The following is a 206,386-nucleotide window of genomic DNA, read 5'->3' on the forward strand; positions in this document are numbered from 1 at the left end:
TGAGATACATGGCAAGCGGATCGTCGATCTTTTCGCCGATCCGGAACGCGGTGGTCGGCGCTGCCGGGCTGATCAGGATGTCCGCCTTCTCGAAGGCCGCGGCGAAGTCGCGCTGGATGAGCGTGCGCACCTTCTGCGCGCTGCCGTAGTAGGCGTCGTAATAGCCCGCGCTGAGCGCGTAGGTGCCGAGGATGATGCGTCGCTTGACCTCCGGACCGAAACCGGCCTCACGGGTCGCGGCCATCACATCCTCGACCGTCCCTCCCTCCACAGGGTTCACTCGGAGTCCGAATCGCACAGAATCGAACTTCGCGAGGTTGCTGGAGGCCTCCGCCGGCAGGATCAGGTAGTAAGCGGCGACGGCGTACTCGAAGTTCGGTGCGCTGACCTCGACGATCTCTGCTCCGTTGGAGGCGAGCAGATCGAGGGTCTCGTGGAAGCGCTGGCTGACCCCGGCCTGGAAGCCGGGCGCGTCGAGCTCCTTCACCACGCCGACACGCACACCGTTCAGGTTGCGCTTCAGCTGTCCGGCCTTCGCCGCCGCGGCAAAACTCGGCCATTCGTCCCGCAGGGAGGTGGAATCTCGTGGATCGTGACCACCGATCACGTCGTGCAACAACGCGGCGTCGAGAACCGTACGGGAGACGGGACCCACCTGGTCGAGAGAGCTCGCGAGTGCGATCGCGCCATACCTGCTCACCCCGCCATAGGTGGGCTTGACCCCGACGGATCCGGTGACCGCTGCGGGTTGGCGGATCGAGCCACCCGTGTCCGAGCCGAGTGCGAGCGGTGCTTCGAACGCCGCTACCGCTGCCGCGCTTCCTCCGCCCGATCCGCCGGGGATGCGATCCAGATCCCAGGGGTTGTGGGTCACGCCGTACGCCGAGAACTCGGTCGACGATCCCATGGCGAATTCGTCCATGTTCGTCTTGCCGAGCGGCACGAGGAAGGCTTCGCGAAGCTTGCGCACCACCGTGGCGTCATAGGGAGGGATCCAGCCCTCGAGTATCTTGCTTCCCGCGGTGGAGGGCATGTCCAGGGTGCAGAGCACGTCCTTGATGGCGATCGGGATACCGGCGAGCGGCGGAAGCTGGTCACCGCTGCGGCGCAGCACATCGACACCCTCCGCGGTGTCGATGGCGTCCTTCGAGACATGGAGGAAGGCGTGCACATCGCCATCGACCGCGGCGATGCGGTCGAGGTGCGCCCTGGTCACCTCGACGCTCGAGACCTCGCGCGCCTGGAGGAGTTCGCTGAGCGAGGCCGCGCTGAGGCGGGTGAGATCGGCGGTGCCGTCGACATGGGACATTACTGCTCCTCCCCCAGGATTGCAGAGACCTTGAATCGGCTTCCGTCGTGCTCGGGGGCGCCGCTGAGCGCTTCCTCCTGCGAGAGCGTGTCGCCGATCACGTCGGGGCGGAACACGTTGGTGAGGGGAATCGGATGACTCGTGGCCGGAACATCCGCCGTTGCCACCTCGGAAACCTTCGCGATGGAGTCGATGATCACGCCCAGTTCACCGGTGAGCTTCTCGATCTCGGCGGGTGTGAGCGCGATGCGGGCGAGGTTTGCGAGGTGAGCGACCTGATCGGTGGTGATACGGCCGTCGGGCTCAGCAGGATTTTCAGACATGGAACTCCGTGCGTTGGATCGCTTGGGGGGGACACCCGATTCTATTCGCACGCGCGTGAGCGCCGATCCGATCCGGCTGTCGGGCGTCGCTCAGCGACCGTCGGCGAGCGTGCGGGTCGCATCCTCCGGCGAGCCGGAGGAGACCAGCGCGCCCTGATCGAGTCCGATCAGCGCAAGGTTGCGCATCGCCGTGGTGCCGGTGTCGAAGTACCCGAGGTGGCCAACCGCGGCGGCGAGCGGCTTGTGCGTTATCGGATCGGTCTCGGCCGCGACATCCATCTTTCTCGCGCCGAAGCTGGGCGCGCCGGGGTCGCTGCCGTAGAAGGCGGTGTTCACGATCGGGTCCCAGGCCGCTTCGCCGACGAAGACGTTGCCCTTGGTCACCGCAAGGGCCGAAGCCGACTGAGCGGCAGACCCGGGGGAACCGATGATGGCGAGCGCATCGACGGACATGCCGCCCTTCGCGAGTTCCATCATCGCCGCGGTGGATCCGTAGGAGTGTGTCACCAGGCTGACAAACGGTGGGGTGTCCGCTCGTGCCGCGCGGAGTCCCTGGATGGCGTGGCCGAGAAAACTAGCGCCGCTCTGCGCTCGATCGAGCGAGGCGATGTCGAGCACCCCCGGTGTCTGGTAGCCGATCCAGGCCACCGTGGCTGCGGTCTTGCCGGTGAGCGCAGGATCGGTGGTCGACAGCGTTTTCAACCAACCGGACTGCTGCGACTGCAGGTCTTGCGCGATCACGGTCCAGTCGTACATCTGCCCCTGCACGGTGAAGAACATGCCGGGCACGAGATAGCTCACGTAGTCCGCGGTGCCGAGGTCGCCCACCACCACGGCCGCTCGCACCTCACCTGCAGTGTCGAGCGTGAGAAGCTGTCGTTTCGGTTCGCCGCTCGTGCGCTGCACGGTCTTCTTCACCTGCTCCAGGATGTCGAGGTGGTGGCGTTTCTCGACGAGCTTCGCACGCCCCGCACCAGACGCGATCGATGCCTCGAGCTCGGCGACGGAGCGGGTGAGGGTGAGGCGGTTTGCCCGGTCACGCACCGCGAAAGGTACCCCGTCCAGATTGCCGACCACCTCGGGCGCCTCCGTCGAGAGGGTCTTCTTTCCCGAACTCGGCAGCGATCCCCACCAGGCCGCAACCGAACTGGCTCGCGGCGGACTCACCAGCAGTCTCTGCACCGCCGAGGGGTTGCGGGAAACGAAGGCCGCGACATCGGACCCGGACAGCACCGTCAGTCGGTCGAGGGTCTCGCTGCCGCTGCTGCGGGGAAGAAGCGAGGGGTCGACAGGCGTGGAGTGGGCGCTCGCTTGAGTCACATCCGAAGGCCGGGGGCCGCCGTAGGAAAGCACGCCCGCTCCAGAGCCGACCGGGGCGAAGAGCCCTCCGAACAGCGATTGATCCTGCGTCGAGGGATCGACCGACACCACGATCGCCGAGATCTGGCGGCTGATTTCGTGTACGCCGAAGGCCTCTGCCACCCCACCGAGCGCGCCGGAAGGCGAGAGGACTGCTGCGACGTCGAACAGCAAAAGGTTTGTATCCAATCGTTGGATCCGGCATTCGGGGGAACACCGTGAGCAACGGGAATCTGTTTCTACCCCCAATAGTAGGGTCGAATATGCCTCTGACCTAGGTTTTTGCTGGCCGGCACCAGATCGTCACGCGGTGTTTACACGCGAGACTAGCTCGGGAATCAGCTGTTAAGCGCCTCCGGGCCCAATTCGAGGAGTAGGGCGAACTGCGCTGCATCGATGATGCGAAGGCCGAATTCCTCAGCTTTTGTCAATTTCGAACCTGCTCCTGGGCCCGCTGCAACGAAGTCCGTCTTCTTCGAGACGCTCGACGCGGCCTTGCCGCCGGCCGCGATGATCGCTTCGAGTGCCCCCTCTCGCGTGAACCCCTCCAGGCTCCCGGTCGCGACGACGGTGATGCCGGAGAGTGGCCCTCCAGCGGCAACCGCCGCGCCCGGGCCGGCATGACCGGGAATGCTCAACCGCACGCCGGCATCCGCCCACCGGTCGATGATCTCGACATGCCAATCGATGGAGAACCAGTCGATCAGGGCGTCGGCGATGATGCCCCCCACTCCGTCCACCGCGGCGAGCTCCTCCCGGCTCGCCGCCCGGATCGCGGCGATGGAACCGAAATAGGCGGCCAGTGCACGGGCGGCGACCGGCCCGACATGGCGGATGCTCAGCGCCACGAGGATGCGCCACAGGTCCTTGGTCTTCGCGAGTTCCAGCTCGGACAGCAACTTCTCGGCGGCCGACGATGGCACGGAGTCCTCGTCGCCGGCGAAATCGGTCGCACGGGGATCGAATGCGGGGTCGGCCCCTTTCCCCGATTTCTTGCGCCTCTTGCGATAGGGCGTCTCGGTGCGCTCCGATCCGTCGGGATCGAGTTTGACGAGCCCGGTCTCGTGGTCCCGCACACGAACGGTGATCGGAAAGATGTCGCGGAGCGTGAGGGAGAACAGCCCGGCCTCGGTGACCAGCGGCGGATCGACGGGCACATCGGGCTGGGTCAAAGCGGAGGCGCCGACCTCGCCGAGGCCTTCGATATCGAGCGCACCCCGGCTGCCGACGTGCTCGACACGACCGCGAACCTGGGCGGGGCAACTGCGGGCGTTGGGGCACCGGAGGTCGACATCTCCCTCCTTCGCTGGAGCGAGCAGGGTTCCGCACTCCGGGCAGTTCGTCGGCATCACGAATTCCCGCTCGGTACCGTCGCGAAGTTCGACGACCGGGCCGAGCACTTCGGGAATCACATCGCCGGCCTTGCGCAGCACCACAGTGTCACCGATGAGCACCCCCTTGGCCTTGACGACATCCTGGTTGTGCAAGGTGGCCTGGCGCACCTCGCTGCCCGCCACCCGCACCTTCTCCATGACGGCGAAGGGGGTGACCCGGCCGGTGCGCCCGACACTCACCACAATGTCCAGGAGCTTGGTGTTGACCTGCTCCGGCGGATATTTGTACGCGATCGCCCATCGGGGCGCCCGGCTCGTCGCACCGAGCTCGTCGTGAAGCTCGAGTTCATCGACTTTGATCACGATGCCGTCGATCTCGTGCTCGACGCTGCCGCGGTGCTCGCCGAAATACTCGATGAACTCCGCAGCATCCGACGCGGACTTCACCACCCGGAAGTGCGTGCTGGTCGGCAGGCCCCACTCCGCGAGGAGTCCGTAGGTGGCCGACTGGGAGTCAACGGGCGGATTCGCCCACGCACCGATGCCGTGCACGAGCATGCTCAGGCGACCGAGCCGCTTCTGCATCCGCTCGAGTTGCACGGCAGTCTTGTTCTCTGCGACCTGGCGAAGACTGCCGGATGCCGCGTTTCGCGCGTTCGCGAATACCCGCTCCCCCGCGGCGACCTGATCGGCGTTGAGCTGCTCGAAGATCTCGGACTCGAAGAAGACCTCGCCGCGCACCTCGACGACCGGCGGATGCCCGGTGCCGGCGAGCTTCGTCGGTATCACCTTCACGAACGCGATGTTCTCGGTCACGTCTTCACCGACCACACCGTCGCCGCGCGTCGCTGCGGTCACGAGCACACCGTTTTCGTAGCGAAGGTTGATGGCGAGTCCATCGATCTTGAGCTCGCACAGATAGTCGATGTGCCGGCCGGCGTTGCGCTCGACCTTTGCGGCCCACTCGGCGAACTCCTCGAGCGAGAACACGTTGTCGAGGCTCAGCATCCGCTCGGCGTGCCGCACCGGGGCGAAGAGCGTCGAATCGGCGCGACCACCGACGGTCTGGGTCGGAGAGTCCTGGCTCTGCAGCTCGGGGAACAGGCGCTCCAGCTTTTCGAGCCGATGCAGCATCCGGTCGTATTCCTCGTCAGCCACGAGAACTTCGTCGCGCTCGTAGTACGCGTCGCGCAGCTCCAGCACGCGCGCCGTCAGCTCTCCGGCCTCCTCCCCGGCCTGTTCGAGGGTGAGGTCTTCCGCGGTGTCATTCTCCAGGTTCGCCACCGCTTCAGCTTAGGTTCGACCGCCGACCTCCCGCACTCCCGGTGCCGCCGCCTGCCCGAGCACGGGGCATCCGTCCCCCGAGTGGTGCGCATCATTCAGGAAGGTATGAGACGGATGATGCGGGAGACCCCTGGTGGGAACCCTCCAGTCACTCCTGACCCGTCAGCCCCACACCTTCCTGAATGATGAAAGGCAAAAAAGGGAGATCAGCGTGCGGGCAGCGGAACCGCGGAGACCGTGCGGTCGATGGTGCACTGCCCCAGGACGCGGGTGCCGAGGTAGAGCACGGCGGTCTGGCCGGGCGCGACACCGTTGAGGGGAACATCCGGGCGGATGATGATCTCGCCATCCAGAAGCACGGCGACCGCGGGCACCGGGTCGGCGTGGGCACGGATCTGCACGTGGCAGGCGAACTCCGTGGACGGGTCGGCGGGTGGGAGCCCCGCCCAGCTGAACTTGGATCCGGCCACCTCGGCGAGATCGAGAGCCTCCTTCGGACCCACGACAACGGTGTTGCTCGATGGCCTCACCTCGAGCACGAACCGGGGACGACCGTCCGGTGACGGGACTCCGAGGTGCAGGCCCTTGCGCTGGCCGACGGTGAAGGCCGCCGCCCCCTCGTGACTGCCAACGACGGATCCATCCCGCTCCAGGATGACTCCTGCTTCGGCCCCCACCCGATCCGCGAGCCAGCCGCGGGTGTCGCCGTCGGGGATGAAACAGATGTCATGGCTGTCGGGCTTCGTCGCGACGCTGAAGCCGCGCTCGGCGGCCTCCGCGCGGACTTCCGCTTTCGAGGGGGTCGCGCCGAGCGGGAACATACTGTGCGCGAGCTGCTCCGCCGTGAGCACCCCGAGCACGTAGGACTGGTCCTTCGCCCACGCCGCGGCCCGGTGCAGTTCGCGATTGCCGTCGTCGTCGGTGAGGATCGTGGCGTAGTGCCCGGTGGCGACCGCATCGAAACCCAGGTCGAGGGCCTTCTCGAGCAGGGCCGCGAACTTGATGCGCTCGTTGCAGCGCATGCAGGGGTTGGGGGTGCGCCCGGCCGAGTATTCGGCCACAAAGTCGTCCACGACATCGAGAGCGAAACGCTCCGAGAAGTCCCACACGTAGTAGGGGATACCGATGATGTTGGCCGCCCGCTGGGCATCCATCGAGTCCTCGATGGTGCAGCATCCGCGGGCTCCCGTGCGCAGCGTGCCGGGCATGCGGCTGAGAGCCAGATGCACGCCGACCACCTCGTGGCCGGCCTCGACGGCGCGCGCGGCCGCAACGGCGGAATCCACTCCGCCACTCATCGCCGCCAATACCTTCATGACTTCCAGTGTAGGCGCGGGTTTCGCGGCACCCTCTCGCGCGTTCCTCCTGCGCGGGCGTCGGGCACCCCGAAGAAGGCGAGATCGGCAAGTGGGCACGCTGCAAGTGGCCCGTGTGCCGAGATTCGGGCGACCGGTGTCAGCCGGGCAGGTCCGGGCTGGCCAGTTGCAGTTGGATCACCGACTGCCCGGAGACTCTGGGGTCCCCACTCAGCTGCAGCAGCCACGAGATGTTCGGCTTGCGATTGCTCGACAGCGTCACGATGTGCACTCCCGTCGCATCATCGGATGACTGTCGCTCGGTCCATCCCGAGGCTTCGATCTTCTGTACCATCGCCTTCGAGATGGCGACCGGATCGTTGGAGGCGTCGAGCGAGATGATCCGCAGCACTCCGTAGTACGACCCGGAGGATGCTGTCGCCGGCACGAGCTGGTCGGTGTTGTCCACGTGCACGACGATCGACGCGGGTAACAGTGCCACGATGGCATCCGCGAGCCGCACGGTCTCCGACTTCGCTGCCTCGCCGGTGAAGTCGTCGGGGAACACCGATGTGAGAGCCGGATCCGCCGGAACACTCTCGGTCGGGCTCGGAGTGGGTGCCGGAGACGCGGTGCAGCCGGTAATCGCGAGCATCAGTACGAGGAATGCGGCAGCGATCGCCGAGGATGTGCGCCTAGGCATCGACACTGTCGACCCGCGCCGCGACATCCCGGTCATTGAGGCCCGCTCGCGTCGCGCGCGCCACGGCCCCGGGCAATGCCAGCAGGAACGCGTCGACGTCGGCCTCTGTCGTGGTGTGCCCGACGGTGATGCGCAGTGCGCCGCGGGCTTCCGCCTCGGTGAGCCCCATGCCGAGCAGCACGTGGGATGCCTCGGGGATTCCGGCGCGGCAGGCCGATCCGGTGCTCACCGACACGCCGGCGGCATCCAGGAGGAAGAGAAGGGAATCGCCCTCACAGCCGGGAAAGGTGAAGTGGGCGTTGTTGTCGAGGCGCGCACCGGGATCGGGGTCGCCGCGCAGCACGGCCGACGGCACGGCCGCCCGGACTCCGGCGACGAGGCGGTCCCGGAGCGACGCGAACGAGGCCACCGGATGCTGCGCCGCCACCCCGAACGAGATCGCGGCAGGCACGTCCTGGGTGCCTGACCGCACATCGCGCTGCTGCCCTCCCCCGTGGATGAGCGGAACGACAACGGCGGAACGGTCGAGAACGAGGGCTCCCATGCCCAACGGGCCGCCGATCTTGTGCGCCGAGACCGACAGTGCCGCGAGACCGGTGGCGGCGAAGTCGATCGGCACGTGACGGTAGGCGGAGATCGCGTCGGAATGCACCGGCACATCGTGGCGGGCGGCGAGCGCGGTGATCTCGGCGATCGGTTGCACGGTGCCCACCTCGTTGTTGGCCCAGAGCAGGGTCACCAGGGCTACGTCGTCATGTTGCTCGAGCAGCTCAGAGAGGGCGTCCACCCGCACGCGGCCCAGTTCGTCGATCGGCACCCAGTCGATGATCGCGCCCTCGTAACGCTCCAGCCATTCGACGGTGTCGATGGTGGCATGGTGCTCGCCGCGCGGCACGAGGATCCTGGGACGGGTGCCGCTCGCGTTCCGCGCCCAGTACAGCCCCTTCACGGCGAGGTTCACCGACTCCGTTCCGCCGGAGGTGAAGACGACCTCGATCGGGTCACAACCCAGGGATTCCGCGACGCGCTCCCGGGCCTCCTCCAGCATCCGCTTGGCATTCTGGCCCTGGGAGTGGATGGACGACGGGTTGCCGACGATGCCGAGAGCCTCGGTGTACGCGGCGATCGCCTCGGGAAGCATCGGGGTGGTGGCGGCATGGTCGAGATACACGGGCACGGATGACACCTCCAGTTGCGCACACGCCGTAACCTGCACGACTCACGGAGTCTCTACTCTAGAACGCATGCCTGTGACCGATCCGACCGTCGACTCGCCGATTTCGACGGTTGCGCCCCTCTCAGATCCGCTTCGCGACCTCGGTGTCCGGGCGACCTCCACCGGCGGCGTGCTGCGGGTCTGGTCGGCCAGTGCCACCGCCATCGAGCTCTGCATCTTCGGAAACAAGGACCCGAACTGGGTCGCCGAGAGCATCCAGTTGCAGAAGGATGACGGCGACGTCTGGTGGGGCACCTCGCCCAACCTGGTGGCCGGCACTCGATATTCCCTGCGGGCGACCGGACCGACCGGACCGACCCACCGCTTCGATCCCGCCGTGCACCTCATCGACCCCTACGCCCGCGGCCTTGCCCGCACGGCATCCGGGGACTGGCGCTCGTACGTGCAAGACGACGATTTCGACTGGAACGGCACGACCAAACCCCAGGTGCCGCTCGACCACACCGTGCTGTACGAAGCGCACGCCCGGGGCATCTCGAAGCTCAACCCGGCCGTGCCGGAGGAGCTTCGTGGCACCTATGCGGGGCTTGCCCACGACACGGCCATCAGCTATCTCAAGGACCTCGGCGTCACGACGATCCAACTGCTGCCCGTGCACCAGTTCGTGAGCGAACAGCGGCTCATCAAACAGGGCCTCAGCAACTACTGGGGCTACAACACCCTCAACTTCTTCACTCCCCACGCGCAGTACGCCTCGCGCGAGGCACAGTTCGGTGGCACCGGCGCGGTGTTGCGGGAGTTCAAAGGCATGGTGAAACTGCTTCACGAAGCCGGCCTCGAGGTCGTGCTCGACGTGGTCTACAACCACACCGCCGAGGAAGGCAAGGAGGGGCCGACCACGTCCCTTCGTGGCCTCGACAATGCCTCCTATTATCGGCAGGACTCCAGGGGCAACTACATCGACGTGACCGGATGCGGCAACACCGTGAACTTCGCCCAACCCGCCGCCCAGCGGCTCGTGCTCGATTCGCTGCGGTACTGGGCCAACGAAGTACAGATCGACGGCTTCCGGTTCGACCTCGCCGCAACCCTCGGTCGTGACGAACGGGTGGAGTTCGATCCGCATCATCCGCTCATCGAGGCCATCGTCACCGACCCGGAGCTGCGGGGCGTGAAGATGATCGCGGAACCCTGGGACGTGGGGATGGGCGGCTGGCAGGTCGGCAATTTCCCCGAACCGTGGTCGGAGTGGAACGACGACTACCGTGACCGCACCCGCAACTTCTGGCTGACCGACATCGGAGCGGCACGGGCCGAGGGGGTTGCCCCGATCGGGATCGGCCAGCTCGCGTCGAAGCTCTCCGGCTCGAAGGGGGTCTTCTCCCAGGAGCGCGGCCCGCTCGCCTCCGTCAACTTCGTCACCGCGCACGACGGTTTCACCCTCGCGGACCTCACCGCCTACAACCAGAAGCACAATCTGGGCAATGGCGAGAACAACCGCGACGGCACGGACAACAACCATTCGTTCAACTACGGGGTGGAGGGCCCGACCCACGACGCGACGATCCTCTCGGCGCGCGAGAAGGCGATCCGCAACCTGCTCGGCACCCTGCTGCTCTCGGCTGGCCTGCCGATGATCACGGCCGGTGACGAATTCGGTCGCAGCCAGCGGGGGAACAACAACGCCTACTGTCATGACAGTGAGCTGACGTGGCTGCCCTGGGAGCGTGAGGACTGGCAGGATGAGCTGCTGCTGGTCTCCCAGAAGCTGCTGGGGCTGCGCCGGGCGAACCCGGCGCTGCGCCCGATCCGCTTCGGAATCTTCGGAGAGACCGTGCCATCGGCCACCCAGATGGACTGGTTCAACAAAGAGGGACTCTCGATGTCGATCGAGGACTGGGATTCACCCAAGGAACGCACCCTGCAGTACCTGGCGGCATCCACTCCCGAGTTCGAGGAGTTCAACCGCATCCTGCTCATCGTGCACGGACTGGAAGCTCCGGAGACGGTCTGCCTGCCCCTGCACGAGGGCGTGGAATCCTATGAGCTGCTCTGGAACAGTGCGGATGACGACGCCGAGGCCGAGACCCACGCCCCCGGCTCGGAGTTGACACTGGCCCCCGCCTCGATGCAGTTGTTCCTCGCACACTCGTCGTGACCGCGACCCCCGCGACCTCGGCGCTTTCGGCTCTCGGGATCGCCTTCATCGAGCACGAATACGCGCACGATTCCGCCAACACCTCCTTCGGACTCGAGGCTGCGGCCGTGCTCGGAATCGAGCCGGAACGGGTCTTCAAGACGCTGCTTGCGGATGTCGATGGCAGCCTTGCCGTTGCGATCGTGCCGGTCTCCGGCAGACTCGATCTCAAGGCTCTCGCCAGCGCGCTCGGGGGCAAGAAGGCGGCAATGGCGGACCCCGCTCTGGCCGAGAGGCGCACCGGCTACGTGGTCGGCGGCATCAGTCCGATCGGTCAGAAGACCGCGGTGCGCACAGTGCTCGACGAGACCGCAGAGCTGTTCGACACCATTTTCGTCTCCGGTGGTCGCCGCGGATTCGACCTCGAGCTCGCACCGGAGGACCTGGTGCGGGCGACGGCAGCTCGACTCGCGCCCATCGCCCGCGACTGAGTCACGGCGCGCTGGGCGGCGAGGATGCCGTGCGGCGGGCTCTCCGGCGCTTCTGCCGACGCGCTGAGGCGATCGCCGTCGCCACCGTATAGGCCGCATAGGCGAAGAGCAGCCCGGCGACGACCGGTACGATCCAGGTCCTGTTCTCCCCGTTGACAGCATTATTGACATAGCCGAAGTAGGGAAGCGAATACCAGACCCGCCCCCTCACCTGGTCGGCGAGGATCTCCCCCGGATCGGGCTGGCTGTTGTTGTCGCCCTTGAACTGGAAGGTGCGGGTGCCGTTCGAATCGTTGTGGATGGCGATAATGCGATGGGTGATGACGCCGGGCTTGCCCGAGACGATCTGGTAGGTCGCGACATCCCCGATTCTCAGCTCGTCGGTCTTCACCGGCACGTCGACGATCAGAGTTCCCGGGGGAAAGCCCGGAATCATCGAGCTGGTGAGGACCGTGAGCGGGATGCCCCCGGCCAGCTTCGGGATGACGACGACCAGGGCCGCGAGCGCCAGCACGAGGATGAGGACGGCACCGCTCAGCGCGAGGCCGAGGTAATGGCCGAGGCCCTTCTCCCTGTCGGCACGACGCGGGCCCGAGCGGGGTCGCCGCGGCGGATCGCCCGCGGCGGATTCACCGTCTGGGTTCGAGTGGTCAGTCATCCTCTGATTGTCGCCGACGACGGGCCACAATCAGGAACATTCCCACTCCGAGCAGCAGACCGCCAGCCGCGATCAGAGGCACGGGCAGGGAGCCACCCGTGAAGGCGACAGTGCGAAAGCTGCCGGTGTTGGCGAGCAGGGTGCCGTCGTCGCGGCACGCCGATCCGGAGAAGGCGCCCGCCGCGGCATCCCGCATTGCGACCATCAGGTCGAGGGATGCCCGGTCCGATTGAGCAACGCTGGCGGTGAGATCGGCCATGGTGAAGGTCAGCGTGAGCTTCACGGTGTCTCCCGCGGCGATGGACGCTGCGCTGCTCACCACGTCACAGGGCGAGAGGGTCGACAGAGCCTGGGATACCGGTGTCGAGCCGGGCACCGAATCGAGCGAGCTGAGACTCACTCCCTCGGCGAACACCGTCGAGGTGGACACGAGGTTTCGGATACTCACCCGCAGCGCGGAGGCCGAGCCGGAGGGATTGCGGATGTAGAGCGAGCGACTCACGGACTGCCCCGGAACGAGCATCCCGGCCCCGTCGAAGAGCCCGCCGTCGAGGGTCGGAGCGAAGGTGACGCCGTCACGACTCACCAACACGCCGTCCGCAGCAGCGGATGCTGGGGCAACCGTTCCCCCGAGCACGAGGGCGGATGCGACGGCGACCATCGCCGCGACGGCTGCGATTCGCGAGCGCATCACGGCACCTGCGTCAGCGTGAAGGTCTGGGTCGCGGTGCCATCGCAGGTGTACTGCTGCACCTGGGTCCCGGCGGTGTTGCTCTTGAGGGCCAGGCACTTTCCGCTGTTGACGCTGGTGACGTGCACCTTTCCGTTGCCCTCGGAGGTGATGGTCCAGAGTTGGTTGTTGTTGCCGGACCAGTTCCAGGTGATTGCCGACGAGCCATCGGTCGTGCTCGCTCCGCTGATATCCCAGACGAGATTCGGAGTCGCGGTGGAGAAGATCTTGTAGTCCGCGCCGGAGACGTTCACAAACTGCCAGGTCTGGCTTCGACCGGTCTGACAGGCCAGCGTCACGAGATTGTTGCCGTTAGCCCCGGGTGAGACTCCCCCGTCGACGCAGAGGTTTGCCGAGGTGAACTTGACCTGGTAGTTGACCGAGGTGTCGAAGGCCGTCGTGGTCACACTCCGGGAGGAGGATGCCGCCGAGACGTTACCCGCCGCATCCCGGGCCTTCACCGTGTACGAATACCTCGTGCCGCCGGTGAGTCCCGTGTCGGTGAAAGAGACGGTCGGTGCCGCGACAGAGCCCAGGAGCGTGCCACCCCGGTAGACGTCGTAGCTCGCGACGGCCACGTTGTCGGTCGAGGCCGCCCAGGTGAGGGTCGTCTTTGCCGCGGAAGTCGCGGACGCTGCGGGTCGTCCCGGCGTGGTCGGCGCGACGGTATCGGCTACCGTCTGGGTCGCCGTAGCGGAAGAACTGCCGTTCCACGAACCCTGGGAGTAGGAGAGAGTCACGGTCGGAATCGACGCGGGTCCTACGGTCGTAGCATAGGTCGCGGGGATCGTGGTTCGCACACAGAAGATGTCGACGGCGCCGACGGCAACGGAATCTGTCGTCGAGAGCCCGGTGGAGAGCACTGCGCTGCCCGACTGGGTTCCCACGGCGGAGGTCGCGGTGCACTGTGAGGCGGTCGTGACGAGCCAGCCGCTGAGCGTGGTCGCGTTCGAGAGTCCGTTCGCGGCAGCCTTCACCTCGACGGTGTAGTCCGCCGGCACGGTACCGGAGTTGGTGACGGGCATGGCGGCGGTATGGGAGAGCACCGAGGGCGAATAGATCGCGCTGAGGTTGGCGACATCCGTCGGCGCGATGGTGACGGACAGGGTGCCGGCCGAAACGGTGCCGCCGAGCGACGATGACGCAGAGGTCCACACGGCTGCCGCGATGCCGGTGCTGGCGAGAACGAGGAATGCCGTGAGCCCCGCAATGATCGCACCCCGGGGAACCCGGATGCGCGCCGCGCGACGTGAAGAGCCTGGCGTACTCAATTCTGGATCCCGTCGATGGTGGCAGTGAAGTTCAGTGCGCTCTGCCCCTGAGTGGAGTTGGCCGGCGAACCCGAGAACTTCACGGAGACACAGAGAACCGACGACTGGCCGACGGGGAGTGCTGTTCCGATGGTAGCAACCGAGGGGGCAGCGAAGGTGCTGTAGACCCACGCGGATGTCACGGTCCCCGCGCTGCAGTTCGCCGCGGTCGATGCGGTGGCGAATCCGAAGCTGAGTGCCTGCGTGAAGGGGGTGGAGGTCGGCACGGCGAGGCCGCTGGTGCGGAGGGTGAGAGGGATCGTTCCCGTGTTAGTCAGTACGGCCGAACCGTAGAGCACCGCGCCCGGGTACATCGCCGTCGTGGGCATCGCAAGGGCTGTCGAAACCGTGAGGTCAGCAGATCCGGCGGAGATCGCCCCGTTGGATGCCGTGGCCTGCGACTTGTTCCACTGGGCGTAGGTGCCACCGGTGGCGACACCGGCGAGGCCGATGGCGAGGATGAGGGCGAAGGTCGTCGTGACCATCGAGCGCACCGAGAACAGGGTGCGGATGCTGCGGCGGGCGACATGTCGTCCCCCACGGGAAGGGGCGGTGCCGGTGAGAGTAGTCATCAGTGGCACCGCCCTTTCCGAATGTTGTGAATGTGAGGAGTGAATACGGCCGAGGCCACTCGCACAGGTGCCCACCTTCGGGTGGTGGGCACCTGCGCGGGTCTGACTAGTTCTGGGTGAGAGTGACCGTCAGGTTGTTGAGGTTCACCGAGCCGAGCTTGGCGTCGTTCTCGGCGCCGGCGGTGGTGGACTTCGGGAAGGTGATGGTCGCCGTGACGGTGACCGGGGAGGACGCGATGCCGGCGGTTCCGGGGGTGACCGTGTAGGTCGGGCCGGCTCCGGTGATGGCCGAGCCGGTAGCACCGAGAACGGTGTTCGCGGTGAGGTAGCCGGCGAGAGCGGTGTCGGCTGCTGCAGTGGTGGCTCCCGTGATCGAAGCCGTTCCGAGTCCGAGGGTCGCGACCAGGTTGTTGCCCGATGCGGTGACGTTCACGGTCTTGGTGAACTTGAGCACGTCACCGGGGACGGCCTTGAAGGTTGCGAGGGTGATCGTGGTTCCGTTCGCGGTCCAGGTGCCGGCGGTGCCGGAGTCGGCGACGAGCAGGTTGCCCGCGACGATGTTTCCGCCGGTGACCGTCGCGCTCGAGTTCCAGAGGGCGAAGGTGCCTGCACCGCCGAGGAGGAGGGCGACACCAGCTGCGCCGGCGATTGCACCTTTGAAGAGCTTGTTCATTTTCGTTCCTTTCGCGACACCGTTGATGTCGGGTGGGGCGCGCCGAAGCTCGCCGGTTGTTCTGTGCCGCAGCGCGGCAGGAGCGTCGTGATCGGCACGATGCCCCGAGTCTGTGTGGCCGGATCGATGAGACCGACCGGCTGTCCTGCCCTCCGGTTTCACCTTGCGGTTTCCGTCGGGCACCTTCCCCATAAAGAAGACTACGTAGGACAGACCAAGTTGTCTATCCTCCATGCACCCCCAGAGTAGGGCACAGCGATATACCGGAATCGCCACTCAAATAATCGTTGGATGCTCAGAAAACGATGAAATAGGCACCCGATCTTTGCGGATTCAACGGAATCCGCAATTTTGGCATTCCGCCACTCTTGGCAGTGGGGTACACGTCTGGGTCCGCCGGGTACAACGGACATCCGGAGGGGTAGGTGCGTATGCATGGATTTTTCGGCGCGCCAGTCCCGCAGCGGACCTCCGACGGATGTTCCGTGAGTCGCGATCACGCGCACGGGGTGTCGGCCTCCGAGTCCGCCCTCAGCCGCGCGCGGCGCCCGCGGAAAGCGGCTCCGGGGCGACCCAAGGGCGGATCACCGAACAGCGACAGGGCCCCCGGCGATTCGCCGGGGGCGCTGTGGCACGGTTATTGCCGTCCGAGCGTCACGACGCGACGGCGATCAACCCGAGTTCCGCCGGGCTCGCCAGCAGCGGATGGCGCGGCACCACACGTACGTTGTAACCGAAGCTGCCTGCCCGCGAGAGCGTGACAGTGCCGGCGAACTGTGCCGGATCACCGACGGTGGGCGAGGGCGTGAGTTCCACACTGTGCGGGTTCTCCAGGCGGTCGTTCTCCCTGGCGCGCCCGTAGACGACCTCCACCGACACGTCCGCGGGCGTCAGTCCGGCCAGGTTGACGTGGGCGCGCACGTGCAGCTCGTCGCCGACCTGCGGCACGGCATCCACTCCGCCGGATTCCACGTGCGCGACCGATACGTGGGGCCAGGCCGCCGTGACCTTCGACTTCCATGCGGCGAGGGCGCGTGCCGGAGCGTAGTTGTCGGCCGAGATCGTGCGATGCGCGACGGCGGATGGCACGTAGAGCCGCTGCACGTACTCGCGCACCATGCGGTCGGCCGAAAGTTCGAACGACAGTGTCGACAGCGTGTGGCGGATCGACTCCACCCACCGCGTCGGCACACCATCGGCACCACGGTCATAGAACCGCGGGGCGATCTGGTGCTCGATCAGGTCGTACATGGAGTCGGCCTCGAGCTTGTCGCGCTCGGCGGAATCTCCGGCAGAGTCGGCGCTGGGGATGGCCCAGCCGTTCTCCTCGTCGTAGAACTCGGCCCACCAGCCATCCAGGATGGACAGGTTGAGCGAGCCGTTGAGCGCCGCCTTCATGCCGGAGGTGCCGCAGGCTTCGAGCGGGCGAAGGGGGTTGTTCAGCCAGACATCCGTGCCCGGGTAAAGCAACTGGGCCATCGCTATGTCGTAGTTGGGAAGGAAGACCATGCGCTTGCGGATCTCCGGCTCCTGGGAGAACTCCACCAGCTTCTGGATGAGGCGCTTACCCTCGTCATCGGCGGGATGCGACTTGCCCGCGATCACGATCTGAACCGGGTGTTCCTTGGAGAGCAGGATGGAACGCAGGCGTTCCGGGTCGTGGAGCATCAGCGTGAGGCGCTTGTAGGTGGGAACGCGACGAGCGAACCCGATCGTCAGCACATCGGGATCCAAAAGCTGCGAGAACCAGGACGGATCACCGATGCCGGGGTTCTGCTCTCCCCAGGCGTCGGAGACGCGGGAGCGGGCATCGGTCACCAGTTGCTGGCGCATGCCGTTGCGGACATTCCACAGGTCTGCGTCGCTCACCGCTTCGGAGGCCCAGTCTGCAGTCGTCGTGTCGGAGGTGCCGAGACGGTCGGCGGCGAGCGCCACGAGTGAGGGGTCGGTCCAGCTGGGCGCGTGCACGCCGTTCGTCACCGAGGTGATCGGCACGTCGTCGGCGTCGAAGCCGGGCCACAGCGCCCCGAACATTCCGCGACTCACCTCACCGTGCAGCTGCGAGACGCCGTTGGCACGCTGCCCGAGACGAAGTCCCATCACCGCCATGTTGAAGGTGTTGGCCGCACCGCCCTCGTAGTTCTCGGAGCCGAGGGCGAGCACATCGTCTACCTCGACACCGGGAAGCAGATCGGTGGAGAAGTACTGCTGCACCAGCGAGGAGTCGAACCGGTCGATGCCGGCCGGCACCGGCGTGTGGGTCGTGAACACGGTGCCCGCGCGCACGACCTGCAGGGCCTCGTCGAAGGACAGGCCCTCACCGATGAGGTCACTGATGCGCTCCAGGCCGAGGAATCCGGCGTGGCCCTCATTGGTGTGGAACAGCTCGGGGGCATCCGCATCCGTCAACTCGGTGAGGAGCTTGATGGCGCGCACGCCACCGATGCCGAGCAGCAGCTCCTGCAGCAGGCGATGCTCGCCGCCGCCGCCGTAGAGGCGGTCGGTGACCGAGCGCAACGCATCCTCGTTCTCCGGGATGTCGGTGTCGAGCAGCAGCAGGCGGATACGCCCGACGGCGACCTGCCAGATGCGCGCGTAGAGCGCGCGCCCTCCGGGGAGCGCGAGGGCGACCTGGGCCGCGGTGCCATCCGGGTGACGCAAGACCGAGAGCGGCAGCCCGTCGGGGTCGAGCACGGGATAGGACTCCTGCTGCCAGCCGTCCGGGGAGATGGACTGGGCGAAGTAGCCGGAGCGGTAGAACAGTCCGACACCGATGATCGGCACTCCGAGGTCGGAGGCGCTCTTGAGGTGGTCGCCGGCGAGGATGCCGAGACCGCCGGAGTACTGCGGAAGAGCAGCGGCGATGCCGAACTCGGGCGAGAAGTAACCGATCGCCTTGGGGGCGGCATCCGTCACCGTCTGCTGGTACCAGCGCGGCTCGGTGAGGTAGGTGTGCAGGTCCTGAGCAAGGTTCGCGGCCCGGTCGACGAAAGCCTGGTCGGCGGCGAGCTCCTGCAGGCGGGCCGGCTCGATCTCGCCGAGGAGGCCGATGGGGTCGTGCGCGCTCGACTCCCACAGTTCGGGCGAGATGTCTTCGAACAGGCGCCGGGTCGGGAGGTGCCAGGACCAGCGGAGATTGGTAGCGAGCTCCTCCAGCGGTGCAAGAACCTCGGGGAGAACGGTGCGGACGGTAAAACGACGGATAGCCTTCACCGTTACACCCTAGGGGCAGAAAGTTAAGGATTGGAGACGGGGCTGCAACCGTTTCCACAAAAACGCGGGGAGCGGCACAGGAGTCAAGGGGGGAGAGATTCTTTTGCAGAGCCGGTACGGTCGAACAGTGACCAATGTCTACGAACCAAAGATGGGCCGCATTCCGATTCGGGAGCTCGCTCCTCAGCAGCCCGACAATAACTGGCCAGCGAAAGCCTTCGTGGGCGAGGTGGTGCCGTTCCAGGCCACCGTCTTCAAGGAGGGACACGACATCCTGGGTGTCGACCTCCTCCTCTCCACGCCCGAGGGCGTCCAGTCGAAGCACCGGATGCACGAGGTCGGTGTCGGCTTCGACCGCTGGGAGGTCGAAGTCCTCCTCGATGTGCAGGGCACCTGGGTCTACAGCGTTCAGGCCTGGAACGACGACTGGGCGACCTGGCTCCATAACGCCGACATCAAGATTCCGGCGGGCATCGACGTCACACTCATGCTCCTGATGGGCACCGGCCTTCTCGCACGCGCGGTGAAAGCGGATCCCACCAACAAGATCCTGAAGGATGCGGCAAAGGTGATGGGGACCAAGAGCCTGTCGCCCGCCGCACGATTCGAGGTGGCGCTCGATCCCCGGGTCACGGCCGAGATCGAGAAGAAGCCACTCGCGAGCCTCACCACGCTGAGCCTTCCGCTCGAGGTGCGGGTCGAACGCACCCGCGCCGGTGCCGGCAGCTGGTACGAGTTCTTCCCGCGCTCGGAGGGGGCGAGACAGGGCAAGGACGGCAGCTGGACGAGCGGCACGTTCCGCACCGCCGCGCGCCGTCTTCCCAACGTCGCCGGAATGGGCTTCGACGTGATCTACCTTCCTCCGATCCACCCGATCGGCGTGAGCTTCCGCAAGGGACCGAACAACACGCTGAACCCGGGCCCGCAGGATCCCGGATCCCCCTGGGCCATCGGGTCGAACGACGGCGGGCATGACGCCATCCATCCCGACCTCGGCACCGTGGAGGACTTCGAAGCCTTCGTCGATACGGCGAAGAAGAACGGCCTGGAAGTGGCCCTCGACCTCGCCTTGCAGTGCTCGCCCGACCATCCCTGGGTCGTCGAACACCCCGAGTGGTTCACCACCCTGCCGGACGGGTCGATCGCCTATGCGGAGAATCCGCCGAAGAAGTACCAGGACATCTACCCGATCAACTTCGACAACGATCCCATCGGCATCCGCACCGAGGTCTTGCGCATCGTCAAGTACTGGATCGGGCTCGGAGTGAACATCTTCCGGGTGGACAACCCGCACACCAAGCCACTGCAGTTCTGGGAATGGATGCTGCACCAGGTGAACTCGGAATTCCCCGACGTGGTCTTCCTCGCCGAGGCGTTCACCCGGCCCGCCATGATGTATTCGCTCGGACAGGCCGGATTCCAGCAGTCCTATTCCTACTTCACCTGGCGCAACACCAAGGTGGAGCTCGAGGAGTTCTTCACCGAGATCTCACATGAGCACTCGGCGTACTTCCGCCCGAACCTCTTCGTCAACACCCCGGACATCCTCACCGAGTTCCTGCAGTTCGGGGGGCCGCCGGCCTACAAGATCCGCGCGGCGCTCGCGGCGACGGCATCGCCGAGCTGGGGCGTCTACGCCGGGTACGAGTTGTTCGAGAACGTGGCCCGACCCGGCTCCGAAGAGAACATCGATAACGAGAAATACCAGTACAAGGCGCGGGACTTCGGAGCCGCGGAGGCTGCGGGCAAGTCCCTCGCGCCGTACATCACCCAGTTGAACAAGATCCGGGCGGAGCATCCGGCCCTGCGCCAACTGCGCAATCTGGACATCCACTGGAGCGACGACGAGTCGATTCTCGTCTACAGCAAGTACCTCGACGGATCGTTCACCCGCTCCGGCCGGGGGGATGCCATCATCGTCGTCGCCAACCTGGATCCGCATTCGGCCCGGGAGACCACCGTCTACCTCGATCCCACCCGGTTCGGTGTCGATCCGGACGAGCCGTTCGAGGTGACCGACCTCATCACCCGGCAGAAATTCACCTGGGGCCAGCAGAACTTCGTGCGGCTCGACGCCTTTGTCGAACCCGTGCACATCCTGCGTGTCGAACTCCCGAGAGGCAAGTAAATGGCGAAGGACCCGTCCACTCCCCCCAAGAAGACGCCCGCGGCTAAAGTACCGGCGGACAAAGCGGTGAAGGCCCCCGCGGAGAATAAACCGGCCGCGAAGAAACCCGCCGCCAAGAAGGTGTCGACGAAGGCGGCCGCCAGCGCCGTCGTTCCGACCCTCCCGACGCTGCACCCCGATCACATCGCGGCGCTGGTGGAGGGCCGTCACCCCCACCCGCACGAGACCCTCGGCCAGCATGCGCTCGGAGACGGCTTCGTCATCCGCGTCATCCGTCCGCTGGCGGATTCGGTGACCGCGATCCGTGCCGACGGAAGCCGCGTAGCACTCAGCCACCTCTCCGACGGCCTCTGGCAGGGATACGCGCCCGGCGTCGGTCAGGCCTACCAGGTCGAGACGACCTACTCGAACGGACCGGACTGGGTGACGGATGACCCGTACCGGTTCGTCTCCTCGGTGGGAGAGATCGACCTCTACCTCTGGGGCCAGGGCCGCCACGAGCAGCTCTGGCAGGTGTTCGGCGCACACTTCCGGCCGCACGAGGATGTGGCCGGCACGAGCTTCTCGGTCTGGGCACCGCACGCCAGGGCCGCTCGCGTGCTCGGCGACTTCAACGGCTGGTACGGCCTCGGCCACGCCATGCGTCGCCTCGACGACAACGGCGTCTGGGAGCTCTTCGTGCCCGGGCTCGCTCCCGGCACCTCCTACAAGTTCGAGCTCCTCACCGCGGACGGTCGCTGGGTGCAGCGCGCCGACCCGATGGCCCGCTACACCGAGGTGCCCCCGGCGACCGCGTCGAAGGTGGGCCAGACACTCTACGAATGGGGCGACTCCGAGTGGATGCGTCGGCGGGCCGAGCGCGATCCGCACAATTCCCCGATGAGCGTCTACGAACTTCATGTCGGATCGTGGCGCCCCGGCCTGGACTATCGCACGCTGGCGGACGAGCTGATCCCCTACCTGCAGGAGACAGCGTTCACCCACGTCGAGTTCATGCCGCTGGCAGAGCACCCCTTCGGCGGCTCGTGGGGCTACCAGGTGACCGGCTATTTCGCGCCGACCAGCCGGTTCGGGCATCCGGACGACCTCCGCTACCTGATCGACCGCCTCCACCAGGCCGACATCGGCGTGATCATGGACTGGGTTCCGGCCCATTTCCCCAAGGACGAATGGGCCCTGGCCAACTTCGACGGCCAGCCGCTGTACGAGCACTCCGACCCACGGCGCGGCGAGCAGCGCGACTGGGGCACCCTGGTGTTCAACTTCGGCGACTCACAGGTGCGCAACTTCCTCGTCGCCAACGCCACCTATTGGCTCGAGGACTTTCACATCGACGGCCTCCGGGTCGATGCCGTCGCGTCGATGCTCTACCTCGACTATTCCCGCGAAGCGGATGACTGGTTGCCGAACGTCAACGGTGGGCGGGAGAATCTCGAGGCGATCAGCTTCCTTCAGGAGGTGAACGCCACGGCCTACAAGCGCAACCCCGGCATCGTGATGATCGCCGAGGAATCGACAGCGTGGCCGGGAGTCACGAAGCCGACGGGCGGTTCCGGCCTCGGCTTCGGCCTGAAGTGGAACATGGGCTGGATGCACGACAGCCTCTCGTACATGGAGGAAGACCCCATGTACCGTTCCTACCACCACAACGAGATCACGTTCAGCATGGTCTACGCCTTCACCGAGAGCTTCCTGCTGCCGATCAGCCACGACGAGGTCGTGCACGGCAAGGGGTCACTGCTGCACAAGATGCCCGGCGACCAGTGGCAGAAGCTCGCGAACCTGCGCGCCTATCTCGCGTTCATGTGGTCGCATCCGGGCAAGCAGTTGTTGTTCATGGGGTCCGAATTCGGGCAGCCCTCGGAGTGGAGCGAAGAGCGCGGGCTCGACTGGTGGATCCTCGACCAGCCGATCCACCGCGGACTGCTCACCCTGGTCAGCCAGATGAACCGGGTCTACCGCGACCAGCCGTCGCTGTGGTCTCGCGACAACGACCCGGGCGGGTTCGAATGGATCGACGCGGGTGACGCCGAGCACAACGCCGTGTCGTTCCTGCGCTGGGACAACCACGGCAACCCCATCGCGGTGCTCATGAACTTCGGCGGCAATACCGTCGGGCCCTATCGCGTCGGGCTCCCGTTCGCGGGCATCTGGGACGAGATCCTCAACACGGATGCCTCGGAGTACGGCGGCTCGGGGGTCGGCAACTTCGGCGCGGTCGAGGCCACCGACACGCCCTGGGCCGGTCGTCCGGCCTCCGCGGAGGTCACCCTGCCGCCGCTGGCCGGCCTGTGGCTCAAGCTGCGACGCTAGCTGGCGCTGCAGTGAGTGACACCCGCGCCCGAACTTATGGGCGCGGGTGTCTTTTCGCGCGGCGGTGCTCTGGGCGACGTCACGCGGCGACATCGCTCCTCACGGGGCGCTGAACGCGGCCGAAGGCGGCCACCGAGTGGCTAAGTCGCTCGGCGGCTCGGTAGCTCGGTAGCTCGGTAGCTCGGTAGCTCGGTAGCTCCAGGGTTGCCGAGCTAGTAGAGCAGCCCCGTCAGGCGACGGCGAGCGGAGACCACGCGGGGGTCATCCCCGCCGGCGATCTCGAAGAAGTCGAGGAGGCGGGTGCGGACCCGATCCTTGCCCGGCTGGTCGAGGGTGGGGAATAGTTCGAGAAGGCGTCCGAACGCGTCTTCGAGGTGCCCACCGGAGGTATCGAGGTCGGCGACGGCGAGCTGGGCGTCGAGGTCGGTCGGAGCCGCAGCAGCGGCATCCCGGATCTCGGACGCTGATGCGGTGCCGAGGCGGGAGAGCAGCGACACCTGTGCGAGCCCGGCCACAGCGAGCTGATCACGCGGGTCCTGGGCGATGGCCGTCTTGTACTCGCGGATGGCCGTGTCGAAGTCCCCAGCGGCGATCGCGTCGTACGCCTCCTGGTGGTGCGGCGGCAGCGGTTCCTCGACCGGCTCGGCGGGCTCCGCGCCCGGCTCCGGCGGCTCGACAGTGCCGGTGACGTTCTGTTGGGCGGCGAGAGTCAGCAACTGGTCGAGCACCTGCGTCACATCCGCCTCCGGCAGCTCGCCCTCATAGAGTGCGATGGGGCGTCCGCCGACCACCGCAGCGACGGTGGGTGCGGCCGCAGCGTGGAAGGCCTGCGTCAGCTGGGGATTGGCCGCGGCATCCACCGTTGCGAGCACGAGGCGACCCGCGTACGAGGTGACGGCGCGGATGAGAGTGGCCGATGGCTCACCGACGTACAGCTCGACGACCACCGGAACGGTCTGCGAGAGATCGAGGATGGCAGTGAAGGATGCATCGGAGGATTCGACCACGAGGGACGGCACCGAGGCCGCCGGCCCGGGAGCGGACCCCGCTGGGGCCGCCGGCGGACGCACCAGGGACGAGAGGTCGACGGCGCCGCGCAGGTTGGCGCGGCTTGCGGGGGGAATCGAGGTCACGGGAGCTCCTTGGCCGAGGTGAGACCGGTCGCGAAACCGAGCAGGGAGATCTTCTCCTTGCTCGTCGAACTGGGGACGTAGAACAAGAGTTGATCGCTGTAGACCGCGACCGTGCCCTTGGTGGACCCGGTGACGCCGGAGAGCGACTTCACCTGCCCCTCTGGGTTGACCGCGGCACCCGCTTCGACCGGAGTCACCGTCACGGTCTCGTTGAGATTGACCGCCACGATGGCGCCCGAGTCGTTGCTGCCGAGCGAAATGCTGTCGTAGGTACCGACGCTATTGGCGAATTCCATCTTTGCGGTGGCCGGCAATGCCGCCTGAAGCGACTTGCGGTATTCGAGACCGATCAGCCCGATGAGCTTGTCATTGGAGGTGTCGAAGTACTTCGCGGACTCGCTCGTCGGACCCTTCTCGAGAATGTCGCCATAGGCGAGTGCGATCTTGGACGGTGCAAGCTCGAGCAGCTTGACATCGGGATCGAGGCGGGGTGCACCGACCTCCTTCGCGGCCAGCTTGGGCAGTACCACTCCGGCCTCGAGGGCAGTCGCGTACTCGACCTTGTAGTCGGATCGCGGTGTCTTCTGCTCGAGCATCAGTCCCACCGGTGGCACCTTCTTGTCGGTGGGGTTCTGCACGACCGTGAAGACGACCCGCGGCCATTTGCCGGCATCCTGCAGCTGCGGCAGGATCACGGTTGCACTGCTGGCCGGGATGGCGGCGAGCGCGGCCTGCGTGTCATCCACCTTGCGGATGGCGTAGTTCGCGGCGCGAAGGTCGAGCGCCGCACCGTCGAAGCGGGTCTTGGCCAGGTCGACGTCCTTATCGGCATCCGCCTTGGCGGCGACAGCCGAGATGCGAGCGAGGATCACCCTCAACTGGGGAACCGTCACGGCGGGAGGCGAGACATCGGCGGCAGCGGCCGTGGCGGATGGAGTCGGAGTGGCAGATGCCGCGCCCGGCCCGAAGTCGGGCCACGAATCGGGCGTGCATCCGCTGAGGGTGAGGCCACCGATCAGCAGAACCGGCACGATCGCGACCATCCGCCTGCGGTTGGACCGGCGGGAACCGGTAGGCGCGAGGGCCTTCGGCTTGCGCGGCCGGTAGCTGCGCTGGCGAGGGACCTTGGGCATCTTGGGAGTCTTCCTCCGGGGTCCGCGAGAACGGCGCAGGTGCGCGAGACCCCAGAGGTAGAGAGCGAGACCGACGATCAGCAGCACGATCCCGCCAACGATCAGGGGTCCGGACCACGGGGTGCGGTTGTCGAGAGGCCACCGGATGGAGAGGGTGCTGGGAGCCGCGCTCGTGCCATCGGACACGATGATCACCGAGATGTTGTCGGGAACGTTCACCGTGAAGTCGAGGCTGTCGGTCTCGCTGAACTGGTCGAGCCAGAGGTCGGAGCCCTGTGGGTTGGGCACCTGGGAGGTCTTGCCTTCGACGAGGCGAGAGGTGAGCGTCGACTTGGCACTGTTGAAACCGACCCGGTTGTAACTCGCATCACCGACCCAGGCCAACACGTCGTCGGTGCGACCATAGGCCGCGAAGATCTTCTTCGCGCCGCTGACATGGATCTCCTGGCGGCCCGGAAGGGACTTGAGCGTCGAGGAGTTGACGATGGTGACCGGGGCCTTCGTGGTGAAGGTCTCCGAGGCGGTGATGCTGTCGGCCTCGGCGAGCACGGTGCGCTGGGCGATACCGTAGGCGATGAGCCCGAATGCAATCACAAAACTGATGATCGCGGCGATGAAACGCACGTTGGTTACTCCTCTCGTGTTGCCGTGGGCGACCGGCGGTCGGCATCTCCCGCGACACCGCCGCCTCCAGCGCGCAAGCGGCGGAGGGCGACATCGGGTGACGCCAAGAGGCCCGTAGGACTGACTGAAAAGTCCGTGTGGCAACAGGCAAAGACGTTCAAGAATAGCCTAGCGACCCTGAGAACCGCCTCACCATAGCCACCAGACCCCCGTAAACAGGGCGTTCTGGCCCCCGAAACGGGCCGGGGCGCGGCCGCACTCTCACGCTAAACTCGGATGGTTCCGGCCATGACTCTGTTCGCGCCCGGGCAAAATCACTCACGAGGAGACAGCGTGGCCACTGACGACGAGACCTTCACCACGGCGATGCGCGGGTACAACCGCGACGAGGTGGACAGTGCGATCCAGGATCTCCGGCGCGAGCTGATCAAGGCCAACAGCGACAAGGCCGAGGCGGCCAAGGAGCTCAAACGCCTTCACGCGACGGTCGATGACCTCCAGGCCGAGATCGAAGAGACCGGCAGTCCCACCTACAGCGGGCTCGGCACCAAACTCGAGAACACGCTCCGCGTCGCCGAGGAACAGTCGACGAGGCTCATCAGCCAGGCCGACATCGATGCCGAGAAATTGCGGAGCGGTGTGCAGGCCGAGGTCACCAAGCTGCGCACCGACGCGATGGAGAGCGCCGACAAGAGCCTGGCCGACGCGCACGCGACGGTCGGCCGCATCCTCGATTCGGCGAATTCCGAAGCCTCCGAGCTGCTGGAGCGCACTCGCGCCGAAGCCGAGACGATAACGCAGGACGCCCTGCGGGACGCCGCCGCCATCCGGGGTGCCGTCGCCACCGAGGCCGCAGAGGCCCGCGCCACCGCCAAGCGTGAATCCGCCGCCGTTCGTGCCGAGGCAGAGCGGGAGGCCGCAGAACTCAAGGCCGTCGCCACGCGGGAGATGAGCGAGGCACGGGATGCCGCCGCCGCGCTCGCCCGGGAGACGGAGCTCGGTCGCACCGAGTTCACCAGCGAAGCCGAGAAGCAGTGGGGCGACCTGGCGCGCGACACCGAACAGCAGCGCACCGATCTCGAACGGGACACCCAGGCGGCACGCATCGAACTGGAGCGTTCGACGGAGACACAGCGCGCCGAGCTGGCCCGCGAGATCGACGAGGCGCGAACCGCCTTCGAGCTCGACAGCACCGAGAAGCGCAATGTGCTCGAGAGCGAGATGGCGGATGCCCACAATGCCCTCGCCCGGCGTACCGCCGAGACACGCGCCGCCCTGGAGCAGGAGACCACCGCCGCACGCATCGCCCTCGAACAGGAGACCGAGGCGGCGCGCACGGCACTCGAACAGCAGACGGAGGCGGATCGGGTCGCGCTCGAGCAGGAGACCGCCGCCGCACGCGCCGCCCTCGAGCAGGAGACCACAGCCGCTCGCGATGCTCTCGCCCTCGACACCGCTACGACGCGGGATGCGCTCGAGCAGGAGACCACCGCCGCACGCGCGGCCATCGAACAGGAGAGCGCCGCAGCCCAGGCGAAGGTGCAGCAGGATCGCTCCGCTGCCGCGGCCACCATCACGCAGGACGCGAAGGCGGCCAAGGCCAAGCTCGCCCTCGAGGTCAAGCGCGCTCGCGCCGAACTCGAACAGGAGACCACCGAGGCGCGCGCGAAACTCGAGGCGGAACTCGCCGCAGCGCGGGCCGAGCTGGAGCACGACGTCGAAGAGCAACGCACCAATGTCGCCCGCGAAGTGGAGCAGTTGCGCGCGGATGTCACCCGCGAGGTCGAGCAGACCCGTGCCTCGCTCATCCACGACACCGCCGAGGCGCGCAACCGTCTCGCCCTCGACTCCGAGCAGGCGCGAACCGATCTCGACGTGGAGCTGAAGGCCCGGCGGGACGAGGCCGAGAAGGAGTTCCTGGCGAAGCACCAGGAGGCGGTCGCCCAGACCCAGAAGTACCTCGACGAGGCGAATGCCCAGCTGGCCGATGCGATCCGGATCACCGGGGAGAAGCGCGCGGAAGCAGACGCGATCGATGTGGACGCCAAGGCCGAAGCCCGCGAGCTCCGCGATCGCTCGGGCAACGAGGCGGCGGAGATCATCTCCAACGCCGAGGCGCGCGCCAGGGCCATGGTCAAGGATGCGGACAAGCGCACCGCAGATCTCGTCGCGGATGCCGAGGAGCGTCTGTCCCAGATCCGCATCGAGCGCGAGGCCGTGGCGGGTTACTTCGAGAGCCTCCGGACGGTACTGTCTCAGGCAGAGAAGGTTGCAACCGATAAGTAGCCTCTGAACGGGCAACCCTTCTTCTACTCACGGGAGTCGCAGTGAAGATCCAAAACGCCTTCCGTCTCGGCCTGCTCGGCGGGCTGGGAGTGCTCGTCGCCGTCGGCATCGGTGGCGCGGTGGCGTCCCTGTCGACGATTCTCACCTACATCGGAGCGGCGCTGTTCCTCGCCCTCGGCATCGACCCGGCCGTCTCCTGGCTCGAACGCCACAGGTTCCCCCGGTCGCTGGCGATTCTCACGGTGCTCATCGGTATTCTCGCCGTCTTCGTCGGGCTCATCTTCGCCGTTGTGCCGGTGATCGTCGACCAGGTGAACAACCTCATCTCGAGCCTTCCAGACTTCATCGCCACGGTTACGAGGGCGACCTGGATCAGGGACACCCAGAAGAGCCTTCCCGACTGGATCAACCTGAACGACTTGATCACTCAGTCCGGCAACTGGTTGCGCAACAACGTGTCGACGATCGGCGGCGGCTTGCTTTCGGTCGGCGTCGGGATCGCGAGTGGGGCGACCGGCTTCGTCATCATCCTGATCCTCACCCTGTACTTCGTCGCCTCACTGTCCAACATGAAGCGCGGGCTGTACCGCCTCGTTCCCGCCTCCAAACGAGCCCGCTTCTCCGACCTCGCGGAGCAGATCAGCGCATCGGTCGGCCGGTACGTGGTGGGACAGGGCACCATCGCCCTCGCCAACGGGGTCGCCAGCTTCCTCTTCCTGTCGATCGGGCAGCTCTTCGGAGCGAAGTATCCGGCCCTGTTCGCCTTCATCGCGTTCCTGTTCGCCCTCGTGCCGCTCGTCGGAACGCTCTCGGGCAGCATCCTGATCACCCTGAGCACCCTGCTTCTCGCCGGGCCCGGTCCGGCCCTCTGGGTGGGCATCTACTACGTGATCTACATGCAGATCGAGGCATACGTCATCAACCCGCGGGTGATGAACCGTGCGGTGAAGGTGCCCGGGGCGATAGTGGTCATCGCCGCCCTTGCGGGCGGGGCGCTGCTCGGCATTCTCGGTGCGCTCATCGCCATCCCCGTGGCCGCCTCGGTGCTGCTCATCATCGACCAGGTGGTCGTGCCCCGGCAGAACGAGCTCTGAGCGACTCCAGTCGGGTCTCAGACCGTCGGGTGCCACACCTCGGGGAGGGGAAGCGCGGCCGGGTTGAGCCGCTGGACCACCTCGGTGAGCACACGGCGGGTCTGAGATTCGCCCACCCACAGGTGTTTGCCTCCCTCGACCGCCACGAGGTCGATCTCGGGCACTATCGCGAATCGAGCGGCAGCCTCGGCCGGACGCAGGTAGTCGTCGAGTTCGGGGATGAGCGCGACCAGGCGCTTGCCGCTCCCGGCCCAGGCGGCGATTTCAGCATCCGTCGCCCGGTGCAGCGGCGGGGAGAGCAGGATCGCTCCCTCGATGGGATGCTCCAGCCCGTACTTCAGCACCACCTCGGTGCCGAACGACCATCCGAGCAGCCACGGGTGGGGCAGTCCGCGCGCCGCGACGAGCTCCATGGCGGCCGCGAGGTCGTGCCGTTCGTCGATGCCTTCGCCGAAGGATCCACCCGAAGTGCCTCGGGGCGAGGAGACGCCGCGAAAATTGAACCGCAGAACGGCGAGGTCCGCGAGGGCGGGCAATCGGCCGGCCATCTTGCGGATGATGTGCGAGTCCATGAACCCGCCGGCGGTGGGCAGCGGATGCAGGGCCACGATCGTCGCGACCGGGTCGCGGTCGAGGGGCAGCGAGAGTTCGCCGACCAGAGTGAGGCCGTCGGCGGTGTGCAGTTCCACCTCTTCGCGCCGGGCGGGCAACTCCACCCCGCCGCGGATCTCGACGCCCGTCACTTGATCTTCCAGCAGTGCAGGTGCCAGTGTCGGCGGGCCGCCAAGTCTTCCGCCTGGCCCATCAGCCCATCTGCCCGCCAGGCCACGAGATGGGCAGTGCCGGGGGCGATGTCGAGTCCGCAGCCCGGGCAGGTGTAGTTCTTGCTCGCCGATGCAGCGGAAATCGATTGCACATTCCACAGGCCGTCGCGGCGCGATTCGGTGCGCAGGCTGCCGAAGAGCGCCCGCGAGATGTCGTACTCCTCGTCATCCCCTCCCCCGGCGCGCGGTCCACGGGGGCGGTTCGAACGGGGCATACTTCAACCCTAACCAGTGCCGACGGCTGCGGTCGCCCCTACGACCCGCTGGGATTATCGATCTGCTCGAGCCTGGTCTCTTCGAGATCCAGCATCGCCTGCGCGCGGGAGAGGATGCGCGAGGCATAGGTTCCGGCGCTGCGCGCGTCGAGGAGTGCCTCCCGCTCGGCCTGAAGCACTTCGCGTCGCAGCGTCCGATACTGCTGATGCGGAGAATTCACGAGCGCGTCGGCGCCTGCTCCGTGCTCGGCGCGTTCCCAGGCCGATTCTGCGCTGAGCAGGGTGTCGTGACGAACCCGCTCGATGACCTCCGGATCCACGACGTCGTCGCCCGGCAGCTCGAGTCGCGGGCTCTCCAGCACCGAAACTCCGGCATCACTCATCGCGTCGAGGAGTGTTGCCAGCTCCCGACGGTCTGCGGCCCGGTCCGTGCCGCGGATGCCGCTGGCGCGGATGAGCCACGGAAGGGTGCCGCCCTGAAGCAGCAGGGTCGTGATCGCCACGGTGAAAGCCACGAGGATGAGCTGCTCCCGGTAGGGGAAGCTGCCGTCAGCGGGCAGCGACTGTGCCGCCGCGAGCGTGACGACCCCTCGCATCCCGGACCAGGACAGAATGACTCCGCTCTTCCACCCGAAGCCCTCTTCGCGCAACTGCGTGAGGTCTGTCGCGCGACGGTTGTAGACCCGGGTGGCGCGCTGCCTGCTGCGCTCGAGCCGGGCATCCTGGCTGGCTCGGCCCCTCACCCGTTCGATGGCCTGGGCGAAGCGGCGGTTTCTGCGCTCTTTGTGCTCGTTGTGACGCTGCAGCCACAACAGCAATGGACCAACGAAGAGGAATCGGATGCCGATGATCACCGCGGTCATCAGCAGTCCGACGTAGATCGAGTCGATCGCGGGGAACAGCTTCGGATCCACCGATTCCACGATCCGGCGGATCTGCAGCCCCATGAGGAGGAAGACCCCGTTCTCCACGACGAACTGTGCCGTGCGCCAATTGAGCCGCTCGCTGATGCGCGCCTGCGGGGTGAAGTGGCGCGCGCTGCTGTGTCCGGCATACAGACCGGCGACCACGACGGCAAGCACTCCCGATGCGCCAAGCTCCTCGGCCGGGATGAACGCGATGAACGGGACCGCGAAGGAGATCGCGGTGTCGAGCACCGGGTCCCGCAGCTTCGACCGCAGGAACACCGTGACGAAACCGATCACGAGGCCCACGACGATGGCCACGACCACCGCGTAGCCGAAGTCGGCGATCACTCCCCCGATATTGACGGTCGCGACCCCGGCGACGATCGCCGAGGCGGCCGCGACGGCCGACCGCAGCAGTACGAGCGCTGTCGCGTCGTTGACCAGGCTTTCGCCCTCGAGGATCGTGATCAACCGAGGAGGAAGCCCGAGCCGCTTTCCGAGCGACGTGGCGGCGACGGCATCCGTCGGGCTGATGACTGCGCCGAGCGCGACGGCGGCGGCGAAGTTGAGGTCGGGGAAGATCAGGTAGAGCAGCGAACCGGTGATGAACGCGGATGCCACCACGAGCAGCACCGACAGCGCGGAGATCGTGTTCAGGTTGCGTCGGAAATCGACGAGGGGCACGTTGATCGCCGCGGAATACAGGAGCGGCGGCAGGAGGCCGACGAGGATGACCTCTGGGGGAAGCGCGAAGTCGGCGGGGAACCCCGGAAGGTAGCTTCCACCGATGCCGAGCACCACCAGGATGAGGGGCGCGGCCACCCCGAGCTTCTTGGAGAAGGCCGCGACGGCGACGATCGTGACTATGCCGATTACGCCCAGCACCGCGTACTGGGCGAATTGCGGGGAGTCCATCAGGCCATTTTACCGGCGCAGACGGGTGCCTTCAGAGCGGGTCAGTACCAGCCCGTCGACTGGCTGTGTCCCCACGCGCCACAGGGCGTGCCGTAGCGAGCCGCGATGTATCCGAGCCCCCAGGAGATCTGGGTGGCGGGGTTGGTGGCCCAGTCGGCGCCCGCGGAGGCCATCTTTGAGCCCGGGAGCGCCTGGGGGATGCCGTAGGCACCGCTCGGGTTGGCCGCGTACACGTTCCAGTGCGACTCACGGTTGAACAGCGAGACCAGGCAGGCGAACTGGTCTTCACCCCAGCCGCGAGCGAGAACCATATCGTGGCCGATGGCTTGGGCCGATCCCGGATCCGGCGTCCCGACGGCCGGTGCTCCGGCGGTCCGCACGACGATGACCGGCTCTTTCTTCTTCTCGGTGACCTTGTAGCTGTCGCGAACAACGGTGGTTCGCGTGACGTCCGCGATCTCCAAGGTCTGAACCGGACCCTTGGTCGACTGGGTCGCAGCGAAGGAATTCTGCACCTGGTCGGGGGCGATCGTGAGCGCCAGAATCAGGCCGGCTGCAGCGAGGAAGGAGAAGATCGGCAGGAGGCGGCGCGTGCGCAATTGGTGTCCCTGAGCAGCGACCCCGGCTCGACGTGATGCGGCCTGGGGCGAGGAATCCTGCGATCGCCTACCCATAGAAAGAAGAGTTTAGCCGACCTGACGGCAAAAAGCCCATCCGCGGTCAGCGGACCGCCAGCATCACGTTGACGACGGCATCCAGAAGCAGGTCCACCTGCGCTTCGCGGTAGCCGCCCTTCTTGGGGCGGAAGGCCACGGTTCGAACCTCGTCGATGCTCATCGGACGACCATCCTGGAAGTAGTTCGTGAGGCGGGTGGCGAAGGCATCGACATCGGCCCGGTGGTAGCCGTTGGCGAGGAATCCCACGCGGTCGAAGCGGTGGCCGACGGGTCGGGCGAGACGATCGAGGATCTCCCGCGCGATGCTGCGGGCCTCGGTGTACCAGGCTTCGTCCCCGCGCTCCTGGATGGCTCGCTCCCGCTCTCGGCTGGCGAAGGCATCCTCGAGGCGCTCGAGCGCCGCATCCACGTGGGAAGGCGAGTAGCCGCCCTTCTCGAGCGAGAAGGCCATGCGGCGGATGTTCGTGGCGTTGACCACCGTCGGCTCGGTCGAGTCGGCGGAGTATGCGCGACGCGCCTCCTCGAGGAAGTCCTCGACCTGGTCGACGCTGTAGCCGCGGCGGGACTTGCGGATGCGGGGGAACGTTGTACTCACGCGACCATTGTGCCTTACGTGTCAGGCGAAAGCGGTCAGCTGAAGATCACGAAGAGGACGTAGGCCGCGGCCGCGCTCGGCAGGATCGAGTCGAGCCGATCGAGGAAGCCCCCGTGCCCGGGCAGCCAGGTGCTGATGTCCTTGATGCCGAGGTCGCGCTTGATGAGCGACTCGGTGAGGTCACCGATGGTGCCGGTGAACACCATGACCGCCCCGAAGATCAGGCCGAACCACCACTGCTCCTGAAGCATGAACAGTGAGACGATCACGCCGGCGACGAGAGCGGTGAGCACCGATCCCGCGAAACCCTCCCAGGTCTTCTTCGGGCTGATGCGCGGCGCCATGGGATGTTTCCCGAACAGGAGGCCGGAGGCGTAGGCCCCGATGTCCACGGAGATCACGACGAGCAGGAAGGCGAGGGCCCACCACTCTCCGCCCTTCTGCGCGGCGAGAAGCACGGCGAAGCTGCCGAGGAATGGCACATAGACCTGGATGAAGGTGCCGGCCGCGACATCCTTCCACAGCTCCTGCGCGTTGGCTTTGTGGTTCTTGCCGAGACTCTCGGCCAGCCGCCAGACGGCCACGAAGACGATGCCGCCGAGTACGACGAGCCAGCGGCCCTGGTCGCCGAGGTAGAACGCGGCCGGCACCGAGGCGAGCCCCGCGATGACGCTGGGCCAGCGGGGCACGTCACGTCCGGCGAACCGTAGAGCGCTCGCGAGCTCGAAGGTCGTGAACGCGATGAGCGCGCCCGTGAAGATCATGAAGAGCGCCTTGATGAAGATCAGGCTGCCGATGAGCAACACGCCGAGGCCGACCCCGATGAGGATGGCCAGGGGCAGGTTGCGACCGGTGCGCGCCTCGATCTTCACCGTGGTGGCATCGATCTGCGCACGGGTCGCCGCGACCTGTGCCTTGAACTCTTCTTCGAGCACGTGAGCGCGCGCCTCGATCTCGTCGCGCTTGGCTCGACCGCGACTCTTCTTCGCGGTATCTCCCTCGCCTGGCTCAGTCATTCAAACCTCGAGCAGCTCGGCTTCCTTCTTCTTCAGGGCATCCTCGATGGCGTCGATGTGCGTCTTCGTCACCGACTCGAGCTCCTTCTCACCCCTGGCAACTTCGTCGTCGCCGACCTCGGACTTGAGAGCATCGAGATCGTCTTTCGCCTTGCGACGGATGTTGCGGATCGAGACCTTGGAATCCTCGCCCTTGGCCCGCACGATCTTCACGAACTCGCGGCGACGTTCCTCGGTGAGCTCCGGCAGCGTCGCGCGGATGATCGTGCCGTCGTTGCCGACGTTCGCTCCGAGGTTCGGCGCGGTGGCGATCGCGCGTTCGATCTCTTTGAGGGCGCCCTTGTCGTAGGGCGTGATCACGAGGGTGCGGGCTTCGGGGTTGTTCATCCCCGCGAGCTGGCCGAGAGGAGTCGGGGTGCCGTAGTAGTCCACGAGGATCTTCTGGAACAGAGCCGGGTTGGCGCGGCCGGTGCGCACGTTGCTGAAGTCGTCTTTCGCGGCTTCGACGGACTTGTGCATCTTGTCTTTGGCTTCTGCCAGCACATCGGAAATCACGAGAGGTCTCCTTCGAGGGGGATCGGACTTGTTTGAGTTTAGTTGGAGACGCGTTTGCGCGAGACCAGCTAGTTGGACACGAGGGTTCCGAGGCGGTCGCCGCGGATGGCGGCGGTCACGTTTCCGTGCGGTTCCATACCGAAGACGACCATGGGCATCTTGTTGTCCATGCAGAGGCTGAACGCCGTCGAGTCGACGACCTTGAGGCCCTTGACGAGGGCCTCCTGGTAGGTCACGTGCGCCAGCTTCTTCGCGTCGCTGTTGGTGCGAGGGTCTGAGTCGTAGACGCCGTCCACGCCGTTCTTGGCCAGGAGCACCACATCCGCGCTGATCTCGAGAGCCCGCTGGGCTGCAACGGTGTCGGTGGAGAAGTACGGCAGTCCGGCGCCGGCCCCGAAGATGACGACCCGGCCCTTCTCCAGGTGACGCTCGGCGCGACGAGGGATATACGGCTCGGCGACCTGGGTCATAGAGATGGCGGACTGCACGCGGGTCGCCGCCCCGGCCTGCTCGAGGAAGTCCTGCAGGGCGAGCGCGTTCATCACGGTGCCGAGCATGCCCATGTAGTCGGCCCGGCCACGGTCCATGCCGCGCTGGCTGAGTTCGGCACCCCGGAAGAAGTTGCCGCCCCCGACGACGATGGCGACCTCGACATCCGTCGCCGCCGCCGCGATCTCCTTCGCAAGCGAACTCACCACATCGGGATTGACACCGAGGGAGCCTCCGCCGAAGGATTCTCCGGAGAGCTTCAGCAGAACCCGTCTCTTGCGCGCGTCTGTCATGCCTGCTCCTTCAGTTGTGGCCCTGTTCAGGCTACCGGATGGCCGGGCGGGCGCTGGCGCGCGGAGGTTCGGGTGCGCGGAGGTCTGGGTGCGCGGGGGTCTGGGTGCGCGGGGGCGGGGGGTGCGGGGTACTGGGTGCCGGGCGCGGGTGGTGTGCCGGGTGCGCTTGGTGCCGGGTGCGCTTAGGGCGCGGCGGGCGACTTCGTCCGCGCCGGGCACGCCCCGCTCGGGCGATTCTCCGGTGCGGTGCTCCTCCTTGGTCTTCCGCGACGGCGCTCCATCGGGATCGAGTCGGGAGTACATGCGGGTTTACCCACCCCGAAGTCGCAGATACTCCCGACTCGATTCGGCGGACGCGACGATGAGCGGACGTCATCCAACCTGCCGTGTGGGCAAGCGCGCGACCGTGGCGCACACGAAGGAGCCCGGACCGCACAAGCGATCCGGGCTCCTTGGAGGTGTTGCAGGAGGGCTAGGCGCCGACCTTGAAGCGGGCGAACCCGGACACGGTGAGGCCCGCATCCTTCAGCACGGTGGCGACGGACAGCTTGTTGTCGCGCGCGTAGTCCTGCTCGGGGAGCACGACCTGCTTGAAGAAGCCGTTCACGCGACCCTCGATGATCTTCGGAAGGGCGGCCTCTGGCTTGCCCTCGCCGCGGCTGATCTCCTCGACGATGCGACGCTCGGACTCGACCTGCTCGGCCGGAACCTCGTCGCGGCTCAGGTACAGCGGGTCGGCGAACGAGATGTGCTGCGCGATGCTGCGGGCGGTCTCTGCATCGTCACCCGAGTATCCGACCACTACGCCGACCTGCGGAGGCAGGTCCTTGTTGGTCTTGTGCAGGTACACGGCGAACTTCTCACCCGAGATGACAGCGACGCGACGAAGAACGATCTTCTCGCCGAGGATGGCGGCTTCGTTGCTGATCAGGTCGGCGACGGTCTCCGAGCCGACGGAGGCCGCGAGGCCCTCTTCGGGAGTGGATGCCCCGGCCGCGACGATCGCGTCGAGCACGGTCTCGCCCAGGGTCACGAACTTCGCACCCTTCGCGACGAAGTCGGTCTCGCACGACAGCTCGATGAGCGTCGTGGTCGCGCCGTTCTCCTTCGCAGCGACGAGTCCCTCGCTGGTGGAGCGGTCGGCGCGCTTGGCGTTGCCCTTGGCACCCTTCAGGCGCAGCAGCTCGGTGGCCTTGTCGAGGTCACCGCCGGCTTCGACGAGGGCGTTCTTGGTTTCGACCATGCCGGTGCCGAGGCGCTCGCGCAGGGTCTTGAGGTCTTCAAGGCTGAAATCTGCCATGTCGGCTTCCCTTACTTCTTGGCGGCAGCAGGCTTTGCTGCAGCAGGCTTCGATGCGGCCGGCTTCTTGTCGGCCTTCTTGTCATCCACGGTCTTGTCGTCGGCGGGGTGAGCCTTCTCGGCGTCGGTCGCTTCGGCCTCGATCTTGGCTTCGGCTTCCTCGTCGGAGACGACGTGGTGCTCGGGGACGATGGTCGCGTCAGCGGCGGCCTCGTGCTCGGCGACGACGGCATCCGCGTCGTTCTCTTCGACCGGAACCTCGGAGGCGATGACCTCGGCGACGGCCGCGGTGTTCGACTCGGTCGAGGTGACGAGGCCGTCGACGGCCTCGATCTTCTCGGCCTCGGTGGACGGGGTCTCGGATGCTCCGAGGAGCTCCGCTTCCCACTCGGCGAGCGGCTCGACGGCGGAGACGTTGCCCGTGCCCTCTTCCGCCTTCTGGTGGCGCTGGATGAGGCCCTCGGCCGCGGCATCCGCGATGATGCGGGTGAGCAGTCCGACGGAACGGATCGCGTCGTCATTGCCCGGGATGGGGTACTGCACCTCATCGGGGTCGCAGTTGGTGTCGAGGATCGCGATGACCGGGATACCGAGCTTGTGCGCCTCGTCGATCGCGAGGTGCTCCTTCTTGGTGTCGACGATCCAGATCGCGGACGGGGTCTTCGTGAGGTTGCGGATACCGCCGAGCGAGCGCTGCAGCTTCACGAGCTCGCGACGCTGGATGAGCAGCTCCTTCTTGGTGTAGCCGCGCGTGGTGTCGTCGAAGTCGATCTCTTCGAGTTCCTTCATGCGGGCGAGACGCTTGGAGACCGTCTGGAAGTTGGTGAGGAGTCCGCCGAGCCAGCGCTGGTTCACGAAGGGCTGGCCGACGCGCTGCGCCTGCTCCGCGATCGATCCCTGAGCCTGCTTCTTGGTTCCAACGAAGAGGATGGTGCCGCCGTGGGCGACCGTCTCCTTGACGTAGTCATAGGTCTTGTCGATGTACTGGAGCGACTGCTGCAGGTCGATGATGTGGCTGCCCGAACGCTCGGTCAGGATGAATCGCTTCATCTTCGGGTTCCAGCGGCGGGTCTGGTGTCCGAAGTGCACGCCGCTGTCGAGCAGCTGGCGGATGGTTACAACGGCCATGAGCCGTCTCCTTATCTGCGTCACACGCCCTTTCGGGCACGGCATGACGCTATTTCAGTTCGTTATGACCGCCGGTCGGCGGCCAATCCTGGTGCCCGGCACACGTCCGCCCGACCCGCTTGTGCGGGTGGAGACTGGTGGAGGAGTGCCGCATCCGGAGATGCAGTGGGCACGCGTAGTCACCCCGCCAGAGCGGGATGCTTCGAAAAGTGTATCACCGGGCGGAGTTCATCCGCTCCCGTCCTCCCCCACGCACTAGCTCACCGTTCGACTCCCAGATTGAGGGATGCCGCGGGCCGCGAGGACTCTCCTCGGGGATGCTGTTCGGGTGTTGTCCCCGTTCGCGGCCGCCCGGCCGACCCGGCTTAGTCGCCTGGTGATCCTGAGTGTTCTGCTGTCGGCATCGGTCTCCCCCGTGCCGGCAGTGGCGCATGCCGCGGCGGGGGCGACCTCCAACTGGGCGTGGCCGGTTGCTGTGCCTCATCCGATCGTGAGGCCCTTCATCGCACCTGCAACTCCCTATGCCGCAGGGCACCGGGGAGTCGACATCGCCGCGACGGAGGGGTCCGCGGTGACCGCGCCGGCGGAGGGCGTCGTGTACTTCGCTGGCGTGGTCGTCGATCGACCCGTCCTCTCGATCCGGCATGCGGATGGGGTGGTCTCCAGCTACGAACCCGTGGAATCCGCGCTGCCGGCGGGCACAGCGATTCTTCGCGGGCAGATCGTCGGGCACCTGCTCTCCGGTCATTGCAGTTCAGCGTGCCTTCACTTCGGTGTCCGCCGCTACGGGGAGTATGTCTCGCCGCTCAACTACCTCGGGGGCATTCCGCGATCGGTGTTACTGCCGACGCGAGCACGAGACCGGCCGCCGTGACGCCCCCACACGATGACTATCGTTGGAACAATGATCAGCCGACGCGATGCCGCCCAGCGCCTCGATATCCCGCTCGAGATGGCACAACGCCATGACATCCCCGGCTGGATCTCGGAAGAGGATCTCGCGGCGCTCGAGACGGATCCGCCGGCGTGGCTGCTGCAGTCCCGGGCCAATCGCACGGGGCGCCGACCGGTCTGGGTACAGCTGACCTGCGACATCTGTGGTCGCACCGAATCGGCACGCCCCAAGAAATGGTGGCCGCAGTTCACCTACCTCAGCTGCTCAGACCATGACATCTGGGACCTGCCCGAGCCGGCGGCAGGACTCGCCCGTCAGGAATTCGACGAGATCGGCGGCGTCTTCGTGGGGGTCGTCGACAGCTGACTCGGTGTCCCCCGGCGTCGGGCTCGCGCCGGAACTTGTCGGTCCTCGTCAGGACGCGCCGGCATCGCGAGACTGCCGGCGGCTGGCGTCCTCCGACATCAGGCGCGCGGATGCGCCGATCGATAGCTCTCCTTGAGCCGCTCCGCCGAGACGTGAGTATAGATCTGGGTCGTGCCGAGGCTGGCGTGGCCGAGCATCTCCTGCACCGCGCGGAGGTCGGCGCCCCCGTCGAGCAGGTGGGTAGCAGCCGTGTGCCGGAGGGCGTGCGGACCGGACGGTCCGCTGCCCGGGATGGTGGACAGCAGCGTCGAGACGAGGGAGTAGACGGCCCGGGTGCCGAGGCGCGCTCCGCGACCGGAGAGGAGGAGAGCATCCGTCGTGCCCACCGCCAGAACTGGGCGGGCGACGGTGAGATACCGCTCGATCGCCCGCTTGGCCGGAATACCGAACGGCACGACACGTTCCTTGGATCCTTTGCCTGTGACCCGCACCGTCAGTCGTTCGAAGTCGACACGGGAGATATCGAGACCGGTGACCTCGCTCACCCGCAGTGCGGATGCATAGAGGAGTTCGATCACCGCGAGGTCGCGTAGGGCCTCCGGATCGTCGGTCGCAGCGCGCTCTTCGAGGGTCCGAAGGATCCCTTCCATCTGCGCACCGGTGAGTACGCGGGGAAGGTGATGGTCGGAGCGAGGGGACTTGAGCCGGGATGCCGTGTCGCCGGTCACGCGGTCGGTCTTCGCAAGCCACGAGGTGAGGCCACGCACCGCCGCCGACCGCCGAGCGAGAGTTGACCGCGCCAGGCCGGCCTGGGAACCCTGCCAGAGCCAGTCCCGCAGCAGCTCGAGGGAGACCTGATCGGCCTCTTCGATCCCACGGGAGTGAGCGAAGGCTCTGAGCTGGCCGAGATCCGAGCGGTAGGACCGCACGGTGTGCGCGCTGAAGCCCCGCTCGGCGGCGAGGTACACCGTGAAGTCGTCGACAGCGCGTTGCAGTTGCACGTCTCCATCGTGCTGCACGGCGATGCTTTCCGGCGGATGACCCGCTCGCGCGGGCTGCACGGCGATGCTTTCCGGCGGATGACCCGCTCGCGGGCGGCATTAGTGCGCCCTTGCGTTAAACCCGCCGCCGAAAGTACGTCCGCGGGTACCGCTCACGGCCGCGGGATCGCTGAAGGAGTGCGGCAGGCTCAGAACCGCCCCTCCTCGACATCCGCGATCGACACGGTGGAGGACTTGTTCGAGAAGATGTCGAGCCGCCGGTCCGGGCTGAGGGCAGCCATCCTCTCCACGAAGCCGGAACTGAAGCCACTCACCTGAGCGTGTTCGCCGATGGGAACCACCGAGTGCACGATCTGCTCGTCGTAGACCTGAAGCAGGTTGAACGACTGTCCTCCATCGATGCCCGACAGGGCGTGCGCCGGCGCGCTCAGGTCCATCGTGTAACAGGTCGCCGCGGCGACCGAGACGGGAATTCCGGCGAAGGTGCTGTGAGTGGCGTAGTGGAGGTGGCCGGCAAGGATGCCGCGCACATCCGTGCCCCGGATCACCTCGGCCAGCGCCGGTTGGCCCCGCAGTTCGAGCAGCGCCATGAGGTCGATCGGCGTCGGGATCGGCGGGTGGTGCAGGGCGAGAAGGGTGCCGTGGGGAGCGGCGGTCGAAAGCTCGCTGGCGAGCCATTCACGCTGTTCGACGGTGATGTCCCCGTGGTGGTATCCCGGCACCGTGCTGTCGAACGCGATGATCCGCAGCCCGTCGATGTCGTGGACGCGGTTCTGCGGTCGTGGGCTTGCATCCTCTGTCGGGCGCTCGTCGTAGAGGTCTTTGGCGAACCGCTGCCGCTCGTCGTGATTGCCCATCACCCAGACGACCGTTGAGCCCATCCGGGCCGCCGCCGGCTCGACGATCTGTCGGAGGGCTCGGTAGGCATCCTCTTCGGCGAGGTCGGTGAGATCACCGGTGAAGACGATGGCCGCGGGAGTGGTCCCGGAGCGCTCCAACTGCTCCAACGCCCGCCGCAGGTTGCGATGGGTGTCGATCTGCCCGTAGAGCGCTCGCTCACCGCCCCGTTCATCGGCGCCGAGGAAATGGGTGTCGCTGAGGTGGGCGATCACGTGCGTGGGTGCGGGGTACTGTCCGAACTGGATCACCACTCCACCCTAGGGTGGCGGCCCGCAGGTCGGACGCGGGTCGTCGGTCTCGATCTTCCGGCGTGGGGCCGAACCGGGGTGCGAGGATCGAGGGATGAGCGCCATCTCGTCGATTGCACGACATGATGGGCCCATGACCGAACCGACCGGTGACACAGACCGATTCAACCCTGTGCTCTTCACTGCGCCCGTGATCCTCATCGCCGTGGGTGTTTCGATCCTCCTCCTGGTACCGGGGAGGGCGCTCCTCGGACTTCTCGCCATCGCGCTGGCGATCGTGAGCGCAGTCACGTCAGTCCGTCGCTATCGGAGAGACCAGTCTCGGACGGACAAGCAGGCCCCGCCGCCGGCCGGCCGTCCTCCCGGGCGCTGAAGCTCCGATTCGGCCACCGATCCGCGCCCTGAAGCACCGATTGCGCCGCCGTCACGGATGGCGGGCGATCCACCCCCGTTCCCGCTCCGCGGCCTCGCCGTCCATCTGCATTGATCCGAGTTCAGCCTGGACCTCGGCGACCGACAGGCCCGACCGGGCAGCGAGGTCGTCCACCGATCGTGGCGCGCGAAGGCTGAGTGCGTCGCTGAGGCGAACACGCAGGGAGCTCGAGCCGTGACGACTCTCCGCCGAGGCGGGGAGCTCCTGCACTTCCGCTCCGGGCACCAGCTCGGCCATCTCGGCGGCGGATGTCACGAGGGTCGCCAGATAGTCCCGGATGAGCCGATGGCAGCCCGCGGATGCCGCCGAGGTGACCGGGCCAGGCACCGATCCGATGGGCCGACCGAGTGACGCGGCGTGCCCGGCGGTGTTGAGCGAGCCTGAGCGCCAGCCCGCCTCGAGCACGATGGTCGCCTGGCTCGCCGCAGCGATCAACCTGTTGCGTTGAAGGAAGCGCCATTTTGTCGGCGGAGAACCGCACGGCAACTCGGAGATGACGGCGCCGGCCTCGACGATGCGGGCGAGTAGCGCGTCGTGACCGCTGGGATAGAACCGGTCCACACCGCCGGCGAGGATCGCCACGGTCTGGCCAGAGCTCGCGAGGGCGGCACGATGTGCCATCCCGTCGATGCCATACGCGGCACCGGAGATGATCGCAAAGCCGCGATCCACGAGTCCCGCGGATGCCTCCATCGTGATGTGTTCGCCGTAGCCGGTCGCGGCACGCGCTCCGACAAGAGCGATCGAGTGGTCCGCTGCGGCCAGCGCCGATCCGTTTCCTCGCAGCCAGAGGGCGATCGGCGCATGGGAGCCGAGGTCGTCGACCCCGGTCGGCCACGAGGGGTCACCCGGCACGAGGAGCTGTACCGCGAAACGGACGGCCTGCCGGAGCGCCACGAGAGCCACCCCCGACTTGAGCCGGGGACTCCAGCGGGCGAGGGCGGATTCGATGTCTGCGGCCGCGAGGTCCGATCCAGCGGCGGAGGCGGCATCCGCGATGCGGGCCACCGGCCATGCCTCGACCAGCGCCGCCAGCGCTCCGTCCGGCCCGAGAGCGGCCACGAGTTCACCGGCCGCGCGATCGCCGGGTTCGGCAATGCCCGTCCAACTGGCGCGAGCGAACAGCTCCCGCACCGTGCCGCGATCGGGATCTGGGCAGAGGATACGCACGAGGCCCGTGATCTCGGCACCGTCCAGTCCGAACATGCTCATGGTCGTTCCTCTCTCGATGGCCTTGCTCCCGACGGGCTGCATCACAGTGCCCTCCGCAGATAGAGCGCACGACCGATGTGGTCGGCGGTGGGGATGGTCGCTTCGGCGAGGTCGGCGACCGACCATCCGAGCCGAAGCACCCGGTCGTACCCGCGCATGGTGAGGCCCCCTCGTTCCAGAGCCCGGTCGATCGACGCGGTCGTCGCCGGGCCGAGGCGCCGTTCCCTGCTGCGCAACCACGCGCCAGGCACCTGCGAATTGAGGCGCCACGGTGTGCCCGCGAGACGTTCGGCGGTGGCCGCACGGGCATCCGTCACCCGCCGCCGCGCTGCCGCCGTGGAGACGCTCGGGGTTTCGTCACCGAGCCGGAGACGCACCGCCGTGACCCGGCTGACCCGCAGCTGGATATCGATGCGATCCATCAGAGGTCCCGACAGTCGTGCAAGGTACCTTCGGCGCACATGGGGAGTGCACACACAGTCGGAGTCGGTGGCGCCGTACTGTCCGCACGGACACGGATTCGCCGCCATGACGAGTTGGAATCGGGCGGGAAAATGCGCGACCGCATTGGCCCGGTGGATGCTGACCACCCCGGCCTCGAGAGGTTGGCGCAGCGCGTCGAGTGCCGCCGGTTGGAACTCCGGAGCCTCGTCGAGGAACAGCACTCCGTGCGACGCGCGTGCCGCCGCCCCGGGACGGATCACACCACTGCCGCCCCCGACCAGCGACGTTGCCGTTGCGGTGTGGTGAGGGGATTCGAGGGGTGGCCGCACCGCAAGGCTCGCGCCCACGGGAAGGCCCGCCAGCGAGCGGATGGAGCTCACCTCGAGCGCGTCCTCCGCCCCGAGATCGGGCAGGAGCCCGGGAAGCCGGGCGGCGAGCATGGTCTTTCCGGCGCCGGGAGGCCCGAGAAGGAAGAGGTGGTGCCCTCCCGCGGCCGCAACGGTGAGAGCCTCGATCGCATCCTCGTTGCCGACAATGTCGGAGAGGTCGAGACCGTCGTCCACCGGATCGTCGATACGGGGCGCTTCGATAGCCTCGACCTCGACCGGCTCGAGTGCGCCGCCGTGCCAGATCGCGGCGTCCCGCAGGGAAGCGACGGGTACGACCCGGATCCCGGGCACGAGCCCCGCCTCCCCCGCGTTGCCCGAGGGCACCATGACGATTGCCGCTCCCGCACGGGAGGCGGCGAGCACCGCCGGGAGGATGCCCGCGATCGGTCGCAGGCGACCGTCGAGGCCAAGCTCGCCGAGGTGCACGACCCGGGCGACCGAGTCGAGCGAGATCATCTCCGCCGCTGCGAGCACCGCCATTGCGATCGCGAGGTCGAACCCCGACCCGTGTTTGGGAAGAGCGGCCGGCGAGAGATTGACAGTGAGTTTGCGGTTCGGCAGCGCGCATCCGGAATTCGTCGCGGCCGCGCGAACCCGATCTCTCGCTTCATTGAGGGCAGCATCAGGAAGGCCGATGAGCACGAAGGAGGGGAGATTGCTCGAGATGTCGGCCTCGACATCCACCAGCGTGCCGGTGAGACCGAGTAGCGCCACAGCGGTCGTATGCGCGATCGCCATCAGAACACCCGCGCCAGATGGTCGATCTGGGGAGGCCCCATGACCGGGGCGATCACGGAGATAGCGTCGATTCGGATGTTCCGGTGGTCGCCGGGATGCACTGCACACCAGGCGGCGCAGAGACGCCGCAGCCTCGCGAGCTTCTGGGCGGTGATGGCCTCGAACGGATGCCCGAACGCCACGCTCGATCGTGTCTTGACCTCGACGAACACGGTCTCCGCACCATCCACTGCGACAAGGTCGATCTCACCCTGACTGCAACGCCAGTTGCGATCGACGACGAGATAACCGGCATCGGTGAGGAAGGCAGCGGCGAGGTCTTCCCCCCGCTTGCCCAACACGTCTTTCGCAGCCATGGCCACCTCCTGGGGAGAGGATGCCTCGGGCGGACGAACCGGCGCCCCACCGCTCGGCTATTGGTGGACTGGCGAGACCGGCAGACGGGTGTTTAGGAGGGGACTCGATACACGGGGGCTCTATGGCGGGTCTCGATACGGGCGATGGAGCACCTACCCGATACGCGGGGGCTCGATGGTGGGTCTCGATACGGGCGCCGGAGCGCCCTCCTCGACCGGCGCGCCCTACTCGACCGAGGTCGCCAGGGCCCGCCAGAGGAACTCGTAGATGAGGGCCTGCAGCCGAGCCGTGTGCGCGTTGTCGACAGCGCCGCCGTGGCCGCCGTCGGAGTTCTCGTAGTACAGCACGTCGTCGATGCCCATCGCCTGCATCCGAGCCGCCATCTTGCGCGCCTGCACCGGGCCCACCCGATCGTCACTCGTCGCGGCGTAGAACAGGACCGGCGGGTAGGCGGCATCGGCGCGAAGCAGCTGGTACGGCGAGAAGGTGCGGATGTACTCCCACTCCTCGGCGACATCCGGATCCCCGTATTCGGCGATCCACGACGCACCGGCGGAGAGGTGCGTGTAGCGCTTCATGTCGAGCAGCGGCACCCCGCAAACGACAGCGCCGAAGAGCTCCGGATACGTTGTCAGCATGTTGCCGACGAGCAGGCCACCGTTACTGCGGCCCTCGCAGCCGAGGCGCTCCGCGGTGGTGACCCCGCGGGCGACGAGGTCCCGCGCGATGGCGGCGAAGTCCTCGTAAGCGCGCGGTCGGTTCGCTTTGAGCGCCGCGGTGTGCCAACCGGGACCGAACTCTCCCCCGCCACGGATGTTCGCGAGCACGAAGACACCGCCTCGCTCGAGCCACGCCCGGCCGACGATTCCGCTGTATTCGGGCAGCCGCGAGGCCTGGAAACCCCCGTAGCCGGAGAGGAGGGTCGGGTGGGATCCGTCGAGCACCAGGTCCCGGGGCGCGACCTGGAAATACGGCACCCGCGTGCCGTCATCCGACACTGCCCAGTGCTGCTGCACGTCGATCCCGGCCGCGTCGAAGAACGCGGGAGAGGAGCGGATCACCTCCGGCTCGACCGACCCGAGCACGCCCCGCAGCACAGTGGAGGGCGAGGTGAACCCCGTCGCGTGCACCCAGAACTCGTCGGATTCGTCCGGATCCGTGTCGATCACGCGCACCGTGCTGAGGGCAGGCAGCCCGACGATCGGCGAGCGCGCCCATCCGCGAGCGGGATCGAGCACGACGAGGGTGGATGCGACGTCCACGAGCAGGGTCAGGATGAGGCGGGTGTCGGTGAAGTCCCAGTCCTCGAGGGCCGTGTGCGCGTCGGGCACGAACAGCACGTCGAAGTCGCGTGCACCGGCCAGGAACGCGTCGAGCCTGATGGCGAGGAGCGCCCCGGTGGGGTGCACCATGCCCCCGACCGTCCAGTCGGAGCGCGGATGCACGAGCAGCCATTCGCGGCGCAGGGAGAGATCCGCGTCATCCGGCACCTCCAGCTGCACGAGCTCGCCGTCGACCAGGAGGAAGGTGCGACTGCGATAGAAATCGAAGTACTCGACGATGAGATCCCGCTCGAACCCCAGGGTGTGATGGTGGATGCCCGACACGCTGAGATCCGCGGCCGAGACCTCGTGCACGAGCGTCGCGTCCGAGAGCGGCTGCCCGCGACGCAGGCGCCGGACGGTGCGCGGGTAACTCGAGTCGGTCATGCTTCCCGGGCCGAAATCGGTTCCGACGTAGAGGGTGTCGCGATCGATCCAGGAATACTCGCTCTTCGCCGTCGGAACGATGAAACCGTCCGGAACGAAGCTGCCGCTCGGCAGGTCGAATTCACGCACGGTCACTGCGTCGCCGCCGTCCGGGGAGAGCGCGATGAGCGCCCGCGTGTAGTCGTGCGGCAGCAGCTTCGCCCCCGCGAACACCCATTCGGTGCCCTCGAGCCGCCCGAGCTCGTCGACGTCGAGCAGCAGCTCCCACTCGGTGTGAGCCGAGCGATAGCTCTCGAGGGTCGTGCGCCGCCAGAGGCCACGCGGATGCTCGCGGTCGCGCCAGAAGTTGTAATAGTGGCCGCCGCGCCGACTGACGATCGGGATGCGGTCGTCGGAATCGATCACTTCGAGCAGGCTGGCCGACAGCTCGTCGAACCCGGGAGACGCGAACCGGGAGAGCGTGGCTTCCGACTGTTCGGCGGCCCAGTTCAGGGGCGCCTCGCCGTGGATGTCTTCAAGCCAGAGGTTCTCGTCGGTCATCGGACCAGCCTAGGTGGGACGCGGTGAACGCTCGCCCGGCGGTGGCTACTCGTCGAGCGCGAGTTCCTTGGGAAGTTCGAGCTCCTTGGCCGAGAGCTCCTCCACGTTGACATCCTTGAAGGTGAGTACCCGCACAGACTTCACGAAACGGTCGGAGCGGTAGACATCCCACACCCAGACGTCGTTCATGGTCAGCTCGAAGTAGAAGTCGTGCTCGGTGTCCTGGCGAACGAGTTCGACCTCGTTGGCGAGGTAGAAGCGACGCTCCGTCTCGACCACATAACGGAACTGGGACACGACATCCCGGTACTCGCGGTACAGCGCCAGCTCGACCTCGCGGTCGTAGTCTTCGAACTCGTCTTCGTCCATGCTGGGTCGATTCTAGTTCAGTCGGCCGGGGCCGATTCGCCCGCATGCAACCAGCTGCGGCGATGGAAGTCTGTTGCTCCGAGTGCGGCGATCGCCGCAAAATGGTCGGCGCTGCCATAGCCCTTGTTCGACGCCCAGCCATAGCCCGGGGTGGTCCCATGGGCGTCGATCATCAGCCGGTCACGGTGCACCTTGGCCACGACGGATGCGGCCGCCACCGACGCACAGTCCCGGTCCGCCTTCACGCGAGTGGTGAGCCGCAAGGGACTCTGCAACGCCGGCGTCAGCCAGTCGTGACTTCCGTCGAGCAGAATCACGGAGTCTCGCACCCGCGCCCCCGCCTCGTGCAGCGACACGAGAGCCCGTTTGCCCGCGAGTCCGAGCGCCGCGATGATGCCGACCTCGTCGACCTCGCGCGCCGACGCGAGTCCGACTGCGCTGAACAGGGCCCAGGATGCAGCGAGCGGCGCGAGCACCTCCCGCCGCTTCTCGCTCAGCAGCTTCGAGTCACGCAAGCCCTCCGGCATCGCGCCGACCGAGACATCCACAACACAGAGCCCCACGGCGACCGGTCCGGCGATCGCACCGCGACCGACCTCGTCGCAGCCGATCACGAAGCGGGCGCCGCCCCCGTGCAGCTGCGACTCGAAATCCAGGGTGGGAGAGGCGACGACCACCTATTTGGAGGTTCCGGGGTTGGCCGCGGAGACCCCACCGAAGACATTCGGGTAGTCGTCGAGCCAGGTCCAGTGACTCGACGGCCAGCTGATCAGGAAGGCGCGACCGACGACATCGTCCATCGGCACGAAGCCCTTGCTCGGAGTCGTGGCGTGCGCGCGCGAATCCTCGGAGTTGTAGCGGTTGTCGCCCATCACCCAGAGCGAATTCTTCGGCACCGTGACCGAGAAGTCGTTGGCGGCGACCTTGGTCACGCCATCCGGGAGCTTCAGGTAGGTCTCGACGAGCGGGATGCCGTTCACCGTCATCTGGCCGAAGGCGTTGCAGCAGGCGACCTTGTCGCCGGGCAAGCCGATGACCCGCTTCACCAGGTGATCATTGCTGTCCGGAGCGCTGAGTCCCACGATCGACAGCACCCAGTCGACCGCGGCGACCAGACCGTTCTGCTGAATGACGGGGCTCGGGGGCAGCCACCCGCCCGGATCCTTGAACACCACGACATCGCCGTGTTGAAGCGGCACCATCCGCGGCACCAGTTCGTTCACGATGATGCGGTCGTCCACCTGCAGGGTGTTCTCCATCGAGCCAGACGGAATGTAGAACGACCTGATCAGGAAGGCTTTGATACCGACCGAGATCACGATCGCAGCAATCACGATCAGCACGATGTCGCGGATGAAGAGTTTCACCCCGCGCGACTTGCGGCGCCGAGTTTCGGCCACATCCTCTGTGGATGTGGCTGGATCGATGTCTGTCATTAAACCCCTGAGCTCCCCATCATTTTAGGTGCTGGGGAGCCCATCCAAAACGTCAGTGGAACGGCGCGTCCACCCGCCCGATACCGAGCGGAAGGCTGGCATCGAAGGTCACTTGCCGGCTCCGTCCACGCCACCGAAGACCATCGGATAGTCATCGAGCCACGTCCAGCGACTCGTGGGCCAGCTGATCACGAAGGCACGGCCCACCACCTTGTCGGTCGGTACGAAGCCCTTTCCGGCATCGCCCTTGACGTAGTGGTACGCCGAATCCGAGGAGTTGTAGCGATTGTCGCCCATCACCCACAGGGAGTCCTTCGGCACCGTGACGGAGAAGTCCGACGGGGTCACCCTGTTGGAGGTGTTTTCGAGTTTGAGATACGGCTCGTCGAGGGGGATGCCGTTCACCGACATCTGCCCGAACGCATTGCAGCAGACGACCTTGTCGCCGGGCAGTCCGATCACCCGCTTGACCAGGTGATCGTTGCTGTCCGAAGCGCTCAGCCCGACCGCGGAGAGCACCCAGTCGACACCCGCCGCGAGAGAGTTCCGCTGCACGACGGGCTGGGCTCCGAGCCATCCGCCGGGATCGGTGAAGACCACGACATCGCCGTGCTGCAGAGGAACCATCCGCGGCACCAGTTCGTTCACGAGTATCCGGTCGTCGATCTGGAGGGTGTTCTGCATCGACGCGGAGGGGATGTAGAACGAGCGCACCAGGAAGACTTTGATGCCGACCGAGATCACGACGGCCGCAACCACGATCAGCAGGAGATCACGCAGGAAGACCTTCACCCCGCGCGAACGACGCCGGCTCTCCGCCTCGTCTTCGGCGGGTGTGGCTGGATCTCTGTCCCTCATTAAACCCCCGAGCTCCCCATCATGTTAGGTGATGGGGAGCTCGGAAAAACTTCGGGTGGAAGGGCGTGCCTAGTGGGCGTCGCGCTTTTCCTTGATCTTCGCCTTCTTGCCGCGGAGGTTGCGCAGGTAGTAGAGCTTGGCGCGACGCACGTCACCGCGCGTGACGACCTCGATGTGGTCGATCACCGGGGAGTGCACCGGGAAGGTACGCTCGACGCCCACCTGGAAGCTGACCTTGCGAACACAGAAGGTCTCGCGCACGCCTTCACCGGAGCGGCCGATGACGACGCCCTGGAAGACCTGGATACGGGAGCGGGTGCCTTCCACGATGTTCACGTGGACCTTCACGTTGTCACCGGCGCGGAAGGCCGGGATGTCCGATCGCAGGGAGGCCGCGTCGACGGCGTCGAGGATATGCATGGTGGTTCGCTCTCTGCAACCGCCACAGGTCGATCGCGTGCTTAGGGTGTTACTCAGAAGGAAAGGGTGCCGATATCGATGACGACTCCCCTGTGGCAGAGTCGTGCGGTAGGCACAAGTCGCTATTCTGCCACATCGCCCGGAACTAAGCCACTCGGACGAGTGGGCGCGGGGGTGTCCGCTTCGCGCCGGCGTCTCAGCTCCTCATAGTCGAGTCCCGTGAGGCGGGTGACGGCCTCCTGTCGGGTCTCGACCAGGTACTCGATGAGCACGACCCAGAGCGTCGTGAACGCGATGATGATGATCACGCCGCCAGCGATGTCCGCGATCGTGAAGGAGGCATCCCGGAAGCCCTGCCCGAAGACGTGCGTCGCGATCGAGGTGCCCGGCTCGTAACTGTGCACGGAGTCCACCACGAAGAAGCCGTAGCAGAGCACGGCGAAGTACCAGCCCGACAGCAGCACGGCATCCGTCTTGGAAACAGCGCCCGATCGACGGGCGCTCTTCCGCGCCCAGGTGATCGTGGTGACCACCGCGAGGAAGATGAAGAGCAGCGGGGCGAGGAACAGGCCGATAGCGTAGTGCCAGCCGAGGATGACGCCGAAGAACACCCGTCCGATCAGCAGCCACAGTGGCAGCACGATGGTTGCGGCGAACTGGGTATTGAACAAAACCCGGCGATACCACATGGACGAAAGTTTACGCTCGACAGAAGAGACCGACCGCCCACGAGGCGACACAGTCAAGGGGAGATGGATGATCGAGCTCAGGACACCCGCGGAAATCGACGAGATGCGAGCCGCGGGCCGCTTCGTCGCCGCCACACTCACCGAACTCGTCGCGGCCTCGAGAGTGGGGGTCAACCTGCTCGCGCTCGACTCGCTCGCCGCGCAGCTCATCCGCCGGGCCGGCGCGACGAGCTGCTACGTGGACTACCACCCGTCGTTCGGGGCGATGCCCTTCGGCAAGGTGCTCTGCACCTCGGTGAACGATGCGGCCCTGCACGGGCTGCCCTATGACTACGCGCTGAAAGACGGCGACGTGCTCAGCCTCGACTTCGCGGCATCCGTCGACGGGTGGGTGGCCGACTCGGCCGTCACCATCATCATCGGCACCCCGAGACCCATGGATGTCGCCCTGATCGAGACGACGGAACGCGCGCTCGCGGCGGGCATCGCCGCCGCGCAGGTTGGGGCGCGCATCGGCGACATCTCCGCTGCGATCGGCGAAGTGAGCCGCGCAGCGGGCTACTCGGTGAATGTGGACTTCGGCGGCCACGGCGTCGGTCGCACGATGCACGGGGACCCGCACATCGCGAACGACGGTCGCCCGGGTCGCGGGCTGCCTCTGCGGGCGGGACTGGTCTTCGCCATCGAGCCGTGGCTGATGGAGGGCACCGACCGCATCTTCACTGATCCGGATGGCTGGACCCTGCGCAGCATGGACGGCTCGCGCGCCGCCCACAGCGAGCACACGATCGCCGTCACGGATGCCGGGCCGGTGGTACTGACGGCGCGCTGACGGGCATCCCGGCGTCAGATCGACACGGAGAGACTGGCCGGTCGCTACCGCGTGGTCGCTACCGCGCGCTGCGCCACTCGTCGGCGAGCAGGGCGTAGGCGAAACCGTCGAGCCATTCGCCGGAGCGATGGAGGGATCCGCGCACGTCGTGCGACTCGCGCCGCAGGCCGACGCGCTCCATGAGGCGCCAGGACGGCTCGTTGTCGGCGAAGCACTCGGCGACCACCCGACGCAGGTGGAGCTCCTCGAAGCAGATCCGGATCACTTCCGCGACGGCCTCGGTGGCGTAGCCCTTGCCGGTGAACGCGGGATCAAGGCTCCAGCCGAGCTCGGCTTGCACCGCGCGAGCCTGTTTCCGCACCTCGGCCTGCGCCCAGGCATCCCCGATCGCCAGCATCAGGTCGCCGATCACTGTGCCGTCGAGCTCGATCACCAGAGTCTTGGCCAGCCGCCCGGGCTCGACGAAGTCCGCGAGATAGTGCTCACTGTCGGGCTGGGCACTGGTGATCCAGCGGGATACCGACTCCTGCCTGCGGTACAGCCAGGTCGCGGGGCCGTCTGTCTCCATGGCGGGTCGGATCTGCAGGCGCTCCGTGCGAACGGGCCAGGCGACAGCGTCGATGCCCTCGCTCATGAGCCCGGACTGCCCTCCCCGGGCATGGGCGGATCCGATGGGAGCAGATCGGGTCGAACCGTGCGCGTGCGCTCGAGCTGCTGCTCGTGCCGCCACTTCGCGATCGCCCCATGATTGCCGCTGAGGAGCACAGGCGGCACCTCGAGTCCGCGCCAGACGCCCGGTTTGGTGTAGCTGGGGTATTCGAGCAGCCCATCGGAGTGCGACTCCTCGACGAGACTCTCCGGGTTGCCGACCACACCGGGGATCAGCCGGCCGATCGCCTCGATCATCGCCATCGTCGCGACCTCTCCCCCGTTGAGCACGTAGTCGCCGAGGCTCACGAGACGCACCCGGGCTCGGGTTGCGGCGTAGTCGACGACGCGCTGGTCGATGCCTTCGTAGCGTCCACAACCGAAGACCAGCCGGGGCTCTGTCGCGAGCTCGTGGGCGAGCTTCTGGGTGAACAGCTCCCCCGCCGGTGAGGGGAAGATCACGACCGGGGCATCCGCCCCCTGTGCCTCGCCGGCATAGAGGATGCTGTCGAGCGCTTCGCCCCAGGGTTCCGGCTTCATCACCATTCCGGCCCCGCCGCCGTAGGGGGTGTCGTCCACGGTGCGGTGCCGGTCGAAGGTGAAGTCTCGGAGATCGTGGATGCCGAGCTCGATCAGGCCGGTCTGGCGGGCCTTGCCGAGCAGGGACACATCGAGCACGGAGAAGAACTCCGGGAAGATGGTGACGATGTCGATACGCATCGCGAGGCCCCTCAGTTAGTCCGTCGACTCCGTGTCGGGTGCGCTTTCGGGAGCCCCGTCGTCGTCGGGAAGCTCCTCGAACAGCCCATCCGGCGGTGTCACGGTGAGGGTGCCCGCGGCGATGTCGACGGTCGGCACGATGGCCTTCACGAAAGGAACGAGAACCTCGCCGGTCTCGGTCGTCACGTGAATGAGGTCCTGCGAGGGCAGGTGATCCACCTGGCTGACGGTGCCGACACGGATGCCGTCCCGCATGACCGCGAGCCCGACGAGCTGGTGGTCGTACCAGGCATCCTCCTCGTCAGAGGCTGCGGCGAGGTCGTGGTCGATCCAGAGGATCGCCTTGATCAGGGCCTCAGCGGCTGACCGGTCGGAGACATCCTTGAAGAACGCCACCGGCTGCAGGTTGTACCACTTGAGTTCGATGAGCTCGAGCGTCTTGCCGTGCCACGGGGATGAGGTCGGCACCTGAAGGGTGAACACGGCGCCCGGAACGAAACGACGTTCCGGGGCATCCGTGTACAACTCGACCTTGATCGCTCCCTTGAGGCCGTGGGCCTTGGTGAGTCGACCGACCCGCAACTGGTCGGACCCTGATGGGGCCGGTGCGGGCTGTGTGCTGGGTTCCGGGTTGTTAGAAATCGGTGTCCACCACGTCGACGCGCACCTTACGACCGTCGGCGATGGCCGAAACGAGGGTGCGGAGCGCCTTCGCGGTGCGACCAGCGCGACCGATCACGCGGCCGAGGTCCTCGGGGTGCACTCGCACCTCGAGAACCTCGCCACGCGGTGAGTTCTTTGCTACGACCTGAACCTCGTCGGGGTTGTCGACGATTCCCTTGACGAGATGTTCGAGGGCGGCTGCGAGCATTGCCTACGCCTTGTCGGCGCTGGCAGCCTCGGCGTCAGCCTCGGTCGCGTCGTCGGCCTTGGCTTCGGCGGCGTCGGAGACGGCCTCGACCTTCGCGGCGTCGGCGTCGTTCAGGCCCTCGACCGCCGGGGCAATGCTTGAATCAGCAGAGCCGGCGTCCGGCTTCTCGACGGGAGCTTCGGCGGATGCCTCGGCAGGAGCCTCGACCTTGGGCGCGGGCGCCTCGGCCTTCGGCTTCAGGACGGGCTTCTTCTTCTCGTCGGCGACGAAGTCGACCTTCGATTCCTTGGTCTTCACGGTGCTGACGGCGTTCTTGTCGCCCTTGAAGATTCCCCAGTCGCCCGTGAGCTTGAGGATGGCGGCGACCTGCTCGGTCGGCTGCGCGCCGACTCCGAGCCAGTACTGCGCGCGCTCCGAGTCGACGTCGATGAACGAGGGCTCCTCGGTGGGGTGGTACTTGCCGATCTCCTCGATGACACGACCATCACGCTTGGTGTGTGAGTCGGCAACAACGATTCGGTAGTAAGGAGCGCGGATCTTGCCCATGCGCTTCAAACGGATTTTTACAGCCACAATTCTCCAGAGATGATTTATGAGGGCGAACTGCTTGCCGTGAGCGTGGGGTGCACACTCGGCAGAAAAGCTCTGATGGGAGACGCTGCCGCCTGATTAGAGGGTCGAACGGCACAAGTCTCGACTGATCATTCTTGCAGGTTTTTGGGGATTCGGGAACCAATCGTGGTGCGCGGCGCTCGCGAACGCCTGCGCGAGACCGCCACGCCCACCAGGCAGACGACGCCACCGACGATCGCGAGGGGGGCCGGAACCTCCCGGAAGAACAGCAGCGCCTCGACCACCACGAGCGTCGGAACGATATAGGTGGTGACCGCGAGCGGCCCGGCCGACATCTTCGACAGGGCGTAGGCCCAGGTACTGAAGGCGATCGCCGTCGGCACGACGCCGAGGTAGACGGCCCCGAGGATGCTCGTCACCGGTGCCCGCGAGAGGTCGTGGAGGAGAGCGCCGGTGAAGGGCAGACACGCGACGGCTCCCACCGCGCACCCGAGGAAGGTGACCTGGCGGTTCGGCAGCCTGCGCAAGACCGGCTTCTGGCAGATCACCCCGATCGCGTAGGTGACCGCCGCGACGATGGCCCAGATCACGCCCGCGCCGTCGCCGATGCGGGTGATCCCACTGGAGATGCCGATGAGAACGACCCCGAGGAAGGCGATGCCCGCTCCGATCGCCAGCCAGCGCGGGATGCCGTCGCCGAGGAACACCCCGGCTCCCAACGCGATGAGCACCGGTCCGATGCCCACGATCATCGCCGTCGTTCCGGCGTCCAGAGACTGTTCGGAGATGTTGAGGGCGACGTTGTAGGCGGCGAACCAGGACAGCCCGAAGACAACGATCAGCAACCACTCCCGCGCCGTCGGCCGCACCCAGCGGTGGCCGATCAGCAGCAGCGACAAGACCACCGTTCCCACCACCAGTCGCGCGAAGGCGAGCGACCCGCCGGCGAAGTGCGGCGCGACCCCGCGGATCACGATGAACGCGCTCGACCAGGCGAGCAGGGTCACGATGATGGCGATCAGCACCGAGGTACTGAGCCGCGGTGCTGAGAGCTGCGGGGCTCCCGGCTTCACGCCGGGGGTGGGGATGCGGGTCATCTGCTCAGGCTATACACGGCTACCGTCGCCCCGGCACCACCGTGAGTTCGATGTCCGGAATCCGCGCAATCGTGGCCGAAAGCACCCCCGGCAGAAGTCGATCGGCGGCTGAAACCGCCCGGCGGTGGCTCTATTCCCCGAAGCCCGGTGCGATCCGCGGCCACGGGCGGAGCCGTTCGAGCTGGGTGGCGAGGGAGAGAATGAGCGCCTCTCCGGCTCCATCGGGCTGCGGCTCCGCGATGATCTGCACCGCGAGAGGCACCTTCGCCGTGGCGTGCCAGCCCGCGGGGATGCTCGCCGCCGGCCACCCGAGGAGGTTCCAGGTGGACGGGTACGGCGCGTACCGGATGTTCGAGACCATGTTGGCCCACCAGCCGCGCTCGTGCCAGTTGCCGGCGACCGGCCCGGGTTGCGCGAGTGTGGGGGTGAGCAGAAGGTCGTAGTCGGCGAAGAAAGCGTGAACCCGGGCGCGCAGTCGATCGACGGGTGCGTTCTTCAGCAACCCGGCCCGGCGTGCGATCCTGCCGAGCCTGGCGTGCACCCTCACGCGCCGCTCCAGCCGAACGCCGTCCAGCGTCTCGGCATCCGTCGCCGTCCCCGCAAACCACCGGGCGAGCAGCGGCAGCGGATTCGGGTCGTAGGGAAACGTGACCTCGGTGACGAGATGACCGGCCGCGCGGAGTGCTACCGCCGTTTCCGCCAGTCCTCGGCGCCACTCCGGGTCGAGGGACACCAGCGGTGAGGGCTCCCCCGCCGCGATCGCGATGCGCAGCGGCCTCGATGGTTCGACCGGCGAGGCCAGCCCCGGGCGGCCGGCCATGACCGAGAGCAGCAGCGCGGCATCGGCCACCGTCGTCGCGAGGGGACCGTTCTCGCTCATGCCGAGCCAGGCATCCACACCGATGTCCTGGGGCACGAGCCCACTGCCCGGCTTGATACCGAAGAGACCGCAATTGGCGGCCGGGATGCGCACCGACCCCATGCCGTCGTTGCCATGCGCGAAGGGAACCTGTCCGGATGCCACGGCGGCGGCCGATCCCCCGGACGAGCCTCCCGGGGTGCGCTCCGGGTTCCACGGGTTGCTCGTCACACCCTAGACCGAATCCGTTGTGCCGAAGACACAGAGTTCGGGAACCCTCGTGATGCCGACGATGACCGCTCCGGCCCCACGCAGGCGGGCGACGAGCTCGTGGTCGGCGGACTGCGGACTCGCGCTAGTCGCGGCGGAACCGTCACGCATCGGCTCCCCCGCCACCGGGATGTTGTCCTTGATGGCGATGGGCACGCCGGCAAGAGCAAGAGTCGAAAGGTCGGCCCGGGCATCCACCGCCGCGGCCTCGGCGAGCGCCCTCTCGGCACGCACCACCTGGAAGGCCCCGAGCCGCATTCCCGCCTCGATCCGGGCGAGCGCGGCACGGGTCGCATCGACGGCGGTGAGAGTGCCGGAACGCGCGGCGGCGGCCGACTCCACGGCGGTGAGGAGGGTCATGGCCCTAGCCTAGGACCCTCCTCATCCCGTCGCCGTCAGGCGTTCTTCGAGTCGCGCCAGGAGAGCCAGTCGCGCACCGGGGCCAGGTCGTAGTCCGGTCCGCTGAGACCGATCGTGAACAGCGTCGTGCCGAGGGCGTGCAGCGCATCCGCCTCGTCGGGGGTGCGCCCGCGCAGCTCGGTCGAGATCTCAATCTGGGAGATGTCGCGACCCACAGCCCCACCGTGCTCGGCGAGGATCCCGAGCTTGCGCTGCAGAGTCTCCGGGTCGCTGAAGGAATGCCAGATGTCAGCGTGCTTCGCCACGATGCGCAGGGTCTTCTTCTCGCCCCCGCCACCGATGAGCACGGGGATGTGACGGGTGGGAGGCGGGTTGAGCTTGCCCCAGCGCTCCTCGATGATCGGGAGGTTGGCTGCGAGGGCGTCGAGACGCTGGCCGACGGTGCCGAATTCGTAGCCGTACTCGTCGTAGTCGCGCTCGAACCATCCGGAACCCGTGCCGAAGATGAAGCGGCCGGTGCCGGTGCCCTTCGCACTGATGTGATCGATGGTGCGCGCCATGTCGGCCTGCAGGTTGGCGTTGCGGTAGCTGTTGCAGTTGACGAGGGCGCCAAGCTCCACGCGAGAGGTCTGCTCGGCGAGCGCGGCGAGCATGGTCCAGGACTCGAAGTGCAAGCCGTCCGGTTCGCCGGAGAGGGGATAGAAGTGATCCCAGTTGAAGAGGACGTCGGCGCCGAGCTCCTCGAGTTCGGCCGCGGTCTCGCGGATCTTCTCGTAGCTCGCATGCTGGGGCGCGATCTGCACGCCGAGTCGGACGGGACGGTTTGGGGCATCAGTCATGCCTCAAGCCTATGACGGTCCGTGCGGCATCTTCATAGGAATACGGCGTTCACTTGGTGTTCGTGAACCGCATTCGAGCCTGCGCCTGCGCCCTTCTGGTCGCCGGGGCGATGCTCCTGCTTTCCGGATGCTCGAATGCTGCGCTCGCCACCGACACCAATGCGAGCTCTGCGGAGACGCGACCGGTGGTCGTGGCCATCGGCGATTCGATCACGAAGGGTCACGGTCTGTCCGCTGCGCAGGCCTGGCCGGCGATGCTCGCGGCAACCAACGGCTGGGACCTGACGAACCTCGCCTGCGATGGAGCGGGCTTCGTGGCAGCCGGCGACGACAATGACTGCGGTGCGGACTTCTCCGGTCTGGTGAGCGAGGCGGTGGCCCTGCATCCGGCCCTCATCCTCATCTCCGGAAGCAGCAACGACCTCGGCACCGACAACGAGCAACTGAACACCGAGACGGAGTCGGTGGTCTCGAGCCTGCGGGCGAAGCTGCCGGCGGCAACCATCGTCGGCATCAGCACGGTCTGGAACGACACCGTCGCCCCCAACCAGATGGATGACATCAACGAACAGGTGCGCACGGCGATCCTGGCGGTGAAGGGCACCTACCTCGACATCGGCCAACCCCTGGCGGGCCACCGGTCCTGGCTGCAGTCGGATGACATCCACCCGACCGTGCGCGGACAGCAGCAACTCGCGAAGGTGATCGCGGGGGCGATCCGCAGCGCGAAGCTGTCGATCTAGTCGCCCGCTGCCGCCGACGTCGCGCCCGTCCCGGGCCGTCCCGGACATTCCGGGCCGGCGTGCCGGCCCGAGTTGTCCGTCGACGCCCGGATTTCCACGCTGGAGTTCGACGCCCGGATTTCCACGCTGGAGTTCCACGCTGGAGTCCGACGCTGGAGTCCGGCGCCGGAAGTCAGCCGCGACCGAGCAGCTTCTGCAGGCTCGCGAGTTCTTCCTCTGAGGGCCCTGGCTTTCCGCCACTCCCGCCGAGCCCGAAGCCGGATCCGGCAGCTCCGGTTGACGGCTTCGCCCCCGACGCGAGAGCGGCGTTCTCTGCGGCCCGCTTGGCGGGGTTTCCCGACTTGGAGCCCTTCTTCGCCTGCACCTTCTTGGCCGCACCGAACTTCGCACCGGGGATCGGACCCATGCCCGGCACCTGCGGCATCCCGCCCTTAGCGACGGTCTTCATCATCTTGGCGGCCTGCTCGAACCGGTTGACGAGCGCGTTGACCTCGGTGACGGTTGTGCCGGATCCGCGGGCGATGCGCACGCGGCGCGACCCGTTGAGCACCTTGGGCTGGCGTCGCTCGCCGATGGTCATCGACTGGATGATCGCCTCGGTGCGGGTGATCTCCGACTCGTCGAAGTTGTCGAGCTGCTGGCGCATGCCCTTCGCACCCGGAAGCATCCCGAGCATGTTCTTGATCGAGCCCATGTTCTTGAGCTGCTGCATCTGGCTGAGGAAGTCCTCCAGCGTGAAGCTGTCGGTCATGAACTTCTCGGCGACCTTGCGAGACTCCTCCTCGTCGAAGGTCTTCTGCGCGGTCTCGATCAGGGTGAGGATGTCACCGAGGTCCAGGATGCGGCTCGCCATCCGATCCGGATAGAAGGGCTCGAAGTCGTCGAGCGACTCGCCCGTCGAGGCGAAGATGATCGGACGCCCGGTGACGGATGCCACGGAGAGCGCAGCCCCACCGCGCGCGTCGCCGTCCAGCTTGGTGAGCACGACGGCGGTGAAGTCGACTCCCTCCTGGAAGGCTTTCGCGGTCGCGACGGCATCCTGGCCGATCATCGCGTCGATGACGAAGAAGACCTCGTCGGGGTCGATGGCACGGCGGATGTCGGAGGCCTGCTTCATCAGGTCAGCATCGACACCGAGACGGCCGGCCGTGTCGACGATAACGATGTCGTACTGCTTGTCACGGGCGAACTTCACGCCGTCCTTTGCGACCTTGACCGGGTTGGCCGCGCCGCCGAAGAACGACCTCGGCGCGGCATCCTCGGCACCGACGTTGCCGGGTTCCGGTGCGTAGACCGCGACCCCGGCCTGTTCCGCGACGACCTTGAGCTGGGTGACGGCGTTCGGTCGCTGCAGGTCCGCGGCGACGAGCAGCGGGGTGTGGTTCTGGCCGGCGAGCCACTTGGCGAGCTTGCCGGCGAGGGTCGTCTTGCCGGCGCCCTGAAGGCCGGCGAGCATGATCACGGTCGGCGCGGTCTTGGCGAACTGGATGCGGCGCGCCTCACCACCGAGGATCGTGATGAGTTCGTCGTTGACGATCTGCACCACCTGCTGGGCGGGGTTGAGTGCTTTCGAGACCTCGTCGCCGAGGGCGCGCTCGCGCACCCGTCCGGTGAAGTCCTTGACGACATCGAGGGCGACGTCGGCATCGAGCAGGGCGCGACGGATCTCGCGCACCGTGCCGTCGACATCCGCGGCACTCAGTTTGCCCTTGCCGCGCAGGTTCTTGAAGGTATCCGCGAGGCGGTCAGTGAGATTTCCGAAGGTGGCCATGATGCCACCAGTTTAACCCGGGATCGTGAGGCATCGCGTCGGGTGGATGCGACTCGGATGCTGCCGGTCCGCTTCGGGTTCGGTGCCGATCCGCTGCCCGGTCCGCTGGCCGGTCCGCTGCCTATTCGACTGCCGATCCACTGTCCCCCAGAGCCGGTTCGGTGCCGGTCGATTGGGTCTCGACTGCCGGTTCGGTGCCGGTCGATTGCGCTCGACTGCCGGTTCGGTGCCGGTCGATTGCATCTCGACTGCCGCTTCGGGGCCCGTCGACTGCCGCTATAGTGCGAAGAGTCGAGTCGGGACTAAATGCGGGTCAGCCGCTTCCTAACCCGCAACTTCTCCCGAGTCGAATTCGAAGCGACTGCAGCTCGCCGGCCCCGCCTGCCCGCCCTGCCCGAGTGCCGACCCAATTGCTGACTCCTACTCGCCCACCGCCCGGTCGACGGCCGACCCGAGCGCAGCCGACCCCAGCCCAGCCCAGCCGAGCCCAGCCGACCGGATGCTCGGCCCTAGGCTCACAGCATGCGATTCGGAATCACGATCCTGCCCCAACAGCCCTGGGCTCAGGCGAAGAATCAGTGGGCTCGCGCGGAGGAGCTCGGCTTCGACCACGCCTGGACCTATGACCACCTCTCCTGGCGCAGCCTGGCCGACGAGCCCTGGGGCGCTACTATCCCCACTCTCACCGCGGCGGCAACGGTGACCTCACGCATCCGCCTCGGCACCTTCGTGTCGTCGCCGAACTTCCGGCATCCCGTCACCTTCGCGAAGGACGTCGCAACGGTCGACGACATCTCCGACGGTCGCTTCGTGCTCGGCATCGGCTCGGGTGGCACCGGCTTCGACACCTTCGTGCTCGGCCAGCCTCCGCTCTCGCCCCGCGAGCGCCACGATCGTTTCGCCGAATTCGTCGAACAGCTCGACGGGCTGCTGCGCTTCGAGCACGACGGTGCGATCTCGTTCGCCGGCGAGTGGTTCACGACACACGAAGCGCGCATGGTGGGGGTGCCCGCACAACTGCCGCGGGTGCCTTTCGTGATCGCGGCCAACGGTCCGAAGGGTCTCGACCTCGTCGCGCGCTTCGGCCAGGGCTGGGTGAGCACGGGCAGGGATGGCGTCACCGGCGAGGAGTGGTGGCAGTCCGTCGCGACGCTGGCCGGGCGGCTGGATGACGCTGCCGAGCGCGCGGGACGAGACGGGGCATCCATCGACCGCTACCTCTCCATCGACTCCGGGGGCACCTTCGCGCTCTCCAGCGCCGGCGCCTTCGAAGACCTGACCGGGCGGGCAGCTTCGCTCGGCTTCACGGATGTCATCGCACACTGGCCGCGGCGTGACGGCATCTACGCCGGATCCGAGGACGTGCTCGAAGCGGTCGCGGCTCGGTTGCCCGCACTGCGTTGAGCCCTGCACGGTCAGCCACACCGTCTCCCGCACCGGCGCGCCCGCGCCTGACCGTCACGGTTACCCCGCCGGGCAGACGGGGGCGCGAGTCCCCCGGTCCCCGAGCCACCTAGGCTGCTGGCATGCCCGACTCCGCACTCCGCACCGTTCCGCTCGGCTCCACCGGCATCGAGGTCAGCGAGTTCTTCTTCGGCGGCGCCGCGATCGGGGGCATCGGATCCGCGCCCTCCCGCATCGGACTCGGCATGAAGACGGATGAGGCGCTCGAGCGGCTCGACGAGGCCTACGAGGTCGGAATCCGGGTGCTCGATACGGCCAATTCCTTCGCGGGCGGCGAGAGCGAACGCGTGATCGGTCGTTGGCGGGAGGAACGCGAACGGGCCGATGTGCTCGTCTCGACGAAGGTCGGCAACGTGGTGGAGCGCGGCCAGGAGACCATCTCGCTCGCCGCCGACCACATCGAGCGGCAGCTCGCCCTGAGCCGATCGCGCCTGGGCTCCGTCGACCTGTACCTCGCCCACGGTTTCGACGAGCGCACGCCCCTCGAGGAGACGATCACCGCGTTCGCCGCAGCGATCGACACCGAGCAGATCCGAGCCTGGGGATGCTCCACCGGTTCGGTGCGCGAGGTCGAAGCCTGGCTGCTCGCCGCCGATCGCGCGGGGTTGCCCCGCCCGGCCTGGGTGCAGTCAGAGCTCAGCCTCGTCTCCCGGGGCGTGGAGCGGGACCTGCTGCCACTTCTCGCCGAGGAGGATCTCGGATTCGTGGCGCACTCGCCGCTTGCCGGCGGCATCCTCTCGTCTCGCTATCTCACTGACGACCCGGAGGAACTTCCCGATCCCGCCCCCGGCAGCCGTCTCGCCCTCGCCCCGGCGATGTATGCCACGGCCTTCACCCTGGCGAATCTGGCCCGGGTGTCCGGGCTCTCGCCCCTCGCGCGCGAACGCGAGGTGAGCATCCCGGCCCTCGCGCTGGCCTGGCTGCGGCGACATCCGCTGGTCACCGCCACGATCGTGTCCCCCCGACGAACTGAGCAGTGGGACGCGGTGACGGATGCCGCGTCGATGGACTTCGACGACGCCCTCGCCGAGCAGGTTGGCGCGCTCTTCGCCTGACGCTGCGCCCCGACCCGCCCCGCCCTGCCCCGCCCCGCCCCGCCCAAAATGCAGGAGGTTCGACACCAAACGGGGGTCCGCGCGGCCACGGGGGCCTTTTCGAGGCGAATTTCCTGCGTTTTGGGAAAGTGGTTTCGAGTGGGCGTGTCCGATGAGGGGTGGGGACGATTCCGGGAGGGGTGCTGCCCGCGCCGCGCTAGCCTGAACGGATGACACTCGTCCTGCCTTTCGACGGCCACACTCCCGAAGTCGATGCCTCCGCCTGGGTCGCCCCGAACGCGACGCTCATCGGGAGGGTCACTCTCGCGGCGGACTCGAGTGTGTTCTACGGAGCGGTGCTCCGCGCCGACTCCGACTCGATCACGATCGGAGCGGGAAGCAACCTGCAGGACAACGTCGCGGTGCACTGCGACGGGGGCAAGCCGACCACGGTCGGTGAGCGTGTGAGCGTCGGTCATTCCGCGGTGCTTCACGGCTGCACCGTCGAAGACGATTGCCTGATCGGCATGAGCGCCACCGTGCTCAACGGCGCCGTGATCGGCGCCGGCTCTCTCGTGGCCGCGGGCGCCGTGGTGCTCGAGGGCAGCATCATCCCGCCTCGATCGCTCGTCGCCGGGGTTCCCGCCAAGGTGCGCCGCGAACTCACGGATGAGGAATTCGCCGGGGTCGTCGCAAACGCCGCGCACTATGTCGAGCTCAGCCGAAAGCACGCCGCGCTCTAGATCCCCGCGCGCTGCGCACCCTCCGGCACAACTCCTGCAGATTTTCTGGCGGCAACTCGGCATGCCCGCAAACCCGGGGGGCGTAGACGCCACCGGGCCCAGATAGCAGGAGTTATGCACATGGGGGTGCGCACGGGTGCTGCTGACAGGAGCTGCTACTCACGTTGGGACGGCGTGATCCTGAGAGTGCTGCGATAGGGGGCAGCTGCAGACGCCGGGACGGTCGGTGTCTCGATGATGGTCGGAGTCTCGCCGGTACGAGGGCGACGGGGCTGCACCCGCACCGCGCGGTAGGCAAAGCCGTCTTGATCGCTGGCTTCCCAGTGGAAATCGACCAGCTCACCGACGTCGAGGCTGCGATACCCCGGCATTTCGAGAGCGGAGAAGTGCGTCCAACACCCGCCCGGGGTTTCACCCGAGGCGATCACGCCCCAGCCGTCTTCGTCCGACCACTGTGCGACGGTTCCGAGGCTTGACACGAGGCGAGGCGGCTAGCGCCGATCCGCCAGCGCGATCACGATGATCGCGGCGATCGGGATCAGGCAGACCGCCAGCGCAACGGTCGGCACCATCTTCGACTCGGACCGCACGAGCCCGATGATCGCGAGCACGAGGGCCACGAAGAGCACCGCCGATCCCACGTAGAAGATCACGATGCTCGTGCTGATGGCTCCCGCCCCGTTGAGCGTCGCATCGATTCCGCTGACAAAACCCCAGATGGCCAGTCCGACCCCGACGACGGCGAGGGTGAGCGAGACGAGCGCCACCCGGCTGTAGGCACGCTCCGACGGAGTCTCGATCCGGGACATGCTCACGACCCGATGAGATTCTGCACGAACACGTGCGGGGTGAATCCGGTCAGGTCGCCGATGCCCTCACCCTGCCCGACGAGCTTGATCGGAATGCCTGTCTTCTCCTGCACCGAGAGCACGAATCCCCCCTTCGCCGAACCGTCGAGCTTGGTGAGCACGAGTCCGGTCACCCCGGCATGCTCGATGAAAGCCTCGGCCTGAGCGAGCCCGTTCTGTCCGGTGGTGGCATCGAGAACGAGCAACACCTCCGCGATCTCGGTCTGCTTCTCGATCACCCGGCGGATCTTCGCGAGCTCGTCCATCAGGCCGCTCTTGGTCTGCAGCCGGCCAGCTGTGTCGATCAGCACGATGTCGATGCCCTCCCGTTGCGCCCGCTCCACGGTCTGGAAGGCGACGGATGCCGGATCCTGCCCTTGCTGCTGCGGACGCTGGATGGCGGCCCCGCCGCGCTCCGCCCAGGTGGCCAGCTGCTCGACGGCCGCGGCCCGGAAGGTGTCGGCCGCACCCACGATGACACTTCGGCCGTAGCCACCGAGGAACTTCGCGAACTTGCCGATGGTGGTGGTCTTGCCGACGCCATTGACACCGACGACGAGCACCACCGCCGGACGGGCGCTGAGGGTGAGGGTGGGATTGAGGCGGGCGAGCCGCTCCTCGAGGGTCTCGCGCAGCATCCGCTTGAGGTCGACAGGGTCGGTGGTGTTGAAGCGCTTGACGCTCGCGCGCAGCTCCTCGATGATCGCCTCGGTGAGATCCGGACCGAAATCGGCGGTGATCAGGGCGTCTTCGAGGTCGTCCCAGGTCTCGTCGTCGATGGTCTTGCGAGCGAACATGCCCTTGAGAGCGCCCGATAGGGACCAGGGAGAAGCCATAGGCCTATGTTACCGACCGGCCACAACGGCACCGGCGCTTCCGGATCGACACGCGCTGCTCGGCAGCGCCCGGCGGCGGTGACGACGCTCGAGATGTGGTTGGGTGAGCACGGGCACACCGTTCTGCGCCGAAGGGAGATCGCCGTTGCGAGTCCTGGTCTGTGGTGCGGGCGTCATCGGGAGCGCGTATGCGGCCCGACTGCTCGGCGTCGGGAGCGATGTGACGCTGCTCGACCGAGGCGCTCGGCTGTCCGAGCTGCGCGCCGACGGCCTTGTCGTCGATGAGCCGCTGGTGGAGACGAGCAGCGTCTTCGACATCCGAGCCATCGACCGGATCCCCGAGACCGAGACCTTCGAACTGGTCGTGGTGGCGGTCCGGCCGTCACAGTTGCTCGGCACTCTCCCCCTGCTCCGCAGCATGACCGACGGCTCGGATGTGCTCTTCCTCGGTGATCTCGCCCCTCACCAGACCCAGCTCGTCGAAGGCCTCGGTTCGCGAGCGCTGTTCGGGTTTCCCTCGGTCAGCGGTGTTCGGGAGGGCTCGATCACCCGCTTCGCCCAGATCGATCGGCAGAAGACGGTCCTGAGCGAACCGGACGGAGCGATGACCACGCGCGTCCGCAACATCCAGACGGAGTTCAGCATCGCGGGATTCCCGACGGTGATCAGCACGAATTTCGCCCATTGGATGCGTGCTCGAGACGCCTTCATGGTGCCGATCGACTGCGCGCTCCAGCGCGTGGGCGGCGACCCGGTACGCCTCTCCCACGACGATGACACCCTCCGGCTCATGGTCGCTGCCACCCGGGAGGCGTTCACCGTGCTGCACGATCAGGGCAACAGCGACATCGCCCCGGACCTCCGGCTGATCTACCGGCATCTGCCGACACAGGTCGATCTCGCCCACTGGCACCGGGTGCTGCGCGACCAACGCGGTGAGCTCTGGTTCGGCGCCCATGCCAGGGACACGGCCGGCTGGCTGTCATCCCGCGTCTCGGAGCTGAGGGCTGCTCTCGGCGACCATTCTGGCGCGACGCCGTCCTTGGATGAGCTCGTCTCCAGCCTCCGGACTCCGCGACCGAACCGAACTCCACCGTCGGGCAGGGCAGACTAGAGGGGTGACTTTCGCCTTCATCCGCCATGGCCAGACCGAGTGGAACCGTGAGCTGCGGCTCCAGGGCTCTTCCGACATCCCTCTCAACGACACCGGTCGGGAGCAGGCTCGGCAGGCCGTCGACGTGCTCTCCGGCACGCGCTGGGACGCGGTGGTGAGCTCCCCGCTCAGCCGTGCCCGCGAGACGGCCCAGATCATCGCCGACGGCCTCGGCATCACACTGGGGCCGAGCTACGACGAGCTCGTCGAGCGCCACTATGGTGACGGCGAAGGGGCGACCGCAGAAGACATCGAGGCCAAGTGGCCGGATCACGACTATCCCGGGCTGGAGAGTCTCGACTCTGTCGTGGCGCGGGGCATCGCTGCCCTGGATCACATCGCCGACGACTACGGCGACGCGAATGTCGTCATCGTCTGCCACGGCACGATCATCCGCTACACGCTGGGTGCCCTCGCCGGCCAGCAACTCCCCGGCATCGAAAACGGGGCGACCGCCACCTTCGAGCGCATGGGCGAGGGATGGCGCGTGCACACCGTCAACGACGAGGCTCTCGTCACCACCTGAGTCGTCGCTCAGACCGCCTGAGCGAACCCGAGCTCGGTGTCCGCGAGGTGCGCGAGCTCCTCGGGCAGCTCGAGCCCCTTGCGCTTCATCGACTGCGCCCACAGGCGCCCGGCGCGGTACGACGACCGCACCAGCGGGCCGGCGAGCACCCCGAGGAACCCGATCTCCTCGGCCTCCTCCTTGATCTCGATGAACTCCTGCGGCGGAAGGTAGCGTGCGACGGGCAGGTGCCGGGCGGTCGGGCGCAGGTACTGGGTGACCGTGATGATGTCGGTGCCCGCGTCGTGGAGGTCCTGCAGCGCCTGGCTGATCTCCGCGCGCTCCTCCCCCATTCCGAGGATCAGGTTGGACTTGGTGATGAGCCCAGCCTCGCGTGCGCTCGTGATGACGCCGAGCGAGCGTTCGTAGCGGAACGCGGGACGGATGCGCTTGAACAGCCGCGGCACCGTCTCGACATTGTGGGCGAAGACCTCCGGGCGCGAGGAGAACACCTCGGCAAGCAGGTCGGGGTTGCCGGAGAAGTCGGTGGCGAGGATCTCGACCCCCGTGCCGGGGTTCACCTCGTGGATGCGACGCACCGTCTCGGCGTGCAACCAGGCGCCCTCATCGGGCAGGTCATCCCGGGCGACACCCGTCACTGTGGCGTAGCGAAGCCGCATGCTGAGCACCGAGTCAGCGACGCGACGCGGTTCGTCAGTGTCGTAGTCCGCCGGCTTACCGGTGTCGATCTGGCAGAAGTCGCAGCGGCGGGTGCACTGGGATCCGCCGATGAGGAAGGTGGCCTCGCGGTCTTCCCAGCACTCGTAGATGTTGGGGCATCCGGCCTCCTGGCACACCGTGTGCAGGCCCTCGTCCTTCACGAGCTTCTGCAGTTCGAGATACTCCGGGCCCTGGCGCGCCACCGTCTTGATCCACGGGGGCTTCCGCTCGATCGGGGTCTCGGTGTTACGGATCTCGAGGCGCAGCATCCGCCGTCCTTCGGGGGCCGCGGTCATGCGGACACCGCCACGGTCTCGGAGACGAGAGCATCGAACCGCTCCGTGACCACCCGCGCCGCGTCTTCGGGGGTGACCTCGCGGCCGAGCTCGCGGCTGATCGTGGTGACTCCCGCATCGCGGATGCCGCAGGCCACGATGTGCGCGTAGGCGTCGAGGGAATTGCTGCAGTTGAGCGCGAATCCGTGCATCGTGACGCCGCCCGCGACGCGGATGCCGATGGCAGCGATCTTCTCCTCGCGCGCGCCGTCGATGATCCAGACCCCCGATCGCCCGGCGACTCTCACCCCGGTGACTCCGAAGTGGGCGATCACGTCGATGAGCAGTTCCTCGAGCCGGCGCACGTAGGCGACGACGTCGACCGGGTCGTGCAGGCGCAGGATGGGGTAGCCCACGAGCTGGCCCGGTCCGTGCCAGGTGATCTTGCCCCCGCGGTCGACGTCGATGACCGGGGAACCGTCATCCGGGCGTTCGCTGGCCTCGGTGCGGGTGCCGGCGGTGTAGACCGAAGGATGCTCCAGCAGCAGCACGGTGTCGGGCCGGGTTCCCTCCACCACGGCGGAGTGGATGCTGCGCTGCAGCGCGAGCGCCTCGGGGTAGGGCAGGAGGTCCGGTGCGAGTCCGGCGACGACGATATCGGCCATGGGGCAAGTGTAGGCATTTAATGGACGCAGTCCAACAACCCTCGCGGATCGGCGTTCGGGTTGCGCTCGTCGGCCTCATACCGGGGGCTCCTGCCGGGTGTTACTGCCGAGGGCTCCGGCCGGGCGACCGCCGTGAGCTGCCGCGGTGGGCTCCGGCCGGGGGCGACCGCCGTGAGCTGCCGCGGTGGGCGAAGAATCATCGAGTTGCACGCTTCTGCGACCTGCTCGGCCGTTCAACCCACAAAAGAATGCAACTCGGCGCGGATTGCCCAGGTGTGCGGGCCCGCAGGCGCACAACCCGCACAAGCCGCAGGGCCGCAACCCGCACAAGCCGCAACGCCGCAAGGGCGCAGGAACGCAGGAGCGCAGGAGCGCAAGGGCGCCGGGGCGCCGGGGCGCCGGGGCGCCGGGGCGCCGGGGCGCCGGGGGCTAGCTTGCCTGCTCCGCTTTCACCCGCTGGCCGACCACCGCGCTGATGCCGTCGGCGCGCATGCTCACGCCGTAGAGCGCATCCGCGATCTCCATCGTGCGCTTCTGATGGGTGATGACGATGAGCTGCGAAGTCTGGCGCAGGTCTTCGAAGATCTGCAGTAGTCGGCCGAGGTTGGCGTCATCGAGCGCCGCCTCGACCTCGTCCATGATGTAGAACGGGCTCGGGCGGGCCTTGAAGATGGCGATCAGCAGAGCGACCGCAGCGAGGGATCGCTCACCACCGCTCAGCAGGGACAGCCGTTCGATCTTCTTTCCGGCCGGCCGCACGGTGACCTCGATACCCGTTGTCAACATGCTGTCGGGATCGGTGAGGAAGATGCTCCCGGTTCCTCCCGGGAACAGGATCGGGAACACCGTGTTGAAGGCCTCTCGGGTGTCTTCGAAGGCGCTCGAGAAGATGTCCTCCATCTTCTCGTCGATCTCGCCGATGATCGTGAGCAGGTCGGTGCGGGTGGAGGTGAGGTCGGTGAGCTGCTCGGTGAGGAACTTATGGCGCTGCTCGAGGGCGGCGAACTCCTCGAGGGCGAGCGGGTTGACCCGACCGAGCTGCGCGAGCTTGCGCTCGGCTTTGGCGAGTCGTGCCTCCTGCTCGGCACGCACGAACGGGATGCCGTCCGCCGGCGAGGACTCGATACGCTCGCTGGCGCTCCCTATCCGACCATCGGAGGCGACCGCCGGCGAGGTAGCGCCCGACGAAGGAGGCCGCGTATCGAGACCACCATCGACCGGCACCGGCTGCTCGGGGCCGTACTCGGCCACGAGCACGTCTTCGACCAGACCGAGCTCTTCGCCGGCACGCTCCAGCAGCGTCGAGAGGTGGAGCTTCTTCTCGTACACCTGCATCTCGAGCGCGTGCACGCCCTCGCTGATCGAGGTGAGTCGTTCACGCAGGGCATTCTCTCCCCGGCGCAACTCGGCAAGCTCCTCGTTCTGGGCCGCGCGCTCGGACTCCCGCGAAGCGAGCTGCACCCGGGCCTCGGAAACCGAACGGTCCACGGCATCCAGCACCGCCGGAAGGGCATCGATCACCGTCTGGGCTGAGGCGGCCTGCCGCCGACGGATCACCGCGCGACGAGCGGCTTCGTCGGCCGCCTCGCGCTCGGCCTCCAACTGGCGCTTCAGCTGCACCGCGCGCAGTTGCTCGGCCCGCGCGCGCTCCCGCGCGGTCTCCACCTGCAGCCGCGCCTCCACTTCGCGCTCGCGCGCCTCATCCAGGTCGGCGAGCACGCCCTCGCGGGCGGCCACGTCGAGGATGGGGCGCGGGCGGGAGACGAAAGTCCCGAGTTCCTGGGCGGCGCGTTCGGCGGCAGAGGCGGCATCCGTCACGGAGTCCGTGGCGAGGGCGAGCCCGCGCTCCAGCCGCTCCGCCTCCGCCGCGGCCGCCTCCACCTGCACACGCACGCGGTTGAGCTTCTCGGTCTGGGCCGCAAGCTGAGAATCGAACTGGCGAAGCGCGGCGAGGGCGCGACTCGACTGTTCCTTGGCGACCTCGAGACGCCCGCGCTGCTCGGCGAGGGCGAACCGCGCCCGGTCGATGAGCGAGGTGACTTCGTCGAGGCGGTGCTGGGCGGCGTCCCGGTCGGCCACGAGCTCGAGGCGCGATCGTTTGGCGCCGGACCCGCCGCGGAGCACGTACTCCGAGAGCACATCCCCCGCCTTGGTGATGATGGTGGCGCCGGAGCCGGCCTCGAGCCGTGACCAGGCCGAGCGTGCCGTGGGCAGATCGTCCGAGATCAGGATGCCGCTGAGCAGCAGCTTCACCCCGCCAGGCGCGGTGACGACCTGGGCTGCGGCGACGGTGCCGTCACCGAGGTCTCGGGCGCTCTGAGGAGACTGCTTCGTTTCGCTGAGTACAACCTCGACCCGTCCGAGATCGTTCCGCGCGGAGTACTCGAGCGCATCGAATGCCGCATCCCGGCTGTCGGCGAGCACGGCATCGGTGAGCGAGCCGAGGGCCGCGGCGATCGCGGCCTCATATCCGGGCTGCACCTGCACGTGCTCGGCGACGAGCCCCTGGATGCCGTCGAGCCGGGCTGCGACGAGCGCACTCGAACCGTCCTTCTGGTCCATCGCGGATGACAGGGCACTGACACGCGCCGCAAGGGCATCGCGCTCCCTCTCGTTTCCATGCAGGGCTTCGCGCAAGCGGTCGATCTCGGCCTCGGCGTCGACGACCTCGGCCTGGGCGCTCTCGTAGGCGGCGTCGAGATCCGTCTCACCGGTATCGGACAACACGGCTTCGGCCTCGAGCGCCACGAAGGCGATCTGGGCGGTCTCGCGTCGCTCGCGCGCCGCGTCGAGCGCATTCTGCTGACGAAGTACCTCTCCGCGCACCGCGGCGAGGCGAGAGGCCGCGCTGTCCTTCTGCCCGGTGAGCTTGGAGATTTCGAGGTCGTGGCGGGAGACGAGGGAGGACTGGTAGGCGATCTGCTCGTCGAGCCCGTCGAGGTTGGCTCTCGCCGCGGTCGTGGCTGCCCGAGTGTCCTGCCAGGCCGCCTCGGCGTCGACTATCGTCGCCGCGATGCGCTCGACCTCGTCTTCGGCATCGGCCACCATCTGGCGGGTGACGCCCGGCGCCGCGTCCGGTCCGTCGGCCTGCTGGCCGAGCAGGGAGAGGCGTTGATTGGCGAGGGAATACAGGTTGCGCAGCCGCTCCTGCACCGATTCGAGCCCGAACGCGGTGCGTCGGGCGACGTCCACCGCATCCCCCTCCTGCGACTGTTCGATGCGGTGCTCGCGCAGCTTCGCCTGGTCGAGCTGCTCCTGCAGCACGATGCGCTCGGTCTTGCGCTCGCTCTCGCTTCGGGTCGACGCCGTGATGGCGGCGCGCAGGGTGACGACCTCGTCCGCCAGCAGTCTGGCCCGCGCATCCCGCACGATCGACGCGATCGACTGGGCTTCCTTGGCGATCTCGGCCTGGTGACCGAGAGGCTTCAACTGGCGACGGATCTCCCCGGCCAGGTCCGACAACCGGGTGAGATTCGCCTGCATGGCGTCGAGCTTGCGGATCGTCTTCTCTTTGCGGCGACGATGCTTGAGGATGCCCGCGGCTTCCTCGATGAACCCCCGGCGCTCTTCCGGGCTCGCGTGAAGCACGGCGTCGAGCTGTCCCTGGCCCACGATCACGTGCATCTCCCGCCCGAGGCCGGAGTCGCTCAGCAACTCCTGCACGTCGAGAAGCCGGCAGGTGTCACCGTTGATGGCGTACTCGCTTCCGCCGTTTCGGAACAGGGTGCGCGAGATCGTCACCTCGGCGTAGTCGATCGGCAGCGCGCCGTCCGCGTTGTCGATGGTGAGGATGACCTCTGCACGACCGAGGGGACCCTTCGTCGCCGTTCCGGCGAAGATCACGTCTTCCATCTTGCCGCCGCGCAGGGTCTTGGCACCCTGCTCCCCCATGACCCAGGCGAGGGCATCGACCACGTTGGATTTGCCCGAGCCGTTCGGCCCGACGACGCAGGTCACCCCCTGCTCGAAGGCGAAGGTGGTCGGTTGGGCGAAGGACTTGAAGCCTTTGAGAGTCAGGCTCTTGAGATACACCGGCCTGCCCTTCTCCGTTCGACGACTTCTGGGTCAACGGTACCGGAGAGGGGAGGGCATGCCCGGCAGGCGCCACCGGTGACAAAAGTCACGGCGAGAGCGTGAGAGGAGTCGTGGCGCGAGATGCGGGCGCACCGGGAGGCTTGGCCTATGACAGCTCCCGCGATTCAACTCACCGGCCTTTCGAAGAACTTCGGCACCGTGCACGCCGTCGTGGATGTCGACCTCAGCATCGACCGCGGCGAGGTCGTGGCACTCCTCGGGCCGAACGGCGCGGGGAAGTCCACCACCATCGATCTCGCCCTCGGTCTCTCCCACCCCACCACCGGCACGGCCCGACTGTTCGACGGTGACCCTCGGGCCGCAATCGTCGACGGGCGCGTCGGCGCCATGCTGCAGGGCGGGGCGCTGCTTCCCGACCTCTCGGTCGCTCAGACCGTCGCCCTGGTCGCCAGCGCCCATCGCGCCCCGCTCCCCGTCGAGGAGGCGCTCGAGCGGGCGGGCATCCGCGACCTCGCCGGCCGACGCGTCAGCAAGCTCTCCGGCGGTCAGCTCCAGCGTGCCCGATTCGCCGTCGCGGTGGTCTCCGACCCCCAACTGCTGATCCTGGATGAGCCGACCGCCGCCATGGACGTCGAATCCCGCCGGGATTTCTGGCTGTCGATGCGACAGTTCACCGAGGAGGGACGCACCGTCGTCTTCGCCACCCACTACCTCGACGAAGCGGACTCCTTCGCCGACCGCATCGTGATCATGGGCGCCGGCCGGATCGTCGCCGACGGGACCCCCGCCGAGGTCAAGTCGGTGGTCTCCGGCCGGACCATCCGGTTCGAAGTCGACCGTGGTGACGCGGATGCCGCGGCCGCGGCGGTCCCCCGGCTGCCGGGCATCCGTTCCCTCGACCGCAGGAGCGACCGCTTCTCGCTCAGGACGGACGACTCGGATCGCACCCTTCGGGCCCTCCTCACCGCCGTGCCGACGGCGCGCGACATCGAGATCACCGCCCACACGATGGATGACGCATTCCTCGCCCTCACCTCCACCACCCCACAGTCCAGCGCACAGTCGCTCCTCACGAAAGCAGTCTGACCATGCCGTTCCGCTACATCCTCCTCGAGTCCCTTCGACAGCTGCGCAATGTGCGCTCACTCGCCTTCACCTTCGTGATCCCGCTGGTGATGCTGCTCATCTTCGGCTCGCTCTACGGTTCGGGTGGGCAGCAGGAGCAGCGCTCAGGCCTCCCCTGGCTCATCGTCACGACCGTGCAGATGGCCTCCTACGGCGGAATGCTCGCCGCCCTCTCGCAGGCCTTCGCCATCACCACGGAGCGTTCGATCGGCTGGAACCGCCAATTGCGAATCACACCGCTCTCCGGGGTCGGCTACCTCGTGTCGAAGGTCGCCGCTGCCCTGCTCGTGGCGCTCGGCACGATCATCGCCCTCTGCGCGGTGTCGATCATCGTGCTCGGGGCGCGGATGGATGCCCTGCACTGGTTCACCGCGATCCTGGGCATCTGGATCGGCGTCATCCCCTTCGCTCTCATCGCCGTGGCGCTCGGCCAGTTCGCCCGCCCCTCCTTCGCCCAGCCCCTCTTCACCGTGGTGTTCCTCGGCATGGCGATCCTCGGCGGGCTGTGGATCCCGCTCGAGGTGATGCCCACCTGGGTGATCTCGATCGCGCAGACGGTGCCCTCGTACTGGCTCAACAAGCTCGGCCAGATCGGGGCGGATGGCACGGGCAACGCCCTGCTGCCGATCGTCGTCCTCGCCGCCTGGACCGTCGCACTCGCCGCCCTCATCACCTGGCGCTATCGCCGCGACGCCGCCCGCGCCTGAGCCGCTCGCAATAGGGTGAACACCGTGTCGACAGAGACTGCAGCGAACGAACCAGGGATGCCCCTGCGCGACCGACTCCGCGCTCACGGTGCCCGCTCCTGGTACATCGGGGCCGGATCCGGCCTGATCTGGCAGGTCATCCTCGTGTTCGACGTGCTCTTCCTCGACGGCCCGGTCGTCTCGAAAGTGCTCGGCCTCCTGCTTCTCGCAGTGCTCTACGCGCTGTTCATGCTGCTCGGCCCGATCCTCTGGGTCGAGAGCGTCCGCACCCGGCTGATCGCCGTCGCCGCGTACTGGGCCGCCTCATTCCTGCTCTTTCCCCTGATCGGTCCGGTCGCGATCTGGATGTGGCTGCTCGTCGTCTCGCTCGTGGCCTTCATCAACCTGCCGCTTCGGCTCGCGATCGGATTCTCGGTGCTCGTCATCCTGGTGCAGGGGGCGATCGGGGCTTCCGTCGGGTTCACCCTTGGACTGGTCTTCGCCCCGATGGTGACCGCGGTGGGTGCAGCGACCTTCATCGGGCTCGGACTGATCTCCCGCACCAACGTCACGCTGCGGGGGGCCAACGAGGAGATCGCCCGGCTGGCCGTCGTGGAGGAGCGCGCGCGATTCAGCCGTGACCTCCACGACGTGCTCGGCCACAGCCTCACCGTGGTCACGATGAAGTCGGAGTTGGCCCGCCGGCTGATCACCATCGATCCGGCGAAGGCAGAGCTCGAGATCGCGGACATCGAACGCCTCACCCGCAGCGCCCTTGCCGACCTGCGCCTCGCGGTCTCCAACTACCGGGAGACCACGGTGGATGCCGAGCTGGTCGCGGCGAAGACGGCTCTCGCGGCCGCCGGCATCCAGTCCCACCTGCCGGAGTCGGTGCCCGCGATCGACCCCCGGCAGCAGGGAGTGTTCGCCTGGGTCTTGCGCGAGGGGGTCACCAACGTGATCCGCCATTCGGGGGCCACGGCATGCTGGGTGACCATCGACCACCGCTCCCTCACCGTGGCGGACGACGGGCGCGGGCCGGGCGCGACGCTCTCCGATGCCCCCGTGCCGGGCAATGGCCTTCGGGGCCTCCGCGAGCGCAGCGCCGCTGCGGCGGCAGAGTTGTTGGTGGGGCAGAGCCCCCAGGGTGGATTCCAACTCGTGGTGCGCGGTGCCGCGTGAGTGAGGCGATCCGCATCGTGATCGCCGACGACCAGGCCCTGGTGCGTGGCGCCCTTGCTTCGCTGCTGTCACTGGAACCAGACATCGAGGTCGTCGGGCAGACGGGTCGCGGAGACGAGGTCCTCGAGCTGGTGACCGGCACCGGGGCATCCGTCGCCATGCTCGATGTGGAGATGCCGGGCCTCGACGGTCTCGCGGTCGCCCGCCAGCTGCGGGACTCCGGCCTCGACTGCCGATCGCTCATCGTCACGACCTTCGGTCGGCCGGGCTACCTCCGGCGCGCGCTCGAGTCGGGGGCATCCGGTTTCGTCGTGAAGGACACCCCCTCGCACCAGCTCGCGGATGCCGTGCGCCGCGTGCACGCCGGGTTGCGGGTGGTGGATCCCACCCTGGCCACCGAGTCGCTCATCTCCGGCGGATCCCCACTCAGCGCGCGGGAGACCGACGTGCTGCTCGCGCTGCGATCCGAGGGGAGCATCGGGGATGTCGCGAAGCAGTTGCACCTCTCGGAGGGCACCGTTCGGAACCATCTCTCCTCCGCCATCGGCAAAACCGGGGCGCGAAACGGAAGCGAAGCCGTGCGGATCGCCGCCGACAACGGCTGGCTGCTCTCCTAACGCTTCGGTATCGATCGAGGTCGCAGAGCGCAGCCCGGGGGTAATCTGGTCGGCTGTCCCACCCCGGACGGCAGTAAAGGGGCCACCACCGTGACCGACTTCACGATCGAGCGGGTCGTCATCCCGCGTCATCTCGAGCATCCGGACGCCGTCGACTTCATCGCGACCGCCGAGGTGCGCAATGCCTGCGAGGTCGACGGTTTCGGCACCGAAGAGCTCGCCGTGACTCCGGCGGAGCTGCTGCCGGTCTGGCTCGACCAGGAGTACGAGCCGAAGCAGCTCTTCGCGGCCCGGGTGGACGGACGCGTCGTCGCGCGCGGGATCTTCGAGACCCGCCCCTCGGCAGAGGGCGACATGGCCTGGCTCGCTGTGCAGGTGCATCCGCAGTTCAGGCATCGCGGCATCGGCACCGCCCTCACCGATCACCTGGAGGCGATCGCCGCCGCCGAGCACCGCACCCAGCTGGTGGTGTACACCGTGTCGAAGGCAGCCGAGGGAGACCGGCTCGCCTCGCCCACCGGCTTCGGATCCGTGCCCGCCGACAACAGCGAGGTGCGGATGCTGCTCGGCCGCGGCTTCCGGCTCGAGCAGGTCGAGCGCGCCAGCCGGCTTGCTCTTCCCGTGCCGGCCGCCGCCATCGACGCGCTCGTCGACGAGTCACAGCAGAGGGCGGGCGCCGACTACCGCGTTCACCGGTGGACCGGTCGCACCCCGGAGCGCTGGCTCGACGACATGGCGCTACTCTTCACGCGCATGAGCACGGATGCGCCAACCGCGGGCCTCGAGGAGCCGGAGGATGTCTGGACCCGCCAGCGCCTGATCGACTACGAGGATCGCGCCGAAGCCGGCCCGAAGACATCTCTCGTCTCCGTGGTCGAGCACGTGCCGAGCGGGCGGCTGGCGGGCCTCACCGAACTCGGGGCACCCGCCGAGGTCGATCGTGCGGTGTCGCAGAACGACACGATCGTGCTGAGGGAACACCGCGGACACCGGCTCGGGATGCTGCTGAAGGCGGCGAACATCCGCCACCTGCAGGAGGCGGCCCCCGGGCATCCGTCGATCATCACCTTCAATGCCGAGGAGAACCGGCACATGCTCGATGTGAACGAAGCCGTCGGCTTCATCCCGATGGGCTACGAGGGCGCCTGGAAGAAGGTGCTCGCTGGCCCGTGACGGTCAGCTGCCCGACGGAGTGCAGTTCTTCCACGCCGGGCTGGATTGCACCGCCTTGGCGAAGGATTCGACGGTGGCTCCGTAGCCCCCGGCGACGGCGGTGTCGGCGATCTTCTGCGCCTCAGCCCCCTTTGCCTGCTTCGGGGTCGCGTGAAGAGTCTTGAGATCGGCCTTCAGGCTCTCCGGCAGCGGACGGAGTTTGTCGCCGCGGTGATCCTTTCGCCACTCGGCCCGGGCTTCGACGGCGGCGCCGTAACCGCCGTCGATGGCCTTGGACTGGATCTTCTTCAGTGCGTCACGACGGTCGGCGCCGGGCTTCAGCGCCCTGGCCGCCTTCAGGTCGGTGCGCAGCTCGCTCGGAACGGCCCTCCAGGCCGAGACGAGATGCTCGCCGAAGGAGCAGCTCGCCGAGTTGGTGCTGATCGGCGTCGGGGCCGTGGCCGCATTCGCGGCGAGCCCACCGGTTCCGAGCGCGAGGGCGAGCCCGGCGCCGACAGCGACTCCCGTGGCCCAGCGTGCGGCGGTCTTCGTGTTCTTCATGACAGTCCTCCCGTGGTAGCCGCCGTTCTGCGACGCTGAGTCAGACTGCTCGCCCCGTGTCCGGGCGGGGTTCGGCGAATGTTCGGGCAACGTAAGACCGGCGCGAATGCGCGGCCGGGCATCCTCAGTGCCACCAGAATGGTGCCATGGAGTCGAAGGGTCTCATCGTGATCGTCGAAGACGAGCGCGCGATCGCCGACCTGCAACGGCTCTATCTCGGCGAAGCGGGATTCGGCGTTCATGTCGAGAGTGACGGGATCGCCGGGCTCGCCAGTATCCGCCGGCTGCACCCCGTCGCCGTCGTGCTCGACGTTGGCCTGCCGAGCCTCGACGGCATCGAGATCTGCCGACGGATGCGAGCCGCGGATGACTGGACGCCCGTCATCTTCGTCACGGCTCGCGATGACGAGGTCGACCGCATCCTGGGGCTCGAGCTCGGCGCCGACGACTACCTCACCAAGCCCTTCTCCCCGCGCGAGCTCGTGGTGCGCATCCGCACCATTCTGCGTCGCCACGCGGGAACACCCTTTGCCGCCCCGGTGGCCGCCGGCGCCGTGACGCTGGATGCCGCACGCCGCCGGGTGGAGGCTTCCGGTCACCCGGTCGAACTCACCAGCACCGAATTCGACCTGCTCGCCAAGCTGATGAGCTCGCCGGGGCAGGTCTTCACTCGGGAGCAGTTGCTGTCGAGCGTGTGGGGTCACGCGGACTACGGGCTCGGACGCACCGTCGACGTGCACATCGCCCAGCTGCGGGCGAAGCTCGGGGCCGACAGCCCCATCCGCACCTCGCGCGGGGTGGGTTATTCGGTGGCGGAGTGAACGCCTGGTTCCATTCGCTCCGCGGTCGGATCACCCTCGTCACGGTCAGTGTCGCCGTGCTCGCTGTGCTCATCACCGGTCTGGTCTCGGCGCAGCTGGTACGCCAGTCGACTATCGCCGAAGGCCGCGCCCAGCTCGCCGCGCAGGCACAGCTGCTGAGCCGGCTGCCCGCCGCGACCAATCTCGCATCTCTCCGGGAGCGGGTGCGTCTCGCGCTCGGCGACACCCGGGTCGCTGTAGTCGGCCAAGAAGGGCGGGTCTCCGGGCCGGGTGCTGCCTTCGTGTCGGCCGCCGATGTGACGACCCTTCTCGCAGGCGATCCGGTCTCACAGACGGAGGGCCGCAAGGGCAAGACCATGCTCGTGGAGGGCCGCCCGACGGCTTCCGGGAGCGCGATCGTGTTGGTCCGTTCGCTCGGCAATCTCGAGACCGCGACAGCCGGAACCGTTCGGCGGGTCTTCCTGGCTCTGGCGATCGGGGTTCTGGTGGCGATCGTCGCCGGCACCCTCCTCGCGCGCTGGCTCACCCGTCCGCTCGTCGCGACCGTCGAGACGGCGAGACGGATGGCGGCCGGCGAACGCGGTCTCGTCATGGAGGCGCACCAGCCCACCGAAGTCGCGGCGGTCGCCGAAGCGCTCGCGACCCTCGATCGAGCTCTCAGCACGAGCGAGGGCCGCCAACGCGAGTTCCTCCTCTCGATCTCGCATGAACTGCGGACCCCCCTCACCGCCGTGCGCGGCTATGGAGAGGCGATGGTGGACGGACTCATCCGCGAAGGCGACATCGCCGGCGTCGGCGCCACTCTGGTCACCGAGACCGAGCGACTGGACCGCTTCGTCGCCGACCTGCTCGAGCTGGCCCGACTCGAGGCCGACGATTTCGCGGTCATCCGCCAGCCAGTGGATGTCGCCCTCATCCTCGAACAGACCGCCGACGCCTGGCGCGGAAGGGCCGCCACGCTCGACGTGACCGTCAAGGCGATACCCGCTGCGCCCGGGCTCGCCATGGAGACCGATGCCCAACGGGTGCGCCAGCTGATCGACGGGCTGGTGGAGAACGCCCTGCGCGTCTCCCCCGCCGGATCGACGGTGTCCATCGCCGCGCGCGCCTTCGGCACGGGGGTGGTCATCGAGGTCCGTGATGGGGGCCCAGGCCTCTCGCCCGAAGACCTGGCCGTTGCCTTCGAACGCGGGGCCCTGCAGGCGCGGTACCGCGACATCCGAGCCGTCGGCACCGGGCTCGGCCTGTCGATCGCCGCCCGGCTGGTCTCCCGTCTCGGCGGGAGCATTGCGGCGGGCAATGCGCCTGGCGGCGGTGCGGTCTTCGCCGTCTCGCTGCCCGCAGCCTGATCGCCCGCGGCCTGATCGCCCGCAGCACCCCTGCCCCTTCCGGCATAGCTCCTGCAATCTGCCGGACGCCGCCCGTGGGCTGTCGGATTCACCGGGGCCGACCCGGTCGCAGGCCGGAGTTGCAGGAGTTACGCCGCAGTAGAGGCCGCGCGGATCTTCTGGCAGAACGGGCAGAAGTGCGAGCCGCGGTTCATGAACGACTCGCGGACGATCGGCCGGCCGCACCGTGGACAGCTCTTGCCGTGCTGACCGTAGGCGTTGAGCGAGTGCGAGAAGTAGCCGGACGCGCCATTCACGTTCACGTATTGCGCATCGAAGCTCGTGCCGCCCTCCGCGAGCGCACGGCCGAGCACCAGCCGCACCTCCGCGAGCAGCGCGCGAGCCCGCGCTCGGGAGAGCGTCGCCGTGGGCTGGTCGTAGTGGATGCGGGCCGCCCACAGTGCCTCATCCGCGTAGATGTTGCCGATGCCGCTGATGAGGCCCTGGTCGAGCAGTGCCCTTTTGATTCCGGTGCGACGCGCTGCCAGCGCATCGAAGAAGCGCCGGTCCCTGAAGGCCGGATCCAGCGGATCCCTGGCGATATGCGCCACCTGGCCGGGGATGAGGGCGGCATCCGAGCCGAATCCCGCGGCATGGCCGTCGGGGGTGGGCAGCAGTCCGTCGATCGCCATGGATCCGAAGATGCGCTGGTCGACGAAGTCCACACGCAGGGGTCCGTCGTGAGCGGAGGAGATGTCCAACCGGATGCGCAGGAGCCTGTCATCCGCCTGACCGACATCGCGAAGCAGCACCTGGCCGCTCATGCCGAGGTGCACCACAAGGGCCTCCTGTGCGGGAGAAGACCCGGCCGACAGAGGCAGCCAGAGGAACTTGCCGCGGCGGACGGCGGCGAGGATGCTGCGCCCCACGAGCCTCTCGACGAAATCCTCGCTCGGACCGTCGTGGCGGCGCAACGACCGTCCCTCGAAGACGGTGACCGCGTCGATGGTCGCAGCGGTGACAGCCGGTTCGAGACCGGCCCGCACCGCCTCGACCTCGGGAAGTTCCGGCACCCTCAGCGCTGCGCGGGAATGGACGCGGAAAGAATGGTCCAGGCCTCGAGGGCAGCCGCCATCTCGGCCTGCTTCTTGCTCGTGCCGTCGCCCTTGGCGATGTCCGCGCCCTCGAGCGACACCGTGGCGTGGAAGCGCTTGGAGTGGTCGGGTCCGGTATCCGTCACGGCATAGTGCGGCAGTCCACGGCCCGTTCGGGCGGAGAGTTCCTGGAGGCTCGTCTTCGGGTCCATCGCGGCACCGAAGCGATCGGGATCGAGCATCAGCGGGGCGACGAGGCGCAGCACGAGTGCGGTGGCGGCCTCTCCGCCGGCATCGAGGTACGTCGCGCCGATCACGGCTTCGACGGTGTCGGCGAGGATGGATGACTTGTCACGACCGCCGGTGAGTTCTTCGCCGCGTCCGAGCCGGATGTGGCGGCCGAGACCGATGGCGCGGGCCACCTCGGCGAGCGCGACGGAACTCACCAGACTGGCTCGCCGCTTGGCGAGCTCTCCCTCGTCGAGCGAGGGGTTGTCCCGGTAGAGCATCACGGTCACGGCCTGGCCCAAAATCGAGTCGCCGAGAAACTCGAGGCGCTCGTTGTGCGCGAGGCCACCATGCTCGTAGGCATAGGACCGATGGGTCAACGCGAGCTCCAGGAGTTCCGAGCTCACGTCGACCGCGAGAAACGACTCGAGTTCACCTCGAGCCGCTTCAGTCCCCGGCATCGGAATGACCAATGGATCGGTGACGATAACGGGGACTAAACGTCCGCGACCTTACGGCCCTTGTACTCCATGTACAGGGGGGCTCCGGTGGAGTCCTCCACGACCTTCGCGCGGTGCGGCAGGCTGTAGGTGACCTTGCCGCCTTCGACGGTCTTCACCAGGGTGGGCGGGGTCGCCTTCCACTGGGCGCGGCGCGCGCGGGTGCTGGCGCGGGACATCTTGCGCTTCGGTACGGCCATGAGTTTCTCTTTTCTCTACTCCGCGCTGCTGGCAGCGTCGGTCACATTCGTGGTGGTGGTGGAGTCTGTACTTCCGTCGAAACCGGCCAGGTTCTCGAGAGCCGCCCACCGTGGATCGATGGCGTTCTCGTGTTTGTGGCCCGGGTTGTCGAGGAGCCGTACCCCACACTGCGGGCACAGGCCGAGGCAATCTTCTTGACAGACCGGCTGGAACGGGAGTGACAACACCACCGCATCCCTGACTACGGGTTCGAGATCGATGGTGTCCTCGTGAACCTCATATTCAAAAGCTTCGTCTGAAGAATACGCGAAAAGCTCCTGAATTTCGACCTGGACGGCCTGTTCGATGTCAATCAGGCACCGACCGCACTCCCCCGCGGCCGTGCCTTCGATGTCGGCGCTCACGAGGATGCCGTCGTGAAGGGACTCCATTCGAAGGTCGACGGTGAGCTCGCTGCCCTCTTTCACACCGATCATCGCGTTGCCGAAGCCTTCGGGCACGACGATGTCGATCGATCGCTCGCGCATCTCGCCGGGGCGGTGCATGAGGTCGTAGACGTCGACGGTATAGGGGGTCTTGATCACGTGAGGCACCAGACGAGTTTACGCGAGCGGCCGCCTCGAGCCGTGATGCTTCGCTGTGCTCTGCGCGAACCGCTCCGAGATATCCCCGTGTGCAGGATGGGTCCACGCCGAGTGGCTCTCCGTCAGAGCGACATCGACTATCTAGCGCGGATGGATGCGTCGAGCCCGCGATACCTCCGCCGCTCCCGCACTGCAGCCACCGCGATCACCGTCATGTGCGGCACGGTGAGGGCCGCAAGCCCGATGAAGACGAGACGGATGATCCAGTCGCCGGCGAGCGGCCCGCCCGGCGCGAAATCACCCGCGAACATCGCGGTGAGGATGCCGACCGCGACGATCGGCACCACCGTGTACACCACCGTGATCAGAACGGCCAGCCTGCCGCTCCTGCGCTCCTCGGCGAATCCGTGGCGCAGATGTCGCGCGCTGTGGAGGGCGCAGAAGTACACGACGAAGAAGACGAGAGGGGGCGCGACGATCGCCAGGGTCCCGGCGAGCAGGATCTCGAGAGCATCGGCGGGCCTGCGGCGCAGCGCGAGCGCCGCTCCGACCAGCATCGCGACGATCGCGACCGGCCCGAGCCAGGACTGCACATCGGCCACCACCGCTCCCCCACTGCCCGCGAGGGTGCGATAGATGCCCGCGACCTCGTCGTGGTGGGAGAACGCCGGAAGGGTGAGAAGACCGACGCCCGTGAGCGAAGGAACGACGACGCCGCGCCCGCCGTTCCAGTCCGCACCGAAGTGGATGCCCGAGACGAGAAGGAAGCCGACGAGACTCGCCGCCGGGGCGAGCTGCCAGACGAGCACCACCACGACGACGATCGCGATGTAGCCGAGATTGAAACCGGCGAATCCGAGTGGCGTGCGCCACAGCCCCGCCCGGCGGGCGATGAGCGGATCGAGCGCCCCGTGAGGCAGCCCGAGCGTCGCGACGAGCAGGCCGAGCACGGCAACCTGAACGGGCAGCGGCGGGGCTGGCAGGCCCAGGGCGATGGCGAGCACTGCCACGAGGGCGAGCACCGAGAACAGCACGGTCTCGAAGGAGGGCCGCACCACCGCGACCGTCGAGCGCAGAATCCCGCTCACGCGTGCACCAGCTCGTGGGGCACCGGAAGCGATCTCGGAGCCAGTTGCCGCAGGAACGGCACCGTCGGCAGGCTGGCGATCAGGGCGACATAGTCGGTAAGTCGCGCCGCATCGCTCAGGAATCGCACCAGTCCCGCGGCGGGCACTCCCCGGGCGAGCGCGAGGAAGTAGTCTGGCGTGCGCTCGAGATCCGCGCGTACGGCCTGCAGGAAGATCCGGTCCATCGAGCGTCTCAGGAAGGGCTCTGCCGGATGCCCGATCGGCGGCCCGCCCCGCTCGAGAGCCTCGGCGCAGGCGCGTGCCCAGCGTTGGATGCGCAGGAAACCGTAGCCGGACGCTGCCCTGAGGGCACCTCCGGAATTGCCGGCGAAGACCACGCCCCGCGGGGATTCGGGAAGTCCGCCGAGCATCCCCATCGTCAGCACACCACCCTCCCGCCGGATGACGTGAGCCCCGGCCAGTCCCAGTCGCGAAAGCTCCGCGTCGAGTTCGGCCCGCAGGGTCACCGTCGGCACGGGCGAGCTGCTGAAGCGCGTCCATTCCACGAGGGCGCGCGTTCGCCCGAGCGGAAGCGTGTAGCGAAAGTGCATGCCGCCCTCGTCCGTGGCCATCGAATCCATGAGCCCCACCTCGCCACCGTCGAACGGCAGTGGATGCTCGCTCTCGATCTCGACGCCGCTGAAGCTCTGGTAGAGCATCGCGGGCATCGGCCGCGGCCGGGTGTCGATCACGTGACGGGCGAGGATGCTGCCGCGGTCGGTCTCCACCCGAACGAGAGGGGCCGGCCCATCGTCGAGAGGCACGAGCTCCGTGGCCCGCACGCCGGTATGGGTGAGGATGCCGGGCGCGCGATCGATCTCCTGCAGCGCGCGTTCGTAGAAGTCGCTTGCGCGGATGTACTGGTAGCGGAGTCCCGGCACCCGGTGATGCAGAGCCGGGCCGGTGGCACCCGAGAAGCGCCAGCTGTCCCAGCTGTGGGAGACGAGGTCGGAGAGGTCGTGGCGCTCTGGCCGCCAGAAGCACCAGCTGCGGTCATCCTCGTACCCGACGCGAGGCTCGACCAGCTGCACCCGCAGAGGATTCCGCGATTGCGCGAGCCGAGCGGCAAGCGTGAGCCCGGCGCATCCGGCTCCCAGAATCACGAGGTCGGCATCGGCAACTGCAGCGGGCCTCGTCATAGTTAAGAAACTAAGCTATCTGGCCCGCTGCCGCTGCCACTCTCGGGGTACGCACAGGTGAGCGCCCCCTCAGGCGTTCTCCACCGCCGTGAATGCCTCGTCGTAGATCACCAGGGCCTGAGCCACCTCGTGCGGGGTGACCACGCACGGCGGCACCACGTGGATGCGGTTGTCGGCCGAGAAGGGGAACAGTCCCCGCGACATCAGCTCGGTCTTCAACTGCGCGATGACCGCGCCGGAGACCGGATCACGGGTCTCGGGGTCGTCGACCAGGTCGAGCGCCCAGAACACGCCGAGTCCGCGCACCTCCCCGATCATCGGATGCTTCGCGGCGAGTGCCTCGAGCCCGGGCCCCAGGTGGTCGGTGCCGATGACGCGGGCGTTCTCGACGATGCGCTCGTCCTCCATGGCATCCAGCGCCGCGACGATCGACGCCATGGCGAGCGGATGCCCGGAGTAGGTGAGTCCTCCGGGGAAGACCTGGGTCTCGAAGGCGTTGGCGATCGATTCGGAGATGACCACTCCGCCGGCAGGCACGTAGCCGGAGTTGACTCCCTTGGCGAAGGTGATGAGATCGGGGGTCCAGTCCCCTTCCTGGGCCGCGAATCCCTGCCAGGCGAACCATTCTCCCGTGCGCCCGAATCCGGACATCACCTCGTCCATGATCAGGAGGATGCCGTATCTGTCGGCGAGATCGCGAACGCCCGCCAGGTATCCGGGCGGCGGCACGAGCACGCCCGCGGTACCGGGAACCCCCTCGATGAGGATCGCCGCGATCGACGCCTGGCCCTCCGACTGGATGACCCGCTCGAGGTGGTGCAGCGCGCGGGCGCATTCCTCCTCGGGCGAACCGGCCCAGAACTCCGAGCGGTAGAGGAACGGCCCGAAGAAGTGCACGTGGCCGCGGGCGAACTCGTTGGGCACGCGGCGCCAGTCGCCGGTGGCGACGACGGCCGCTCCGGTATTGCCGTGATAGGAGCGGTACTGGGAGAGGATCTTGTCTCGCCCGGTGACCAGTCGCGCCATGCGCATGGCATTCTCATTGGCATCCGCACCGCCGTTGGTGAAGAATATCTTGCTGAATGGGCGACCCGCCTTGGCGAGGATGCGCTTGGCGGCCTGCCCTCGGGCGAGATTCGCGTGCGCCGGCGCGACCATCGTGAGGAGATCGGCCTGCGCCTTGATGGCATCGATCACCCTCGGGTGCTGGTGGCCGATGTTCATGTTCACGAGCTGGCTCGAGAAGTCGAGGTAGTGGTTGCCGTCGTAGTCCCAGATGGTGGACGCGAGGCCCCCGGCCATCACAAAGGGCTTCAGCGCACCCTGTGCAGACCAGGAATGGAAGACGTGCGAGCGGTCGAGGTCGTAGGCGACGGCGCCGTCGGACGGATCGAAAGTGCCCGCGTCGGGGATGGTGGGGTCGAGAGTGGTCATTCGGTGCCTTCTTTCGGTGGTGCGGGGGCCGCGGAAACGGCCCCCGCACCCGGTGGATCAGATACTACTTGCCGCCCTCCTTGAGAGTGACGGTGAGCGGGGTGAAGCTGCTTCCGGTCGTGTCGACGCCCTCGGTCTTCAGCTCCGCAAGGGCCTTCTTCACGTAGGTGTTGGAGTAGGCGGTCTTCGGCGGCGTGGCCGTGATGATCGTCGAGCCGGTGTCGTTCTTGGTGCCCTTGGCGATCTTCACGGTGGTGTCCCACGACTTCGTGTCGATGGTGCCGATTCCGCCATCCTTCGACGGCCAGATCAGCTTGTTGACCTCGTTGGTCATCCACAGCTGGTGGCTGGTGCCGAGGGTGGATCCCGCGGCCGTCACGATGTCAGCCGACTTCTGGGGATTGTCGCGCACGTAGATCCACCCCTTGATCGACGCCTTGATGAACTTGACGGTCTCGGACTGGTACGCCTTGTCGTCGGCCAGCTTGCCGGCATCCGCCCAGATCGCGTCCTGCAGCATCGCGGTTCCGTCGTCGTTCCAGTTGATCACGTTGAGGTCATCGGCCGTATAGAGCTTGCCCGTCGCCGGGTTGATCGTCTCGAGCACCTGGGCGTACTCGTTGTAGGTCATGGCCTGGGCCGCGTCGATGTCGCCGGCGAGGAAGCCCTTCATGTCGAAGGCCTGCTGCACGAGGCTGATGCCGGACGTGGTGTTGATGCCCGCATCCTGCATGCCGGCGAAGAGCTCCCACTCGTTGCCGTAGCCCCAGCTGCCCACCTTCTTGCCCTTGAGGTCGGCCGGCTTCGTGATGCCCTTGTCCTTGAAGGAGATCTGCGTCGTGCCGCTGCGCTCGAAGATCTGGGCGACATCGGTGACGTTGACACCCTGCTCGATCGAGCCGAGCACCTTCGGAACCCAGGAGATCGCGTAGTCGGCCTCCCCTGACGCGACCGATTTGATCGGCACCGTGTCGGCACCCGCCTCCTTGATGGTCACATCGAGGCCCTCGTCCTTGTAGTAGCCCTGAGCCACCGCGGCGTAGTAGCCCGCGAACTGCGCCTGGGCGACCCACTGCAACTGCAGGGTGACGGGGGTGAGGGCGCCGGCGCTGCTGGCGGCCTTGGGGGTGCTGCTGCTGCAGCCGCTGAGCGCGAGCGTGCTCGCCGCGGCGACTCCGATGATTCCGAGAACAATTCTTCTGCTGTGTTTCATTGTTACTTCCTCCTTGGTGGTCACTGAAGTGGGGCGGTGATTTCGCCGGCGGCCGGGCCGCCGGACGTCAGGCGGGAGAGTGCCTCGTTGCAAATTTCTCCAGGGCGAGGGTGAGCAGGTAGAACACGAGTCCGAGGGCGATGGCACCGAGCACGAATGCATAGGCGAGGGCGTAGTTGCTGTAGGAGGCGGCGGAGGTTATCGATTTGCCGAGGCCGTCGACGGGACCGCCGAAGTACTCCGCGATCAGCGCAGAGATCACGGCGAGGGATGACGCGATCCGCAGTCCGGTGAAGAGGAAGGGTGTCGCTCCCGGCAGGGTCACCGTGCGGGTCGCCTGCCAGGAACTGGCGGCATAGGCCCGCATGAGGTCGCGATGCACGGGTCGCACCTGGCGGAGTCCCCGCAGGGTGTTGACATAGACCGGGATGAACACGGCAAGGGCGGCGATCAGCTGACGACCGGTCTCGGCCCCCGCTCCGAACATCGTGTAGAGCACCGGCGCGAGCGCCACGATCGGCACGACCGCGAGCGCGGTGACCACCGGCAACGAGATCTCATCGAAGACGCGCACGAGCGCCGACACGATGGCGAAGAGGATGCCGAGCACGGCGCCGAGCAACAGGCCGACCAGCGCATTGAAGCCCGTGACCCTCGTGCCGGCCCAGATCGTGCCGAACGCGCGCGTGAACTGGTCACCGATCGCCGTGGGGCTCGGCAGCACGTAGGGCTTGATCGCAAAACCCACGACGGCGAGTTGCCAGAGCAGCAGCACGACGACACCGAGAACGACGGGCGCGACGATCAGCCGCACCCGTCCGGCTCCGGCCGACCTCATCGCGTCTCCACCCCGCGAACCTCGGCGGTGGGCGCGCCGTGCAGCGCCTCGCGCACCGCACTCACCGCGGCGAAGAATCCGGAAGCCTCGCGCAAGCCCTCGTCGCGGTTGCCCGCGCTGCCGAGCCCGACCGGCACTATCTCGCGGATGCGGCCGGGTCGGGGCGACATCACCACGACACGGTCGGAGAGGAACACCGCCTCGGGGATCGAATGCGTCACGAACACCACCGCGGCGCCGGTCTCGGCGCACAGGCGCACGAGCTCGTCCTGCATCCGCTCGCGGGTCATCTCATCGAGGGCGCCGAAAGGCTCATCCATCAGCAGCAGCTCTGGGCTCTCGGCCAGCGAGCGGGCGATGGCGACGCGCTGCTGCATTCCCCCGGAGAGTTGGTCCGGGTAGCGGTCGGCGAAGTCGGACAGCCCGACGAGAGCGAGCAGTTCGGCGGCGCGTGCCCGTCTCGCGGTCTTGCCGACCCCGTGCAGCTCGAGGGGCAGCTCGATATTTCCCGCGACGGATCGCCACGGCAGGAGTCCGGCCTGTTGGAAGGCGATGCCGTAGTCCTGGTCGATGCGAGCCTGCCGCGCCGTCTTGCCGAAGACCTCGATGCTGCCGCTCGTCGGCTGGTCGAGGTCGGCGATCAGGCGGAGGAGGGTCGATTTGCCGCATCCGCTCGGTCCGATGAGGGAGACGAACTCCCCGGGTGCCACCGTGAGGTCGATCGCCTCGAGGGCGACGACCTGCTTGCCGCGGGCGAGCGGGAAGGTCTTGGATGCTGCGTTGACGGTCACGGCGTCACTCATGCTGCTACCTCTCCCCGACGGTACTTGCGAAGGCCGAGCCCGATGGCGGCCACGAGGCCGGCGGCGATCAGTCCGATCGCGACCGCGCCGAAGATGGGGGCCCAGGGTTTGCCCGGATCGCCGCTGGACGCCGAGGCGTACTCGATCATCATTCGTCCGACCCCGCCGCGGAGGCCGATCGAGACCTCTGCAACGACGGTGCCGATCACCGCGTTCGCAGCGGCGAGCCGAAGGGCCGGAAGCAGGTACGGGATGCTCGCCGGAATCCGCAGCGTCACCAGGGTCTTCCACCACCCGACCGCATAGCTGCGCATGAGTTCGACGTGCGCCCGGTCGGGCGCCTCGAGGCCGCGGAGGGCGCCGACGGAGACCGGGAAGAAGGCGAGATACGAGGCGATCAGGGCCACCGACATCCAGTCCTGCCAGCGGGCTTCGCCGAACTTCAGCTGGGCGCCGATTCCCGCGACCAGGGGCGCGAGCGCGATGAGGGGCACGGTCTGGCTGAGCACCACCCAGGGAAGCAGCGCGGACTCGGCGGTGCGGAAGCGCTGCATGAGGATCGCGAGAAGCATGCCGACGACCACCCCGATCAGCCAGCCGACCGCGGCGATGCCGAGGCTGAATCCGGCCGCCTGCACGACGGCGCTCCAGAGCGCGGGCGAGCCGGGTGCCGAGGTGACCGGCTCGAACAGGCGAGTGAACATGGTGACGAGGTGCGGCATCGCGAGGTCGTTCGTGCGCGGCAGGACGGTGAGCCCGTTGATCACGAACCCGTTCGCCGGACCGAGAGCCTTGTAGGCCTCCCACAGCACGCCGAGCAGCACGACACCGACCACGCCGAGCAGGATGCCGCGGGTGCGGGTCATACCTTCGCCGTGATCTGGTCGCGCAGGGCCGGGATCACGGTCTCGCCGTAGACCCGGAGCGTTTCCTCTTTGTTGTCGTGCTGCAGGTAGCCGGCGAACTGGTCGACCCCGAGCTCCCGGAGCGCCTTGAGTTTCTCGATGTGCTGGTCGGCGCTGCCCAGCAGGCAGAACCGGTCGACGATCTCGTCGGGGACGAACTCGGCGTGCGAGTTGCCCGCCCGGCCGTGCTCGTTGTAGTCGTAACCCTCGCGGCCCTTGATGTAGTCGGTGAGAGCCTTCGGCACCGCCGAGCCCTCGCCGTACTTCGCCACGATGTCGGCCACGTGGTTGCCCACCATGCCACCGAACCACCGGTTCTGGTTTCGCATGTGGTCCCAGTCCTCACCGATGTACATCGGCGCGGCAACACAGAACTTGATCGACAGTGGATCGCGGCCCACCTTCTCTGCGGCGGACCGCACCGTCGCGATCATCCACTCCGCGACATCCAGGTCCGCCATCTGCAGGATGAAGCCGTCGCCGACCTCGCCGGTCAGCTTGAGGGCGAGCGGGCCGTAGGCCGCTACCCAGACCTCGAGTTCGCTGCCGACGCTCCACGGGAACTGCAGTTGAGCGCCGTTGTATTCCACCGAGCGGGAGTTCGCGAGTTCGCGGATGACGTGGATCGATTCACGCAGGGTCTTGAGGGTGGTCGGCGCGCCATTGGTCACGCGGACCGCGGAGTCGCCGCGACCGATGCCGCAGATCGTGCGGTTTCCATACATCTCGTTGAGGGTGGCGTAGATGGATGCCGTGACGGTCCAGTCGCGCGTGGCCGGGTTGGTGACCATCGGGCCGACCTTGATCCGGTGCGTCTCCGCGAGGATCTGGCTGTAGATCACGTAGGGCTCCTGCCAGAGCAGGTGGGAGTCGAAGGTCCAGGCGTAGTCGAACCCGTGCTGCTCGGCGAGCTTGGCGAGATACACCGTGCGCGAGGCCGGCGGGTTGGTCTGGAGTACTGCTCCGAATTCCATGGGGCTCTTTCTGTTTTCTACGATTCCGCTGGTCGACTGGGCCGCCTGCGGCCGTATCGAGACCTTTCGGCCGGTCTCGATATGCTCGCTGGCGCTCGCTACTCGACCGACAGGGGGGTCAGATCAGGTACTGGCTCAGGCCTCGCTTGAAGTACTTGCCGTCGCCCTTCGTGCCGAGGTAGCGATTGTCGTCCACGATCACCTTGCCGCGGGAGATCACGGTGTCGACGTGACCGTCGATCTCGAAGCCCTCCCAGGCGCTGTAGTCCATGTTCATGTGGTGCGAGCGACCTTCGCCGATGCCGATCGAGGTGTGGCCGTTCGGGTCGTAGATCACGACATCCCCGTCTGCACCGGGCTGGATCACGCCCTTCTTGCCGTACATGCCGAACATGCGGGCCGGCGTCGTCGAGGTCACTTCGACCCAGCGCTCGAGCGAGATCTGTTTGTCGACGACGCCCTGGTAGAGCAGGTCCATGCGGTGTTCGACCGAGCCGATGCCGTTCGGGATCTTCGAGAAGTCGTTCAGGCCCATGTCCTTTTGCCCCTTCATGCAGAAGGGGCAGTGGTCGGTGGAGACCATCTGGATGTCGTTGGTGCGCAGGGACTGCCACATGTGGTGCTGGTGGCCATCCTCGCGTGACCGCAGCGGGGTCGAACACACCCACTTGGCCCCCTCGAACGATCCCCATTCCTCGCTAGAGGCACCGAGCTGCTCCTCGAGCGAGAGGTAGAGGTACTGCGGGCAGGTCTCGCCGAACACGTTCTGGCCGCGATCACGGGCCGTGGCGATCTGCTCCACGGCCTGCTTCGCACTCACATGCACCACGTACAGCGGCGCTCCGGTGAGGTTCGCGAGCATGATGGCGCGGTGCGTCGCCTCTTCCTCCGCCTGCCACGGGCGGGTGGTGCCGTGGAAGTAGGGCGAAGTGTTGCCAGCGGCGACGGCCTGCTGCACGAGCAGGTCGATCACGCTGCCGTTCTCCGCGTGCATCATGATCATCGAGCCATTGGTGGCGGCTTTCTGCATGGCCTTGGTGATCTGTCCATCATCCGAGAGGAAAACACCCTTGTAGGCCATGAAGAGCTTGAAGCTCGAGACCCCCTCGGTGAGCAGCTCGTCCATCGCCACGAGCGAGGAGTCCTGCACGTCGCTGAGGATCTGGTGGAAGCCGTAGTCGATCGCGCACTGTCCGGCCGCCTTGGCCTGCCAGAGGTTGTACTGGTCGATGATGTTCTCGCCGGCGTATTGAACGACGAAATCCACGATGGAGGTCGTGCCGCCCCAGGCCGCGGCCCGGGTGCCGGTCTCGAAGGTGTCGCTCGCATTGGTGCCGCCGAAGGGCATCTCCATGTGCGTGTGCGCATCGATGCCCCCGGGGATCACGTACTTGCCGGAGGCATCGATCACCGTGTCGACGTTGGCGGCGACATCGAAACCGAGCAGGTGGGATCCGGGCGCCAGTACCGCCGCGATCGTCTCTCCGTCGATCAGCACGTCGGCGAGCGCGGTACCGGTCGAGTTGACGACCGTGCCGTTGGTGATGAGGGTCTTCACGGCGACTCCCCTACGGCTTCGGGATGCTCGTGTAGGACTCCGGACGACGGTCGCGGTAGAACTGCCAGTTGTCGCGCACCTGCCGGATCATGTCCATGTCGAGGTCACGGATCACGATCTCCTCGTGCTCTCCGCTGCCGTAGCCGCCGATGATGTTGCCGCGGGGGTCGACGAACTGGCTGTTGCCGTAGAAGGTGACCGCGAGGTCCCCGTATTCGTTGTCCTCGCGCCCCACCCGGTTGGGCGCGGCGACGAAGTACCCGTTCGCTCCCGCGGCGGCGGGCTGCTCGATCTCCCAGAGGCGGTTCGAGAGGCCCGGCTTGGTGGCGTTGGGGTTGAACACGATCTGCGCTCCATTGAGGCCGAGCTCGCGCCATCCCTCGGGGAAGTGGCGGTCGTAACAGATGTAGACGCCGATCGGACCGACAGCCGTGTTGAACACCGGGTAGCCGAGGTTGCCGGGGCGGAAGTAGAACTTCTCCCAGAACTTGTCGAGGTGGGGGATGTGGTGCTTGCGGTACTTTCCGAGGATCGTGCCGTCGGCATCCACCACCACCGCGGTGTTGTAGTAGACGCCGGGCATGTCCTCCTCGTAGATCGGAAGCACCATCACGAGGTTCAGTTCCTTCGCGAGGGCGGCGAAGCGCTGCACGATCGGGCCGTCGGCCGGCTCGGCGTAGGCGTAGTACTTGGCGTCTTCGGTGATGCCGAAATACGGCCCGTAGAACAGCTCCTGGAAGCAGATGACCTGCGCGCCGTCCGCAGCCGCATCACGAGCGAACTGCTCGTGTTTGGCGATCATGGACTCCTTGTCGCCGGTCCATGTGGTCTGGGTGATCGCTGCGCGTACGACAGTCAATGGGGCCTCTTTCGCCGAGCTGTAAATCTCACGGTTTTTGTTATTGTGCGCCGTAAACATTTCCCTTATGTTTCTGTCTATGACGTTGGCGTAAACATAGGGCCGATTCGAATCCAGATCAATCATTGACAGCGGAGGCCGGATGTGAAGCCCATCGCTGCTGCCGTCGAAGAGGCGACCCCGCATGGGATCGCGGCGACGGTCGCGCGCATGATCACCTCGGGGGATCTCGCGCCGGGCGACCGCCTGCCCACCGTGAGAGAGCTCGCGCTCGACCTCGGCGTGAGTCCGGCGACAGTCAGCCATGCCTGGCAGGCGCTCTCGGGAGTCGGGCTCATCGTGTCTCGCGGGCGCAGCGGAAGCTTCGTGATGGCCGCCCCGCGCAAGTGGCTCCCCCCTCGTTTCCAGGGCCTCGCCGGTCAACTCGAGGCGACCCGCCTCGATCTGTCGAGCGGCACGCCCGACCCGCAGCTGCTTCCCGCGCTCGGTCCGGCGCTCTCGCGGGTGGCGGAACGCGCCGGCACGGCGAGCTATCTCGACCAGCCCGTGATTCCGGAACTCGAGACCGTGTTGAGATCGAGCTGGCCCTATGAGGTGCAGGCGATCACCGTGGTCGACGGCGCTCTCGATGCGCTGTCCCGCGCCATGGAGACCGTCATCCGGTTCGGCGACCGTGTGGTGGTCGAAGACCCCGGGTTCCCTCCGATGTTCGACCTCCTCGACCACTTCGGGGCGGTGCGCGTGCCAGTGCGCCTCGACGAAGACGGCATGCGCCCCGACCTGCTCGCGGAGGCGCTGACCACGCGACCGACCGCGATCCTGCTGCAGCCCCGCGCGCAGAACCCCACCGGCCGCTCGCTCACGAAGGCGCGGGCGGAGGAGCTTGCCCGCGTCATCCGCCTCAGCCGGCACGCGAGCGATGCCATCGTGATCGAGGACGACCATTCCGGCGAGATCGCGGTCTCGCGCGATGTGAGCCTCGGGAGCTGGCTACCGGGGCAGGTGCTGCACATTCGCAGCTTCTCCAAGTCGCACGGTCCCGACCTGCGCATCGCGGCCATCGGCGGGCCGACCGAGATCATCGACCGGCTCGTGGCCCGACGCATCCTCGGTCCGGGATGGACTTCGCGCATGCTGCAGACGATCCTGCATGATCTGCTCACCGACTCAACTTCGATCTCGGAGGTCAACGACGCCAGACGCATCTACCGCTCCCGGCAACGGCGACTCTCGGAGGCGCTCGCCGGTCACGGCGTGACCCTTGCCCCCTCGGATGGCATCAACACCTGGCTCGAGGTGGCGGATGAGCGCTCCGCCATCGTCCAACTGGCCGCGGCGGGCATCCGAGTGGCTGCCGGAACGCCCTTCGAGGCGAGCGCCGGCGGCCATTTCGTCAGGGTCACCGCTGGGCTGGTGAGCCGCGACTTCGACACGATCGCCGAGCAGCTTGCGACGGCCTCGCGGGCCTGAGCGCGGCCGCGTCGCTCCCTGCCGTCCCGTTCGGCCCGATCGGCGACAGGCGGCAGCGAGGTCACCGAAGCGAGGTCGCTGCGGGCGCCGGAAAGCGCAGGAACAGGATCGCGAGCAGCCCGCAGCCGAGGTAGAGCGCGGCCTGGGCGTCCAGGACGGGAATCACACCGACGCTGTCCGCGAGCACGCCGGATGCAACAAGTCCGAGCCCCTGTGCGGCCAGACCGAGGGTACCCATCGTGGCGACGACCCGTCCGATCGAGCCGGGAGGGGTGACCCCCTGCACCACCGTGATCGTGCCTGCCGTCGTCGCGATCGCCGGGATGCCCATGGCCACGAAGAGAGCGACGTACACCACGACCACCGTGCTCACGGGGGCAACATTCCAGGTGACCAAGGCGATGAGTCCGAACACCACGAAGCCCCACCCGATGAGGATTCGTGTGTTCACCCGTCGGATGAGCATGCCCACGACCAGACCGCCGAGGATGCCACCGATAGCCTGCACCCCCCGTAGCAGGCCAACTTCGGTGTCGTTCGCTCCGAGGATACGCACCACGAACACGACGAAGAGCACAAGGAAGACCCCTTGAGCGAGCGATGCGATGCACTCGATGAGGAGCACGATTCGGAGCGGAGGCGTCGTGCGGATCGTGGTCAGCCCCGCCGCGAGATTCCGCCAGAAGCCCACGGCGATACCCGCCGGCGCATCGGAGGGACCCTCGACTCGAGCGGCGGACAACAGCACTGCACTAACCAGGTAGCTCGTGACATCCATCGCTACGACTCCCCCGAGCCCCAGTGTGGCGAAGACGATTCCTCCGAGCGGTGATCCGACGAGTCGCGCGAGGTTGTCGCTCACCGCGACGAGCGAATTCGCCGCCCCCAGCTGCGCGGTCGGCATCAGTCGCGGCAGGAGCGCCTGGCGGACCGGCTGCAACCCCGCCGCCAGTCCCGCCTGCACCGCCGCGACGAGGTAGACGATCCACAGCCGGTCTGTCGACGCGAGGAGGAGCGGCAACAGGGCGACCGCCTGGGCGAGGTTGAGCGCGATCATCACCCGGCGATGGTCGAAATGATCGACGACCATCCCGAGCACCGGTCCGAACAACAGCACGGGCAACAACTCGGCAATGAAGACCGTGGAGGCCCCGAGCGCCGAGCCCGTCGCCGCGAAGACGTAGAGAGGCAGCGCGATCATCAGCAGCCAGTCCCCGGTGTCGGAGACCAGGCTGCCCGACCAGACCAACGCGAAGTCCCGATCCTTCAGTGGCGAACGCTCTCGGGGTGTAGCGACAGTCATCGGCCCGAGTCTGGATGCCGGAAGGCATCGACCTGCACGTAGACGACCTCGCTGTCTTCCGGAGGAACCGCCCGCGTGAGACCGATGTACGGGCGGATGAGCGCGTCGAGAGAGTCTGCGAGGGTCCGGAGTTCGGCAGAGGTCATCAGCAGGGCGTACGAGTTCGCGGATGCGGCGTCCCGCCATTCCGCGGGAGTCTGCGACCGCACTGCGAGGGCTTTCTTCTGCAACCGGGCACCATCGTCGATCTGAGCCTCGGTGATGAGCCGCTCCACCGTCGCCGCTGCATCAGTGCCCTCTTCCCCCCGGAACTCGAAGCCGGTGGCGGCGCTCCTCCAGGGGCGCTCCCGCCCGTCCGCCGATTGAAGTGACTCCACGAATCCATACCGAGCCAGTGATCGCAAGTGGTAGCTGCAGTTGGATGCCGTCGAGCCGACGGCTTCGGCGCAGGCGCTCGCGGTCTGGGCGCCGAAGGCCATGAGGTGGTTGAGGATCGCCAGCCTCAGGGGATGCGCCAGAGCCCGAAGTGCCCGGGCATCGGTCACTGATTTCCGATTCTCCGGAACCGGGTCGATCAATTTGAAAGACATGTTTCATATCTTAGCGAAAGAAGGCCGCCGGAGGATCTCGGGGATCCCCCGGCGGCCGGGTGCGAAACCTCGGGCTATCGGCCCTTGGAGCGCAGCAGGTCCGCGACGCGGATCGCGTCGCCCTCCGGTGCATCGGATTTGCGGTCCGGCCGCGCGATGAACAGGTACAGCAGCCCGACACCCATCACGATCGCCAGGCCGATGAGAACGATCCAGTCGTTGAGAAACACCCCGGAGCGCCCGGGAACGGCGAGCAGCACCATGGCGAACACTCCGTAGGCGAGAGCCGCGATGTTGATCACGAAGCCCGCGCGCCCCAGGCTGAAGGGTCCCGCCGGGCGCCATCCCTTGATCCGCTGGCGCAGGGACGCGAGTACGACCGCCTGGAACGCCACGTAGATGCCGAGAACGGCGAACGAGGTGATCTGCGTCAGCAGGCCGTCAGGCCCCACGAAGATGATCAGGCACAGGATCACCGGAATGGTGCACGCCACGATCAGGGCGTTGGTTGGCACCTTGCTGCGCGGCGAGACCTTGGCGAGCCAGCGGTGGCCGGGGATCATCCCATCCCGAGCGAAGGAGAAGAGCAGCCGGCTGGCGGCCGCCTGAAGACTCAGAACGCAGGAGAGGAACGCGGTGAGCGCCACGAGCAGGAAGATCTTCGCTCCGACATCCCCGAGGGAAGCCTGGAGGATCGCGGGGATCGGGTCGGCATCCTTGCCATCCACGATCGACTGCAGGTCGGGAGCGGCCATGACATAGCCTCCGAACGCGAAGAGCGAGGACACTCCACCGACGAGGATGGTGAGGATCATGGCGCGCGGGATGCGGCGGGCCGGGTCAGCAACCTCCTCCGCGACGTCGCCACAGGCTTCGAAACCGTAGAAGAGAAACAGTCCGGCGAGCGCGGCACCGAGGAATGCGACCCCGTAAGAGCCCTTGCCCTCGACCCCCATGGAGTTGAAGAACACGCTGAATTCCTGGTGGCGCTGGAAGATCAGCAGGTACAGTCCGACCGCGATCACGCCGATGAGCTCGGCCGCGAGGCCGATACGGGCGACGCGTCCGAGCGTCTTCGTGCCGGTGAAGTTGAGGCCGAGCGCCACGATCAGGAAGACGACCGTGAGACCGAGCGTGACCGCCTTGGTCACCGGAAGACCGATGAGGCTCGCCAGGAATCCGCTGCCGAACTCAGCGACGGCGGTGATGGTGACGATCATGGCCCAGATGTAGACCCAGGCCGCCATCCACGCATATCGACGGCCCCAGAGGCGACGGGTCCAAGGATAGATCCCCCCGTGGATGGGGTACTGGGACACGACCTCGCCGAAGACGAGAGCAACGAGCATCTGCCCGCCACCCACGATCAGCAACCAGAAGATCGAGGGCGGTCCGCCCGTGGAGACGGCCAGGGCGAAGAGCGAATACACACCGACGAGCGGGGAGAGATAGGTGAAGCCGAGGGCGAAATTGGCCCACAGGGTCATCGATCGGTCGAACGTGTCCTCGTAGCCGAGAACAGCGAGATGCTCGCTGTCGGATCGTTCGGAGGTGGGGGAAGAATCAGCGGGCATTGTTACCTTCCAGCCTTCTTTGTGAAGCACCACGATCGGCAGTGATCGCAGCATCCTCACAGGGTGAGACACAATCTAGCGGGACGGCTGCCACGCCATCGACCGCCCGATGCGGCGATTCTCCCGTTCCACTCGTCGAATCACCGTTTCGAAATTGAAACGAGGGCCTGAACGAGAGTCACGACGGGCGACTGCGGGGGCCACAGCGGCCGGTCAGTCCCCGATGCGAGCAGCTCGGCGAATCCGATCCCAGGCGGATGCCGGCACCAGCACGGCACGAAGGCGACGCCCGCGGTCGGCGGAGGACCGGAGATCTCCGATGACCCTCCGCAGGTCATTCGCCAGCGACGCTGAACCGGTGAGCACCGTGCTCCTCGCCTGTCCGTAGCTCTCGCTCTCCACGGCGGCCCTCACCCGGTCGATGGGGTCGCGGGATGCACCGCCAATGGACAGGGCGAACATTTCGGCCGCGTCGCGCGGGGTCGCCGTTTCGGGGATATCGATACCGAGGTCGGTGGCCGTGTCGAACATCTCGTGCCAGGCCGTCAGCGCCGTCGCACCGCCCGCGGCGAGGCTCCGCAGACGGCGTCGGCGCACCATCGCCCGGAAGGCGGCGGGCACCAGCCCCAGCGCCACGACGACCACGAGGGCAAGCACCAACCACAACCAGGTGCCCACCGCAGCGGCCCGCGCCGCCGCGGGGCTCGCCTGCGCGGTCTGTTCCGGGGCGAGGGGTGCGGCCGAAGAGGACGGGCGGGCTGTTGCGCTCGCCGAGGGCGCCGGAGTGGCCGTGTTCACCGGTGTCGGGACATCCGGGGACGCGATGTCCGCATACGCGGGCACTTCACCCCGACCGACGGTCGGCTCGAACCGGGTCCAGCCGATGCCCTCGAAGTAGAGTTCCGGCCAGGCGTGGAGGTCGTGAGTGGTGACCGTGAACGCCGTGCGCCCGTTCTGCCGCTCCGGGAGTTCGGCACCAGGCAGGAAGCCGACGGCGATGCGGGACGGGATGGCGAGGCTGCGGGCCATCACCGCCATCGCCGAGGCGAAGTGGATGCAATATCCCTCCTTCGCCTTGAGGAACGCCGCGATCACGGTCATCCCGGTGCCGTCGTAGCCCTGGTCGACCGGCGCGGTCTCGGAGTACTGGAAGTCGCCGTCACGGAAGAACCCCTGCAGGAGCAGTGCCTTCTCGTAGTTGCTTGTGGCACCACCGGCCACCTCGTTCGCGGTATCCGCGATGACCTTCGGCATGCCGGCAGGGAGGGCGAGGAACCGCTCGAAGCCGGCGGGAACGGTCGTTCCGGCGCTCGCGAGCTGGGCCGGCGTGGGGGCGATGACGAGGCTCGTCGCGCGATAGGTCTCGTAGGAGGAGTCACGATCGGGGCTCTTCACCGCGAGGCCGTCCGAGTCCCAGAACCAGTTTCCGTCCAGTCCGCCGATGCTCGAGGTGGGGTAAGGCAGCGGCAACCACGGGCTGGTGAGACTGCCCACGTCCACGAACACCTGGTCCTCGGTGGTGGAGACATCGGGCGAGAGTCCGGGCGGGGCGCCGATCGCATCCGTCGTGTTCGCCGAGCGCTGGCGGAAGGCATCCGGTGCCCAATCGGAGCCGCTGAAGTCCTGCAGGCTGACCAGTCGCAGGTACTGGGCGGTGCCCGATTCGGTGGAGTAGCCGAGCACCGTCCGCTCGACGTCCTGCCGCAGGTTCTGCCCGAGCGAGAGCACTGGATTGACCCCCGAGCTGAAGCCGGTGCCATTCGTGTTCTGCGCCGGGCTCACCTCCGGCAGCAGCAGCGGCGCCACGAGCGCCCCGACCACCACTGTCGCCGCGAGTCCGATCGTTAGTGCGGTCTGCCGGCGAGCGGCGGAGGCTCGAAGCAGCAGAAGGTAGGCGAGCGCCGCGAGCACGAAGACGATCGGATCGGTGATGTCGATGGAGACGGCGCTCGGCACAGCCAGGAGGACGAGCAGCGGGGCACCCGCCAGCGCGGGCGCGCGAAGGGTGTTCGCGAGCACGTCGGCCACGATGGTGAGGGCGCCGACGCCGAGACAGAGCAGGAACATGATGGACGGCACCGCCGTCGCCGGGAGGGACTGCCGGGCGATCGAGAAGTTGCCCGCCTCGATGAGCTGTTGGAACGCCGTCCACGACGCACCGGTCGGGATGATGCCCAGGATCGCCGTCGAGGGGACGAAGACCACCGTGACGGCGAGCAGCATCACGACGGCAGAGACCACCGGAGGAAGTATGCGGCGAAAGTCGGTCGCGCCGGCGACGGTGGACGCCGCCGGCAGGAGGCGCCGCACGATCGCCGCGCTGGCGAGCAGCACCATGCACAGAAGCGCGAGTTCGAACCACCAGGCGACCCCGTCGAGAATCACGTGCAGTCCTGCGATGGTCACCAGTAGCGCGAGAAGGAGAGCGCCACTCGTGCGCAGCTCCGCGGAACGCGCGGCCAGGGCCACCGGTGTCAGCGCCGCGGGGCGTCGTGGCGCTCCGGGGGGCGCACTGCGCGCGGGGCGAGTGGCCAGGTCAGGGCCGCTCATCCCGGGCCTCCCGTTCGAAGAGAATCGACGTGTTCGTGTCGCGATCGGAGCGGGCGGGAGCGTCCTGGTGCGCGCCGAGTGCCAACCAGGCGCTCTCGATCGAGTCGTCGGACCGCACGGTCACGCACAACCAACCGGCCTCGGTGAGGGTGCGCTCGAGGGCGAGCTGCCGGGGTGCGACGAGGAAGGCGACTGCGAGGTCGAAGGCGTGGCGCTGAGCCGCGAGCCGCTCGACCGTCGCGGAGTCGATATCCGACACTACGGCGAATACCGAGCCCTGTGAGCGATCCGGTCGTTGTACTCCGCGCAGCAGCGAGAGCTCCTCGGGGGGTTCGTTGCTCAGCGAGACCGACGCGAGACTCTCCAGGAATTCGTCCGGATGCTCCGGGGAGGCCAGTTGCGCCGGGGCGGTCTCGATCACCTGCACGAGAAACCCGGTACGCGCGAGATGCACCCCGAGCGAGGCCGTGAAGGTCACCGCCCACTCGAAGGCGTCGCTGCGCAGTGTGTCACCGTCCTCGACCCTTTCGGTGTCCCGATAGTGCGCGAGCCTGGTGTCGAGCAGGATGCGCGCCTCGGCATGGCTGCGCTGTTCCTCCTGGCGCACCATCAGCTGCCCGGAGTGCGCAGAGGCACGCCAGTGCACGCGCCGCAGGGCATCGCCTCGACGGTATTCGCGGGTCATCAGGTCGTCCTCGCCACCGAGCGCCCGCCTCTGCAGCATCCGGGTGGGGCCCTCATCGGCCGAGATGGAGACGACCCCGTCCGCGAGCGGCACGAGAGCCGGAGTCACCGTGAGGGTTTCCGCGGCTCCCGCCACGAGGGCTCCGTCGGCCAGGCCGAAGGGGTCCGCGAAGTCCACGAGCATCGGACCGAGCTCGAACACCCCGCGGCTGGGCGGGGTGACTTCGTACCGGAACAACACGCTCGATCCGCGCCCGGCGAACCGGGGACCGCTCGGCAGAAGGGCCGGCAGTCGCGCCGGCTCGGTTGCATAGGGCGACCACGGCCAGGAGTCACGCCAATTCGCCTCGGTCGTAGTGGAGGCGGATTGGTTGCCGACCCTGAGATCCGCCATGGTGGGGTGCCCGGCGCTCACCACCGCGGGAGAGAAGGAACGACGCACCGAGAGCCGCATGCGTCGGAAGCGCACGAAGGCGAGCGCGAGAAGGGGAAGCAGCGCGAGGAAGCAGCCCAAGTACAGGAGTTCGCGACGACCCGCCCAGTAGGAGGCGGGGATGGCGAGCGCACCGCACACCAGCAGCACCCAGCCGCGCCGGGTGAGACGGGCGATGCGTCGGGCCACCGCCGGTCCGCGGGAGGCGCCGATCCTTGTGAGGGCTCGCGCGGCGGCTCTCGACGCGGGAGCCGACCTCGTCCCCGCACTGGGACTGTTGCTGCGACCCGGCATGGTGCGGGTCAGGCCGGGCCCACGGCACCGAGGGGCACCGGGGTCGCGGCGACGATGCGCGAGATGATGTCGGCGACGGCTCCCGTTGCGAAGGGATTTCCGTTGCCAGAGACTCGATTCGTCGGAATGAGCCGATGACCCATCACCGCGACGGCGAGGGCATCGATGTCATCCGGAAGTACGAATTCCCGTCCATCGAGGGCCGCGCGCGCCTTTGCCGCCCGCACCAGTTGAAGTGTCGCCCGCGGGCTCGCGCCGAGCCGGAGGTCGCGGTCCTGCCTGGTGGCCTGCGCGATGCTCACCGCATACTGCTCGACGGCCGTCGAGACGAAGACGTTGCGCACCGTCGCGATCATGGCGATCAACTGCACTGTGGAGACGACGGGCTGCAGGTCGCCGAGCGGGCTCGCGGACTCCCGGGTTCGCAGCATCTTGAGCTCGGCCGCCTCATCCGGGTAGCCCATGGAGATGCGCGCCATGAAGCGGTCGCGCTGTGCCTCGGGGAGCGGGTAGGTCCCCTCCATCTCCACGGGGTTCTGGGTGGCGATGACCGTGAAGGGTGAGGCGAGGATACTGGTGGATCCGTCCACCGTCACCTGGCCCTCTTCCATGCTCTCCAGCAGAGCACTCTGGGTCTTCGGGCTCGCGCGGTTGATCTCGTCACCGATCACGATGTTGGCGAAGATCGGCCCGGGTTTGAACTCGAACTCCCGCTCGACCTGGTTGTAGATCGACACCCCGGTGATGTCCGAGGGGAGCAGGTCGGGGGTGAACTGGATGCGGTTGACCGTGCAGTCGACGGATTTCGCGAGCGCCCGCGCCAGCATCGTCTTACCGACTCCGGGCACATCCTCGATCAGCAGGTGCCCCTCGGCGAGCAGCACGGTGAGGGCCGTCTGCACGGCATCCCTCTTGCCATCGATGACCGTTTCGATGCTGCGGATGATTTCGGTGGAGTTGCGGTAGAAGTCGTCCAGTCGCATCGTGCTGTCGGTGCTGTTGCTGCTCAAGTCGTTGGTCGTCATGTGCTTCGCTGGTCCCGCCCGCTCTTCGCCATATCTTTCGCGAGTCTGCCAGACCCGTACTGACACTCGGTCACTTGTCTAGCGAATACTCAGGCGCCATCGACCTGGCGCACAGGCGCTTCGGCTCGTCCGGTCGGGCTAGCGTTGACACCGTGAAAATTACCGTACTCTCCGGAGGCGTCGGCGGCGCCCGCTTTCTTCGCGGCCTGCGTCACCATCTGCGCCACGCCCTTCCCGACGGATCGGGGGGCACGACCGCAGAGGTCACCGCCGTGGTGAACACCGGCGACGACATGTGGCTCAACAGCTTGCGCATCACCCCCGACCTCGACTCCATCATGTACACCCTTGCGGGCGCGAACGACGAGGTGCGCGGGTGGGGCCGCATCGGTGAGACCGAGCGCGTGAGCGCCGAGCTCACCGCCTATGGGATCGGATGGCCGTGGTTCACTCTCGGCGACCTCGACCTCGGCACCCACATCACCAGGACCCATTACCTGCGCACCGGCCTGCCCCTCAGCGAGGCGACGGCGCGCATCACCGCCCGCTGGAACCTGGGGGTCAGTCTTCTTCCGGTGACGGACGACGAGGTCGAAACCCAGGTGGTGACCGACGACGGAACGATGCACTTCCAGGAGTGGTGGACGCGTCACCGGGCGTCACTGACGGCGCGCCGGTTCGAGCAGCAGAACGTGAGCACCGCGACTCCCGCCCCCGGTGTGCTGGAGGCGATCGCACACGCCGATGTCATCCTCGTCGCCCCGTCGAACCCGGTCGTGTCGATCGGCACCATCCTGGGCATCCCGGGCATTCGTGCCGCCCTGGTCGAGACATCCGCCCCCATCGTCGGTGTGTCGCCGATCATCGCGGGCTCCGTCGTGCGGGGAATGGCGGATGCCTGCCTCACCGCGATCGGGGTGCAGACCTCCGCGGAGGCGGTCGCGCTGCACTACGGAGCGCGTGACTCCGGGGGGCTCCTCGACGCGTGGCTCGTCGACGAGACGGATGCCGAGTCGGCAGCCGCGCTCTCCGCGTCCGGCATCGCCACGACAGCGGTGCCGCTCTGGATGCGCGACCTCGACTCGAGCGCGCAGGTCGCCGCCGATGCCCTGTCCGCAGCCCCGCGCTGAGCATCCGCTCTAGAGGTTCGCGCCCAGCACACCGGCGGTGCGAGCGCCGAGTCGACCCTCGAGCAGCGCAAGGGCGTCGGCGGAATCGACATCGTTCCGCAGCCCGGAGGAGGAAGATACCTCGAGCGGCATATATCCCACTGCGCGATGCGCGGCGCTCGATCCTCGTCCGAAGGCCGGAGCATGGGTGGCGCCGTAGACGGCCGTGATAAGCGCCGTCCCCTCGCCGGCGGCATCCTCCACCATCGCGAGCGGATGGGCGCAGGCGGCCGTGAGAGCCGCTGACAGTTCGGCCGGGGTGAGGGCGGGCAGGTCTCCGAGAAGCACCGCGATCCCCCGGCCCGGTTCGGTCATCTCCGTCGCGATCGATATCCCGAGGTCGATGGCGGAGGCGAGCCCATCCGGCTCCTGCACGATCACGAAGGCCCCGAGATCGTCGAACACGGCCGACGCCTCGACGGTGGTGACGACGAGCACCCCCGCCACTCCGTCCGCGTCCATCGCTGCCGCGACGGTGTCGGCGGCCATGGCGAGGGCGAGCGCCGAATGATCGCCGGGGCCGAATCGGGACTTGGCCTGGCTCGTGCCCTTCACCGGCACCACGACGACCCACTCGGTGGTCGGCTGACCGGCTGATCCCCCCGACCCGGATTTGCGGATGCCCGTGCTGGTCGGGCGCCGCCCACCCGCCGGTCCCGGCGCGCTACTCACCCGTCGCAGCCCTTCCGGCTTCGAAACCCTGGCTCCACGCCTCGTCGGTACCGAGCCGGAACATGTCGTTCGCGGCCGGACGCACCAGGGACCGCGCCCCTTCGGCATCCTCCGCCAGCAGGTGAGAGAGCCCCCGGACCACCGCGACCGGCAAGCCGCCGCTCTTGCGTTTGACGAGGTCTGCCGCGGAAGCGATCTCATCCCCCGTCGCCGGCAGCGTCACATCGAGCCGCCGCCCCTGAGTGTCGAGCGTGCCGCGAAGATCGTCGAGCACCCGAACACCGCTCGCGCCGATGGCCACATCGGTCTGGCCTTCCCGCCAGGCGCGGCCGAGCGTATCGGTGATGATCACCCCGAGGCGCACGGCGAAGCGGCTCTCGAGCGCGATGCGCAGGCGAAGGGCCGAGGCATCCGGGTCGACAGGCAGCAGCAGCACGGTGCCCTCCGGCGTGTTCGAGGCATCCACGCCCGCCGCCGCCGCGACGATACCGAGACGATTCTCCACAATGCGCGTCACGCCGCCGGGATGGCTCCGAGTCGCCACAACGCGCACCGTCTCGTCGGTGATCGCTTGCTCGCGGTCGGCCGCGCGCACGAAGCGACCCTCCGCTTTCGACACGATCTTCGAGGTCACGGCGAGGATGTCGCCCTCTTCGAGCGTGCCGGCGAGACCCCCGATGATCGCCGCGAGGTCGTCCCCCGCCACGATCTCGGGGATCCCCTCTATCGCCCACACCGTGAGCATCAGCGCACCAGCTTCGGCAGCACGTCGCGCGCGAAGACGTCGATCCATTCGCGCTGGTTGCGCCCGACGTTGTGCAGGTAGATCCGGTCGAAACCGAGGTCCAGGTACGACTGGATGGTGGCCCGATGCGCGTCCGGATCCTCCGACACGAGCATCCGCCCCTCGAAGTCCTCCTCGCGCACCAACCGGGCGAGCTGCTCGAATTCGAAGGGCGAGCGGATGTCGGATCGCGGGAATCGCATCCCCCCGTTCGGCCACTCGGTCATGGCGTTCGCCATCGCTGCCTCGTGGGTCGACGCCCAGCTGAGATGAAGGCGAAGCACCTTCGTGCCGCCGGCGCGCCCGGATTCGCGGGCTCCCTCGTCGAACCGCGCGAACAGTCCGGCGATCTTGTCCACCGGAGCCCCGTCGATGATGATGCCGTCCACCGTGCGACCGGCGCGTTTCGCGGTGACGGGACCGGACGTGGCCACCAGAATCTCGGGGGCCACCTCTGGCATCGTCCACAGTCGGGTGGACTCCAGCGAGAAGTGTGGGCCGCTGTGCTTGGTGTCGCGCCCGGCGAGCGAGGCGACGAACAGCTTCTTGATGATCTCGATCGCCTCGAACATGCGGTTGATCCGCTCGGCGGTCTCCGGCCAGTAGGCCCCGGTGACGTGCTCGTCGATGGCTTCGCCCGAGCCGACGCCGAGCCAGTGTCGTCCCGGATACATGGCGGCGAGAGTCGCGCTGGCCTGGGCCACCATCGCGGGATGCCACCGGAACGTCGGCACCGTCATTCCGGTCCCGAGGTCGCCGGAGGTCGCCTGCCCCAGCGCGCCGAGCACATTCCAGACGAAACTGGCATGCCCTTGGCGCGGCACCCAGGGCTGGAAACGATCGGCAGCCATCACACCGCGGAATCCACTCTGCTCGGCGTAGGCAGCGAGCTCGAGCACCTCGGTGGGGTGGAACTGTTCGAGCATGGCGGCATAGCCGACGTGCGGGGGTGAACTGGGCATGACTCTATTGTCTCGAACACCGCGGTGCTCCGGAGCGCGTCGGCCCGGATCGCTCTCAGCTCTCGGAATTCTCCGGGGTATTCTCACCCTGCCGTGCACGCAGTTTCGCCTCGAGACGGCGGATGCGGTCATCCTGCTCGTACTGGGCGATCTCCCGTTCGAGGGCGGCGAGCTCGCGCTCGGTGGAGCTCTCGGGCTGCACCACCGCCTCCCGCCGACGCGGGTCGCCGAAGCTCCCCCGGTCGACCGCCTGTCCGTAGTCCCGCCCGAGGATGAACCAGAGCACCGCGCCGATCAACGGCAGCAGGATGACGATGATGATCCAGATCGACTTGTCGAGGTGCCGGATGCTCCAGCGGTCCGCCCGGATGATGTCGACGAGCGCGAAGACCATCACCAGGAGGTCCAGCGCGGGGATGAGGTACATGAGCAGAGCTTAGGGATCATGTACCCAAAAGACGAGACCCCCGTCGCGCCCCCGACAGGCCCAGGGTGAAGTCCGAAAAAAGTGCTTGCATGATCCGCTGCGCTGCCGGTAGGTTGGCCCAGCGCCACTGACGAAAGGAGCCAGCGTGATTTTTACAGATTTTTCGGGAATGACCCGCAATCGCATTACCGCCGGCTTCGTGGGCGCCTTCACCGCCTGATCGGCACCCTCGCCTCCTGAGAGGCGGAGTCACCACCGATTCAGTCGGTGATGACGTCTTCGAAGCCCGACCCTCGAGGTTCCGCACGCTCGCGACTCTTGCAGCGCGCGAACTCTTCGGTCTTCCCCGATCGATCTCGCCGCCCCGCGCGGCATTCCAGCAGTGAGGTATCACCATCATGAAAACCGCTTTATCGACCGCGCCCGGTCGCTCTGGCCAACCAGCCCATCCGCCCCCCACGCCCCAGCTCGCCGCGCCGCGGCAAGCGCGCCGGGTGAGCCTCGTCGATCGCGCCGCGCTCCGCCTGGGGCTCGCCCTGATCACCTGGGGTCGCCGACCGCTCGAACTCGAATCCCGCGAGAGGCGTGCCCGCTACGCCGAGCAGTATCTCGCCCGGCTCGAACGAGAACGGCTTGCGCGGCGGTGGCAGGGCCTGAACCTGCCGCCGCGCTGATGTCCCGCCGGCGCCGCGGGGTCGACCTCGCCGCGTCCCGATCCTCGGGATGCTGCGGAGTCGCCCCCGGCGTCGTCCAGCGTCCGGCTCAGCCGTTCTGCAGGAAGTCCGCGACGGCTTTCGGCACGTAGGGTGCGACATCCCCACCGAGGCCCGCAACCTGGCGCACGAGAGAGCTCGAAACGTGGGCGTGCGCGGGGTCCGGCAGCATGAAGATCGTCTCGACGCCCGCGAGATTACGGTTCACGATCGCCATCGGTGTCTCGTAAGCCACATCGACCTGCGAACGGATGCCCTTCACGATCACGCTCGCACCGACCTCGGTGCAGTAGTCGACGAGCAGGCCGACGCTCCACGAGGTCACGATGATGTTGCCCTCGAAACCGGCGTCGAGGATCGCTCTCTCGATGAGGGATACTCGCTGGGCGACGGGAAGAAGGGCGGTCTTCGCCGGATTGTGCACGACGAGTACGTGGATCTGGTCGAAGATCTTCGCCGCCCGTTCGATCACGTCCAGATGACCGAGAGTCACCGGATCGAAGGAACCAGGGACGACGGCGATCCTGCTCATACGGCGAGCCTACGGCACCGGTGTTACGGGTCGATGAACTCCGACGGGTTTGTGACGGTGCCGCTCAATTCTTCGCCAGAAAATCGCGGCTCGCCTCGTCGAGCCGACGCTCGAGAGCCAGGCGCAGCGCCGGATGCCCGCCCAGAGATGGATCCTCCGCGAGCACTGCCTGGGCGATAGCCCGAGCCTCCGTGATGAGCACTCCGTCTTTCGCGACCCGCAGCAGCCGAAGGGAGGATCGACCACCCGACTGGGTGCTGCCCAGTACGTCGCCCTCCTGACGAAGCTCGAGGTCCTTCTGCGCGAGTTCGAAACCATCGAGAGTGGATGCCACGACCTCGACCCGCTCCCGCGCCAGCGTCTCCTCCTCCGCACTGGTCACCATGAGGCAGAGCCCGGGGACTCCCCCGCGCCCGACCCGGCCGCGCAACTGGTGCAGCTGCGATACGCCGAAGCGATCGGCATCGAGGATGATCATCGTGGAGGCGTTGGGCACGTCCACGCCCACCTCGATGACGGTGGTCGCGACGAGCACGTCGATGTCCCCGGCAGCGAAGGCGCGCATCAGGGCATCCTTCTCCTCGCTCGGGAGGCGACCGTGGAGCCCCTCGATGCGCCTTCCCTCAAACAGCGGGTTCACCCGCATCCGGGCGAGGGTATCGGTGACATTGGCGATCTCGGTGGCCGCGGGCGCCAGGCCGACGGCAACGGAATCCTCGACCAGCGGACTCTCGATGAGAGTGCTGTCGATCGCCGGACACACTACGAAGCCCTGGCGTCCCTTGGCCAGTTCCTCGGCGAGACGCTCCCAGACGCGGTTGACCCAGCCCGGTTTGTCGGCAAGCGGCACAACGAAACTCTGGATCGGCACCCGACCACTGGGCAACTCGGCGATCGTCGAGACATCCAGGTCTCCGAACACGGTCATCGCCACCGTGCGCGGGATCGGCGTCGCGGTGAGCACAAGCACATGCGGTGGCACCGTGCCCTTGCGACGGAGCGCCTCGCGCTGTTCGACCCCGAACCGGTGCTGCTCGTCGACGACGACGAGTCCGAGGTCGTAGAAGCCGACACTCTCGCTCAGCAGGGCGTGGGTACCCACGACGATCTGCGCCTGCCCGCTGACCGTGGCGAGGGTGGCCTTGCGCCGATCCGCCACGGGAAGCTGGCCGGTGATCAGGGTGGGGCGCAGCGTCGCCGCGAGGTCGGGGCCGAGGGTCTTCACGATGGAGCGGAGATGCTGGCCGGCCAGCACTTCCGTGGGAGCGAGCAGGGCGGACTGTCCGCCGCTGTCGGCGACCGCGAGCATCGCGCGCAATGCCACGAGCGTCTTTCCCGAACCCACCTCGCCCTGCACCAGGCGATTCATGGGAGCGGATGCCGCGATATCGCTCGCGATCTCGGTCCCGACAGTGGTCTGGTCGCCGGTGAGCACGAACGGCAGTTGCGCATCGAAGCGCTCGAGCAACCCACCCGGCTTCGGCACGCGCGGGGTCGCGGACTGCAGCTTCACCAACGCCCGCTGCTCGAGCAGCGCGGCCTGCAGCACGAAGGCCTCCTGAAAGCGCAGGGACTTCTGTGCCGCACGCCACTCGATGTCCTTCTCCGGGCGATGGATGAGCTCGAGGGCCCGCGAATAGGTCATCAGTCCGCGATCGCCGCGTACCGCTCCCGGCACGGGATCATCGAGCGGCGGAAGCGTATCGAGCAGCACCCCGATCGCCTTGCCGAGCTGCCAGGAGGCCACCGCTGCCGTCGCCGCGTAGATCGGCACCGGCTGCTCGGCCCACTTGCGGGCGCGCTCCGCTGCGGCCTCGGAGTCGCCCCCCGTGTCATCCGTCTCGAACAGTTCATAGTCGGGGTGGGCCAGCTGGATGGTGCCGCGATAGTCGCCCACCTTGCCCGCGAAGATACCGCGCACCCCCGGCTTCAGATCGGCCTTGCGCCAGGCCTGGTTGAAGAAGGTGAGGGAGAGGATGTCGCTGCCATCGCTGATCGTCACCTCCAGGATCGACCCCTTGCGGGCCCGCATCGTGCGCTCCTGCACGGCGAGCACCTCGGCGACGATCGTGACGTTCTCGTCCACGGAGAGCTGCGCGAGTGCGGTCAGTTCCCCGCGCAGCGCGTAGCGACGGGGATAGTGCGTGAGCAGGTCGCCGACGGTGGCGAGGCCGAGACCCTTCTCGAGGGCCGCCGCGGTGCGCCCGCCGAGAGCGGTGCTGAGCTTGGCGTCGAGCGGGGAGTCCACCACTCGACAGTAGCCGCCCCCTCCGGCACTTCCTCTCGTTACAGCCAGCGCAGTTTGCGGAAGATCACATACAGCCCGATGCCGACGACGAGCATCAGTCCGATGGCGAAGGGATACCCGAACAACCAGTGCAGTTCCGGCATCACCCGGAAGTTCATCCCGTAGATGCCGCTGATGATCGACGGCGCGAAGAGGATGGCCGCCCAGGCGGAGATCTTGCGGGTCTCCTCCGTCTGCCGGTTGTTCGCTTCGGTGGTCTCCTGCATCTCCTCGTTCTGCCGCTGGGCCACGAGGGTCGCGTTGACGGTGAGGATGTCGCGAAGCAGGATGCGGAATTCGTCCACTCGCTCGGTCGCGTGCGCGACATGGTCGGCGACATCCCGCAGGTACTGCTGCAGGTCTTCCCCGATGCCGTACTTGTCGAAACCATTGGAGATCTGGTCGAGCATGCCGACCAGCGGCACCGAGGCGCGCTGGAAGTCGATCACCTCGCGGGTCAACTCGTAAATGCGGCGGGAGACGCCCGGGTCTCCCCCGAACACCTGGGTCTCGATCTCGTCGATGTCGTTCGCAAGACCCGCGACCACCGGGAAATACCCGTCCACAACGGCGTCGAGGATGGCGTAGAGCACGGCTTCCGTGCCACGAGCGAGCAGGTCAGGTGTGTTCTCCAGCCGACCGCGAACGAGGGAGAGGTCGGGGGATTCGCTGTGCCGCACCGTGATCACGAAGTTGCTGCCCATGAAGACGTGCAGTTCACCGAACTCCACCTCCTCCTTCGCATCGAGGTATCGCGCGGCCCGCAACACGACGAAGAGCGTGGATCCGTAGCGCTCGATCTTGGGGCGCTGGTGGGCGACGATCGCATCCTCCACGGCGAGTTCGTGGAGGCCGAACTGGCCGGCGAGCGACGTGAGCTCTTCGGTGGTGGGGCGGTACAGCCCGATCCAGGCCATGGCACCGGGACGCGCGTCGAGCGCGGCGTAGGTGTCGCTGAGCGATGCGGGCGTCTCGACGCGGTGTCCGTTCTCATAGATCGCGTTGTTGATGAGGCTCGAGCGCACCTGCCCGGGCTCCGGAGTCTCCACGCGCGCGGGAATCTCTGGCGTGCGCGGTCGCAGCGACAGGGCGCGAAAGGGCTTGCGGAAATCGGGGGCCATGCTCAAAACGGTAGTCCCGTCGGGTGAACAATTCATGTAGCCCGATAGGGTCGGTCTCGATGACTCGAATAATCTCCGGATTCGCCGGATCCATTGCGCTGAAGACGCCCGGGAGCGGCACCCGCCCCACCAGCGACCGGGTGAGGGAGGCGATCTTCTCGGCGCTCGAATCCCGAGGCGTGATCGAGGGTGCCCGGGTGCTCGATCTCTACGCCGGATCCGGCGCGCTCGGACTCGAAGCCGCGAGCCGGGGCGCCGCCTTCGTGCGACTGGTCGAACGCGGCGGGCCCGGCACAGCGGTCTGCCGCGCCAACGCGGCCGCGGTGCTCGCGCAGGCGCCGCTCGGCTCCGCCCTGCGGATCGAAGTCAGCGGTCGGCTCGTGCAGTCCTTCCTCACGAGCAATCCGGAGACCTGGGACCTCGTGTTCCTCGACCCGCCCTACGATCTCGCCGAAGCCGAGCTCGCGGAGAATCTCGCGTCGCTCGCCTCGCGACTCGAGCCGGATGCGGTGATCTGCCTCGAGCGCAGCAGCCGCTCCCCCGAACCCACCTGGCCAGAGGGAATCGAGCTCGATCGCCGCAAGGACTACGGCGACACGACCCTCTGGTGGGCGGGTTCGATGGCCTAGCCCGCTGGTCGAGCATCGGGTGCCGGGTCAGCCCGCGGATCCGGCCCAGTCCCGATACGGATCCCACCCGGCCGAGTCGTGCGGCGAAAGGTCGACGGTGAGCCCTTCTCCCTCGACGCACACCCCGATCGCGCGGAATCCCGCGGGCAGCCCAACCCCCGCCGGGAAGGTCGCCAGCAGCGAATGATCCTCTCCCCCTCCCAGCGCCATCGCGGGATCGTTCCCGAGAGCATCCGAAGCGAAGTCGATTCCCACGCCACTGGCTCTCGCGAGGCGTGCGGAGTCGATGGCCAGTCCGTCGCTGAGGTCGAGCATGGCTGTCGCACCCGCGAGAGCGGCGCTGCGGCCTGCGGCGATCGGCGGAGTCGGCGCCAATTGGGGCGCGGTGCGCGAGCGCAGAACAGTGGCGAGAGCGGCATCCGGAAGCCCGGAGGCATCCACCGCCTCGGCGAAAAGCAACCGCAGCGCAGCTGCGGCCGCTCCGAGTACTCCGGCCACGGCGACGATGTCCCCGGGCGAAGCGCCGGAGCGCAGCACCGGGGCGCGCCCCTCGAGATCACCGAAGGCGGTGACCGCGATCGTGAGCGTCGCGGAGACCGAGAGGTCTCCCCCGACCACGCCACATCCCGGAGCCATCGATTCGCAGGCCTCGCGCAGTCCGTCGGCGATGCCCTCCAGCAGGGTGACCGGCGAGTCGGCGGGCGCGGCGATGGCCACGACGAGCGCGGTCGGCACGGCACCCATGGCGGCGACATCCGCGAGATTGGAGGCGGCAGCCTTCCACCCGAGGTCGTGGGGACTCGACCAGGCCAGGCGGAAGTCGGGCCCGTGGATCATCATGTCGGTGGTCACGACGAAGCGTCCGTCAGGCGCGGCGACGACCGCCGAGTCATCCCCCGGACCGAGCAGGGCGGATGCCGCAGCGGGCAGCCGCGGAAAGATACGCGCGAGCACCGCCGACTCCCCGATACCTCCGAGAGTGTCGGGAGCGGCGGATTCTGGCGTGATCGTCATGCTCCAAACGGTAGCCTGAATGGGATGCCTGTGATGTCGAGAACCCGCAAGCGCGCCGCCCTCGCGGTCGGGCTGCTCGCTCCGCTGCTCCTCGGGCTCGTCACGGCCTGCGCCCCCACGGTTCCCCTCACGCCTGCTGCCGATGCGACGAATCCGAAGTGTGCGGAGATCATCGTGCGGCTGCCGCAGAGTGTCGTCGACCAGCCCATTCGCGAGACCAATGCGCAGGCCACCGGTGCGTGGGGCAACCCCACTTCGGTGCTGCTGCGCTGCGGTGTCGCCCAGCCCGCTCCCTCGGCCAGCTGCTCCACCGTCAACGGCGTGGACTGGGTCGTGGATGTCTCGGGCTCGCCGCGCTACGTCTACACGACCTGGGGCCGCTCGCCGGCGACGCAGGTGGTGGTCGACACGAAACTCACGCAGGGCCAGGAGGCGATCATCCTGGACGACCTGGGCAACGCGGTCGGCTCGATCCCGCAGACCAAGCAGTGCACCCGGAAAGACCCCGGTTTCGTGCCGGACAGCGCGCCGACGCCGACGCCGTAGTCGACAGGCCGGGTGATACCCGCAGGTCTCGATACGGTCGCTGAGCGACCTGCTCGACCAACGGAGACGACCTACTCGACCAGGATCGCCGGGGCCTCATCGGTGGTCAGGTGCGGCGCGATGTCGCGGGGATCCATCGTGCCGGCGAGAACCTGCGCGACCTGGGAGACGATGGGCATGTCCACCCCGCGCGCGGCGGCGAGCTCGAGGATCGGTGCCACGGAGGAGAGACCCTCGGCCGTCTGGTTCATCTGCTTCACGACGTCCGTGAAGCTGTATCCCTGTCCGAGCAGTCGCCCGGCGGTGTTGTTGCGGGAGAGCGAAGACTCGCAGGTCGCGATGAGGTCGCCGAGGCCCGCAAGACCGGACAGGGTCTGCGCGAGCCCGCCGTAGGCGACGGCGAAGTCTGTCATCTCCACCAGCCCGCGAGTGATGATCGAGGCCTTCGTGTTCTCTCCGTAGCCCACACCGTCGACGATCCCGATGGCGACGGCGATGAGGTTCTTGAGCACCCCGCCGAACTCGGTGCCGATGACATCCGTGTTCACGAAAGAGCGGAAATAGGGGGCCGTCGCCGCCGCTGCCACGACGGTCGCAGTGTCGAGCGACAGTGACGAGACGACTGCGGCGGTCGGCTGCTCCTTGGCGATCTCGAGCGCAAGGTTGGGTCCGGATGCCACGGCCACGAGATCCGGATCGATCTCGAGCTCCTGGTGGATGACCTCGCTCATGCGATCGCGGGTGCCCTTCTCGACACCCTTCATGAGGCTCACGACGATGGCGTCCGGGGGGATCACATCGCGCACGATGCGCAGGTTCTCCCGCAGCGATTGGCTCGGCACGGAGATGAATACGATCTCCGCGCCATCGAGCACATCGGGGATGAACGAGGAGGCCCAGAGGTTGCGCGGCAGATTGATGCCGGGCAGGTAGTCGCTGTTTCGTTTGGACTGCGAGATCTCGCGGGCCAGCTCGGGGCGTCGCGCCCAGAGGGCGACGTCTGATCCGCCGTCGGCGAGCACCTTGGCGAATGTCGTGCCCCAGCTGCCAGCACCGAGCACGGCGACTCTCCGCACACCCGGGCGGGAGAGCCGGATGGGCAATGTCATCGGATTAGGGTTGTTCAAAACGACCGATCTCACTCTGGCTGTGCTTGGACGGGTCCCAGGTCTCGGCGGGCACCGGTTCGTCGCGCAGGTCGGCGAGCAGCTTCGTGATGTCCGCCATGAGAACGGCGGTCGCCGCGGTGAGCAGCTTCGGATCGAGTCCCTTGCCGCGGAAGGCGGAGAGATCCACCGGGTCGCCGATCTTCACGGTGATCGTCTTGCGCGGGAAGAGGCTGATCTTCTTGCCATAACGCGGCATCACATGCTGGGTGCCCCAGTGCGCGACCGGGATCAGCGGGATGTCGGCGAGCAGCGCCATCCGAACCGCCCCCGTCTTGCCTCGCATCGGCCACAGCTCGGGGTCGCGGGTCAGCGAGCCCTCCGGGTAGATCACGACGGCGTGCCCGGCATGCGCGAGTGCGTCGGCGGCGGCGATCGGATCCTGGCCACGCACGACTCCGGTGCGCTCGACCGGGATCTGGCCGGAGGTGCGGAGGAACCAGCCCATCACCGGCACCGAGAAGAGGGATGCCTTGGCCAGGTATCGGGGAACGCGCCCGAGCTTGTACATCACGCGCCCGATCACGACCGGATCGATCTCGCTGTAGTGGTTCGGCGAGAAGACGAACGCGCCGGTCCTCGGCAGCTTGTGGCCGTCGATGATCACGTACCGGGCGAGGAACTCCATCGGGGGCACGAGGAGGAACGCCAGGAGCCGGAAGATCGGGATCTTCTCTGAGGCGACTCGCGTCGGTGAGGTCGATCCGGTCACTGCGATGGTCAGCCCTCGTAGACGAAGTCGGCCCCGAGAATCGCGAGCTTGTCGATGAAGTGCTCGTAGCCGCGGCTGATGATGCCGACATTGCTCACCGTCGAGACGCCCTCGGCGCTGAGCGCCGCGATGAGGTAGCTGAAGCCGCCGCGAAGATCCGGAACGCGCACGTTCGCGCCGTGCAGCTTGGTCGGACCGGTGATGACGGCAGCCTGCTCGAAGTCACGGCGGGCCACGCGGCGCGGATGATCCGGCAGTCCCTCCTTGTGAACGACGATGTTCGCGCCCATCTCGTTGAGCGCATCCGTGAAGCCGAAGCGGTCTTCGTACACCGTCTCGTGCACGTAGGAGACTCCAGTGGCCTGCGTCAACGCCACGATGAGCGGCTGCTGCCAGTCCGTCATGAAACCGGGGTGCACATCCGTCTCGATGGAGACCGGCTTGAGCTCACCACCCGGGTGGTAGAAACGAATGCCGTCATCCTCGACGTCGAAGGCGCCTCCCACCTTGCGGAAGACATTGAGGAAGGTCATCATCTCACTCTGGCGTGCGCCTTCCACGAAGATGTCGCCCTTGGTGACCAGCGCCGCTGCGGCCCAGCTCGCGACCTCGTTGCGGTCGAACAGAGCGCGGTGCTTGTAGCCTTCGAGGCGATCGACGCCCTCGATCAGGATGACGCGATTGGGCTCGACCGAGATGATCGCGCCCATCTTCTGCAGGATGGCGATGAGATCCATGATCTCCGGCTCGATGGCCGCGTTCTTGAGTTCGGTTGTCCCCTGTGCGCGCACCGCGGTGAGCAGCACCTGCTCGGTTGCGCCGACGCTCGGGTACGGCAGCTCGATGTCGGCGCCGTGGAGTCCATCCGGTGCGGTGATGTAGATGCCCTCGAACGACTTGTCCACGACGGCACCGAATGCCCGAAGGGCGTCGAGGTGGAAGTCGATGGGGCGGTCGCCGATTCGGCAGCCGCCGAGGTCGGGGATACGAGCCTCGCCGAGACGATGGAGAAGAGGACCGCAGAACAGGATCGGAATGCGACTCGACCCGGCATGCGCGTCGATCTCGGCGAAGTGCGCCCTCTCGACGTTGGATGTGTCGAAGTGCAGCTCACCCGGCTTCGGGGAGGTGACGATGACACCGTAGACCTCGAGCAGCCCGCGAACGACCTCGACGTCGCTGATGTCGGGAACGTCCCGCAGAGTGCTCGGCGTCTCGCCGAGAAGGGCGGCCACCATCGCCTTGGTCGCAAGGTTCTTGGCGCCGCGCACCGAGATGCGGCCCTTGAGGGGGTTGCCGCCGGTGATCGTGATCTCGTCGGAGGTCAATCCCACCCGCCGTCCTGCCTTCTGGGCATCTGTGGCTAGGGGATTCATCTATTCACCTGCATCATTGTGGTTCGAGACCTGCTGTACCGGGAGTGTGAGGGGCCGCCAGGATTCCCGACGAGTCTCGAACTCAGTGATCTCCGCTTCGTTGCGCAGGGTGAGTCCGATGTCGTCCAGGCCTTCGAGCAGCCGCCACCTAGTGTAATCGTCGATCGCGAATGGCACGGTGACGTCGCCGATCGTCGCCGTTTTGGCGACGAGATCGACGGATGCCTCGATGCCGGGATTCGCGTCGATGGCGGCCCACAGTGCCTCGAGGTCCGATTCGCTGATCTCGCCGGCGAGCAGCCCCTGCTTGCCGGAGTTGCCGCGGAAGATGTCACCGAAGCGGGGGCTGAGCACGGCGGCGAATCCGTAGTCACGCAGGGCCCAGACGGCGTGCTCGCGGCTGGATCCGGTGCCGAAGTCCGGTCCGGCGATGAGCACCCGGGCGCCGGCGAAGGCGGGATTGTTGAGCACGAAATCGGGGTCCTGGCGCCACGCGTAGAAGAGCGCGTCGTCGAATCCGGTCTTGGTGACCCGCTTGAGGAACACCGCGGGGATGATCTGGTCGGTGTCGACGTTGGCGCGCTCGAGGGGCACCGCGACGCCCGTGACCACGGAGACCTTGTCCATCAGTTGCCCGCCGTTCCGCTGGTCGAGTAGGGCGCTCCAGCGCCCGTATCGTGCCCCGAGGTATCGAGACCGAGGTCCCACGGCGAACTCAGCGTCCCGCGGATCGCGGTCGCCGCTGCCACCAGCGGCGACACCAGATGGGTGCGCCCGCCCTTGCCCTGCCGACCCTCGAAGTTGCGGTTGGAGGTGGATGCGCAACGCTCGCCCGGAGCGAGCTGGTCGGGATTCATCCCGAGACACATCGAGCAGCCGGCGAATCGCCACTCCGCTCCGAAGTCCTTGACGATCTGGTCGATGCCCTCGGCTTCGGCCTCGATGCGCACGCGAGCCGAACCCGGCATGACCATGACGCGCACGCCATCCGCCTTCTTCTGACCCTTGATGATCGAGGCGAAGGCCCGCAGGTCTTCGATGCGGCTGTTGGTGCACGATCCCATGAAGACCGCGTCGACATGGATGTCCTTGAGCGGCGTGCCCGCCTCGAGATCCATGTACTCGAGGGCCCGCTCGGCGGAGGCACGCTCGTTCATATCGATGATCAGCGAGGGATCGGGCACGCGGTCGCTGAGCGACGCGCCCTGCCCGGGATTTGTTCCCCAGGTGACGAACGGTTCGAGCTCGTCGGCGTCGAGGTACACCTCGGCGTCGAACACCGCATCGGCATCGGTTGCGAGGGTGTTCCAGTAGGCGACCGCCGCATCCCAGTCCGCACCCTTCGGCGCGTGCGCGCGCCCCTCGAGGTAGTCGTAGGTCACCTGGTCCGGCGCGATCATTCCGGCCCGGGCTCCCGCTTCGATCGACATGTTGCAGACGGTCATCCGGCCCTCCATGGAGAGGGAACGGATGGCGCTGCCGCGGAACTCGAGCACGTAGCCCTGCCCGCCTCCGGTGCCGATCTGGGCGATGACCGCGAGGATGATGTCCTTGGCCGTCACTCCCGGGCGCAGGGTGCCCTCCACGGTGATCGCCATCGTCTTGAACGGGCTGAGTGGCAGGGTCTGCGTGGCGAGCACATGCTCAACCTCGCTGGTGCCGATGCCGAACGCCATCGCGCCGAACGCTCCGTGGGTCGAGGTGTGGGAGTCGCCGCAGACGACGGTGATCCCCGGCATGGTGAGGCCGAGCTGCGGGCCGACGACGTGAACGATTCCCTGATCGATGTCGCCGAGGGAGTGCAGGCGCACCCCGAACTCCGCGCAGTTGTTGCGCAGGGTCTGGATCTGCGTGCGGCTCGTGAGATCCGCGATGGGCTTGTCGATGTCCAGGGTCGGGGTGTTGTGATCCTCAGTGGCGATGGTGAGGTCGAGGCGGCGCACCGGGCGACCGGCGAGGCGGAGTCCGTCGAAGGCCTGTGGGCTCGTCACCTCGTGAACGAGGTGGAGGTCGATGTAGATGAGGTCGGGATTGCCGTCCTCACCCTTGACGACGAGGTGGTCATCCCACACCTTTTCGGCGAGTGTGCGGGGTGCTGCGGTGATTACATCGTTCATTGTCGTGCGCTCTCCTATACCAAACGGTGGTCAGCCAGCGGCGCGTAAACCCGCACCAGACTCCGCGACGAGGGAGGCCTGGAAACTAGGACTCGTCGCGGCTACGAAGAAGAAGCAGACCGAACAACACCGCTTCAGGCTAACACCGTTTGGGAATCCTCCTCGGCTGGCGGTTCGGCGCGCTCGGATCCGGCGCTGACGTTCCCGACCAGCGCCCTCAGCCCGAGTCGAGTCGGGGTAGATGCGGGTTGAGACCACGGCAGGTCGCCTTTTGTCCCGAGTCGAAAAACGGCGGTACAGGGCTCTCGGCGCCGGTCGGGGGAACCGTACTAGAGGATCAGGCGCGCACCACGGTCACGATGAACTCGCCGAGCTCCACCTCCGCGCCATCCGGCACCACCACACGGGTACCCGGGTCGACCTGCACGACGTCCACGCCTGGGGCTGCGACGAACACGCCGTTGGTCGAATCGAGATCGTGCACCCAGAGGATGCCGCCCTCGAGCTCGAGAAGAGCGTGCGTCTTCGAAAGCGATTTGGCGGGATCGAGCGCCGGCAGGAGAGCGGCCGTGGGCCAGGCGGCGTTTGCCACCGGATCCCGCCCGATGATCACGGCGGAGGCGACCGGCACGGACTGCCCGGTCGGGAGTACGACACTCCACGCCGTCGTGGAGTCGCGCAGGGGAACGCTCGCGCGGGTCTCGTCGACGGATGCCTCGGACGACACCGAAGCGGCCGGAATCGAAAGTCCCGGCACCGGAGTCAGTGGAACTAAAGCTGTCGGAACCAAAGCAGTCGGCAGCGAAGCAGTCGGCAGCGAAGCAGTCGGCACCGAAGCAGTCGGCAGCGAGTCGGGCGTCACCGAAGCCGGCGCGGCCTCCCCGACGGCCGACGGAACGACCGGCGGCACACCCGGCATCACCGGGAAGAACACGATCTCGTCGATCGGCGAACCCGGAGAGATCGGCGAACCCGGAGAGATCGGAGAGCCCGGAGAAGCCGAAGCGCCCGCAGAATCCGAAGCGCCCGCAGAACCCGGAGAACCCTTGGGAGCGACCCGAGGCGGCACGATCCGCGCGTTCGCCACCTGATGCGTGGCCGAATCGGCGATACCCGGGGGCAGCGTGATGAACTCCTCCGGATCATCCGGTTCGGTCGCGACCGGTGCGGAAGCCGGGCTCGCGGCCGGCAACAGCCCGGGTGGCGGAGTGATCAGGAGGGGGTTGCCTTCGTCCGACACAGCGCCCTCCCCGGTTGGTCCGTCAGTCGAGCAATGCTAACTCACCGTTCGCCGAGCGTCGGCTAGGCCTGGTCCTTGCGGGTGGTCATTCGCAGGGCCCAATCGCGGGCTTTGCGCACCCGATACCGGCTGAGGAACCGGCGAAGGCCACCCACCGCCTCACGCGCGGCTTCGATGGAGGCGGATGCCTCGGTCCAGACCCGCTCGGTGGTCTGGTCGTCGACCGGTCGACCGGAGAAGACGGCTTCATCGGCGCGGATGGCCAGCGATCTCAGCATCACCGGCTGGGCCACCTGCCGCTCGAGGTCGTCTGCGATGTGCACCCGCGTCGTCTTGCCGATAACCGAGTAGCCGAGCTCCGAATAGCGATCGAGCAGCTCGTCCCAGGCACCGGAGACTCGGTCCTCGGTGCGGGCCGCCTCGCGACGCCTTCGGGCCCGCCGGCGCTTCGCCGCGGCGATGATCAGCATCGGCACGAACACGATCACGGCCGGGATCAGGATGCTCAGGCCGAGGAGGTAGACCCATCCCGGCAGCGAGAACAGCAGCCCCTTGTCCTGCTTCTTCTGCTTCTCGAGCTCCACCGGGGTCAGCAGGTCGTCACTGTCCTTCTCGGACCGCGGGGGCTGCCGCACCTGAGGTTGCGGGATGCTCTGAGGTTTCGGCACCTGCGCCTGCGGGATATCCGTCTCCTTCGGCGTGGGGTTGAACGCCACCCAGCCCACCTTGTCGAAGGCGACCTCGACCCAGGCGGTCACGTCGTTGCCGGTCACCTGCACCGACTTCTGACCCTCGGCGATCTTGGGCGCGAAGCCCATCACCACCCGAGCCGGATAGTTGTAGCTGCGCGCCATGAGGGCGAAGGCAGAGGCGTACTGCTCCTGGTCGCCGATCATCTGAGGGCGTTCCAGCAGCTCGCTGATGCGGTCTGCCCCGTGGCCGGCGCGGGAGGCGACGGCATCGGAGGCGCGCCCGTGGCTGAGGAAGCCCTTCTGCACGAGGGCAAGCCGGATGGCCTCCAGCTGCGCTATCGGAGTGGCCGCCTTGCCTGCGAACTCCTGCGCCTTGCTCGTCACGACATCCGGGCTGCCGACCACCGGTGGCAGATTCACGGTGGCGATCGGATCCTTGGCGAGGTCGTCGGCCGGGATGACCTTCTGCTCTTCCGCGGTCATGGTGTAGCTGTCGCCCTTGACGAGACCGGTCGTGAGCACGGCCGTTCCGGTGGAGTGGTTGTACCGCAGGCTGTCCGTTGCGGTTTTGGCCGCCCCACCGGTGAAGTCGAGCCTGGTCGGGTAGCCGACACTGGGCAGCCAGAAGTCCTTGTAGCTGTCGATCGTGAACGTGACGTCTGTGCGCACGACCGGCGTGATGAAGGTGGGATCGGGCAGCGTGCGCCCCACCAGGTTGAAGGTGCCGGAGCCATCCGTGCTCGTCTTCGGGCCCGTCACGTTCCACAGCTTTCCCGTGTACGAGTCGAGGGTCGCTAGCCGGATCGTGTCGCCGGTCTTCAACCCGATCACGGTGAAGAGCACGTCGTCGGTGGCCTGTTTCGTGTAGTGCCGGAAGCCAGAGAGCGGGCTCGGATAGTCCAACGGATCGAAGGGGGGTTGGATCTCCTCGCGAAGCACGAATCGTTCGTCCTTGGGCGGAGCGAGGACGAATCCGGCGCTGCCACCGAGCAATACTGCGCCGGCGACCACGATCGCGGTTCCGGCGAGCTTTCGGGTGCGCAGGCGATTGGGGCCGGTGGATGTCGCGGTGATGGTTGGTCGACGCCACCCCAGCCAGACGAGAGCGAGAGCCGCGAACACCGCCCCGCGGATGCCCGCCTGGTAGGGCACGTCGGTGCCGATCAGGATGCCTGCGAGATAGAGCGCCACCGGACCGATCAGCGTGATCGCGAAGCGCCAGGCCGATCGCGGCTTCGACGAGAGCCAGCGGGCGGCGAGCGAGCTGGAGACGAGTGCCACGATCCAGGCGGCGAAGTACGGGATCACGGTGATGTAGGCGGGTGCACCGATCGGGGTGCGAAGCGTGACGATGTCAGACCAGCCGTAGACCGCGCCGATCGCGAGACTCTCGAGCGACGCGAGAGTGGGGAGCACGCCGAACAGCGCCTGCTGGGGCACCGCGATGGCCGTGCCGAAGAGGAAGTATCCGACGACGGCGACGAGCACCAGGGCGATGATGTTGACGCGGAAGACCGAGGCGAGGATGCCGGTCGCTGCTCCGAGCGCCAGCCCACCGAGGCCCGCGACCAGAAAGCCGTAGCCGCCGAAGGACGGTTCGAAGCCGAGCACGCCGAGCACGGCGAGCACGAGTAACACGGTGATATCGGCCCAGGTGCGACCTGTCGGGCGGCGGATGCCGCGGGTGGGGATCGACGTGTCCGTCATCAGCTGAGCCCCCGAACCAGCCGCGAGAGATCGGAGAGGTCGCCGACGGTGATCACGGTGAGGCCCGCGACGGAGGCGATCTTCGGCTGCGCGCCGGCCACGACGTGGAACGCCACCTGCGCGGTGTCCTGGCCGAACAGCGATTCGACGCTGCGGTACTCGCCGGTCGTCATATTCGACCCGCCGATCATCATCACGACGCTGGGGGCGGGAAGGCGCCGGGTGCGTTCGCGGGCGAAGTCCCGGATGCTCGGGTAGACCCGTCCGACCGGATCGATGCGACACGAGGCATCCAGCATCGAGGTGACGGTCTGGGTGCGCCAGACGCCGGACTCGCTCACCACGTTCATCTGCACGCCGTCTCGGATCACCTGGGCGGCGATCGAGGCGGTGACCGAGATCGCGAGTTCGAATTCCTCGTCCGAGGCGTAGAGGTCGCCCCGCGAGGCAAGGATCATCGTCACCTGCGAACGCCGCGTCTCTTCGAACTGCCGCACCATCAGCTGGCCGATGCGCGCAGAGGTGCGCCAGTGCACATAGCGGCGATCGTCCCCCGGCACGTAAGGACGCAGGGCATGGAAGGCGATGTCGTTGTTGGTGATCTTCTTGGAGACCTGCCCCTCGAGGTCGCGCACGAGACCGGCTGCGGAGGGGGCGAGGCGCACCGTCTTCGGATGCACGAAGAGGTCGACCGCGTCCGCCCACTTGAGGGCCCGACGCAACATGCCGAGCTGGTCGCCGCGCACGGACTCGGCGGGCCCAGCGATGATCACGGCACGCCTATTGGTCGGCACCGCGAAGAGTTCCTCGTGCTCCTCTTTCGGCTTCATCGCGGGCAGCTGGAACTCCGCGATCGCCCGGCCAACCGGCAGCTCCATGCGGGTGGGGGTGAGACCGCGGGTGCCGATGTTCGTGACCACCATCCGCCCCATGGCCCGGTCCCCCACGACGACCCGGCGCGGGTTCAGCTCCACGAGCACGCCGTAGGACGCACGTCCGAAGAGGAACACCGCGCACAGCGCGAGAGAGGCGAGCAGGATGAAACCGAGATAGGTGAACTCCTGCCACCCGAAGACCGCGCTGAGAACGAGTGCCACCAGCGAGAGCCCCAGCACGAGCCATCCGGCCGCCGTGATCGTTCGGAACACCGGCCCGGCGACACGCCAGACGGCCCTGACGACCGGCGCGACGATCGCACCCACGGCAGTGAGCAGTCGGGTGCCGCGGGCTCCGAGCCTCTGAAGAGGCACGGCCAGCCCGGGTTTCGAGTCGGTGACGGTCATGGTGGGGAGGTCACGCCGCCCGGTAGGTGGGGGGCTCGATGTCGAGCAGGATGCGACTGACGATGTCTTCGGCCTTCACGCCGGCGAACTCCGACTCCGGGTCGAGGATGATGCGGTGCGCGAGCACCGGCACCGCGAGATCCCGCACGTCATCCGGCGTCGCATAGGTGCGGCCCTGGGTGATCGCCCAGGTCTTGATGGCGCGGGCGAGTGCCATCGCGCCCCGCATGCTGACTCCGAGCACCACGTCACGGTTCTTGCGGGTCGCCTCGACGATCTCATTGAGGTACTGCATGACCGACTCGTCCACGAAGACCTCGGAGGCAAGTCCTGCCATGGCCACGATCGACTCCGGTTTGATGATGGGGGTGACGAGGGATGCGCGGGCGCGGGTGGCCGAGTCCATCAGCAGGGCGACCGCGGTCTTGGCATCCGGGTAGCCGAGCGTTGTCTTGATCAGGAAGCGGTCGAGCTGCGCTTCGGGCAGCTTGTAGGTGCCGGCCTGTTCCACCGGGTTCTGGGTGGCGATCACCAGGAACGGTGCACCGACCCCGTGGCCCTCGCCGTCGATCGTGACGACGCCCTCTTCCATCACCTCGAGCAGTGCACTCTGGGTCTTCGGGCTCGCCCGGTTGATCTCGTCCGCGAGCACGATCGAGGCGAAGATCGGTCCCTGGTGAAACTGGAACTTGCCCTTGGACTGGTCGTAGATCTGCACGCCGGTGACGTCGGAGGGCAGGAGGTCGGGGGTGAACTGGATGCGCGAGGTCGTGCCATCCAGGCTGTTCGCGAGGGCCTTCGCCAACACTGTCTTGCCCGTGCCGGGGTAATCCTCCAGCAACACGTGGCCGTCGGAGACGAGCGCTGTGAGCACGAGCCGGATCACATGGCTCTTGCCGACGATCGCCTTGTCGACGTTCGCGACGAGCTTTTGGAAGGCATCGGCGAACCAGGTCGCCTGCTCCTGGGTTACGGGCATGGGTTCACTTTCGGTCGGGATCGCTAGAAGTTGAAGTTGACGGTGTTGCTCTTCACGCCGTCGACGGTCACGTAGGTGCCGTTGAAGCCGCAGTACTTGGTGCTCAGGTAGGTGTTGCCGGAGAAGGTGGCCGACCCGAACGAGCCCTGGCAGTAGAAGTCGATGGTGTGGCCACCGCCTCCGAAGTCGTGCAGGGTCACGTCGTACTTGTGGCAGTTGCCCGAACACGTGCCACCGGACTGGCCGGTCGGATCCGCCTTCAGCTCGACCGAGGGGTTCAGTGGCGTCACCTTGATGTTGCCTGAGGCACTTCCGGCCTGCCCGTTCCCCGCGTTGTTGCGTGCATAGACGGAGATCGAATGGTTTCCCGCACCGAGATTGCCCTTGGTCACGCTCGTTGCGGTGGTCACCACGTTGCCGCCGCCATCGATCGAGTACACGTATTCCATGTTGTCGGTGACGGCCGGACCGCCTCCCGGAGAGGACCAGTTGAAGCGGATGGTTCCGGGGTCCGTGTCAGCCACGATGGTGGCGCTCGGGTTGATCTTGCCGGGAACCGTCTGGTTCTGGATCGCCACGGTGTTCGAGGTGCCGGTAGCGCCCGTCTTGCCGCCGGTGTTCTGAGCGGAGACGGTGAAGCTGTAGCTTCCGGCACCGAGACCGCTGACCGGAAGGCTTGAGGTGCCGGTGGTCGTGCCCGTCGCACCATTGCTCGCGCGCCACGTGTAGGTGGTCGAACCACCGCCGCTGTTCACCGCACCCCAGGTGGCCTTGATGCTGCCGGACGGAGCCCATGGGCTCGTCACGGTCGCGGTCACCGCGGGCGTACCGGGCGTGCCATAGGGGGTGACCTGGTCGCTCTCCACCGACCATTGGCCCGCTCCGTGCACGTTGATGGCGCGTGCCGAGAAGGTGTAGGCCGTGCCGTTCGTCAACCCGGAGATCGTGCAGTCGGCGCCGGCAGTGCAGTTGGCCGTTGCCCCGCCGGGCGTCGCTCTCACGTCGTAGGAAGTGATCGGCTTGCCGTTCGAGGCTGGCGCGATGAACCGCCAGGTCGCGTTGCCGTCTCCGCCGATCGCAGAGGTGCGGGTGGGCTTCGCCACCTGGTCGGGAACATCGCTGACGATCACCGAGATCGTGCCGTTGACCTGGCGATCCTTGTCTTCCGTGGCATCCTGCACGGTGTAGACGACCTCGATCCGGCCATCCTTGAGCGCGGCGCTCGGCGTCACGGTGACCGAATCCTTGGTGAACGAAATCGACGCCGGCTGCCCGCTGTTCTGCACTTTCGCATCCACGATGGTGAGCTTCTCGCCGGTGGTCTGGTACGGATTCGAGTCGTTGGTGAGCGGATGCGCCACGACGGCCCCGTCGCCGCGTTGCGTCTCGTAGGTGTCGGAGACGGCGACGGCAAGCGGGCGGCTGGAGCCGACGACGGTCACGTTGATCGTCCCAGGCACGGTGAACTTGTCCCACTTGAGCGTCACGCCGAGCTTGTAGCTGCTGCCCTTCTTCGCGTTACGCGGTGTCGTGAGGGTGAGCTGCGATCCGTTGAGGCTGGCCTGGAGTCCGGCGGAGGCACCGGTGATGTCGGAGTAGGTCACCTCCTGCAGGATCTGCGGGTTCGGATGCCCTGTCGATGCCCGCAGGTCGAGGGTGCTGGTCTCACCGACCTCCACCTGCGCGTTCGGGCTCGTGAACTCCGGCGGCGTGTCCCGGAACTGCGGGTCGCCCACCACGATGGTGAGAGTCAGATCGTTCTTCAGACCCTTCGGGTCGTCCTTCGACGCCCCATCGGAGACGGAGAACTTCACCGCCGCGGGTCCGCGGTAGTCCTTGGCCGGGGTGAAGGTGATCGTGTCGGCGTCGACGTAGGGCGAGGCACCGTTGCTCTGCAGGGCGCTCACCGTGGCCTTGTCGATGATGTGCGCCTCACGCCCGGAGGGCACCTTGAGGATGTCCTTCAACTTCCAGGTGCGGGTCTCGTTCATGCTGACGTACTGCACCGGAAGCGAGGGATCGATCGTCGGTGGCTGGTCGAAGTCCTTCGACACCGCGGCCGGCACCAGGATGAACGCCATCGCGGTCAGCTTGTCTTTCTCGTTGGTCACCCGGTACGCGATCGCCTGGCGGGTCTTGCCCGGCGTCACCTCGATGCGGCCGTTCTTCTCGAGCAGTTTCGCCGAGTCGGCGTTCGGACCCTCCACGCTGATGACGAGGTCTTCGGTGGGCCCGGAGGGGTTGAACGCGTGACCATCGAAGACATCGACGGTGGTGGACTGCTTGCCCGCGATGGTCTTGGGAAGGATCGAGATGTCCTCGGCGGTGGGCGGAAGGATCGGGGCATCCTTCGTCACCTTCACCAGCACGTAGCTCACGGACTTGCCGCCGCGGTTGTTGGTGAGCTCGTAACGCATCGAGAAGGACTGCTCGGTGTCCGGTGCGGTCAGCACCAGGTACTGGCCCTTCACCACCGAGGCCTTGATGCCCTGCGGCACGTCGATGAGCTTCTTCGAGACCTGGATCGGCGCACTCTGCGGATCGGAGTCGTTGGCGACGAGGTCGACCTGAGCCACTCGCCCCGGCCGCACGGACACGCTGTCCGGAGCGGCGATCGGGTTCGACAGCGACTTGGGCGGAGGGATGACCGCGATCTTGATGTCGGCATCGCCGGTGGCGCCGAAGGCATCGAAGACCTTGTAACTGAAGGTGTCGGTTCCGGATGCCGCGGCGGATGACTTGTAGATGAAGAAGTCGGCACCCTGGCTCTCGATCGAGCCGAGGCTCGGCCCGACCGGGAAGCTCAGCAGCTGGGCGGAGTCGCCGTCGGGGTCGATTCCATCGAGCGGGATCTGCACCTTGATCGAGTCGCCGGCGAGCACCCGTGCGGTGAGCGGGCGGGGGGTGGGGTCCTGGTTTCCCTTGGCATCCAGCCCGATGACCGTGAAGGTGGCCGTAGCGGTCGCGGTCTCTCCGAAGGGGTCGAGCACCCGGTAGTCGACGGTGTATTCGCCCGGGGTCATGGGCGCCTGGAACCGCAGCCTGTTCTTGCTCACGAAGGCGAGCCCGGCCGTCGGAGGGGTCACCAGTGTGGTGTCGAGAGTCATCGGCGAGCGGTCGGGGTGCACGTCGTTGGCGAGCACATCGAGAGTGGCGACGTCCCCGACACGTACCTTCGCGGTATCGTTCGCGGCGATCGGCGGCTGGTGTTTCGTCAGGGCGGGCACGGGCACCACTGTCACGCCTGCCGTCGCCTCGTGGGAACCATCCGAGATCGTGTAGTTGAAGCTCACCTGCTCGGTGAGGGCAGCGGGCGAGGTGACGCGGATCTGGGCGCTTTCGAGCAGCTCCACGACGAGACCCTTCGCGATGAGCTCCGGGGGCACGGCGATGGACTGCACCGCGAGCACCCGCCCATTGGGGCTCACGTCGTTGGTGAGCACCGACACCGTTGTCGGCTCATCACCTCGGAGGTACGCGGTGTCTTTCACCGCGACCGGGGGAAGCGAATCGTCCTGGGGCTTGTCGCGCACGTCGACCCGCACGAGGCCCACACTCGTTGTCGCACCCGCCTGGAGCGTGTATTTGAGATAGTAGACGCCGGCCTCAGACGAACTGAAGGTGATCTCTTTCGAATCGGAATTGAAGGAGGCCACCGCCTTGCCACTCGGAGCCTCCATGGCCACGAGTTGCAGCTGCATCCCGGACGGCGAGATGTCGTTGTCGAGGGGTTTCACGACGACCGTGTCGTTGGTGAACACCGTGGCGAAGTCGGGAGTGCCCACGGGATCGAGGGACCCCGCCGGCTTCACATCCACCGTGAGCGTTCCCTGCACCTGAGCTCCATGGCCGTCGCTCACCAGGAAGACGACGTCTTTCTTGCCCATCTCGGAGGTCTGGTGGGTGAAGGTGACCAAACCGTCCGGAGTGAAGCGCACCAGGTCGCCCGACTTGGGTGAGGCGTTCACGAGATAGAGGTCGTCGCCGTCGGGGTCACGCCAATTGGTCAGCACGTTATAGGAGACCGTCTGGTCGGCCTCGACACTCACGCCGCCCTTTCGGATCTCGACCGGCTCCTGGTTGCTGCTCTCCGGCACGACGTGTGCGGTCACCCGCGCCGTCGCGGTGCCGCCTCGACCATCGTCGACCGTATAGCCGAAGGACACCGATCCGACGAATCCCTCCGCGGGCGTGAACTGCAGGGCGCGGCCGCCGTCGATCGGGTCGAGATGGCCGGTCGAATCCGCGATGCCCTCGAAGGCGGAGATCACCAGCACGTCACCATCCGGGTCGGTGTCGTTGTCGAGCAGCGGCAGGATCGTCGTGCGTCCCGGGCGGATGCCGAAACTGTCGTCGACGGCCGTCGGCGCGCGGTTCACGTCGGTGCGCTGGGCGAGAGTGTCTTCGAAGGACTGGGTTGCGGACTTCTGGTCGCCGGTCTCCTCGCTCTGCTTCTCGGCGGGAGGCGTCACGTCATCCCAGTTGTCCACGAGACGCATATTCTCGTTGACGAGCCAGACGTTGCCGTTGCTGAGGTCGTTGAGAGCAATGACCGTGCGGTTCACCCGGAACTCGAGCTCGCTGCCCCGCGTGGGTTCCTCGATGTCATGTCGCACCGGCTTCTGCCCGTCGCACGCGAGCAGGTACCTCTGGGATGTCGCCCACGCGCCGTGCGCGCAGCCGGAGAGGAAGACCGGGGCAGAGACCCCCGCCGCATTCTTCGCCGGGGTGGTCACGTCTGCGGGAATGGTCTTCACCGAGCCGGAACCGAGATCGACCTCGAGAAGGGAATCCGCGGTGGCGACGACGGCGTAGTTCGACTTCGCCCCCACCTGTTGCAGTCGAAGGCCGGTCTTCGGAAGTTTGTGCTTCGTGCCGTCCTGAGTGATGAACTCGTTGGTGGACTGGTCGAAGATCACGGCCTGCTCCCCGACCGCGGAGATCTGGAACTCGCCGACCGAGGGGAAGTCCGAGGCGACCGGCGGGGTGGCCAGGGTGTCCATCCGGTAGATCTTCTTCTTGGTCGGAGACACCGCGATGATGGCACCGGCCTTGGTGATGGTGGCATGGCCGCCGACGCCCAGTTTCACGAGCGGCGGTGTCGAGACGTAGTTGAATTGCAGGTCACCGACGGAGGGCACCGCCCAGAGCTCGCCCTTGGGCGACACGATGATCAGGGTCGCACCGCCGTACCCGACCTCCGAGTTCTTCGGCACGTCGATCGCAGAGGTGACTTCGGTGGAGGCGGGGTCGACCGACTCGATGCGGCCGGCATCCGGATTGTGCATGTAGAGCGAGTCGCCGTCTTGCAGCACCTCGAACTTCGCGCTCGAGGCGACGACCGAGCCGTTGAGCTCGTCGATCTGGCGGTTGAGACGCCCGCCGAGCAGTTGTTTTCCGTTCGTCACCCACACATCGCGCGAGGTGAGCTCCACGTCCGTGACGGGGAAGCCCGGATGCAGCGCGGCGATGGTCAGCGGCACCCCGGCCACTACCGCGATGACGAGCGCGGATGCGAGCGTTTTGCGGCTCTTCACCCATCGTCCGACCGCACTCACGCGTGACCCCCCACGGCTGATTTACCGGCGATTTGCAACGGCCGTCCCCACGGGGGCCCGGTAGCTGGAATCAACCTAACACGGCGAATAATCGTCGGATAACCCGGAGGATGGGCAGCACTACCCATGGTCGAACGGCCCTCTGGCTGTGCCGGCCTCTATCCGACTCCGTCGGATTCTGCCTTCTCCGCGGCATCCGCATCATTCTTGGCGAGAAGGTAGAGGTCGTCCTGGCTCACCAATCGGGTCGCCACGGCATATTCGACCAGACGCAGCCGACGGTTCGTCGCGAGGTTGCCCTTGCCGCCGCGAAGCCCCTGCACGCCGATCTTGTCCAGCTTGTCGCACACGTTGTCGAGTTTGCGATTGAAGGTGGTCATCGACCAGTGCAGCCGCGCCGCAGCTTCGGCGGAGGTCGGGATCTCTCCCCGGCCCGGCGAGGATTGCCGCAGCACGCCCTCCGCGAGACTCACGATGAGCAGCCGTTGGGTGCTGGTGAGAGCGACCGGCTCGATGGTGGTCGAGCCGCCGGAGCCGGCCATGGCCGAAGAGGTGCTGAAGTAGTCCTCCGCCGAGAAGATCGTGAACTCGTAGGTGGTGGATCCGGCACTGAACAGCACCTGCATCTGCGGGAAGACGATCGGAAGGCGCGCACCGGGCGCGAGCCAGGCCTGCACCTGGCCGGTGGCATCCGTCACGGTGGCCGAGAGGAGGTTGCCGACGTTCGACAACCACCACATGCCGAAGTCTTCGTAAATTCGGAGGAAGCGGCGGTGCAGGTAGGGGTTGTCGTCGATCACCAGGTCGGACTCGCGACCGATGTGGAAATCCTGGGGATGGGTGACCTCGTACCATTCGCCGCAGAATTCGATCTTGAGAGGCTTCATTGGGGGTAGCACGCCTCCAGGGGGTCGGAGACCTTTCCGTCGCGGGCGACCGTGATCTGAACACAGACCGTGGATCCCGCGGTGTACCCCGGCACCGTCACGAGCCCGTCCGCGCTCACGTGCAGGGCCTCATCCGCACCGCGATTGCTGATCTTCCAGCGGAAGCTGTCGCCCTTCTCGGGTTTGGGGTTCTTCGCGGTGAAGACGAGATCCGTTCCGGTCACCGCCGGTGCACCCACCAGGGTGGGCACCGGCACCGTTTCGACGATCGCAGAATCACCGCCGGATGCCTTCGGGCTCGGGCTCGCCGCACCGGTCGGATTAGCCCCGAGGGCCACGCCCGCGACGACCGCGGCCGCAATGAGGAGCACGACACCGCCTGCGACCCCGATGAGGATCTTGTTGGCGCGCGACATCCCGGTCTGCGCCGCCGGCTCCCCTGGCTCCTTCAGTGCCTCGGCTTCGGTCGCGATCGCGGGCTCGACCGGAGCGGTGACCCTCCGTCGCACTATCGTCTCGCTCGCGGCCTCCGGCTGCGAGATGACCGTCGGCGCTCCGCGCACCTGGGTCTCGTCGAGCGAGGGGCCGGGCGGGGGCGCGAGGATCGGGGAGACCGGGGCGACCGGCTGGGCCTGGATTGTGGCGACGCTGCGGGCGCGGGTCTCGTCCGCGTCATCCGCGGCGCCGGCACGAGAGGGCGCCTCGATGTGCAGGTTGGGCACATCGATCGTGGTCGGGGAATAGCCGAGTTCGAGTTCCACCCGCTGAAGCGCCCTGGCGAAGTCCACCGCCGTGGCGAACCGGTCAGCGCGCGTGGAGGCCATGCCCTTCTGAAGTACCGCGAGAAGGGAGCGGGGGATGTCATCCCGCGCCATCGGGGTGATCGCACCGCGCTCGATGCGCCCGATCAGGTCGAGAGTGCCGTTCGAGTGGCCGCGCAACTCGAACGGAGTCTGGCCCGCGAGGATGGTGTAGATCGTCGCGGCGAGCGAGAAGACATCCGACCGCACGTCGGGTTCCGGGTCATCCTCGAACATCTCGGGAGGCGACCACGGCACCGACATGCCCACCGATTGGCCGGTGCCCCCGGTGCCGGTGTCCTGCGCGAGCGCGCTCGCGAGCGTGCCGGTGTGGATCGGCAGCACGTCGTCTTCGACCGCAGAAGAGATGCCGAAGTCGGTGAGCGCCGGCCAGCCGTAGTCATTGGTGAGCACGTTCGCCGGCTTGATGTCGCGGTGCAGGATGCCCGCCGCGTGCGCCGTCGCGACGGCGCTCGACAGCCTCACCCCGGTGCGCAGCGCATCGACCACCGGGAAGGTCTCCTGCTTGTACCGTTCGGCCAGGCTCGGCCCGGAGCAGTACTCCATCACGAAGTAGGGGCGGTCGTCGCCCGCGACATCCGCCTGGTAGATCGTGACGATATACGGATGCGTCGACAGTTGCGCCATCAGGTTCGCCTCGGCGACGAAAGCGGCCCGATTCGCGCCACTCAGCTCCTCGGTGAGCAGCACCTTCACGGCGACGCGGCGCTTGGGCAGTTTCTGTTCGTAGAGGAAGACGTCGGAGAAGCCTCCCGATCCCAGTACCTTGACGAAGCTGTACCCGGGCAGTTCGGGAGGCAGTGACGGAGCGCGGCGCATCAGGCCTCATCCGCCGTTTCTTCGACCGTGAGGGTGACTCCGCCGCCGAGGTCGACGACGGTTCCGGTGATGACCGAGGTCGGTTCACCGGCGCGGAGCTTCTGGGGCTCCTTGCCCGGCAGCACCACGAGGGTGCCGTTGCGAGAATGCAGGTCGGTGACCACCACCGTGCCACCCTCCAGCACGAACCGCACATGGGTGCGGGAGATGTCCTGGTCCGGAGTGCCCACCGTGAGCAGTCGCGGCATCTGGCCACCGGAGACCTGGCTCACGCTCGGGGAGCGACCGACCAGGATCGGCTGGGTGAGGGGCTCGCGGGTGCCGCTCGACAGGGCGAGGAACACTCGGGCAGCGGGCGGCACCGCGGGGGGCGGTGTGGGGGCTCCGCGTTTGGCCCGGCGTTCCGCCCGCAATTTCGCGATGTCGGAGGTGAGCACGGTGTGGCCATCATGGTCACCGGCCGGTTCGGGTGTCGGCTCCTCTTCCGGAGGCGATTCCTGCACTGCGGCTTCCGCCACGCCGCGGAACATGGTGGCGCCGAAGAGGTAGTCGTACCCCTCGGCGGGGGTGTCGGGTGTCGCCTCGGGGGATTCGATCCGCTCGGTGGGCGCCTCGGTGACGGTGGCCTCCGGGTCGATCTCGAGCGGCTGCTTCTCGAGGGGGCCGTCCGCGGCCATCCGCTGGTCGAGGAGGCCGTCCGCGGCCGTATCGAGACCTCCTGATGTCGCGAACGACAGTCGCAGCGTCGCGACCCACGCCCCGCCGCTGAAGAGCGGCAGCTCAGCGACATCGTCAGCCGGAAGCGCCTGGACCACGGTGATCCCCACGGTCGAGACATCGGCCCACGTCTGCTCCCGCCACGTCGTGACCCCGGATCCGTCCATCCGCGCGGTGCCCGCGGCATTCGTCACAGTTGCCGCGACCTCTCCGCGCACGATGACGCGCAGGGATGCCGCGGTGCCGTCGAAGAGCGCGAACGGCGGCGTTGCTGCCAGCCCTTTGCTCGTGAGAACGTCGAGAACCCTCTGGAATCCGCCCGTGGACCCGACCGCGTGCCACAGCGCGTCGACGGTCGGCTGGTCGGCCGGTGCACCGATCACCAGAAGTGTCTCGCCCGACGTGAGCGCGAGCCATCCCCCGCTCAACGCAGGCCTGAAGTGCACGGTCATGGCGCTGGCTACCCCCTCGGCTTCGTCTCTTCGAGGAAACCGGGCATCGCATCGCGCTCCACCGTGTCTTCCGAAGACATCGAACCCGACCCTACAAGGTCGGATTCGACGATGATCACCGTCACGTTGTCCGAGCCCCCGGCAGCCACCGCAGCACTCACCAGGCGCTCAGCCAGAGTGAGGGGAAGACGGTCCGTCTCCCGCACCTGTTCGGCCCCGTGGAAGACGATGATGCGCGCGATCTCGTCGTCGCTCAGCTCCTTGGTGAGGCCATCGGAGCACAGCAGGAAGGTCTGACGCCCTCGGGCCGGCAGAAGCCAGATGTCGGGATCGACCACGGCATCCGCGCCGAGGGCCCGGGTGACGATGTTGCGATCCGGATGGGTATCCGCCTGCCGTCGCGTGATCTGGCCGAGCTCCACCAACTCCTGCACGGCGGAGTGGTCGACGCTCAGCTGCGCCAGGTGCCTGCCGTCCCAGCTGTAGATGCGAGAGTCGCCCACATTGAATGCCATCCAGTGATGGCTGTCGGTGGGGCCGATCTCCACGAAGGCGATGCCGCTGAGCGTGGTGCCCGAGACCGCTCCGGGCTCGCTCGTGACCCCGAGCACCGCGTCATTGGCGCGATGGATGGTCTCGAGCACTTCTTGAGCGGTGGCACGGGTGGTGACGGCGAATGCCGCGGAGAATGCACCGATAGCGGCCTGGCTGGCTCGATCCCCGAAGGCATGCCCGCCCATCCCATCGGCCACCACGAACACGGGCACCGCTGCCAGAAAGCTGTCTTCGTTCAGTCGGCGCACGGCACCACGGTCGGAATGCCCGCTGAACCGGAATCGCACCGCACCGCTCGCGAGCTCGAGCTCCTGTGTTTCGTCCACGACGCACCCCCTCCCGCTCAGCGCGTCACAACTCTATGGGCATCCTGACGGCGAGCCACCCGGCACCTCAATGGGCAGCACTGCCCATCGACCGTGCAGCAGCCCCTATTCGCTCGAGCCGGGCCCCACGCGATTGCGGTCGTAGCGGATTCTGATCAGGCTGGCGATCACCGCGATGGCCATCGACACCACGATCACGCCGAGCGAGAAGAAGGTGCCGATCTCGGGCGCCCACTCGATGTGCTTGCCCCCGTTGATGAAGGGCAATTCGTTGGTGTGCAGGGCGTGAGCGATGAGCTTGAACCCGATGAACGCGAGGATGAAGGCGATGCCGTACTTGAGGTACACCAGCTTGTCGATCAGGTCGCCGAGCAGGAAGTACAGCTGGCGGAGTCCCATCAACGCGAAGACGTTCGCGGTGAACACGATGAAGGGACTCGTCGTGATGCCGAAGATGGCCGGGATCGAGTCGAGGGCGAAGACCAGGTCGGTGGTGCCGATCGCGATGAACACCACGATGATCGGCGTGAAGACCTTCTTTCCGTCGATGACGGTGCGCACCTTCGCCCCGTCGAAATCGTTGGAGATTCTGATGCGCTTGCGCAGAAGGCGGATGACGCCGCTTTCCTTCTCGTCCATCTCTTCGCTGTTCTGGAACGCCTGGCCGAACGCCGTGTAAAGCAGGAAGGCGCCGAAGATGTAGAAGATCCAGCTGAAGTTCTCGATCAGCTGCGCGCCGAGCAGGATGAAGATCCCCCGCAGCACGAGGGCGATGATGATGCCCACCATCAGCACTTCCTGCTGGTACTTCCTCGGCACCGCGAACCTCGCCATGATGATCACGAAGACGAAGAGATTGTCGATCGAGAGGCTGTATTCGGTGAGCCATCCGGCGATGAACTGCCCGGCATGTTCGGCTCCCGCGAAGAAGTACATGAGTACAGCGAAGATGATCGCGAGCAGCACGTAGAAGCCGACCCACAGGCTCGACTCCCGTGTCGACGGAATGTGGGGACGCTTGTAGGCGAGCACGAGGTCCGCGATCACGATGAGGATCAGTACGGCGATGCTGCTGATTTCGAACCAGAGCGGGAGTTGCAGGTCCATGTCGGCCTTTCAAGAGAGGGATGACGTGGGTACGCCGAAATCCCGAAAGTCTCTTCCGCGCCGACCCGGCCGGCACCACAGCACCCGGGCCAGCATCAGCGGTGACCGTCTTGACGGGTGCGGAATGGGGCGTTGACCGCCCGTGGGAATACTCCCCTTCGCGCTCATAATCCTAGGCGGCTGGCGGACCTCGAAGAACCGGGCGCTTCTCTCGGCGAGTGACGTCGTCTCCGCTTCAGGGGCTGTGCTCAGGAACCCTGCCATAACCTGAATGCAGCAAGGGGAGTATTCCCACGAAGCCGATTCGTCAATACGAACACCGCACAGTGTTCCGGGCGGCTTGCCCTGATTCCTCGGGGTGGAAGAGACCTTGGTCCGTTCATCGACAGACCAAGGAGTGCCCATGGCGATCACGCCGCTCATCTGGATCATCACCATCGCGATCACGATCGGTTTCTTCGTGTTCGAGTTCTTCGCTCACGTGCGCACTCCGCACACGCCGACCATCGGTGAATCCGCCCGCTGGTCGGGTTTCTATATCGGCCTTGCCCTGCTCTTCGGCGTGGGAATCGGACTGGTTTCCGGCTGGGACTTCGGCGGGGAGTACTTCGCCGGGTATCTCACCGAGAAGGCCCTGTCGATCGACAATCTCTTCGTCTTCCTCATCGTGATGACCGGTTTCGCGGTGCCGAGGCAGTTCCAGCAGAAGGTGCTGATGATCGGGATCGTCATCGCCCTGATCATGCGTGGCGCGTTCATCGCTGTCGGAGCGGCCCTGATCGAGAACTACTCCTGGATCTTCTACATCTTCGGTGCGCTGCTCCTCGTGCTGGCCTATCGGCAGGCCTTCGACTCCCACGAGAGCGACCCGGCCAAGGGGCGGGTCGTGAAACTCGCCCGCCGGATGCTGCCCATCACCGAGACGTTCCATGGCGATCGCATCTCGGTGAAGATCGATGGCAAGCGATTCTTCACCCCGATGCTGCTCACGATCGTGGCGATCGGCTTCATCGACCTGCTCTTCGCGGTGGACTCGATTCCCGCGATCTACGGACTGACTGATCAGGCGTACATCGTGTTCACCGCAAATGCCTTCGCGCTGATGGGACTGCGCCAGCTCTATTTCCTCATCGGTGGGCTGCTCGAGAGGCTGGTCTACCTCGCTCAGGGGCTCGCGGTCATCCTCGGCTTCATCGGCGTGAAGCTGGTGCTGCACGCACTCCACGTGAACGAGCTGCCGTTCATCAACGGGGGCCGATCGGTGGGCTGGGCTCCCGAAATCCCGATCTGGTTCTCCCTGCTCTTCATCGGCCTCACCATCACCGTCGCCACTGCGCTCAGCCTGCGCAAGACGCGGGGTGATGCGCGAGCCCGCACGCCCTGATCCCCTCCAACCAGACGGATGCAGCGCCTCCGACCACTGACAACCGACCGATCCCAGCCTCGAGGACCTCCCATGGCATCGCCCAACCAGCCCCGTGAATACCGCCCACAGTCCGCCGGAGTCTCCGGAATCGGCTATCTGATCTTCTTCAGCCGCTGGCTACAGGCCCCGCTCTACGTCGGGCTCATCGTCGCCCAACTGATCTACGTCGTCGTCTTCATGGTGGAGCTGTACCACCTGGGCGAGAAGGTGCTGGCGCATCCGCTGGAGATCGAGGAGGCCGAGATCATGCTCGGCGTGCTCGGACTCATCGACGTGGTGATGATCGCCAACCTGCTGATCATGGTGATCATCGGCGGGTATGAGACCTTCGTGTCGCGCATCAGGATCGATGGGCATCCCGACCAGCCGGAGTGGCTGTCGCACGTGAACGCGAATGTGCTCAAGGTGAAGCTCGCCATGGCGATCATCGGGATCTCGTCCATCCACCTGCTCAAGACCTTCATCGGCGTCAACGATCTCGGGGCGAAGAACACCACCGTCGATGAGGTCACCGACGAGGTCTACACCCCAGAGGGCGTGTTCTGGCAGGTCATCATCCACACCGTCTTCATCTTCTCTGCGGTGGCTTTGGCCTGGATCGACAAGATCTCGAGCGGATCGCACCCGGCGGTCGTTGCGGCGGGCGCACAGCGCGCCGATTCTCCGAGTAGTCCGCTCCCGGGCGCCACCGCCGAAGAGAAAGAGCTACGGGCAGCGCAATACGAGCAGTTGGCCCGGGATCTGCGCGCGAACTAGGCGCAGGGCGACCCGCGATACGATCGAGTTTCCGATCCCAAGGAGCGCCACCGGTGTCGCACAGTCCCGCAACTGACAGTTTTCGAGCCGCCCGCGATCAGCTGGTCGCCCTTCGAGACGACTACGACGGTGCCGTGCGCGAGTTCCGCTGGCCCGCGGTCGGTGACACTTTCAACTGGGGTGTCGACTGGTTCGATGCCATCGCTCGGGGCAACACCAGACCCGCCCTGGTGATCGCCGAGGAGGATGGATCCACCGCCCGATTCACCTTCGACGAGATGGCGACGCGGTCCGACCAGGTCGGCCGGTGGTTGCAGGGCCTGGGCGTGAAGCGCGGTGACGCCGTCATGCTCATGCTCGGCAACCAGGTCGAGCTGTGGGATTCGATGCTCGGCATCATGAAGATCGGCGCCGTGATCCTGCCGACCACGACCGCGCTCGGCACCGCGGATCTCATCGACCGGATGCAGCGGGGAGGCGTGCGGCACGTGATCGCCGCATCCGCCGACGTGGATAAGTTCGATGAAGTGCCCGGCGACTTCACCCGCATCAGGGTGGGTGACGGAGCCGCGCCCTGGATCGATTTCGCTGATGCCTTCGCCGTGTCCGCTGCGCCGCTGCCCCACCCGCAGACGGCCTCCCACGACCGCCTGCTTCTCTATTTCACCTCGGGGACGACGACGCGGCCGAAGCTGGTCGAACACACCCAGGTGTCGTACCCGGTCGGCCATCTCTCGACCATGTACTGGCTGGGGCTGAAGGCCGGGGACGTTCACCTGGCGATCAGCTCCCCCGGCTGGGCGAAGCACGCCTGGAGTTGCTTCTTCGCGCCGTGGATCGCCGAGGCGACGATCTTCGTCTACAACTACGGTCGCTTCGATGCCGCATCCCTGCTGCAGAAGATCCGTCACGAACACGTGACGTCATTCTGCGCGCCGCCGACCGTCTGGCGCATGCTCATCCAGTCCGATCTCACGGCCGGCAGCGGCGACCTGCGGGAAGCGATCTCGGCCGGTGAGCCCCTCAACCCCGAGGTGATCAGCCAGGTGCGCTCCCACTGGGGGCTGACCATCCGCGATGGTTACGGCCAGACCGAGATGACCGCTGTGGTCGGAAACACCCCGGGATCTCCCGTGAAGGACGGATCGATGGGTCGACCGCTTCCCGGCAGCCCCATCGTGCTCGTCGACCCGATCTCGGGCGAAGTCGCCGAGGAGGGCGAGATCTGCGTCGACCTCAGCCGCCACCCGGTCAACCTCATGACCGGCTATGTCGGGGATGCCGAGCGCAACGCTCGCACCATGCACGACGGCTATTTCCACACCGGCGACATCGCGGCACGAGATACCGGTGGCTACATCACGTACATCGGTCGCACCGACGACGTGTTCAAGGCATCCGACTACAAGATCAGCCCCTTCGAGCTCGAGAGCGTGCTGATCGAGCATCCGGCAGTGGCCGAAGCCGCGATCGTGCCCGCTCCGGATGCCGTGCGCCTGGCCGTGCCGAAGGCGTACGTCGTGCTCGCGGCGGGGTTCGAGCCCTCGGCCGAGGTGGCGTTCTCGATCCTCTCCTACGCCCGGGAGCAGCTCGCGCCCTTCCAGCGCATCCGTCGCATCGAATTCATGGAACTGCCGAAGACGATCTCCGGCAAGATCCGCCGGGTCGAACTGCGTGCTCGCGAGGAGGAGGTCGCTGTCGGCACCGTCATCGCGATCGAGTGGCGCGACGACGAGCTTCGCGGACGCTAGCGCCCGCGCCCGCGCCCGCCAACCATCTCTGCGAACCTTCGACAGCACATGCGGTGTGGTCCCCGCCGTGCTCTCGCAGCGTGCCCTTGGGCTAGGCGACCGGTGGAGGAGGGTTGGGCGATCTGCTCTCGCGCCAGCGATCGTGGTCGCGGTCGCGCAAGGCGTATCGCACCCCCAGTCGCACAACCCAGAACAGGCCGAGCGCGATGACCGCCGCGCCGAGGAGATACACCACGATGCCCACGACCGGGAAGAGAAATGAGGAATACATGAGCCAACCTTAGGGGTGTCGGACCTGCAGACCGCCCTGCACCGAGCCGTGGCGGCAACCGGCTCGGCGATGCGCCTAACGCCGCTTGTAGTAGTTGCGCCAGATGAGACGGTGGATCGGGATGAGTCGAGGCAGGTCGCGCAGCCCGGGTATCAGGGGGACGATCGCCAAGAGCAGCGTGAGGATTCCCACGACGAAGACCACGAGGATGTCGGCGTTGGCTGCCGACTTGAATGGCTCGATCTGGTAGAAGAACGAGAACAGCCACAGCCAGGACTGTCCGGGGTAGTTGCCGGTCTCATTCATCATCCCCCACTGGTCGCCGCCGAGGTGCAGGTTCGTCGCGAGGTCGCCGAGGTACGCACCGTCGCCGAGGAAGAGCACGGAACGGGTGTAGTTGAAGTTGTAGAAATCGCCTCCCGATTGCAGAACGCTATCGAGCGATCCCTGCTTGGCCATCGTGAGGAGTGAGGTGGTCAATGCCGGCACCGGGCCGTAATCACCCTTCGCCACGTTCGAGGGGTCATTGCCCTTCGCCTTGGCGAGGGCCTTCCCATAGGCGTCGGTCCAGGCGGCCCGCTGGCTGCTCGTCGCCGAGTTCCAGTTCGAGACGGCGACCGGCGGATTCGGCAGGGTGCTGAGTGGCGCGATCACGAAGTCCTTGGCCGTGTCGATGGGGATCTTCACGCCGGCGAGACTCTGCAGGTCGAGACCACCGAGGGTCTGCGTGGCGTCCGGCGTCGCGTTGTAGGGAGGCCCGTATCCCGCGGTCTCGCTGGTGTGGCCGAGTTCGGCATTCGCGGTGGCGATGAAGTCGGTGGGCCGAGTGTTGGCCCAGGACTTGAGAGTGACGCTCTTGTCATCGGGAGAACTGAAGATCGCGGATGCCGCGAGCACCAGGAGGGTAACGACGATCACGCCGACCGTGAGTTCTTTGAACAGGTCGTACTCGCGGTTCGTGCCCTTCCACGAGCGACCGGCGATACCGGTCCCCCGTCGCCAGGACATCGGGCTGACTTTCCGTGGCGTGCTCATCGGACTTCATCACCGGTCAACTGCGCGTCGCTGTCTGCTGCCTCTAGCGGGGGCGCTACCCCGTGCACCCGTACGAGCAGCACATGAAGAGCGACGATTGCCGCGACCGCAAGGGGCAGCAGCGTGATGTGCCACATGAACATCTGGCCCGCGTTGGCGACATTGAACCAAGCTCCGATGCCGGCGGCATTCAGCGCGTCCTTCGCTTCGAACGCGATCCATTCCGATTCGAAGTTCGTCTGCAGGAGGTAACCGGTGAACGCCGCTCCGATGGAGACGGCGAACGAGACCACGCCGGTGATCCAGGTGAGCAGCCGGCCGCCGCGCCACGAGGCCATCCAGAACTTGCCCCACAGGTGCACGACCATGAAGAGGAAGAAGAACTCGACACTCCAGAGGTGCGTGCTGTTCACGAAGTGGCCGAACGAGGACACGTGCCACCAGGTGGGTCCGTTGAGGCTCAGGACGACGCCAGAGGCGATGATCACCACGAGGGACGCGATCGCGCCCATACCGAAGACGTAGATCCATGAGGCGACGTAGCTCGGCTGGGTCTCCGGCAGAAGCTTCTGCGGCGGCAGGGTCTTGAGCATCCACCGCCGGGCCTTGCCGGTCCAGGTGTAGAACTCCTCTTCGGCTCCGGTGTCGTCGCGGGAGTCGGTCGGCGGCGGAACGATGGTGGTCATTTGCGCTTCCGTCCCGCCGGGAAGGGCAGCACGAGCGCAAGGATGAACAGGGCGAACATCGTCACGATCACGATGAAGTTGCCCAGCTGGATGGTGAACGCCCCCCAACCGAGATAGACGGTGGGCGTCTCTGCCATCACCGTCGCGAATACTGAATGCACGTTTGCCTCCCGAGGTTCCAATACTCGAACCGTAGGCCTCGGAATCGTCCACCCTCGGGACTTTGGTCACCACCTCAGCGGGTGAGAAGAGCGCGTTTGCGACCGACCGCAGTGAGCCGACGACGCGCGCGCGATTCGACGGCTAGCGTGGAGGGATGTCAACTGAGACTCAGCTTCTGCCCTTCGCGTCCCTCGACAGCTACATCGCGCTTCCCCGGGTGGAGGGCCTCGCCCTCTCCCCCGACGGACGCACGGTGGTCCTGACCGTCGCGACCCTGTCCCTGGACCGCACCACCTACCAGCGCGCACTGTGGTCGGTTCCGGCCGACGGATCGGGCACCCCGACCCGGCTCACCCGCTCGGCCAAGGGCGAATCCGGGGTGGCTTTCACCGGGTCCGGCGACATCCTCTTCATCTCCGCCCGTGCGGATGCCGCGGCGGAGAAGGATGCGGAAGCCGCGCAGCTCTGGATCCTGCGCGCCGCCGGGGGTGAGGCGCGAGCGATCACCCGGCTGCTTGGCGGGGTGTCCGAGATAGCCGCAACCGCCACGGGGAGCGACGGGGTGATCATCGCGGCGAACCTCCTGCCGTCTTCGAACAGTCTCGAGGCGGAGGCTGCGGCGCGCACCGAACGCACGACGAAGAAGGTCACCGCCATCCTGCACGAGAGCTATCCCGTGCGGTATTGGGACCACGACCTCGGGCCGGCTGAGCCACATCTCCTGGCGCTCGACCTGTCCGAACTCACGGACACGGTCCCGACCTCCGGCGGGGCTTCGGACACACCCCCGGAGCCGCTGCCCTATCCCGCGGACCTGCCTCGTCCGCGCGACCTCACGCCGAGCCCGGGCCGCACCGCCGACACGGCCGGTCAGGAGCTCACTCCCGACGGCAACACCCTCATCGCCTCGCTGCGGGTTCCGGAGCAGCGATCGGGTCGCTTCATCATCGTGTCGATCGACGTCGAAACCGGTGCGACGACGCCTCTCTTCGACGAGGAGCGGGTGGACTTCGAGGTACCGGCCGTGAGCCACGACGGCACGCGGATCGCCTTCGTTCGTGCCGAATACAGCACTCCGAGTGGCCCGGCGGACCAGGAACTGTGGGTGGCCGACATCGACGGCAGCAACCCTCGCCGCATCGCCGAGGGATGGGATCGCTGGGCCTCGAGCCTCGTCTTCGACGCCGACGACCACTCCCTCATCGTCACCGCCGACAACGACGGTCGCGGCCCCATCTTCCGGGTGCCTCTCGAAGGTGGAGCCCCGAGTCGGCTCACCGTCGACGACTTCAGCTACACCGATGTCGCGGTCGACAGCGCGACGGGTGAACTCGTGGCGCTGCGGTCATCCTGGGTCACGCCGCCGCATCCGGTGCGCATCGACCGCTCGGGAGTCGTCACCCCGCTCGCAACCCCGGCGCAGCTTCCCCCGGTGCCCGGGTCGATCACCGAGGTCGAGACTGTCGCGGAGGATGGCTCGCGGGTGCGCGCGTGGCTACTGCTTCCCGAGGGCGCCTCGCCGCAGCATCCTGCTCCCCTCCTGCTCTGGATTCATGGCGGGCCGCTCAACAGTTGGAACGCGTGGAGCTGGCGGTGGAACCCACTGCTCGCGGTCTCCCGCGGGTACGCGGTGCTGCTGCCCGATCCCGCCCTTTCCACCGGCTATGGCCTCGACTTCATCGCGAGGGGCTGGGATGCCTGGGGCGCGAAGCCCTTCACCGACCTGATGGCGATCACGGATGCCGCGGAAGCCCGCCCTGACATCGATGCGACCCGCACGGCGGCGCTCGGCGGATCGTTCGGTGGCTACATGGCCAACTGGGTGGCCGGGCACAGCTCCCGTTTCCGGGCGATCGTCAGCCACGCCAGCCTCTGGGCACTCGACCAGTTCAACGGCACCACCGACAACTCCTGGTACTGGCAGAGCATCTTCTCGCCTCAGGGGATGATCGACAGTTCACCGCACCACAGCGTGCGCGACATCGTGACGCCGATGCTGGTGATCCACGGCGACAAAGATTACCGCGTTCCGGTCGGGGAGAGCCTGCGACTCTGGTCGGAACTGGCCGAGCACCATGCCGCCGCCGACGGTACGACCCCGCACAAGTTCCTTCTCTTCCCAGACGAGAATCACTGGGTACTGAAACCCCAGCACGCCGTGGTCTGGTACGAGACAGTCTTCGCATTCCTCGACCAGCATGTTCACGATGCGGACTGGGTGCGTCCGACGCTTCTCGGCTGACCCGCGCGGTGCGCCGGTCCTCCTCGCCGCTCGCACATTCGGGACCTAAGGCCCGGTCTGCGGTCGTCCTCGATCGCAGACTGAAGCCCGGGCACCACTGCCCGCCCCGCATTGAAGACTCAAGAGGACCCCCATGAACGGTGTGTCGGGCGCACGACGGGCGAGATCGACCTCCCCGGCGCCTTCCTCGACAGGAAGGCCGCTTCGGTCGTGCACGCGGCGCCGGGTCCGCTATTCCACCGGGTCCGAGTTCGTGATCGACGGCGGAGTCACCGCGGGAATCCCGCACTCGTGACCACGGCGGCGATCCTTAAGCGAGTGTCCACCTCGCTCGTGACCAACCCGGATGGCGTGCGGGTGCTCGCCGGCGCCGTGATGATGGCCGCGCATTTCGAGCGTTTCGCCCAGGTGGCCCTGTCACCCCCGGTGCCCGATCGAACGCGCTCGACGGAGGTCGCGGCACTCGGCAACGTGCTACTGGTCTGCGCTCCCGGCTGCGATTCGATCATGGTCGGCGAGAATCTCGCGGCGGCCCTGGCCGCCGGAAACCGCGTGGCCATCTCGCTCGCCGGTGTGCCCGACCAGCTCACGCGACTCCTGTTCGAGTTGCTCTTCGGGGTATTCGCAACGGAATGCTTCTCGGTTCTCACCGATGCGTGCCCGTGGAAGATCTCGAGCGCCGGTCTCTCGATCGTCGTCCTCACCCCCTCGCGTGCATTCCTCAACGAGCGACCGTGGATCGCGCAGGCGCAGTCGCTCGGGGAGCTCACTCCCTCCGCGGACCTCCTGCGGTTCTATGGCGCCCTCCGGCAGGTCTGACCCACGATTCCGGGCCCGACGACGCCAGGTCGAGAAGGCGCGGATCGGGTGGGTGACGCCACGATCGTGGGGCTGAGGGCGGATGACTCCGCCGACACGCCGTCCGTCGGGCGGAACACGCCGCCGAGTCATCCGGATGTACGCCCTCAGCCTTCAACGATGCGGTGGAACAGCGCCTCTCGGTTGACCCTCGGTGGTTCAGCGGCGCCGGTTCAGCGGCGACGGACGGCCGGCTTCTGCGGCCTGACGTACTGCAACTTGGCCGATTCCTGCAGTCTCGCCGGATCGCCGCCGCCCCCGCCGAACGCGGCAACAATCGACTGGGCGATATCGGCGGCAAGAGATCCAAACCGCACGAGTGCGAGCCTCACCCTGTTCATCGGTTTCGGAGGGCTCGTTGCCTCCGCAAGACGTCGAACAGCACCGTGAAGAGGGGCACGACAGAGAGGGCACCGAGCCCTTGGTCGTGTGTGGGATCTATCGCCGCCACCGCGGTCAATATGACAAACCAGACGATGGCTCCGACGACCCACACGGCTCGCCACCAGGGCGTGGCGAAGAGGAAGGCAAATCGATGCCCGATGCCCATCGGCCGGCCGCGCGGCACAACTCCACTCATGATGAGACTCCCTCTGCTGTGAGAGTACGGCACTCGAAGCTCGCGCAGGCAGTGTTGCCCTAGATTGACATCCACACGTCATTCACGCGAGGGAGCCCCAATGACCGGTTGGCGCATCCGAGACTTCCATTCGGACGATCTCGACGGCATTCTTCACCTGTGGGAGGAGATCACTGCCGCCAGGACGGAGCCGGTGTACGGCCTCTCCGAGGTGCTGGCGTCCTGCCAGAAGGACCATGCCGTCGTCGCCATGCACGGTGAGACGGTGATCGGAGCCGCTGTCGGTCGGGCCGCCCACGCCCAGGGCTGGATCGTGTTCCTCTCCACGGCCCGGCAGTGGCAGGGGCAGGGCATCGGTACGGCGATGCTCGCCGCCCTGGAGAATCGGATGGCCCCGCACGGGCTGGCCAAGCTCTCTGCCCTGATGCCGGAGTCCGCCAGCCGGGTGGATGCCTTCCTCAATCGCGGCTTCGAGGTCAAGAAGAACCTCCGCTACTTCGAACGCCACATCCCGGTGCAGCGCGAAGAGCTGCGCTCGCTGAGCGAGCTGGGCGGACGCATCCTTCCCCGAGATCTCTGGGAGGGGGTCGGTGGCATGCAGCGGGAGAAGGAACTGCTCGAGCGACGACTCGTGATGCCCCTGGCCAAACCGGATATGGCTGAGCAATACGGGGTCGTACCGCCCAAGGCCGTCGTGCTGTTCGGTCCGCCCGGCACGGGTAAGACCACCTTCGCCAAGGCGATCGCCTCCCGCCTCGAATGGCCGTTCGTGGAGGTGTTCCCCTCACGGCTCGCCGCCGACCCGAAGGGATTGGCCGGCGCTCTGCGCGAGACCTTCCTCAAGATCTCCGAGCTCGAACACGCTGTGGTGTTCATCGACGAGGTGGAGGAGATCGCCGCCCAGCGCGGCGGGGAGCCGCCCTCGGCCCTGCAGGGCGTTACCAACGAATTGCTGAAGATCATCCCGGCGTTCCGGGAACAACCGGGACGGCTTCTCGTCTGCGCGACAAACTTCATCCGCGCTCTCGATTCCGCCTTCCTCCGCCACGGGCGCTTCGACTATGTCGTGCCGATCGGACTGCCGGATGTCGCGGCCCGACTGGCCATCTGGGAGCGCTACATCCCCGCATCCGTCGACGGCCTGGTCGATCTTGATGCCCTCGTCGTGGCGAGCGACGGATTCTCCCCCGCCGATGTCGAGTACGCAGCGCGTCGAGCATCGCAGGAGGCGCTCGAGCGTGCCCTCTTCTCGGGGGCGGATGCCTCTGGCCCGGCCGGCCCGAGCACTCAGGACTACATCGCCGCGATCAGTTCCACTCGCACGACGGTGTCTCCGCAGGTCGCCGCGGAGTTCCTCGAAGACATCGAGAGGTTGGCGCGGCTCTGAGCATGGCGAAGCTCTGATGTCGGCGCGGCTCTAAGGTTGGCGCGGCTCTGAGCGTGGCGCGACCCTGAGTTTTGCGCGGACGCTGAGCGTGGCGCGACCCTGAGTTTTGCGCGGACGCTGAGCGTGGCGCAACCCTGAGTTTTGCGCGGACGCTGAGCGTGGCGCAACCCTGAGTTTTGCGCGCACGCTGAAGTCCGGGCGCGCTGTGGCCGGCGACGGCCGCTCAGTGGCCGCCGAGCAGCACCTCAGGATGCGTCAGGCGCCACCATCCGCCCGGCCCGGAGATCGAGCCGTCCAGCACGAGGGGCACCGAGATCGAGTTTCCGTCGACGGTGAAGTCGAGACTGCCGACCGTCGATCCGTCGGTAGCGGTCTTGCCTGCCGTGATCGACAGCGGTCTGATGGTCATGGTGGAGGTGATCGGCGCATCCGACCAGGTGAGCACGGACGCCCGATCGCCCGTCACCACTCGAGCGCCGTCTTTCCACGGGGTGGAGTAGCGCCCCACCACGGTGCCGGTGGACTCCAGCGTCACGACATGGAAGCCCGACTCGATGCTGCGGATCAGGATCTGGGCGTCACTGTTCACGGTTTCGCGGCTGCTTCCGCCGAGGATCACACCGGTTATCGTGATCGGCTTCGGCAGGCCGACGTTCACCGTGGCAGAGAAGAGCAGGCAGGAACCTGCCGAGTCGAGGGTGCCGGTCTTGATGCCATCGATCCCCTCGGAGCCGAGGCTGATGTTGTTGTTCGACAGAGCTCCGATGCCCGGCACGTCCACGGTGCGGGAGCCGACGATGGACGCCAGAGTCGGATTGGCCATCGCCAGCTTGCCGATGGCGATGAGGTCGGCAGGAGTGCTGACGTTCCTGGCGTCGATTCCGGTCGGCTCCACGATGGTCGTTCCGCTGAGCCCGTGGACGGAGAGCCAGGTCTTGACCGCACTGAGATATCGGCCGCGCGATCCGAACGCCCAGGTGCTCACCGCGTCAGCGTAGTTGCAGGCCGATGCCACCAGCATGAGCGCGAGCGCATCGTGTTCCGACAGTGTGCTGCCGGTCTTCATCGGCTCGACCGAGGCGCCGAGCACGTAGTACTGGTCGTAGAGGTCGTGATCGGCCTTGCTGAAGGTGAGAGTCGGTCCGGCGTCGTCGCCCGTCAGCGGCTTTGCCTCGAGCACCACCAGGGCGGTGATCAGCTTGCTGATGCTCGCGATCGGCAGGGGCCCGGGTCCTCCGCTCGATGCCAGGATGCCATTGGTACCGACCGTTCCGGCGAAGGTCTCGGCACCGGTGACGCTCACGGCAGACTCCCCCTGAGCCGGCAGCGTGAGTTGAACGGCACCGGGAACGCTGAGGGCTGGCTTGGTCGCGGTGAGCACGGCAGTCGGTAGCGGCGCGAGGAGTGCGACCGGAAGGTGGGTGCCGACCGCTGCCACGATCACGAGCACCACGACTAGCCCCGCGATTCGGCGGCGCATGCGACGGCGGCGAGCCGACGCCCGCACGGCCGGATCGAGCGGATCCGAGCCCGGGGCATCCGCTCCGCGCTCGAGCATCTCCGAGAAGTCCGCGAGGTCCGTCGCGCCGGAGGTCCCGGTCATCGTGCCGCCATAGCGCGAACGCCGGTCTCCGACTTTGAGTACATATGCTCATGTTATGGCTGGTTCGCGAACAAAACGGATCCGAAGGCGTAACTTTTACAGCGACAGGAACGAGGAAGCCCATGACACCGTGGCCCGGATCGATCAGCGCGATCACGCTCTTCGTCGACGATCTGGCGGCGACCAAGTCCTTCTACCTCCAGGTCTTCCAGTTGCCGATCCTCTTCGAAGACGCGAACTCCGCAGTGTTCCGGTTCGACAACACGATGATCAACCTGCTGAAGTCCTCCGAGGCAGTGAGCCTCATCGAACCCGCCGCGGTGGCCGCTGCCCAGGGCGGCTCGCGGCTCCAGCTCACCCTGGATGTGGAGGACGTCGATGCCATGTGCGCCGAGCTCACCGGGCGGGGGGTGCAGCTGCTGAACGGTCCGATGGACCGCGAGTGGGGCATCCGCACGGCCAGCTTCCAGGACCCGGGCGGTCACATCTGGGAGATCGCGCAGCCCCTCGCCTAGCGCGGTGAGTGACGCCGGCGAGTTCGTGGATGCCGCCCTCCAGCTCGAAGCCACCTGGCAGCGGGCCCTCACCGACGAGGCGCGCATCGGATCCGACCTGCAGTTCTATGGTGCATCGGTCGGTGCCGTCCGGGGCACCATCCGCGCCGTGGCTCTCCGGTACCCCGGTCTCGGACACGACGAGATCGCCGCGCTCGCCTCGGAGCTGTGGAGCGTCCCCGTCTACGAGCGGAGGCTCGGGGCGGTCGTCCTGCTGCAGACTCACGTGCGCCTCCTCGACAATTCCGACCTCACCCGCCTCGAGGGCTTCCTGCGCGAGGCGCGCAGTCCGGCGCTGGCCGATCCGCTCATCGTCGACGTGATCGTGCCGCTGTTCGAGGCACTGGATGGTGCGAGCCGAGCCCGCGCGAATGTGGCGGTCCAGCGGTGGTCGCTCGCCAGCAATCCGTGGCTGCGGCAGGCCGCACGCCACCTCGTCCGGCTCGCCTGACTTTCGCGGCGGCGGTTCCCACAGAGAAACGCCCGGAGGCCGACTTTCGGCGGGCATCCGGGCGTCTCAGGAGGATCGTGTGTCGATCCGAAGCAGGGCTCACCGGCGCGAGGTGCGACGGCTTCCGACTCGGGTCCAGATGAGGAGCACGATGATCGCGCCGATGATGGAGCCGATGATGCCGGCCGGCTGGAAGAATCCACCGGAGGGGTCGGCACCGAGGAGCAGGTAGCCGAGGAATCCGCCGACGAACGATCCGATGATTCCGAGGAGCAGGGTCATTCCGATGGACAGGCTCTGCTTTCCGGGCACGACCAGGCGGGCGATGGCTCCGGCGATGAGTCCGACGATGATGATGCTGATGATGAGTCCGAGCATGAGATTCTCCTTGCGCTGTGTCTTTTCGATGCGACCCTCAGCGGGCCACATGACCAGACAACTCCTCCAAGGGGGGTGGTTCGTCACACCCCTAGGGAGGTAATGTGCAGGGATGCCGAACTCTGCCCCCTCCCGCCCTCTCACCGTCGCGCTCGTCGACGACTACGACGTCGTGCTGAAGGGCCTCGCGCACATGTTCGACGACTACCGCGACCGCATCCTCGTCTCCGAAATCGACTCGAATGCGTCGCTGGACGACTCGGTCGACATCGTGATGTACGACTCCTTCGCTCAGCCGGAGTCCGACCATCAGGAGCTGAACGCGCTGGTCAACAACCCCAAGGCCCGCAACGTCGTGGTCTACACCTGGAACTTCCATCCCCGCCTCGTCGAGAGCGCCCGCGAGCAGGGAGTCAAGGGATACCTCTCCAAGACCTTGGCGGCGAACGAACTGGTCTCGGCCCTCGAGCTGGTGCACGCCGGAGAGGAAGTGATCAGCGAACCTGCACGACGGACGGGAAGCGCGATCGCGCTGGACTGGCCCGGGCGGCGGGAGGGCATCACGGATCGCGAGTCCGAGATCCTCGCCCTGATCACGCAGGGCAAGAGCAACGCGGAGGTGGCGGCACTCACGTATCTCAGCCCCAACACGGTGAAGTCCTACATCAGGAATACCTATCGCAAGATCGGCGCGCAGAGCCGAAGCCAGGCGGTGCTGTGGGGAGTCGGCCATGGATTCACCCCCGACCACCACCGCATAGACCACTGGCTCGGTGGCCCTTAGGTTCGGCGGCCTTGGGGTTTGGCGGCCCTGGGGTTCGGCGGCCCATAGGTTCGGCGGCCCTTGGGCTCGGCGGCCCTTGGGTTTGGCGGCCCTCAGGTTTGCTCGGCCCTCAGGTTTGCTCGGCCCTCAGGTTTGCTCGGCCCTCAGGTTTGCTCGGGTGAGTTCACCGCCCATTCCCCTCTGAGCCGTCACAAATCGCGGCGCCGTGGCCGTTTGGGAACAGTTTGCGACGGACGACCCCCACATCCACCGACCCGGGCACCCCCGCCGAGCACCCACCCGTCACAATCAACGCCGAACGGGCTGCTTGGGAACAGATCTTGCCGGACGACCCGCACACCCGCCCGCACATCCACCGCCCGCCCATCCACCGACCCGGGCACCCCCGCCGAGCACCCACCCGTCACAATCAACCGCGAACGGCCGGAATCGGGACACATTCCGACGGACGCCCAGAGGCCTTAACAAAAAAGGCCCGGACCCCAGCACACGCTGGCATCCGGACCGGTTGTGACCCCAACCGGATTCGAACCGGTGTTACCGCCGTGAGAGGGCAGCGTACTAGGCCGCTATACGATGGGGCCGCAAGTGGACAACTCAACGAGTATGCCACACGCGAGCCAGGCGCACCAAAACGGTGCGGGATGCTCCGGTCAGGGCACGAGGACCCTCAGGGCTCCGGGCACGACTTCGATCTCGAGGGGCAGTGGTCCGACCCGCTCTCCGTCGGCGTAGGCGACCACTCCATCCGCTTCGATCCTCACTCGCTTGGCGCGACGGATCGAGACCCGCGGATCGGTCACGTGCGTGCCCTTGAAGACTCGAGGAAAGATGCCGAGGAAGGCGGTCCGCGAGAGCGGTTCGACCACACACACATCGAGCAGCCCGTCGTCGAGGAGCGCGTCGGGGGTGATCAGCATCCCCCCGCCGAAGGACGTGTTGTTGGCGATCGACACCAGGGTGCCGGCGGTGTTCCACTCGACCCCGTCGAGCACGAGACGGTACGTGGTGGGGTGGAGGGTCGCGAGTTCGCGCAGGAGGGCGAGGTTGTACCGGCTCTTTCCGCGGGGCCAGCGCCACAGGTTGGCACGTTCGTTCACCAGGGCGTCGAACCCGGCGGAGAGCACTCCCGCGTACCAGCGATCCGCCTCGCCCGAGCGTCGCACGAGCACTGCGTCGATCACGCGTGGCTCGTGGCCGAGCGCTGCCAGCAGCAGGTCGATGGCGGCATCCGTCTGGCCGATCGGTATCTTCAGGCCGCGCGAAACGTCGTTTCCGGAGCCGGAGGGCACGATTCCGAGGGGGATGGCGGTTGCGGCGACCAGGTTCGTGCCCAGGCTGACCATGCCGTCACCGCCGACGACCACCAGGGCGTCCGGGGCGAGTGCGATCGCCTTTTCGGCCTCCCGGTGCAGATCGGCGAAGGTGGGTTCGCTCAGGGCGGTCACCCGGTGACCGGCACCGCGCAGGGCCTGCACGACGGCGGGCCCGACCGAACGGCCTCTGCCGAACGACGCAGACGGATTGATGGCGACGACGACGCGCAGGGCCGTCACGAGAGCGGCGCCGATGTCGTCATCAGCCCAGTATGTCGGATGCCGTTGGCGAACATCCCGAGGCGCACTTGTGCGAGTACAGTCTGGAAAATGCGCGTAACCAAACAAGAACATGCCTGCCTCATCCTCGAATCCGCGGGCAAGACGCTCGTCACCGATCCGGGAGTCTTCACCACAGCCCTCGTCGGCCTCAGCGACGTCGTCGCCGTGGTGATCACCCACGAACACGGTGACCACTGGACTGCCGACCAGCTCACTCACATCCTCGACCGCAATCCCAACGCGAAACTGTACGGCCCGGAGGGCGTCGCGGTCGCCGCAACCGACTTCGACATCACTGTCGTGAAAGATGGCGATGTGATCGATGCGGAGCCTTTCTCGCTCCGTTTCTTCGGCGAGAAGCACGCCGTGATCCACTCCTCGATCCCGATCGTCGACAACGTCGGAGTGCTCGTGAACGACTCCCTCTATTACCCGGGAGACTCCTTCACCGTGCCGGAGGGCGTCGAAGTCGACACCCTCGCGGCGCCCGTCGGAGCGCCGTGGCTCAAGATCGGCGAGGCCATCGACTTCGTGCTCGCCGTGCGCCCGCGCCGTGCTTTCGCCACCCACGAGATGGTGTTGTCGACGGCAGGCAAGGGCATGGGCGGGGATCGCCTCAAGTGGGCGGTGGAGCAGGGCGGCGGAGAGTACGTCGCGCTCGAGCCGGGTGACGCGCTGGACCTGTAGCGGCGTCAGATGTAGATCGCGGGGTCGGTGAAGGTCTCCTCGACCGGAGTGGCTATGCGCGGGCGCACCCGCGCCGGGATGCCGGTGAGAACGGAATTCGGCGGAGCATCGGTCACCACCACGGCGTTCGCACCGATGATCGAGTCGTGACCGATCGTGACCGGCCCGAGGACGCTCGCACCTGCCCCGATGGTGACCCGATCGCCGATCGTCGGATGCCGGCGCTCCCGCACAGAGCTCGTGCCGCCGAGGGTGACGCCGTGATACAGCAATACGTCGTCTCCCACGACCGCCGTCTCTCCGATGACCACGCCCATGCCGTGGTCGATGAAGAGTCGACGACCGATGGTTGCGCCGGGGTGGATCTCCACCCCGGTCAGCGAGCGCACCAGTTGGGAGTAGATTCGCGCGGCGAGATACCACCGCCACATCCAGAGCCGATGGGCGATGCGGTATCCCCACACGGCGTGAAGCCCGGAGTAGGCGAGAAACACTTCGGCGCCGGACCGCGCAGCCGGATCCTTCTGCCGAGCCATCCGCACGTCTTCTCGAACGCCCCCGAAAGGCACCCGATCAGTCCGCGAGGTCTTCGTACAGCACCGTCGAGAGGTACCGCTCGCCGAAGCTGGCGACGATGACGACGATGGTCTTGCCGGCATTCTCCGGGCGGGCAGCAACCTCGAGGGCAGCCTGCACCGTCGCTCCGGACGAGATCCCGGCCAGGATTCCCTCCTCCGCGGCGAGGCGGCGGGCCATCGCCACCGACTGGGCGATGTCGATGTCGATGATCTCGTCGTAGACGTCACGGTCGAGGATCTCCGGAACGAAGTTCGCCCCGATTCCCTGGATCTTGTGGGGGCCGGGCGCTCCCCCGTTGAGGATCGGGGACTCGGCCGGCTCGACGCCGATGACCACGAGGTCGGGCTTCTGCTCCTTGAGGTATCCGCCCGTTCCGGTGATGGTTCCGCCGGTGCCGATGCCCGACACGAAGATGTCGACAGCGCCCTCGGTGTCGTTCCAGATCTCGGGACCGGTGGTGGCCCGGTGGATGGCGGGGTTCGCCGCGTTGGCGAACTGCTTGGCGTAGACGGCTCCGGGGGTGTTCGCCACGATCTCCGCAGCCCGATCGACAGCGGCCTGCATACCGCCCGGGCCAGGGGTGAGAACGAGCTCCGCGCCGTACGCGCGCAGGATCATCCGCCGTTCCTTGCTCATGGACTCCGGCATCGTCAGGATCACCTTGTAGCCGCGGGCCGCGCCGACCATCGCGAGTGCGATACCGGTGTTGCCGCTCGTGCTCTCCACGATCGTGCCGCCCGGCTTCAGCTCGCCGGACGCTTCGGCCGCGTCGACGATGGCGATGCCGAGGCGGTCCTTGACGCTGGCGGAGGGGTTGTAGAACTCCAGCTTCGCGAGCACGGTGGCGCCGAGTCCCCCGGCGACCTTGTTCAGGCGCACCAGCGGGGTGTTTCCGAAGATCTCGGTGATGTCGTTGTAGATGCGTTGCGGCATGGGCTGCGCTTTCTGTTCCAGGCCAGACGGCAGTTGCCTGTCGACGACGATTTTCGGGTACCACGGTGTCAACGCCCTCGGGGCGAAATCCTTCCCGATTATGACCCGGAATGCCCGAGATTTCGGTGAAAGTTACGGGGTGCGACTGCCGGTGCGCCCGGCAGGCAGGAGAAGCGCGGCGCGGTCAGTCGGCATTTGCTGACCCAGGGCGCACGGTCTGCCGGTCGGGAACATGGTCTGAGGCCGGCGAGAATCGCGCAAGACTCCCCAGGGCGCGTGCCTAAGCTGGAGGGACCCCAGACAAGGAAGTCCCCATGAACAACTCCGCAGTGATCATCGACGTCATCCGCACCCCGTCCGGCCGCGGCAAGCCGGGCGGCTCGCTCAGCGGGGTTCATCCCGTGGATCTTCTCGCCACAACCCTCCGCGCCCTCGTCGAACGCAACGGTGTCGACCCGGCCACCGTCGACGATGTGATCGGCGGATGCGTCGCGCAGGCGGGCAAGCAGACCTACAACGTGACCCGCAACGCTGTACTCGGCGCCGGGTTCCCGGATCACGTGCCCGCCGTCACGATCGACCGCCAGTGCGGATCGAGCCAGCAGGCTGCAGTCTTCGCCGCCCAGGGCATCATGACCGGCAACTACGACATCGCCATCGCCTGCGGAGTGGAGTCGATGAGCAGCGCGCCGATCGGCTACTCGATCATGGGCGAGGACATCTACGGAGAACAGGTGGCCGCGCGCTACCCCGAGGGTCTCGTCGGGCAGGGTATCTCCGCGGAACTCATCACGAGCAAGTGGGGATTCTCCCGTGCGCAGCTCGACGACTTCTCGGCCCGCTCGCACCAGCTCGCCGCCGAAGCGACCGCCGGCGGCTTCTTCGCCAACGAACTCATCGCCGTCGGCGACGTCACCACCGACGAGACGGTTCGCCCCACCACGACCGCCGAGGGCCTCGCCGGTCTCAAGCCGGCCTTCTACACCGAGCGGTTCGCGGAGCGGTTCCCCGAAATCGGCTGGAACATCACCCCGGGCAACTCCTCGCCCCTCACCGACGCGGCCGCCGCGACCCTCATCATGAGCGAATCGAAGGCCGCGGAACTCGGGCTGAAGCCACGCGCCCGCTTCCACAGCTTCGCCGTGACCGGCAGCGACCCCCTGTTCATGCTCACCGGGGTCATCCCCGCGACAGCGAAAGTACTCGCCAAAGCCGGTCTCACCATCGACGACATCGACGCCTTCGAGGTGAATGAGGCCTTCGCGCCCGTTCCGCTGGCCTGGCTCGCCGAGACGGGAGCGGATGCGGCGAAGCTCAACCCCCGCGGGGGTGCGATCGCCCTCGGGCACGCGCTCGGGGCATCCGGTGCCCGCCTGCTCGCCACCATGGTGAATCACCTCGAGGCAACCGGCGGCCGTTACGGCCTGCAGGTGATGTGCGAGGGCGGTGGCATGGCGAACGCCACGATCATCGAGCGACTCTAGGCGCGGGTACCGCCGAGTCGCACCGCTCGCAGCGCCGCATACAGCTCGGATGCCTCGGCCGGACGCGCCACCGAGCGACCGGTGAGTTCGGCGATGCGCCCGAGACGGTAGAGCACCGTGTTGCGGTGGCAGTGCATCCGTCTGCCGGCGTCGGAGGTCGACCCATCGGCGTCGAACCAGGCCTCGAGGGTGTCGAGCAACACTGCGCCATCCGCGCAGTCCGGGCCGAACAGCCGACCGAAGACGCCGTCACGCAGTTCCGCACCGTAGCCGGGTTGCGCCACGAGGAGCAGGTCGAGGGGGGCCGATCCGTAGCGGTGGATGCCGACGCCCGGGGAGGCGATGCATTCGACCGACATCCGGGCCTGGTCGACGGCATCCGGGGAGGCCGAGAGCTGGGTGAATGTTCTGCTGATGCCGACCCGGGAGGTTGCTGTGGCCGCCACGATGGCGATGGCACGGTCGATCTCCGCGTGCCGCGGCATCCCGACGAGGCCCACGTATTCGCCTTTCCAGGCGGTCCAGGCTGACGATATTCCGACGGCGTTCAGTCGACCGTGCACCTCCGGCACCGGATCCGCGCCGCTGCTGCTGCGCTCGGCGGCGATCACCAGGTAGTGGGCGTGCTCTGGCAGCTCGAGCGCACGAAGCAGCCGGCCGATCTCCCCGGGAGTGGCGCTCCCATCGAGGAGGCTGAGCAGCATGACGCTGCGCGCCTGCTCATCGCGGCGGTCCCGCTCGTCGACGAAGGCCCGATAGGACTCCGCGGCCGCGCCGGAGAAGAGGTCGATGATTCCCCAGACATCCGAAGAGAGGTGCAAGAGCGTCTCGGCCCGCTGGCTGCCGACCGACCGCGCCATCATCTCGTCCCAGAGCTGCAATCCGGCGAGCCGGTACGCGTGAAGCAGACTCGCCATCGGGATGCCGTGCTCGGCTTTGATGCGACCGGCTCGACGCGGAGCGGCAAGGGAGTCCGTCGTGCCGGCGAGGGTGGCGAGCAGCGCGGAGATGTTCTCCCTCACGATCGAATGCAGAAGCTCCCGCGGCATCGGATTCTCGGCGTATTCGTTCTCCCCCGCGAGGATCTGATCGACAACACCGTCGGTGATCGGCCCGACGGAGTCCACGAGCTCGAGGAAGAAGTCGGCGGATTCGGCACGGGCTGCGCGGTGCTCTGGCGCGATCACCCGCCGTGGACCCTGGTCGATGGACATGAGAGGACTGTAGCTCCGTATTGTGCGGGGGCACAACGGTATTCAGGGAACAGACGGCGTTCGCCTATCGCACTCGGGGGGTTCGTGGGCGATACTGAAGGTTCCTTGGTGAGGCGTGGTCGTTTCGACTATGCCCGTGACCAAGTCGGCAGCGATCAAAGGAGATTGATGACCACCACAGACCCGACCGTGCCCGCCACGGCCGCTCCCTCCACCCCCGCCCTCGACGCGGAGGTTCGCGCCGGACTGGATGCCGCGGTGAGCCAGCTCGCCGAAGGTGAGTCCCGGTGGGCGAAGATGCCGATTCCGGCTCGCATCGCCTTGCTCGGCAAGGTCCACTCCACCGTCGCCGCGGCGGCCGACCAGTGGGTCGATGCCGCCGTGCGCACCAAGAATCTCGATCCGGACTCCGCCTACGTGGGTGAGGAGTGGATCTCGGGACCGTACATCGTGCTCTCTTCTCTCCTCGCCCTCCAGCACACGCTCGGCGCCATCGCGCAGGGAAAGAGCCCCATCGCGGACGCGAAGCTCGGCACCGCCCCCGGCGGCCGCGTGAGCGTTCCGGTGCTGCCCGCCAACCCCTATGAGGCGCTGCTGCTCCACGGATTCAGCGCGGAAGTCTGGATGAAGCCGGGCGATTCCGAGAAGGCGGTGCGCGCATCCGCCGGCCTCGGGGCCCGCACACCGACAGAGACCGACGGGGTCGGTCTCGTGCTCGGCGCCGGCAACATCACCTCCATCCCACCGCTCGACGTGCTCTATGAGCTCATCGCCCACAATCGCGTCGCCCTGCTCAAACTCAACCCGGTGATGGACCGGATGCTCGCGCCATACTCGGCAGCATTCAAACCGCTGATCGACCTCGGCCTGCTGCGCATCGTGACCGGTGCCGGAGATGTCGGCAGCTACCTCGCCAACCATCCCGGTATCTCGCACGTGCACATCACCGGCAGCGCGGCGACCCACGATGTGATCGTGTGGGGCACCGGACCGGGTGCGGCCACGCGCCGCGCCGCGGGAACCCCTCTTCTGGCGAAGCCCATCACCAGCGAACTGGGCGGCGTCGCGCCGATCATCGTGCTTCCGGGTGCTTGGTCGAAGGCCGACCTCAAGTACCAGGCCGAGCATGTGGTCACGCAGCGACTGCACAACGGGGGATACAACTGCATCGCCGGCCAGATAGTGGTGCTCAGTTCGCAGTGGCCGCAGCGCAAGGCCTTCCTCGCCGAACTCCGCAGTGCGCTCGCCCGCACCCCCGACCGCGCCCCGTGGTACCCCGGCAGCGACGTGCGCGTCGGCCAGGCATCCAACTCGTACCCGGGAGCCGAGAAGTTCGGGGCGAGCGGCGGTCGCCTGCTCGTCGACATCCACGCCGAAGACGACGCCTCGACGTTGCTCACCACCGAGTACTTCTCCCCCGTGCTCGGAGTGATCGAACTCCCCGGCAGCGGCCAGGCGTTCCTCGACAGGGCGGTCGACACGGTGAACCGCGACTTCGTCGGCACGCTCGGAGCCAACATCATCGGCCTGCCGAGCACCATCAAGAGCCTCGGTGCCGGATTCGAGAACGCCCTCTCGAGGCTCGACTACGGAACCATCGCGGTCAACACCTGGACCGCGCTCGGCTTCCTCACACCGGGAGCCCCTTGGGGCGCGTTTCCCGGGCACAGCCTCGAACACGTGCAGAGCGGTATCGGGGTCGTGCACAATGCGCTCCTTCTCGCCGAGACCGAGAAGACGATCGCCCGTGGCCCGTTCCGTCCATTCCCCCGGTCAGCTCTCCACGGCGAGTTCGCGCTGTTCCCGAAGCCCCCATGGTTCGTGACCGCCCGCAGTGCGAAGAAGACGGGGCGCTTGCTCGCCGGATTCGCTGCGGCGCCCTCGTGGCTCAAGATGCCGGCGATATTCATCTCCGCGTTCCGCGCCTGACCGGGTAGGTTTCTCGCAACGTTCACCCGCACCATCCACCACACGATCAAAGGAGATTAACGTGGTTTTTCGAGGACCCCTGCCCGATGTCGAGATCCCGCACCTCAGCATCTACGACTTCCTGTTCGCGAGCATCGATGAGGCCGATCTCGACCGCATCGCCATCGTGGATGGCGCGTCCGGAGCAGAGACGAGCTATCGCCAGCTGATCGGCCAGATCGACCTCGTTGCGGGCGCACTCGCGGCCCGCGGCATCGGACTCGGGGATGTGGTGGCGCTGCACTCCCCCAACGTGCCCGCCTTCGCCGCGGTGTTCCACGGCATCCTGCGGTCGGGCGCCACTGCAACAACGGTCAACGGGCTCTACACCGGGGAGGAGATGGGCACGCAGCTCGTCGACTCCAAGGCGCGCTTCCTGTTCACGGTTTCGCCGCTTCTCGCCTCCGCACGGGACGCGGCATCCCGGGCGGGCATCGCCGACGACCAGGTGATCGTGCTGGACGGTGCCGAGGGTTTCGCCTCCCTGCGTGACCTGATGATGGAGAACAATCCGGCACCGGAGGTGAGCTTCGATCCTGCCGAGCAGATCGCGGTGCTTCCGTACTCCTCGGGCACCACCGGGCGGCCGAAAGGGGTGATCCTCACCCATCGCAACCTGGTGGCGAATGTCGCGCAGTCCCTGCCACTCCTCGGAGCGGATGCCGATGCCCGCGTGCTCGCGGTGCTGCCGTTCTTCCACATCTACGGCATGACCGTGCTCCTCAACATGGCATTCCGCAGTCGGGCACGGCTGGTGACGATGCCCCGATTCGATCTCGCGGAGTTCTTGCGCATCATTCAGGACTTCAGCATCAACTGGGCGTTCATCGCGCCCCCGATCGCGGTCGCGCTGGCGAAGCATCCGCTCATCGACCAGTACGACCTCTCGAGCATGGAAGTCATCGTCTCCGGCGCCGCGCCGTTCGACGGCGCACTCGGCAAGGCGGTGGCGGATCGCCTCGGCTGCCTGGTGCGGCAGGGCTACGGCATGAGCGAGATGAGCCCGGTCTCGCACAGCATCCCGGTGAGCCGGGCGGACATCCCCCTCAGTTCGGTGGGGATCACCCTGCCGAACATCGAGTGCAAGCTCATCGACCCGGCGACCGGGGACGAGATCGAGATTCCCGCCGAGGGGACGAGTGCGCCCGGCGAGCTGCTCTGTCGCGGCCCGAACATCATGCGTGGCTACCTCGGCAACGACGAGGCAACGCGCGCCACCATCGATGAAGACGGATTTCTCCACACCGGTGACATCGCGACGGTCTCATCGGACGGCATCGTGTCGATCGTCGACCGGCTGAAAGAACTCATCAAGTACAAGGGCTACCAGGTGGCTCCGGCTGAGCTCGAGGCCCTGCTGCTCACCCACGCGAGCATTGCGGATGCCGCGGTGGTCGGCGCCCATGATGCCGAGGGAGAAGAGGTGCCGAAGGCATTCGTCGTGGTGCAGCCGGGAGCCGAGATCACTTCCGAAGAGGTGATGGCCTTCGTCGCCGAGCACGTGGCACCGCACAAGAAGATCCGCCAGGTGGCGTTCATCGACACGATTCCGAAGTCCAGCTCTGGCAAGATCCTGCGCAAGGATCTCCGCAGCCTCGAGGTGCCCGCATGAGCGCCGGGAACGATTTCGATTTCGTCGTGGTCGGCGCCGGGGCATCCGGGGCGGCACTGGCAGCACGGCTCACCGAAGACGGCACCCGCTCGGTGCTGTTGCTCGAGGCCGGCCCCGTCGACAAGAAGACCGAGGTGCACATTCCCGCCGCGTTCTCGGCGCTTTTCCGGTCGGAACTGGATTGGAACTACGACACCACTCCGCAGCCGCAGCTCTCCGGCCGCACGATCTACTGGCCGAGAGGCAGGATGCTCGGCGGATCGTCGTCGATCAACGCCATGATGTGGGTGCGCGGATTCGCCGCCGACTACGACCACTGGGCACAGACCGCCGGGCCGGGCTGGTCGTATGCGGCACTTCTGCCCTACTTCCGGAGTGTCGAGCGGGTCGAGGGGAACTCGGATCCCGACCAGGGATCCGGAGGTGCCATCAGCATCGAGCACCAGCGCAGCCCCCGATCGCACACCGCGACCTTCCTCAAGGCGGTTGTGCAGGCGGGGTATTCGCTCGTGGCACCGAACACCGCGCGGCCCGATGGCTTCAGCCAGACCATGGTGAGCCAGAAGAAGGGCAAACGATTCTCCAGTGCGGACGGCTACCTGGTGCCATCGAAGGATCGGCCGAATCTCACGGTGCGCACGGGCGCGCAGGCCACCCGGGTGCTGTTCGACGGCACCCGCGCCATCGGCGTCGAGTACGTGCTCGGAGGGGAGACCGCTCGAGCGATGGCGCATCACGAGGTGGTGCTCTGTGGCGGGGCGGTGAACACCCCTCAGCTCCTGATGCTCTCGGGCATCGGCGGGAAGTCGCAGCTCGAGAAGCACGGAATCCCGGTGCTGGTCGACTCGCCTGAGGTGGGCGAGAATCTGCGCGACCACCTACTCTCCGGCCTCATCGTCGAGACCTCGGGCGACACCCTCTTCTCCGCGAAGAAGGCACCGGAACTGGTGAACTTCCTCGCCAGGGGTCGGGGCATGCTCACCTCGAATGTCGCGGAGGCCTATGGTTTCGTGCGATCGGATCCGGCGATGGAACTGCCCGACATCGAGATCATCTTCGCCCCGGTCGCGTTCATCGGCGAAGGCCTCGTTCCCGCGCCGGCTCATGCGATCACCATCGGAGCGATCCTCCTCACGCCCCAGAGCACCGGCACGATCACCCTCGCCTCTGCAGACCCCCTCGAGAAGGCCATCATCGATCCTCGATACCTCAGTGATGCGGCGGGCAGCGACCGGGCGCGGTTGATGGCCGGCCTCGGAATCTGCGAGGATATCCTCCAGGCGCCCGCGTTGAAGACAACCACCGGGCCGCACTTCCTCGCTCCAGAGGGAACGGATGCCCTTGAGCGCGCCGAGCGGGACACCGTCGCACTCGAAACGGCAGCCCACACGCTCTACCACCCGGTCGGCACCGCCCGCATGGGCACGGACGAGGCCTCCGTCGTCGACGAACAGCTGCGGGTTCGCGGAGTGCAGGGCCTTCGCGTCGCGGATGCCTCGGTGATGCCCGACATCATCCGCGGGCACACCCAGGCCGTGTCGATGGTGATCGGGGAAAAGGCCGCCGACCTGTTGTTGCAGTCAGCGAAGTCGGGTTCGCTGGCTGCGACTTCAGTCGGCTGAGCCGGCGGCGCACAAGACGTCACTCGACACGCAGGAGATTCGCCATCGACAGCACCATTCGGCTGCGATCCGCAGCCTTTCGGGGCGAATCTCCTGCATATTCGGCACGCGGGCTCTGATTCAGAGCAATATCGGGTCAGCCGGCGACGAGGCGCACCGCTCGGTCCAGTACCGCGCGCATCGCCACGATCGCGGGCCTGGTGCTGCTCGCCTCCCGCACAGAGGTGAAGATCGTGCGCTGCGGATTCTCCGGTAACAGCAGCAGTTGGGCCGAGGTCCCGCGGCCGATCCAGACCAGGTCGGGAAGGAGGGCGACCGCATTACCCGACTCGACGAGGCGGATGTGCGACTGAAGGTCCGCCGTCTCGAACCGCACGTCGGGTTCGAACCCGGCCCGGCGACAGGCTTGCTCGGCCCAGTGCCGGGAGGCTGTTCCGCGGGGTTCCATCACCCACGCGGCATCCGATGCCCGTTCGATGGAGGCGGGATGCAGTCTCCCGCGATCCGACGGTGGCGTAGCGAGACGGATCGCGTCTGTCGTGAGGGTGCGCCGATCGAGCTCCGGATGCCGCGGGGCGGCGTGCCCCGGGTACTGCTCCGCGATCACGAGGTCGAAGTCCCGCGCCCAGGTCTCCCGTAGTGCCGACTCCGGCTCGCGCTGCACCATCTCCACTCGCACCTCGGGGTACTCGGTCTCCATGATGGCGAGCGCATCGGGCATGATCGCGAGCGCCGCCGACTGGAAGACCGCCACTCGAACGGTGCCCGTGATGGTGGTTAGGGATGAGGCGAGCTCCGCTTCGGCACGCTCGAGCGTGCGCAGCACCTCCGCCGTGTGACTCACCAGGATCTCGGCCGCCGGCGTGAGCACCACGCGGCGGCCCGACGATCGCAGCAGCTCGACACCGACATCCTTCTCGAGCTGGCTCAGCTGCTGGGACACGGCCGAGGGACTGAAATTGAGGGCTTCTGCGACGCCCGCGAGCGTTCCGCGGATCTGGAGTTCGCGCAGAAGACGCAGCCGGCGCACATCGAGCATCAGGCATCCTATCAATCAGTTGCGCTTAAGAATACTCGTCAGAAACGGTCGCTTTACCTAACTGGATGCCGCGAGAAATACTGGGAGCAGATCGCCCCGAAAGGATTCCCGTGACCGACACCGCCACGACCACGTCTCTCGACGACGCCCTCTCCCCCGAGCTTGCGGAGCGCACTGTCGCGCTCGTGCGCCACTGGCTCGAAGAAGGCGCCAAGGCGCCGGTCAATGCCTCCGCGCAGCGCCTCGCCGGAGTGCTGAAGGACCCCAAGGGGCTCGACTTCACGGTGGGCTTCGTCGACGGCGTCATCCGTCCGGAGGACCTGAGGGTCGCGGCGCGCAACCTCGCCGCTCTCGCACCGCGCGTGCCTGCCTTCCTGCCCGGATACCTGAGGGCGGCGGTGCGCCTCGGTGGTGTCTTCGCGCCGTTGCTGCCGGGCGTGGTCGTTCCGATCGCCCGTCGGGTATTGCGGGGCATGGTGGGGCATCTCATTGTGGATGCCACGCCGAAGCGTCTCGGCGCGGCGATCGGCTCGCTCCGGGCCGGCGGCGCGAAACTCAACGTCAACCTCCTCGGCGAAGCGGTGCTCGGCGAACGAGAGGCCGCCCGCCGTCTCGCCGGTACCCACGCGCTGCTGGCGCGCGACGACGTCGACTACGTCTCGATCAAGGTCTCCTCCACCGTCGCCCCGCATTCGCCCTGGGCCTTCGAGGCGGATGTCGAACACGTCGTGGCGAGCCTCGCCCCGCTGTTCGAACGCGCTGCCTCCACGACCCCGGCCAAGTTCATCAACCTCGACATGGAGGAATACAAGGATCTCGACCTCACAGTCGCGGTCTTCACCCGCATTCTCGACCAGCCGCGGTTTGCTCAGCTCGAGGCGGGAATCGTGCTGCAGGCCTACCTGCCCGACGCGCTCTCTGCGATGGTGACCCTCGGTGACTGGGCCGCACGGCGCCGGGCCGCTGGGGGTGCATCGATCAAGGTGCGCCTCGTCAAGGGCGCCAACCTGCCGATGGAGCAGGTGGAGTCGTCGCTACGCGGCTGGCCGCTCGCCACCTGGTCCACGAAGCAGGACACCGACACCAACTACAAGCGCATCCTCGACTACGCCCTGCGACCGGCACGAATCGATGCCCTCCACCTCGGCGTCGCCGGTCACAACCTCTTCGACGTGGCGTACGCCTGGCTCCTCGCCGAGAAGCGCGGCGTGCAACACGGCATCGAGTTCGAGATGCTGCTCGGCATGGCCACCGGCCAGGCGGAGGCCGTGAAGAAGGATGTCGGCGGGCTCCTGCTGTACACCCCGGTGGTGCACCCCCAGGAGTTCGACGTCGCGATCGCCTACCTGATCCGCCGGCTCGAGGAGGGGGCCAGCCAGGACAACTTCATGTCTGCGGTCTTCGAACTCTCCAGCAACGAGGCGCTGTTCGAGCGGGAGAAGCAGCGCTTCCTCGCCTCGCTCGCCCGGCTCGACCGCGGCATCCCGCTTCCGCGCCGCACGCAGGATCGCGCCGTTGCCGAGGCTGCGCCCCGCGACCGCTTCGAGAACACTGCCGACACCGACCCCTCGCTTCCGGCAAACCGCGCCTGGAGCACGGGGATCATCGCTCGCGTGCCGGGTTCGACCCTGGGAGTCGAGGCAGTGGCATCCTCGCTGATCACCGAAGCCGACGTGCTCGACCGGATGATCGCGCAGACCTCTGCCGCAGGTGCGGCGTGGGGCGCCCGCCCAGCGGCCGAGCGCGCGGCCATCCTGCACCGTGCCGGAGACGCGCTCAGCGCTCGACGGGCCGAACTTCTCGAGGTGATGGCGAGCGAAGCCGGGAAGACCATCGATCAGGGCGATCCGGAGGTGAGCGAGGCCATCGACTTCGCCCACTACTACGCCGAACTCGCTCTCGGTCTGGAGACTGTGGATGGCGCGACCTTCGTCCCATCGAAGCTGACAGTCGTGACGCCGCCGTGGAACTTCCCGATCGCGATCCCCGCCGGCTCGACTCTTGCCGCCCTCGCCGCCGGAAGTGCCGTCATCCTCAAACCGGCAGCGCTCTCGGCACGCTGCGGCGCCGTGCTGGCCGAAGCCCTGTGGGAGGGCGGAGTGCCGCGCGAGGTGTTGCAGCTCGTGCAGCTGAGCGAGCGCGACCTCGGCACGAACCTGGTCTCTCATCCGTCGGTCGACCGGGTGATCCTCACTGGCGGCTACGAGACCGCCGAGCTGTTCCGGTCCTTCCGCCCCGACCTGCCGCTGCTGGCCGAGACGAGCGGCAAGAACGCGATCATCGTCACCCCGAGCGCGGACCTGGACCTCGCCGTGAAGGACGTCGTGTCTTCTGCCTTCGGTCACGCCGGCCAGAAGTGCTCGGCCGCATCGCTCGTGATCCTGGTCGGATCGGTCGCGGAATCCGCCCGCTTCACCAACCAGCTGAGGGACGCGGTCGCCTCGCTCAAGGTCGGATACCCCTCCGACGCGGCCACGCAGATGGGTCCGCTCATCGAACCGGCCAGGGGCAAGCTGCTCGGCGCCCTGACCACCCTCGGTGAAGGTGAAGCCTGGATGCTCGAGCCGCGCAAGCTCGACCGTGACGGCCAGCTCTGGACGCCCGGGGTGCGCACCGGCGTGCGGCGCGGATCCGCGTTCCACCAGACCGAGTACTTCGGTCCCGTGCTCGGCGTGATGACCGCCCCCACGCTGGCCGAGGCCATCGCGCTGCAGAATGAGACCGACTTCGGTCTGACCGCGGGCATCCACTCCCTCGACTCCACCGAACTCGCCCTCTGGCTCGACACGGTGCAGGCGGGAAACCTCTATGTGAACCGCGGCATCACCGGTGCCATAGTGCAGCGCCAGCCCTTCGGCGGCTGGAAGAAGTCCTCCGTGGGCGCCGGAACCAAGGCCGGCGGACCGAACTACCTGGTAGGTCTCGGCTCCTGGGTTGCGGCACACCATTCTGCGGCAGGCGAAGCGATCACCCACCCGGCGGTGAAGGCGCTGCTCGCGGCCGAGGATTCGCTGTCCGGTGCCTTCGGCAGCGATGCCGCCGCCTGGAACCACGGCTTCGGCCGGGTCGAGGATGTCTCCGCCCTCTCCGCCGAACGCAATGTGTTCCGCTACCTCCCGGTGCCGGTGACCGTCCGACTGAGCGAAGGCGCGCCCGTCAGTGAACTGCTCCGTGTCGTCGGTGCGGGCCTGCTCGCGGGATCTCGACTGACCGTCTCCAGCGCCGTGGCGAGTGATGCGCTTGCCGGCCTCTCCCCGGTCATCGAGGATGACGCGGCCTGGCTCTCCCGTCTCCCGGCGCTCGAGACCGGCCGCATCCGCCTCATCGGCGGCGACCCGGTGGCTCTTGCCGCAGCGATCGGCGGGCGGCCGGATGTCGCGATCTACAGCGGCCCGGTCACGCCAGCCGGTCGCATCGAACTGCTGCCGTTCCTTCGCGAGCAGGCGGTGAGTATCACCGCGCATCGCTTCGGAACCCCCAATCACCTGACAGACGAGCTCATCTGAGAGTTTCCGACACCCGTTCGGGGGGCGTTCGGTACGCTCGCCCGAACGGTGCGATCAGGCGCCGCGGGCAATCGCCCGGTCTGGGGGCCGAAATGATTCGTCATGTCGTCAATGCTGTGATGCGACCGTTCATCGGGTTGTGGTTGCACCACTCCGTCAACTCTTGGGAGCGCTCGCCCTCGCCCGTTGACTCGCCGACAGTGCACGGCGCGGGCGTGGATGCCGTGCGGGTGCTGCTGAGCGGCAGCGGAATTGCTGCCGGCTACGGCACTGTCACCCACGATCTCGGCTTCGCCGGGCAGCTCGCCCGCCGGCTCGCGGTGCTGAGCGGTCGGGCCGTCGACATCGAGATTCGCGTGTCGACCACCATGACGGCCAAGAGCTGCGCCGCCGAGCTGGCATCCCTTGCTCTCGATCGCTTCGACGCGATAGTCCTTGTCGTTGGCACGGTGGAGGCTTTCGAACTGGCATCGACCGGGTCCTGGCGACGAGACATCGCGGAGCTTCTCGAGATCGTGCGCAGGAAGTCCGCGGCCGGAGCTGAGATCTTCGTCGTATCGATGCCGATGATCGGCTCGGCGACGCTCTTCCCCGACGCGTTCAATTCCCTCGTGCAGTACCAGTCCCGGCAATTCACCGCGATCACCGCGGAACTCGTGGCGGATGAGCCGCACTCGAGCGTCATCAGACTCGACGACTTCGAGACCCTCCGCTCGACCGGCACAGCCAGTGCGGAACGCTGGGCGTCGCTCGCCGCCCCACCCATCAGTGAGGTGCTGCGCAATCCCAGCGAGGTTCGACCCGAGGCCCGGGTCGTCGACGAGACGGAGCGGCAACTTTCGCTCGACTCCCTGGCCATCCTCGACTCCGACCCCGGCGAGGCCTTCGACCTGATCGCCTCAATCGCGCGCGACCTTTTCGATGTGCCGATGGCCGCGATCACCTTCATCGACGACGACAGGCAGTGGACGAAGTCTGCCGTCGGATTCGTCGGCTCCGTCATCCCTCGACAGGAAGCCTTCTGCAACGTCACGATCGAGGAACCGCGACACTTCGTGATCGAGGACACACGTGACGACGCGCGATTCGCCGATGGTCCGCACGTCACCGGGCCGGGCGGAGTGAAGTTCTACGCCGGGTACCCGATCGAAGCTCCCGACGGCCACCGCGTCGGCGCCCTCTGCGTGATGGATGACGCACCGCGACGCTTCAGCGACGCCGAGGCCGCGCTCCTCAGGAACCTCGCCCTGCGTGTGCAGGAGCTGCTCTGGGTGGGAGCGCGGCCGTAGTCGGGGTGTTCTGCTCGGTTATGTGACGTCGTCGTCGACCCAGTCGAAGGTTCTGGTGACACGGCTTTCCCCGAGTCGGCCTTCCTCGTCGGCAGAAAAAACCGGCGGCGACTAAGAGCCCGCAGTCTCCACCAGATGGATGAGCACTCCCTGCTCGGGATTCAGCACGGGCATGGGAAGACCGACCTCGGCGAGGAACCGCCCCGTCGCGGTGAATCCGTCCGGGATCCAGCTGACGTTGCCTCGACTCCCATAGGGAGAGGTTGCGGAGGGGAAGACCACCTTCACCTCATAGCTCGTGTCGGGGTTCAGTCCGGGGAATCCCGCCCGGCCCGGCACCTCGTCGAAGGAGGTGGCGACACTGACGAAGGAGAAGATCGCCTCCGAACCATCCTGGGCGACCGACCCTCCCAGCAGGTATGCCGGGTCGACGAGGTCGGCATGCACCGCACTGCCGGAGTGGATCAGCGCGCGGTGTTTCTTGTAGAGCGCTACCGCTTCGCTGAGCTCGAGAAGGTCAGACTCGGTGAGGGTGCGCACATCCCACTCGATGCCGAAGTGGCCGAACATCGCTGTGATCGCCCGGAACGACAGCGAATGCGTGCGAGCCGTCGTGTGGGAGGTGGTGGGCCCCACGTGGGTTCCCACGAGTTCCGGGGGCAGGATCGCCTTCGTCCAGCGTTGGATGGTCTGCCTCTCGAGAGCATCGTTGCAGTCGGACGCCCAGACCCGGTCGGTGCGTTCGAGGATGCCGAGATCGACCCGAGCACCGCCGGACGAGCAGCTTTCGATCTCCACCTCTGGATGCGCGCGACGGAGCGCGTCGATCAACCGGTAGGCGGCGAGAGTCTGCTCGTGGACCGAGGGCGCTCCTTCGTGCCCCATCTCGGTGAGATCGCGATTCTGATCCCACTTGAGGTAGGAAATCGCGTTGTCGGTGAGCAGCGCGTCGAGACGATCGAAGATGTAGGCGAAGGCATCCGGATTCACCAGGTCGAGCACCTGCTGGTGGCGCCATTCGACCGGGGTGCGCCCGAGGCCGGCACCGCTGACCCAGTCGGGATGCGCACGAATCACATCGGAATCCTCGTTCACCATCTCCGGTTCCACCCACAGGCCGAACTGCATACCCCGGGAGCGCACCGCGTCGATCAGCGGGGTGAGGCCCTGAGGCCAGACGTCGTCGTCCACGTACCAGTCGCCGAGCCCCGCCTTGTCGTTTCGACGGTGACGGAACCAGCCGTCGTCGAGCACGAAGCGCTCGACACCCAGAAGCTCCGCCCGATCCGCGAGCTCGACCAGACTGTCGAGGTTGTGGTCGAAATACACCGCTTCCCACGTGTTGAGCACCACCGGACGCACGGCCGAGGGATGCTGCGCGCGCGCGCGGAGCCAGCGGTGGAAGGTATCGGTCACTCCGTCGAGCCCACGGGAGGAGAAGGAGGCGTAGGTCCAGGGCGTCTCATACGAATCACCCGCGGCCAGCACGATCTCCCCGGAGCCCAGCAGCTCGGCGTTGCCGATCAGTGCCGGGCCCGTGGGGGTCTTCTCCACCACCGTGACGCGGTTGCCGCTGAATCCGAAATGCGTGGCCCAGACTGCGCCGGAACGGTTGCCGAAGCCGGCAGTCCCCACCGCAGTGAACAGGGACGAATCGTGGCCGGGGCGGCCGTGACGGTACTCGCGCAGCCAGGTCCCCTGCCGCACTGACTGGCGCTGCGGATGCTGTTCCCGGCACCAGCGACCGGTGAGGTCCAGAATCTCCGCCGCACCGAGACCGGTGGGCAGCGTGGTGCTCAGCGACTGGAGGGCATAGTCCTCCGTGCCCACGTTCGTGAGGGTGCTGCGGATTCGCAGCATCCCCTCCTGCCCGAGGTGGAACTCCACGGTGAGGGAGAGACCGGCGGCTTCGTCGGCCAGGGTGACCTCGTGTCCGTCGGGGGCGAGGGCGCGGGCTGCGGTGGTCACCAGCGCGGCAGAGAACGCCCGGCCCCCCGAACGGTGGCCCTCGAGGGCGGGTCGACCGCGCCATCCGCTCGATGCTTGCGGCACGAGATGTTGGGCATGCGGATCGTCGAGCGCGGAGTGGGCGACCGGCCCGGCGGAAAGCACCGCCGGGATCGCGTCGCCCAGGTCGGCTCCCCAGTGCACGATGACCGGAGTTTCACCCGACAGGTCGAGCACGAACGCCGATCCCCCGCCCCTCAGGTTGACGATGTCGCTCACGCGATGGCGCCGTCGGTGGGAAGACGAGACGTGTGAGTGAGCATTCTCATCCCTTACTGGCCCCGAGCGTCAGCCCGGCGACGAATTGGCGCTGGAGAGCCAGGTAGATGATCAGGGTGGGGATGACAGTGATGATCGCCCCGGCGGCGAGCAGATTGTAGTTGGAGAGGAACTGACCCTGCAGGTTGTTGAGCCCGGTGGTCACCGGCAACTTGTTGCCGCTCTGGATGAAGAGCAGCGGCCAGAAGTAGTCGTTGTAGATGAAGATGACCTCGAGCGTGCCCAGCGCCGCGAGGGCCGGCCGGGTCAGGGGCATGATGATCGACCAGTACTGGCGCCAGACACCCGCGCCGTCGACGAACGCGGCCTCTGTCAAGTCTGCGGGCAGAGCCTTCATGTAGTTGGAGAGCACGAAGGTGCAGAAGCCCACCTGGAACGCCGTGTTCACGGCGATGACCGCGAAGTAGGTGTTGAGGAGGTTGCCCGAATCACTGATGCTGTACGGCAGCTCGAAGTGCTTGAACATCTCGAACAGGGGTGCGGCGAGCACCTGGGGGGGAAGCAGGTTGCCGGCCGTGAACATGATGAGAAGGGTGATGTTGAACTTCCAACTGAACCGGCTCACCGCGAACGCCATCATCGACGCGAAGAGCAGGGTGAGCACCACCGTCGGCACCACGAGGATCGCCGAGTTGGTGAAAAGCGTGGCGAAGCCACCCTGGTTCCAGGCCGTGATGAAGTTGTCGAAGTTGAAGGCACCGCTGAAGTTGAAGTAGCCGTACTTGTCGGTGTCCGCCTTCGGCCTGAGCGCCGTGAAGATCGCCCAGGCCAGCGGAATCAGCCACAGGATGGACATGATGATGAGGAACAGGTGGATGCCGTAGCGAGGGCGCGTGATCGAACCGACCTTGGCCGACGAACCCGATCGTGCGGGGGCCGCTGGCTTCCGCGTGGTGACTGTAGACATTAGGCGTCCTTCTTGAAGGTGCGACTGAGGTAGATGACGATCGGCACGAGGGAGACCACAAGCAGGATCACGGCGAGGGCGGAACCGACACCGATCACCTGGCCCTCACCGACGAGGTTCTTGATCACGAGCACGCTGAGCAGCTCGAGGCCGTTGGTTCCCCGGTTGATGATGTAGACGATGTCGAAGGCACGCAGCGACTCGATGATCGTGATCACGACGATCACGATGTTGATCGGACGCATCACGGGGAAGACCACCCGGAAGAAGGTCTGCACGGCGTTCGCCCCGTCGAGCGACGCCGCCTCGCGGAGGGATGGATCCACTCCCTTGAGGCCCGCCAGATAGAGGATCATGACGTAGCCGGCGTGCCGCCACGTCGCGGCGATCAACGCGGCCCAGATGTTGATGTTGGAGTCGCCGAACCAGTCGATCGCCCTTGGCGTACCCGAGGTGCCGAGAAGGAAGTTCAGCAGGCCGTTGTTCTGGGAGTAGAACAGCTGCCAGATCACGCCGATCAGCACGAGCGAGAGCATGACCGGAGCGAAGAAGATGCTCTGGTAGATGCGGGTGCCGCGGATGTTCTGGTCGAGCAGGATCGCCAGCAACAGCCCGATGGGCGTAGCGATCACGGCGAGGAAGACCAGCCAGAGCACGTTGTGCTGCAGGGCGGGCCAGAAGTCGGGGTAGTCCCGGAAGACATAGGTGTAGTTGGCGACACCATTGGCGTGGATGTCGGAGAAGGCGAGCCCGTTCCATCGCACGAACGACAGGAAGACCGACAGCACCGTGGGGATCCAGATCAACACCGCCTGGATGAGGGTGGGGATCGCCACCATAATGCCGAGAACGATCTTGTCCCGACGGGAGAGCAGGCTGTAGCGGCGGCGGAGCCGGCCAGGAGAGGTGACTCTCCTGGCCGGAGCCGATGCGCCGAGTGTGGTGTCGGCCATGATGTCTTTCTCTTACTGGGCGGCGTACAGCGCTTTTGCCTGCGCCTCGAGGTTGGCAGTGTCGATCGTGCCGTCCTTCAGGAAGCCCTGGAGCGCGGGGATCATGACGTTGTTCGCCATTGCCGGCAGCGCATCCCGGTCGAAGAACTGGCTGATCGACTTGGCGTTGCCGATGACATCCGCGAGCTTCTTGTTGAATTCGCTGTATCCAGAGGTGTCGGCGCCCTTCGCCGTCATGAGGTTCGACTTGTCCACCGAGAAGTACGCCTCCTGGCCGGCCGGCGTGCCCATGAACTGCAGCAGAGCCTTCGCGGCGGGGTTGCTCCCACCTTTCTTCGAGAGCATGAGGCCGTCGATCGGGGCCTCGACCGCGGTCGTGCCCTCCACGGCGATCTCCGGGAACGGGAAGAAGTCGATGTCCGCGAGCACGGTGGCATCGGTGAACTGCTGGGTCACGAAGGAGCCGAGCAGGTACATGCCGGCCTTGCCTTCACCGAGCAGCTGGGCACCCTCCTGCCACGTGAGTCCGAGGGCGTTCTCCGACTGGTAGGGCAGCAGCTGCTTCCAGTTGTCGAAGACGTCCTTGACCTTCTTCTGGTCCCAGGACTCTTTGTGAGCCGTGAGGTCCATGTGGAACTTGTAGCCGTTGGTGCGCATGTTGATGTAGTCGAACGTGCCCATCGCGGGCCAGCCGTCCTTATCCGCGAACGAGATCGGCACGAGTCCATCGGCCTTCATCTGCTTGGCGAGGGTGATGAGGTCGTCGAACGTGGCCGGGACGGTGTAGCCCTTGGCCGCCCAGACGCTCTTGCGGTAGAAGAAGCCCCAGGGGTAGTTGTAGTTCGGCACGAAGTACTTCTTGCCGTCGTCGGCGGTAGAGGCCTTGGTGAGACCCTCGCTGAAGTTGCCACCGATCTTGTCCCACACGTCGTCGATCGGAGCCGCGAGGCCCTTGCCGGCGTAGTAGCGCATGCGGTAACCGGCGAACCAGGTGAACGAGTCATCCGGGCTGCCCTGCAGGTAGGTGTTGATGTTGTTCTGGAAGTCGTTGTGCGCGACGGTGTTGGTGGTCACCTTGTCGCCGGTCTTCTTCTGGAAGGCTTCGACGACTGCCGCGTAGGCGCGCTTCGGCACGTCGTCGGAGGCGCCTGATCCGAAGGTGGTGGTCTTCGATCCGCTCGAAGACGGGGTGCTGCCGCCGGGGCTGCAGGCTGCCAGCATGCTGATTGCTGCCACGCCCACTCCGCCCGAGAGCAGTGCGCGCCGGTTGAGCTGGCTGCTGCTGATGTTTCCGAGAACGCTCAACTTGTCTGAGGTCATCGTTATTACTCCTTTGTAATGTGCCGTGCTGTGAAAATCAGGACAGGTACAGACTGGCCCTCGTGACAGGCGTTTCGCTAGGGACGATCTTCCTCACGCGCGTCGGGGACCGGTCGGTGCGTCCAATATACGCCCGTGGAGCCCTCTCGTCTACACCAGTAGATTCAACACGCGAAAACTCATGTTCCGGTCGCATAACGATCGATGCGCGGCAGTTGAGCGATCGTTTAAAGCGGGATGCAGCCGCAGGATTGACGGACGATCAGCTCGGCAGTGAATGACCGATGCTCGGGTTGAGAAGTGGCCGGCCGGCCGAGGGCGGCGATTGCGGCCCCCGCCATCTCGTCGACGGGCTGACGCATCACCGTGAGGGGCGGCCAGCTGAATTCCGACTCCGAAGAACCGTCGAAGGCGACGACGGCCATGGATCGGGGAACATCGATGTGCGCCTCGTGGAGGGCGCGGAGAAGGCCGATTGCCAAGAGGTCGGAGATCGCGTAGACCGCGGTCGGAGGGTTCGGATCGGTGAGAAGCTGCATGCCGGACTGGTATCCGCCGTTGCGTCCCCACTCCCCTCGCACGACAGGACCGAGCGGAAGGCCGGCGTCTCGGAGCGCATCCTCCCAGCCCAGCTCACGAGCGGAGGTGGTGAGACCGCCCGGAATCCCGGAGATCAAACCGATGCGGCGATGTCCGTGCCAGATGAGGTGCTCGACGGCGACCCGGGAAGCTTCCCGAAAGTCGACCCCGACGCTGGAGAATCCCGCGAGCGGTTCGGAACGGTCGAGCATGACCACTCGCACATTCGCCTCCCGTGCACTGTCGAGATTGGGCTCGTCCTCGGTGCTCCCGAGCAGAAGTCCGTCCACCTGTCTCGCCACCAGCTTCTGCACCTGCAGGTGCTCCTGGCCCTGCACCAGCGCTGAGTTCGTGAAGATCACCGACAGACCCTTGTCGGTCGCGGCCTTCTCGATCGCCCGCGAGAACTCGGCGAAGTAGGGGTTTGCGGTGTCCGACAATACCAGCCCGACGAGCTCGCTCACGCCCAGCTTGAGTGCCCGGGCCGCGGCGTTGGGCCGATAGCCCAGGCTGCTGATCGACTCGAGTACGCGGGCGCGCGTCGCCGGAGCCACGTTTCGCGGCCCCTCGTTCACGACGTAGCTCACGACGGCGGTGCTGACTCCGGCGTGATCTGCCACGTCTTTGCGCGTGATCGAGGGGCGATCCTCCCGCAGTGAGGGCATGGCATCCATTTCGGAATCAAGTGAGAGGACGGACTCTCAACTTGGCCACATACTACCCTCGCCCCGACGGGGAGCCGGATTACGGATCTATGTCGGCTGAGCATTCGACCACCGGCTGAATTACATTGTGCCCAATTTAATTGGGGACAATGTAGTAGCCTGATCTCATGGCCACGACTGCAGCATCCGCCCCTCGGCTCGACGAGCAGATCTGCTTCGCTCTCTACAGTGCGTCTCGTGCGCTCACCGCCCGCTACCGGGAACTGCTTGCACCCATCGGCGTCACCTATCCGCAGTACCTCGTGCTGATGGTTCTGTGGGAGCGCGACGCAATGACGGTGTCGGAATTGGGCGAGCGTCTCCAGCTGGACTCCGGCACTCTCTCACCGCTGCTTCGCCGGCTGGAGAGCACGGGGCTCGTGATTCGCACCCGTCGCAGCGACGACGAGCGCGCCGTCGAAGTCACCCTGAGCCCAGCCGGAGCGGCGCTGCAGGAACGATCCGCCGGAATCCCCGAACAGATCTGTGCTTCCACAGGTTTCGACCTCGAGCACATCGCCGCTCTGCAGTCCCAGGTTACCGAACTGGCCGCGCAGGTGCGCGGCTCCCTCTGATCCCCCTCATCCCCACTGATCCCACTGACGGGGCGGGCGGACTCGCCGCTCGCCATCACGAAAGAGAGAAATCAATGCCCACTCGCACCGCACGCACCGCATGGAATGGCAGCTTCGAGACCGGCGGGGGCCAGGTCGAGCTCACCAGCTCCGGCATCGGAACCTACGACGTCTCCTTCCCGAAGCGTTCCTCCGAAGACGCCAACGGATTCACCAGCCCGGAGGAACTCCTCGCTGCCGCGCACTCGGCGTGCTACGCGATGCAGTTCTCCGCGGTGCTCGGTGCTGCCGGCGGCACCATCGAAGCCCTCGATGTGAAGGCGGATGTCTCTCTCGGTGCCGACCCGGCTGGCGGATTCAAGCTGACGGGCATCCACCTCACCGTTCGGGGAGAGGTGACCGGAATCGACAGTGCGACCTTCATCGCCGCCGCGAACGACGCGAAGTCCGGATGCCCCGTGAGCAAGGCCCTCACCGGCGTCGACATCACGCTGGACGCCCAGCTCGAGGAGTAACGACTGTTCGCGCCCCCGCGGGGCCGCGTTCAGATCAGTCCGCCACCGTCACCGGTGCGGACCTGACGCGGTACCCGCGGGGATCGAACGACCCGACTTCATCGCGAAAGGCGAACGCGAAGTCCGGCCAGAGCAGCGTGAGGCGATCGCTGCGGTCATCCACGTACCAGCTGCTGCACCCGCCGGTGAGCCAGACCGTGCTGGCGCTTCGCCGGTCGAGGTCCCGCACCCACGCGTCTTCCGCCTCCCTCGAGACCTCCAGAACTTCGCCGTTGACGATCTCGAGATGGTCGAGCGCCCCGAGGATGAAGGAGATCTGGGTCTCGATCATATGGACCGCCGAATTGTGGCCGAGGCTCGCATTCGGACCATCGATCACGAAGAAGTTGGGGAACCCCGCCACCGTGGTCGAGGCGTGCGCCACCATCCCCCGGCTCCACCGCTCGGACAGCGCGACGCCGTCTCGCCCGATCACCCGGGTCGCGAAAGGCGGTCGGGTGCTGTGGAATCCGGTGGCGAGCACCAGTACGTCGAGTTCGTAGGCCGCACCGCTCGCCCCGGTGGCGGTGTTGCCGTCGAGCGACTCGAGTGCCGATGGCTCCAGTTGCACTGCTCCGGACGCGATCGCCGGGTAGAACTCGTCGGAGAGGGCAACCCGCTTGCACCCGATCTCATAGGCGGGAGTAAGGCGGGCGCGCAGCACGGGGTCGCTCACCTGCGCGGCGAGGTGGCCGAGCGCGACATCCCGAAACGGTTCCACGGCATCCGGCAGGCCGATGCGCTGGGCGAAGCCGGCCTCGGCATCCCAGAAGAGCTGCGATCGCAGTCGTTCGATTGCTCCGGGCACCCGCTCGAGCAGACGTTTGTCGGAATCGGAGTACGCGCGGTCTGCGCGCGGCACGATGTAGGCCGGGGTGCGCTGGAACAACACGACAGAGTCGGCGACCCTGGCGACGTTCGGCGCGATCTGGATGGCGGATGCCCCGGTGCCGACCACTCCGACACGCTTTCCGGCGAGGTCGACGCCGTGATCCCAGGACGAGGAGTGGAACACCGGCCCGTCGAAATCGGCCAGCCCCGGTATCACGGGGATCCGCGGCTCGGAGAGGCGGCCGGCCGCGACGACGAGTATCCGGCAGACGTACGAGCCGCCAGTCGTCTCGAGGTGCCAGCGCGCGGAATCCGCCTGCCAGCGCATCTGAATCACCTCGGTGCTGAACCGGAGGTGCGGCAGAAGGCCCTCTTGGCGCGCGCAATCCTGCAGGTACCGCTGGATCTCCGAGCCGTTGGCGTAGAACTGCCCCCAGTCGATCTTCGGGCGGAACGAGAACGAGTAGAGGTGGGAGGGGATGTCGCAGGCGACACCGGGGTAGGTGTTGTCGCGCCAGGTGCCCCCGACATCATCCGCGCGCTCGAGGATGAGAAACGACCGCTCCGTGTCGCGCGCGAGCCGGATGCCCATGCCGAGGCCACCGAAGCCCGATCCGACGATGATGGTGTCGACCTCGATCGGCTCGATCCCGTTCACGGGTGGGCCTCTTCCCGCACGGAGCCGGCGCGGAGCCGGGCGGGGTGAGAGACGAACTCGCGCATCATCGCGAGCACTTCCGCCGGGCGCTCCGCAAGCACCGCATGCCCGCTGTCGATCTCCGCGTAGCGGGAATTCGGCAGCGAGGCGAATACCTCGCGCGCCCGGTCGACGCCGGCGATGTCGTCCTGGGTGCAGCCGATCACGAGCGTGGGAGCGGTGACGCGCGGGAGCGCCTCCGTGAGGTCGGAGTTCGCGAACAGCGACATCTGGGCGGTGGTGGCCCCGCCCTTCGAAAATGGCTCGGGGCTGTGCCTCTCCAGGAACATCGGACTGTAGGCGGAGAAGATGTCGAGGGTCCGCAGCGAATCGTCGCCGGCGACGTCGAGATGCCCCCGCAGCGCCGCGAGCATCCGGTGCCGACCGGACGCCCGCACGACCGGAGTCACCAGTACAAGGGAGGCGACCACCGGGTTGTCGGCCGCGAAGGCTGCCGCAACCGTCGCACCCACCGAGAAGCCGACGAGTGACACCCGGCGGCCGGGCAGCACCGTGTTGAGCGCCCCTGCCAGCTGGTCGACCAGGCCGTCAAGGCGGGCGGATCCGCTGCCGTAGCCCAGATCCACCGCCAGCACCGGGCGAGTCCGGGCGAGGAGGGGGAGCAGAAACGAGAAGTCGCTCGCAGCAGTGCCGCCGATGCCGGCCAGGAGGACCACCGGGTCGACGGGCTGCCCACCGACGCCGTGCTCGTCGATGCCGTGCTCGTCGAAATCGTGCTCGTCGAAGCCGTCAAACCCCGAGAGGGTGCAGGAGACGTCCACGCCTCCGACGTTCACCGTGCGAATCATCGCTGCGGTGCTCATGGCACCGCGCTCGGCAGCGGGGCCTCCGAGCGGGGCTCGATGGTCAGCATCCGTGCGCCACGGCGCGTCTGCCGGGCTGGGATGTGCCGCACCGTCGCATAGCCGGTCGTGCGCTGGCGCAGCGGGCGACCGAGTTCTGCCGCGATCGTCTGCACCTCGGCGAGAGACAGCTCACGATGGGCCTCCGCGCCGGCAGTACGCGCGAGAGTGCCACCGAGAAGCAGGCCGCCGAGGTCATCCGCTCCCCCACGGAGCACCGCCTCTGCACCAGCCAGGCCGAGCTTGGTCCACGCCGCCTGGATGTGGTCGATGCGACCGGTCAGCATCAGACGGGCGACCGCGTGCAGTGCACGGCTCTGACGCAGACTCGGCCCAGGGCCGGCCACGGCCGCGACCGTCGGCGATGCCTCGAGCGGCAGGTACGGCATCGGGATGAACTCGGTGAACCCGCCGGTCTCATCCTGCAACCGGGCGAGCAGGCGCAGGTGGGCCACCTGGTCTGCCGGCGACTCGATGTGGCCGTAGACCATGGTCGCGGTCGTGCCGAGACCGAGCGAGTGGGCGGTGCTGATGACCTCGATCCAGGACTGCACCGGCGGATCGGTCCGGTCGCTCAGCACGGCACGGATGCGGTCATCGAGGATGCGTGCTCCGGTGCCGGGGATGCTGTTCGCACCGGCAGCCCGCATCCCCGTGATGAACTCACCGACGCTCTTCCCCAAGCGGGCGGCCGCATTCACGATCTCGACCGGTCTCAGGGAGTGGATGTGCAGGTCGGGCTGGGCCGCACGGATGGCGCCGATGATCTCGAAATACGCCCCGTCGAGCCCGTCGGGCACGGCTCCCTGGAGGCAGACCTCCGTCGCGCCGAGGACCCGCGCCTCGTCGGCGAGCGCGCGGATCAGGGCGAGATCGAGCGAACTGCCCGTCGACCGCTCGGGGTCGTAGAGCGCGAGGTCGAGATTGCGATTGATCACGAAAGACAGCTCGTCACCGACCGTGGACCGGCGCAGCTCATCCGCGATGCTGGCGAGACGCTCGAGGTCGGCACCGTCGGCACCGAGAAGAGCCACATAGTCGGCGTCGGCGAGCGCGGCCGGGGTGAGCTCTGCGGCATCCAGAAGCTCGGACAGAACACCACCTTCCCCCTCGGGTTCGGCGACCCAGGGCCGCCCCACCACCGGGGCATCCTCCCGAGCGAGCCCACTGGCCGGCTCGGTGAGGGCTCGCACCGGGGTGCGCAGTCGCGAATCGAGCCAGGTCTGCTCGTCGCGGATGTAGTCCGGATGCGCCGTCAGACGCTCGCGGAGGTCGAACCCGCCGTCCCGCGTGAGCCGAGCGAGAGTCTCGAGCTCCGGCCAGGGGCGCTCGGGGTTCACGTGGTCCGGGGTCAGCGGACTCACACCGCCCCAGTCGTCGATCCCGGCGCGCAGCAGCAGGCCGAGCTCCTGGGCATCGGTGAGGTTCGGGGGCGCCTGGATGGTGGCATCCGGTCCCATCACGATGCGTGCAACAGCGACGGCCGCGACATACTCCTGGAGAGCCAGATCCTCCTCGTTCTGCATGGCCGTGCGCGGCTTCGCCCGGAAGTTCTGAACGATCGTCTCCTGGATGTGCCCGTGACGTTCATGGGACCGGCGGATCTCGAAGAGGGCCTCTGCGCGCTCCGCATCGTTCTCACCGATACCGAGCAGAACCCCCGTGGTGAAGGGGATCCGCGAACGGCCGGCATCCTCGAGCACCCGGAGTCGGATGGCCGGGTCTTTGTCGGGCGAGCCGTAATGCACCCCGCCCTTCTCCGACCACAGGCGGGTCGCGGTGGTCTCGAGCATCATGCCCATTGACGGTGCGACCGGGCGAAGCCGCTGCAACTCCGACCAGGACATGACTCCTGGGTTGAGGTGGGGAAGCAGGCCGGTCTCCTCGAGCACGAGAATCGCCATCGCACGGATGTAGTCGAGCGTCGACTCGTAGCCGTGGTCGTCGAGCCACTGGCGTGCGCTCGGCCAGCGGTTCTCCGGGCGGTCACCGAGGGTGAAGAGCGCTTCCTTGCAGCCCATGGCGGCCCCTTGCCTCGCCACCTCGAGGATCTCGTCCGGCGACATGAACACGGGGATGTTGCGCTTGGCGAGACCACCGGGGGTGTCGACGAAGATGCAGTAGTGGCAGCGGTCCTGGCACAGCTGCGTCACCGGGATGAACACCTTTTTGGAATAGGTGATGATCCCCTCGCGGCCTGATCGCGCGAGGCCCTCGTCGCGCAGCCGTGAGGCGACCACAAGGAGCCGCTGCAGGTCATCACCGCGCGCGCCGAAGAGCAGTTCGGCGTCGCGCTGGTCGGTGACCTCGGAGTTCTCCAGGCGGAGGAGAGCTGCGGCGAGCTCGGAGGAAAGGGCGGGTTGTGGCATGGGAGACCTTCAGGAGAGTGAGGTGTACCAGCGCTCAAAAGAACGCACACAGCCCAAATCCAGGCTCGATGACGACTCGCTGCCAGCCTACGCGCCCGGGATGCTCATCGTTTCAATCGACTTCTCCGCGAGTGCCAGAATTGATCCCGTGCGACGTTCGGTCGATGACCACTATGTGAAGGAAAGACAATGACGCTCTCCCCCGCCTATCTCACGGATCGTTCGCCCGGATTCGGTGGACGAACGCCGCGGTCATGGCTGCATTCGGATGCCCCGCGGCTCGACCTGACCGGCGACTGGGCGTTCCGCCTGCTGCCGACGGCGCATCCGGCCGGCGAAGACGCCGATGCCTTCGCGCGGCCGGGGACCGACGTGGCCTCGTGGGATCGCATCCCGGTCCCGGCCTCGTGGGTGCTGGTGGACGACGGTCGCTACGGGAGCCCGATCTACACGAACGTGCAGTTCCCCTTCCCCGTCGATCCGCCGTATGTGCCCGACGCGAACCCCACGGGCGACTACCGGCGCAGCGTCGAGCTCGCGTCGGACTTCGCGAGCGATGGGCGCCTCATCCTGCGATTCGACGGGGTGGAATCCGCCTTCCGCGTGTGGTGGAACGGCCACGAGGTCGGGGTCGGCAAGGGCAGCCGTCTCGCCCATGAGTTCGACGTCACAGAATTCGCGACCCCCGGCGAGAACATCCTCGCCGTGCGGGTGCACCAGTGGTCGGATGCCAGCTACGTGGAAGACCAGGACCAGTGGTGGCTACCGGGCATCTTCCGCGACGTCTCGCTGAGCGCCCTCCCGGTGGCCGGAATCGACGACGTCTGGCTGCGCACGTCGTGGCGGGACGGCAGCGGATGGATCGACCCGGAGGTGCGAGCGCTCCCCGAGGCTTACCCCGTGCGACTGGAGGTGCCGGAGCTCGGCATCGACGTGCAGTGGGCGGATGAGGCCTCAGTGACGCCGATCGCTGTGGAGAGTGTCGAACCCTGGTCCGCCGAATCGCCCCGACTCTACGAGGCGAGCGTCTCGACGGCCGCAGAGAAGATCAGCCTCCGACTGGGCTTCCGCACCGTCGAGATCATCGGCGACCAGCTGCTCGCAAACGGACGTCGGCTCGTCTTCCACGGCATGAACCGTCACGAGGCTCACCCCGATCGCGGGCGCGTATTTAACGAGGAGCATGCCCGCGAAGACCTCGCGCGTATGAAGCGCTTCAACGTCAACGCGATCCGCACCAGCCACTACCCGCCGCATCCGCGCCTGCTCGACCTCGCCGACGAGCTCGGACTCTGGGTGGTGTTGGAGTGCGACCTCGAGACACACGGCTTCGAGGGCGGTGGTGCAGGCAACAACTGGACCCACGGTGCTGACGCCGTCGCCGAGCGCACCAGCAGGCTCACCGCACGCGACCAGGGGCACGCGAGCACCGGGGCCGGTGCCTGGGCGGCCAACCCCAGTGACGACCCGGCCTGGCGTCGCGCCTATCTCGACCGCATCGAGCGCACCGTCGAGCGCGACAAGAACCACGCGAGCGTCATCATGTGGTCGCTCGGAAACGAGTCGGGCACGGGAGCCAATCTCGCGGCGATGGCCGCCTGGGTTCACGACCGTGATGCCAGCCGCCCGGTGCACTACGAGGGCGACTACACGGGCGCGTACACCGATGTCTACTCGCGCATGTATTCCTCGGTGCCCGAGACAGAGTCCATCGGCCGCGACGACACCTCACTGCTGCTCGGATGCTCCACCGCGGAGTCCGCCCGCCAGCGCACCAAGCCCTTCCTGCTCTGCGAGTACGTGCACGCGATGGGCAACGGGCCGGGCGCGATCGACCAATACGAAGACCTCGTGGACCGCTACCCGCGGCTGCACGGCGGATTCGTGTGGGAATGGCGGGATCACGGCATCCGCACCCACACGCCGGAAGGCGTCGAGTTCTACGGGTACGGCGGCGACTTCGGCGAGGTCGTGCACGACGGCAACTTCGTGATGGACGGCATGATCCTCTCGGATGACACCCCGATGCCGAGCCTGTACGAGTACGCGGCCGTGGTTGCCCCCTTCCGCTTCACCGTCGCCGCGGACCTCGGCAGTGTCGACATCCGCAGCATGCGGCACTCGCTCGGCTCCGATGATGTCGAATTCGTCTGGCGGCTCGAGCGGGACGGCGTCGAGTCCGCGTCCGGCACCCTCGACGTCCCGGCGATCACGGCCGGCGAGACCGCGTCGGTGGACCTGCCCTCTCTCGACCCCGAAACGGATGGCGAGAGCTGGCTGACCTTCGAAGCCCGGCTGCGCGACACCACGACCTGGGCCGAAGCCGGCCACGTGCTCGCCCTCGGCCAGCACGACGTGACCGCACGGGCGCTGGCGCCCCAGCAGCGGGTTCCGCGCTGGAGCGTCGGCGGCACCTCCTCCGGAGTCACCAGCCTCGGGCCCGCCTCCTTCGCGGATGGCCGGCTCACCGCCATCGGAGACCTGGCAGTCGACGGTCCGGAGCTCACCCTGTTCCGGGCTCCGACCGACAACGAGTTGCGTTCCGGTCCGGGAAGCTACGACCTCGCCGACCCCGCCGTTCACGACCGCGGCCTGCCCGCACCCGCTCTCGCCGAGATCTGGCACTCCGCCGGGCTCGACCGGCTCACCAGCCGGGTCGTCGAACGCGAGGAAGGCCTCTCCGGCATCCGCGAACTGCGGCGCTGGGCCCCGGCCGCCGGTCGCGAGAGCGTCTACACGGATGTGCGCTGGCAGGCCCAGGATGACTCGCTGCTGCTGACCGTGGAGATCGAGCCGTCGGCGGGCTGGGACATCATCCTGCCGCGCATCGGCCTCCGGTTCGCGCTGCCGCTGGAGCTGGAGCAGGCGAGCTGGTTCGGCACCGGTCCGCTGGAGTCCTACCCCGACAGCGCGAATGCGGCACGGGTCGGCAGCTTCACGAGCACGATCGATGAGCTCAACGTGCGTTACGCCCGCCCCCAGGAGACCGGTCACCGGCCGGGTCTTCGTCAGCTGGAGTTGAGCGGAGCGGCGGGACAGCTGAGCGTCGAGGCGATCCCGGACCACCGCGGTCGTCGTCCCGGCTTCAGCGTCGCCCGGCACACCGCGGAGGAGGTCTCCGCGGCGGAGCATCCCTACGAGTTGCCGACGCCGACGCGCACGTATCTCTACATCGACGCGGCTCAGAACGGACTCGGCTCCCGCGCCTGCGGTGTGGATGTCTGGCCCACCCATGCGCTCCGGCCGGAGGCGAGAACCCTGCGGCTCCGTTTCGCGCGGAGCTGAACGCGTTCCCGGGCGGTTGGCAGGCACCACATCCGATCGCCCGGGACGCGCGGTTAGCATTGACGGGTAGAGAAATCTGAGGCCGTCCACCATGCCCACCGTCACCGTGCCCGTATCACCGCACATCCTCGCCCCCGCTGAGATCAGCGCCATCCGGGCCGACTTCCCGCTCCTCGAACGCGAGGTCAACGGGCGTCGGCTCGTCTACCTCGACTCCGGCGCGACGTCGCAGAATCCGCGTGCCGTCATCGCGGCGGAGCGCGAGTATTACGAGAATGAGAACTCGGCTGTGCACCGAGGCGCGCACACTCTCGCCGCGCTGGCGACGGAGCGATTCGAGGATGCCCGCACCACCGTCGCGCGCTTCGTCGGCGCGGCCGAGGACGAGATCGTCTGGACCTCCAATGCCACCGAAGCGCTGAATCTCGTCGCGTACGCAATCGGCAACGCCAGCGCCGGCCGCGGTGGGGTGGAAGCCGAGCGCTTCCGCCTGACGCCCGGTGACGAGATCCTCGTGACCGAGATGGAACACCACGCCAACCTCATCCCGTGGCAGGAACTCGCGGCACGCACGGGCGCCGTGCTGCGCTTCATCCCCGTGGCCGATGACGGCACACTGCGGATGGATGAGGCGGCTCAGCTCGTCAACTCGCGCACCCGTGTCCTCGCCTTCACCCACGTCTCCAACGTGCTCGGCGTCATCAATCCGGTGACGGAGCTCGTCGCTCTCGCCCGGTCGGTGGGAGCGTTGACCGTGCTCGACGCCTGCCAGTCCGCGCCGCACCTGGCCCTCGACCTGACCGCGCTCGGCGTCGATTTCGCGGCGTTCTCGGGCCACAAGATGCTCGGGCCCACCGGTATCGGTGTGCTGTTCGGCCGCAGCGAGCTGCTCAACGCGCTTCCGCCCTTCCTCACCGGAGGGTCGATGATCACCACCGTCACGATGGAGAGCGCCCAGTACCTGCCCTCGCCGCACCGGTTCGAGGCGGGCACCCAGCGGGTCTCGCAAGCCATCGCTCTGGCGAGCGCCGTCGACTACCTCGAGCGGGTCGGGATCGACCGGATAGCCGCGCACGAAACCGCGCTCGGGCAGCGCCTGGTCACCGGGCTCGCCGCGATCCCGGGCGTGACTGTGCTCGGCCCCGGCGTGGGGCGGGAGCGGGTGGGACTCGCCAGTTTCGATGTCACCGGCGTGCATTCCCACGACATCGGCCAATTCCTGGATGACCGCGGCATCGCGGTTCGCGTGGGTCATCACTGCGCCCAACCGCTTCACCGTCGGCTGGGGACGACGTCCTCCACCCGCGCGAGCGCCTACCTCTACACGACCGAGGACGAGGTCGACGAGTTTCTCGACGCGCTCTCGGCCGCCATCACCTTCTTCGGAGTCTCCGCATGAGTTCAGCAATGGAATCCCTCTACCAGGAGGTCATCCTCGACCTCTCACGCCGCCCGCACGGGCGCGGCCTTGAGGATGACGCGACGGCCGAGTCCCATCAGGTCAACCCGACCTGTGGCGACGAGATCACCCTGCAGCTGCACCTCGAGCCGGGCACGGATCGCGTCCGCGCCATCCGTTGGGAAGGCCACGGGTGCGCCATCTCCCAGGCCTCCGCGTCGCTCTTCTCCGACCTCGGGCCGGGGCTGACGACAGCGGAGTTGAAAGATCGCATCGAACTCTTCCGGGTCGCGATGCGCTCGCGCGGCGAGATCGAACCCGATGAAGAGCTCCTCGGTGACGCGGTCGCCCTCGGCGGAGTCTCGAAGTATGTCGCGCGGGTGAAATGCGCGATGCTCGCGTGGGTCGCCGGCGAACAGGCGATCATGCTGGCTGACGCGGCCTGAGCGCGCGTCACTGGCCTTCCGCGGTAGCCCGGTCCGATCCGTGCGGTGAGTCCGGGCGCGCTTCGTGATGGCGGAGCCCGTGGGTGCGACGGTCCTCCTTCATCTCCGCCTCATAGAGATGGCGCCGACCTCCGGCGAGGAGCGCGCGCGCCTTCGCTTCGACGGACCTGAACTCCCGGTAGTAGCCGTCGTCGTAGCCTTCGACGATCTGGAACGTCCAACGCCCCTCGATCACGTTGCGACCGACCACAGTGCGATCGATCTCGTCGGCGATGTCCGTGTGGCCCGCCCTCCGCAGCATCTCCACCGCTTCGCCCAGGGCGAGATCCGCCTTTCCGGTGAGTCGATGAAAGCCGTACAGTAGCCCGCGGGCGTTCTCGACGGTCTCCAGGGCCTCCGAGAGCTTGCCGAGGGCTTCCACCTCCGCGTCCGTCATGCCCGCCGGTCGTCGGTGGCCCGAGTCCGGCCCATCCGTCTCGTCGACTCCCGGGTCGTGTGGGGTATCCATGATCGCCTCGATCCCTTCCTTCGTCGCGGCGATCGTCGCGACTGTCGATGGTTGCACGATCGACTGGTCGGATGTCACGCCACCTGCAGCTACCAGAGCCCATCCGACGCTCGGGCCGCCGCGTTCTCAAGGCCTTGACCCACCGCGCCACCCGTCCGATAATCGGGGGCGCGGGGACGGATGTCGGTGCCCTTGCTTCACGACCGGAGAAGTGGACCGACAGGCGGATCCCCACCACCGGGGGCGTGTCTACGGGGAAGTACCGAAACGCCGCCGGGGCGCCCTACAGCTCCTACCCGCGTCTCGCTAAGGTCGATCTATGGATGCAGCGGGGCACGACGACATCGAGTACGAACAGAACGGCCGCCGGGCGATGGTTCGATACACCCCCGAGGACGCGGAGTGGAACATCTTCGCCCCCTCGGGCGTCTACGTCGCCACCTTCGCCGAAAGTCCTTCGACGCAGGCGGGCGACGCCGGGGCGCCGCTCTACCACCTCATCACCAACCGAACCTCCCCTCGCGCAGCCGAGAGCGACGACCGGTCTTCGGACTGGCGCGGGCTGGTCGAGCGCGCCCTCATCGACTTCGACGGCTTCGCAGGCGCCGATGACCTGACCGGCGAATGAGCAGGCGGACGAGCGGATGAGGCCGCGCCGCATCCGGCTCCCCTTCGCACGGCTCCTCGAATCGATCAGATCGAGCCTGTGGCCGATACCCGTGATAGCCATCGTCGCCGCGATGGGAATTGGCCTGCTACTCCCCTGGCTCGATCGGTCGGTCGACGCTGTCCTTCCGGATGGGCTCGACGCGGTGGTATTCAACGGTGGTGCGCAGTCGGCTCGATCGGTGTTGTCGTCGATCGCGGGTTCGCTCATCACGGCCACCTCCCTACCTTCTCCCTCACGGTGGTCTCGCTGCAGTTGGCGAGCAGCCAGGCGTCCCCGCGCGTGCTGAGGCTATTCGCGCAGGACAGTGTCGTGCACGGCACCCTCGCCCTCTTCCTGGGGACATTCGCGTTCACCATCATGACGCTGCGAACCATCCGCGATCCGTCCCTCGACAGTGCCGCGATCGTTCCGCGCATCGCCGTGACGCTCGCCCTGATGCTCACGCTCGCGAGCGTGCTCATGCTCGTGTTCTTCCTCGCCCATCTCGCCCGGCAGCTGAGGGTCGAGACGATGCTCAAGGACATCCATGCCGAGACGGACCGCACGATCGCCCTGGTGAGCGAGGCGAACGAGGAGTACAACGCCTTTCGCGGGACTGTGCTCCGGCGAGCCCCGAACCAGCCGGTGGCGGCCCGGTCAAGCGGCTTCATCACCCGGTACGACCGGAGCGCCGTGGTGGCGATCGCCGACAGGCACGGGCTGGTGGTTGAGGAGCTGAAACTCATCGGCGAGAGCAGCATCTCGGGAAGCGCGCTCCTGCGATACCGGCGGACGCGACAATCATCCGGTGACGATGAGGCCATCGAAGACGAACTGCGCGGTGCGTTCAGCATCGACTACGAGCGCACCTCGGCACAGGATGCCGACTACGGCGTTCAGCAGATCGTCGACATCGGCGTACGCGCCCTGTCCCCGGGTATCAACGGTCCGACGACCGCGCTGCACGCCCTCGCTCACCTCGCCGCCTTGCTGTCGGATTGCCTCTCCATGCCGCAGCCGCCACCCGCGCTGGCCGGCGAGGATGGCGCGTTGCGCGTGCTCACGCACGCCCGTTCCCGCGCGCAGACCATCGAGGGCACGCTCGGGCAGATGCGCCGCTATGGCGCGGCGGACTTCCCCGTGGTGAAGCGCATGCTGGACCTGCTCGACGACCTGCTGGTTGTGCATCCGGAAAGCGACATCGCGACGGCGGTCGAGACGCAGCTCGACGCCTTGGCTGCGGCCGTCGAAAAAAATGGGTTCGGACGCGAGGAGTCTCGTGTGATCGCCACACGCTCCGCCGAAGTAAGTCGGCGCGCCCGCACACTCACGCGGCGGAGGCCGGCAGCCAGGGCGGCGTGGCGTTCCCGGAGCTGAGCCTGAGGATGCCGCGGCCCGGTCTGGGACGTTCGCGGGCGACCCCCGCTGAAAGTCACCGCGCGGCGGTTTCTCGTAATGTGCGCAAGCGTCGCCACCGGTGCGTGATGATGATGCGGTGATGTCTATCAGGAGGTGCTTGCGATGTCCCTGACGCCGACGGCCGTCCACCCGGGGCGCCGGGTGCACTGGCTCGAACTCTTCTTCGACCTGGTGATGGTGGTCTACATCGGCCAGATCGCGCAGGTCATGCACGGCAATCCCCGGTGGGTGGATGCAGTCGTATTCGTCGCGTTTCTGGGCGCCGCCTGGTGGGCATGGGTGAACGCCACGGTCACGATGAACCTGTTCGGTGCGCGGATCACACGCTCCACCTGGACAGCTGTCACGATCGCGATGATTGCGATCGGTGTGATGGCGGCCGCCGTCCCGGACGCGCTCGGCGATCGTGCCGCCGCCTTTGCCGTGGGCAATGCCGTGATCCGGCTGGTCTGGGTGCAGCCCTGGTTCTCGAAGCGCAAGACGATCGGCGTGCCATGGTGGCGGCCGGTGCTCTACAGCGTCGTTCCCGCCTCCCTGTGGCTCGTCTCGATCTGGATCGCGCCACCGTGGCAGTACGCCCTGTGGGCGATTGCCGTGGCCATCGAGATCGCGCTGCTGAGCTTCCTCGGCGGGCAGCAAGCGTGGCTGCGCACGGCTCTCGACGTCGATCACCTGGTCGAACGCGTTGGGCTGCTCGTTGTGATTGTCTTTGGCGAGTCGATCCTGACCATCATCTCGGAGTTGGATGGACACTGGACGATCGTGTCGGGCCTGGCGGCCGTCCTGGGGTTCGCCTCAGTCTCGTTGCTGGCCTGGATCTACTTCGGCCATGCCACCTCCGCCGTCGAGCGCGGTTTACGGGCGCTGCTCCAGCGCGGGAGCATCACCGGGCTGCGGGACACGGTGATGTACCTCCCCTTTATCCTCGTGGCTGGAATCACCGTGTTCGCCACGGCCCTCGGCACAGCCGTGGCCGAGGCCGGACACCCTCTGCCGACGGGCGCCGTGATCAGCCTCAGCGCCGGCATCAGCCTCTTCTTCCTCGCCAGCACGGCCGAGTCGCTGCGGTATGGGGCTCCCTGGCGCCAAGTCGTGCTTTGGGGACCAGCGGGAATCCTGCTGCCCTGGGGATTGGTGCCTCTCTCCAACCTCGTCGCTGCGGAAGGAGTGGTCGCGTGCTCGGCAGCGGTCATTGCCCTAGTGCTCGCACTCACCGAGATCAACGTTCGGCGCATCCGAGCGCTCCCCCAAGGGACGGAAGACGCGGTGCTGACGTAGATACAGTCGCCGAGCCTGGTGAGGGGCGAACCATCGACGATTGAAGGCCGTCAAACGAAAAAACCCCGGAGAACCGGGGCAGAAAAGACCTGCTAAAGCTGGGGTACCTGGACTCGAACCAAGAACAAAAGATTGGCCCTGGCCCGGTGGCACCGGAGCGACTGTCCGACAAAAACCCCCGTGTTTGTGCGGTTTTCATGGCTTCAGTCTACCGACTGTTACTGGCCAATCTGGTTGCGTCGGCAGGGTTTTTGGTTACCTATCCGGTTACCTTCAAGGAGTCGCACGCTTATTGCCGACAGAATTCTTGAACTCCTCCACCCCCGGGTTCGCATACTGATCCCTAACTCTCTTGCAGCAGGCGACTTCGGGCGAGAAAGGGTGTCGACCGTTCCGACAGGTTGCAGTTGTCCATTGGTTTTGGTTCCCCTTCTGTTCCGCACGATGCCGTCGAGAAGGGACGGTTAGTTTGCATTACCTGGATCGATTCGATGCTCCAACACTGGTCAACTCGGATCACGGACTCGACGCCCTGGTCCTCGGTCAGCTTCAGCGCCTAGCGCCCTACTGCCCTGATCGACAGTCTCTCCCGCCGTGGACCCGATTGTCTTCGTGTAGTCAACCCATTCTTAGCGATCGCACATGCCTCGCCGTCTCAGATGATCCCTCGCGCAACATCTATGGAGCCCGGGTGCGGGTCAAGTCCCGCATAGTGGTGTAACTCACGGTGGCTTCCGCGTCGGTGACGACGTGGGCGCGGTCACCGTGTGATCCTTCGAGGAATCTCCTACAACCCACTCGAAAGGCATCATCACGATGACCGCTCCACATATTGTCGACCCCGCGACCGTTCTCGGCGAGGCTCTTTCCGACGCGTCTCCGGATCTGATGCGGCACCTGCTGCAGACCATCATCAACGCCCTCCTGTCAGCCGACGCAGATGCGGTGGTGGGGGCGGAATGGGGTGAACGCAGCTCCGACCGGTCGACCCACCGCAACGGCTACCGCCACCGCAGTCTCGACACGAGGGCGGGGACGATCGATGTCGCGGTTCCGAAGCTGCGTTCGGGAACATATTTCCCGGAATGGTTGCTGGAACGACGCAAACGCTCCGAGGCTGCCCTGATCACGGTGATCGCGGACTGCTATCTCGCCGGCGTCTCGACCCGTCGGATGGACAAACTCGTCAAGACCCTCGGTATCCACTCGCTATCGAAAACGCAGGTCTCGCGAATGGCCGCCGATCTTGATGAGAACGTCAACGAGTTCCGACACCGGTCTCTGGTCGAAGCTGGCCCGTTCACGTTCGTTGCCGCGGACGCGCTCACGATGAAAGTCCGCGAGGGCGGCCGAGTGATCAACACCGTCGTGCTCATCGCCACCGGGGTTAACGCCGACGGGCGAAGAGAAGTCCTCGGGCTGCAAGTCGCCACGAGCGAGACCGGGTCTGCATGGAACGCGTTCTTCGCCGACCTTGTTGCCCGAGGTCTGACCGGTGTTCAGCTCGTGACCTCCGACGCCCACGCGGACTTGAAAGACGCGATCGCCGCAAACCTGCCCGGAGCTGCTTGGCAGAGATGTCGCACCTCACTACGCCGCGAACCTGATCTCGACGACGCCTAAGAGCATGTGGCCGGCCGTGAAAGCGATGCTCCACAGTGTTTATGACCAGCCCGACGCCGCTGCGGTGAATGCCCAGTTCGATCGGACCCTCGACTATGTCACCGAGAAACTCCCCGCCGTCGCTGACCATCTCGACACCGCCCGGGTCGACATCCTCGCGTTCACGACGTTCCCGAAGGATCTCTGGCAGCAGATCTGGTCCAACAATCCCTACGAGAGACTGAACCGCGAGATCCGGCGCCGCACGGACTCCGTCGGCATCTTCCCAACAGAGACGCGATCATCCGTCTCGTCGGCGGAGTCCTCGCCGAGCAAACCGACGAATGGGCTGAAGGACGCCGCTACCTCGGACTCGACATCCTCGCCCGCTCCCGCATGCGAGCCCTGCCGATACCGGAGGCGAGGTGCCCCGACACGATCATGGCCCTCAGCGCCTAAACCGAAGGATCAACAGTTACACCACTCCAAGGGACTTGACCGAAAGGCGTTCCTGATAACCGCTGCGAAGCGGGACCGATAGAGAGTGCCCGCAGGAAAATCCTGAGCGCCAGGTTGTTGAAAGGGCAGCTCTGCTCCGCAAGGCGGGCCATGGGTGGGCATCCTTTAGGCGGTCGGGAAGAGCGCGCTCGAAACCCAATTCCGCCCGAGAGGCAGCCTCAAAAGCAACCCCACGCGGGGAGCGCGGTCAAATCGGGCGAGAATTGTCTTTGCGACGAAAATTGGCGTTGTCGATCATTGTTTTGTCCAGATTTTGAATCGAACACCGCATTCTGCGTCGAAGAAGAACTACCTAATCTCGATATACACCCCATTGCGGGGTGAGCCGACGAATTTTCATTCGTCAACGCGGCCCGAATCGTGGGCGAACCGATCATGTCTCAATGAGGAGAAGAATGAAGCGAAATAGAGGGATAGCCGTCGTTGCAGCTGTCGCGGCCGTGCTCACCGTCGCTGGCTGCACTTCCAGCGCCACCCCACCAACGTCAGGCAGTTCTGAGAAGGCGAATCTCACCTTCTGGTCGTGGGTGCCGGGCATAGATAAAGCGGTGGACTTGTGGAACAAAGAGAATCCGAAGATTCACGTCAAACTGGACGTCACTCCTTCGGGGGGCGCCGGCACTTACGCGAAAATGCATTCGGCTCTCAAGGCCGGCAAGGGCGCGCCTGACCTCGCACAGATCGAGTACCAGGAGCTTCCTGGATTCATTCTCGAGAACGGACTCGTCGATCTCGGGCCGCTCGGAATGAATGACCAGAAAAGTAATTTCGTCGACTGGCAGCTGTCGCAGTCGACGTTCAATAACAAAATCTACGCCGTGCCACAGGCGTCTGGACCAATGGGCCTCTACTATCGCACCGACGTTTTTGACCAGCTCGGGCTGAAACCCCCGACTACCTGGGATGAGTATGCTGTCGCTGCGAAAACGATCCACGATGCGAATCCGGCGCAATACATCACCACCTTCCCGCCGGGCAACGCCGCATGGTTCACAGCGCTTGCCTGGCAGGCCGGAGCCCAGTGGTTTGGGCTGAAAGGGGAAACCTGGTCGGTGAACATCGATTCGGCCAAGACCCTCAAAGTAGCCGCGTATTGGGACAAGCTCCGTGAGGCCGGACTGATCGCGACCGAGCCCGACTTCGCAAACGGGTGGTACAGCGACCTTCAGAAGGGAAACATCGTCACCTGGCCGTCGGCGCAGTGGGGTGGCGCCATCCTGGCGGGAAATGCTCCTGACACGTCCGGTAAATGGAAGGTAGCTCCGATGCCACAGTGGGGCTCAAGCGGCAAGTTCGCCTCGGCGAACTGGGGTGGCTCAACCACGGCGGTGCTCAAGGGAACGTCGAACGCCCAAGCGGCAGAGAAGTTCGCGGTCTGGCTCAACACAAATCCCAAGAGCATAAACCTCCTCATTGCAGGTGGGTACGGATGGCCGGCCCTCAAGTCCGCTCTTTCCGGATCCGATCTCGACAAGAAAGATCCCTTCCTCGGACAGAACGCGAACAGGGACATCTTTAAAGCATCGGACTCGGCGATCGACACCAACTGGGCCTGGATTCCGACAACCGCCGCGACCTATAACCATCTCAACGATGGTTTCGCGGCAGCGGTGGCGGGCAGCGGCACGTTCGTGGACGCCGTGAAGGCGGCACAGACCGCCACCATCGCCGACATGAAGGCGAAGGGCCTCAAGGTCAAAGCAGGTTAGCCCGTCCAGTGGTGGGGATGACGGGATCCTGTCATCCCCACCACACACCGCCTCGCGCCGTGGCCTTCACCCGAGGCCCACCCCATCGAAAGGAGAGAGCCATGAAGTCCACCCGCACAAGAACGCGAATCGCGGTATTCGGGCTCCTCGGGCCGTTCTTGGTCCTTTTTTTCTTCACTCTGGTCGTGCCGATCTTTTACGCGATCTACCAGAGCCTTACCTCTGTCCAGCGTTCCGGAGCCTATGGCAACGGTGATGCGTCCACGATCTTCGTCGGATTCACCAACTACATCAGGGCGCTCGGCGACCCCGCGTTCGTGGCAAGTCTCGGACGAGTTCTCCTCTTCGCGGTTGTGCAAGTTCCGGTGATGATTGTGCTCGCCACTGCCCTTGCTCTGATGCTAGATGCGGCGTCAGCGCGAGGTGTCCGATTCTTCCGCTCTGTCTACTTCCTTCCTTATGGGGTTCCCGGCGTCATCGCTTCGCTTCTCTGGGGGTTCCTCTACACGCCGGGTCTCAGCCCGCTCATTGACCTTGGCAAGACCTTCGGCATCCACCTCGACTTTCTCGGAGCGGGTTCGATTCTCTGGTCGATCGCGAACATCGTGATCTGGCAGTACGCCGGGTACAACATGTTGGTGATTGTCGCTCAGCTGAAATCGATCGACACTGACCTTTTCGAAGCCGCTGCGATCGATGGTGCAAATGCCTGGCAGGTGATCATCCGAATCAAGCTTCCCCTGATTGCACCGGCAATCGTGCTCACGACAGTGTTCACAATCATCGGGACGCTGCAGCTGTTCGGCGAACCATTGGTGCTCAGGCCGCTGACCAGTGCGATTACGTCGAGCTACACCCCCAACCTTTCGGCGTATAACCAAGCCTTTACCAACAACAATTACAACCTGGCGGCCGCGGAGTCTGTGATCCTTGCGCTCATCGCCTGCGCATTCTCATTCGGCTTTCTCAAGCTGGTCGGGCGGAGACGTTCCTCATGACAACAAAGCTTCCGAAAGTCGAGGATCTCACCGCGCAGGGAAAGCAGAGGTCCGCAATCGTGCGGCACCGCAGCTCGCCCGCTCAGATACTGCTGATTGCTGCTCTCGCGGTCGCGGCCCTCTACTTCCTGTTCCCGGTGTATTGGCTGGTCATCGCGGCCACCAAATCGACCGGCAGTCTTTTCGGCTCGTCGGGATTCGTTCTCAGCGATCCGCAATTGTTGAAGAACGTGCAAAACGTATTTACCTACAACAGCGGGATCTTCGTGCGCTGGGCCGGAAATAGCGTTCTCTATTCCGGCATCGGCGCGTTGGTGGCGACGACGCTGTCCATAGCTGCCGGCTATTGCCTTGCGAAGTTTCAATTTCGTGGTCGCGAATTCTGGTTTAACGTAATACTGGCTGGCGTCATGATCCCGGGCACCGCACTGGCCCTTCCACTGTTCCTCATGATGAGCCAGCTTGGTTTGGTCAACACTTATTGGGCAGTTTTGATCCCGTCTTTATTGAGTCCTTTCGGTGTCTATCTCGGCCGGATCTATGCAACGGCCGCCGTTCCTGACAGCCTTCTCGAAGCATCGCGTCTGGATGGCGCGGGGGAATTCCGAATCTTCTTCGGGCTTGTGCTGCGCCTGATGGCACCCGCGGCCGTCACGATCTTCCTGTTCCAGTTCATCGGGATCTGGAACAACTACTTTCTCCCTTTGGTCATGCTGTCCGACCAGTCGCTCTATCCGATCACCCTCGGCCTCATCAGCTGGCAGAGCGTGGCTGATCGGCACCCAGAGCTGTATCAGCTGGCAATCGGAGGAGCGTTCATCTCAGTGATACCGATCATGATTGCCATCGTCAGCCTTCAAAGATTTTGGCGGGCTGGACTGACCGAGGGCAGCGTCAAAGGCTGATGGCCAGTGTGAAATCAAACTATGAAAACCGAGCTGCGCAAATTTAGCACTGACTACGTAGAACTGACTACGTAGAACTGACCAAGCTAGCGCCGACATGCGGAGAGAACCACTGATGACCACCCTTCCTCTTGCCCTGCCCCCTCATTTGCCGGAGCGGCTGACCATCACCCTGTGGGATTTCACCTGGTACACGCAGACCATGCCCGGAGAGCCCTTCCATAACCTCGACAACGCATTCGCCGAGGCGAAGGAACGTGGCTACAACACAGTTCGTATCTGCGCCGCGCCGCTGCTTCTATTTGGGAAGCACGCCATCGACACGACACAGCTGAGGTTCGTCAACATGGGCGGGGACACCGGGCAACGCACACGCTGGTATGACTGCGCTGGAGGGGCCGTTCTGAACGGGAGAGAGCATCTCCTGGCTCTCTTTAGGGCAGCGCAGGCGCTGGATATGTTCGTAATCATCTCTTCTTGGGAGTATCAGCAGAGTCCCGCTTTTCTCGCCGGGCCGGAGTGGCACGATATGGTCAGCGCTATCGAGCCGACTCGCCGGCACGTTGCTCTTGCGTTAGCGGAATCCGAGCTGGTGAGCTACCTCAGGGAGGCTGGGCTGGAGGATCGGATCGCGTATGTGGAGATTCACAATGAGGTCGACCTGTCTCGACTCGATCAGATTCCCTCCGACGGTATGGACACCTTCTGGGCGCAGAAACCGTACTTAGAAATCGCCCTCGATCTTCTCCAGCAGGCCCATCCCGACATCCTCTCCACCGTTTGCTATGGCATTCCCCCATATCTTGACCTTGACTCCATCCCCGACAACGCTCAGGTCGTCCACATGCATGTTTATGTGTATGGCGTACTTTCCGCTCTCGAAGAATGGGCTGCGGTGCGCGCAGCTCCGCCCGAGTTCCCGTCTCGTGAATTGAAAACGCTTCTTCGAGACGACGCTCCCGAGTTCGACGAGTGGACCACGGCGATCGAACCGTGGAGGCTCCACGCGACGGGAATCAGCACGAGCATGTTCTACGCCTACGACTGGGTCGATCCGGTGAAGTGGGATGCATGGCTCTATCGTCAGTTCGGACTTCACGATCTGGCAATGAAAGCGGCGATCGACACCAGGCTCGCTGCCTTCGCGACATGGGCACTCCACCAGGGGCTTCCGGTAGTCATCGGAGAGGGCTGGATCGGGTATACGCCCCTCGCAGCGGACTTCGAAGACGGACCAATTGGTCAATATCTAGCGGCGTACGCCGTCGAGCAGTGTCGAAATCTCGGCTATTGGGGAACGCTTGTCGGTTCCAACTCGGCGCCGCATCATCCCGGATGGGAAAATGTCGCGTTTCAACGGCGGCTGAATCAAGACTTCATCGGCTCCCGACCCGCGCCGTGATTTGCTTCCGACAAGCCGAAAACTTTTTAACGATTGGCAGAATCAATGCTTGACGATATACCGGACCATGTTTCCAAGATCCACCTCCCCGCTTCCCCTCAGCCTCGCGCCAAGGGGGAAGTCTCCGCGTGGTCGGAGCCGCTCATCATCGACACATATCTCCCCCACTCGCCGTCTGCCTATCCGGCGTTTCTGGAAAACCGTGTGTACCAGGGGTCCTCAGGACGGGTCTACCCGTTGCCATTCCATGAGCGCATCAGCCCGTCGAAGCAGCCGCACTCCTGGCAAGCGATTCATCTGGAGAATGACTGGTTGCGACTGGTGATCCTGCCGGAATTGGGCGGACGAATTCACATCGCCTACGACAAGGTCGCCCAATACGATATTTTCTATCGCAACAACGTCATCAAGCCGGCGCTGGTAGGACTTGCCGGTCCTTGGATATCGGGCGGCATCGAATTCAACTGGCCACAGCACCACCGGCCGGCGACTTTTCTGCCAACGGACGTATCGATCGAATACGAGTCCGACGGCAGCGTGATCGTGTGGTGTTCGGATCACGACCCGTTCTCGAGAATGAAAGGGATGCACGGCATTCGCCTCTCACCGACCAGTTCTCGGATTGAAGCGCGAGTGCGGCTCTACAATCGCTCTGAAACCAAACAGACGTTTCTCTGGTGGGCTAATGCTGCCGCCGCAGTGAACGACGACTACCAGTCGATCTTTCCCACGGATGTCGATTTTGTCGCCGATCACGCCAAGCGTGCGGTGGCCAGCTTTCCCCGGCCGACCTCGCCCTACTACGGGGTCGACTACTCGGCTCGCGTCGACGCAACCCACCCGGATGCCGACAGGTTGGACTGGTACCGAAACATCCCGGTTCCCACCTCGTTCATGGTCACCTCTACCGCAGATGAATTCTTTGGAGGATACGATCACGGGCGAAATGCCGGATTCGTCCACTGGGCCGATCGCACTTTCTCTCCGGGCAAGAAGCAGTGGACCTGGGGAAATTCGCCTTTCGGTTGGGCGTGGGACAGCAACCTGACCGACGGAGACGGTCCCTACGTCGAACTGATGGCCGGCATGTACACCGATAACCAACCCGACTTCGCCTTCCTCCAGCCGGGCGAAACAAAGACATTTAGCCAGTACTGGTACCCAATCAGCTCGATAGGGCCGGTCCAACAGGCGACCAGGGACGTGGCCGGTCGAATGGAGATTATCGACGGTGAGTTGCACATCGGTCTGATCGCTTCGGAAATACTCACGCAGACACGATTGCGGGTAACCGGGTCAGCCGGCGAGTTGCTCCTCGATAAATTCTCAGACTTGGCGCCCGACATGCCGCTGAAGCTGACGATTCCTTGGCACCACGCTGCGGCGGAGGGTGCGCGGCTCACTCTGGTCAGTTCAGCGGAAGATGAATTGTTCGAGATGGGTACCGTCGTTCACAAGACTCGGGCAGAACCACCGCCCGCGGAGGAGCCGGCAGCTCCGAAGTCGATCGAGTCGATCGACGAGCTCATCTACGTCGCGACCTATCTCGAGCAATATCGACATGCGACCAGAAGCCCGGAACCATACTGGCGAGAGGTGCTCGCTCGGGACCCCCAGGAATCCCGAGCGACAGCTGCTCTCGGGGCCATCGCCTACTCCAGAGCGGATTATCAGTCGGCAGCTACCCTGCTGCGAGAAAGCATCACTCGGAGAACGAAGTGGGCCCCTACACCGTCCGATGGTTCCGCCCACTATCTCCTCGGGCTGACCCTGGCGCGGAGCGGAGACTCAGCGGCCGCTGTTGACTTTCTCGCACGCGCGTCGTGGGACTCGGCCCTTGCGGCGACCGCGCTATTCGCCGTCGCTCGTGAGTTCTCGAAGTCGGGACAACCGGAGCGCGCGATGACCGCTCTGCGCGATGTCCTGGCGCGCGATCCCAACCACCTGCAGGCGGCGGATCTGCTCGCGTTATTGCTCGCGAAGTCGGGACGGCTAGACGAAGCGCGCGAGCGGTTGGCAGCCACCCTTTCCATCGATCGTCTAGACCAATGGGCGCTCCACCAGACCGGAGCAGCGACGAGCAACGACGCAACCATCATGCTCGACGTTGCTCTCGAGTACGCAGACGCCGGCTTCTCGCACGATGCCCTTACCACGCTGGACGCGGCGGCGAAGCTGGTTCCCGCGCTGGCGATCGGTCAGACCAACGTCGGGCCGATGATCCAGTTTCACAAAGCCGCGATTCTGCTCGGTCTCGCGCGGGACGGTGCTGCTGACCGTGCGATCGCTGCCGCTCACGATCTTGATTCCGATCTCGCGTTTCCCTCTCGACTCGATGACATAGACACGCTCACGAGGATTCTCGAGTTCAGACCAGGCGACTCGCTCGCGTCAGCGCTTCTAGGCCACTGGATGTACGACAAAAAGCGCTACTCCACAGCGATGTCACTCTGGCAAAGCGCTGTTCGCCCGGGCACGGCAGCTTCCATCGCGGTGGTTGCCCTCCGCAATCTCGGTATTGCCGCCTACAACGTGCAGCACGATCCGGAAAGTGCACTAGCCCACTATCGCGAGGCCCTGCGATTGAAGCCCGACGATCCGAAACTCTGGTCGGAGTTCGACCAGTTGTGCGTTCGACGAGGTCATTCGGTCACCGAGAGGCTTCGCGAACTCGAGCAGCGAACCGAGGTCGTCGCCCTACGCGATGACCTCGTCGTCACTTTCGCCAATTTGCTAGTCGAAAGCGAGCGCGCCGCCGAGGCTCTCGAACTGCTAACGCATCGCCGATTTCAGCCTTGGGAGGGCGGCGAAGGCCAAGTTCTTGGCGTCTGGGATCGCACGCTGCTCGCTCTTTCCCGCACAGCTCTGAATGAGGGCGACGCCGAGAAGGCTGTGAGTTTGATGGAGTCGGCATTAAACCCGCCTCAGTCCCTCGGCGAGGCGAGGCACGCTCTGGCGAACATCGCTGAACTCCATCTGATGGCTGGTGATGCGAGCGAAGCGAGCGGTAACCACCTTCGAGCCGAGCAGCACTGGCAAAAGGCGGCGGCGTCGATGGGGGGATTCACTGACACTATTCCGACGCGATTCAGTTCTCAGACTATCTTCGCCGTAATAGCGTTACGCCGCCTCCGGTCCCATAGTGAAGCTGATGCCCTAGCCAAGGAGCTGTCGGAGTGGGCGGAGTGGTTCGGGACGCAGCCGGCGAAGATCGATTTCTTTGCCACCAGCCTCCCCAGCATGCTGCTTTTCATCGATGACCCGGTCGTCGAAAGGAATCGCCTCGCCGAGCTGATCCGTGGACAGGTGCGATCGTTGGTGGCTGCATAGGCGGGCGCAGCATTGCTCGGTCGCTGATAAAGCGTCCGCTGGGCAATTTTTTTGGAGCGGCTTAGCCCTTGTCGTGGCGCCGGTAAGCGGACGGCGTCATCCCGTGAACGTTCTTGAACTGACGCGCGAAATAGAAGGAGTCGTCATACCCGACCGCCTGGGCCACGTCATCAATGGATCGAGATGTCGTATCGAGAAGCTCGCGTGCACTGGCCATCCTCAGCTGGGTTTGATAGGCCATGACCGGAACCCCCGTATATTTCTTGAAAAGGGCCGCAAAGTATGACGAACTCATACCGGCCGTCGCAGCCAGATAAGAGACGTTGACCCGCCGGTTGACGTGCTCGCGGAGATAGAGGGCCGCTCTCTCAATGGCGTCATCGGTACCGCCGACAGTAACTGCTCGCACGGATGCGACCGTGGACAACAGATGCCAAGCGGCACCCGCGGCACGAAGAAGACTGGCATCGGTGCTGTCACGCTCCATCCAATGAATAATCTCTGCGATCAGACCGACGGTGCCGTACATGTCTGGCACCGTTCGCACGGCGGTCGCGCTCGTCAACGCAGCCACCTCCACGAAATCGGGGACGCTTAGTCCGTCCATGTGCGCCCACCAGAGGGTCCACGGATTGAATTCGTCCGTTCCGTAGGAATGCGATTCGCCTGGCGGGAGCAAGATCATCTGCCCAGCATTCACCGTAAAGCGACCCGAGCGCGTCTCGCACCATCCCTGGCCGCGCGCGCAGACGATGACCACTATCTGTCGAATGGGAATCGAGCGGCTCCGACCATGGTGTTGAGCATGCGGAAAATAGCCGCAATCCGTCACCAGAAGACTTCGGGTTGCCGGCACCATCAGCGCCCGTTCGACGCGCGGTCGGGGCAACACAAGCATCCGCTGCCCCGGGAATCCGTCTCGGATAACCGCCGCGTCTAAGTCGGGACCAATCAGCATGGTGACTCCTTTTGCTCGACCTTATCTCGCAAGCCCAACGACAACCGACAGATGACGAGCAGGCCAGGCGCTATATCTCGGTCGAGCAGCCTGATGATCATTCTGGGTCTCGCTCAGTTCAGCGACTGGATTCCAGGCCGGAAGCCACGAGAAGACTTGAGGCAGGGGGGAATCGACTGTCAAAAGATTTCTGCATAAAATGAGCAGATCGTACGAGAATTGAACGACGATCGCCGCATCGCGGGGACAGGGCACCCCAACCGACCTCCTGCCACTCGCTCTCACCATCCTCAGGGGAGATCCTTTTCCGCTGAGGATATTCTCAATCTCGCGTGTACAAAACGCTCTACGAACACCCGACCAAAGGAGGACTTCCAGTACCCTGTCATTCAATAACCTCAAGATCCTAGTGTCTGTGGGATTGTCGCATTTCAGGTCGTCGGAGCGAGGGACTATCCTTCGGACGACTTCGCCGCAACCATGCGAGCCGCCTCGTTCGCGCAGGAAGCCACTTCAATGAATTGTTTGACCCGATGAGAACAACTGATTCTCGCCGACTGGCCAATCGAGGCTGGAGAGGCGTTGTTTGGGAATGGTGGAATGGCCGCAGTAGTAAGAATCACGCACGCTCGAAATTCACCTCAAACAGCGACGGCTGGATTGACGCACGCGAAAGCATCGTGTGTATCGGTGGGAAGTCTCTGAATGCTGCTGTCAGCTGTCGCTACCGGCGAGGAGATGAAGTGCGGCAGCGCCGAGGAATGTCCCTCGACCTGCCGTCGTCGGGTAGTGACGACGACGGGTCAGCGCACCTCTCATTTGCTGCGCCTACGTGGCAAGCGCGAACTCATTCCCGGTCGGCAGTTGGCCTCTTTTCCGAGGAGTAGCGTGCCGCTGCGCAAGGGTAGGTTTCTGAGTGTGCCGCCTTTTGCCTATGTCGAGGTATTTCGGACCCACCAGGGCAATATAAGTGGGACCCACTTCGGCTGTTTCGGGGTGTCACGGGCAATCTAAGCCGGACCCACTCGCGGTCGGTGCCATTGTGATTGGTCAGTAGGCGATGTAACGTCAGCGGATGCTGACTATTGCTTCGCGGGTGGGCGTGATGAATCGTTTGGGTCGGGCGATGGCGGATCCGACCCGGTCGAGGATTCTTCTGTCGCTGCTGGATGGCCCTGGATATCCGGGCGAGCTGGCGCGGGAGTTGGAGTTGACGCGGTCGAACGTGTCCAACCATCTGTCTTGCCTGCGCGGTTGCGGGATCGTGGCCGCTGTTCCCGAGGGCCGTTCGACTCGGTATGAGATCGCGGACCCGCATGTGACCCGTGCGCTTGTCGCGTTGGTGGACGTTGTTCTCGCGGTCGATGACGGAGCTGATTGCCTGGATGAGGCGTGCGACGTGCCGCTTTGCTGCGGGACCGGCGCATGAGCGCCCCAGCGGCTGGACGTGCCAACGAGGTCCTGCAAGACGAGATCCGGCCGGACCGGAAGATGCTCCTCCGTCGGCGGATCCGGTGGATCGTGGCAGCGACGATTGCCTATAACGTCGTCGAGGCTGTCATCGCGATCTCGGCCGGAAGCGCCGCGTCATCGGCGGCTCTGATCGGATTCGGTCTCGACCCCATCGTCGAGGTCCTCTCCGCGGTCGCTGTGGCATGGCAATTCGCCGCCCCCGACCCTGAGAAACGCGAGAAGACGGCCCTCCGAGTTATCGCCTGGTCGTTCTTCGCCCTTGCCGCCTATGTGACCGTCGACGCCGGATTGTCGTTATTCGGTGTGCGGGAAGCAGATCACAGCCCGGTCGGCGTTGTTCTGGCCGCGGTCAGCCTGGTGGTGATGCCGTTCCTGAGTGTTGCGGAACGACGGGCCGGCCGGGAGCTGGGCTCAGCGTCCGCGATCGCAGACTCGAAGCAAACCCTGATCTGCTCCTACCTCTCCGCCGCTCTCCTCGTCGGGCTGCTACTGAACATCCTGTTCGGCTGGGCCTGGGCGGACTCCGTTGCCGCCCTCGTGATCATGGTATTCGCCGTCCGTGAAGGCCTCGAGGCCTGGCGCGGGGAGGCGTGCAAAGTTCCGGTGTCGGCGTTGACCGGAGAGCGCGAGATCGAGCACGACGACTGCTGCTGAGCGTTAGTCGCTGAGCTGGTGGTGTTTCTGGCTGTGGGCGAGCCTGTAGGAATCGGTGCCGGTCTCGATAATGGTGCCGTTGAAGGTCAGCCGGTCAACGATCGCAGCGCAAAGCCGCGGGTCGGGGAAGGTCTTCGTCCAGCCCGAGAACGACTCGTTCGAAGCGATCGCGATGGAGTTGTTCTCTTCTCGTTCGGTGAGGACTTGGAAGAGGAGTTCGGCGCCTCTGCGGTCGAGTTCCATGTAGCCGAGTTCATCGATCATCAGCAGGTCGACCCTCCCGTAGCGGGCGATCGTGCGGGCCAGGTTCTTCTCATCGGCCGCCTCCACGAGTTCATTCACGAGCCTGGTAGCGAGCGTGTATTTGACCCGGAACCCCTTCTCCGCAGCGGCCGTCCCGAGGCCGATGAGGAGGTGGCTCTTGCCGGTCCCGGAGTCGCCGATGAGACAAAGAGGCCGCCCTTTCCGGACCCAGTCGCCGGTGGCGAGGGTGTTGACGGTCGCCGGGTTGATGTTCGGGTTCGCGTCGAAGTCAAAATCCCCAAGCCACTTATCCCGCGGGAACCCGGCCGCTTTGACCCGCCGGACGGAGGAGCGCCGGTCGCGGTCGTCGCACTCCGCCAGTAGCAGCTCGGCCAAGAACCCTTGATAGCTGAGCTGTTCCTTGCTCGCCGCGGTTGTGGCCTCGTCGACGACTGCTCGGATCGTCGGGAGTCGGAGCCGTCGGCAGGCCTGGTCGATGGCCGCGTTTGCCGCCTCCTCGGTGAGGCCTCTCCGTCTGCGGAGTGTGGTGGTGATACTCGTTGTCGCGGTCATGAACCTGTTCCCTTCTTAATGGTGGGCGCGGCTTCCGGGGCCTTCTGCTCGGGCAGGCGCAGCAACTGGTCGTAGGCGGCAACCGACGGCAACGGCCGGGTGTCGGCCGGGAGGCCGGCGATGACGGCAGCCGGGTCGGCGAGGCGGCGCTGGGTGAGACTGACCACCCGTCGCTCGGGACCACGACCATGTTCGACGAGAGGACGGTCGGGGCGGGACCCACCCAACGCTTCGTGCCGTCGGGCCTCGACCGCGACGACGTCGGCTGTGACCGCGCCGACCGTGAGCGCTGCAGTGATTCCGGCGACGATGTCCTCAGTCGCCATTGATCGGTGGAGAAGCAGGACGTCGATCAGTGCGCGGGTTCCACCGGCGTCACCGTCGGTCTTTCGTGCTGCCGCCCAGAACGCCTCGTGAGCCGATGTGAAGACGCCGGCTGCTCGAGCGTGGGCGAGAGCGGTCGATCCCGGGAGGGCGCCGGGCTTGTGTTGGAGGACCTCGAGGTAGTGGTCGAGGCTCACGCTCTGCCCGTGCATAGTAACGACCCGAGGGTGCCGGGCAATTTCCGTGCGCCCATCAAAGACAACGACTTCGGATGCGCGAAGAGATACCCGGACAAGCCGGCCGATGAATCGGACGGGGACCGAGTAGGACGCCATCCGA

General features: G+C 66.6%; 177 protein-coding genes, 1 tRNA gene and 4 pseudogenes (1 of these 182 only partly in view). 60 read left to right on the forward strand and 122 right to left on the reverse strand.

Translation table 11 applies throughout. The features are described from left to right. The 7 genes from gatA to VLI63_RS03880 all read right to left on the reverse strand — a co-directional run. Positions 1–1,309, reverse strand: partial view of an Asp-tRNA(Asn)/Glu-tRNA(Gln) amidotransferase subunit GatA gene (gene gatA, locus VLI63_RS03850; protein ID WP_409155590.1) — the 5' portion only. Its footprint begins 221 nt before the window's first position; the window shows 1,309 of its 1,530 coding nt (coding positions 1–1,309); its start codon is at positions 1,307–1,309; its stop codon lies beyond the left edge, outside the window. Further along, a complete protein-coding gene (gene gatC, locus VLI63_RS03855) occupies positions 1,309–1,632 on the reverse strand; it encodes an Asp-tRNA(Asn)/Glu-tRNA(Gln) amidotransferase subunit GatC (protein WP_354574813.1) in 324 nt (107 codons plus the stop codon). The genes gatA and gatC overlap by 1 nt, the downstream gene beginning before the upstream one ends. A 90-nt stretch (positions 1,633–1,722) precedes the next feature. Next, positions 1,723–3,180: an alpha/beta hydrolase gene (locus VLI63_RS03860; RefSeq protein WP_409155591.1), complete on the reverse strand. Its 1,458-nt coding sequence runs from the start codon at positions 3,178–3,180 to the stop codon at positions 1,723–1,725. Between the two features lie 149 nt (positions 3,181–3,329). Then, the gene (gene ligA / locus VLI63_RS03865; protein WP_409155592.1) at positions 3,330–5,609 is read right to left on the reverse strand and encodes an NAD-dependent DNA ligase LigA; all 2,280 of its coding nucleotides are present in this window, start codon (positions 5,607–5,609) and stop codon (positions 3,330–3,332) included. A 206-nt stretch (positions 5,610–5,815) separates the two neighbouring features. After that, the gene (mnmA, locus tag VLI63_RS03870; protein WP_409155593.1) at positions 5,816–6,925 is read right to left on the reverse strand and encodes a tRNA 2-thiouridine(34) synthase MnmA; all 1,110 of its coding nucleotides are present in this window, start codon (positions 6,923–6,925) and stop codon (positions 5,816–5,818) included. A gap of 139 nt (positions 6,926–7,064) precedes the next feature. Next, positions 7,065–7,607: a hypothetical protein gene (locus tag VLI63_RS03875; RefSeq protein WP_409155594.1), complete on the reverse strand. Its 543-nt coding sequence runs from the start codon at positions 7,605–7,607 to the stop codon at positions 7,065–7,067. Continuing rightward, positions 7,600–8,784 (reverse strand): cysteine desulfurase family protein, encoded by a 1,185-nt coding sequence (locus VLI63_RS03880; RefSeq protein ID WP_409155595.1) that lies wholly within the window; start codon positions 8,782–8,784, stop codon positions 7,600–7,602. Before VLI63_RS03880 ends, VLI63_RS03875 begins: the two co-directional genes overlap by 8 nt. 67 nt (positions 8,785–8,851) lie before the next feature. Here VLI63_RS03880 and glgX point away from each other — a divergent pair, with 67 nt between their 5' ends. Together glgX and ybaK are read left to right on the forward strand one after the other, a co-directional pair. After that, on the forward strand, positions 8,852–10,942 hold the full coding sequence (gene glgX / locus VLI63_RS03885; RefSeq protein WP_409155596.1) for a glycogen debranching protein GlgX: 2,091 nt from the start codon (positions 8,852–8,854) through the stop codon (positions 10,940–10,942). Further along, positions 10,939–11,412: a Cys-tRNA(Pro) deacylase gene (gene ybaK / locus VLI63_RS03890; protein WP_409155597.1), complete on the forward strand. Its 474-nt coding sequence runs from the start codon at positions 10,939–10,941 to the stop codon at positions 11,410–11,412. The genes glgX and ybaK overlap by 4 nt, the downstream gene beginning before the upstream one ends. 1 nt (position 11,413) lies before the next feature. Here the strand turns inward: ybaK and VLI63_RS03895 are convergent, their stop codons facing one another. The 6 genes from VLI63_RS03895 to glgP all read right to left on the reverse strand — a co-directional run bounded on the left by VLI63_RS03895 (position 11,414) and on the right by glgP (position 18,568). After that, entirely contained in the window at positions 11,414–12,070 is a 657-nt protein-coding gene (locus VLI63_RS03895; protein WP_409155598.1) for a signal peptidase I, read from the reverse strand. Continuing rightward, positions 12,063–12,761: a hypothetical protein gene (locus VLI63_RS03900; RefSeq protein ID WP_409155599.1), complete on the reverse strand. Its 699-nt coding sequence runs from the start codon at positions 12,759–12,761 to the stop codon at positions 12,063–12,065. The genes VLI63_RS03895 and VLI63_RS03900 overlap by 8 nt, the downstream gene beginning before the upstream one ends. Continuing rightward, a complete protein-coding gene (locus VLI63_RS03905) occupies positions 12,761–14,071 on the reverse strand; it encodes an RICIN domain-containing protein (protein WP_409155600.1) in 1,311 nt (436 codons plus the stop codon). Before VLI63_RS03905 ends, VLI63_RS03900 begins: the two co-directional genes overlap by 1 nt. Further along, complete coding sequence (locus tag VLI63_RS03910; RefSeq protein WP_409155601.1) at positions 14,068–14,682, reverse strand: hypothetical protein; 615 nt, start codon at positions 14,680–14,682, stop codon at positions 14,068–14,070. The genes VLI63_RS03905 and VLI63_RS03910 overlap by 4 nt, the downstream gene beginning before the upstream one ends. Before the next feature lie 106 nt (positions 14,683–14,788). Beyond that, positions 14,789–15,355 carry an alternate-type signal peptide domain-containing protein gene (locus tag VLI63_RS03915; RefSeq protein WP_409155602.1) on the reverse strand — a complete coding sequence of 189 codons (567 nt, stop codon included), beginning with the start codon at positions 15,353–15,355 and terminating at the stop codon, positions 14,789–14,791. Between the two features lie 654 nt (positions 15,356–16,009). Continuing rightward, on the reverse strand, positions 16,010–18,568 hold the full coding sequence (glgP, locus tag VLI63_RS03920; RefSeq protein ID WP_409155603.1) for an alpha-glucan family phosphorylase: 2,559 nt from the start codon (positions 18,566–18,568) through the stop codon (positions 16,010–16,012). A gap of 151 nt (positions 18,569–18,719) precedes the next feature. Between glgP and VLI63_RS03925 the strand changes: the two genes are divergently transcribed. Then, the gene (locus VLI63_RS03925; protein WP_409155768.1) at positions 18,720–20,696 is read left to right on the forward strand and encodes a maltotransferase domain-containing protein; all 1,977 of its coding nucleotides are present in this window, start codon (positions 18,720–18,722) and stop codon (positions 20,694–20,696) included. After that, positions 20,697–23,009 (forward strand): 1,4-alpha-glucan branching protein GlgB, encoded by a 2,313-nt coding sequence (glgB, locus tag VLI63_RS03930; protein WP_409155604.1) that lies wholly within the window; start codon positions 20,697–20,699, stop codon positions 23,007–23,009. A gap of 212 nt (positions 23,010–23,221) precedes the next feature. Here the strand turns inward: glgB and VLI63_RS03935 are convergent, their stop codons facing one another. Continuing rightward, on the reverse strand, positions 23,222–24,142 hold the full coding sequence (locus VLI63_RS03935) for a tetratricopeptide repeat protein (protein WP_409155605.1): 921 nt from the start codon (positions 24,140–24,142) through the stop codon (positions 23,222–23,224). After that, positions 24,139–25,899, reverse strand: coding sequence for a hypothetical protein (locus tag VLI63_RS03940; protein WP_409155606.1), 1,761 nt, complete (start codon positions 25,897–25,899; stop codon positions 24,139–24,141). The genes VLI63_RS03935 and VLI63_RS03940 overlap by 4 nt, the downstream gene beginning before the upstream one ends. A 333-nt stretch (positions 25,900–26,232) precedes the next feature. On the opposite strand from VLI63_RS03940, the gene VLI63_RS03945 reads away from it, so the two are divergent. Together VLI63_RS03945 and VLI63_RS03950 are read left to right on the forward strand one after the other, a co-directional pair. Then, positions 26,233–28,185, forward strand: a complete 1,953-nt coding sequence (locus VLI63_RS03945) for a DivIVA domain-containing protein (RefSeq protein ID WP_409155607.1) — start codon at positions 26,233–26,235, stop codon at positions 28,183–28,185. Between the two features lie 41 nt (positions 28,186–28,226). Then, positions 28,227–29,279: an AI-2E family transporter gene (locus tag VLI63_RS03950; protein WP_409155608.1), complete on the forward strand. Its 1,053-nt coding sequence runs from the start codon at positions 28,227–28,229 to the stop codon at positions 29,277–29,279. A 17-nt stretch (positions 29,280–29,296) separates the two neighbouring features. Here VLI63_RS03950 and VLI63_RS03955 read toward each other — a convergent pair whose 3' ends face one another. From VLI63_RS03955 to rpsB, 10 genes are all read right to left on the reverse strand, one after another. Further along, the gene (locus tag VLI63_RS03955) at positions 29,297–30,022 is read right to left on the reverse strand and encodes an alpha/beta hydrolase (protein WP_409155609.1); all 726 of its coding nucleotides are present in this window, start codon (positions 30,020–30,022) and stop codon (positions 29,297–29,299) included. After that, positions 30,019–30,318, reverse strand: coding sequence for a hypothetical protein (locus VLI63_RS03960; RefSeq protein WP_409155610.1), 300 nt, complete (start codon positions 30,316–30,318; stop codon positions 30,019–30,021). The genes VLI63_RS03955 and VLI63_RS03960 overlap by 4 nt, the downstream gene beginning before the upstream one ends. Positions 30,319–30,356: 38 nt before the next feature. Then, positions 30,357–32,141 (reverse strand): cation:proton antiporter, encoded by a 1,785-nt coding sequence (locus tag VLI63_RS03965; protein WP_409155611.1) that lies wholly within the window; start codon positions 32,139–32,141, stop codon positions 30,357–30,359. A gap of 41 nt (positions 32,142–32,182) precedes the next feature. Next, positions 32,183–32,815: a transglycosylase SLT domain-containing protein gene (locus tag VLI63_RS03970; protein WP_409155612.1), complete on the reverse strand. Its 633-nt coding sequence runs from the start codon at positions 32,813–32,815 to the stop codon at positions 32,183–32,185. Positions 32,816–32,861: 46 nt separating this feature from the next. Then, a complete protein-coding gene (locus tag VLI63_RS03975) occupies positions 32,862–33,413 on the reverse strand; it encodes a DivIVA domain-containing protein (RefSeq protein WP_409155613.1) in 552 nt (183 codons plus the stop codon). A 35-nt stretch (positions 33,414–33,448) separates the two neighbouring features. Further along, the gene (locus VLI63_RS03980) at positions 33,449–34,429 is read right to left on the reverse strand and encodes a phosphatidate cytidylyltransferase (RefSeq protein WP_409155614.1); all 981 of its coding nucleotides are present in this window, start codon (positions 34,427–34,429) and stop codon (positions 33,449–33,451) included. Next, positions 34,430–34,984 (reverse strand): ribosome recycling factor, encoded by a 555-nt coding sequence (gene frr / locus VLI63_RS03985; RefSeq protein WP_185201148.1) that lies wholly within the window; start codon positions 34,982–34,984, stop codon positions 34,430–34,432. 68 nt (positions 34,985–35,052) lie between these two features. Beyond that, on the reverse strand, positions 35,053–35,766 hold the full coding sequence (gene pyrH / locus VLI63_RS03990; RefSeq protein WP_409155615.1) for a UMP kinase: 714 nt from the start codon (positions 35,764–35,766) through the stop codon (positions 35,053–35,055). 472 nt (positions 35,767–36,238) lie between these two features. Further along, positions 36,239–37,066 carry a translation elongation factor Ts gene (gene tsf, locus VLI63_RS03995; RefSeq protein ID WP_409155616.1) on the reverse strand — a complete coding sequence of 276 codons (828 nt, stop codon included), beginning with the start codon at positions 37,064–37,066 and terminating at the stop codon, positions 36,239–36,241. Positions 37,067–37,077: 11 nt separating this feature from the next. After that, positions 37,078–38,193 (reverse strand): 30S ribosomal protein S2, encoded by a 1,116-nt coding sequence (gene rpsB / locus VLI63_RS04000; RefSeq protein WP_409155617.1) that lies wholly within the window; start codon positions 38,191–38,193, stop codon positions 37,078–37,080. Between the two features lie 328 nt (positions 38,194–38,521). Here rpsB and VLI63_RS04005 point away from each other — a divergent pair, with 328 nt between their 5' ends. Together VLI63_RS04005 and VLI63_RS04010 are read left to right on the forward strand one after the other, a co-directional pair. Then, positions 38,522–39,067, forward strand: coding sequence for a M23 family metallopeptidase (locus tag VLI63_RS04005; RefSeq protein ID WP_409155618.1), 546 nt, complete (start codon positions 38,522–38,524; stop codon positions 39,065–39,067). A 30-nt stretch (positions 39,068–39,097) separates the two neighbouring features. Further along, complete coding sequence (locus VLI63_RS04010; protein WP_409155619.1) at positions 39,098–39,454, forward strand: hypothetical protein; 357 nt, start codon at positions 39,098–39,100, stop codon at positions 39,452–39,454. Positions 39,455–39,552: 98 nt separating this feature from the next. Here the strand turns inward: VLI63_RS04010 and VLI63_RS04015 are convergent, their stop codons facing one another. After that, the gene (locus VLI63_RS04015) at positions 39,553–40,455 is read right to left on the reverse strand and encodes a tyrosine recombinase XerC (RefSeq protein WP_409155620.1); all 903 of its coding nucleotides are present in this window, start codon (positions 40,453–40,455) and stop codon (positions 39,553–39,555) included. Between the two features lie 188 nt (positions 40,456–40,643). Further along, entirely contained in the window at positions 40,644–41,603 is a 960-nt protein-coding gene (locus VLI63_RS04020) for a metallophosphoesterase (protein WP_409155621.1), read from the reverse strand. 133 nt (positions 41,604–41,736) lie between these two features. Here VLI63_RS04020 and VLI63_RS04025 point away from each other — a divergent pair, with 133 nt between their 5' ends. After that, positions 41,737–41,976, forward strand: coding sequence for a hypothetical protein (locus tag VLI63_RS04025; protein WP_409155622.1), 240 nt, complete (start codon positions 41,737–41,739; stop codon positions 41,974–41,976). A 51-nt stretch (positions 41,977–42,027) separates the two neighbouring features. On the opposite strand, the gene dprA is transcribed toward VLI63_RS04025, so the two are convergent. The 10 genes from dprA to VLI63_RS04075 all read right to left on the reverse strand — a co-directional run bounded on the left by dprA (position 42,028) and on the right by VLI63_RS04075 (position 51,197). Next, entirely contained in the window at positions 42,028–43,248 is a 1,221-nt protein-coding gene (gene dprA, locus VLI63_RS04030) for a DNA-processing protein DprA (protein ID WP_409155623.1), read from the reverse strand. A 41-nt stretch (positions 43,249–43,289) separates the two neighbouring features. Then, complete coding sequence (locus tag VLI63_RS04035) at positions 43,290–44,819, reverse strand: YifB family Mg chelatase-like AAA ATPase (protein WP_409155624.1); 1,530 nt, start codon at positions 44,817–44,819, stop codon at positions 43,290–43,292. Next, positions 44,819–45,175, reverse strand: a complete 357-nt coding sequence (locus VLI63_RS04040) for a YraN family protein (RefSeq protein WP_409155625.1) — start codon at positions 45,173–45,175, stop codon at positions 44,819–44,821. Before VLI63_RS04040 ends, VLI63_RS04035 begins: the two co-directional genes overlap by 1 nt. Before the next feature lie 225 nt (positions 45,176–45,400). Beyond that, positions 45,401–47,425, reverse strand: coding sequence for a prolyl oligopeptidase family serine peptidase (locus VLI63_RS04045; RefSeq protein ID WP_409155626.1), 2,025 nt, complete (start codon positions 47,423–47,425; stop codon positions 45,401–45,403). A 45-nt stretch (positions 47,426–47,470) separates the two neighbouring features. Beyond that, entirely contained in the window at positions 47,471–47,794 is a 324-nt protein-coding gene (locus VLI63_RS04050; RefSeq protein WP_097061390.1) for a DUF2469 family protein, read from the reverse strand. Between the two features lie 17 nt (positions 47,795–47,811). Beyond that, complete coding sequence (locus VLI63_RS04055) at positions 47,812–48,471, reverse strand: ribonuclease HII (protein ID WP_409155627.1); 660 nt, start codon at positions 48,469–48,471, stop codon at positions 47,812–47,814. Beyond that, complete coding sequence (lepB, locus tag VLI63_RS04060; protein WP_409155628.1) at positions 48,472–49,230, reverse strand: signal peptidase I; 759 nt, start codon at positions 49,228–49,230, stop codon at positions 48,472–48,474. 108 nt (positions 49,231–49,338) lie between these two features. Then, positions 49,339–50,088 carry a signal peptidase I gene (lepB, locus tag VLI63_RS04065; RefSeq protein WP_409155629.1) on the reverse strand — a complete coding sequence of 250 codons (750 nt, stop codon included), beginning with the start codon at positions 50,086–50,088 and terminating at the stop codon, positions 49,339–49,341. Positions 50,089–50,157: 69 nt separating this feature from the next. Further along, on the reverse strand, positions 50,158–50,508 hold the full coding sequence (gene rplS, locus VLI63_RS04070) for a 50S ribosomal protein L19 (protein ID WP_185201164.1): 351 nt from the start codon (positions 50,506–50,508) through the stop codon (positions 50,158–50,160). Positions 50,509–50,630: 122 nt separating this feature from the next. Continuing rightward, positions 50,631–51,197, reverse strand: a complete 567-nt coding sequence (locus VLI63_RS04075; protein ID WP_409155630.1) for a hypothetical protein — start codon at positions 51,195–51,197, stop codon at positions 50,631–50,633. Positions 51,198–51,264: 67 nt separating this feature from the next. Here VLI63_RS04075 and map point away from each other — a divergent pair, with 67 nt between their 5' ends. Then, positions 51,265–52,029, forward strand: coding sequence for a type I methionyl aminopeptidase (gene map / locus VLI63_RS04080; RefSeq protein ID WP_409155631.1), 765 nt, complete (start codon positions 51,265–51,267; stop codon positions 52,027–52,029). A 58-nt stretch (positions 52,030–52,087) separates the two neighbouring features. On the opposite strand, the gene VLI63_RS04085 is transcribed toward map, so the two are convergent. The 8 genes and pseudogenes from VLI63_RS04085 to VLI63_RS04120 all read right to left on the reverse strand — a co-directional run bounded on the left by VLI63_RS04085 (position 52,088) and on the right by VLI63_RS04120 (position 58,266). Further along, a complete protein-coding gene (locus tag VLI63_RS04085; protein ID WP_409155632.1) occupies positions 52,088–52,663 on the reverse strand; it encodes a GNAT family N-acetyltransferase in 576 nt (191 codons plus the stop codon). Beyond that, positions 52,660–53,397 carry a tRNA (guanosine(37)-N1)-methyltransferase TrmD gene (trmD, locus tag VLI63_RS04090; RefSeq protein WP_409155633.1) on the reverse strand — a complete coding sequence of 246 codons (738 nt, stop codon included), beginning with the start codon at positions 53,395–53,397 and terminating at the stop codon, positions 52,660–52,662. Before trmD ends, VLI63_RS04085 begins: the two co-directional genes overlap by 4 nt. A 15-nt stretch (positions 53,398–53,412) precedes the next feature. Continuing rightward, on the reverse strand, positions 53,413–54,039 hold the full coding sequence (gene rimM / locus VLI63_RS04095) for a ribosome maturation factor RimM (protein WP_409155769.1): 627 nt from the start codon (positions 54,037–54,039) through the stop codon (positions 53,413–53,415). Beyond that, entirely contained in the window at positions 54,032–54,268 is a 237-nt protein-coding gene (locus tag VLI63_RS04100; protein ID WP_185201169.1) for an RNA-binding protein, read from the reverse strand. The genes rimM and VLI63_RS04100 overlap by 8 nt, the downstream gene beginning before the upstream one ends. A gap of 177 nt (positions 54,269–54,445) precedes the next feature. Then, positions 54,446–54,841 (reverse strand): annotated as a pseudogene (gene rpsP, locus VLI63_RS04105) (30S ribosomal protein S16); the annotation flags it as partial. 128 nt (positions 54,842–54,969) lie between these two features. Continuing rightward, complete coding sequence (locus tag VLI63_RS04110; RefSeq protein WP_409155634.1) at positions 54,970–55,938, reverse strand: DMT family transporter; 969 nt, start codon at positions 55,936–55,938, stop codon at positions 54,970–54,972. 130 nt (positions 55,939–56,068) lie between these two features. Next, a pseudogene (locus tag VLI63_RS04115) lies at positions 56,069–57,427 on the reverse strand (amidase). Between the two features lie 35 nt (positions 57,428–57,462). Continuing rightward, entirely contained in the window at positions 57,463–58,266 is an 804-nt protein-coding gene (locus tag VLI63_RS04120; protein WP_409155635.1) for an LLM class F420-dependent oxidoreductase, read from the reverse strand. Between the two features lie 62 nt (positions 58,267–58,328). On the opposite strand from VLI63_RS04120, the gene VLI63_RS04125 reads away from it, so the two are divergent. Further along, complete coding sequence (locus VLI63_RS04125) at positions 58,329–59,009, forward strand: SGNH/GDSL hydrolase family protein (protein WP_409155636.1); 681 nt, start codon at positions 58,329–58,331, stop codon at positions 59,007–59,009. Between the two features lie 172 nt (positions 59,010–59,181). Here VLI63_RS04125 and ffh read toward each other — a convergent pair whose 3' ends face one another. Next, a complete protein-coding gene (gene ffh / locus VLI63_RS04130) occupies positions 59,182–60,780 on the reverse strand; it encodes a signal recognition particle protein (RefSeq protein ID WP_409155637.1) in 1,599 nt (532 codons plus the stop codon). Between the two features lie 522 nt (positions 60,781–61,302). Here ffh and VLI63_RS04135 point away from each other — a divergent pair. The 3 genes from VLI63_RS04135 to VLI63_RS04145 all read left to right on the forward strand — a co-directional run bounded on the left by VLI63_RS04135 (position 61,303) and on the right by VLI63_RS04145 (position 64,021). Continuing rightward, the gene (locus tag VLI63_RS04135; RefSeq protein ID WP_409155638.1) at positions 61,303–62,184 is read left to right on the forward strand and encodes an LLM class flavin-dependent oxidoreductase; all 882 of its coding nucleotides are present in this window, start codon (positions 61,303–61,305) and stop codon (positions 62,182–62,184) included. Between the two features lie 122 nt (positions 62,185–62,306). Continuing rightward, positions 62,307–63,299: an aldo/keto reductase gene (locus VLI63_RS04140; RefSeq protein WP_409155639.1), complete on the forward strand. Its 993-nt coding sequence runs from the start codon at positions 62,307–62,309 to the stop codon at positions 63,297–63,299. 209 nt (positions 63,300–63,508) lie between these two features. Then, on the forward strand, positions 63,509–64,021 hold the full coding sequence (locus tag VLI63_RS04145) for a gamma carbonic anhydrase family protein (RefSeq protein ID WP_354574761.1): 513 nt from the start codon (positions 63,509–63,511) through the stop codon (positions 64,019–64,021). Positions 64,022–64,176: 155 nt separating this feature from the next. On the opposite strand, the gene VLI63_RS04150 is transcribed toward VLI63_RS04145, so the two are convergent. From VLI63_RS04150 to ftsY, 3 genes are read right to left on the reverse strand one after another with little or no spacing between them, the layout of a single operon-like run. Continuing rightward, entirely contained in the window at positions 64,177–64,500 is a 324-nt protein-coding gene (locus tag VLI63_RS04150; protein WP_409155640.1) for a cold shock domain-containing protein, read from the reverse strand. A 12-nt stretch (positions 64,501–64,512) separates the two neighbouring features. Beyond that, entirely contained in the window at positions 64,513–64,836 is a 324-nt protein-coding gene (locus tag VLI63_RS04155) for a hypothetical protein (protein ID WP_409155641.1), read from the reverse strand. Further along, positions 64,833–65,705, reverse strand: coding sequence for a signal recognition particle-docking protein FtsY (gene ftsY / locus VLI63_RS04160; RefSeq protein WP_185201180.1), 873 nt, complete (start codon positions 65,703–65,705; stop codon positions 64,833–64,835). Before ftsY ends, VLI63_RS04155 begins: the two co-directional genes overlap by 4 nt. 145 nt (positions 65,706–65,850) lie before the next feature. On the opposite strand from ftsY, the gene VLI63_RS04165 reads away from it, so the two are divergent. Continuing rightward, positions 65,851–66,819 (forward strand): ketopantoate reductase family protein, encoded by a 969-nt coding sequence (locus VLI63_RS04165; protein WP_409155642.1) that lies wholly within the window; start codon positions 65,851–65,853, stop codon positions 66,817–66,819. 4 nt (positions 66,820–66,823) lie between these two features. Then, positions 66,824–67,384 (forward strand): histidine phosphatase family protein, encoded by a 561-nt coding sequence (locus VLI63_RS04170; protein WP_409155643.1) that lies wholly within the window; start codon positions 66,824–66,826, stop codon positions 67,382–67,384. A gap of 8 nt (positions 67,385–67,392) precedes the next feature. Here the strand turns inward: VLI63_RS04170 and lipA are convergent, their stop codons facing one another. The 3 genes from lipA to smc all read right to left on the reverse strand — a co-directional run bounded on the left by lipA (position 67,393) and on the right by smc (position 73,055). Beyond that, positions 67,393–68,379, reverse strand: coding sequence for a lipoyl synthase (gene lipA, locus VLI63_RS04175; protein WP_409155644.1), 987 nt, complete (start codon positions 68,377–68,379; stop codon positions 67,393–67,395). Then, positions 68,376–69,023, reverse strand: coding sequence for a lipoyl(octanoyl) transferase LipB (gene lipB, locus VLI63_RS04180; protein WP_409155645.1), 648 nt, complete (start codon positions 69,021–69,023; stop codon positions 68,376–68,378). Before lipB ends, lipA begins: the two co-directional genes overlap by 4 nt. A gap of 429 nt (positions 69,024–69,452) precedes the next feature. Beyond that, entirely contained in the window at positions 69,453–73,055 is a 3,603-nt protein-coding gene (smc, locus tag VLI63_RS04185; protein WP_409155646.1) for a chromosome segregation protein SMC, read from the reverse strand. A 150-nt stretch (positions 73,056–73,205) separates the two neighbouring features. Between smc and VLI63_RS04190 the strand changes: the two genes are divergently transcribed. The 5 genes from VLI63_RS04190 (at position 73,206) to VLI63_RS04210 (ending at position 77,841) form a co-directional block, all read left to right on the forward strand. Continuing rightward, the gene (locus VLI63_RS04190; protein ID WP_409155647.1) at positions 73,206–74,144 is read left to right on the forward strand and encodes an ABC transporter ATP-binding protein; all 939 of its coding nucleotides are present in this window, start codon (positions 73,206–73,208) and stop codon (positions 74,142–74,144) included. A 2-nt stretch (positions 74,145–74,146) separates the two neighbouring features. Continuing rightward, entirely contained in the window at positions 74,147–74,890 is a 744-nt protein-coding gene (locus VLI63_RS04195) for an ABC transporter permease (protein ID WP_409155648.1), read from the forward strand. Positions 74,891–74,914: 24 nt separating this feature from the next. Next, positions 74,915–76,051 (forward strand): sensor histidine kinase, encoded by a 1,137-nt coding sequence (locus VLI63_RS04200; protein ID WP_409155649.1) that lies wholly within the window; start codon positions 74,915–74,917, stop codon positions 76,049–76,051. Next, positions 76,048–76,668 (forward strand): response regulator, encoded by a 621-nt coding sequence (locus VLI63_RS04205; protein WP_409155650.1) that lies wholly within the window; start codon positions 76,048–76,050, stop codon positions 76,666–76,668. Before VLI63_RS04200 ends, VLI63_RS04205 begins: the two co-directional genes overlap by 4 nt. Before the next feature lie 90 nt (positions 76,669–76,758). Continuing rightward, positions 76,759–77,841, forward strand: a complete 1,083-nt coding sequence (locus VLI63_RS04210; RefSeq protein WP_409155651.1) for a GNAT family N-acetyltransferase — start codon at positions 76,759–76,761, stop codon at positions 77,839–77,841. A 3-nt stretch (positions 77,842–77,844) separates the two neighbouring features. On the opposite strand, the gene VLI63_RS04215 is transcribed toward VLI63_RS04210, so the two are convergent. After that, positions 77,845–78,381, reverse strand: a complete 537-nt coding sequence (locus VLI63_RS04215; protein WP_409155652.1) for a hypothetical protein — start codon at positions 78,379–78,381, stop codon at positions 77,845–77,847. 146 nt (positions 78,382–78,527) lie between these two features. Here VLI63_RS04215 and VLI63_RS04220 point away from each other — a divergent pair, with 146 nt between their 5' ends. Then, on the forward strand, positions 78,528–79,202 hold the full coding sequence (locus tag VLI63_RS04220) for a response regulator (RefSeq protein WP_409155653.1): 675 nt from the start codon (positions 78,528–78,530) through the stop codon (positions 79,200–79,202). After that, the gene (locus tag VLI63_RS04225) at positions 79,199–80,551 is read left to right on the forward strand and encodes a sensor histidine kinase (protein ID WP_409155654.1); all 1,353 of its coding nucleotides are present in this window, start codon (positions 79,199–79,201) and stop codon (positions 80,549–80,551) included. Before VLI63_RS04220 ends, VLI63_RS04225 begins: the two co-directional genes overlap by 4 nt. Before the next feature lie 128 nt (positions 80,552–80,679). On the opposite strand, the gene mutM is transcribed toward VLI63_RS04225, so the two are convergent. From mutM to VLI63_RS04295, 14 genes are all read right to left on the reverse strand, one after another. Then, positions 80,680–81,603, reverse strand: coding sequence for a bifunctional DNA-formamidopyrimidine glycosylase/DNA-(apurinic or apyrimidinic site) lyase (gene mutM, locus VLI63_RS04230; RefSeq protein WP_409155655.1), 924 nt, complete (start codon positions 81,601–81,603; stop codon positions 80,680–80,682). A 2-nt stretch (positions 81,604–81,605) separates the two neighbouring features. Further along, on the reverse strand, positions 81,606–82,313 hold the full coding sequence (gene rnc, locus VLI63_RS04235; protein WP_409155656.1) for a ribonuclease III: 708 nt from the start codon (positions 82,311–82,313) through the stop codon (positions 81,606–81,608). Between the two features lie 35 nt (positions 82,314–82,348). Then, positions 82,349–82,552: a 50S ribosomal protein L32 gene (rpmF, locus tag VLI63_RS04240; protein WP_185201195.1), complete on the reverse strand. Its 204-nt coding sequence runs from the start codon at positions 82,550–82,552 to the stop codon at positions 82,349–82,351. 15 nt (positions 82,553–82,567) lie between these two features. Beyond that, complete coding sequence (locus tag VLI63_RS04245; RefSeq protein ID WP_409155770.1) at positions 82,568–83,098, reverse strand: YceD family protein; 531 nt, start codon at positions 83,096–83,098, stop codon at positions 82,568–82,570. A 176-nt stretch (positions 83,099–83,274) separates the two neighbouring features. Next, positions 83,275–84,225, reverse strand: a complete 951-nt coding sequence (locus VLI63_RS04250; protein WP_409155657.1) for a Brp/Blh family beta-carotene 15,15'-dioxygenase — start codon at positions 84,223–84,225, stop codon at positions 83,275–83,277. Continuing rightward, positions 84,222–85,403: a lycopene cyclase family protein gene (locus VLI63_RS04255; RefSeq protein WP_409155658.1), complete on the reverse strand. Its 1,182-nt coding sequence runs from the start codon at positions 85,401–85,403 to the stop codon at positions 84,222–84,224. Before VLI63_RS04255 ends, VLI63_RS04250 begins: the two co-directional genes overlap by 4 nt. Positions 85,404–85,472: 69 nt before the next feature. Then, positions 85,473–86,837 (reverse strand): aspartate aminotransferase family protein, encoded by a 1,365-nt coding sequence (locus tag VLI63_RS04260; protein ID WP_409155659.1) that lies wholly within the window; start codon positions 86,835–86,837, stop codon positions 85,473–85,475. Positions 86,838–86,901: 64 nt separating this feature from the next. Further along, on the reverse strand, positions 86,902–88,050 hold the full coding sequence (locus tag VLI63_RS04265) for an ABC transporter substrate-binding protein (protein WP_409155660.1): 1,149 nt from the start codon (positions 88,048–88,050) through the stop codon (positions 86,902–86,904). 67 nt (positions 88,051–88,117) lie between these two features. After that, positions 88,118–88,888 carry an ABC transporter permease gene (locus VLI63_RS04270; protein WP_409155661.1) on the reverse strand — a complete coding sequence of 257 codons (771 nt, stop codon included), beginning with the start codon at positions 88,886–88,888 and terminating at the stop codon, positions 88,118–88,120. Continuing rightward, the gene (locus VLI63_RS04275) at positions 88,885–89,691 is read right to left on the reverse strand and encodes an ABC transporter ATP-binding protein (RefSeq protein WP_409155662.1); all 807 of its coding nucleotides are present in this window, start codon (positions 89,689–89,691) and stop codon (positions 88,885–88,887) included. Before VLI63_RS04275 ends, VLI63_RS04270 begins: the two co-directional genes overlap by 4 nt. Beyond that, positions 89,688–90,557 (reverse strand): ABC transporter permease, encoded by an 870-nt coding sequence (locus VLI63_RS04280; protein ID WP_409155663.1) that lies wholly within the window; start codon positions 90,555–90,557, stop codon positions 89,688–89,690. Before VLI63_RS04280 ends, VLI63_RS04275 begins: the two co-directional genes overlap by 4 nt. After that, complete coding sequence (locus VLI63_RS04285; RefSeq protein ID WP_409155664.1) at positions 90,554–91,570, reverse strand: TIGR03842 family LLM class F420-dependent oxidoreductase; 1,017 nt, start codon at positions 91,568–91,570, stop codon at positions 90,554–90,556. Before VLI63_RS04285 ends, VLI63_RS04280 begins: the two co-directional genes overlap by 4 nt. Positions 91,571–91,688: 118 nt before the next feature. Next, the gene (gene hydA, locus VLI63_RS04290; protein ID WP_409155665.1) at positions 91,689–93,128 is read right to left on the reverse strand and encodes a dihydropyrimidinase; all 1,440 of its coding nucleotides are present in this window, start codon (positions 93,126–93,128) and stop codon (positions 91,689–91,691) included. A 10-nt stretch (positions 93,129–93,138) separates the two neighbouring features. Further along, positions 93,139–93,987: a nitrilase-related carbon-nitrogen hydrolase gene (locus VLI63_RS04295; protein WP_409155666.1), complete on the reverse strand. Its 849-nt coding sequence runs from the start codon at positions 93,985–93,987 to the stop codon at positions 93,139–93,141. 144 nt (positions 93,988–94,131) lie between these two features. On the opposite strand from VLI63_RS04295, the gene VLI63_RS04300 reads away from it, so the two are divergent. Further along, positions 94,132–95,457, forward strand: a complete 1,326-nt coding sequence (locus tag VLI63_RS04300; RefSeq protein WP_409155667.1) for an aminotransferase class I/II-fold pyridoxal phosphate-dependent enzyme — start codon at positions 94,132–94,134, stop codon at positions 95,455–95,457. 61 nt (positions 95,458–95,518) lie between these two features. Here the strand turns inward: VLI63_RS04300 and VLI63_RS04305 are convergent, their stop codons facing one another. The 6 genes from VLI63_RS04305 to VLI63_RS04330 all read right to left on the reverse strand — a co-directional run bounded on the left by VLI63_RS04305 (position 95,519) and on the right by VLI63_RS04330 (position 103,868). Further along, entirely contained in the window at positions 95,519–96,760 is a 1,242-nt protein-coding gene (locus VLI63_RS04305) for an MFS transporter (protein ID WP_409155668.1), read from the reverse strand. Then, entirely contained in the window at positions 96,757–97,350 is a 594-nt protein-coding gene (locus VLI63_RS04310; protein ID WP_409155669.1) for an ArsR/SmtB family transcription factor, read from the reverse strand. Before VLI63_RS04310 ends, VLI63_RS04305 begins: the two co-directional genes overlap by 4 nt. 74 nt (positions 97,351–97,424) lie before the next feature. After that, positions 97,425–98,978, reverse strand: a complete 1,554-nt coding sequence (locus tag VLI63_RS04315; RefSeq protein ID WP_409155670.1) for an APC family permease — start codon at positions 98,976–98,978, stop codon at positions 97,425–97,427. A 159-nt stretch (positions 98,979–99,137) separates the two neighbouring features. After that, a complete protein-coding gene (locus VLI63_RS04320) occupies positions 99,138–101,474 on the reverse strand; it encodes a transglutaminaseTgpA domain-containing protein (RefSeq protein WP_409155671.1) in 2,337 nt (778 codons plus the stop codon). After that, a complete protein-coding gene (locus VLI63_RS04325) occupies positions 101,461–102,780 on the reverse strand; it encodes a DUF58 domain-containing protein (protein ID WP_409155672.1) in 1,320 nt (439 codons plus the stop codon). The genes VLI63_RS04320 and VLI63_RS04325 overlap by 14 nt, the downstream gene beginning before the upstream one ends. Positions 102,781–102,893: 113 nt before the next feature. After that, positions 102,894–103,868, reverse strand: coding sequence for an AAA family ATPase (locus tag VLI63_RS04330; protein ID WP_409155771.1), 975 nt, complete (start codon positions 103,866–103,868; stop codon positions 102,894–102,896). A gap of 194 nt (positions 103,869–104,062) precedes the next feature. Between VLI63_RS04330 and cofD the strand changes: the two genes are divergently transcribed. Then, positions 104,063–105,040, forward strand: a complete 978-nt coding sequence (gene cofD, locus VLI63_RS04335; RefSeq protein WP_409155673.1) for a 2-phospho-L-lactate transferase — start codon at positions 104,063–104,065, stop codon at positions 105,038–105,040. Positions 105,041–105,049: 9 nt separating this feature from the next. On the opposite strand, the gene cofC is transcribed toward cofD, so the two are convergent. From cofC to VLI63_RS04355, 4 genes are read right to left on the reverse strand one after another with little or no spacing between them, the layout of a single operon-like run. Continuing rightward, the gene (cofC, locus tag VLI63_RS04340) at positions 105,050–105,751 is read right to left on the reverse strand and encodes a 2-phospho-L-lactate guanylyltransferase (protein WP_409155674.1); all 702 of its coding nucleotides are present in this window, start codon (positions 105,749–105,751) and stop codon (positions 105,050–105,052) included. Beyond that, the gene (locus tag VLI63_RS04345) at positions 105,744–106,544 is read right to left on the reverse strand and encodes a coenzyme F420-0:L-glutamate ligase (RefSeq protein WP_409155675.1); all 801 of its coding nucleotides are present in this window, start codon (positions 106,542–106,544) and stop codon (positions 105,744–105,746) included. The genes cofC and VLI63_RS04345 overlap by 8 nt, the downstream gene beginning before the upstream one ends. Continuing rightward, positions 106,496–107,497 (reverse strand): TIGR03557 family F420-dependent LLM class oxidoreductase, encoded by a 1,002-nt coding sequence (locus VLI63_RS04350; protein ID WP_409155676.1) that lies wholly within the window; start codon positions 107,495–107,497, stop codon positions 106,496–106,498. Before VLI63_RS04350 ends, VLI63_RS04345 begins: the two co-directional genes overlap by 49 nt. A 55-nt stretch (positions 107,498–107,552) precedes the next feature. After that, entirely contained in the window at positions 107,553–107,924 is a 372-nt protein-coding gene (locus tag VLI63_RS04355) for a PLDc N-terminal domain-containing protein (RefSeq protein WP_409155677.1), read from the reverse strand. A gap of 398 nt (positions 107,925–108,322) precedes the next feature. Between VLI63_RS04355 and VLI63_RS04360 the strand changes: the two genes are divergently transcribed. Then, positions 108,323–108,598 (forward strand): hypothetical protein, encoded by a 276-nt coding sequence (locus VLI63_RS04360; RefSeq protein ID WP_409155678.1) that lies wholly within the window; start codon positions 108,323–108,325, stop codon positions 108,596–108,598. 88 nt (positions 108,599–108,686) lie between these two features. Here the strand turns inward: VLI63_RS04360 and coaD are convergent, their stop codons facing one another. The 3 genes from coaD to VLI63_RS04375 form a co-directional block, all read right to left on the reverse strand. Next, positions 108,687–109,169: a pantetheine-phosphate adenylyltransferase gene (gene coaD / locus VLI63_RS04365; protein ID WP_409155679.1), complete on the reverse strand. Its 483-nt coding sequence runs from the start codon at positions 109,167–109,169 to the stop codon at positions 108,687–108,689. A 64-nt stretch (positions 109,170–109,233) separates the two neighbouring features. Beyond that, positions 109,234–111,420 (reverse strand): ATP-dependent DNA helicase RecG, encoded by a 2,187-nt coding sequence (locus tag VLI63_RS04370; protein WP_409155680.1) that lies wholly within the window; start codon positions 111,418–111,420, stop codon positions 109,234–109,236. 35 nt (positions 111,421–111,455) lie between these two features. Continuing rightward, on the reverse strand, positions 111,456–112,577 hold the full coding sequence (locus VLI63_RS04375) for a magnesium and cobalt transport protein CorA (RefSeq protein ID WP_409155681.1): 1,122 nt from the start codon (positions 112,575–112,577) through the stop codon (positions 111,456–111,458). A 59-nt stretch (positions 112,578–112,636) separates the two neighbouring features. Here VLI63_RS04375 and VLI63_RS04380 point away from each other — a divergent pair, with 59 nt between their 5' ends. After that, positions 112,637–113,206, forward strand: a complete 570-nt coding sequence (locus VLI63_RS04380) for an RsmD family RNA methyltransferase (RefSeq protein WP_409155682.1) — start codon at positions 112,637–112,639, stop codon at positions 113,204–113,206. A 27-nt stretch (positions 113,207–113,233) separates the two neighbouring features. On the opposite strand, the gene thiL is transcribed toward VLI63_RS04380, so the two are convergent. Continuing rightward, positions 113,234–114,220 (reverse strand): thiamine-phosphate kinase, encoded by a 987-nt coding sequence (thiL, locus tag VLI63_RS04385; protein WP_409155683.1) that lies wholly within the window; start codon positions 114,218–114,220, stop codon positions 113,234–113,236. Between the two features lie 33 nt (positions 114,221–114,253). Between thiL and VLI63_RS04390 the strand changes: the two genes are divergently transcribed. Then, positions 114,254–114,766, forward strand: coding sequence for a DUF3515 family protein (locus VLI63_RS04390; protein WP_409155684.1), 513 nt, complete (start codon positions 114,254–114,256; stop codon positions 114,764–114,766). A 71-nt stretch (positions 114,767–114,837) separates the two neighbouring features. On the opposite strand, the gene VLI63_RS04395 is transcribed toward VLI63_RS04390, so the two are convergent. The 15 genes from VLI63_RS04395 to VLI63_RS04465 form a co-directional block, all read right to left on the reverse strand. Next, a complete protein-coding gene (locus VLI63_RS04395) occupies positions 114,838–115,875 on the reverse strand; it encodes an NAD(P)H-dependent glycerol-3-phosphate dehydrogenase (protein WP_409155685.1) in 1,038 nt (345 codons plus the stop codon). Between the two features lie 4 nt (positions 115,876–115,879). Continuing rightward, positions 115,880–116,644 (reverse strand): lysophospholipid acyltransferase family protein, encoded by a 765-nt coding sequence (locus VLI63_RS04400; RefSeq protein WP_409155686.1) that lies wholly within the window; start codon positions 116,642–116,644, stop codon positions 115,880–115,882. Positions 116,645–116,652: 8 nt separating this feature from the next. Then, a complete protein-coding gene (murA, locus tag VLI63_RS04405) occupies positions 116,653–118,020 on the reverse strand; it encodes a UDP-N-acetylglucosamine 1-carboxyvinyltransferase (RefSeq protein WP_409155687.1) in 1,368 nt (455 codons plus the stop codon). Then, positions 118,021–118,647 (reverse strand): 3-isopropylmalate dehydratase small subunit, encoded by a 627-nt coding sequence (gene leuD, locus VLI63_RS04410; protein ID WP_409155688.1) that lies wholly within the window; start codon positions 118,645–118,647, stop codon positions 118,021–118,023. Continuing rightward, a complete protein-coding gene (gene leuC, locus VLI63_RS04415; protein ID WP_409155689.1) occupies positions 118,647–120,137 on the reverse strand; it encodes a 3-isopropylmalate dehydratase large subunit in 1,491 nt (496 codons plus the stop codon). The genes leuD and leuC overlap by 1 nt, the downstream gene beginning before the upstream one ends. 337 nt (positions 120,138–120,474) lie before the next feature. Beyond that, positions 120,475–121,377, reverse strand: coding sequence for an FHA domain-containing protein (locus tag VLI63_RS04420; protein ID WP_409155690.1), 903 nt, complete (start codon positions 121,375–121,377; stop codon positions 120,475–120,477). 62 nt (positions 121,378–121,439) lie between these two features. Then, the gene (locus VLI63_RS04425) at positions 121,440–123,776 is read right to left on the reverse strand and encodes a transglutaminaseTgpA domain-containing protein (RefSeq protein ID WP_409155691.1); all 2,337 of its coding nucleotides are present in this window, start codon (positions 123,774–123,776) and stop codon (positions 121,440–121,442) included. Then, the gene (locus tag VLI63_RS04430; protein WP_409155692.1) at positions 123,776–125,059 is read right to left on the reverse strand and encodes a DUF58 domain-containing protein; all 1,284 of its coding nucleotides are present in this window, start codon (positions 125,057–125,059) and stop codon (positions 123,776–123,778) included. The genes VLI63_RS04425 and VLI63_RS04430 overlap by 1 nt, the downstream gene beginning before the upstream one ends. Before the next feature lie 10 nt (positions 125,060–125,069). Next, entirely contained in the window at positions 125,070–126,038 is a 969-nt protein-coding gene (locus tag VLI63_RS04435) for an AAA family ATPase (protein WP_409155693.1), read from the reverse strand. 23 nt (positions 126,039–126,061) lie between these two features. Beyond that, positions 126,062–131,575 (reverse strand): Ig-like domain-containing protein, encoded by a 5,514-nt coding sequence (locus VLI63_RS04440; RefSeq protein ID WP_409155694.1) that lies wholly within the window; start codon positions 131,573–131,575, stop codon positions 126,062–126,064. Between the two features lie 179 nt (positions 131,576–131,754). After that, complete coding sequence (locus VLI63_RS04445; RefSeq protein ID WP_409155695.1) at positions 131,755–132,483, reverse strand: hypothetical protein; 729 nt, start codon at positions 132,481–132,483, stop codon at positions 131,755–131,757. Further along, positions 132,480–134,123: a protein kinase domain-containing protein gene (locus VLI63_RS04450; RefSeq protein WP_409155696.1), complete on the reverse strand. Its 1,644-nt coding sequence runs from the start codon at positions 134,121–134,123 to the stop codon at positions 132,480–132,482. The genes VLI63_RS04445 and VLI63_RS04450 overlap by 4 nt, the downstream gene beginning before the upstream one ends. After that, a complete protein-coding gene (locus VLI63_RS04455; protein ID WP_409155697.1) occupies positions 134,123–135,292 on the reverse strand; it encodes an FHA domain-containing protein in 1,170 nt (389 codons plus the stop codon). The genes VLI63_RS04450 and VLI63_RS04455 overlap by 1 nt, the downstream gene beginning before the upstream one ends. Positions 135,293–135,300: 8 nt before the next feature. Then, a complete protein-coding gene (locus tag VLI63_RS04460) occupies positions 135,301–136,173 on the reverse strand; it encodes a PP2C family protein-serine/threonine phosphatase (protein WP_409155698.1) in 873 nt (290 codons plus the stop codon). A 105-nt stretch (positions 136,174–136,278) separates the two neighbouring features. Next, positions 136,279–137,280, reverse strand: coding sequence for a TerC family protein (locus VLI63_RS04465; protein ID WP_409155699.1), 1,002 nt, complete (start codon positions 137,278–137,280; stop codon positions 136,279–136,281). Positions 137,281–137,683: 403 nt separating this feature from the next. Between VLI63_RS04465 and VLI63_RS04470 the strand changes: the two genes are divergently transcribed. From VLI63_RS04470 to VLI63_RS04480, 3 genes are all read left to right on the forward strand, one after another. Continuing rightward, the gene (locus VLI63_RS04470; protein WP_409155700.1) at positions 137,684–138,664 is read left to right on the forward strand and encodes a TerC family protein; all 981 of its coding nucleotides are present in this window, start codon (positions 137,684–137,686) and stop codon (positions 138,662–138,664) included. 72 nt (positions 138,665–138,736) lie between these two features. Continuing rightward, positions 138,737–139,462, forward strand: coding sequence for a TIGR00645 family protein (locus VLI63_RS04475; protein ID WP_409155701.1), 726 nt, complete (start codon positions 138,737–138,739; stop codon positions 139,460–139,462). A 53-nt stretch (positions 139,463–139,515) separates the two neighbouring features. Beyond that, positions 139,516–141,213 (forward strand): AMP-binding protein, encoded by a 1,698-nt coding sequence (locus tag VLI63_RS04480; protein WP_409155702.1) that lies wholly within the window; start codon positions 139,516–139,518, stop codon positions 141,211–141,213. 91 nt (positions 141,214–141,304) lie between these two features. Here VLI63_RS04480 and VLI63_RS04485 read toward each other — a convergent pair whose 3' ends face one another. The 4 genes from VLI63_RS04485 to VLI63_RS04500 form a co-directional block, all read right to left on the reverse strand. After that, the gene (locus tag VLI63_RS04485) at positions 141,305–141,484 is read right to left on the reverse strand and encodes a hypothetical protein (RefSeq protein WP_409155703.1); all 180 of its coding nucleotides are present in this window, start codon (positions 141,482–141,484) and stop codon (positions 141,305–141,307) included. 75 nt (positions 141,485–141,559) lie between these two features. After that, the gene (locus VLI63_RS04490) at positions 141,560–142,519 is read right to left on the reverse strand and encodes a hypothetical protein (RefSeq protein ID WP_219731967.1); all 960 of its coding nucleotides are present in this window, start codon (positions 142,517–142,519) and stop codon (positions 141,560–141,562) included. Continuing rightward, positions 142,516–143,205: a cytochrome b N-terminal domain-containing protein gene (locus tag VLI63_RS04495; RefSeq protein ID WP_409155704.1), complete on the reverse strand. Its 690-nt coding sequence runs from the start codon at positions 143,203–143,205 to the stop codon at positions 142,516–142,518. The genes VLI63_RS04490 and VLI63_RS04495 overlap by 4 nt, the downstream gene beginning before the upstream one ends. Beyond that, entirely contained in the window at positions 143,202–143,366 is a 165-nt protein-coding gene (locus VLI63_RS04500) for a hypothetical protein (RefSeq protein WP_185201241.1), read from the reverse strand. The genes VLI63_RS04495 and VLI63_RS04500 overlap by 4 nt, the downstream gene beginning before the upstream one ends. Positions 143,367–143,521: 155 nt before the next feature. Here VLI63_RS04500 and VLI63_RS04505 point away from each other — a divergent pair, with 155 nt between their 5' ends. Both VLI63_RS04505 and VLI63_RS04510 read left to right on the forward strand, forming a co-directional pair. Further along, on the forward strand, positions 143,522–145,609 hold the full coding sequence (locus VLI63_RS04505; RefSeq protein ID WP_409155705.1) for a S9 family peptidase: 2,088 nt from the start codon (positions 143,522–143,524) through the stop codon (positions 145,607–145,609). Positions 145,610–145,927: 318 nt separating this feature from the next. Further along, complete coding sequence (locus tag VLI63_RS04510; RefSeq protein WP_409155706.1) at positions 145,928–146,428, forward strand: hypothetical protein; 501 nt, start codon at positions 145,928–145,930, stop codon at positions 146,426–146,428. Positions 146,429–146,640: 212 nt separating this feature from the next. On the opposite strand, the gene VLI63_RS04515 is transcribed toward VLI63_RS04510, so the two are convergent. Together VLI63_RS04515 and VLI63_RS04520 are read right to left on the reverse strand one after the other, a co-directional pair. Then, on the reverse strand, positions 146,641–146,784 hold the full coding sequence (locus VLI63_RS04515) for a hypothetical protein (protein WP_409155707.1): 144 nt from the start codon (positions 146,782–146,784) through the stop codon (positions 146,641–146,643). Between the two features lie 20 nt (positions 146,785–146,804). Further along, positions 146,805–147,047, reverse strand: coding sequence for a hypothetical protein (locus tag VLI63_RS04520; RefSeq protein ID WP_409155708.1), 243 nt, complete (start codon positions 147,045–147,047; stop codon positions 146,805–146,807). A gap of 100 nt (positions 147,048–147,147) precedes the next feature. On the opposite strand from VLI63_RS04520, the gene VLI63_RS04525 reads away from it, so the two are divergent. Continuing rightward, positions 147,148–148,434 (forward strand): ATP-binding protein, encoded by a 1,287-nt coding sequence (locus tag VLI63_RS04525; protein ID WP_409155709.1) that lies wholly within the window; start codon positions 147,148–147,150, stop codon positions 148,432–148,434. A 223-nt stretch (positions 148,435–148,657) separates the two neighbouring features. On the opposite strand, the gene VLI63_RS04530 is transcribed toward VLI63_RS04525, so the two are convergent. After that, positions 148,658–150,037: a D-alanyl-D-alanine carboxypeptidase family protein gene (locus VLI63_RS04530; RefSeq protein WP_409155710.1), complete on the reverse strand. Its 1,380-nt coding sequence runs from the start codon at positions 150,035–150,037 to the stop codon at positions 148,658–148,660. 122 nt (positions 150,038–150,159) lie between these two features. Between VLI63_RS04530 and VLI63_RS04535 the strand changes: the two genes are divergently transcribed. Both VLI63_RS04535 and VLI63_RS04540 read left to right on the forward strand, forming a co-directional pair. After that, positions 150,160–150,552: a VOC family protein gene (locus VLI63_RS04535; RefSeq protein ID WP_409155711.1), complete on the forward strand. Its 393-nt coding sequence runs from the start codon at positions 150,160–150,162 to the stop codon at positions 150,550–150,552. 4 nt (positions 150,553–150,556) lie between these two features. Continuing rightward, positions 150,557–151,042, forward strand: a complete 486-nt coding sequence (locus VLI63_RS04540) for a DNA alkylation repair protein (RefSeq protein ID WP_409155712.1) — start codon at positions 150,557–150,559, stop codon at positions 151,040–151,042. 99 nt (positions 151,043–151,141) lie between these two features. Here the strand turns inward: VLI63_RS04540 and VLI63_RS04545 are convergent, their stop codons facing one another. Then, positions 151,142–151,420 (reverse strand): GlsB/YeaQ/YmgE family stress response membrane protein, encoded by a 279-nt coding sequence (locus VLI63_RS04545; RefSeq protein WP_354574691.1) that lies wholly within the window; start codon positions 151,418–151,420, stop codon positions 151,142–151,144. Positions 151,421–151,532: 112 nt separating this feature from the next. On the opposite strand from VLI63_RS04545, the gene VLI63_RS04550 reads away from it, so the two are divergent. Continuing rightward, positions 151,533–152,204 (forward strand): DNA-binding response regulator, encoded by a 672-nt coding sequence (locus tag VLI63_RS04550; RefSeq protein WP_409155713.1) that lies wholly within the window; start codon positions 151,533–151,535, stop codon positions 152,202–152,204. Positions 152,205–152,715: 511 nt separating this feature from the next. Here the strand turns inward: VLI63_RS04550 and VLI63_RS04555 are convergent. Next, positions 152,716–152,788, reverse strand: a tRNA-Glu gene (locus VLI63_RS04555). A gap of 69 nt (positions 152,789–152,857) precedes the next feature. Then, a complete protein-coding gene (locus VLI63_RS04560; RefSeq protein ID WP_409155714.1) occupies positions 152,858–153,760 on the reverse strand; it encodes a diacylglycerol kinase family protein in 903 nt (300 codons plus the stop codon). A gap of 90 nt (positions 153,761–153,850) precedes the next feature. On the opposite strand from VLI63_RS04560, the gene VLI63_RS04565 reads away from it, so the two are divergent. Further along, complete coding sequence (locus tag VLI63_RS04565) at positions 153,851–154,489, forward strand: MBL fold metallo-hydrolase (protein ID WP_409155715.1); 639 nt, start codon at positions 153,851–153,853, stop codon at positions 154,487–154,489. A 5-nt stretch (positions 154,490–154,494) separates the two neighbouring features. On the opposite strand, the gene epsC is transcribed toward VLI63_RS04565, so the two are convergent. Continuing rightward, the gene (gene epsC / locus VLI63_RS04570; RefSeq protein ID WP_409155716.1) at positions 154,495–155,148 is read right to left on the reverse strand and encodes a serine O-acetyltransferase EpsC; all 654 of its coding nucleotides are present in this window, start codon (positions 155,146–155,148) and stop codon (positions 154,495–154,497) included. After that, entirely contained in the window at positions 155,063–156,001 is a 939-nt protein-coding gene (gene cysK, locus VLI63_RS04575) for a cysteine synthase A (RefSeq protein ID WP_409155717.1), read from the reverse strand. The genes epsC and cysK overlap by 86 nt, the downstream gene beginning before the upstream one ends. 314 nt (positions 156,002–156,315) lie before the next feature. On the opposite strand from cysK, the gene VLI63_RS04580 reads away from it, so the two are divergent. After that, positions 156,316–157,485, forward strand: a complete 1,170-nt coding sequence (locus tag VLI63_RS04580) for a thiolase family protein (RefSeq protein ID WP_409155718.1) — start codon at positions 156,316–156,318, stop codon at positions 157,483–157,485. On the opposite strand, the gene VLI63_RS04585 is transcribed toward VLI63_RS04580, so the two are convergent. Next, entirely contained in the window at positions 157,482–158,699 is a 1,218-nt protein-coding gene (locus tag VLI63_RS04585) for a PucR family transcriptional regulator (RefSeq protein WP_409155719.1), read from the reverse strand. The genes VLI63_RS04580 and VLI63_RS04585 overlap by 4 nt on opposite strands. 168 nt (positions 158,700–158,867) lie before the next feature. Between VLI63_RS04585 and VLI63_RS04590 the strand changes: the two genes are divergently transcribed. The 3 genes from VLI63_RS04590 (at position 158,868) to VLI63_RS04600 (ending at position 163,901) form a co-directional block, all read left to right on the forward strand. Beyond that, positions 158,868–160,628: an aldehyde dehydrogenase family protein gene (locus VLI63_RS04590; protein WP_409155720.1), complete on the forward strand. Its 1,761-nt coding sequence runs from the start codon at positions 158,868–158,870 to the stop codon at positions 160,626–160,628. A 61-nt stretch (positions 160,629–160,689) separates the two neighbouring features. After that, positions 160,690–162,279, forward strand: coding sequence for an AMP-binding protein (locus tag VLI63_RS04595; RefSeq protein ID WP_409155721.1), 1,590 nt, complete (start codon positions 160,690–160,692; stop codon positions 162,277–162,279). Further along, positions 162,276–163,901, forward strand: coding sequence for a GMC family oxidoreductase (locus VLI63_RS04600; RefSeq protein WP_409155722.1), 1,626 nt, complete (start codon positions 162,276–162,278; stop codon positions 163,899–163,901). The genes VLI63_RS04595 and VLI63_RS04600 overlap by 4 nt, the downstream gene beginning before the upstream one ends. A 136-nt stretch (positions 163,902–164,037) precedes the next feature. Here VLI63_RS04600 and VLI63_RS04605 read toward each other — a convergent pair whose 3' ends face one another. Continuing rightward, entirely contained in the window at positions 164,038–164,940 is a 903-nt protein-coding gene (locus tag VLI63_RS04605; RefSeq protein ID WP_409155723.1) for a LysR substrate-binding domain-containing protein, read from the reverse strand. Between the two features lie 65 nt (positions 164,941–165,005). Here VLI63_RS04605 and VLI63_RS04610 point away from each other — a divergent pair, with 65 nt between their 5' ends. Both VLI63_RS04610 and VLI63_RS04615 read left to right on the forward strand, forming a co-directional pair. Next, positions 165,006–168,446, forward strand: coding sequence for a bifunctional proline dehydrogenase/L-glutamate gamma-semialdehyde dehydrogenase (locus VLI63_RS04610; RefSeq protein ID WP_409155724.1), 3,441 nt, complete (start codon positions 165,006–165,008; stop codon positions 168,444–168,446). Between the two features lie 119 nt (positions 168,447–168,565). Next, positions 168,566–169,735, forward strand: coding sequence for a GAF domain-containing protein (locus VLI63_RS04615; protein WP_409155725.1), 1,170 nt, complete (start codon positions 168,566–168,568; stop codon positions 169,733–169,735). Between the two features lie 111 nt (positions 169,736–169,846). Here VLI63_RS04615 and VLI63_RS04620 read toward each other — a convergent pair whose 3' ends face one another. The 5 genes from VLI63_RS04620 to VLI63_RS04640 form a co-directional block, all read right to left on the reverse strand. Beyond that, positions 169,847–171,961 (reverse strand): alpha-galactosidase, encoded by a 2,115-nt coding sequence (locus VLI63_RS04620; protein ID WP_409155726.1) that lies wholly within the window; start codon positions 171,959–171,961, stop codon positions 169,847–169,849. Positions 171,962–172,007: 46 nt separating this feature from the next. Next, on the reverse strand, positions 172,008–172,928 hold the full coding sequence (locus tag VLI63_RS04625; protein WP_409155727.1) for a carbohydrate ABC transporter permease: 921 nt from the start codon (positions 172,926–172,928) through the stop codon (positions 172,008–172,010). Then, positions 172,928–173,881, reverse strand: a complete 954-nt coding sequence (locus VLI63_RS04630; protein ID WP_409155728.1) for a carbohydrate ABC transporter permease — start codon at positions 173,879–173,881, stop codon at positions 172,928–172,930. The genes VLI63_RS04625 and VLI63_RS04630 overlap by 1 nt, the downstream gene beginning before the upstream one ends. A gap of 12 nt (positions 173,882–173,893) precedes the next feature. Beyond that, entirely contained in the window at positions 173,894–175,201 is a 1,308-nt protein-coding gene (locus VLI63_RS04635; protein WP_409155729.1) for an ABC transporter substrate-binding protein, read from the reverse strand. A gap of 227 nt (positions 175,202–175,428) precedes the next feature. Continuing rightward, positions 175,429–176,454, reverse strand: coding sequence for a LacI family DNA-binding transcriptional regulator (locus VLI63_RS04640; protein WP_409155730.1), 1,026 nt, complete (start codon positions 176,452–176,454; stop codon positions 175,429–175,431). A 158-nt stretch (positions 176,455–176,612) separates the two neighbouring features. Here VLI63_RS04640 and VLI63_RS04645 point away from each other — a divergent pair, with 158 nt between their 5' ends. Both VLI63_RS04645 and VLI63_RS04650 read left to right on the forward strand, forming a co-directional pair. After that, positions 176,613–177,059 (forward strand): MarR family winged helix-turn-helix transcriptional regulator, encoded by a 447-nt coding sequence (locus VLI63_RS04645; RefSeq protein WP_409155731.1) that lies wholly within the window; start codon positions 176,613–176,615, stop codon positions 177,057–177,059. Between the two features lie 74 nt (positions 177,060–177,133). Next, positions 177,134–177,574 (forward strand): OsmC family peroxiredoxin, encoded by a 441-nt coding sequence (locus VLI63_RS04650; RefSeq protein ID WP_185201270.1) that lies wholly within the window; start codon positions 177,134–177,136, stop codon positions 177,572–177,574. Positions 177,575–177,608: 34 nt separating this feature from the next. Here VLI63_RS04650 and VLI63_RS04655 read toward each other — a convergent pair whose 3' ends face one another. The 3 genes from VLI63_RS04655 to cofG are packed head-to-tail and all read right to left on the reverse strand — an operon-like array spanning position 177,609 to position 182,373. Beyond that, the gene (locus tag VLI63_RS04655; protein WP_409155732.1) at positions 177,609–179,102 is read right to left on the reverse strand and encodes a flavin-containing monooxygenase; all 1,494 of its coding nucleotides are present in this window, start codon (positions 179,100–179,102) and stop codon (positions 177,609–177,611) included. Next, on the reverse strand, positions 179,099–179,965 hold the full coding sequence (locus VLI63_RS04660) for an alpha/beta fold hydrolase (RefSeq protein ID WP_409155733.1): 867 nt from the start codon (positions 179,963–179,965) through the stop codon (positions 179,099–179,101). The genes VLI63_RS04655 and VLI63_RS04660 overlap by 4 nt, the downstream gene beginning before the upstream one ends. Continuing rightward, entirely contained in the window at positions 179,962–182,373 is a 2,412-nt protein-coding gene (cofG, locus tag VLI63_RS04665; protein WP_409155734.1) for a 7,8-didemethyl-8-hydroxy-5-deazariboflavin synthase CofG, read from the reverse strand. Before cofG ends, VLI63_RS04660 begins: the two co-directional genes overlap by 4 nt. Positions 182,374–182,562: 189 nt before the next feature. On the opposite strand from cofG, the gene VLI63_RS04670 reads away from it, so the two are divergent. The 3 genes from VLI63_RS04670 to sufU all read left to right on the forward strand — a co-directional run bounded on the left by VLI63_RS04670 (position 182,563) and on the right by sufU (position 187,503). Continuing rightward, a complete protein-coding gene (locus tag VLI63_RS04670; RefSeq protein WP_409155735.1) occupies positions 182,563–185,658 on the forward strand; it encodes a glycoside hydrolase family 2 TIM barrel-domain containing protein in 3,096 nt (1,031 codons plus the stop codon). Positions 185,659–185,749: 91 nt separating this feature from the next. Next, positions 185,750–187,057, forward strand: coding sequence for an aminotransferase class V-fold PLP-dependent enzyme (locus VLI63_RS04675; RefSeq protein ID WP_409155736.1), 1,308 nt, complete (start codon positions 185,750–185,752; stop codon positions 187,055–187,057). After that, positions 187,054–187,503: a Fe-S cluster assembly sulfur transfer protein SufU gene (gene sufU, locus VLI63_RS04680; RefSeq protein ID WP_354576559.1), complete on the forward strand. Its 450-nt coding sequence runs from the start codon at positions 187,054–187,056 to the stop codon at positions 187,501–187,503. Before VLI63_RS04675 ends, sufU begins: the two co-directional genes overlap by 4 nt. 7 nt (positions 187,504–187,510) lie before the next feature. Here the strand turns inward: sufU and VLI63_RS04685 are convergent, their stop codons facing one another. Continuing rightward, positions 187,511–188,011 carry a hypothetical protein gene (locus VLI63_RS04685; RefSeq protein WP_409155772.1) on the reverse strand — a complete coding sequence of 167 codons (501 nt, stop codon included), beginning with the start codon at positions 188,009–188,011 and terminating at the stop codon, positions 187,511–187,513. A 319-nt stretch (positions 188,012–188,330) separates the two neighbouring features. Here VLI63_RS04685 and VLI63_RS04690 point away from each other — a divergent pair, with 319 nt between their 5' ends. The 9 genes and pseudogenes from VLI63_RS04690 to VLI63_RS04730 all read left to right on the forward strand — a co-directional run bounded on the left by VLI63_RS04690 (position 188,331) and on the right by VLI63_RS04730 (position 201,822). Further along, positions 188,331–188,639, forward strand: a complete 309-nt coding sequence (locus VLI63_RS04690; protein WP_409155737.1) for a hypothetical protein — start codon at positions 188,331–188,333, stop codon at positions 188,637–188,639. 112 nt (positions 188,640–188,751) lie between these two features. Beyond that, a pseudogene (locus tag VLI63_RS04695) lies at positions 188,752–190,037 on the forward strand (DUF2254 domain-containing protein). A gap of 144 nt (positions 190,038–190,181) precedes the next feature. Beyond that, complete coding sequence (locus VLI63_RS04700; RefSeq protein WP_409155738.1) at positions 190,182–191,357, forward strand: low temperature requirement protein A; 1,176 nt, start codon at positions 190,182–190,184, stop codon at positions 191,355–191,357. Between the two features lie 816 nt (positions 191,358–192,173). Next, positions 192,174–193,474: pseudogene (locus VLI63_RS04705) on the forward strand (IS256 family transposase). Between the two features lie 399 nt (positions 193,475–193,873). Continuing rightward, complete coding sequence (locus VLI63_RS04710) at positions 193,874–195,187, forward strand: ABC transporter substrate-binding protein (RefSeq protein ID WP_409155739.1); 1,314 nt, start codon at positions 193,874–193,876, stop codon at positions 195,185–195,187. A gap of 101 nt (positions 195,188–195,288) precedes the next feature. After that, positions 195,289–196,185 (forward strand): carbohydrate ABC transporter permease, encoded by an 897-nt coding sequence (locus VLI63_RS04715; protein WP_409155740.1) that lies wholly within the window; start codon positions 195,289–195,291, stop codon positions 196,183–196,185. Further along, positions 196,182–197,090 (forward strand): carbohydrate ABC transporter permease, encoded by a 909-nt coding sequence (locus tag VLI63_RS04720; protein WP_409155741.1) that lies wholly within the window; start codon positions 196,182–196,184, stop codon positions 197,088–197,090. The genes VLI63_RS04715 and VLI63_RS04720 overlap by 4 nt, the downstream gene beginning before the upstream one ends. Positions 197,091–197,205: 115 nt before the next feature. After that, entirely contained in the window at positions 197,206–198,492 is a 1,287-nt protein-coding gene (locus VLI63_RS04725; protein ID WP_409155742.1) for a cellulase-like family protein, read from the forward strand. A gap of 45 nt (positions 198,493–198,537) precedes the next feature. Further along, positions 198,538–201,822 carry a DUF5107 domain-containing protein gene (locus tag VLI63_RS04730; protein WP_409155743.1) on the forward strand — a complete coding sequence of 1,095 codons (3,285 nt, stop codon included), beginning with the start codon at positions 198,538–198,540 and terminating at the stop codon, positions 201,820–201,822. Between the two features lie 61 nt (positions 201,823–201,883). Here the strand turns inward: VLI63_RS04730 and VLI63_RS04735 are convergent, their stop codons facing one another. Further along, positions 201,884–202,780 (reverse strand): AraC family transcriptional regulator, encoded by an 897-nt coding sequence (locus VLI63_RS04735; protein ID WP_409155744.1) that lies wholly within the window; start codon positions 202,778–202,780, stop codon positions 201,884–201,886. 1,075 nt (positions 202,781–203,855) lie between these two features. On the opposite strand from VLI63_RS04735, the gene VLI63_RS04740 reads away from it, so the two are divergent. Both VLI63_RS04740 and VLI63_RS04745 read left to right on the forward strand, forming a co-directional pair. Further along, positions 203,856–204,209 carry an ArsR/SmtB family transcription factor gene (locus VLI63_RS04740; protein WP_409155745.1) on the forward strand — a complete coding sequence of 118 codons (354 nt, stop codon included), beginning with the start codon at positions 203,856–203,858 and terminating at the stop codon, positions 204,207–204,209. 62 nt (positions 204,210–204,271) lie between these two features. Continuing rightward, entirely contained in the window at positions 204,272–204,907 is a 636-nt protein-coding gene (locus VLI63_RS04745; RefSeq protein ID WP_409155773.1) for a cation transporter, read from the forward strand. Between the two features lie 3 nt (positions 204,908–204,910). Here VLI63_RS04745 and istB read toward each other — a convergent pair whose 3' ends face one another. Both istB and VLI63_RS04755 read right to left on the reverse strand, forming a co-directional pair. Continuing rightward, complete coding sequence (istB, locus tag VLI63_RS04750) at positions 204,911–205,723, reverse strand: IS21-like element helper ATPase IstB (RefSeq protein WP_409155746.1); 813 nt, start codon at positions 205,721–205,723, stop codon at positions 204,911–204,913. After that, positions 205,720–206,386: Mu transposase domain-containing protein (locus VLI63_RS04755; protein WP_409155747.1), on the reverse strand; the 667-nt coding region annotated here is incomplete at its 5' end. The genes istB and VLI63_RS04755, both read right to left, overlap by 4 nt.

Origin of the sequence: Lacisediminihabitans sp. H27-G8 (assembly GCF_046156175.1) — a bacterium.
Taxonomy (GTDB): Bacteria; Actinomycetota; Actinomycetes; order Actinomycetales; family Microbacteriaceae; genus Lacisediminihabitans.

What these genes read in the sequence shown, in the direction of transcription:
- VLI63_RS03965 (WP_409155611.1), bottom strand. Translation starts at nt 32,141, where the DNA reads ATGGACTCCCCGCAATTCGCCCAGTACGCGGTGCTGGGCGTAATCGGC.
- VLI63_RS04195 (WP_409155648.1), top strand. Translation starts at nt 74,147, where the DNA reads ATGCCGTTCCGCTACATCCTCCTCGAGTCCCTTCGACAGCTGCGCAAT.
- VLI63_RS04345 (WP_409155675.1), bottom strand. Translation starts at nt 106,544, where the DNA reads ATGGATCGACGTCTTCGCGCGCGACGTGCTGCCGAAGCTGGTGCGCTG.
- rplS (WP_185201164.1), bottom strand. Translation starts at nt 50,508, where the DNA reads ATGCATATCCTCGACGCCGTCGACGCGGCCTCCCTGCGATCGGACATC.
- VLI63_RS04600 (WP_409155722.1), top strand. Translation starts at nt 162,276, where the DNA reads ATGAGCGCCGGGAACGATTTCGATTTCGTCGTGGTCGGCGCCGGGGCA.
- rpsB (WP_409155617.1), bottom strand. Translation starts at nt 38,193, where the DNA reads ATGGCCGTTGTAACCATCCGCCAGCTGCTCGACAGCGGCGTGCACTTC.
- VLI63_RS04265 (WP_409155660.1), bottom strand. Translation starts at nt 88,050, where the DNA reads ATGAAACACAGCAGAAGAATTGTTCTCGGAATCATCGGAGTCGCCGCG.
- glgB (WP_409155604.1), top strand. Translation starts at nt 20,697, where the DNA reads ATGGCGAAGGACCCGTCCACTCCCCCCAAGAAGACGCCCGCGGCTAAA.
- VLI63_RS04025 (WP_409155622.1), top strand. Translation starts at nt 41,737, where the DNA reads ATGACCGAACCGACCGGTGACACAGACCGATTCAACCCTGTGCTCTTC.
- VLI63_RS04745 (WP_409155773.1), top strand. Translation starts at nt 204,272, where the DNA reads ATGCTCCTCCGTCGGCGGATCCGGTGGATCGTGGCAGCGACGATTGCC.
- VLI63_RS04465 (WP_409155699.1), bottom strand. Translation starts at nt 137,280, where the DNA reads ATGGACCTGCAACTCCCGCTCTGGTTCGAAATCAGCAGCATCGCCGTA.
- VLI63_RS04040 (WP_409155625.1), bottom strand. Translation starts at nt 45,175, where the DNA reads ATGGCTGCGAAAGACGTGTTGGGCAAGCGGGGGGAAGACCTCGCCGCT.
- VLI63_RS04470 (WP_409155700.1), top strand. Translation starts at nt 137,684, where the DNA reads ATGGCGATCACGCCGCTCATCTGGATCATCACCATCGCGATCACGATC.
- VLI63_RS04110 (WP_409155634.1), bottom strand. Translation starts at nt 55,938, where the DNA reads ATGACCCGCATCCCCACCCCCGGCGTGAAGCCGGGAGCCCCGCAGCTC.
- VLI63_RS04670 (WP_409155735.1), top strand. Translation starts at nt 182,563, where the DNA reads ATGACGCTCTCCCCCGCCTATCTCACGGATCGTTCGCCCGGATTCGGT.
- VLI63_RS04145 (WP_354574761.1), top strand. Translation starts at nt 63,509, where the DNA reads ATGACACTCGTCCTGCCTTTCGACGGCCACACTCCCGAAGTCGATGCC.
- ffh (WP_409155637.1), bottom strand. Translation starts at nt 60,780, where the DNA reads ATGGCCACCTTCGGAAATCTCACTGACCGCCTCGCGGATACCTTCAAG.
- VLI63_RS04720 (WP_409155741.1), top strand. Translation starts at nt 196,182, where the DNA reads ATGACAACAAAGCTTCCGAAAGTCGAGGATCTCACCGCGCAGGGAAAG.
- VLI63_RS03875 (WP_409155594.1), bottom strand. Translation starts at nt 7,607, where the DNA reads ATGCCTAGGCGCACATCCTCGGCGATCGCTGCCGCATTCCTCGTACTG.
- lipB (WP_409155645.1), bottom strand. Translation starts at nt 69,023, where the DNA reads ATGGCCGATATCGTCGTCGCCGGACTCGCACCGGACCTCCTGCCCTAC.
- glgX (WP_409155596.1), top strand. Translation starts at nt 8,852, where the DNA reads ATGCCTGTGACCGATCCGACCGTCGACTCGCCGATTTCGACGGTTGCG.
- VLI63_RS04580 (WP_409155718.1), top strand. Translation starts at nt 156,316, where the DNA reads ATGAACAACTCCGCAGTGATCATCGACGTCATCCGCACCCCGTCCGGC.
- murA (WP_409155687.1), bottom strand. Translation starts at nt 118,020, where the DNA reads ATGAATCCCCTAGCCACAGATGCCCAGAAGGCAGGACGGCGGGTGGGA.
- VLI63_RS04350 (WP_409155676.1), bottom strand. Translation starts at nt 107,497, where the DNA reads ATGCCCAGTTCACCCCCGCACGTCGGCTATGCCGCCATGCTCGAACAG.
- VLI63_RS04455 (WP_409155697.1), bottom strand. Translation starts at nt 135,292, where the DNA reads ATGACCGTGCACTTCAGGCCTGCGTTGAGCGGGGGATGGCTCGCGCTC.
- VLI63_RS04525 (WP_409155709.1), top strand. Translation starts at nt 147,148, where the DNA reads ATGACCGGTTGGCGCATCCGAGACTTCCATTCGGACGATCTCGACGGC.
- VLI63_RS04375 (WP_409155681.1), bottom strand. Translation starts at nt 112,577, where the DNA reads ATGGCCCCCGATTTCCGCAAGCCCTTTCGCGCCCTGTCGCTGCGACCG.
- trmD (WP_409155633.1), bottom strand. Translation starts at nt 53,397, where the DNA reads ATGCGTATCGACATCGTCACCATCTTCCCGGAGTTCTTCTCCGTGCTC.
- VLI63_RS04710 (WP_409155739.1), top strand. Translation starts at nt 193,874, where the DNA reads ATGAAGCGAAATAGAGGGATAGCCGTCGTTGCAGCTGTCGCGGCCGTG.
- VLI63_RS04590 (WP_409155720.1), top strand. Translation starts at nt 158,868, where the DNA reads ATGACCACCACAGACCCGACCGTGCCCGCCACGGCCGCTCCCTCCACC.
- VLI63_RS04475 (WP_409155701.1), top strand. Translation starts at nt 138,737, where the DNA reads ATGGCATCGCCCAACCAGCCCCGTGAATACCGCCCACAGTCCGCCGGA.
- tsf (WP_409155616.1), bottom strand. Translation starts at nt 37,066, where the DNA reads ATGGCAGATTTCAGCCTTGAAGACCTCAAGACCCTGCGCGAGCGCCTC.
- VLI63_RS04530 (WP_409155710.1), bottom strand. Translation starts at nt 150,037, where the DNA reads ATGACCGGGACCTCCGGCGCGACGGACCTCGCGGACTTCTCGGAGATG.
- VLI63_RS04715 (WP_409155740.1), top strand. Translation starts at nt 195,289, where the DNA reads ATGAAGTCCACCCGCACAAGAACGCGAATCGCGGTATTCGGGCTCCTC.
- VLI63_RS04355 (WP_409155677.1), bottom strand. Translation starts at nt 107,924, where the DNA reads ATGTACCTCATCCCCGCGCTGGACCTCCTGGTGATGGTCTTCGCGCTC.
- VLI63_RS04330 (WP_409155771.1), bottom strand. Translation starts at nt 103,868, where the DNA reads ATGCGACTGGACGACTTCTACCGCAACTCCACCGAAATCATCCGCAGC.
- VLI63_RS04450 (WP_409155696.1), bottom strand. Translation starts at nt 134,123, where the DNA reads ATGCGCCGCGCTCCGTCACTGCCTCCCGAACTGCCCGGGTACAGCTTC.
- VLI63_RS04660 (WP_409155733.1), bottom strand. Translation starts at nt 179,965, where the DNA reads ATGAGCACCGCAGCGATGATTCGCACGGTGAACGTCGGAGGCGTGGAC.
- VLI63_RS04435 (WP_409155693.1), bottom strand. Translation starts at nt 126,038, where the DNA reads ATGCCCGTAACCCAGGAGCAGGCGACCTGGTTCGCCGATGCCTTCCAA.
- VLI63_RS04140 (WP_409155639.1), top strand. Translation starts at nt 62,307, where the DNA reads ATGCCCGACTCCGCACTCCGCACCGTTCCGCTCGGCTCCACCGGCATC.
- VLI63_RS04565 (WP_409155715.1), top strand. Translation starts at nt 153,851, where the DNA reads ATGCGCGTAACCAAACAAGAACATGCCTGCCTCATCCTCGAATCCGCG.
- VLI63_RS04550 (WP_409155713.1), top strand. Translation starts at nt 151,533, where the DNA reads ATGCCGAACTCTGCCCCCTCCCGCCCTCTCACCGTCGCGCTCGTCGAC.
- VLI63_RS04320 (WP_409155671.1), bottom strand. Translation starts at nt 101,474, where the DNA reads ATGAGCGGCCCTGACCTGGCCACTCGCCCCGCGCGCAGTGCGCCCCCC.
- VLI63_RS03925 (WP_409155768.1), top strand. Translation starts at nt 18,720, where the DNA reads ATGGGCCGCATTCCGATTCGGGAGCTCGCTCCTCAGCAGCCCGACAAT.
- coaD (WP_409155679.1), bottom strand. Translation starts at nt 109,169, where the DNA reads ATGAGCAGGATCGCCGTCGTCCCTGGTTCCTTCGATCCGGTGACTCTC.
- VLI63_RS04685 (WP_409155772.1), bottom strand. Translation starts at nt 188,011, where the DNA reads ATGGATACCCCACACGACCCGGGAGTCGACGAGACGGATGGGCCGGAC.
- VLI63_RS04630 (WP_409155728.1), bottom strand. Translation starts at nt 173,881, where the DNA reads ATGGCCGACACCACACTCGGCGCATCGGCTCCGGCCAGGAGAGTCACC.
- VLI63_RS04360 (WP_409155678.1), top strand. Translation starts at nt 108,323, where the DNA reads ATGAAAACCGCTTTATCGACCGCGCCCGGTCGCTCTGGCCAACCAGCC.
- map (WP_409155631.1), top strand. Translation starts at nt 51,265, where the DNA reads ATGATCGAGCTCAGGACACCCGCGGAAATCGACGAGATGCGAGCCGCG.
- VLI63_RS04305 (WP_409155668.1), bottom strand. Translation starts at nt 96,760, where the DNA reads ATGACTGTCGCTACACCCCGAGAGCGTTCGCCACTGAAGGATCGGGAC.
- VLI63_RS04495 (WP_409155704.1), bottom strand. Translation starts at nt 143,205, where the DNA reads ATGACCACCATCGTTCCGCCGCCGACCGACTCCCGCGACGACACCGGA.
- VLI63_RS04430 (WP_409155692.1), bottom strand. Translation starts at nt 125,059, where the DNA reads ATGACCGTCACCGACTCGAAACCCGGGCTGGCCGTGCCTCTTCAGAGG.
- VLI63_RS04010 (WP_409155619.1), top strand. Translation starts at nt 39,098, where the DNA reads ATGATCAGCCGACGCGATGCCGCCCAGCGCCTCGATATCCCGCTCGAG.
- VLI63_RS04245 (WP_409155770.1), bottom strand. Translation starts at nt 83,098, where the DNA reads ATGCACCGCCCCGGCGAGATGCGCGAGCGATCGATCGACATCGTCGTG.
- VLI63_RS04310 (WP_409155669.1), bottom strand. Translation starts at nt 97,350, where the DNA reads ATGTCTTTCAAATTGATCGACCCGGTTCCGGAGAATCGGAAATCAGTG.
- VLI63_RS04605 (WP_409155723.1), bottom strand. Translation starts at nt 164,940, where the DNA reads ATGCTCGATGTGCGCCGGCTGCGTCTTCTGCGCGAACTCCAGATCCGC.
- VLI63_RS04610 (WP_409155724.1), top strand. Translation starts at nt 165,006, where the DNA reads ATGCCGCGAGAAATACTGGGAGCAGATCGCCCCGAAAGGATTCCCGTG.
- thiL (WP_409155683.1), bottom strand. Translation starts at nt 114,220, where the DNA reads ATGACGATCACGCCAGAATCCGCCGCTCCCGACACTCTCGGAGGTATC.
- VLI63_RS04425 (WP_409155691.1), bottom strand. Translation starts at nt 123,776, where the DNA reads ATGACGGACACGTCGATCCCCACCCGCGGCATCCGCCGCCCGACAGGT.
- cysK (WP_409155717.1), bottom strand. Translation starts at nt 156,001, where the DNA reads ATGCCGCAACGCATCTACAACGACATCACCGAGATCTTCGGAAACACC.
- VLI63_RS04675 (WP_409155736.1), top strand. Translation starts at nt 185,750, where the DNA reads ATGCCCACCGTCACCGTGCCCGTATCACCGCACATCCTCGCCCCCGCT.
- VLI63_RS04315 (WP_409155670.1), bottom strand. Translation starts at nt 98,978, where the DNA reads ATGCTGCGATCACTGCCGATCGTGGTGCTTCACAAAGAAGGCTGGAAG.
- VLI63_RS04545 (WP_354574691.1), bottom strand. Translation starts at nt 151,420, where the DNA reads ATGCTCGGACTCATCATCAGCATCATCATCGTCGGACTCATCGCCGGA.
- VLI63_RS04270 (WP_409155661.1), bottom strand. Translation starts at nt 88,888, where the DNA reads ATGAGGTCGGCCGGAGCCGGACGGGTGCGGCTGATCGTCGCGCCCGTC.
- VLI63_RS03900 (WP_409155599.1), bottom strand. Translation starts at nt 12,761, where the DNA reads ATGCGCTCGCGAATCGCAGCCGTCGCGGCGATGGTCGCCGTCGCATCC.
- VLI63_RS04650 (WP_185201270.1), top strand. Translation starts at nt 177,134, where the DNA reads ATGCCCACTCGCACCGCACGCACCGCATGGAATGGCAGCTTCGAGACC.
- sufU (WP_354576559.1), top strand. Translation starts at nt 187,054, where the DNA reads ATGAGTTCAGCAATGGAATCCCTCTACCAGGAGGTCATCCTCGACCTC.
- VLI63_RS04505 (WP_409155705.1), top strand. Translation starts at nt 143,522, where the DNA reads ATGTCAACTGAGACTCAGCTTCTGCCCTTCGCGTCCCTCGACAGCTAC.
- VLI63_RS04635 (WP_409155729.1), bottom strand. Translation starts at nt 175,201, where the DNA reads ATGACCTCAGACAAGTTGAGCGTTCTCGGAAACATCAGCAGCAGCCAG.
- VLI63_RS04485 (WP_409155703.1), bottom strand. Translation starts at nt 141,484, where the DNA reads ATGTATTCCTCATTTCTCTTCCCGGTCGTGGGCATCGTGGTGTATCTC.
- VLI63_RS04690 (WP_409155737.1), top strand. Translation starts at nt 188,331, where the DNA reads ATGGATGCAGCGGGGCACGACGACATCGAGTACGAACAGAACGGCCGC.
- VLI63_RS04035 (WP_409155624.1), bottom strand. Translation starts at nt 44,819, where the DNA reads ATGGCGATCGCGCATACGACCGCTGTGGCGCTACTCGGTCTCACCGGC.
- VLI63_RS04725 (WP_409155742.1), top strand. Translation starts at nt 197,206, where the DNA reads ATGACCACCCTTCCTCTTGCCCTGCCCCCTCATTTGCCGGAGCGGCTG.
- VLI63_RS04395 (WP_409155685.1), bottom strand. Translation starts at nt 115,875, where the DNA reads ATGACATTGCCCATCCGGCTCTCCCGCCCGGGTGTGCGGAGAGTCGCC.
- VLI63_RS04045 (WP_409155626.1), bottom strand. Translation starts at nt 47,425, where the DNA reads ATGACCGACGAGAACCTCTGGCTTGAAGACATCCACGGCGAGGCGCCC.
- pyrH (WP_409155615.1), bottom strand. Translation starts at nt 35,766, where the DNA reads ATGACAGACGCGCGCAAGAGACGGGTTCTGCTGAAGCTCTCCGGAGAA.
- VLI63_RS04285 (WP_409155664.1), bottom strand. Translation starts at nt 91,570, where the DNA reads ATGGAATTCGGAGCAGTACTCCAGACCAACCCGCCGGCCTCGCGCACG.
- VLI63_RS04490 (WP_219731967.1), bottom strand. Translation starts at nt 142,519, where the DNA reads ATGAGCACGCCACGGAAAGTCAGCCCGATGTCCTGGCGACGGGGGACC.
- VLI63_RS04275 (WP_409155662.1), bottom strand. Translation starts at nt 89,691, where the DNA reads ATGAGTGACGCCGTGACCGTCAACGCAGCATCCAAGACCTTCCCGCTC.
- VLI63_RS04190 (WP_409155647.1), top strand. Translation starts at nt 73,206, where the DNA reads ATGACAGCTCCCGCGATTCAACTCACCGGCCTTTCGAAGAACTTCGGC.
- VLI63_RS04625 (WP_409155727.1), bottom strand. Translation starts at nt 172,928, where the DNA reads ATGTCTACAGTCACCACGCGGAAGCCAGCGGCCCCCGCACGATCGGGT.
- VLI63_RS04260 (WP_409155659.1), bottom strand. Translation starts at nt 86,837, where the DNA reads ATGACCACTCTCGACCCCACCATCCCCGACGCGGGCACTTTCGATCCG.
- VLI63_RS04640 (WP_409155730.1), bottom strand. Translation starts at nt 176,454, where the DNA reads ATGGATGCCATGCCCTCACTGCGGGAGGATCGCCCCTCGATCACGCGC.
- VLI63_RS04445 (WP_409155695.1), bottom strand. Translation starts at nt 132,483, where the DNA reads ATGAAGCCTCTCAAGATCGAATTCTGCGGCGAATGGTACGAGGTCACC.
- VLI63_RS04050 (WP_097061390.1), bottom strand. Translation starts at nt 47,794, where the DNA reads ATGGACGAAGACGAGTTCGAAGACTACGACCGCGAGGTCGAGCTGGCG.
- VLI63_RS04585 (WP_409155719.1), bottom strand. Translation starts at nt 158,699, where the DNA reads ATGTCCATCGACCAGGGTCCACGGCGGGTGATCGCGCCAGAGCACCGC.
- lipA (WP_409155644.1), bottom strand. Translation starts at nt 68,379, where the DNA reads ATGACCGCGGCCCCCGAAGGACGGCGGATGCTGCGCCTCGAGATCCGT.
- VLI63_RS03915 (WP_409155602.1), bottom strand. Translation starts at nt 15,355, where the DNA reads ATGAACAAGCTCTTCAAAGGTGCAATCGCCGGCGCAGCTGGTGTCGCC.
- leuD (WP_409155688.1), bottom strand. Translation starts at nt 118,647, where the DNA reads ATGGACAAGGTCTCCGTGGTCACGGGCGTCGCGGTGCCCCTCGAGCGC.
- leuC (WP_409155689.1), bottom strand. Translation starts at nt 120,137, where the DNA reads ATGAACGATGTAATCACCGCAGCACCCCGCACACTCGCCGAAAAGGTG.
- cofG (WP_409155734.1), bottom strand. Translation starts at nt 182,373, where the DNA reads ATGCCACAACCCGCCCTTTCCTCCGAGCTCGCCGCAGCTCTCCTCCGC.
- VLI63_RS04255 (WP_409155658.1), bottom strand. Translation starts at nt 85,403, where the DNA reads ATGACGAGGCCCGCTGCAGTTGCCGATGCCGACCTCGTGATTCTGGGA.
- VLI63_RS04735 (WP_409155744.1), bottom strand. Translation starts at nt 202,780, where the DNA reads ATGCTGATTGGTCCCGACTTAGACGCGGCGGTTATCCGAGACGGATTC.
- VLI63_RS04700 (WP_409155738.1), top strand. Translation starts at nt 190,182, where the DNA reads ATGTCCCTGACGCCGACGGCCGTCCACCCGGGGCGCCGGGTGCACTGG.
- lepB (WP_409155628.1), bottom strand. Translation starts at nt 49,230, where the DNA reads ATGACAGACATCGATCCAGCCACATCCACAGAGGATGTGGCCGAAACT.
- VLI63_RS04730 (WP_409155743.1), top strand. Translation starts at nt 198,538, where the DNA reads ATGCTTGACGATATACCGGACCATGTTTCCAAGATCCACCTCCCCGCT.
- epsC (WP_409155716.1), bottom strand. Translation starts at nt 155,148, where the DNA reads ATGCCGGCAAGACCATCGTCGTCATCGTCGCCAGCTTCGGCGAGCGGT.
- mnmA (WP_409155593.1), bottom strand. Translation starts at nt 6,925, where the DNA reads ATGAAGGTATTGGCGGCGATGAGTGGCGGAGTGGATTCCGCCGTTGCG.
- VLI63_RS04135 (WP_409155638.1), top strand. Translation starts at nt 61,303, where the DNA reads ATGCGATTCGGAATCACGATCCTGCCCCAACAGCCCTGGGCTCAGGCG.
- VLI63_RS03895 (WP_409155598.1), bottom strand. Translation starts at nt 12,070, where the DNA reads ATGACTGACCACTCGAACCCAGACGGTGAATCCGCCGCGGGCGATCCG.
- VLI63_RS04075 (WP_409155630.1), bottom strand. Translation starts at nt 51,197, where the DNA reads ATGTGGTATCGCCGGGTTTTGTTCAATACCCAGTTCGCCGCAACCATC.
- VLI63_RS04615 (WP_409155725.1), top strand. Translation starts at nt 168,566, where the DNA reads ATGCGACCGTTCATCGGGTTGTGGTTGCACCACTCCGTCAACTCTTGG.
- VLI63_RS04390 (WP_409155684.1), top strand. Translation starts at nt 114,254, where the DNA reads ATGTCGAGAACCCGCAAGCGCGCCGCCCTCGCGGTCGGGCTGCTCGCT.
- VLI63_RS04100 (WP_185201169.1), bottom strand. Translation starts at nt 54,268, where the DNA reads ATGCTCGCAGCCGCCCTCGAACATCTCGTCAAGGGAATCGTCGACAAC.
- VLI63_RS04740 (WP_409155745.1), top strand. Translation starts at nt 203,856, where the DNA reads ATGCTGACTATTGCTTCGCGGGTGGGCGTGATGAATCGTTTGGGTCGG.
- ftsY (WP_185201180.1), bottom strand. Translation starts at nt 65,705, where the DNA reads ATGGCTTCTCCCTGGTCCCTATCGGGCGCTCTCAAGGGCATGTTCGCT.
- VLI63_RS03960 (WP_409155610.1), bottom strand. Translation starts at nt 30,318, where the DNA reads ATGCCCCGTTCGAACCGCCCCCGTGGACCGCGCGCCGGGGGAGGGGAT.
- VLI63_RS04645 (WP_409155731.1), top strand. Translation starts at nt 176,613, where the DNA reads ATGGCCACGACTGCAGCATCCGCCCCTCGGCTCGACGAGCAGATCTGC.
- VLI63_RS03910 (WP_409155601.1), bottom strand. Translation starts at nt 14,682, where the DNA reads ATGACTACTCTCACCGGCACCGCCCCTTCCCGTGGGGGACGACATGTC.
- dprA (WP_409155623.1), bottom strand. Translation starts at nt 43,248, where the DNA reads ATGAGCATGTTCGGACTGGACGGTGCCGAGATCACGGGCCTCGTGCGT.
- VLI63_RS03980 (WP_409155614.1), bottom strand. Translation starts at nt 34,429, where the DNA reads ATGACTGAGCCAGGCGAGGGAGATACCGCGAAGAAGAGTCGCGGTCGA.
- VLI63_RS03970 (WP_409155612.1), bottom strand. Translation starts at nt 32,815, where the DNA reads ATGGGTAGGCGATCGCAGGATTCCTCGCCCCAGGCCGCATCACGTCGA.
- gatC (WP_354574813.1), bottom strand. Translation starts at nt 1,632, where the DNA reads ATGTCTGAAAATCCTGCTGAGCCCGACGGCCGTATCACCACCGATCAG.
- VLI63_RS04380 (WP_409155682.1), top strand. Translation starts at nt 112,637, where the DNA reads ATGACTCGAATAATCTCCGGATTCGCCGGATCCATTGCGCTGAAGACG.
- lepB (WP_409155629.1), bottom strand. Translation starts at nt 50,088, where the DNA reads ATGAGGGACAGAGATCCAGCCACACCCGCCGAAGACGAGGCGGAGAGC.
- VLI63_RS04280 (WP_409155663.1), bottom strand. Translation starts at nt 90,557, where the DNA reads ATGACCCGCACCCGCGGCATCCTGCTCGGCGTGGTCGGTGTCGTGCTG.
- VLI63_RS04520 (WP_409155708.1), bottom strand. Translation starts at nt 147,047, where the DNA reads ATGAGTGGAGTTGTGCCGCGCGGCCGGCCGATGGGCATCGGGCATCGA.
- rnc (WP_409155656.1), bottom strand. Translation starts at nt 82,313, where the DNA reads ATGCCGGGGACTGAAGCGGCTCGAGGTGAACTCGAGTCGTTTCTCGCG.
- VLI63_RS04085 (WP_409155632.1), bottom strand. Translation starts at nt 52,663, where the DNA reads ATGAGCGAGGGCATCGACGCTGTCGCCTGGCCCGTTCGCACGGAGCGC.
- VLI63_RS04120 (WP_409155635.1), bottom strand. Translation starts at nt 58,266, where the DNA reads ATGACTGATGCCCCAAACCGTCCCGTCCGACTCGGCGTGCAGATCGCG.
- VLI63_RS04220 (WP_409155653.1), top strand. Translation starts at nt 78,528, where the DNA reads ATGGAGTCGAAGGGTCTCATCGTGATCGTCGAAGACGAGCGCGCGATC.
- VLI63_RS04535 (WP_409155711.1), top strand. Translation starts at nt 150,160, where the DNA reads ATGACACCGTGGCCCGGATCGATCAGCGCGATCACGCTCTTCGTCGAC.
- istB (WP_409155746.1), bottom strand. Translation starts at nt 205,723, where the DNA reads ATGACCGCGACAACGAGTATCACCACCACACTCCGCAGACGGAGAGGC.
- VLI63_RS04215 (WP_409155652.1), bottom strand. Translation starts at nt 78,381, where the DNA reads ATGAAGAACACGAAGACCGCCGCACGCTGGGCCACGGGAGTCGCTGTC.
- rpmF (WP_185201195.1), bottom strand. Translation starts at nt 82,552, where the DNA reads ATGGCCGTACCGAAGCGCAAGATGTCCCGCGCCAGCACCCGCGCGCGC.